Origin of the sequence: Vibrio maerlii, assembly GCF_003415655.1 — a bacterium.
Lineage (GTDB): Bacteria > Pseudomonadota > Gammaproteobacteria > Enterobacterales > Vibrionaceae > Vibrio > Vibrio maerlii.
In genome coordinates, this window is sequence record NZ_QRHC01000006.1 from 115343 (window position 1) to 346028 (window position 230686).

Annotated in this window: 216 protein-coding genes and 6 pseudogenes (1 of these 222 only partly in view); 122 read left to right on the forward strand and 100 right to left on the reverse strand. The window is 43.8% G+C overall.

The window, feature by feature from the left end:
• Together DPF91_RS11865 and DPF91_RS11870 are read left to right on the forward strand one after the other, a co-directional pair.
• On the forward strand, positions 1-934 hold the 3' portion of the coding sequence (locus tag DPF91_RS11865; protein ID WP_117234650.1) for a fumarate hydratase. 581 nt of this gene lie to the left of the window's left edge; the window shows 934 of its 1515 coding nt (coding positions 582-1515); the start codon falls outside the window, past its left edge; its stop codon occupies positions 932-934.
• Between the two features lie 115 nt (positions 935-1049).
• Positions 1050-1235, forward strand: coding sequence for a hypothetical protein (locus tag DPF91_RS11870; RefSeq protein WP_117234651.1), 186 nt, complete (start codon positions 1050-1052; stop codon positions 1233-1235).
• A 325-nt stretch (positions 1236-1560) separates the two neighbouring features.
• Here DPF91_RS11870 and DPF91_RS11875 read toward each other — a convergent pair whose 3' ends face one another.
• The 7 genes from DPF91_RS11875 to DPF91_RS11905 all read right to left on the reverse strand — a co-directional run bounded on the left by DPF91_RS11875 (position 1561) and on the right by DPF91_RS11905 (position 7179).
• A complete protein-coding gene (locus tag DPF91_RS11875) occupies positions 1561-2553 on the reverse strand; it encodes a LacI family DNA-binding transcriptional regulator (RefSeq protein ID WP_117234652.1) in 993 nt (330 codons plus the stop codon).
• Positions 2550-3272, reverse strand: coding sequence for a copper homeostasis protein CutC (locus DPF91_RS11880; RefSeq protein WP_117234653.1), 723 nt, complete (start codon positions 3270-3272; stop codon positions 2550-2552). Before DPF91_RS11880 ends, DPF91_RS11875 begins: the two co-directional genes overlap by 4 nt.
• 99 nt (positions 3273-3371) lie before the next feature.
• Complete coding sequence (locus DPF91_RS11885; protein ID WP_117234865.1) at positions 3372-4166, reverse strand: transporter substrate-binding domain-containing protein; 795 nt, start codon at positions 4164-4166, stop codon at positions 3372-3374.
• A 13-nt stretch (positions 4167-4179) separates the two neighbouring features.
• A complete protein-coding gene (locus DPF91_RS11890; protein WP_117234654.1) occupies positions 4180-5094 on the reverse strand; it encodes a glycosylasparaginase in 915 nt (304 codons plus the stop codon).
• The gene (locus DPF91_RS11895; RefSeq protein ID WP_117234655.1) at positions 5095-5829 is read right to left on the reverse strand and encodes an amino acid ABC transporter ATP-binding protein; all 735 of its coding nucleotides are present in this window, start codon (positions 5827-5829) and stop codon (positions 5095-5097) included. It lies immediately after the preceding gene.
• Between the two features lie 10 nt (positions 5830-5839).
• A complete protein-coding gene (locus DPF91_RS11900) occupies positions 5840-6511 on the reverse strand; it encodes an amino acid ABC transporter permease (RefSeq protein ID WP_117234656.1) in 672 nt (223 codons plus the stop codon).
• A gap of 2 nt (positions 6512-6513) precedes the next feature.
• Positions 6514-7179 carry an amino acid ABC transporter permease gene (locus tag DPF91_RS11905; protein ID WP_241033811.1) on the reverse strand — a complete coding sequence of 222 codons (666 nt, stop codon included), beginning with the start codon at positions 7177-7179 and terminating at the stop codon, positions 6514-6516.
• Positions 7180-7642: 463 nt separating this feature from the next.
• Between DPF91_RS11905 and DPF91_RS11910 the strand changes: the two genes are divergently transcribed.
• The 13 genes from DPF91_RS11910 to DPF91_RS11970 all read left to right on the forward strand — a co-directional run bounded on the left by DPF91_RS11910 (position 7643) and on the right by DPF91_RS11970 (position 20076).
• On the forward strand, positions 7643-9034 hold the full coding sequence (locus tag DPF91_RS11910) for a YcjX family GTP-binding protein (protein WP_117234658.1): 1392 nt from the start codon (positions 7643-7645) through the stop codon (positions 9032-9034).
• On the forward strand, positions 9034-10128 hold the full coding sequence (locus tag DPF91_RS11915; protein WP_117234659.1) for a YcjF family protein: 1095 nt from the start codon (positions 9034-9036) through the stop codon (positions 10126-10128). The genes DPF91_RS11910 and DPF91_RS11915 overlap by 1 nt, the downstream gene beginning before the upstream one ends.
• A gap of 131 nt (positions 10129-10259) precedes the next feature.
• The gene (gene tyrR, locus DPF91_RS11920; protein WP_117234660.1) at positions 10260-11804 is read left to right on the forward strand and encodes a transcriptional regulator TyrR; all 1545 of its coding nucleotides are present in this window, start codon (positions 10260-10262) and stop codon (positions 11802-11804) included.
• 14 nt (positions 11805-11818) lie between these two features.
• Positions 11819-12409, forward strand: a complete 591-nt coding sequence (gene rimJ, locus DPF91_RS11925) for a ribosomal protein S5-alanine N-acetyltransferase (protein WP_117234661.1) — start codon at positions 11819-11821, stop codon at positions 12407-12409.
• Between the two features lie 53 nt (positions 12410-12462).
• The gene (locus DPF91_RS11930; protein ID WP_117234662.1) at positions 12463-12936 is read left to right on the forward strand and encodes a DUF2947 domain-containing protein; all 474 of its coding nucleotides are present in this window, start codon (positions 12463-12465) and stop codon (positions 12934-12936) included.
• Between the two features lie 619 nt (positions 12937-13555).
• Positions 13556-15844 carry a putative monovalent cation/H+ antiporter subunit A gene (locus tag DPF91_RS11935; protein ID WP_117234663.1) on the forward strand — a complete coding sequence of 763 codons (2289 nt, stop codon included), beginning with the start codon at positions 13556-13558 and terminating at the stop codon, positions 15842-15844.
• Positions 15844-16281, forward strand: a complete 438-nt coding sequence (locus tag DPF91_RS11940) for a Na+/H+ antiporter subunit B (RefSeq protein ID WP_117234664.1) — start codon at positions 15844-15846, stop codon at positions 16279-16281. Before DPF91_RS11935 ends, DPF91_RS11940 begins: the two co-directional genes overlap by 1 nt.
• A gap of 1 nt (position 16282) precedes the next feature.
• Positions 16283-16636: a Na+/H+ antiporter subunit C gene (locus DPF91_RS11945; protein ID WP_117234665.1), complete on the forward strand. Its 354-nt coding sequence runs from the start codon at positions 16283-16285 to the stop codon at positions 16634-16636.
• Positions 16633-18126 carry a Na+/H+ antiporter subunit D gene (locus DPF91_RS11950; protein ID WP_117234666.1) on the forward strand — a complete coding sequence of 498 codons (1494 nt, stop codon included), beginning with the start codon at positions 16633-16635 and terminating at the stop codon, positions 18124-18126. Before DPF91_RS11945 ends, DPF91_RS11950 begins: the two co-directional genes overlap by 4 nt.
• A gap of 1 nt (position 18127) precedes the next feature.
• Complete coding sequence (locus DPF91_RS11955) at positions 18128-18601, forward strand: Na+/H+ antiporter subunit E (RefSeq protein ID WP_117234667.1); 474 nt, start codon at positions 18128-18130, stop codon at positions 18599-18601.
• 5 nt (positions 18602-18606) lie between these two features.
• The gene (locus DPF91_RS11960; protein WP_117234668.1) at positions 18607-18882 is read left to right on the forward strand and encodes a cation:proton antiporter; all 276 of its coding nucleotides are present in this window, start codon (positions 18607-18609) and stop codon (positions 18880-18882) included.
• A complete protein-coding gene (gene mnhG / locus DPF91_RS11965) occupies positions 18872-19264 on the forward strand; it encodes a monovalent cation/H(+) antiporter subunit G (protein WP_241033812.1) in 393 nt (130 codons plus the stop codon). The genes DPF91_RS11960 and mnhG overlap by 11 nt, the downstream gene beginning before the upstream one ends.
• A 170-nt stretch (positions 19265-19434) precedes the next feature.
• Positions 19435-20076, forward strand: a complete 642-nt coding sequence (locus tag DPF91_RS11970; RefSeq protein WP_117234669.1) for a LysE family translocator — start codon at positions 19435-19437, stop codon at positions 20074-20076.
• Between the two features lie 70 nt (positions 20077-20146).
• On the opposite strand, the gene DPF91_RS11975 is transcribed toward DPF91_RS11970, so the two are convergent.
• From DPF91_RS11975 to DPF91_RS11990, 4 genes are all read right to left on the reverse strand, one after another.
• Positions 20147-20833 carry a DNA-3-methyladenine glycosylase I gene (locus DPF91_RS11975; RefSeq protein WP_117234670.1) on the reverse strand — a complete coding sequence of 229 codons (687 nt, stop codon included), beginning with the start codon at positions 20831-20833 and terminating at the stop codon, positions 20147-20149.
• A gap of 37 nt (positions 20834-20870) precedes the next feature.
• Positions 20871-23693, reverse strand: coding sequence for an Hsp70 family protein (locus DPF91_RS11980; RefSeq protein ID WP_117234671.1), 2823 nt, complete (start codon positions 23691-23693; stop codon positions 20871-20873).
• Between the two features lie 105 nt (positions 23694-23798).
• Positions 23799-25754, reverse strand: coding sequence for an Hsp70 family protein (locus DPF91_RS11985; RefSeq protein ID WP_241033813.1), 1956 nt, complete (start codon positions 25752-25754; stop codon positions 23799-23801).
• Positions 25754-26386 (reverse strand): DUF2760 domain-containing protein, encoded by a 633-nt coding sequence (locus DPF91_RS11990; protein WP_117234672.1) that lies wholly within the window; start codon positions 26384-26386, stop codon positions 25754-25756. The genes DPF91_RS11985 and DPF91_RS11990 overlap by 1 nt, the downstream gene beginning before the upstream one ends.
• A gap of 308 nt (positions 26387-26694) precedes the next feature.
• Here DPF91_RS11990 and DPF91_RS11995 point away from each other — a divergent pair, with 308 nt between their 5' ends.
• The 7 genes from DPF91_RS11995 (at position 26695) to DPF91_RS12025 (ending at position 32065) form a co-directional block, all read left to right on the forward strand.
• Positions 26695-27225: a 3'-5' exonuclease gene (locus DPF91_RS11995; RefSeq protein WP_117234673.1), complete on the forward strand. Its 531-nt coding sequence runs from the start codon at positions 26695-26697 to the stop codon at positions 27223-27225.
• Between the two features lie 337 nt (positions 27226-27562).
• On the forward strand, positions 27563-28861 hold the full coding sequence (locus DPF91_RS12000; RefSeq protein ID WP_117234674.1) for a dicarboxylate/amino acid:cation symporter: 1299 nt from the start codon (positions 27563-27565) through the stop codon (positions 28859-28861).
• Positions 28862-29082: 221 nt separating this feature from the next.
• Entirely contained in the window at positions 29083-29607 is a 525-nt protein-coding gene (locus tag DPF91_RS12005; protein WP_117234675.1) for a helix-turn-helix domain-containing protein, read from the forward strand.
• A gap of 1 nt (position 29608) precedes the next feature.
• Positions 29609-30343 carry an AzlC family ABC transporter permease gene (locus DPF91_RS12010; RefSeq protein WP_117234676.1) on the forward strand — a complete coding sequence of 245 codons (735 nt, stop codon included), beginning with the start codon at positions 29609-29611 and terminating at the stop codon, positions 30341-30343.
• A complete protein-coding gene (locus DPF91_RS12015) occupies positions 30336-30680 on the forward strand; it encodes an AzlD domain-containing protein (protein ID WP_117234677.1) in 345 nt (114 codons plus the stop codon). The genes DPF91_RS12010 and DPF91_RS12015 overlap by 8 nt, the downstream gene beginning before the upstream one ends.
• A gap of 31 nt (positions 30681-30711) precedes the next feature.
• Positions 30712-31401 (forward strand): glutathione S-transferase, encoded by a 690-nt coding sequence (locus tag DPF91_RS12020; protein ID WP_117234678.1) that lies wholly within the window; start codon positions 30712-30714, stop codon positions 31399-31401.
• 148 nt (positions 31402-31549) lie between these two features.
• Entirely contained in the window at positions 31550-32065 is a 516-nt protein-coding gene (locus tag DPF91_RS12025; RefSeq protein ID WP_117234679.1) for a hypothetical protein, read from the forward strand.
• Positions 32066-32145: 80 nt separating this feature from the next.
• Here the strand turns inward: DPF91_RS12025 and DPF91_RS12030 are convergent, their stop codons facing one another.
• Positions 32146-33060: a LysR family transcriptional regulator gene (locus DPF91_RS12030; RefSeq protein WP_117234680.1), complete on the reverse strand. Its 915-nt coding sequence runs from the start codon at positions 33058-33060 to the stop codon at positions 32146-32148.
• A gap of 148 nt (positions 33061-33208) precedes the next feature.
• Here DPF91_RS12030 and DPF91_RS12035 point away from each other — a divergent pair, with 148 nt between their 5' ends.
• Entirely contained in the window at positions 33209-33451 is a 243-nt protein-coding gene (locus DPF91_RS12035; protein WP_117234681.1) for a DUF2798 domain-containing protein, read from the forward strand.
• 39 nt (positions 33452-33490) lie between these two features.
• Positions 33491-34042, forward strand: coding sequence for a carboxymuconolactone decarboxylase family protein (locus tag DPF91_RS12040; protein ID WP_117234682.1), 552 nt, complete (start codon positions 33491-33493; stop codon positions 34040-34042).
• Positions 34043-34266: 224 nt separating this feature from the next.
• Here DPF91_RS12040 and DPF91_RS12045 read toward each other — a convergent pair whose 3' ends face one another.
• Together DPF91_RS12045 and DPF91_RS12050 are read right to left on the reverse strand one after the other, a co-directional pair.
• The gene (locus DPF91_RS12045) at positions 34267-35925 is read right to left on the reverse strand and encodes an RluA family pseudouridine synthase (protein ID WP_117234683.1); all 1659 of its coding nucleotides are present in this window, start codon (positions 35923-35925) and stop codon (positions 34267-34269) included.
• Positions 35926-36083: 158 nt separating this feature from the next.
• Positions 36084-36536, reverse strand: a complete 453-nt coding sequence (locus DPF91_RS12050; protein WP_117234684.1) for a tellurite resistance TerB family protein — start codon at positions 36534-36536, stop codon at positions 36084-36086.
• Positions 36537-36947: 411 nt separating this feature from the next.
• On the opposite strand from DPF91_RS12050, the gene DPF91_RS12060 reads away from it, so the two are divergent.
• Positions 36948-37643, forward strand: a complete 696-nt coding sequence (locus tag DPF91_RS12060; protein WP_420855600.1) for a sulfite exporter TauE/SafE family protein — start codon at positions 36948-36950, stop codon at positions 37641-37643.
• 20 nt (positions 37644-37663) lie between these two features.
• Here the strand turns inward: DPF91_RS12060 and DPF91_RS12065 are convergent, their stop codons facing one another.
• Positions 37664-38020, reverse strand: a complete 357-nt coding sequence (locus tag DPF91_RS12065) for a VC1380 family protein (protein ID WP_117234686.1) — start codon at positions 38018-38020, stop codon at positions 37664-37666.
• A gap of 171 nt (positions 38021-38191) precedes the next feature.
• Between DPF91_RS12065 and DPF91_RS12070 the strand changes: the two genes are divergently transcribed.
• The 3 genes from DPF91_RS12070 (at position 38192) to DPF91_RS12080 (ending at position 44140) form a co-directional block, all read left to right on the forward strand.
• Positions 38192-39478 (forward strand): MipA/OmpV family protein, encoded by a 1287-nt coding sequence (locus DPF91_RS12070; protein WP_117234687.1) that lies wholly within the window; start codon positions 38192-38194, stop codon positions 39476-39478.
• Positions 39479-39625: 147 nt separating this feature from the next.
• Positions 39626-43558 (forward strand): ATP-dependent RNA helicase HrpA, encoded by a 3933-nt coding sequence (gene hrpA / locus DPF91_RS12075; RefSeq protein ID WP_117234688.1) that lies wholly within the window; start codon positions 39626-39628, stop codon positions 43556-43558.
• Between the two features lie 99 nt (positions 43559-43657).
• On the forward strand, positions 43658-44140 hold the full coding sequence (locus DPF91_RS12080; protein ID WP_117234868.1) for an outer membrane beta-barrel protein: 483 nt from the start codon (positions 43658-43660) through the stop codon (positions 44138-44140).
• An 81-nt stretch (positions 44141-44221) separates the two neighbouring features.
• On the opposite strand, the gene DPF91_RS12085 is transcribed toward DPF91_RS12080, so the two are convergent.
• A complete protein-coding gene (locus DPF91_RS12085; protein WP_117234689.1) occupies positions 44222-45121 on the reverse strand; it encodes a homocysteine S-methyltransferase family protein in 900 nt (299 codons plus the stop codon).
• Between the two features lie 84 nt (positions 45122-45205).
• On the opposite strand from DPF91_RS12085, the gene DPF91_RS12090 reads away from it, so the two are divergent.
• Positions 45206-45541 (forward strand): hypothetical protein, encoded by a 336-nt coding sequence (locus DPF91_RS12090; protein WP_117234690.1) that lies wholly within the window; start codon positions 45206-45208, stop codon positions 45539-45541.
• Between the two features lie 45 nt (positions 45542-45586).
• Here DPF91_RS12090 and DPF91_RS12095 read toward each other — a convergent pair whose 3' ends face one another.
• From DPF91_RS12095 to radD, 6 genes are all read right to left on the reverse strand, one after another.
• Positions 45587-46159, reverse strand: a complete 573-nt coding sequence (locus tag DPF91_RS12095) for a TetR/AcrR family transcriptional regulator (protein ID WP_117234691.1) — start codon at positions 46157-46159, stop codon at positions 45587-45589.
• Positions 46156-47574: a coniferyl aldehyde dehydrogenase gene (locus DPF91_RS12100; RefSeq protein ID WP_117234692.1), complete on the reverse strand. Its 1419-nt coding sequence runs from the start codon at positions 47572-47574 to the stop codon at positions 46156-46158. The genes DPF91_RS12095 and DPF91_RS12100 overlap by 4 nt, the downstream gene beginning before the upstream one ends.
• Positions 47575-47854: 280 nt before the next feature.
• Entirely contained in the window at positions 47855-49225 is a 1371-nt protein-coding gene (locus DPF91_RS12105; RefSeq protein ID WP_117234693.1) for an ATP-binding protein, read from the reverse strand.
• Between the two features lie 13 nt (positions 49226-49238).
• Positions 49239-49898 (reverse strand): response regulator transcription factor, encoded by a 660-nt coding sequence (locus DPF91_RS12110; protein ID WP_117234694.1) that lies wholly within the window; start codon positions 49896-49898, stop codon positions 49239-49241.
• A gap of 64 nt (positions 49899-49962) precedes the next feature.
• Positions 49963-50319, reverse strand: a complete 357-nt coding sequence (locus tag DPF91_RS12115) for a PepSY domain-containing protein (RefSeq protein WP_420855601.1) — start codon at positions 50317-50319, stop codon at positions 49963-49965.
• Between the two features lie 166 nt (positions 50320-50485).
• The gene (gene radD / locus DPF91_RS12120; RefSeq protein WP_117234695.1) at positions 50486-52222 is read right to left on the reverse strand and encodes a DNA repair helicase RadD; all 1737 of its coding nucleotides are present in this window, start codon (positions 52220-52222) and stop codon (positions 50486-50488) included.
• 81 nt (positions 52223-52303) lie between these two features.
• Between radD and rsuA the strand changes: the two genes are divergently transcribed.
• The 3 genes from rsuA (at position 52304) to DPF91_RS12135 (ending at position 55071) form a co-directional block, all read left to right on the forward strand.
• Complete coding sequence (gene rsuA, locus DPF91_RS12125) at positions 52304-52999, forward strand: 16S rRNA pseudouridine(516) synthase RsuA (protein WP_117234696.1); 696 nt, start codon at positions 52304-52306, stop codon at positions 52997-52999.
• Positions 53000-53212: 213 nt separating this feature from the next.
• The gene (locus tag DPF91_RS12130) at positions 53213-54412 is read left to right on the forward strand and encodes a Bcr/CflA family multidrug efflux MFS transporter (protein WP_117234697.1); all 1200 of its coding nucleotides are present in this window, start codon (positions 53213-53215) and stop codon (positions 54410-54412) included.
• Positions 54412-55071 carry a DUF2913 family protein gene (locus DPF91_RS12135; protein WP_117234698.1) on the forward strand — a complete coding sequence of 220 codons (660 nt, stop codon included), beginning with the start codon at positions 54412-54414 and terminating at the stop codon, positions 55069-55071. The genes DPF91_RS12130 and DPF91_RS12135 overlap by 1 nt, the downstream gene beginning before the upstream one ends.
• A 119-nt stretch (positions 55072-55190) precedes the next feature.
• Here DPF91_RS12135 and DPF91_RS12140 read toward each other — a convergent pair whose 3' ends face one another.
• A complete protein-coding gene (locus DPF91_RS12140) occupies positions 55191-56615 on the reverse strand; it encodes a DUF2867 domain-containing protein (protein WP_117234699.1) in 1425 nt (474 codons plus the stop codon).
• A 227-nt stretch (positions 56616-56842) separates the two neighbouring features.
• Here DPF91_RS12140 and DPF91_RS12145 point away from each other — a divergent pair, with 227 nt between their 5' ends.
• The 4 genes from DPF91_RS12145 (at position 56843) to nhaA (ending at position 62525) form a co-directional block, all read left to right on the forward strand.
• Entirely contained in the window at positions 56843-57514 is a 672-nt protein-coding gene (locus tag DPF91_RS12145) for an ABC transporter ATP-binding protein (RefSeq protein ID WP_117234700.1), read from the forward strand.
• The gene (locus DPF91_RS12150) at positions 57495-59948 is read left to right on the forward strand and encodes an ABC transporter permease (protein ID WP_117234701.1); all 2454 of its coding nucleotides are present in this window, start codon (positions 57495-57497) and stop codon (positions 59946-59948) included. Before DPF91_RS12145 ends, DPF91_RS12150 begins: the two co-directional genes overlap by 20 nt.
• Positions 59948-61069 (forward strand): lipocalin-like domain-containing protein, encoded by a 1122-nt coding sequence (locus DPF91_RS12155; RefSeq protein WP_241033814.1) that lies wholly within the window; start codon positions 59948-59950, stop codon positions 61067-61069. The genes DPF91_RS12150 and DPF91_RS12155 overlap by 1 nt, the downstream gene beginning before the upstream one ends.
• A gap of 280 nt (positions 61070-61349) precedes the next feature.
• Positions 61350-62525 (forward strand): Na+/H+ antiporter NhaA, encoded by a 1176-nt coding sequence (gene nhaA / locus DPF91_RS12160; protein WP_117234702.1) that lies wholly within the window; start codon positions 61350-61352, stop codon positions 62523-62525.
• A 52-nt stretch (positions 62526-62577) separates the two neighbouring features.
• Here nhaA and DPF91_RS12165 read toward each other — a convergent pair whose 3' ends face one another.
• Together DPF91_RS12165 and DPF91_RS12170 are read right to left on the reverse strand one after the other, a co-directional pair.
• Complete coding sequence (locus DPF91_RS12165) at positions 62578-63186, reverse strand: OmpA family protein (protein WP_117234703.1); 609 nt, start codon at positions 63184-63186, stop codon at positions 62578-62580.
• Positions 63186-64499, reverse strand: a complete 1314-nt coding sequence (locus DPF91_RS12170) for a TolC family outer membrane protein (RefSeq protein ID WP_241033815.1) — start codon at positions 64497-64499, stop codon at positions 63186-63188. Before DPF91_RS12170 ends, DPF91_RS12165 begins: the two co-directional genes overlap by 1 nt.
• Before the next feature lie 511 nt (positions 64500-65010).
• On the opposite strand from DPF91_RS12170, the gene psrA reads away from it, so the two are divergent.
• The 3 genes from psrA to fabV all read left to right on the forward strand — a co-directional run bounded on the left by psrA (position 65011) and on the right by fabV (position 69418).
• Positions 65011-65676, forward strand: a complete 666-nt coding sequence (psrA, locus tag DPF91_RS12175; RefSeq protein ID WP_117234704.1) for a TetR family transcriptional repressor PsrA — start codon at positions 65011-65013, stop codon at positions 65674-65676.
• 48 nt (positions 65677-65724) lie between these two features.
• Positions 65725-68013, forward strand: a complete 2289-nt coding sequence (locus DPF91_RS12180) for an acyl-CoA dehydrogenase (RefSeq protein ID WP_117234705.1) — start codon at positions 65725-65727, stop codon at positions 68011-68013.
• 202 nt (positions 68014-68215) lie between these two features.
• The gene (fabV, locus tag DPF91_RS12185; protein WP_117234706.1) at positions 68216-69418 is read left to right on the forward strand and encodes an enoyl-ACP reductase FabV; all 1203 of its coding nucleotides are present in this window, start codon (positions 68216-68218) and stop codon (positions 69416-69418) included.
• A gap of 142 nt (positions 69419-69560) precedes the next feature.
• On the opposite strand, the gene DPF91_RS12190 is transcribed toward fabV, so the two are convergent.
• From DPF91_RS12190 to DPF91_RS12215, 6 genes are all read right to left on the reverse strand, one after another.
• The gene (locus DPF91_RS12190) at positions 69561-70664 is read right to left on the reverse strand and encodes a phosphoribosylaminoimidazolesuccinocarboxamide synthase (RefSeq protein WP_117234707.1); all 1104 of its coding nucleotides are present in this window, start codon (positions 70662-70664) and stop codon (positions 69561-69563) included.
• Between the two features lie 218 nt (positions 70665-70882).
• Positions 70883-71326 (reverse strand): SulA-like leucine-rich domain-containing protein, encoded by a 444-nt coding sequence (locus DPF91_RS12195; RefSeq protein ID WP_241033816.1) that lies wholly within the window; start codon positions 71324-71326, stop codon positions 70883-70885.
• A gap of 261 nt (positions 71327-71587) precedes the next feature.
• The gene (locus DPF91_RS12200; RefSeq protein WP_117234708.1) at positions 71588-71770 is read right to left on the reverse strand and encodes a hypothetical protein; all 183 of its coding nucleotides are present in this window, start codon (positions 71768-71770) and stop codon (positions 71588-71590) included.
• A gap of 173 nt (positions 71771-71943) precedes the next feature.
• On the reverse strand, positions 71944-72864 hold the full coding sequence (locus tag DPF91_RS12205; protein WP_117234709.1) for a hypothetical protein: 921 nt from the start codon (positions 72862-72864) through the stop codon (positions 71944-71946).
• A gap of 86 nt (positions 72865-72950) precedes the next feature.
• Entirely contained in the window at positions 72951-73634 is a 684-nt protein-coding gene (locus DPF91_RS12210; protein ID WP_117234873.1) for a DUF2786 domain-containing protein, read from the reverse strand.
• 147 nt (positions 73635-73781) lie between these two features.
• The gene (locus DPF91_RS12215; protein ID WP_117234710.1) at positions 73782-74474 is read right to left on the reverse strand and encodes a DUF3334 family protein; all 693 of its coding nucleotides are present in this window, start codon (positions 74472-74474) and stop codon (positions 73782-73784) included.
• A gap of 225 nt (positions 74475-74699) precedes the next feature.
• Between DPF91_RS12215 and ydiJ the strand changes: the two genes are divergently transcribed.
• On the forward strand, positions 74700-77744 hold the full coding sequence (gene ydiJ / locus DPF91_RS12220; protein WP_117234711.1) for a D-2-hydroxyglutarate dehydrogenase YdiJ: 3045 nt from the start codon (positions 74700-74702) through the stop codon (positions 77742-77744).
• Positions 77745-77853: 109 nt separating this feature from the next.
• Here ydiJ and DPF91_RS12225 read toward each other — a convergent pair whose 3' ends face one another.
• A complete protein-coding gene (locus tag DPF91_RS12225) occupies positions 77854-78570 on the reverse strand; it encodes a DUF3581 domain-containing protein (RefSeq protein ID WP_117234712.1) in 717 nt (238 codons plus the stop codon).
• Positions 78571-78900: 330 nt separating this feature from the next.
• Between DPF91_RS12225 and pheS the strand changes: the two genes are divergently transcribed.
• The 3 genes from pheS (at position 78901) to DPF91_RS22255 (ending at position 84103) form a co-directional block, all read left to right on the forward strand.
• Entirely contained in the window at positions 78901-79884 is a 984-nt protein-coding gene (gene pheS / locus DPF91_RS12230; RefSeq protein WP_117234713.1) for a phenylalanine--tRNA ligase subunit alpha, read from the forward strand.
• 18 nt (positions 79885-79902) lie between these two features.
• Complete coding sequence (gene pheT / locus DPF91_RS12235) at positions 79903-82308, forward strand: phenylalanine--tRNA ligase subunit beta (protein ID WP_117234714.1); 2406 nt, start codon at positions 79903-79905, stop codon at positions 82306-82308.
• Between the two features lie 250 nt (positions 82309-82558).
• Complete coding sequence (locus DPF91_RS22255; RefSeq protein WP_241033817.1) at positions 82559-84103, forward strand: ParB-like protein; 1545 nt, start codon at positions 82559-82561, stop codon at positions 84101-84103.
• Between the two features lie 195 nt (positions 84104-84298).
• Here DPF91_RS22255 and DPF91_RS12245 read toward each other — a convergent pair whose 3' ends face one another.
• Entirely contained in the window at positions 84299-86161 is a 1863-nt protein-coding gene (locus tag DPF91_RS12245; protein ID WP_117234715.1) for an ATP-dependent nuclease, read from the reverse strand.
• Between the two features lie 303 nt (positions 86162-86464).
• Positions 86465-86920: an Lrp/AsnC family transcriptional regulator gene (locus DPF91_RS12250; protein WP_117234716.1), complete on the reverse strand. Its 456-nt coding sequence runs from the start codon at positions 86918-86920 to the stop codon at positions 86465-86467.
• Positions 86921-87061: 141 nt separating this feature from the next.
• Here DPF91_RS12250 and DPF91_RS12255 point away from each other — a divergent pair, with 141 nt between their 5' ends.
• Positions 87062-88873, forward strand: coding sequence for an aminotransferase class I/II-fold pyridoxal phosphate-dependent enzyme (locus DPF91_RS12255; RefSeq protein ID WP_117234717.1), 1812 nt, complete (start codon positions 87062-87064; stop codon positions 88871-88873).
• Positions 88874-88940: 67 nt separating this feature from the next.
• Here the strand turns inward: DPF91_RS12255 and DPF91_RS12260 are convergent, their stop codons facing one another.
• Entirely contained in the window at positions 88941-89435 is a 495-nt protein-coding gene (locus DPF91_RS12260) for a YcxB family protein (protein ID WP_117234718.1), read from the reverse strand.
• 247 nt (positions 89436-89682) lie between these two features.
• On the opposite strand from DPF91_RS12260, the gene DPF91_RS12265 reads away from it, so the two are divergent.
• Positions 89683-91800 (forward strand): sensor domain-containing diguanylate cyclase, encoded by a 2118-nt coding sequence (locus DPF91_RS12265; protein ID WP_164684137.1) that lies wholly within the window; start codon positions 89683-89685, stop codon positions 91798-91800.
• Between the two features lie 365 nt (positions 91801-92165).
• Positions 92166-92462 carry an integration host factor subunit alpha gene (ihfA, locus tag DPF91_RS12270; RefSeq protein ID WP_117234720.1) on the forward strand — a complete coding sequence of 99 codons (297 nt, stop codon included), beginning with the start codon at positions 92166-92168 and terminating at the stop codon, positions 92460-92462.
• An 88-nt stretch (positions 92463-92550) separates the two neighbouring features.
• Here ihfA and DPF91_RS12275 read toward each other — a convergent pair whose 3' ends face one another.
• Positions 92551-93324, reverse strand: a complete 774-nt coding sequence (locus tag DPF91_RS12275; protein ID WP_117234721.1) for a nucleotidyltransferase family protein — start codon at positions 93322-93324, stop codon at positions 92551-92553.
• 282 nt (positions 93325-93606) lie between these two features.
• On the opposite strand from DPF91_RS12275, the gene DPF91_RS12280 reads away from it, so the two are divergent.
• Positions 93607-94257, forward strand: coding sequence for a thiopurine S-methyltransferase (locus DPF91_RS12280; protein WP_117234722.1), 651 nt, complete (start codon positions 93607-93609; stop codon positions 94255-94257).
• A 103-nt stretch (positions 94258-94360) separates the two neighbouring features.
• Here DPF91_RS12280 and purT read toward each other — a convergent pair whose 3' ends face one another.
• From purT to DPF91_RS12315, 7 genes are all read right to left on the reverse strand, one after another.
• Entirely contained in the window at positions 94361-95536 is a 1176-nt protein-coding gene (purT, locus tag DPF91_RS12285; RefSeq protein ID WP_117234723.1) for a formate-dependent phosphoribosylglycinamide formyltransferase, read from the reverse strand.
• A 178-nt stretch (positions 95537-95714) separates the two neighbouring features.
• The gene (gene cdd / locus DPF91_RS12290) at positions 95715-96602 is read right to left on the reverse strand and encodes a cytidine deaminase (protein ID WP_117234724.1); all 888 of its coding nucleotides are present in this window, start codon (positions 96600-96602) and stop codon (positions 95715-95717) included.
• Positions 96603-96792: 190 nt separating this feature from the next.
• Entirely contained in the window at positions 96793-97479 is a 687-nt protein-coding gene (locus DPF91_RS12295) for an LrgB family protein (protein ID WP_117234725.1), read from the reverse strand.
• Positions 97479-97844 (reverse strand): CidA/LrgA family protein, encoded by a 366-nt coding sequence (locus DPF91_RS12300; protein ID WP_117234726.1) that lies wholly within the window; start codon positions 97842-97844, stop codon positions 97479-97481. Before DPF91_RS12300 ends, DPF91_RS12295 begins: the two co-directional genes overlap by 1 nt.
• Before the next feature lie 9 nt (positions 97845-97853).
• Positions 97854-99278: an exodeoxyribonuclease I gene (gene sbcB, locus DPF91_RS12305; RefSeq protein WP_117234727.1), complete on the reverse strand. Its 1425-nt coding sequence runs from the start codon at positions 99276-99278 to the stop codon at positions 97854-97856.
• Between the two features lie 164 nt (positions 99279-99442).
• Positions 99443-100000: a YceB family lipoprotein gene (locus tag DPF91_RS12310; protein WP_117234728.1), complete on the reverse strand. Its 558-nt coding sequence runs from the start codon at positions 99998-100000 to the stop codon at positions 99443-99445.
• A 172-nt stretch (positions 100001-100172) separates the two neighbouring features.
• Positions 100173-101546: an L-cystine transporter gene (locus DPF91_RS12315; RefSeq protein ID WP_117234729.1), complete on the reverse strand. Its 1374-nt coding sequence runs from the start codon at positions 101544-101546 to the stop codon at positions 100173-100175.
• Between the two features lie 331 nt (positions 101547-101877).
• Between DPF91_RS12315 and cobT the strand changes: the two genes are divergently transcribed.
• From cobT to btuD, 5 genes are all read left to right on the forward strand, one after another.
• Positions 101878-102894, forward strand: a complete 1017-nt coding sequence (cobT, locus tag DPF91_RS12320) for a nicotinate-nucleotide--dimethylbenzimidazole phosphoribosyltransferase (protein WP_117234730.1) — start codon at positions 101878-101880, stop codon at positions 102892-102894.
• Between the two features lie 2 nt (positions 102895-102896).
• Complete coding sequence (locus DPF91_RS12325; RefSeq protein ID WP_117234731.1) at positions 102897-103691, forward strand: adenosylcobinamide-GDP ribazoletransferase; 795 nt, start codon at positions 102897-102899, stop codon at positions 103689-103691.
• A 125-nt stretch (positions 103692-103816) separates the two neighbouring features.
• Positions 103817-104845, forward strand: a complete 1029-nt coding sequence (locus tag DPF91_RS12330; RefSeq protein WP_117234732.1) for a succinylglutamate desuccinylase — start codon at positions 103817-103819, stop codon at positions 104843-104845.
• 66 nt (positions 104846-104911) lie between these two features.
• The gene (gene btuC / locus DPF91_RS12335) at positions 104912-105907 is read left to right on the forward strand and encodes a vitamin B12 ABC transporter permease BtuC (RefSeq protein WP_117234733.1); all 996 of its coding nucleotides are present in this window, start codon (positions 104912-104914) and stop codon (positions 105905-105907) included.
• The gene (btuD, locus tag DPF91_RS12340) at positions 105894-106655 is read left to right on the forward strand and encodes a vitamin B12 ABC transporter ATP-binding protein BtuD (protein ID WP_117234734.1); all 762 of its coding nucleotides are present in this window, start codon (positions 105894-105896) and stop codon (positions 106653-106655) included. The genes btuC and btuD overlap by 14 nt, the downstream gene beginning before the upstream one ends.
• A 345-nt stretch (positions 106656-107000) precedes the next feature.
• Here the strand turns inward: btuD and DPF91_RS12345 are convergent, their stop codons facing one another.
• From DPF91_RS12345 to DPF91_RS12355, 3 genes are read right to left on the reverse strand one after another with little or no spacing between them, the layout of a single operon-like run.
• Positions 107001-107576 (reverse strand): nucleoside triphosphate pyrophosphohydrolase family protein, encoded by a 576-nt coding sequence (locus DPF91_RS12345; protein WP_117234735.1) that lies wholly within the window; start codon positions 107574-107576, stop codon positions 107001-107003.
• A 33-nt stretch (positions 107577-107609) separates the two neighbouring features.
• Positions 107610-108158, reverse strand: coding sequence for a DUF1415 domain-containing protein (locus DPF91_RS12350; protein ID WP_117234736.1), 549 nt, complete (start codon positions 108156-108158; stop codon positions 107610-107612).
• A gap of 57 nt (positions 108159-108215) precedes the next feature.
• On the reverse strand, positions 108216-109409 hold the full coding sequence (locus tag DPF91_RS12355; RefSeq protein WP_117234737.1) for an MFS transporter: 1194 nt from the start codon (positions 109407-109409) through the stop codon (positions 108216-108218).
• Between the two features lie 89 nt (positions 109410-109498).
• On the opposite strand from DPF91_RS12355, the gene DPF91_RS12360 reads away from it, so the two are divergent.
• The gene (locus tag DPF91_RS12360; RefSeq protein ID WP_117234738.1) at positions 109499-110377 is read left to right on the forward strand and encodes a LysR family transcriptional regulator; all 879 of its coding nucleotides are present in this window, start codon (positions 109499-109501) and stop codon (positions 110375-110377) included.
• 40 nt (positions 110378-110417) lie between these two features.
• Here DPF91_RS12360 and DPF91_RS12365 read toward each other — a convergent pair whose 3' ends face one another.
• On the reverse strand, positions 110418-110648 hold the full coding sequence (locus DPF91_RS12365) for a glutaredoxin family protein (RefSeq protein ID WP_117234739.1): 231 nt from the start codon (positions 110646-110648) through the stop codon (positions 110418-110420).
• Between the two features lie 110 nt (positions 110649-110758).
• Between DPF91_RS12365 and DPF91_RS12370 the strand changes: the two genes are divergently transcribed.
• Positions 110759-111265 (forward strand): M48 metallopeptidase family protein, encoded by a 507-nt coding sequence (locus DPF91_RS12370; RefSeq protein WP_117234740.1) that lies wholly within the window; start codon positions 110759-110761, stop codon positions 111263-111265.
• Complete coding sequence (gene rlmF / locus DPF91_RS12375) at positions 111265-112344, forward strand: 23S rRNA (adenine(1618)-N(6))-methyltransferase RlmF (RefSeq protein ID WP_117234741.1); 1080 nt, start codon at positions 111265-111267, stop codon at positions 112342-112344. The genes DPF91_RS12370 and rlmF overlap by 1 nt, the downstream gene beginning before the upstream one ends.
• A 45-nt stretch (positions 112345-112389) precedes the next feature.
• Here rlmF and pilW read toward each other — a convergent pair whose 3' ends face one another.
• Together pilW and metA are read right to left on the reverse strand one after the other, a co-directional pair.
• Positions 112390-113124 (reverse strand): type IV pilus biogenesis/stability protein PilW, encoded by a 735-nt coding sequence (gene pilW / locus DPF91_RS12380; protein WP_117234742.1) that lies wholly within the window; start codon positions 113122-113124, stop codon positions 112390-112392.
• 191 nt (positions 113125-113315) lie between these two features.
• A complete protein-coding gene (gene metA, locus DPF91_RS12385; protein WP_117234874.1) occupies positions 113316-114257 on the reverse strand; it encodes a homoserine O-acetyltransferase MetA in 942 nt (313 codons plus the stop codon).
• 216 nt (positions 114258-114473) lie between these two features.
• Between metA and DPF91_RS12390 the strand changes: the two genes are divergently transcribed.
• Positions 114474-114896: a DUF3859 domain-containing protein gene (locus tag DPF91_RS12390; protein WP_117234743.1), complete on the forward strand. Its 423-nt coding sequence runs from the start codon at positions 114474-114476 to the stop codon at positions 114894-114896.
• A gap of 72 nt (positions 114897-114968) precedes the next feature.
• Here the strand turns inward: DPF91_RS12390 and DPF91_RS12395 are convergent, their stop codons facing one another.
• The gene (locus DPF91_RS12395; protein ID WP_117234744.1) at positions 114969-116072 is read right to left on the reverse strand and encodes a M20/M25/M40 family metallo-hydrolase; all 1104 of its coding nucleotides are present in this window, start codon (positions 116070-116072) and stop codon (positions 114969-114971) included.
• A gap of 156 nt (positions 116073-116228) precedes the next feature.
• Entirely contained in the window at positions 116229-116711 is a 483-nt protein-coding gene (locus tag DPF91_RS12400) for a TetR family transcriptional regulator (protein ID WP_117234745.1), read from the reverse strand.
• A 402-nt stretch (positions 116712-117113) separates the two neighbouring features.
• Here DPF91_RS12400 and napG point away from each other — a divergent pair, with 402 nt between their 5' ends.
• Together napG and napH are read left to right on the forward strand one after the other, a co-directional pair.
• Positions 117114-117884 carry a ferredoxin-type protein NapG gene (gene napG / locus DPF91_RS12405; RefSeq protein ID WP_117234746.1) on the forward strand — a complete coding sequence of 257 codons (771 nt, stop codon included), beginning with the start codon at positions 117114-117116 and terminating at the stop codon, positions 117882-117884.
• A complete protein-coding gene (gene napH / locus DPF91_RS12410) occupies positions 117884-118738 on the forward strand; it encodes a quinol dehydrogenase ferredoxin subunit NapH (RefSeq protein ID WP_117234747.1) in 855 nt (284 codons plus the stop codon). Before napG ends, napH begins: the two co-directional genes overlap by 1 nt.
• 62 nt (positions 118739-118800) lie before the next feature.
• Here napH and DPF91_RS12415 read toward each other — a convergent pair whose 3' ends face one another.
• From DPF91_RS12415 to DPF91_RS12435, 5 genes are all read right to left on the reverse strand, one after another.
• Positions 118801-120564, reverse strand: coding sequence for a sensor domain-containing diguanylate cyclase (locus tag DPF91_RS12415; protein WP_117234748.1), 1764 nt, complete (start codon positions 120562-120564; stop codon positions 118801-118803).
• Positions 120565-120780: 216 nt separating this feature from the next.
• Positions 120781-121992, reverse strand: coding sequence for a multidrug effflux MFS transporter (locus DPF91_RS12420; RefSeq protein ID WP_117234749.1), 1212 nt, complete (start codon positions 121990-121992; stop codon positions 120781-120783).
• Between the two features lie 67 nt (positions 121993-122059).
• Positions 122060-122503, reverse strand: coding sequence for a MarR family winged helix-turn-helix transcriptional regulator (locus DPF91_RS12425; RefSeq protein WP_117234750.1), 444 nt, complete (start codon positions 122501-122503; stop codon positions 122060-122062).
• A gap of 159 nt (positions 122504-122662) precedes the next feature.
• Entirely contained in the window at positions 122663-125500 is a 2838-nt protein-coding gene (locus tag DPF91_RS12430; RefSeq protein WP_117234751.1) for an FAD-binding and (Fe-S)-binding domain-containing protein, read from the reverse strand.
• A 138-nt stretch (positions 125501-125638) separates the two neighbouring features.
• Positions 125639-125959 (reverse strand): YqfO family protein, encoded by a 321-nt coding sequence (locus tag DPF91_RS12435; protein ID WP_117234752.1) that lies wholly within the window; start codon positions 125957-125959, stop codon positions 125639-125641.
• A 134-nt stretch (positions 125960-126093) separates the two neighbouring features.
• On the opposite strand from DPF91_RS12435, the gene DPF91_RS12440 reads away from it, so the two are divergent.
• The 4 genes from DPF91_RS12440 to DPF91_RS12455 all read left to right on the forward strand — a co-directional run bounded on the left by DPF91_RS12440 (position 126094) and on the right by DPF91_RS12455 (position 128577).
• Positions 126094-126543, forward strand: a complete 450-nt coding sequence (locus tag DPF91_RS12440; RefSeq protein WP_117234875.1) for a GNAT family N-acetyltransferase — start codon at positions 126094-126096, stop codon at positions 126541-126543.
• 108 nt (positions 126544-126651) lie between these two features.
• Entirely contained in the window at positions 126652-127101 is a 450-nt protein-coding gene (locus DPF91_RS12445; protein WP_117234753.1) for a YHS domain-containing (seleno)protein, read from the forward strand.
• Between the two features lie 107 nt (positions 127102-127208).
• Positions 127209-127643, forward strand: a complete 435-nt coding sequence (locus tag DPF91_RS12450; protein ID WP_117234754.1) for a GNAT family N-acetyltransferase — start codon at positions 127209-127211, stop codon at positions 127641-127643.
• A gap of 211 nt (positions 127644-127854) precedes the next feature.
• Entirely contained in the window at positions 127855-128577 is a 723-nt protein-coding gene (locus tag DPF91_RS12455) for a DUF4344 domain-containing metallopeptidase (RefSeq protein WP_420855602.1), read from the forward strand.
• On the opposite strand, the gene DPF91_RS12460 is transcribed toward DPF91_RS12455, so the two are convergent.
• Positions 128564-129463, reverse strand: a complete 900-nt coding sequence (locus DPF91_RS12460) for a helix-turn-helix transcriptional regulator (RefSeq protein ID WP_164684139.1) — start codon at positions 129461-129463, stop codon at positions 128564-128566. The two genes, DPF91_RS12455 and DPF91_RS12460, sit on opposite strands and share 14 nt — an antisense overlap.
• Before the next feature lie 212 nt (positions 129464-129675).
• On the opposite strand from DPF91_RS12460, the gene DPF91_RS12465 reads away from it, so the two are divergent.
• The gene (locus DPF91_RS12465; protein WP_117234757.1) at positions 129676-131040 is read left to right on the forward strand and encodes a serine hydrolase domain-containing protein; all 1365 of its coding nucleotides are present in this window, start codon (positions 129676-129678) and stop codon (positions 131038-131040) included.
• A 110-nt stretch (positions 131041-131150) separates the two neighbouring features.
• Entirely contained in the window at positions 131151-131717 is a 567-nt protein-coding gene (locus DPF91_RS12470; protein ID WP_117234758.1) for an SOS response-associated peptidase, read from the forward strand.
• A gap of 171 nt (positions 131718-131888) precedes the next feature.
• On the opposite strand, the gene DPF91_RS12475 is transcribed toward DPF91_RS12470, so the two are convergent.
• The 3 genes from DPF91_RS12475 to DPF91_RS12485 form a co-directional block, all read right to left on the reverse strand.
• Positions 131889-133223 (reverse strand): ferredoxin reductase family protein, encoded by a 1335-nt coding sequence (locus tag DPF91_RS12475; protein WP_117234759.1) that lies wholly within the window; start codon positions 133221-133223, stop codon positions 131889-131891.
• 118 nt (positions 133224-133341) lie between these two features.
• On the reverse strand, positions 133342-133680 hold the full coding sequence (locus tag DPF91_RS12480; RefSeq protein ID WP_117234760.1) for a protein tyrosine phosphatase family protein: 339 nt from the start codon (positions 133678-133680) through the stop codon (positions 133342-133344).
• Between the two features lie 8 nt (positions 133681-133688).
• Positions 133689-134549: an MBL fold metallo-hydrolase gene (locus DPF91_RS12485; RefSeq protein WP_241033818.1), complete on the reverse strand. Its 861-nt coding sequence runs from the start codon at positions 134547-134549 to the stop codon at positions 133689-133691.
• A 115-nt stretch (positions 134550-134664) separates the two neighbouring features.
• Here DPF91_RS12485 and DPF91_RS12490 point away from each other — a divergent pair, with 115 nt between their 5' ends.
• The 3 genes and pseudogenes from DPF91_RS12490 to DPF91_RS12505 all read left to right on the forward strand — a co-directional run.
• On the forward strand, positions 134665-135426 hold the full coding sequence (locus tag DPF91_RS12490) for a sulfite exporter TauE/SafE family protein (protein WP_117234762.1): 762 nt from the start codon (positions 134665-134667) through the stop codon (positions 135424-135426).
• Between the two features lie 230 nt (positions 135427-135656).
• Positions 135657-136721: an SH3 domain-containing protein gene (locus tag DPF91_RS12495; RefSeq protein WP_117234763.1), complete on the forward strand. Its 1065-nt coding sequence runs from the start codon at positions 135657-135659 to the stop codon at positions 136719-136721.
• Positions 136722-137134: 413 nt separating this feature from the next.
• A pseudogene (locus DPF91_RS12505) lies at positions 137135-137379 on the forward strand (transposase); the annotation flags it as partial.
• 19 nt (positions 137380-137398) lie between these two features.
• On the opposite strand, the gene DPF91_RS12510 reads toward DPF91_RS12505, so the two are convergent.
• The 3 genes from DPF91_RS12510 to DPF91_RS12520 all read right to left on the reverse strand — a co-directional run bounded on the left by DPF91_RS12510 (position 137399) and on the right by DPF91_RS12520 (position 140157).
• Positions 137399-137920: a hypothetical protein gene (locus tag DPF91_RS12510; protein WP_117234764.1), complete on the reverse strand. Its 522-nt coding sequence runs from the start codon at positions 137918-137920 to the stop codon at positions 137399-137401.
• Positions 137921-138117: 197 nt separating this feature from the next.
• Positions 138118-138285, reverse strand: a complete 168-nt coding sequence (locus DPF91_RS22085) for a hypothetical protein (protein ID WP_164684141.1) — start codon at positions 138283-138285, stop codon at positions 138118-138120.
• Between the two features lie 834 nt (positions 138286-139119).
• A complete protein-coding gene (locus DPF91_RS12520) occupies positions 139120-140157 on the reverse strand; it encodes an HNH endonuclease (RefSeq protein ID WP_338116876.1) in 1038 nt (345 codons plus the stop codon).
• A gap of 472 nt (positions 140158-140629) precedes the next feature.
• Between DPF91_RS12520 and DPF91_RS12525 the strand changes: the two genes are divergently transcribed.
• A complete protein-coding gene (locus DPF91_RS12525; protein ID WP_117234766.1) occupies positions 140630-141331 on the forward strand; it encodes a hypothetical protein in 702 nt (233 codons plus the stop codon).
• Positions 141332-141473: 142 nt separating this feature from the next.
• On the opposite strand, the gene DPF91_RS12530 is transcribed toward DPF91_RS12525, so the two are convergent.
• The 3 genes from DPF91_RS12530 to DPF91_RS12540 form a co-directional block, all read right to left on the reverse strand.
• Complete coding sequence (locus DPF91_RS12530; protein WP_117234767.1) at positions 141474-143183, reverse strand: coiled-coil domain-containing protein; 1710 nt, start codon at positions 143181-143183, stop codon at positions 141474-141476.
• Between the two features lie 347 nt (positions 143184-143530).
• The gene (locus DPF91_RS12535) at positions 143531-144820 is read right to left on the reverse strand and encodes a Y-family DNA polymerase (RefSeq protein WP_117234768.1); all 1290 of its coding nucleotides are present in this window, start codon (positions 144818-144820) and stop codon (positions 143531-143533) included.
• Entirely contained in the window at positions 144796-145185 is a 390-nt protein-coding gene (locus tag DPF91_RS12540; protein ID WP_117234769.1) for a LexA family protein, read from the reverse strand. The genes DPF91_RS12535 and DPF91_RS12540 overlap by 25 nt, the downstream gene beginning before the upstream one ends.
• 924 nt (positions 145186-146109) lie before the next feature.
• On the opposite strand from DPF91_RS12540, the gene DPF91_RS12545 reads away from it, so the two are divergent.
• The 3 genes from DPF91_RS12545 (at position 146110) to DPF91_RS12555 (ending at position 149952) form a co-directional block, all read left to right on the forward strand.
• On the forward strand, positions 146110-147756 hold the full coding sequence (locus tag DPF91_RS12545; RefSeq protein WP_117234770.1) for an AAA family ATPase: 1647 nt from the start codon (positions 146110-146112) through the stop codon (positions 147754-147756).
• On the forward strand, positions 147753-148616 hold the full coding sequence (locus DPF91_RS12550) for an HNH endonuclease (protein ID WP_117234771.1): 864 nt from the start codon (positions 147753-147755) through the stop codon (positions 148614-148616). The genes DPF91_RS12545 and DPF91_RS12550 overlap by 4 nt, the downstream gene beginning before the upstream one ends.
• A gap of 310 nt (positions 148617-148926) precedes the next feature.
• Positions 148927-149952 carry a hypothetical protein gene (locus DPF91_RS12555; protein WP_117234772.1) on the forward strand — a complete coding sequence of 342 codons (1026 nt, stop codon included), beginning with the start codon at positions 148927-148929 and terminating at the stop codon, positions 149950-149952.
• Positions 149953-150131: 179 nt separating this feature from the next.
• On the opposite strand, the pseudogene DPF91_RS22260 reads toward DPF91_RS12555, so the two are convergent.
• The 3 genes and pseudogenes from DPF91_RS22260 to DPF91_RS12570 all read right to left on the reverse strand — a co-directional run.
• Positions 150132-150426: pseudogene (locus DPF91_RS22260) on the reverse strand (carboxypeptidase M32); the annotation flags it as partial.
• Positions 150427-150518: 92 nt separating this feature from the next.
• The gene (locus tag DPF91_RS22390) at positions 150519-150752 is read right to left on the reverse strand and encodes a helix-turn-helix transcriptional regulator (protein ID WP_117234773.1); all 234 of its coding nucleotides are present in this window, start codon (positions 150750-150752) and stop codon (positions 150519-150521) included.
• A gap of 140 nt (positions 150753-150892) precedes the next feature.
• Positions 150893-152227: a tyrosine-type recombinase/integrase gene (locus DPF91_RS12570; RefSeq protein ID WP_117234774.1), complete on the reverse strand. Its 1335-nt coding sequence runs from the start codon at positions 152225-152227 to the stop codon at positions 150893-150895.
• 322 nt (positions 152228-152549) lie between these two features.
• On the opposite strand from DPF91_RS12570, the gene DPF91_RS22090 reads away from it, so the two are divergent.
• On the forward strand, positions 152550-152738 hold the full coding sequence (locus tag DPF91_RS22090; RefSeq protein ID WP_164684145.1) for a hypothetical protein: 189 nt from the start codon (positions 152550-152552) through the stop codon (positions 152736-152738).
• 32 nt (positions 152739-152770) lie between these two features.
• Here DPF91_RS22090 and DPF91_RS12580 read toward each other — a convergent pair.
• A pseudogene (locus tag DPF91_RS12580) lies at positions 152771-153792 on the reverse strand (IS110 family RNA-guided transposase).
• Positions 153793-153886: 94 nt separating this feature from the next.
• Here DPF91_RS12580 and DPF91_RS12585 point away from each other — a divergent pair.
• Positions 153887-154282, forward strand: a complete 396-nt coding sequence (locus DPF91_RS12585; protein WP_117234775.1) for a hypothetical protein — start codon at positions 153887-153889, stop codon at positions 154280-154282.
• 248 nt (positions 154283-154530) lie between these two features.
• On the opposite strand, the pseudogene DPF91_RS12590 reads toward DPF91_RS12585, so the two are convergent.
• The 4 genes and pseudogenes from DPF91_RS12590 to DPF91_RS12605 form a co-directional block, all read right to left on the reverse strand.
• Positions 154531-155584: pseudogene (locus DPF91_RS12590) on the reverse strand (IS91 family transposase).
• Positions 155581-156462 (reverse strand): site-specific integrase, encoded by an 882-nt coding sequence (locus DPF91_RS12595; RefSeq protein WP_117234776.1) that lies wholly within the window; start codon positions 156460-156462, stop codon positions 155581-155583. Before DPF91_RS12595 ends, DPF91_RS12590 begins: the two are co-directional and overlap by 4 nt.
• A 202-nt stretch (positions 156463-156664) precedes the next feature.
• Positions 156665-156982 carry a CcdB family protein gene (locus DPF91_RS12600; RefSeq protein ID WP_117234777.1) on the reverse strand — a complete coding sequence of 106 codons (318 nt, stop codon included), beginning with the start codon at positions 156980-156982 and terminating at the stop codon, positions 156665-156667.
• On the reverse strand, positions 156982-157227 hold the full coding sequence (locus DPF91_RS12605; RefSeq protein WP_117234877.1) for a type II toxin-antitoxin system CcdA family antitoxin: 246 nt from the start codon (positions 157225-157227) through the stop codon (positions 156982-156984). Before DPF91_RS12605 ends, DPF91_RS12600 begins: the two co-directional genes overlap by 1 nt.
• Positions 157228-157509: 282 nt before the next feature.
• Between DPF91_RS12605 and DPF91_RS22395 the strand changes: the two are divergent.
• From DPF91_RS22395 to DPF91_RS12635, 6 genes and pseudogenes are all read left to right on the forward strand, one after another.
• A pseudogene (locus DPF91_RS22395) lies at positions 157510-157703 on the forward strand (hypothetical protein); the annotation flags it as partial.
• Positions 157704-157838: 135 nt separating this feature from the next.
• Entirely contained in the window at positions 157839-158252 is a 414-nt protein-coding gene (locus DPF91_RS12615) for an NUDIX hydrolase (protein WP_117234778.1), read from the forward strand.
• On the forward strand, positions 158253-158816 hold the full coding sequence (locus DPF91_RS12620; RefSeq protein ID WP_117234779.1) for a nucleotidyltransferase family protein: 564 nt from the start codon (positions 158253-158255) through the stop codon (positions 158814-158816).
• Between the two features lie 192 nt (positions 158817-159008).
• Positions 159009-161555 (forward strand): molybdopterin-dependent oxidoreductase, encoded by a 2547-nt coding sequence (locus tag DPF91_RS12625; RefSeq protein WP_117234780.1) that lies wholly within the window; start codon positions 159009-159011, stop codon positions 161553-161555.
• A gap of 10 nt (positions 161556-161565) precedes the next feature.
• Complete coding sequence (locus tag DPF91_RS22400; RefSeq protein ID WP_117234781.1) at positions 161566-163002, forward strand: 4Fe-4S dicluster domain-containing protein; 1437 nt, start codon at positions 161566-161568, stop codon at positions 163000-163002.
• A gap of 11 nt (positions 163003-163013) precedes the next feature.
• Positions 163014-163694, forward strand: a complete 681-nt coding sequence (locus tag DPF91_RS12635; protein WP_117234782.1) for a cytochrome b/b6 domain-containing protein — start codon at positions 163014-163016, stop codon at positions 163692-163694.
• 66 nt (positions 163695-163760) lie between these two features.
• On the opposite strand, the gene DPF91_RS12640 is transcribed toward DPF91_RS12635, so the two are convergent.
• Positions 163761-164015, reverse strand: coding sequence for a hypothetical protein (locus tag DPF91_RS12640; protein ID WP_117234783.1), 255 nt, complete (start codon positions 164013-164015; stop codon positions 163761-163763).
• A gap of 243 nt (positions 164016-164258) precedes the next feature.
• On the opposite strand from DPF91_RS12640, the gene DPF91_RS12645 reads away from it, so the two are divergent.
• Positions 164259-165440: a MalY/PatB family protein gene (locus DPF91_RS12645; RefSeq protein ID WP_117234784.1), complete on the forward strand. Its 1182-nt coding sequence runs from the start codon at positions 164259-164261 to the stop codon at positions 165438-165440.
• A gap of 111 nt (positions 165441-165551) precedes the next feature.
• On the opposite strand, the gene DPF91_RS12650 is transcribed toward DPF91_RS12645, so the two are convergent.
• On the reverse strand, positions 165552-166028 hold the full coding sequence (locus DPF91_RS12650; RefSeq protein ID WP_117234785.1) for a peroxiredoxin: 477 nt from the start codon (positions 166026-166028) through the stop codon (positions 165552-165554).
• 98 nt (positions 166029-166126) lie between these two features.
• Positions 166127-167263, reverse strand: a complete 1137-nt coding sequence (gene lldD, locus DPF91_RS12655) for an FMN-dependent L-lactate dehydrogenase LldD (protein WP_117234786.1) — start codon at positions 167261-167263, stop codon at positions 166127-166129.
• A 181-nt stretch (positions 167264-167444) separates the two neighbouring features.
• Between lldD and DPF91_RS12660 the strand changes: the two genes are divergently transcribed.
• The 3 genes from DPF91_RS12660 (at position 167445) to DPF91_RS12670 (ending at position 171047) form a co-directional block, all read left to right on the forward strand.
• Positions 167445-168344, forward strand: coding sequence for a LysR family transcriptional regulator (locus DPF91_RS12660; RefSeq protein WP_117234787.1), 900 nt, complete (start codon positions 167445-167447; stop codon positions 168342-168344).
• Between the two features lie 84 nt (positions 168345-168428).
• Positions 168429-170132: a protein adenylyltransferase SelO gene (locus tag DPF91_RS12665; protein ID WP_117234788.1), complete on the forward strand. Its 1704-nt coding sequence runs from the start codon at positions 168429-168431 to the stop codon at positions 170130-170132.
• Positions 170133-170279: 147 nt separating this feature from the next.
• Positions 170280-171047 carry a GNAT family N-acetyltransferase gene (locus tag DPF91_RS12670; protein ID WP_117234789.1) on the forward strand — a complete coding sequence of 256 codons (768 nt, stop codon included), beginning with the start codon at positions 170280-170282 and terminating at the stop codon, positions 171045-171047.
• Between the two features lie 19 nt (positions 171048-171066).
• Here DPF91_RS12670 and DPF91_RS22335 read toward each other — a convergent pair whose 3' ends face one another.
• The gene (locus DPF91_RS22335; protein WP_117234790.1) at positions 171067-171618 is read right to left on the reverse strand and encodes a prepilin-type N-terminal cleavage/methylation domain-containing protein; all 552 of its coding nucleotides are present in this window, start codon (positions 171616-171618) and stop codon (positions 171067-171069) included.
• A gap of 248 nt (positions 171619-171866) precedes the next feature.
• Here DPF91_RS22335 and DPF91_RS12680 point away from each other — a divergent pair, with 248 nt between their 5' ends.
• Complete coding sequence (locus tag DPF91_RS12680) at positions 171867-173429, forward strand: L,D-transpeptidase family protein (RefSeq protein WP_117234791.1); 1563 nt, start codon at positions 171867-171869, stop codon at positions 173427-173429.
• Positions 173430-173450: 21 nt separating this feature from the next.
• On the opposite strand, the gene DPF91_RS12685 is transcribed toward DPF91_RS12680, so the two are convergent.
• From DPF91_RS12685 to DPF91_RS12700, 4 genes are read right to left on the reverse strand one after another with little or no spacing between them, the layout of a single operon-like run.
• The gene (locus DPF91_RS12685) at positions 173451-173771 is read right to left on the reverse strand and encodes a DUF1496 domain-containing protein (RefSeq protein ID WP_117234792.1); all 321 of its coding nucleotides are present in this window, start codon (positions 173769-173771) and stop codon (positions 173451-173453) included.
• 33 nt (positions 173772-173804) lie between these two features.
• Positions 173805-174722 (reverse strand): pyridoxal-phosphate dependent enzyme, encoded by a 918-nt coding sequence (locus tag DPF91_RS12690; protein WP_117234793.1) that lies wholly within the window; start codon positions 174720-174722, stop codon positions 173805-173807.
• Positions 174719-176002: a sensor histidine kinase gene (locus DPF91_RS12695; protein WP_117234794.1), complete on the reverse strand. Its 1284-nt coding sequence runs from the start codon at positions 176000-176002 to the stop codon at positions 174719-174721. Before DPF91_RS12695 ends, DPF91_RS12690 begins: the two co-directional genes overlap by 4 nt.
• Positions 176003-176004: 2 nt before the next feature.
• Complete coding sequence (locus DPF91_RS12700) at positions 176005-176682, reverse strand: response regulator transcription factor (protein WP_117234795.1); 678 nt, start codon at positions 176680-176682, stop codon at positions 176005-176007.
• A 127-nt stretch (positions 176683-176809) separates the two neighbouring features.
• On the opposite strand from DPF91_RS12700, the gene DPF91_RS12705 reads away from it, so the two are divergent.
• Genes DPF91_RS12705 through DPF91_RS12715 form a run of 3 tightly spaced genes read left to right on the forward strand, consistent with a single transcriptional unit; the run spans position 176810 to position 179782 of the window.
• Entirely contained in the window at positions 176810-177865 is a 1056-nt protein-coding gene (locus tag DPF91_RS12705) for a glycosyltransferase family 2 protein (RefSeq protein WP_241033819.1), read from the forward strand.
• On the forward strand, positions 177865-179352 hold the full coding sequence (locus DPF91_RS12710) for an ArnT family glycosyltransferase (RefSeq protein ID WP_117234797.1): 1488 nt from the start codon (positions 177865-177867) through the stop codon (positions 179350-179352). The genes DPF91_RS12705 and DPF91_RS12710 overlap by 1 nt, the downstream gene beginning before the upstream one ends.
• A 13-nt stretch (positions 179353-179365) precedes the next feature.
• Positions 179366-179782, forward strand: a complete 417-nt coding sequence (locus tag DPF91_RS12715; RefSeq protein WP_241033820.1) for a GtrA family protein — start codon at positions 179366-179368, stop codon at positions 179780-179782.
• 57 nt (positions 179783-179839) lie between these two features.
• Here DPF91_RS12715 and DPF91_RS12720 read toward each other — a convergent pair whose 3' ends face one another.
• A complete protein-coding gene (locus DPF91_RS12720; protein ID WP_117234798.1) occupies positions 179840-182158 on the reverse strand; it encodes a YgiQ family radical SAM protein in 2319 nt (772 codons plus the stop codon).
• A gap of 231 nt (positions 182159-182389) precedes the next feature.
• Between DPF91_RS12720 and DPF91_RS12725 the strand changes: the two genes are divergently transcribed.
• Both DPF91_RS12725 and DPF91_RS12730 read left to right on the forward strand, forming a co-directional pair.
• Positions 182390-183049 carry a hypothetical protein gene (locus DPF91_RS12725; RefSeq protein WP_241033821.1) on the forward strand — a complete coding sequence of 220 codons (660 nt, stop codon included), beginning with the start codon at positions 182390-182392 and terminating at the stop codon, positions 183047-183049.
• A 111-nt stretch (positions 183050-183160) separates the two neighbouring features.
• Entirely contained in the window at positions 183161-183361 is a 201-nt protein-coding gene (locus tag DPF91_RS12730) for a DUF4250 domain-containing protein (protein ID WP_117234800.1), read from the forward strand.
• A 36-nt stretch (positions 183362-183397) separates the two neighbouring features.
• Here DPF91_RS12730 and metR read toward each other — a convergent pair whose 3' ends face one another.
• A complete protein-coding gene (metR, locus tag DPF91_RS12735) occupies positions 183398-184309 on the reverse strand; it encodes an HTH-type transcriptional regulator MetR (RefSeq protein ID WP_117234801.1) in 912 nt (303 codons plus the stop codon).
• Between the two features lie 451 nt (positions 184310-184760).
• On the opposite strand from metR, the gene DPF91_RS12740 reads away from it, so the two are divergent.
• Positions 184761-186068: an outer membrane protein transport protein gene (locus DPF91_RS12740; RefSeq protein ID WP_117234802.1), complete on the forward strand. Its 1308-nt coding sequence runs from the start codon at positions 184761-184763 to the stop codon at positions 186066-186068.
• Positions 186069-186161: 93 nt separating this feature from the next.
• Here the strand turns inward: DPF91_RS12740 and DPF91_RS12745 are convergent, their stop codons facing one another.
• Positions 186162-186611 carry an META domain-containing protein gene (locus tag DPF91_RS12745; protein ID WP_117234803.1) on the reverse strand — a complete coding sequence of 150 codons (450 nt, stop codon included), beginning with the start codon at positions 186609-186611 and terminating at the stop codon, positions 186162-186164.
• 186 nt (positions 186612-186797) lie between these two features.
• On the opposite strand from DPF91_RS12745, the gene DPF91_RS12750 reads away from it, so the two are divergent.
• Positions 186798-187049, forward strand: a complete 252-nt coding sequence (locus tag DPF91_RS12750) for a DUF1289 domain-containing protein (protein ID WP_117234804.1) — start codon at positions 186798-186800, stop codon at positions 187047-187049.
• A 103-nt stretch (positions 187050-187152) separates the two neighbouring features.
• Positions 187153-187503, forward strand: coding sequence for a PilZ domain-containing protein (locus DPF91_RS12755; protein ID WP_117234805.1), 351 nt, complete (start codon positions 187153-187155; stop codon positions 187501-187503).
• 29 nt (positions 187504-187532) lie between these two features.
• On the opposite strand, the gene DPF91_RS12760 is transcribed toward DPF91_RS12755, so the two are convergent.
• Entirely contained in the window at positions 187533-187889 is a 357-nt protein-coding gene (locus DPF91_RS12760; protein WP_117234806.1) for a rhodanese-like domain-containing protein, read from the reverse strand.
• 32 nt (positions 187890-187921) lie between these two features.
• Complete coding sequence (locus DPF91_RS12765; RefSeq protein ID WP_117234807.1) at positions 187922-189112, reverse strand: MFS transporter; 1191 nt, start codon at positions 189110-189112, stop codon at positions 187922-187924.
• 137 nt (positions 189113-189249) lie between these two features.
• On the opposite strand from DPF91_RS12765, the gene DPF91_RS12770 reads away from it, so the two are divergent.
• The 11 genes from DPF91_RS12770 to DPF91_RS12820 all read left to right on the forward strand — a co-directional run bounded on the left by DPF91_RS12770 (position 189250) and on the right by DPF91_RS12820 (position 201067).
• Positions 189250-189585, forward strand: a complete 336-nt coding sequence (locus DPF91_RS12770) for a zinc ribbon domain-containing protein YjdM (protein ID WP_117234808.1) — start codon at positions 189250-189252, stop codon at positions 189583-189585.
• Between the two features lie 41 nt (positions 189586-189626).
• On the forward strand, positions 189627-190151 hold the full coding sequence (gene cobU / locus DPF91_RS12775) for a bifunctional adenosylcobinamide kinase/adenosylcobinamide-phosphate guanylyltransferase (protein ID WP_206355568.1): 525 nt from the start codon (positions 189627-189629) through the stop codon (positions 190149-190151).
• A 60-nt stretch (positions 190152-190211) separates the two neighbouring features.
• On the forward strand, positions 190212-191705 hold the full coding sequence (locus DPF91_RS12780) for a cobyric acid synthase (protein WP_117234810.1): 1494 nt from the start codon (positions 190212-190214) through the stop codon (positions 191703-191705).
• A gap of 27 nt (positions 191706-191732) precedes the next feature.
• A complete protein-coding gene (locus DPF91_RS12785; protein ID WP_117234811.1) occupies positions 191733-192341 on the forward strand; it encodes a histidine phosphatase family protein in 609 nt (202 codons plus the stop codon).
• A gap of 54 nt (positions 192342-192395) precedes the next feature.
• Positions 192396-193925: a phospholipase D family protein gene (locus tag DPF91_RS12790; RefSeq protein WP_117234812.1), complete on the forward strand. Its 1530-nt coding sequence runs from the start codon at positions 192396-192398 to the stop codon at positions 193923-193925.
• Positions 193926-194148: 223 nt separating this feature from the next.
• Complete coding sequence (locus tag DPF91_RS12795) at positions 194149-195459, forward strand: MATE family efflux transporter (RefSeq protein ID WP_117234813.1); 1311 nt, start codon at positions 194149-194151, stop codon at positions 195457-195459.
• A 34-nt stretch (positions 195460-195493) separates the two neighbouring features.
• Positions 195494-196096: a class I SAM-dependent methyltransferase gene (locus tag DPF91_RS12800; protein ID WP_117234814.1), complete on the forward strand. Its 603-nt coding sequence runs from the start codon at positions 195494-195496 to the stop codon at positions 196094-196096.
• Positions 196097-196209: 113 nt separating this feature from the next.
• On the forward strand, positions 196210-196980 hold the full coding sequence (locus DPF91_RS12805; RefSeq protein WP_420855603.1) for an ATP-binding cassette domain-containing protein: 771 nt from the start codon (positions 196210-196212) through the stop codon (positions 196978-196980).
• Positions 196980-197777, forward strand: a complete 798-nt coding sequence (locus DPF91_RS12810; protein WP_117234816.1) for an ABC transporter ATP-binding protein — start codon at positions 196980-196982, stop codon at positions 197775-197777. The genes DPF91_RS12805 and DPF91_RS12810 overlap by 1 nt, the downstream gene beginning before the upstream one ends.
• A 39-nt stretch (positions 197778-197816) precedes the next feature.
• Positions 197817-199325 (forward strand): ABC transporter substrate-binding protein, encoded by a 1509-nt coding sequence (locus DPF91_RS12815; protein WP_117234817.1) that lies wholly within the window; start codon positions 197817-197819, stop codon positions 199323-199325.
• Positions 199326-199330: 5 nt separating this feature from the next.
• Positions 199331-201067 (forward strand): ABC transporter permease subunit, encoded by a 1737-nt coding sequence (locus DPF91_RS12820; RefSeq protein ID WP_117234818.1) that lies wholly within the window; start codon positions 199331-199333, stop codon positions 201065-201067.
• A gap of 50 nt (positions 201068-201117) precedes the next feature.
• Here the strand turns inward: DPF91_RS12820 and DPF91_RS12825 are convergent, their stop codons facing one another.
• Entirely contained in the window at positions 201118-203502 is a 2385-nt protein-coding gene (locus tag DPF91_RS12825; protein WP_117234819.1) for a phosphoethanolamine transferase, read from the reverse strand.
• Positions 203503-203621: 119 nt separating this feature from the next.
• On the opposite strand from DPF91_RS12825, the gene DPF91_RS12830 reads away from it, so the two are divergent.
• A complete protein-coding gene (locus tag DPF91_RS12830) occupies positions 203622-203999 on the forward strand; it encodes a hypothetical protein (RefSeq protein WP_117234820.1) in 378 nt (125 codons plus the stop codon).
• Positions 204000-204349: 350 nt separating this feature from the next.
• Entirely contained in the window at positions 204350-204616 is a 267-nt protein-coding gene (locus tag DPF91_RS12835) for a hypothetical protein (RefSeq protein ID WP_117234821.1), read from the forward strand.
• A gap of 310 nt (positions 204617-204926) precedes the next feature.
• On the opposite strand, the gene DPF91_RS12840 is transcribed toward DPF91_RS12835, so the two are convergent.
• Positions 204927-206051 carry a M14 family metallopeptidase gene (locus DPF91_RS12840; protein WP_117234822.1) on the reverse strand — a complete coding sequence of 375 codons (1125 nt, stop codon included), beginning with the start codon at positions 206049-206051 and terminating at the stop codon, positions 204927-204929.
• A gap of 141 nt (positions 206052-206192) precedes the next feature.
• Positions 206193-207080, reverse strand: coding sequence for a LysR family transcriptional regulator (locus DPF91_RS12845; RefSeq protein ID WP_117234823.1), 888 nt, complete (start codon positions 207078-207080; stop codon positions 206193-206195).
• Positions 207081-207208: 128 nt separating this feature from the next.
• Between DPF91_RS12845 and DPF91_RS12850 the strand changes: the two genes are divergently transcribed.
• Complete coding sequence (locus DPF91_RS12850; protein WP_117234879.1) at positions 207209-208108, forward strand: DMT family transporter; 900 nt, start codon at positions 207209-207211, stop codon at positions 208106-208108.
• Between the two features lie 117 nt (positions 208109-208225).
• The gene (locus DPF91_RS12855; RefSeq protein WP_117234824.1) at positions 208226-208570 is read left to right on the forward strand and encodes a YajD family HNH nuclease; all 345 of its coding nucleotides are present in this window, start codon (positions 208226-208228) and stop codon (positions 208568-208570) included.
• Positions 208571-208602: 32 nt separating this feature from the next.
• Here DPF91_RS12855 and DPF91_RS12860 read toward each other — a convergent pair whose 3' ends face one another.
• The gene (locus DPF91_RS12860; protein ID WP_117234825.1) at positions 208603-209331 is read right to left on the reverse strand and encodes an alpha/beta fold hydrolase; all 729 of its coding nucleotides are present in this window, start codon (positions 209329-209331) and stop codon (positions 208603-208605) included.
• Positions 209332-209550: 219 nt separating this feature from the next.
• Between DPF91_RS12860 and DPF91_RS12865 the strand changes: the two genes are divergently transcribed.
• The 4 genes from DPF91_RS12865 to DPF91_RS12875 all read left to right on the forward strand — a co-directional run bounded on the left by DPF91_RS12865 (position 209551) and on the right by DPF91_RS12875 (position 212440).
• Positions 209551-209850 carry a Dabb family protein gene (locus DPF91_RS12865; protein WP_117234826.1) on the forward strand — a complete coding sequence of 100 codons (300 nt, stop codon included), beginning with the start codon at positions 209551-209553 and terminating at the stop codon, positions 209848-209850.
• A gap of 130 nt (positions 209851-209980) precedes the next feature.
• Positions 209981-211438: an ATP-binding cassette domain-containing protein gene (locus DPF91_RS12870; protein ID WP_117234827.1), complete on the forward strand. Its 1458-nt coding sequence runs from the start codon at positions 209981-209983 to the stop codon at positions 211436-211438.
• A gap of 85 nt (positions 211439-211523) precedes the next feature.
• Complete coding sequence (locus DPF91_RS22405; RefSeq protein WP_420855604.1) at positions 211524-211604, forward strand: hypothetical protein; 81 nt, start codon at positions 211524-211526, stop codon at positions 211602-211604.
• 248 nt (positions 211605-211852) lie between these two features.
• Positions 211853-212440: a hypothetical protein gene (locus DPF91_RS12875; protein WP_117234828.1), complete on the forward strand. Its 588-nt coding sequence runs from the start codon at positions 211853-211855 to the stop codon at positions 212438-212440.
• A 1-nt stretch (position 212441) separates the two neighbouring features.
• On the opposite strand, the pseudogene DPF91_RS12880 reads toward DPF91_RS12875, so the two are convergent.
• Positions 212442-212861: pseudogene (locus tag DPF91_RS12880) on the reverse strand (BLUF domain-containing protein).
• 161 nt (positions 212862-213022) lie between these two features.
• Here DPF91_RS12880 and DPF91_RS12885 point away from each other — a divergent pair.
• From DPF91_RS12885 to DPF91_RS12900, 4 genes are all read left to right on the forward strand, one after another.
• A complete protein-coding gene (locus DPF91_RS12885; protein WP_117234829.1) occupies positions 213023-213403 on the forward strand; it encodes a SpoIIAA family protein in 381 nt (126 codons plus the stop codon).
• A gap of 88 nt (positions 213404-213491) precedes the next feature.
• Positions 213492-213947 carry an NUDIX hydrolase gene (locus DPF91_RS12890; protein WP_117234830.1) on the forward strand — a complete coding sequence of 152 codons (456 nt, stop codon included), beginning with the start codon at positions 213492-213494 and terminating at the stop codon, positions 213945-213947.
• 23 nt (positions 213948-213970) lie between these two features.
• Positions 213971-214435, forward strand: coding sequence for an OsmC family protein (locus tag DPF91_RS12895; protein ID WP_117234831.1), 465 nt, complete (start codon positions 213971-213973; stop codon positions 214433-214435).
• 50 nt (positions 214436-214485) lie between these two features.
• Positions 214486-214800 (forward strand): cupin domain-containing protein, encoded by a 315-nt coding sequence (locus tag DPF91_RS12900; protein WP_117234832.1) that lies wholly within the window; start codon positions 214486-214488, stop codon positions 214798-214800.
• A 171-nt stretch (positions 214801-214971) separates the two neighbouring features.
• Here DPF91_RS12900 and rplY read toward each other — a convergent pair whose 3' ends face one another.
• On the reverse strand, positions 214972-215250 hold the full coding sequence (gene rplY / locus DPF91_RS12905) for a 50S ribosomal protein L25 (protein WP_117234833.1): 279 nt from the start codon (positions 215248-215250) through the stop codon (positions 214972-214974).
• Between the two features lie 293 nt (positions 215251-215543).
• On the opposite strand from rplY, the gene DPF91_RS12910 reads away from it, so the two are divergent.
• Entirely contained in the window at positions 215544-216272 is a 729-nt protein-coding gene (locus DPF91_RS12910) for a glycosyltransferase family 2 protein (RefSeq protein WP_117234834.1), read from the forward strand.
• 29 nt (positions 216273-216301) lie between these two features.
• Complete coding sequence (locus DPF91_RS12915; RefSeq protein WP_117234835.1) at positions 216302-217600, forward strand: LssY C-terminal domain-containing protein; 1299 nt, start codon at positions 216302-216304, stop codon at positions 217598-217600.
• A gap of 57 nt (positions 217601-217657) precedes the next feature.
• Here DPF91_RS12915 and DPF91_RS12920 read toward each other — a convergent pair whose 3' ends face one another.
• The 7 genes from DPF91_RS12920 to DPF91_RS12950 all read right to left on the reverse strand — a co-directional run bounded on the left by DPF91_RS12920 (position 217658) and on the right by DPF91_RS12950 (position 226053).
• Entirely contained in the window at positions 217658-218515 is an 858-nt protein-coding gene (locus DPF91_RS12920) for a hypothetical protein (RefSeq protein ID WP_117234836.1), read from the reverse strand.
• Positions 218508-220889 (reverse strand): fimbria/pilus outer membrane usher protein, encoded by a 2382-nt coding sequence (locus DPF91_RS12925; protein ID WP_117234837.1) that lies wholly within the window; start codon positions 220887-220889, stop codon positions 218508-218510. The genes DPF91_RS12920 and DPF91_RS12925 overlap by 8 nt, the downstream gene beginning before the upstream one ends.
• Positions 220886-221569: a fimbrial biogenesis chaperone gene (locus DPF91_RS12930; RefSeq protein WP_164684147.1), complete on the reverse strand. Its 684-nt coding sequence runs from the start codon at positions 221567-221569 to the stop codon at positions 220886-220888. The genes DPF91_RS12925 and DPF91_RS12930 overlap by 4 nt, the downstream gene beginning before the upstream one ends.
• Positions 221570-221627: 58 nt before the next feature.
• A complete protein-coding gene (locus DPF91_RS12935; protein ID WP_117234839.1) occupies positions 221628-222116 on the reverse strand; it encodes a hypothetical protein in 489 nt (162 codons plus the stop codon).
• A gap of 125 nt (positions 222117-222241) precedes the next feature.
• On the reverse strand, positions 222242-222910 hold the full coding sequence (locus DPF91_RS22340) for a response regulator transcription factor (protein ID WP_117234840.1): 669 nt from the start codon (positions 222908-222910) through the stop codon (positions 222242-222244).
• Between the two features lie 308 nt (positions 222911-223218).
• Complete coding sequence (locus DPF91_RS12945; protein WP_117234841.1) at positions 223219-224400, reverse strand: multidrug effflux MFS transporter; 1182 nt, start codon at positions 224398-224400, stop codon at positions 223219-223221.
• 717 nt (positions 224401-225117) lie between these two features.
• Positions 225118-226053 (reverse strand): LysR substrate-binding domain-containing protein, encoded by a 936-nt coding sequence (locus DPF91_RS12950; RefSeq protein ID WP_117234842.1) that lies wholly within the window; start codon positions 226051-226053, stop codon positions 225118-225120.
• Positions 226054-226236: 183 nt separating this feature from the next.
• Between DPF91_RS12950 and DPF91_RS12955 the strand changes: the two genes are divergently transcribed.
• The 5 genes from DPF91_RS12955 (at position 226237) to DPF91_RS12975 (ending at position 230352) form a co-directional block, all read left to right on the forward strand.
• Positions 226237-226587 (forward strand): DUF3147 family protein, encoded by a 351-nt coding sequence (locus tag DPF91_RS12955; protein WP_117234843.1) that lies wholly within the window; start codon positions 226237-226239, stop codon positions 226585-226587.
• A gap of 439 nt (positions 226588-227026) precedes the next feature.
• Positions 227027-227770 (forward strand): HupE/UreJ family protein, encoded by a 744-nt coding sequence (locus DPF91_RS12960; RefSeq protein ID WP_117234844.1) that lies wholly within the window; start codon positions 227027-227029, stop codon positions 227768-227770.
• A gap of 22 nt (positions 227771-227792) precedes the next feature.
• Positions 227793-228446 carry a transmembrane anchor protein gene (locus DPF91_RS12965; RefSeq protein WP_117234845.1) on the forward strand — a complete coding sequence of 218 codons (654 nt, stop codon included), beginning with the start codon at positions 227793-227795 and terminating at the stop codon, positions 228444-228446.
• Positions 228447-228739: 293 nt separating this feature from the next.
• Positions 228740-229189: a ribose 5-phosphate isomerase B gene (gene rpiB, locus DPF91_RS12970; protein ID WP_117234846.1), complete on the forward strand. Its 450-nt coding sequence runs from the start codon at positions 228740-228742 to the stop codon at positions 229187-229189.
• A 596-nt stretch (positions 229190-229785) separates the two neighbouring features.
• Positions 229786-230352: a hypothetical protein gene (locus DPF91_RS12975; protein ID WP_117234847.1), complete on the forward strand. Its 567-nt coding sequence runs from the start codon at positions 229786-229788 to the stop codon at positions 230350-230352.
• Positions 230353-230686: the final 334 nt, after the last annotated feature.

A 230686-nucleotide genomic window follows, 5' to 3' on the forward strand; every position in this document is an offset into this window, starting at 1 on the left:
TGGCACAGCTGAAAAAGCCGCGGTACTAGCAAAAGAATCTCTGATGGAGCACATCGATATCCAAGAGCTTATCGACCGTGGCCCACAAAATGCGGAAGAAGAGCTGCGTTTGGATATCTTTAACCGTGTAAACAAATTGGGTATTGGTGCTCAAGGTCTAGGTGGCTTGACTACTGTTGTCGATGTGAAAATCAAAACAGCGCCAACGCATGCAGCGTCTAAGCCAGTTTGCTTGATTCCAAACTGCGCCGCGACACGACATGTTCACTTCACGCTTGATGGCTCAGGTCCAGCCGAGCTGACACCACCTAAACTGGAAGATTGGCCAGAAATCACTTGGGAAGCTGGCGAGAATACCCGTCGTGTCAACCTTGATACAGTGACGAAAGAAGATGTACAAGAATGGAAAACAGGCGAGACAGTTCTACTTTCTGGCAAGATCTTAACAGGTCGTGATGCGGCTCATAAACGTATTCAAGGCATGCTAGAAAGCGGTGAAGGCTTGCCAGAAGGCGTCGACCTGAAAGGTAAGTTTATCTACTACGTAGGCCCTGTTGATGCAGTTGGTGATGAAGTCGTTGGCCCAGCAGGCCCAACAACCTCGACTCGTATGGATAAGTTTACCGATATGATGCTCGAGGAAACGGGCATCATGGGTATGATTGGTAAAGCAGAGCGTGGTCCGGCAACCGTTGAATCGATCAAGAAGCACAAAGCTGTGTATCTGATGGCTGTTGGCGGCGCGGCTTACTTGGTTGCTAAAGCGATAAAGAAAGCACGTGTTGTGGCATTCGAAGATCTCGGTATGGAAGCAATCTACGAGTTTGACGTTGAAGATATGCCGGTGACCGTAGCGGTTGACTCTGATGGCGCGAATGCACACCAAATTGGCCCTGATACATGGAAAGTTAAGATCGCGGAGGCGGAACTTTAATAAGAAAAGGTGAAGCTTAGTATGGCTAAGTTTCACCTTGACTCAATTTCTAGTTGAAATTGGTCTAAGATAATATTTCAATAGAAAAACAAATACTTAATTGTCAGGGGTGACGATGCCAAAATTTATTCAAATTCTTCAGATTATTATTGCTGTGGTCATTGGTGCCTTTGTAGGTTATGACTTAATCCTGCATGGGATCAGTATTTTCGATAACAAATACGTGACCATCACGTGTGTGTTGTTCTTGCTGATCGAGATTGCATTGTTTGTTATCTACAAACTCATTGAAGACGATTAAAGCTTCTTCAATTTTAAAATCTGTTTAGATAAACCCCTGACAAACATGAGAGTAGTCAGGGGTTTTTAATAGGTTATATTTGATGAGTTGTTTAAGGGAACGCGTTGCGTTGAACAAGGCTGGTGCGATCTAGAGTGCGCGTATCCCAATAGGAGGGAGTATCAATAGAAGTGCTGGAAAATCCTATTATTTTGTCCCGCTTGCGGGCATAGCCATTGCTGTCGTGTCGATTCTTGTATTTGTCTTTTATCATGACCGCTAAGTAAGCTGACACAGTATCAAGCAGTCCTCAAATCGCATAAAGGATGTTGAATCACGCGGTAACTTAAGAAGTCTCTTCTGGCTCAAAGAGGTTAAAAACATTATTGATGTGTCTTTCGCCAGCTAAGTTATCGGAGCTGTTTTCCAGTTCAATTAACTCGAGAACCGTATTAATCAACTCCACTTTGCTGTAGCCAATGCTGGGGAACTGGTAAGTACCAAAATGGGAGAAAAAGGTATTATCAAAACCGATGATTGTTGGAATGTCGGTTTGGTTCTCAATGAAGTAATCAATCGCAGCCATTGCCATTGCATCTGATGTGCAAAGTATGGCGCTCTCCCGAGTGAATTTGTCGTTGCCTAGCTTGGCTAGAGTTTGCTTTGCTTCACTGTATTTGTAGTCACAGAAATTGATTGCCCTTATTTCCACACCTTGCTCTTGTAAATGTTTTTGGTAGAACTCGATACGCTTATGCTCAACAGCAGAGCTTTGTCTTCCAGCTAATAAGTACGCATGAGTGCTTCCTGATTTCGATGCGTATTGAACCGCAGATTGTATGGCGCCTTCCTCATCCAGCATCACTGACCATGTGTTCGACCAGTTTTGGCCATTGAGATTGATGACTTTGTTGGTTAGAAACAAATCCGGCATATCTTGTGGTTGAATCAGGTCCGAGAAAATGATGGCCGCATCGACTCGGTGAACAAACGCATTATTGGTAATAGAAGTGATGTCTTTCTCGGTTTTTAATCGAATGAAAACGGGTAGCTTACCGATCGTTTGCAGCCCTTGGATTAATTGGTCAAAGAGCTCCAAGTCACTGATGTCATCCATGCTATTTACAATCACAGCAACCAAGCCTGTCGTTTTACTATTCAGGCTCTGTGCAAACGGGTTGATCACATAACCTAATTCGGCTGCGGCATTGAGCACCCGCTCTTTTTTATCTTTCGAGATGGGTTTCTTTTCTTTTGAAAAGGCTCTAGAGGCGACGGCTTTTGAAACTCCAGCTTTATCAGCGACGTCTTGTAAGGTGGGCAGTGTTTTCTCTGTCATTTAAACTCTCTTACTACCATGTTGACTTTATCGTAGTCCGTTACCGTAATGGTATTTTCACAGCTTTCACTACCCATACTAACGTCGGTTTGCGAAGCCATAAGGCTTTGTCGTTGTGTTTTGCCTGATAAATGCAATTCTTGGACCCCGGTTTGAGCAATGAAACGCGCATTTTGGGCATTGACGCCTGCACCGGCCATAATGGAAATGCGTCCATCAGCTTGAGAGACTAAACGCTCTATCACGGGAATTCCAAGTTCGGCACTCTCATTTAACCCAGATGTGAGAACTCGTTCAACCTGATATTCGATAAGTGTTTCTAATGCCAGATTTGACTCTTTAACGAGGTCAAATGCGCGATGAAACGTAACTCCAATTCCATCTGCCGCTTTCGTCCATAAAGAGAGTGCGTGAGTGTTAATCGTGCCATCCGCATATAATGCACCGACAACAACCCCATCCACCCCCATGGACTTGTAAGTAGTGATTTCGTCCTTCATCATTTCAACTTCGATGTCATTAAATACGAAATCACCTTCGCGGGGACGGATCATGACATAGACAGGAACGGAGGAACGTTTGACAGCCTCACGGATCAGACCGAGTGAAGGCGTAAGTCCACCTAAAGCGAGTGCACTGCACAATTCAATGCGTTCCGCTCCTGCTTTGATGGCGGTCTTTAAGGACTCAATATTGTCGATGCAGACTTCAATTAACATAGCGATTTTTTGTCAATGGTGGTTGTAAGTAAGGGGAAAGAACGAGCTGTTTATCCTCTAAATTGATTCCAATTCGCTCGTTCTTTAGGGGGTAAATGATTACCAAGTACCGGTTAGTTTTGGTGGCTTAGCGTCCGCACCCCACCACTTATGGTACGACTCTTCGTATGCGCCAGAGTTGATGTACTCAGAAACAAACATATCCATCCAGCGTAGGTACTCTTCATCACCTTTGCGAACACCAATCGCAATTGGATCATTTGAGTGTAGGCCTTCCATTGTGACCAGTTTGTCGTTATTGGTCGCAAGGTAATCAATCAAAGAGCTGTCTTCGATACCCGCGTCTACGCGGCCTTGGCGAAGTAGCAATACACCGTCAGGAGCAAAGTTGTCAGTATATACAAGCTCAGCTTCTGGTACTTCACGCTTCAAGAAGCTTTCGCCTGTTGAACCGCGTCCTACTACAACACGCTTCCCTGCTAGATCAGCCAGTGAGTCTATATCTTGGTCTTTTTGGTGAACGATACGTAAGCCAGCTCTTGCATAAGGGATGGTAAAGTTTACGGATTTAGCACGCTCTAAGGTTGCAGACATGTTACCAATTACAGCATCAAGCTGATCTGAATACAACATGGATACCCTTGCATCACCGTGAACATCAGTGAAGCGAGCCTCTACTCCAAGTTTTTCAGCAAGACGTTTCGCAAGATCAACGTCGTAGCCAGCAGGTTGGTTTTTTTGATCACGAAAGCCAATAGGCTCACCACCAAGTGATACACCTATCTTGATATAACCTCGCTCGCGGATGTCTTCTAGTTTACCTGCGAAGGCAGAAGTTGAACCGATTGCAAGGGCGCTTGCAATCACGGTGGCAACGAGTGCTTTGAATTTCATCTTGTTCTCCATTTTATCTTCTTTCAGCAATTTTTTGCTGTGGTTTTTCCATGTCGGTCTTATAGACCCAGTATTTGATGTCTTCATCACAACCGACATTGATAACGCGATAGTTATCGTCTTTGTCTATTGCGTGAATAACAACGCCAGCTAAGAACCCAGTTGTTAGGTTATTCAGCTCTTCAATCGCCATGTCTATCGCTTGGTCAAGTGAATAACCTAAACGCATTGCCATGACAATTGAGTAAGAGGTATTGGCTCGAATGGTCATTTCACCGGTGTGAGTACACGCTGCAGCACCGTAACGACTGTCTGCATAGAATCCAGCTCCAGCTATAGGTGAATCGCCTAGACGACCAGGGTATTTCCACGCCCACCCTGATGTGCTGGTGGCTGCGTAGATACTTTCGTGCTTGTCTTTGGTGAGAAATACTGTGGTATCACGTACTTTTTCAGGATCCGTGATCATCGAGTTCAAACTTGCCAGTGGTCGCGTTGACATATCAGGATCTGCCTCACCGGTGACCTCTTGCAGTTTTTCGAACCACACTTTCTTCGAGTCTTCTAAAAGTGGGTTAGGACATTCAAATCCCATTTCATAGGCAAAGCGTGTAGCCCCTTCGCCTGTGAGGATTTCATGGTTGAGCTCTTCCATAACCTTTTTGGCGACTCGAGTGACATGGAAGTGATCTTTAATAGCGCCCACAGCCCCCGTTCGAAGCGTGTTGCCATCCATAACGGCACCATCAAACTCCATGTCTCCAACCATGTTTGGCCACCCGCCATAACCAACGCTACGGATTTTTGGTTCTGCTTCTACTTTCTCAATGCCACAGATAATGGCGTCCAAGCCATTGTCACCGTTATCTAACATAGAGGCCGTATCATCAATTCCCGGCCATGCTTCTGAATTCGATAAAACAATCATTTATTTACTATCCATCTTTTCTAAAAACCTGCGAATTCGTTCATCTTTTTTGCCACCCTCATTGGAAAAGAATGTGTCTTTATCCATGTCTGCACGCACAACGCCTTGGTCCAAAAAGACGATGCGATTGGATATCTTTTTAGCAAACGCAATTTCATGGGTGACGAAAATTAATGTGGTTCCTGTGCTGGCTAAGTTCGCTAATACATCCAGTACTTCAGAGGTCATTTCAGGATCCAAAGCACTGGTCACCTCATCCAGTAACAAACATTCAGGATTCATTGCTAAAGCACGGCAAATACCAATTCGTTGCTTTTGGCCGCCAGATAGTTGAGCTGGGAAACTTTGCTCTTTGTCAGCTAAGTCAACCAATCGAAGAAGCTCTCTAGCGTGCTCTTGTGCCTGCTCTTTGGTTTGGCCTAACACTTCAATCGGTGCCAATGTGATGTTGTCGAGAATCGTTAAATGAGGGTAGAGATTAAAATGTTGAAATACCGTTGATACAGACCGTCGGATCTTGCTCAAGTCATTTTTCTCTCGAACCGATAAAGACTTAAATTGAATATCACCGCCATTGAGAGTTTCTAACCCATTGATACAACGCAATAAGGTGGATTTACCTGAACCACTGGCACCAAGAATGGACACCACATCACCTTGGTTGATGTCGAGCGATATGCCTTTCAGTATTTGGTCATTTCCGAAGGACTTTTGTACGTCATTTATATAAATCATTGTTGAATCCTTATGCTAACGACCAGGTTTGATGTTTTTTAAGGTGTAGTTCTAGTTTGCTTCCCAGTTTTGAAATCGCCATAGAGAGGACAAAGTACGTACAGCCAATCACGGGCCATACAATGAATGGTTGCCAAGTGCGTTGATTCAAAATTGCACCAACTTTGGTGATATCCATGACACCAATCACTGAAACCAACGAGGTGACTTGTAACTGATTCACGGCTAAACCAACGAGTGGGGCAATCGCTACTAGTAGTGCTTGAGGTGTGATGATTTTCTTTAAAATGGTCTGCTCAGAAATACCAAACGAGCGAGCCGCATCAATCTGGCCTTTATCAATGGCCGCCATCGCTGTCACGATGATGACGGATACAAAAGCCGCAGTGTTACCTGTTAGCGTAATGGTGGCGGCAAGCTCAGCCGACATATCCATCGAAAGAAAAATCGGTAGGCCAAAATAAATAAGAAACAGTTGGACCAATACTGGAGAGTTTTTTAAAAACTCGCTGATGAAGATTGAAAGTTGCTTAAGAAAAGGAAATTGATAGTGGCGACAAAGCGCTAGACCAATACCTACCAAGCCGCCAAATAGGCTCGATATCAAAAACACTTTGAGTGAGACACCAATACCGCTAAGCAAAACGATGATGTCATAGGGTACAAACTCGTTACTGGACATTGTTATGCTCCTGCCTCAGAGAAACGATTTAATCGTTTGTGAATAAGCGTAATCAGAACAGATAAAATGTAGGTCAACACGCAGTAGAACAGCAGTAAGAAGAAATACACTTCAAAAGGTCTAAATGTCTCTGCTGCAATGATTTTTGCAGCGCCGGTGAGCTCGTTGAGTGTTACCGTCGAGAGAATAGATGTGGTCAGAATTAAGTTAACGAAGATGGAACCAAGTGGCTTGATTGAGTTTCGTAGCGCGATTGGTAACACAATCTTGCGATAAATGGTGGAGCGACTTAAACCGAACGATTGCGCGGCCTCGATAACATCCTTATCGACTTGCTGAACACTTGCGCGAAGCACATCTGCGCAATACGCGCCAACTGCGATAGATAAAGCAACTACGCCTGTAGTGTAAGGATCGATAAAAATCTTAAGTTCTGGCAACCCATAAAAGATGAAAAAGACTTGGACTATAAAAGGGATGTTTCGAAACGTATTTATGTAGGTATATCCTATTCTCGAAAGTGCCTTGGAATGGCTAATACACGCGAACATGATGAGCAGGCCAACACAAAAACTTCCTAAAATAGACGCGATGCTGATGCTTGCTGTAATTGCAAAACCATCAACAAAGGAGTCTATGTAGCGATACATTATCGATATATCAAACACGACCATCTCCTAAAATTGAAACTAGTTTCACTCTAGCTTTGCAAGCTTACATCGCAATAAGGCCTTACCAATTTTGATACCTAAATCAACAAAATGAATGAAAAATGTACAAAAAAAGTGAAACCGGTATCACTAAATTTGGTTATACATAAACTGCTGTTTCTAGAACTTATTTATAAAAGTGTGTTTGAAGAAAGGAGCTGACGAATAGGACTCATAGAGTCAACAAACGTAGCGAATAGAAACATGGGTAAGCAATCCCCATGGTTTGTTAGCGTTCAGCATTTGACTTGTTAGAGTCGATGAGTCACCCAGCTTTGGTAGGGAGCCGGAAGAAATATGAAAAGTAGAAACGTATCTGTAACTGATTATGTTGCTTAACTTAAAAGGGGTTTTTTGTTCATCATCGGTTAATCTTGTAACCTAGATAATAGTGATGCATTTGGTATCAATAAGGTGATAAATGAAAAAGTTGAATCAAGAAATGAATGATCTCTTCCATCGTTCGATGGACTCGCATCTGCGTTTGGCAGTGACGGGTTTATCTCGCGCGGGTAAGACGGCGTTCATCACGTCTTTGGTGAATCAACTGCTACACACCTCAACTCACGATAACCTGCCATTGTTTGCAGCCGCGAGAGACAAAAGAATTATAGGAGCACGTCGAGTTCCACAAGATAACCTTATGGTTCCGCGATTTGCTTATGATGAAGCGATGGATAGCTTGAATGGTTCTCCAACCGCATGGCCGGAACCCACACGAGATGTGTCAGAGATCCGCTTAGCGATTAAATTTAAGCGCACTAAAGGTGCGCGCCGATTAATTAGTAAGGAATCGACGCTTTATTTAGATATTGTCGATTACCCTGGTGAGTGGTTATTGGATCTGCCATTACTTTCATTGAGCTTTGAAGAGTGGAGTGCCAAACAGATAGAACTGCTAAAAGGAGACCGCAAGCAGTATGCTCAAGATTGGCTTCAAGAAAACGAATCGGTGGATCTAATGGTGGAAGGTAACGAGAAGCTGTTGGCGAACGTATCAGCTCGTTTTACTGACTATCTACATCGCTGTAAAGAGGCTGGGCTACATTGGGTTCAGCCTGGACGGTTTGTTCTTCCTGGTGAGCTTGAAGGTGCGCCTGTATTACAGTTCTATCCTGTTGACCATAGTAAGCAAACCTATGAAAACGCTGATAAGCATAGCGGTTATTCATTGTTGAAGCAGCGCTATGAAGAGTATAAAAAGAACGTTGTGAAAGCCTTTTATAAGCAGCATTTCTCGACCTTTGATCGTCAGATTATTTTAGTGGATTGCCTACAACCACTGAATGTCGGCCCTGAAGCATTTAATGATATGAAGATGGCTATCGACCAGCTGATGGACAGCTTTAAATATGGCAAGAGTAATTTCTTACGTCGTTTGTTTTCACCGAAGATCGATCGGTTATTGTTCGCTGCTACCAAAGTTGATCACGTGACGCCGGAGCAACACACTAACTTGCTCTCTTTGCTTCAACAGATGGTCCATCCTGCATGGCAGCATACCTCATTCGAAGGAATTGAAATGCAATGTATGGGTATCGCCTCTATCAAAGCGACTGATGCCGGGTTTGTTAATAGCCAGGATAAAAGTATTCCAGCGATTCAGGGCATCAAACTTGATGGTAATGAGTTGACGATCTACCCAGGAGAGGTACCGAGGAAGCTGCCACAAAGAGAGTTCTGGGAAGCTTTTGATGGCAAGCCAGCTTTTGAATTTCATAGCTTTCTGCCGAAGCCAAACCCAAGTGATGAGCCGTGTGCCCATATTCGCTTAGATAAAGCGTTAGAGTTTTTGATTGGAGATAAAGTGTAATGTCCCCAGAAAAGTTTGATCATCAGCAAGCCTTTAAGAAGCAGCAGGTCTTTTCTCAACAAGCGCCTGCTTCAGAGTCAGCCGATTCGGATGAAAAGCTGAAAGTAGAGGTTGAGCAAAGTGTTCTCAGTCAATCGAATGAACGTCTATTCGAATCACAACAAACTTTTGCACCAACGGTGTTTGAAAAAAATGAAGAAGAGGTTGTGAACGAAGTTGAAGAAAATTTAGAGAAGGTCATTCGTCCAAGTTATAAGAGTAAAGGCTTGATGGCTATGCTGACCGTATTTGTTGGCTTAGTCGGTTGGCAAGCCATTGATTCGGTGATTACCGCGATTCAGGCTGCGGACTGGTTATCGCTAAGCTGGGCCGGTTTCTTTGCTGCATTGGCGTCGTTTGGCCTCAGTGGTTTGATCAAAGAACTATGGCAATTACGCCACTTGAGAAATCACTTTGATGTACAAAAACAAGGGGAAGAGCTTCTCGCCTTGGACTCTTTTGGCAAAGCTAAGCCATTCTGCGAAGCACTGGCACAGCAAAGTGCGATTGCGGGCAAAAGTCCGAGTTACGATCGCTGGTCGAACAGTGTGGTATCAACTCATACTGATGCCGAAGTCATGGATTTATATGATGCACTGGTTGTCACTGAGTTGGATAAGAAGGCACAGAAAATCGTAACCAAGATGAGTGGTGAGTCGGCACTGCTTGTCGCTGCGAGCCCATTGGCGATAGCTGACATGCTACTCGTTGCTTGGCGCAGCTTTAAAATGCTCGACGAGCTGGCTAAAGTCTATGGTGTGCAACTTGGTTATTGGTCTCGATTAAAGCTATTCAAGTTTACCCTCATCAATATGGCGTTGGCGGGTGCAAGTGAGATCATTGCAGACGCGAGTATTGAACTCTTGTCTATGGACATGGCAGGTAAAGTATCAACACGAGCTGCGCAAGGTATTGGTGTGGGTATTCTTACTGCTCGCTTAGGTATTAAGGCGATGTCGCTATTGCGGCCGACTCCGTGGAACAAAGAGCGTAAGGTTAAGCTGTCAGATTTGCGTAAAGGTATCATTACTCAAGTTAAACGCCTCGCTCCGTAGTTCACTAGAAACCGCATAAAACAAGCTTTTATGCGGTTTTATTGTATTTCCTAGAAAGCACTCACTTGACGGCAACACAGGCATAATTCACACTACTGTCAATATTTCGTGACACTAAACAGGAAACCTGAGTGCGCCTAGAAGTTTTATGTGAAGACCGTCTTGGTCTGACTCGAGAGTTACTCGATATCTTAGCTTCAAATAACCTAGATCTCCGCGGTATTGAAATCGATGTTAGCGGTAAGATCTATCTCAACAGCCTTGAGATGGATTTCGACGCATTTAGTGCGCTGATGCAGCAAATTCGCCGTATTGATGGTGTGAGCGATGTACGTAAGATTCACTTCATGCCAAGTGAACGCAAGAATACTGAGCTCAAAGCTTTGGTTGCTAACCTTCCTGATCCTGTTTTATCAATCAGTCTTAAAGGCTCGATTGATATGGCGAACCATGCGGCTCAAACGCTCTTCCATCGCGAAGAGAACGAGCTCCTTGGTGAGCAAATTACCCAATTAATACCTAGTTTTCAGTTCAATCAGTGGATCGATGGTGAGCAATCTCGTCGACGCGGTAATATCGTTATCGAAGGCTTAGATTATATCTTTGAGATCATGCCTGTTTATATTACTGCTGAATCGAGTGAACCTATCTTGGTGAGCGCTGTAATGACTCTGCAACCTGCAGTGCGTGAAGCAATCGATCAAGATATGTTGCCAGAGCAAAACAACCTTGGTTTCGAGCGTTTTGTCGGTGTTTCGAACCGTCACAAGGCGTTAATCTCTCAAGCTAAGAAGTTAGCTATGCTCGATCAGCCACTGTTGATTGTGGGTGAAACCGGCACGGGTAAAGAGATGCTGGCTAAAGCCTGCCATAACCGCTCAAATCGAGCGTCTTCACCATTCTTGATTCTAAGCTGTGCGTCTATGCCGGATGATGTAGCGGAGACCGAGCTGTTTGGTCATGCACCAGGCTCGTTCAATCACGAGCAAGGTCACATGGGCATCTTCGAACAAGCTGACGGCGGCACCGTGTTCTTAGACGAAATCGGTGAGATGAGCCCTCATCTACAGATCAAGCTACTTCGATTCCTACAAGACGGCACATTTAGACGTGTCGGCGAAGAACATGAAGTACATGTAGATGTTCGCATTATTGCCTCGACGAAACGTAGCCTGGCTGAGTTAGCCGAGTCTGGCACCTTCCGAGAAGATCTGTTTTACCGTTTGAACGTGTTGACGCTGCAAATTCCGGCACTTCGTCATCGTTCGACCGATATTCCAGTTCTGTTGGATTTGTTTGTAGCCAAATACGCACAGCAGCTGTCAATGGCAAAACCTGGCTATTCGGAAGAGCTGGTGGAGCGTTTATCTAACTACCAGTGGCCTGGCAATATTCGTCAGCTGGACAATATGGTTTTAAGAAGTCTGACTGAGCTAGATGGCTCAACATTGGGTGTTGAACACTTTGACCTTCCAAAGCCTGAGACATCCGGTGGTACCAATGCCTCAATTAACATTGATGGCTCTTTAGAAGAAATCATGCATCAGTACGAAGCACAAGTGTTGGAGCGACTGTATCAGTCATTCCCTTCAAGTCGTAAACTCGCAAAGCGACTCGGTGTATCGCATACTTCCATTGCGAACAAACTTAGGGACTACGGTATTAGAAAGGCTTAATCAAGGATGTTGTGATGCAGAAAAGAAGTAGCTCACTAGGGGTCTATGAAAGGTTTGATGGCTTGTTGTTACGTTGTGCTGAACCGCAAGATGCAGAGCGTATTAGTCATTATTTCCAAAGTAATAGAGAGTACCTGCAGCCGTGGGAACCAAGACGCGAAGAAGCCTTTTACACCCAGTTCGGTTGGTCAAAGAAACTTATCAAGTTACATGAGTTACATAAAATGGGACTCGCTTATTATTTCCTGATTATCGATGAACAAACCGATACTATGCTTGGTACGATTTCATTTAGTAATCTAACCCGTTTCCCGTTTCATGCCTGTAACGTAGGTTACTCACTGGCTAAAAATACACAGGGCAGGGGCGTGATGAGTCGAGCGTTACAAGTCGCTTGCCAGTACATGTTTCACTACCAAAACATGCACCGCATTACGGCGAGCTATATGCCCCACAATGAGAAGAGTGCGAAGGTTCTAAAGCGAGTCGGCTTTTCGATAGAAGGTGAGGCGAAAGATTATCTACTGATTGATGGTGAGTGGAGAGACCATGTCTTAACTTCATTAATCAATTTAGAATGGCAAGCGAATCCAAATAAGCACTAAGCCATTCGACTTAAAATACTGTCACCGTGAGCGGTAACCATTAAGGAACACACATGTCATATATCTCTTTGGATGAATACCCAAGGAAATGGATTTTTACTCATCAGTCGATGCCTATCCCTCAAGAAGACCTTGAGCAGATCAAACCGATGAGCCAAGCAAGAGCAGCACAGTTCTGGAAAGAAAATATCAGTGCGCAGAGCCCAGATGCAGAGCGCCTCAGCTCGCAAGATTGGCCAATGAATACTAAAAACTGGCTACATGATGTCGATTGGATGGATAACTGGGAAGACGATGATCTTGGTCTGCCAGAAGAGGTTCTCGAATTTTTAGACTGGCAAGACGATGTGACGGTTTACTTCTGTTATGAGAAATACAATGTGGTTGAGACCAAGTGGAGTATATTCAAGCAACATTGGAAAAACTTTCTGTTCTTCGATGATGGACCGATCTTGCTAGGTCGTCGTCGTGACCAAGCTCTTTGGTTCAATACTAATGGTAGTGTTAAAGTCGGACGCCGGAGTTAATAACAATCTATTTAACCTCAGCTGAGGTTATTTAGCTTGAGCTAGTACGGAAGCTAACTACGACTCGTTGTGGTTAGCTTTTTTGATTTGTCGTACTTGTACTAATTCGGACCTCACTTTAGCAACGGTGTACGTTTGGTATACAAAAGTAATGCCTCGTTACACTTAATTGTATCTACTCACTCTTTACGTTAGCCGCAGCAATCCCCTTTACTGCTAATATCAATCCATCCTCAATCTACTTGTCTAAAGGTCAGCAGAACCTAGGTTAATACCTTCAAAAATCTGATCTTTTTATCGCGCTTTGTCAGAAATTTCCGGTTTTCGCACTGATTCACGACCTGAATTGCATATCTAATTGTTATTTTGTTGTCTTATTGTTAATTTTCGTTGATATTTAAGGGGCTATGCAAAGCTCTTACTATCTAATCGTTAACTAGGAATATCGGTATTTCCATTGTATATCTTCTAACTTGTCGGTTTTCTCGAGTATTCTGTATCTTTCTAACGAATGTTTTTATTGTTTGAAGTCACATAGAATCTCACGCTTCTATTGTGATGAATGTTTTGATTTAAGAAGTTCGTCACAAAAGTATTTGTTTAATGGAGGCTTTCTTTAATGTTGTTTGCCGTTCTGTCAGGGTTTCTTCTGGCGGGGTTCGTACCTTGGTTGTTTAAGCAGTTTGGTGAAAGAACCAGCAAGTTGCTTGCAATATTGCCAGCGACACTCTTTATCTACTTTGCAAGCTACCTGCCTGATGTGATTGAGCAGGGGAACTTGCTTATCAGTTACGAATGGGTTCCATCGCTAGGGATTAGCCTCGATTTCTGGCTAGATGGCCTGAGCCTAATGTTTGCCTTGCTGATCTCAGGAATTGGCTTCTTTGTCATTATTTATGCGGGTAGTTATCTAGCGAATAAGCCAGATCAACGTAAGCTACTGACTTACTTAATGGCATTTATGGCAGCGATGCTAGGCGTTGTGCTGTCTAATAATCTGATCGCAATGTTCGTTTTCTGGGAGCTTACCAGTATTACGTCTTACATGCTGATTGGTTACTACCATGAGAAAGAGTCTTCTCGTAAGTCTGCATTACAAGGCTTGTTCGTGACCGTAGGTGGTGGGCTTGCGCTGTTGGCGGGCATCATCATGCTGGGCATGATGGCTGGTACTTATGAAGTGAGTGAAATTTTATCTCAAGGTACTGACCTTCAAACGCATGCGTTATTTACTGTCATGATGTTAGCTGTACTTGGTGGTACGTTCACAAAGTCGGCGCAGTTCCCATTCCACTTTTGGCTACCGAATGCGATGGCAGCACCAACGCCTGTCAGTTCTTATCTTCATTCAGCAACCATGGTAAAAGCTGGTGTCTATTTGATGGCACGTTTACAACCAACCATGGCTGGTCACGAGCTTTGGACCATACTGCTGTCGGGTATTGGTGCAATCACTATGTTGCTTGGCGCTGCGATGGCGGTATCCAACACTGATCTTAAAAAGATTTTGGCGTATTCAACCATTATGGCGTTGGGTACGTTAACCATGCTGATTGGTATTGGTACAGAAGCATCTCTAGTTGCCGCGGTTGTCTTCCTATTAGCACATGCGTTGTATAAAGGTGCACTGTTCATGGCTGCCGGTACTATTGATCATGAGACCGGGACGAAAGATGTTCGTGAACTTGGTGGTCTACGTAAAGCGATGCCATACACAGCGGCATTCATGTCGTTGGCAGCGCTTGCACTAGCGGGTGTACCACCTTTGTTTGGCTTTATTGGTAAAGAGATGATGCTAGCAGGCGTGTTATCAAGCCCGTGGGTGCTGATGCTTGGCTTTATGGCGCTACTGACTTCAATCTTTATCGTGGCCTGTGCGGGTTTATTGGTCATTAAACCATTCTGGGGCGAAAAGGTTGCAACTCCGAAACAACCTCATGAAGCACCACTGGGTCTTCGCTTAGGGTTCACTGTTCTCTCTGTGGTTGGCCTTATTTTTGGTTTACTTCCTAGCCTAGTTTCTCCATTGGTCACGTCGGCGGCAAATGCGGTTGCGGGTTATCAAGTGTCTGATATCGATCTGGCTTTATGGCATGGCTTTAATATCCCATTATTGATGAGCTTACTGGCGCTTGGCCTGGGTTACATGCTGTTCAAAAACTGGGATCGTCTGCGTCCTACCGCGGCAAAAGCCAAACCAATGCTCAATCATGGGCCAGAGACAGGCTACTTTGTCTTCATGGATAACATGGTGAAGTTTGCTAAGTGGAGTACGGCTAAGCTGCAAAACGGCTATATGTCGAATTACATCTTGACCATTTTCTTGACGACTATTGCTCTAGTTGGTTACTGGTTGTTTACGAAAGTAGGTATCCATTGGAGTTTTGACTTCTCAGATGTTGAGCTAAAAGATGTGGCGGTTTCTATCTTAATTGTTGCCGTGATCACTTACGCATGTAATACAGCGGTTCGTCTAAGTTCAGTAGCATCAATTGGTGCACTTGGTTTTGCTATGGCGTTAATCTTTGTGTTCTTCAGTGCTCCGGACTTGGCGATTACACAGATTCTGATTGAAACGCTTACGGTAATCATGCTGGTGTTGGTACTGTTCAAGCTACCGAAATTCCAAAGACTTTCTAGCTCTAACGTGCGCTGGCGAGACTGTACAGTCGCACTGCTATTTGGTGCGATGATGGCGACGTTATTGATGACGGTGGTTCATTTCTCTATGCCGGGTGGCATCAGTAGCTATCTGATTGAAAACAGTTACCCAATTGCCAAGGGACGTAATATCGTGAACGTAATCCTAGTGGACTACCGTGCACTTGATACCTTGGGTGAAATCTTTGTATTGGCACTGGCTGCCATTGGAGTTACTGCAATGCTTAGAACGAAGAGGAAGCTGTAATGAACAATACAAGCACTTCTTTGATTTTACAGGTAATCGCTCGGTTCCTACTACCGATGCTATTGCTCTTCTCTGTATTCTTACTATTACGTGGTCACGATGAGCCGGGTGGTGGTTTTATCGCTGGGCTCGTTGCTTCGGTTGCGTTTGCACTTCATTTGTTTGCGTTTGATGCCAACCAGACAAGAAAACTGATCGGAATTGATAGTTTCTACCTGATGGGGGGAGGCCTTATCATTTCAACGGTGAGTGGTTTTGTTGGGATGGTTAAATCCGGAAGTACTTTCCTCACAGCGGTATGGTGGTACGTGAACGTTCCTGGCTTAGGTGAACTTAAGATCAGTACGCCACTTATCTTTGATATTGGTGTTTACCTTGTGGTGATTGGCATGGTGACAACATTGCTGTTCTCTCTTGCTCAGTTGGAGGAAGACTAATATGACCACCTTATTTGCTTTTGTAATCGGTGCTTTGTACGCAGCAGCACTTTATATGATGCTACGCCGTAGCGTTGTTAAGCTGGTTATTGGTTTGATTATTTTATCCAACGCAACCAATCTACTTATCTTTACCGGTGGTGGCTTAGTCCGCGGAGCACCTCCTCTGATTGAAGAGGGGTTAGCCGGCCCGGTTGGACAGATTGCTGACCCATTACCACAAGCTTTGATATTGACTGCGATCGTGATCAGTTTCGGTGTACTAGCATTTGCCGTTGTCTTGATCAAGCGAGCTTATAAAGTCATCGGCGCAGATGATATGAACGAAATGAAGAGAACAGACTCACAGCTATGATGTTATTAATGCCAGTACTGATCCCGATGCTTGCCGCTGCGTTGTCTATGACGCTGTGGAAGTATCAAACTCTGCAACGCTGGATCAGTGTGTTTTCTAACTTTGCGTTGCTCATCTCCGCTGTCGTTTTGTTCACTACGGTTTACAACGATGGTATTCAAGTAGTCACTCTAGGCGATTGGGAGGCTCCATACGGGATCTCACTTGTTGCGGATTTACTTGCAGTCGTCATGGTGACGGTGTCTGCAGTCGTCGCGTTTTGTATCTCGATTTACGCACTTGCGACTATGAGTAAAGAGCATGAGAAGTTTGGATTCTATCCACTTCTTCATCTGATGCTCGCTGGTGTGATTGGTTCTTTCCTCACTGGTGATATTTTCAACCTGTATGTTTGGTTTGAGATTATGCTAGTGGCGTCGTTTGGCTTACTGATCCTTGGTGGTGAGCGAAGCCAAATGGAAGGAGCACTTAAGTACGTAACACTTAACTTGTTGTCGTCGGCTCTTTTCTTGAGTGCAATAGGCCTGCTTTATGCTTATGCCGGTACTTTGAATATGGCAGATCTTGGGCAAAAGCTTGCGATGTCAGATAACCCAGAAGTGGTCACTCTGATCTCACTGCTGTTCCTAGTCGCATTCGGTATCAAAGCGGCAGCGTTTCCGTTGTTCTTCTGGTTGCCTGCTTCATACCATACGCCACCAGTGGCAATCTCTGCTGTGTTTGCGGGTCTACTTACTAAGGTGGGTGTGTATGCGCTCTACCGTGTGTTTAGCCTAATTTTCGTCGGTGATATTGCCTTTACACACAGTACATTACTGATGTGGATGGGTATCTTTACCATGGTTACGGGTGTACTCGGCGCCGCTGCTCAATTTGAAGTACGTAGAATCTTGTCGTTCCACATCGTGAGCCAGATTGGTTACATGATCCTTGGTCTTGCATTGTTTACGCCGTTGGCGATTTTGGGTGGTGTGTTTTATCTATTCCACCACATCATTGTAAAGACAAACCTGTTCTTGATTGGTGGTGTCATGCATCGCATGCACGGTACGTATGATTTAGGTCGCCTGGGTGGGTTATATAAGTCAGCACCATTCCTTGCGATTCTCTTTGCGATTCCCGCTATGTCGCTGGCTGGTATTCCACCACTGTCTGGATTCTTCGCCAAGTTTGTGGTGATTAAAGCAGGTATCGAAGCGGAAGCTTGGATTGGTGTCGTCGCATCGCTGGCTGTTGGTCTTCTAACAATGTATTCGATGATTAAGATCTGGGCCGAGGGTTTCTGGAAGAAGCTACCTGATAACGCAGAGACGTTACCCGCTCTGTCTGACTCTGAACGTTTGTGCTTGTTCTTACCGATCATTCTTATGGCGGCTATAACCATCACTATCGGTATCAATGCCGAATGGTTTATCAACCTAGCAAGTATGACTGCTGATCAGATCCTTGATCCACAGCAGTACATCCGAGCTGTACTAGGAGGTCACTAATATGAAGGCGTTTGGTTGGAATATGCTCCTAGCACTTGCATGGTTAGTGCTATCTGGGACATACACGTTGTCGAATTTGTTTGGTGGGATGATTCTCAGTTATGTGGTGCTGGCGTATCTAGTAAGAGATGTCGCATCGTTCGGAACTTACTTTGGTAAAGGTCCAAAGATGCTGAACTTTGTACTGTTTTTTATCTGGGACTTGGTAAAGTCGAATGCTCGTGTTGCTTACGATGTTTTGACTCCAACACACTTGATGAAGCCAGCGGTAATCGCGGTACCACTTGATATCAAGAGTGATGCGGGTATTACGGTGTTGTCAAATTTGATTACTGTAACTCCAGGCTCACTGGCGCTGGATGTATCCACTGATAGAAAGGTTCTTTTTGTTCACTTGATGTATTTCGAAGATGAACAAATGCACATTGCGGAAGTGAAGAAGCTTGAAGCAATGGTTATGGAAATTTTGGAGTAATACACATGCTTGAAACCGTATATTTTATTGGCTTTCTCATGTTGAGTTTAGCGATGGTCATATCATCAATTCGCCTATTAAAAGGCCCATCGCTGCCAGACCGAGTTGTTGCATTGGAGCTGATGGCTGCTTTGACGGTTGGTTTGGTGGTGCTATATAGCATTGCTTACAACGAGCCGAAGTTTATCGATGTCGCAATTGTACTAGCACTAACATCTTTCTTAGCGGCTGTGGGCTTTTCGAGCTTCCTTGAGAAGCGAGGTATTCAAGATGATGACTGATATTATAGTTTCGATTTCTGTCCTATTGGGTTCATTTTTAATGCTACTCGCGAGTATTGGTTTGAATCGTATGCCTGATTTACTCACTCGTATGCACGCCACTACAAAGGCTGGTGCGTTGGGTGCAGGCTTACTTATTATGGCGTTTGCTATCGTGTTCTGGGAAGACACATCAGTGGTTGTTCGCGCTGGCGCTGTTGTCGTGTTTATTATAGTCACGGCACCAATTGCCGCTCACGTGCTAGCTCGTACCAGCTACTTCGTTGGTGTAGATGTGTGGGAAGGGACGGTGAAAGACGCGATCAAAGAACAGTACGACATGGACACGCACCAGCTTTCAAGCGTGAATGCAGTGAAGAAAAAACAGACAGAAGAGAACTAACTAGTTCTAGCTGCCTTGTCTTAATACGCTGAATAACAAAAGCATGGCTATAACGGCCATGCTTTTTTGCTTTCATAGTTTTCTAATTAGAGCTTGTAGCACAAAATTTGTACCATTGTTTTAAGAATGCTAGTGTAACTGACTCATCTAATTAAGAAAGGAGGCTTAATATGAGTATAGATATTTGGTTATATTACGTGGTGGCAGTATTGATACTGACTGCATCTCCCGGCCCAAGTTCGTTGTTGTGTATGACGAAGGGGGTGACAAGCGGTGTGCGCTTAGCGATGTTTACAGCGCTGGGTAGCTTGACTGCAATTACCATGATCCTCACCCTGTCTTTCACTGGTCTAGGGGTTCTCATTGCATCGTCTGAGCTGGCCTTTCAGGTTATAAAATGGGTGGGCGCTGCCTATTTGGTGTATCTCGGTTTTATCGCGCTTCGTTCAAAACAACAGGATTATGAGTTGAATAGTGAGGGGAATAGTCCCCAATCAAAATGGTCATGGACGCATGCTCGCAGTAATTACATCAGTGGTTTTATTGTTGGCGCGAGTAATCCGAAAGCGATCTTATTCTTCACCGCATTGTTTCCTCAGTTCATCGACCCAAGCCATTCTTTACTCTCTCAATACCTAATTTTTAGTGCCACTTTTATTGTGTTTGAGTTCTCTTGGTTAATGCTTTACACCTATCTTGGGGCGCGCTCTTCACGTTGGCTTTTTAAACCAGGTCGAGCTAAATGGTTCAATCGTGTCACTGGCGGGGTATTCATTGGTGCAGGTGGGTTGCTTTCGACTGCAACGCGATAGCATAACCACAGAAACGAAAAGAGCGCTAGGCAGCGCTCTTTTATCATTTGAGGAGACTGATTTAACGCTATTAAAGGCGATTGTCACCAGTACTAAAGGCAATGATCTGACTAATCTCGGTCAGACTACGACCGCTCTCAGCTTGCCAATGGGCAAAGGCGTCGCTTGTCGCTTGAAGTGAACGTTTAGTGTCTTTACCACCCTCGATGATTTTACAATTACGAAGATAAGCCTCTACATCGCCAGAAAGAATAAAAGTATCGACACCCATTTGACGAAGTGTATAAGGCCCCGTATTTCCACCCAAGCGGTTGCCGTGTTTTTTCAGATAAAGCCACAGACCTGTGATATCTTCACTAGGCCACTCCGCCACCATTTGACCAAATGAACCATGCTTGATGGATGCTTCATAGATCATCTGCGCATTGGCTTTTATGGACATCACTTTTGCATGGTGACGAATGATACGCTTATCTTCAGATTTAATGTCCCAATGCTCATCGGAAAGCATGAGTAGAGGTTCGATGCGAAAGTCAAAGAATAGCTCTTCAAAGTTAGGCCACTTATTGCGAACGACTTTCCAGCTAATACCACTTTGAAATACTTTCATGCTGAACGCGGAAAGCCATCGGTCATTCGGGATTGTGGCCAGTTCCTCTTTCGATAGTGGTATCGACAACATTGCTTCTAACGCTGCTTCTCCACCTTTGCGCTCAGCTGCTCTTTGGTATATGGCTTCAAACTTCTCTATCGCCATCAAAAACTCCTTAAATCTTGCTCTATTTCTCTAGCCGTTAGTGATTAACTAGCGTCAAGCCGCTAGGCAGTGCGTCACCGAATACGCGTTTTGATTCACTCTGCGAGAGTTCTTTGACGTCTTTCACCAACTCAATCCATGATGCTGGCACTTTACTTTGCTCCAGCTTGGAAAGAACTTGCTGTCTGAAATCATCGGAGATATCAAACAGTCGGTCACCAGTCTTGCGACAAATCATCACGGTAGCAAAGGCAACCATTGGCTCTTTTTGCCAGTTTTGTTCGAGCAGTTTAGGAAGCCATTGTTCAGCTTGCTCGCGAGGAATCACACTATGTTGACTGCCATAGAGTGGAGTGCGGGAGGCTAGTCGTCCTAATGCCCACCAGTGCGCTTGTTCAAACTGATTTTGGTTTATTGCTTTACTCAAGAACCAAGTCGCAAGTAGGGACTTATCTTCAACATCAAGGTTTTCCAATGATGCTGCAAGTCTAACCATTGCTTCGTAACCCATTTCTTGAGCGGCTTTCGCTGATTGTGGGTTTTTCATTGCTCCGGGATGTAGATATTTAGCAATATCCGCCAAAATGGTTTCTTGCTGCTCTTGATTTAAGCCACCTGCAATACGGCGCCAGAACACCCACCAATCACTCCAGCCTTGATGGTTCTTAAACTGGATACCTTGCTGATAGAGTGCCCAGATTTGCTCTATACGCCAAGAGTCGGTGGCATCGCCAAAACCAGGGCGCATAGAATAACCTGCTAGACGCAGCCAGTTCTTTTCATGTTGTTCTGAGCGACGGCGACGCTTTCGGCCTTGAGCAAAAGTATCAAATAGTTGACGAAGCGTGACGAAATCCCATTCATCACGCTTTCCAAGTTTCTTTTCAAGATCTTTCGCCAGAGTTTTTATCTCATTGCCATCGGCGCTTTTTTTGTTGCCGCTATAAATGCGAGCAATCAACTCTTTACATTCAGGTAGGCGAGGGTGAAGCTTCGCCTCGGACTCTTCTTCTGCTTTCTGGTTACGAACTTCAAACTCGAGTTCCCAACGTTTGCTGTCGTCTTCGCTGTTGACACATTCGATCTTTAGTGTGCCCACTTCAGTCAACTGGCACGCAAGCTGAACCTCAACACGCTCTTTTTGGTTTGCTTGAAGATCGGTACCTTGACCTTCCAAAGTCGAGATATAAGGCGGAAGCGGTATGAAGATATCTGGGTCAACGTCAACCATTACACCATTTTGAATGCTTGTGTTATGGGTCAGTGTATCGTGAGTTGAAGTCAGTAGATTAAAACGAACCGGCTCACCGAGTGTCAGTGAGAAGCGACGACCACTCAAGCGAATCTCTTGGCCTTCTTCCGTTCCTTTTGCCAGTAGACACAGCGCTTTGCCCATTTTATTTTTCTCTTGCAGATGCAAGAAGTATGAACGAGCCGAGCCACCACCAATTTTAAGCTGTGCACCACGGCGAGCCTTACCAAAAGCAACCGCACCGAGTGCTACAGACCAATCTGGATGTGGATTATCTAGAACCGTTACCTCAGAGCCTTTCCAGTTGTTGATTAGCTGAGTTACACGCTCTGTAACCAACTCGCTATTGAACACACCACCGTTAAGTAAAAGACCAACCGGGATTGCAGGTTTAGTGGTGTCTTCTTGGTTCAGCGCAGAATAAGAGACTTGCTGATGCAGTGTTAAGAACTCAGCAATATGCTTACTAACTGCTGGATCTGCTACGTAAGGCAAGCCAAACTCTACGACGGCACTGCGACGTTTGTCTGGTGTTGATTCAAACTCGGTAATCGGGAAGAAACCATCCAGTGCAATCTGATGAACTTCTTGTTTAGTTAACCCAACGCTCTTGGTGCCTCCTAGGAGTTTCGAGCCGCTGCCAAGCATGGTGATCTTAACTTCTTCTGGGGCACTCACAGAGAGTAGGTTCTCTTTTGCTTGGCGAGTTTGCTGAATGAGCTTCGTTAGGTTAGCTGCATTAAGTTTCTTGTTTTGGTTAAATCGCTGCTCAGCAAGATGGGCAAGTGCAAGATCGAGGTTATCACCCCCCAACATCAGATGCTCACCTACACCGATACGGTCCAAACTGAGTTCATTGTTGCTGCCATCTTCGGTTGAAAAGCTGGCTTCAATTAAGCTCAAGTCAGTCGTACCACCACCGACATCACAAACCAGGATGAGCGGCAGTTCTTTTAGCTCTTCATTCGCTGTTTGTTGGTGACGAGCATACCAGTCATAGCAGACGGCTTGTGGCTCTTCGAGCAAGACGATTTTGCTCAAGCCTGCCAGTTTAGCGGCTTCTAGCGTGAACTTACGTGCGGTTTCATCAAAGGATGCAGGAACGGTAACGACAACATCTTGATCTTCAAGCTTGTTACTTGGATTCCGATAGTTCCATGCTTGGCGAATGTGATTAAGGTAACTTGCACTGGCAATAATTGGGGAGACTTTTTCTACATCGCTGGCGGCAGCCCAAGGAAGGATCTCAGACGTACGATCAACCGCTTGATGCGATAGCCAGCTTTTGGCACTAGAGACTTGGCGGCCTTCTACTTTCGCCCCAAGATCACGAGCCCATTCACCAATGATCACATTCTCGATATCGCCCTCAACGGATTCATTCTGCCAAGGCAGGGTGAGGTCGTTAGCAGATATTTGGCTAGCGGCAGCGTGGTAGCGGAAAGAAGGGAGGAGTGGTTTACGAACAACCTCACCAGGACCTATCAGCTGGTCGATGTCGAATAGTGATACTTCCGATTGTTGTAGGTTTTCGGTTATCTCACAATAGGCGACAACGGTATTAGTGGTACCTAAGTCGATACCGACAAGAAAACGAGGGGATGGCATGTGGCGAATACCTTTTCTATTAATAGATACTCAAAATAATTGGGGCTGCAGCTTCAAGTATGAAGAGTATAAAAACGGCATCCGCTTGGATGCCGTTAAAAGTTTTTAGTGTTGCTCAGAGCTTTCTGTTGTGTTCGCATCTTCACGAACGTCGAACTCAACGTGCCATTTCTGACCGTTATCTGCGGCAATCGCTTCGAGGTAAAGCGTGCCAAGCTCAGTCACGCGAGAGGCTAGGGTAACCGGTACCACTTCACCTTCACGTCGACCTTCAGATACTGGTAGTGTTACCTGAATTTCTGGTAGTTCTTCTAGCTCCTCTGGTGCCCAATGATCTAGGTGGGTACCTGCTGCGTCTTCACGACGAACGGTAGAACCGAAGAATTGGAAGTTCACTGGCTGACCGATAATTAGACCGAACTCTTGACTTGGAACGTCAACGCTTGAGCCTTCTTCCATACCAAATGGTGCAACACACAGTGCTTCCATTGGAGGTGCCATGCCTGGGATTGCTGGCATCGCACTTTCAATACCCACATAGTAGCTTGAAGCAATACCGCCGCGGATACGAACGCCTTGACCGCGACGAACAGAGCCGTAGTAAGATGCGCCGCTTGCAACCGCTAGATCGAGATCAACACCCGTGAGGCGTTGTGCCATTTCCGTGTCTGCTTCTAGAAGCCATTCGTTGATGGTTTCTTCAAGGCGCTCTGCAAGTAGTGTTGATTTAAGCACACCACCGTTAAATAGGATTGCTGTTGGCTTGATGAAATCACCTGCAGGTGCTGCATCACCACCAGGCATACCCGGCATGTTTGCGAACGGATTGAAATCTTGCGCAGGTGCAGTTTCACCGTTTTGTGCGTTTGCTTGTTTCGTTAGGAAAGCGGCAATATGACGAGTAATGCCTGCATCTTGTGCATAAGGCAGACCCATTTGAGTCAGTGCGCCGCGGTTACGTTGTACTGGGTGCTCAGTGACTGCAACCTTCGGGAAGAAGCCGTCGACAAGCGTTTGTTGAACTTCTTCTTGAGTCAGTTCTGTTTTTAGCGTTGCGCCAAGCAGCTTAGAGCCGCGGCTTGGTACTACGATTGGTACTGATTGAAGCTCAGCATCGTTCAGCAGGGCTTCTTTTGCATCACGACAAGCGTGTGTCATCGCTTGAACTTGCCAAGGCTGTAGCTCTTTGCCATCTTGCGCTAGTTTCATCTTGAGGCGGTAAGCTAGAGCTAAGTCCATGTTGTCACCACCAAGAAGGATGTGCTCACCAACCGCGATACGATTCAGTGTTAAGTTGCCATCGTCTTCGGTTACTTCAACAAGCGAAAGGTCGGTCGTACCACCACCGATATCAACAACCAGCACAATGTCGCCAACGGATACTTCGTTACGCCATTCGTCGTTGCTGTTATCAATCCAGTTGTAAAGTGCCGCTTGCGGCTCTTCTAGAAGTGTGAGGTGAACAAAACCAACGTTGCGAGCGGCTTCTGCCGTTAGGTCACGAGCTGCTGGATCAAACGATGCTGGAACGGTGATCGTTACATCTTGATCGGCAAGAGGGTTATTTGGATTTGCATGGTTCCATGCTGACTTTAGGTGCTCTAAGTAAAGCTCAGTCGCACGCAGTGGTGAAACCTTTTCAACTTCTTCAGGGCTGCCAGCAGGTAGGAATGCATCACGACGGTTTACGCCACCGTGGCATAGCCAAGATTTTGCACTTGCGATAAGGCGAAGTGGCGTTTTTGAACCTAGGTTACGTGCAATAGCACCCACAAGGGCGGTTGGTTCGTCAGACCATGGGAGAACACGTGACGCAGCGTTCATTTCGTGTTCGTGCGGTTGATATAGGAAAGAACCAAGCTGAGAGCGAGTTTCTACTGTACCTGGCGCAGTTAATTGAGGAATCGACATTACCTCTACGCGTGCGTCTTCAATCGTTGTATCAACGTAAGAAAGTACACAGTGGGTAGTACCTAAGTCTATACCTACGCTATAGCGCGGTGCTTCAGGATTAAAACCCGGTGCAGCTGGCATTTGTGTTTGTTCGTTATTGTGTTCCATTACAGCTCAACCTCTGCAGGTGCAATCACAGACGCATCGTAGTTTTCGGCTAGCTTAGGAAGGTTCATTGACATTGCTTTCCAACCTTTATGAACAAGCGTGCCGTGGAATGGTGCGTTACCTGTTACATTGCCGGTTAGACGAACTTCTTGTGGGTTGAAGCCGTCTTCCACAGCAACGCGAGTCTCTTCGTCTTCAGTTCGGATGTGCTCAAGTGTTACGTAGTCTTTTAGTACTTTCTGACCACCTGTGTGGATGACTCGTGCAGCTGCACCAACATCTTCATCAGAGAATGCTGTAAGGTCCTCTTTTAGGAAATCAATCAAGCGAGCTTCTTGCTGCATGATAGAAAGAAGCTGCATCGCAGAGTCGGTTGAAGCAGTCGCAAGCTTAGATTCTACCTCTACTACTTTCTCAATGACTTTTTCTACTTCAACGACCTTCTCAACCTCGATGATTTTCTCGACAGGCTTCTCAACTTCAACAATTTTCTCTACTGGCTTTTCTACCACTTTTTCGATGACTTTTGATTTACGAGACACTGCAAGTAGCAGGAGTAAAACACTTGATGCAGTAAGGCCTGCATGCAACATATCAAAAGTTTCAGGGATCATTTGTAAATCGACGATCATGGGTGAATTCTCTATTCTTTTGTTTTTACGGCCAAGGTGTGCAAATTGAATTGCCTCCTTGACGGATAATTCGGATTAATCTTACTGCGGCTTAGCAAGCCGGAGTGCAGTTAAAGAGTATAAATATGGCCGAATCTTAACATAATCAAGGCTTAACACCGCAACAAATGGCGTTTAAGTGTACTTTTTTACGCCGATTTGACTGCAAAATCAGCATTGATTAGTAATGAGGGTAAGTGTAGATGATCTCTAGGTTTGCCTCAGGTAAAATGCATGCTAGCTCAGGAACTCGTAAGAATAGGTAATAGATGAACTACAATCGTGTCGTATGTTTCGATCTTGAAATGTGCTGTTGGAATGTTGATGGTGTGGGCACCACTGGCGAAATTATCGAGATCGGTTTGGCTGAGATAGACTTGGCAAAAGGTGAGATCGTTAAGCGCGCTCAATACTACGTCAAACCAGAACACGACGAAGTCTCTCTATTCTGTAGTGAACTTACGGGTATTACTCCTCGCAAGATAGAGAAGCAAGGTCGTCCTCTTGAAGAAGTTCTTAAGTCAATGGTGAAGAACTTTGGTGGTGCGAATAAGATTTATGCGTCATGGGGCCGAGATGATCTCATCATGCTAGAAGAGTGTCAGTCGAAAGGTATTGACCTACCTTTTAAAGAGTTCATTAATTTAGCTACCTTATACCGAATTCAAAACCGCCTGAAGGACAAGCGCATTGGCCACCGTGCTGCGCAAGAATCAAAAGCGATCGAGTGGGAAGGACGTCAACATTCAGGTTATGTGGACGCTTATAACCTTGCTAAACTTGCTCTTACCATGCTTTAGATTTGCCATTTCTTTTTGCTTTTGCCACTGGTTCCTAGTTTCGTTTTCCTCCTTTTACCAAGTCTGTGAAACTAAGTCTTTGAAGCTAGGAACTTATCTTCCCCTCAATTTCTTCTGTATAAATACCAATCAAATCGCGTTGTTAATAAATTTGTCATTGCGAAAAAAACATTGACTATACTGGTTATTGGCTCGTTAAATCTGCAAAAAAACGAGTGATCGTGATCACACTGACTTCCATTTCGTCGGAATTTTCTTTCTAGTTTTTTTTAGTCGCTGCTAATCTCGCACTCCCTTGAAATGAACTCAAGGACAATAACTATAAGGAGTGTTCACTATGAATACCAAGAAACCGATGTCACTAACCAGCCGAGTTATTTTCGGTATGGTTGCAGGTATCTTGACAGGATTTGCAATTCGCACCCTCTTCGCCGACAACGGATTTGTCGACTCGTACATTGTTAATGGACTATTTGAAGTTGGCGGACAAATATTCGTTGCCAGCTTGAAAATGCTTGTTGTGCCACTAGTTTTCGTGTCACTGGTGTGCGGTACTAGCTCGCTGAAAGATCTTTCTACCCTGGGCCGTATGGGTGGTAAGACGCTAGCGTTCTACATAACAACAACTGCTATCGCAATCACACTTGCGCTAACCATGGGTAATCTATTCCAGCCAGGTGCTGGTGCTGACCTAACGGCGGCAAGCTCATTTAGCTCAGCAGAAGCGCCATCATTGGGACAGGTTATTATTAATATGTTCCCAACCAACCCAATCAGTGCGATGGCTGAAGGCAAGACGCTTCAAGTTATCGTATTTGCCGTTCTATTTGGTATTGCGATCAGTGCTGCGGGTAAACCTGGTGAGCGAATCGCTGCGTTCTTCTCTGACCTCAATGAAGTGATCATGAAGCTAGTGGCTATTTTGATGAACCTAGCACCATACGGTGTGTTCTTCTTAATGGCGAAGCTATTCACTGGTTTAGGCCTGGGTGCTATCGTTAACCTTGCAGAATACTTCTTAGTATTAGCAGGTACCTTGCTGCTCCACGGTTTAGTTACTTACAGTTTGATGCTAAAAGGCTTTACAGGTCTGAACCCAATTACTTTCTTGAAGAAGATGGAAGATGCAATCATGTTTGCATTCTCAACAGCCTCTTCAAACGCGACGATTCCAGTCACCATGGAAACGGCGAAAAACCGTATGGGTGTAGAAAACCGCGTTTCATCATTCACTGTTCCTCTTGGTGCAACAGTGAACATGGACGGTACGGCTATCATGCAAGGTGTGGCGACCGCGTTTATTGCGCAGGCGTTTAACATCGACCTTACTATGGGTGATTACCTAATGGTGATCATGACAGCAACGCTGGCTTCTATTGGTACTGCTGGTGTTCCAGGTGTTGGTCTAGTTATGCTGGCTATGGTACTTAACCAAGTAGGTCTGCCACTAGAAGGTATTGCACTAATCATGGGTGTTGACCGTCTGCTTGATATGATCCGTACCGCAGTAAACATTACCGGTGATAGTGCCGTGACTATCATTGTTGCTAAGACTGAAGGTGCACTGGATGAGGAACGCTTTAACGACCCAATGGCGGGGGTTAAAGAGGAAGAGGTTCACCTCAAGCACTCTTAATTCTGCAAAAATATTCTGACTCTAAGCCGCTCTCCATGAGCGGCTTTTTTGATCTCGCAGTACACCAACTCTTCATATTAACGCAAAAATCCCCTCGAAATTAACTCACGAAAATTCAACCAGATAACGTTTTCTCGGGTTTGATTGGTCAAAAATTGATTGACTTATTTTTGTTCCTTATATAGAACGTTCTATATAAAGAACAATTATCGAGATGATGAATGGGCAACTTAATCTTTAGCACCCTGGGAAGAAATCTACAGAGCTTGCGTATTGCGAAGGGATTGTCTTTATCTCAACTTGCATTGGATGCGGGTATTGCTAAATCAAATTTGTCACGAATAGAGCAGGGGAGTGGCAACCCAACCATCGACACAATCTGGCGACTGGCAACCCAACTAGACGTTCCCTTCGGTAGCTTGGTTGTCTCCGTTAATACGCCGATCAGTGATGATGGCGTGCAGGTTAAGCTCATTGAACAAGGTTCTGACAATCCTCAGGTCGACGCTTATTGGATGTCTTGTGCACCGAATACTTCGAGGCTCTCGGAGCCGCACACCCAAGGCACGTCTGAAACTATTACCGTAATCTCTGGTCAGTTAGAAGTTGGCCCACAGAGGGAAACAAAAACGTTATTTGCTGGCGAGAGTTGCCAATTCTCTGCAGATAAACCTCATGTTTATAGGACAGGCGATCTCTGGACGACGTTACTGGTCACCATCACTTACGCCAAAAAGGAGGGTTAATATGAACACTGAAACGGAGGTATTGAACCAACGTAACCCTTGGTTGATGGGCGTTAAGGATGCCATACCATTGATGGGCGGTTATGTCCCAGTTGCGATTTCATTTGGATTGATCTCGTTGCAGTCGGGGTTCGGTATCTGGGAAACCATCATTATATCGACCCTAATCTATGCAGGCGCATCACAGTTCTTATTTGTCGCTATGGTTGCATCGGGTGCGCCGCTTTGGCTTGTTGTAGTAATGACGCTTTTAATCAATGCTCGGCATGTAGTTTATGGCCCAAATATCGCGAGCTATCTGTCTAAAAGTCGCTGGTGGATTGTGGCAATGCATGGCTTAACAGATCAAATCTTCGCTCTAGCTCACACTCGTTTCCCACAACTGGAATCAAGTAAGCGCTTTGGTTGGTATATCGGTGCAGCACTTGTGGCTTGGTTTAGTTGGATTGGTGGTACCGCAATAGGAGCGATGGTTGGGGGAGAATTGATTTCTCGCTGGCCCTTACTCGCCGATGTATTGCCTTTCGCCTTACCTGCTCTGTTTTTGGTGTTATTAGCTCCAAGATTCGATACCAGTTTATGGATACTGACGCTAGGTCTCACAACGATAATCGCGATGGTGATTAAGCTCTATGGCTTTGCCAACGCTGCTATACCTTTATCCGCTATGTGTGGTGCGCTGCTGTATTGCGCAGTGAAACGACAGAAAGAAAACAGGAGTGTTCGTCATGGATAGTTCATTGTGGATCGCGATGGCTATCATCGCAATCGGTACGTTTTTAATGCGCGCACTCCCTGTGGTTTGGATGTCTCGCCGTATTGAGCGAAGTAGCAAAGATCAAAACGTGGAAGGAATGCCTCTGTGGCTCAGCGTATTGGGTCCCACTATGATCGCAGCTATGTTCGGTACGTCATTGATCCCATCTACACCTTCTTTGGTTTCGTGGATCGCAACGGTTTTAGGTGTCGTTGTAACAATAGGAGCATGGTATTGGAAGCGCTCTCTGGGGATCCCTGTATTTGCCGGTGTTTTCGCCTACGGATTGACTATCTATTTAGGCGGAAGCTATTAGGCTGGAGTATCAAATTTAAACCGGAGTCAGGATGGAAATGAACTCATCTCCAATTCTTTATTCACTGCATAACTGCCCTTATGCGATTCGCGCACGTTTTGCGTTGCTTAAAGCGCAGCAAAGCGTATTGATACGTTCTATTAAACTCGATAACAAACCTGTTGAGATGCTCAATGCTTCACCTAAGGGGAGTGTTCCCGTTTTGGTTATCCCTTCTATTGGGCTACAAGAGAGTGCAACACTAGGTGAAGCTTTGGTCCTAGATGAGAGCTTAGATATCATAGTGTGGTCATTGTCTCAAAGTGACCCTGATGATCTGTTGAGGAAGGACGATCCAACAGCGCTGCCTAAAATGATGGACTTTATTCATCAATTCGAACAAGAGTTTAATCCGGCTTTAAACGCTTTTGGTTGTGCTAAGCGATATCACGAAGAGAACGAACAGGATCTACGAGATAAGTGTTCAATAGAGCTAGCAAAGCTGGAGGCTTTGCTCAGTCGACATCCTTACTTGTTCTCTGATCGGGAAAGCTTGGTAGATATTGCTGTTATGCCTTTCTTGCGTAAATTCGCTCGTATCGACAAGCAGTGGTTTAGAATATGCCCTTATCCAAGGTTACGACAATGGTTAAACGGTTATGTACAAAGCACAATGTTTTCAAAAGTCATGAAGAATTACCCGTTATGGCTAGAATGTCGAGAAGATTATTGCTTCGGTTAATAGTCGGCTGCTCATGTATAGCTTCATCCTTTAGTGACTCTATCCTTTTATTTTTGAATGAATCAAAATCAAAATTGTCTATTTTTGAATTTTATCGCGTTTCGTAGAATAGCTTCATCAACTTGCTAACACACAATGAAGGTTTGCTATGAGCACATCACAACTAATTCTTGAGTTAACTCTTATCGGCACAATGCTAATCGTTACGGGTATTTTTTTGGTTCGTAGCTATGACAAAACCGATAGCATAGGAACGAAAGTTCAAAAGATCCTAACTGGTCTTCTTGGTGCCTTTATGGTGATGGCGGGAACAGTAAAATTTTTCGACCCGTTTACAACTATGTTCGCAAAACAGATTGCACTAAGTGAGCTACCGTTCCCGACGTTATCTCGCTGGGCAGGCCAATTAGGTGAGATATCTGCAGGCCTACTGCTACTTGCAGTGATGATTGGTAATAAGGCATTCGCAGCACCGCTCAAAGATAAGGCCATGCAGCTATCAACGTTATTAACTACAGCAATCATGATTGTTGCGGTGTATGTTCACCTATTGCCAACTGTGCCTGCTGAGGTACTGCCACTGCAATCAAAGCCACCTGTAATGACGTTGATTATACTTGGATTAGCTTGGTTAAATGCATTCCTATACTTTCGTAAAAAGTAGTCGTTGAAGTCACAATATAAACGCCAGATTAGATCGTCTAGTCTGGTGTTTTTCGTTACATGAATACTAGATTACAAATCTCACTCTGAATTGATTGAAGCCAAAAATTCAGATGATTGTCCGAAGCGCTCAAAAATCATATCCCTAAAAGCAACAACTCTGGTCGCTATCAGCTTTCTATCTGCCCATACCAAGAATGCTTTTCCTGTTGGGCATTCAACGTCTGGCAAAACCTCTACTAACTCATCTTTTTCTGCACGCTTTTCAAAAGCGGCTCTTGGCATCATACATATTCCAGCTCCTGCTAATGTCGCATCAATATTTAGACGCAAACTGCTGATTGAGTATCGAGGCTGGTAAGGAATACGGATAGCCTTGTTATCTTCTTTTATCTCCCAATAGGGCAGGTTATTCCCCGAAAGTAGCTGATGGTTAATCAAATCTTCGGCTTTCTCTGGCTGGCCATGTTTTTCAATATAGCTTGGCGCTGCCGCCAGCATTAATGGTGATTCAAACAACTGACGCTGTATTAAGTGACTCGCATGAGGTGGGGAGGTCACAATCGCAAGGTCAATCTGCTCATCAAAGAAACGTTCTGTGCCAGCGCTAAATTGAATGGTTACGGAGACCTCTGGGTGAAGCTTCATAAACTCAATAGCCATCTTTTGCAGAAAGTTATCGGCAAATGGCTCTGGGCAAGATACTCGGATCTCGCCTGTTAATACCGGTTGGCTATTTGAAAGCTGCGTCCATTCATCGTTTAACTGCATAAATAGGGCAGCAAAGCGTTGGTAATATTCATCACCTGCTGTCGTGAGTTGGAACTGCTTTGCATTACGGTGTACCAGTTTTTCGCCCAGTTTATCTTCAAGGCTTGCCACCGCCCTTGATAACGTTGGGGCCGAAACGTGTGTTTTGAGACTCGCAGCTGCAAAACCACCGCACTCGACAGATTGACAAAATAGGTAGAGGTTAGATATGTCCTTCGCTTTCATATTTGATCACCCTTGGGAATTACATTCTGAGTTAATCATTCAAATATGAAAGATTCAAGTTCAATGTTGTCTGTTTTTGATTGTTAGGTTCAGGGCTAATATAACCCCATCAGTTAGCCAATTGCACTTAAGCATGAGAGAGCACAGTATGAAAAAGTTTCCACGTAAGTTCCAATATCCACTAATGGTTTCTATGGTTTTACCGACTATGCTTCTTAGCATGCCAGCTATTATGGTTGCTAAGACATTACCTTCAAACGGTGTGTTCTTTGATGCATGGTTAAACGCAGTTTCACAAATGGTGCCATCTGCACTGCTAGTTTTAGCCCTTGTAGCCCCAACAGTTCGTCTGTTTGTGACCAAAGTGCTACTAGAGCCAGAAGTAAAATAAGTCAGTAAAGTTAATAAGTTAGATAATAGGAAAGAGAAAATGAGCGAATTTAAACTACACACTGTTGAATCAGCACCTGAAAAGAGCAAAGCAATCCTTGAGGGCGCACAAAAGCAAATGGGCATGATCCCGGGCCTTTACGCAGTAATGGCTGAGTCTCCTCAAATCCTAACGGCTTACACGCAACTGCATCAGCAATTTACCAATACATCGTTTGATGCAGAAGAGCTAACGGTGGTATGGCAAACTATAAACGTTGAGCACGAGTGTCACTACTGTGTACCTGCACATACTGGTATTGCACACTCAATGAAAGTGGATGCTGCACTGACTGAAGCACTGCGTAATGATGAAGCGATGCCAACAGAAAAGCTGCAAGCACTTAAAGACTTTACCCTTTCTGTAGTACGTGAGCGCGGTAACGTATCAGAGTCAGATCTAAAAGCTTTTTACGAAGCTGGTTACGGCCAACAGCAAGTACTTGAAGTAATACTTGGCCTATCGCAGAAAGTGATCAGCAACTACGTAAACCACGTTGCTCATACGCCAGTAGATAAAGTATTTGAGAAGTTTGCTTGGTCTAAAAAGTAATTCAATAGTCTAAGTTTGTTGAGCTAGCCACTTAAGCTCGCTCTTTTCTACAATGTCACTTTTAGATGGTTTATTACTAGATTTTCTACTGAGCAGTGAGGATATCGAGTTACTCAAACTAAAGGGTTGGGTGTTTGTTGACTACTACAGTTTGTTGTCTACTACAGCCAAACTCATCTCTTTCAAGAGAAGGTTCGGTATCTCTCGCTATAAATTGAGTAAAACTAGAAATCAGCCTCGACTTCAAAGCTCATCTCTTTACCGCTTGTTGGGTGTGAGAACTTCAAATATCCGGCATGAAGGTGCAGTCTTGAATCCTTGAAACCGTATAGGTCGTCCCCAACTATCGGCATATTAAGCCCAGCTATATGTGCACAGTGAACACGAAGTTGGTGAGTACGCCCTGTCACAGGATACAAGTGTACTAAGGTCTGGCACTCAGTTCGCTTTACTACTTCAAAATACGTTTTGGCAGAACGGCCATTTTTCTGACAAACCATTTGCCTTGGTCTATCGAGAAGGTCCCCAGTCAATGGCAAGGTAATTTTGCCACTATCTTGCTCACACCGACCATCTAATAGAGCGGTGTAACGCTTAACTACTTTTCTGTTTATAAATTGCTGCTGCAAGTGTTTATTGGCCTCGGCATTTAAGGCTAGAACCAATAGGCCTGATGTAGACATATCGAGGCGATGGACAATTAGCGGCCCTGACGCTTGAGGAAAAGCATTTTTGATGCGTTGTTCAACAGAGTCTTGGATGTATTTTCCTGACACCGATAAAAACTCCGCAGGCTTATTGACGATGACGATATCATTGTCTTCATAGATGATAGGGAGCGGCTTATGTTTTGAAGGGCAGGCTTCTAGAGGGCTTTCATCAAGATCTATTCCTTCGAGCATATGTTTGAGAATTTCGAAGCACTTACTTTGACAAACGGGATATAGATTCCGGTGTTGTCGTATTTCGTGGTAAGGAGACTTCCCCCACCAAAACTCACCAAGAGCCAGTGGAGAAAGCCCTTGTTGAAAGGCATGATTCAGTAGCTTTGGTAGATTCTCTTGACTGAACTCGATGTTTGCTAGGCTAGCCTTTTCATCTCTACTGAATAATTCAAATAGACTTTTTGAATGACCGTTTTGGTTGATGAATTGACACGACTCGAGATGATGGTTTTCTAACGCTCGTTGTAATTTACTCAAATACTTTTCGCAGTCGTTTACGGCCTGACGCTGAACTTCGACGGCACTTTCTAAGTCAGCTAAGTGTTGTTTCCATTTGAGTTTTAGTGCTTTAAGGGTTTGCTTATCTTGGCTACTCTGTTGAGCAAAAATGGCTAGGGTCTCTGAGGTGGCATTCGACCGTTGAACTTTTCTTACCGCTTTTCGAGCATTCATTTCACTCTGAAAATGTTCGATCTCTTGAGTGCTTAATAACTTACTCTCTGACAGCGCTCTTAGGTTGTCTTTGTATTCAGGATCGCTAAGTAGGCTAGAGATCTTGTGCTTTGCATTCTCAATTTTATCCAGATAGTGATGTTGTATATGATGTTCGTCAGCGGCGTATACGTCATCAATAATAAGATGTTTCAGTGGTTCATCAATGTGATCACTATTTCCTCGCACAGAGCAAAGGTAACCTAACTGTCCATTTTTGTGTTTAACCACCAAAATAGCGAACATATTCCCAGACGAAATAAGGGTATCTGACAGTTTTTTCCCGTGTTCAGTGTATAGTTTCTCTTGAAACTCTTTTATGGCAATTTCTGCTAAAGGATGGGGAGTATAGTAATAAGGGAACGTAAAGCGCTTCGGTATGCTTATCGCTGAAACATCACTTAAGAATGTCTGAAATTTATTAGAGGAATAAGATTGAGAGTTCATGTGATGGAATGCTTCATGTAAATCGATTTCAAAATGGCATATCCGATCATACCACTCCGTGCTAGGTCATGTCAGATAAGGACACAGGGTAAGAAAGGGGTAGCTCCCTGTGCACTCTACCAGTTCACATCAATCCCAATCCAAACAGTTAGCAACAGTTACTGTTTGCCATCAATAACTGACAACTTTGCGCGGATAAACTCACTGTGATCAACGTAGAGCAGCTCAGCAGTTTTTCGTATTACTGCATCTTCCATAGGATCAATGTCACCATCGGCATGAGCGATTTCCCACATCGCCTTGATAAGGTCAAAGCGGGTTTCTTGGCTTAGTTCGCGAAGGCTTGAGGTAAAGTCATAAAGTGACGCAGATTGAGATATCTGTTGCGTTGCTTGAGTAAGCAAAGTTTTGGTCTCTTCTTCATTTAAACCGAGCAAGCGTTGAAGTAGATGTATTTTCGCTTCTTTTTCCTCATCATCTACTTGGTGGTCTGCTGCCGCCACCTCACTGAGTAAACAAGCGATAGCGAGATTGGGGGATACGCCCTGATTTGAGCTGAGGTCTTTACCTTCAAGTAATTCCTTAAAAAGGGAAGTGATTGCGTTAAACATGTTGATATCTCATTAATTTGTATCGTGTTAAAATAGGGCCTGTTTATCTTTCGAGCTGATTTTTGCAGCTGTTTGTGGGAGATTTCTACAAGGCAGAGGCTTTGATGTGTAGCTGGCCTACATGAGAAGCCGATAACGCAGTAGAAATGAAGCACAAACGCTGCCCAAAGGGTTCGGCTAAAATCGTTTGATGCTTTGTTAAGGAGTATTTGCTTAGAATGCTAGGCTACAGACTCCTTGCCGCGCCTAAAACGATTTTGTCTCGAACAAAATTTAACCGCGAAAGGCAAATAGACCCTAAACATAGTGTCGCTTGTCACAGATCACAAGCATCTTTCTTGTTCTTTACCAATCTTTACTTGCTGATAGGACCATAAATTGGAACTCCTTTCCTTTACATCTCTCGCTGCTATGGGGCTGATTTTTCTTGGCTCTTTTGTACAAACCGCTATCGGTTTTGGCTTAGCTATCGTTGCAGCGCCACTGCTTTTTCAACTTTCTCCTGAATACGTCCCTGCTCCTATTTGCTTGGTAGCCTTATTTATTTCTTTACTCAACGCGAGAAAACTGCGCAGTGAAGTTTCCATTGGCGGCTTAAAAATGGCGCTTTATGGTCGTATACCAGGTTCTATTGCTGGTGGTGCGCTATTAATGTGGGTGTCGGTAAGTACATTATCGTTGTGGCTTGGTGGAATGGTGTTGATTGCGGTGTTGGTCAGTTTACTGCCTGTTAAGCTCGAACCAAACCCAAACCGTATGTTTACAGCGGGTTTTCTCTCCGGATTTATGGGAACGAGTTCGAGCATTGGTGGCCCGCCAATGGCACTTCTTCTCCAACATCAAGAAGCTAACTCGTTGCGTGGTAATTTGTCTGCATTCTTTGTATTTAGCTCGATTATTTCTCTGATTGTGCAGATCCCAATTGGTTTCTTCACTTGGTCACACCTAGTGATCACCTTGCCACTGATTCCAGCGGCATGGTTGGGTTACGTTATTGCACAAAAAGTGGTACATAGAGTTTCGAGCAAAGGGATTCGTTATAGTGCGTTGGTTCTTTGTCTTGCAAGTGGTACGACTGCGATTTGGCAGGGGCTTAGCGCGTTATAAAGCAGTCAATTGACACAGAGCTAACCGTCTAGCTCTGTTTCCTCATTGAGGAGTTCGATAAACTCCGCACTCGAATGTTCGTGAGCAATGAGCAGCAAAGCGAGGATTGCATCGGCTTTCATGTTGGTAGAAATATCTTCATCAAGAAGCTGTTCGAACTTAGAGCGAATCAAAGATATCTCGTGCTCAACAAACCCACGACCTTCTTCTTCACCAGAACCTTCTACTGGTGCATTGTCAAACTCAAGTTGAACGACGCCATTTGCAAAAGAGGCATTGATGAGTTGCTCTGGAAGCCATTCTTCCCCCGTGACGACGTCAGGGTCGATTCCTTCTGGGATTTGAGCAAGAACGTTACGTAGATTGGATGCTTTCACGTTTTTTCGATGCTAACCAATTAAGATATATAAACAAAAAAGAATAAGTTGATTGAATAATAAGGAATTCTTGCCAAAATCAAGAGTGTACAATTATTAAAGCAACTATTTGTCAGTGGGCGCCAGTGAATGATTAATAAATTTAGTTTTCAACCAGCTTTTAGGGCTTCAATGATAAGTGGATTGTCCGCAGCCTGTCTAGCATTACCTACTTACGCTGAAAATTCTGAGCAGGAGTGGGGTATCGCTGGTGTTATGCGCTCCGCCAGTATCCCATATCAGTTTACTCAAGGTGATGATAACGTCAGCACCTTCATCCCGATGATCTATTTTGAGAATGAGTATCTTTATGCAGAGGGGACGGAAGCTGGGGTGTACTTATTCAATGAGGAAGAGTCTGACTTTCGTTTGAGTACGCTTCTTCGAATGCGATTCATCGATGTTCCAAAAGAAGAGCAAAATGCGATTGAAGGGGATACTGCAGATTTTGGTTTCCAGTTGCGTTACCAACCTGAAGATACTTGGTATATTGATAGCGAATTTATGTCCGATGATGATTTCAATTTTCACGCCAATCTGCGTTGGGGGCAGAAGTTTGATGAGGGGGCTCTTGAGCTAGAACCTTCGGTGACGCTTCGGTATAAGGATGCAGACTTTAACTCTCTGTATTACGGCTTGGGTGTGGAAGATATTGGTGCAGGTGCTGATCTCAAAGCCTCCATTGATGCCAAGTATCACGTGGTGTCGAACTTATACTTATTAGGGGGATTGGGCGTTACTGTATTAGACAACAATGCTTATCAAAGCTCGGTTGTGGATGAACGCTTCCAAGGCGAGGCCTTCTTAGGTTTCGGTTTCTTCAATGAAAAAGGTAAACCTCGCAAATCTGACTTACGCAATAAACCTTATCTTCGAATTGCGCATGGTTGGGCGACGCCGTCCAACCTCGGAGATATTATGAAGTTTAACACTGAGAAAGATCCCAATAACGGTCAGATGACGTCGTTCTTTTATGGTCATCCACTGACGGATGAACTGTTTGGATTGCCTCTAGATATCTACTTAACTCCAGGTATCGCACACCATTGGTCGTCTGATGTTCAAAGTAGCAGTACTGAATACATTGGTGCCATTAAAGCGTATTACACTTTCACATGGCCTGTACGTTGGCGCTTCGGTGTGGCTGAAGGCTTATCATATATAGATAACGTCACCTTTATTGAAGAGAACGAAATTGTGAACGAAAAGGAGTACGATAGTGCAAGTAAGTTATTGAACTATCTTGATTTCTCTTTCGATATCAACATCGGTGATGTGTTTAACAACAGTGATTGGAAAGGGATGTGGTTGGGTTACACCGTCCATCACCGCAGTGCAATCTTTGAAAAAGCCTCGCAATACGGTCGTATTAAAGGCGGAAGTAACTACAACTCAATTTACTTCCAGTATGAGTTTTAGTACCCGCATTTCATGTAAGTTTAAACTGTAAGACTAAGAACCCCGATAATGATTTATCGGGGTTTTTACTTAAGTGTAACTATCATTTTAGTTCGAGTACTGTGTTACAATCCCGCCAGTTTTGAAAGAAGAAAAATAGGAAACGCTTTGACCTCGTCACAGCCAGAAAATAAACAATCAAATCAAGAGCAACCAGCACAAGCGAACAATGCCAAATCACTTCGCAAAGCGTTGAACTCTTGTATGCTTCGAGACCGTTTTCGTTTAAACAAACGAATTAGTGGTGCGAGCCGAATCAAAAAAGATGCTTCCCGCAATGCCGTGTTTGATGAAATTGCATTAGACATTGCAAAATCAATGATGGAAGCAGAGCAGCGCGCCGCTGCATCACCAACCATTGAATACCCAGAAATCCTGCCTGTAAGTCAGAAAAGAGACGATATTGCGAAAGCGATTGAAGAAAACCAAGTGGTTATCGTCGCAGGTGAAACGGGTTCAGGTAAAACGACACAGCTACCTAAAATATGTGCTGAACTTGGACGCGGCAAATATGGCTTGATTGGTCACACTCAACCGCGTCGTCTAGCGGCTCGCTCGGTTTCAAACCGCATTGCGGAAGAGATGGAAACCAAGCTCGGTGAGTTTGTAGGCTATAAGGTTCGATTCAACGATCAGATCTCTGAAAACACCCAAGTGAAATTGATGACAGACGGTATCTTACTGGCTGAGATTCAGCATGACCGTTTTCTAAATCAATACGACACCATCATTATCGATGAGGCGCACGAGCGCAGCCTGAATATCGACTTTATCCTGGGTTACCTAAAAGAGCTGTTGCCACGCCGCCCTGATCTTAAAGTGATCATCACGTCGGCAACGATTGACCCAGAGCGATTTTCTAAACACTTTAGTGATGCTCCAATCATTGAAGTATCAGGCCGTACCTATCCTGTTGAAACCCGATATCGCCCCCTTCGTGGTGATGATGATGTCGACCGCGATCAACTTGAAGGCATCTTCGAAGCCGTCGATGAACTGTGCGATGAAGGTCTGGGCGATATTCTGATCTTTATGAATGGTGAGCGAGAGATCCGTGATACGGCAGATGCACTGGGTAAACGTAATTTGCGTGATACCGAGATAGTGCCTCTGTACGCTCGTTTGTCAGCAGGTGAACAAAATAAGATCTTCCAACCCCATGCAGGCCGTCGCATTGTATTGGCAACTAACGTAGCAGAAACCTCGCTGACGGTTCCTGGTATTAAGTACGTCATCGACCCAGGTACAGCGCGTATCAGTCGTTACAGCTACCGAACCAAGGTTCAACGCCTGCCGATTGAGCCCGTTTCTCAAGCGAGTGCTAATCAACGTAAAGGTCGTTGTGGCCGTGTGGAAGAGGGGATCTGTATTCGTCTTTACTCTGAGGAAGACTTTGAGTCACGCCCTGAGTTTACCGATCCAGAAATCCTGCGTACCAACCTAGCGTCGGTTATCTTGCAGATGACGGCATTGGGCCTTGGTGATATCCAAGCGTTCCCGTTTGTAGAAGCACCAGATAAACGCAATATCCAAGATGGTGTGCGCCTGCTGGAAGAATTGGGTGCGATCAATTCAGATATCAAAGATCCGAAGAAGCGTCTGACGAGTATCGGTCGTCAACTTGCGCGTCTACCTATCGATCCGCGTCTCGCCCGTATGGTTCTTGAGTCACCAAAATATGGTGCGACTAAAGAGCTGATGATCATTGCCTCTGCGTTGTCGATTCAAGACCCGCGTGAGCGTCCAAGTGACAAGCAACAATCTTCGGATGATAAACACAAACGATTCTTCCATGAAGAGTCGGATTTCCTAACGTTTGTAAATCTATGGGATTACATCCAGAAGCAACAGAAGAAGCTTTCTGGCAATCAGTTCCGTAAACAGTGCAAGCAAGACTACCTGAACTACTTGCGCGTTCGTGAATGGCAAGATGTTTATTTCCAGATTCACCAATCGATGCGTGAGATGGATTTTAAACTGAATGATGAGCCAGCTTCTTACCAAGGCGTTCACTCGGCAATCCTAGTTGGCTTATTGTCGCATATTGGTATGAAGGACCAAGAGAAGAGTGAATACCAAGGTGCGCGTAATGCACGCTTCCATATCTTCCCTGCGTCAGGTCTATTCAAGAAGCAGCCTAAGTGGATCATGTCGGCTGAGTTGGTGGAAACCTCGAAACTTTGGGGTCGTATCATCGCTAAGATTCAGCCTGAATGGATCGAACCACTGGCGAAGCACTTAATTAAGCGTAGTTACAGCGAACCGCATTGGTCGAAGAAACGCGCTGCGGTAATGGCGCATGAGAAAGTCACGCTTTACGGTGTGCCGATTATTCCTAAGCGTTTAGTCAACTACGGAAGTATTGACTCAGTAGTGAGCCGTGAGATTTTTGTGCGCAGCGCTTTGGTTGAAGGTGAGTGGGAAACCAAGCACGCTTTCTTTAAGCAAAACCGAAAGCTTCTGCAAGAAGTTGAAGAGCTAGAGCACAAGTCTCGTCGCCGTGACATATTGGTCGATGATGATGAGTTGTTTGATTTTTACGATCAGCGTGTAGGAACTGAGGTCGTTTCTGGTAAGCACTTTGATACATGGTGGAAGAAGGCATCGCAAGAGAACAAAGAGCTGCTGAACTTTGAAAAAGAGATGCTGTTCAAAGGAGATGCTAGCCATGTCACTGACCTCGATTACCCGAACTTCTGGCACCAAAGTGGTTTGAAGCTAAAGCTGAGCTATCAATTTGAGCCAGGAGAAGACAATGATGGTGTGACAGTTCATCTGCCATTACCAATCTTAAATCAGGTAGAGCCAGCAGGCTTTGATTGGCAGATTCCTGGCCTTCGCCATGAGTTAGTCGTTAGCCTGATTAAGTCACTGCCTAAGACGATTCGTAAAAACTTTGTTCCTGCACCAAATTATGCAGAAGCCTTCCTAGCACGTGCAACGCCAATGGAAATGCCGCTGTTGGATTCGCTTGAGAAGGAACTACGTCGAATGACGGGGGTTGAGGTACTGCGTGAAGATTGGAATCTAGCTCAGGTGCCAGACCATCTTAAAGTGACGTTCCGTGCGGTAGATCATCGTAATCGCAAGCTGAAAGAGAATCGTGACTTGTACGATCTTAAAGATAGCTTAAAAGAGAAGGTGCAAGAGACCCTGTCTAAGGTTGCTGATGATGATATTGAGCAACAAGGTTTGCACACTTGGAGCTTTGGTGAGTTGCCGAAAGTCTACTCACAAAAGCGCGGTGGTTACGACGTTAAAGCGTATCCAGCAATCGTTGATGCCAAAGATAGTGTAGAGATCAAACTGTACGAAACTGAGCAAGAGCAGGTCGCGGCAATGAAGGCGGGTCAGCGTCGTCTGATTCTTCTTAACGTGCCGTCCCCAATTAAGTATTTGCACTCAAATCTACCCAACAAGTCGAAGTTGGGCTTGTACTTTAATCCTTACGGTAAAGTATTAGACCTGATTGATGACTGTATCGCTTGTGCTATCGATAAGCTTATCGAAGAGAAGGGCGGTATTGTGTGGGAGTCAGAGCAATTTGAAGGGCTCAAAGAACATGTTCGAGCAGAGCTCAATGATGCCGTTGTGGACATTGCGAAGCAGGTTGAGACTATCCTGACCACAGCATTCAATATCAATAAGAAGCTCAAAGGTAAGATCGACTTTACTATGGCATTTGCGTTGTCTGACATAAAAGCGCAAATCGAAAGTCTTATCTTTAGAGGGTTTGCAACCGAGTGTGGTTGGAAGCGCCTGCCTGACATTTTGCGCTACATGCGGGCGATCGAGCGTCGAATGGAGAAGCTGCCTATCGACCCAAATAAAGATCGCCTACACATGCTGAAAGTAGAGTCAGTTACGAACGATTACAAAGAATTGCTAAATAAGATTCCAAAAGGAATGGAAGTCCCAGACAATGTTAAAGAAGTTCGTTGGATGCTCGAAGAGCTACGAGTGAGCTACTTTGCACAGCAGCTTGGCACACCATATCCGGTATCTGATAAGCGAATTAAAAACGCAATTGATGCTTGTTAGGCATAGTTATTGCTTTTTACAGGTAAGTTTAAATTTAATGACAAAGGATGGCAGTTGTTTGCCGCAGCAACTTCTGCCAGAGAAAGTAGAGAAACTATTATGAAAAAAACACTATTAGCGCTAGCTCTGATCGGTGCATCTGCAACGGCTTCTGCTGATTCTTGGATTTACGGTGGCGTTAATGCTGGTCAAGCGGACTTTGGTGGTGAGACTGATAGCAGCTACGGTGTACACATTGGTACGGGCATCCTTCCTTTCATCGGCCTAGAAGCGGGTTATCAAAACCACGGTAAGATTGATTTCGGTCCAGGCCTTGAAATCGATGGTGATTCAGTTTACTTCGCAGCTAAACCGAGCATCGACTTTGGTCCACTGCATGTGTACGCGCGTGGTGGTGTTCACAGCTACAATTTTGATACATCTTTTGGTAAAGAAGACGACTTTGAAATGATGTACGGCATTGGTGCTGAGTACTTTGTATTTGGTCCACTGTCTGTGGGTGCAAGCTACAACATATTCAAAACGAAGCTTGACGAAGACATCAAGACGTTCGCAATCAACGCCTCTCTGCACTTCCTATAATCGCCCAAAGCGATAACGGTAGAAATTCAAAAGGTCAGCAAGTCGCTGACCTTTGTTGTACTTGGGACATGTGATTAGCGGTTATTGACTGAGGTTGCTTTTCCACTTAGCTAACTCTTCAATGTGCTCTGGGCCAATGCCACAGCAGCCTCCAATGATACGAGCTCCGGCTTCATACCAACGCTGGGCAAAAGCTAGATATTCGAGTGGTGAGAGTGGGCGCATAGCTTGCAGCGTATCGTTAGCCTCATGATCCGACTGGATGGCGCTAAAGCTATTGGCGTAAGCACCAAGTGTCATTGAGACACTGCACCTGTTCATGATTTCATTCGAATCGGCTAGCGCTTGTTCCATCACCTCTGGCACAGAGCAGTTAAATAGAACCGCATCTGCCCCGAGTTCACAAGCTTTAGTAATCGCTTGACGAACTGACTCACCAGAACGTAGGGTAGGCTGCTCATTTAGCTTATCAGATAGAGTAAAAGCGTAATAACGAGGCTTATCACTGCTATTAAGCACTTTATGGGCTATTTCAAACTCAACAACGCTGGAGAGTGTTTCTACGATCCAAGAGTCGACATATGGCTCTTGAGCCTTCATTAACTCTGTGTAAATAGATTCAGCTTCATCTGGTAGGAATAGATCGGGACGGTAGCTACCAAAAGGTGGTGGTAGAGAGCCAGATACATTAACGCTAGTATTCATATTGAGCTTTGCTTGCTTTGCGAGCTTTCCTGACAGTGAGGCCAGCTCTGTTCCGCGCGATTGGTATAAGTCACGACCTAAATGGAAAGGCACACAGGCGTAGCTGTTGGTAATAATCAACTCGGCACCTGAATGGATAAAGTTTTCATGAGCTTGCAGTACATGTTGTGGCGATTCGATGAGTGCTTGAGCACTCCATAGCGGTTGTGAGAATGGTGCTCCGACCCGTTCGAGCTCTCTTCCCATCCCGCCATCCATGATAACTAATTCGGTCATTTTTAATTGTTCCTTGCCGTACTGCGCTAAAAGACAAAATTATACATATACTTAACTAAGGCTCAATCATTGAAGGGATATCATATGGTTAAGATTACCTTGGTTTCGCTGACACTCCTTATTGCTTCATTCTCATTACCGGCTTTTTCTAAACCTTTGAACTGCAACCTCAAAGAAACCGCCGACACCTTTCTTTTCTATCCAGAGCAGTTAGTTTATCAGAGTGAGCAGTTTGCCATTTTTCATAACTTTAAGGGAAGGGTTGTGACCCAAGTGGATATGAAAACCAACGAATTGATTAGAACCACTTATTTAGGTGAGAGTTATACACCTAAGTATCAAATATTGTTTGGTCAGTGTAGCAATGCAGTTAATACGTTAGAAATGTGGCAGCTTAATCAAGTCCCCTTTGATGATTAACTAAGCGTAGAGTAAAGGAGGCGCTCGCCTCCTTTGTCCTAATGTTTACCGACCACCAATAGCTCGCCAGTACATCTCAAAGCCTTGTTCAATGTAGAGGCTGAGTTCATGCTCAAGAGATGAACCCTCTTCAATCAACCAAGAGGCGCACGCCAAGAAATGGCTGTGGGTAAATTGGTGAACCAGTTCTAGCGGGACTTCAGTTAAGACTCCTGCCTCTTGCCCTAAGCGAACTGAGTCATCAACGTTGGCGAACATTTTGGACGCCAACGCTCTGCGGTTGTCGCTTGCCGGGTGGAAATGGATTTGAGTAAGGAAGCGCATCTCCGTTGGATGACTGAGTGCCCAAGCCATAGTGGCGTTCCAACTTGCGTTCATCTTTTGATGTAATCCTTCAGGTTCAGCCGCTTGGGTTTCTCCCATGCTATTGTAGAGTTGCTGTTTAAGGTGTTTAAACAGATCATCTATCAGCTGAGATTTATTTTCAAAATGATGAAACAATGTCCCTTTAGCGACACCTGCCGCCTTGGCAATTTGCGCGGTAGAAGTGCTTTCTATGCCTTGTTCCGAAATGAGCTCTAAAGCGGACTGTAATATCTGCTCTTTCTTTGTCATCATTTTGTCATCACTTTCAATACCATACGTTTAATGAAACCATTATAAGGAGGGTGCATCAGCTTAGTGAAATTATATTTACCTCTGGTGAGAACGGTTTTCGCGTGACTGAGTGATTTAAAACCTTCCTCACCATGATAGTGACCCGTACCAGATGGTCCGATCCCCCCAAATGGTGCATCTTCTGCTGCCACATGAACCAGAGAGTCGTTGATACACACACCGCCAGAATGCGTTTGGTGAATAACGCTATTTTGAATTGTTGAGTTGTGACTCATCAAGTACAGCGCTAATGGTCTTGGGCGTGCGTTGATGTACTCAAGCGCATCGCTGATGTCGTCGTAGGGTATGACAGGCAGCACGGGTCCGAACAGCTCTTCTTGTAGTACTAACATATCCTCAGTCGTGTCCGTGATGATGTGTGGTGTCATTCGATGCTGGGCATCATCAAAGCTGGTTGAATCTATTGTATGGATTTGTGCACCTTTTGCTTTTGCGTCTTCAACAACAGACTTCAAACGAGCGTATTGGCGTTGATTGATCACCGATGAGTAGTCTTTACTTGCCAATCCTTGTGGGTATAACTTCTTAAAGTAAGCTTTGTAAGCTTGAATAAATTCGTTGACCTTGTTTCTTGGCAGCAGAACATAATCAGGTGCGACACATATTTGACCGGCGTTAAGGCTCTTTGAGTAAAGAATACGCTCTACCGCGTCAGTGATATCGAAATCAGGGTCTATGACAGTAGGGGACTTACCACCCAACTCTAAGGTCACTGGGGTAAGATTTTTTGAAGCCGCTTTCATCACATGCTTACCGACCATAGTCGACCCCGTGAATACTATGTGGTCGAATGAGAGTTCGCTGAATCGTGATGCAATTTCAACTTCGCCTTCAATGATAGAAACTTGCTTCTCTTCAAACCCTTTTGCCAGCATTTCTCGTAGAACTCGATTAACCGCTGGGGTGAACTCAGACATCTTGAGCATTGCGGTATTACCTGCGGAGATTGCCGTGATCAGTGGTACAAGCGCTAAGCCGATAGGAAAATTCCACGGGACGATAATTCCTATAACGCCCTTAGGTTGATAATGAACCTCAACTTTAGCTGGCGTGAGCATCAAGCCCGCATGACGCTTAGAGGGTTTCATCCAAGATTTAAGGTTTTTGAGGCTGTAATTCACAAACTGTAGAGATGGACCAATATCAGCAATCAACGTGTCATTTTGCGCTCGGTGACCGAAATCTTCTGATGCAGCAGCAATGATCTGGTCTTTATAGTCTAAGATCAGGGCTTTCAACTTTGTAAGATCAGCCTTACGTTGCTCAATAGTTGGGCTTGTGTTTTGAGCGAAGTAGCTTTTTTGGACAGCAAATATACTTTCTAGTCTTTCAGCTGAGGTTTTGTTCATAGACATAACGACACCTTAGTTTCTTTTTACTTCTATATTTCCTTTTGACTGACCGGTCGGTCAGTTGCTGGGTTAAGCATATGACTTGTTGATTAGGTATACAAGTGTTTTGCGCGAAAATTGGTCAGGTTTAGTGATTTCAGTCTGATTGGAAGGAGAATCTATTTTTCATGGAACTCGCAAAATGCTCAAAAGGAGTGATAGGAGTGTAGTTTTGATTTGAAAAAGACAGCCGCTATCAGTGAGCGGCTGTGTGTGAGATCAGATGTAGCTAGGTTAATTAAGATTACGTCGCGACTTTGAGTGTCAATGTGGTTTTTAAGCCGCCCATTGAACTCTCATCAAGGGAAAGGCTACCACGGTAGCTATGAGCCATTTCATTGACGATATTGAGACCAAGGCCGGTGCCAGGGGTGGTTTCGTCTAACCTAACGCCACGCTTGAGTGCTTGTTTACGGTCTTCCTCTGGTATGCCTGGGCCGTTATCTTCAATGGTGATCTGGATTGTGTCTTCGATAATCTCTGAATGAATTCGAATAGTACTTCTTGCCCATTTGTAGGCGTTCTCCATTAAGTTGCCAACCATCTCGTCGAGATCGACCTCTTCAACTGCGACATTCAATTCAGGGTCAATTTCATTGATAAGTAAAATTTCTCGTTCAGCAAAGACCTTGTCGAAAGCGATAGAGATGAAATCAACTCGATCACTGGGATTGGACTTTACTGAGAGAATATTACGGGCACCGGCCATGCGAGCACGTCCTAGGTGGTAATCAATATGACCTTGGATTTGTTCAATCGGGATCAGTAGCTGGCTTTGATACTCCTCGGGAAGTTGACGAATATCATTCTTAACGACAGATAAAGGTGTTTTAAGCGCGTGCGAGAGGTTACCTGCATGATTGCGTGCTCTATCTAGCAATTCTTGATAGTGGAAGAGTAGGGCGTTGAGGTCGTGGATGACTGGGGCAATCTCTTTTGGGTAATTAGCATTGAGCGAGTCGGCCTCACCATTACGAAGATCGACCAATTCTTTCTGCATATCGTTAAGCGGCCTAAGTGACCACGTAACTTGTGCACCTATCAATATCAACACGCCAATGAACAGTAAGATCAAGATAATCCAAAGTTGTCCAATGATACTTTGCAACGCTTCTTCGACAGGGTCTTCATCGACACCGACAATGGCGAATACAGGCTCATTAAGTTCTGGAAGGTAAAGGGTGCGATAGACTGTAATCAGTTTTTCTTTGTTTGGTCCATTGGCATGACGGCCTTTGTTTTTGACGTCAATCTGCTTGTCCCACAAAGAGCGAGAGCGAAGAGACTGGTCTTCTGTCATTACGCTCCAATAAAGTCCACTGTATGGGCGCTGAAAGCGAGGATCGGACAGTCTTCCATCTAAGATAAGATTGCCATCGTTATCAACCTCAATATTGGCAGATAATTCGTCAAGCGCATGAGTGAGTTGAATCTTTGCATCATCGACGAGGTATTGATGGATTAGGGTTGGTATAATCACGCCGGCTGCGAGGATCATAGCACTTAACCAAAGCGCCGCGGCAAGTAACAAGCGGGCTTTAAGGCTGGTGTTTTTCTTTCCCCAACGCACTAAGTTCTTAGCGCGCTGGGTTAGGTAGGCAAGTTTTGCTTTCATGAAACACCCACCATCAATTTGCGTTCAGTTGGTAGCCTAAGCCGCGAACGGTTTTGATGATTTGAGGAGAGATTTTCTTACGAATACGTCCAATGAACACTTCTACGGTATTTGAGTCTCGGTCAAAGTCTTGTTTATAAATATGCTCGACGAGTTCGGTACGAGAGATGACCTTCTCCGAATTATGCATAAAGTAAGCAACGACTTTATATTCTAATGCCGTTAAGCTTACGGCTTGCCCTTGCCATAGAACCTTTGAAGAGCGCGTGTCTAAGCTTAAATCACCCATGGTCATGATTGGTGATGCATTACCCGAAGCACGACGTAATTGAGCTCGTAGACGAGCAATCAACTCGACAGTATCGAATGGTTTAGTTAGATAATCATCAGCACCTGCATTGAGGCCCTCAACTCGTTGAGTCAGGGTGTCACGTGCGCTAAGAATAATAACAGGCGTATTGATATTCTCGTCTCGAATGCCTTTAAGAACGGTCAGGCCATCGATTTTTGGTAAGCCAAGATCAAGTACAATTGCATCCCAGTCTTCAGAAGTTGCGCGGTAGAGCGCGTCGATACCGTCGGTTGATAGCTCTGGCACCCATTCATTGCCTTCAAGGGCTTCAATGATCTGTTCACCTAGGCGCGTATCATCTTCTACAACAAGTATTTTCATGGGGGATCTGACCTTTTTTATGTAATTTTGAGTCTAGTGGTTTGCTTTAAAGTAGGCTTCGAGCTTATTGAGGAGCTTTGATGACATTCATGAGATTACGCCCTTTAATTTCAAGCATTTCAAGGGTTTTGGCATCGTACTCCACTTTAATCACGTTACTCTCATGTATCAACTTTAGTTCATAAACCCATTCATCGTCGTCCTCTTCAAGCTCGACTTTGATTATGCGACCATTAAGCTCATTTTCTACCGTAGAATAGAGTGCTGAAAAAGGTTGAATCAGACCCGCTTGGACTGCTCGATAGACATCATCTTGATCCTCTTCAAACTCAACATCCGTTCCGGCTTTATAAGCGTCCTGTACAAGTGCATGGCCGTCTTTATGTTCATGACCACTCTTGGCATAGCTATAGCTACTCATTCCCAAGCTACAGAGCATTAGCAAAGCAGAGGTTGTAAGCGTTTGAATTCTCATCAGCATTCGCTCCTAAAACAGTAGATGAATCTATTAGAACCAGTATATGTAAACAAAGATGAATAGGAAGTGAATGGCGCAAAGAAACAAATCAGCGAGAGGTGTGATGTGTTTATTTGAGTTCATCTTCAAAGATCTTGTCACGCAAATTCCAGAAGCGGCCTGATTTTCTTGCGATTACGAATTGAGGTGGGCGAAATCTATGTTGATTATTGACCACTTTGTTTGGCGTAAGTTCTTCATATGGACGGTGACGGTCGGCTAAGTGAGGGCGCACGAATTGATCCTTGAAGCGTTTTTTCTGCGCCTTGGTATTCATTAACCAAAATTCATGAACTTGTGCTTGGTTTTCACCGACATAAGAGATCTTGAGTTGGAAGTTGCCTTTGCTGTCTTTCTGAGATTGGAAGTTCATTTCCAAACACTCAAATACTAATGCATCTTTGAGGTTGAGTGCTTCTTTCAGCTTTTTATCCGGATCGACAAGCGTGGCATCACACTCATGACAGATACGTGCAGCGATGTCGTTATCGGCACCGCATTCACCGCAATATTTTGCTCTGAATCGATAGTTGCAGTGCTCACGTTCACCTGTGTCTTCATCAGTGAAGAAGCCTTGGCACTTGCGACCGTAGTGTTCGATCAAAAAGCCGTTTGCGTCAAGCTTGCCCCAGAAGTTGTTGTTGAAGCCACATGCGGGGCAGGGAATGGTAATAATCTCGCTGGTGGAATCCGGTTTTGGGTCACCTACTTCAGGTTGGTAAAGGTCATAGCTGTTACCTGCGTAATCGAGTACCAAGCATTCTGTTTTGCCTTCAGATAATCTCAAACCGCGGCCAACAATTTGTTGGTAGAGGCTAATCGACTCCGTTGGACGAAGAATAGCAATTAAATCGACATGCGGAGCATCAAAGCCGGTGGTGAGCACTGAAACGTTAACCAGGTATTTGGTCTTACGCTGCTTGAAATCATTGATAATGGCATCGCGCTCTAAAGTCGGTGTATCACCGATCACCAGTTGAGTATGTTCAGCTGGGAGTAAAGATTGGATCTCTTGTGCGTGACGTACCGTCGCAGCAAATATCATCACGCCCAGTTTGTCTGAGCTAAGCTGAGTGATTTGATCAACAATTTGTGGCGTTGCACGTTTGGATTGTTCGATCACTAAATCTAGGTCGGATTCTTTATAGCGACCGGTGTTTGCGGGTTTTAGCTGAGAAAAGTCGTAGCTCAGTACTGGAGCATCGACAATTCTGGCGGGTGTCAGGAACTCTTCATCAAGCAAGTAGCGAATCGGCAACTCGAAGATGCAGTCTCGGAAGAAGCGCGGCTCGTCAGTGCGTACCTGTCCACGGGTATGATATTGGTAAATCCAGCCCATTCCCAAGCGATATGGTGTAGCGGTTAACCCCAACACCTTAATTCCTGGATTGATGTCACTGAGGTGTTGAATCACCTTCTGATAGGCACTGTTTTTTTGCTCAGGTACTCGGTGACATTCATCGATGACCAAGAGTGAAAACTGATTAGCAAAGGCATCGAGATTTCTGACTACTGATTGGACGGAAGCGAACACCACTTGTTGGTCGGTTTCTTTACGGCCCAAGCCCGCAGAAAAGATTGACCCTTTCAGCCCATAGCCTTCATATTTTGCGTGGTTTTGTTCCACTAGCTCTTTAACGTGCGCCAAGACTAATACTCGCCCTTTGGCTAATCGAGCGAGTTCAGCGATAACTAAGCTTTTTCCTGCGCCAGTCGGCAAAACAATGACCGCTGGGGTCGAGTTTTTGCGGAAATAATGAACAACGGCTTTAACAGAATCAGCTTGATAGGGACGAAGGGTATACATACAAGAAAATAATGTGGATTTACGCTCAACTAATGCAGCAAACAAGCATATAATATCCGGCTTGAATTAGTCGAGGTATTCATGCGTTTAGATAAATTTTTGTGCGATGCACTTGGTGTAACCCGTAGAGAAGCGACTCAAATATTAAAATCAAAAACTGTTACCGTAAATGAGGTAATGGTAAAAAGTGGTGCAACTAAGGTCACTGACGAGTGTGTTGTGGAGTGGCAAGATAGAGAGCTCAAAGTTCATGGTCCACGTTACATCATGCTGTATAAACCAGAGGGTTTTGTTTGTTCACATGAAGATGGTTCTAATCGGACAGCTTTTGAATTGCTCGACGAAGTAAAGCAAGACAAATTGCATTTTGCTGGTCGCCTGGACGTCGATACGACTGGCTTAGTGCTCATTACTGATGATGGCCAGTGGTCTCACCGTATTACCTCACCAAAGCATAAATGTGCAAAAACGTACCGAGTATGGCTGGTTGATCCGGTTGAAGCAGATTATGTCGAGAAGTTCAAACAAGGTATTCAACTGAAAAGTGAAACGGGGCTTACTCTCCCTGCTGAACTTGAAGTGCGTGCAGAAAGAGAAGTACTGCTGACGATTTATGAAGGCAAGTACCATCAGGTGAAACGAATGTTTGCTGCACTAGGTAATAAAGTTGAGCATCTTCACCGTGAAATGATCGGTGAGATCGAAATGGATGAATCGCTTGAACTGGGCGAATATCGCTACTTAACCGAAGAAGAAGTACAGTCTGTTTGGAAATAAATAGCGTTTCTACGTTTCCTTTTTATTGAGGTTCTCAACAAGCCTCTACTCAGGGCAATCTCTTGAGCCCTTCTAAGATTCAATAAGGCCATATTGGCCTCTCTGTGAGCTACTGACGGAATGGTGGCTCTATTTATTGCGGTGGATGCCGCTCGCTTTTCGCTTGGGCTCTTGTATTTTCTTTAGGCCCTTATTCAGGTTACTTGGAGTGTTATGAACACAACCGCTAAACCAGAAACGCCTCAATTGAGCTTTGTGCTCTTTCTTGTGCTAGGTGCGATCGGTTCGCTTACACCTTTAGCTATTGATATGTATTTACCAGCCATGCCAACGATCGCTCGCGACCTTGGTGTTGAGGCTGGTGCTGTCCAGATCACTTTGACTGCTTATACCGCTGGTTTTGCATTGGGACAGTTATTACATGGTCCTTTGGCTGATAGCTTCGGTCGTAGACCTGTATTATTAACCGGTGTCTTTCTGTTTGGTATCGCGGCTATGGTCAGCGCAACCACCACTGGTATTGATGCGCTCACCTATGTGCGAACGGCTCAAGGCTTTGCGGGCGCGGCTGCTGCAGTGGTTATTCAAGCGGTAGTGCGAGACATGTTTGACCGTGAAGACTTTGCGCGAACGATGTCATTTATCACGTTGGTAATTACCCTTGCTCCCTTGGTAGCACCACTTATCGGCGGTCACTTGGCACTATGGTTTGGGTGGCGTTCAATCTTTTGGGTACTGGCGATCTTTGCCGCTGTAGTTATTGCAGCCGTGTTATGGAAAATTCCAGAAACTTTACCGGTAGAGAAACGTCAGCCATTGCGTTTCAGAACGACGATTAAAAACTATGTGAGTCTGTGTATGAACCCAGTTGCGGTTGGTTTGGTTCTTTCCGGGGCATTCTCATTTGCGGGTATGTTCGCATTCTTGACTGCGGGGTCGTTTGTTTACATTGATATTTTCGGTGTCTCGCCAGACCAGTTTGGTTACCTGTTTGGATTAAACATTATCACGATGATCATTATGACGACGATTAATGGCAGAGTGGTGAAAAAGGTAGGTCTGCATGGCATGCTACGCTTTGGTTTAACTGTTCAGTTAATTGCTGGTCTAGGGTTGTTCTTCAGCTGGATCTTCGACCTTGGCTTGTGGGGCATTGTGCCATTTGTCATGCTATTCATCGGTACACTATCGACTATCGGTAGTAACTCGATGGCGTTATTACTAAGTGCATACCCAACTATGGCGGGTACGGCATCATCACTAGCAGGAACACTTCGCTTCGGTACTGGCTCGGTTGTCGGTGCTGTCGTTTCATTTATGCCGAGTGACTCGGTTTGGCCGATGACGGTGACGATGTCGGCGTGTGCTGTACTTTCAGCAGGCTTTTATTGGATTTTAGGAAAGAAAGCATAATGAGTAATTATCGTATTGAGCTTCAAAGATTGATTGATGATGCATTGAACGATCTTGAGATGGCACACAAAGGTGGCAAAGTTGCTAATACACCAGTGAGTAACAACCTTTACCTTGTTCGCTGGGTGACTAAAAGCCTAAAGCAACAAGAGTATGCTCGTTGTGTGGGTAATGATCTAACTCGTTGGCAAAAGCAAGGCCGCTCTAAGGGCAATAATTCAGATCTCTACTCGCTTTTTAAACGCATTGACGCTTATTACAAGCGCTTTTTCCCAACTGATGAAGTTCGCCCACTGAAAGATAGCGATATTGAGAAGTTCCTTGATCAAGCGCTTGCTGCGGGGTGGGACGTTTCAACCGCAGAGCCAATCATTGGCCACGGTAAGATTCAGTTTTTCAGTGAAGGAATGAATTCATTGGCACTGTGTGCTGATGAGTGCGATTCGTGCTTTGATGGTGGTGAAGACCTAGTGAAACCGATGCATTGGTTTGTTCGTGGCCACCATGCTGGCTTTATCGAAATGGCAGCGGATGCAGGCTTTATGGTTCACAAGGTGACAGATTACAAATCTGTGGTGAAATACCACGGTGAGTATATTGTTTACCCTGGGAATGAAGGTGAGCAGTTGGCTGAAATTCCTTTGAGCTTTACAGCGTAAGAGTAGGGATGTCATAGTCATAACATAAGCTTAAAAAGCGAAAGGGAGCTGATGAAGCAGCTCCCATTTGCTTTGGTTATATTTATTAAAACTTACTCTCTTTAATATTCCGCTTGTTGCTATTTGGTTTTCTGGACAATGGCTTTCACCATACCGTTAAAGATAAACAGGTGAGCGGGTATCATCGCAAACCAATAAAGTAACCCAGGAAAGCCTTTTGGATGCCACCAAGCAACAATGCTGAGCTCTCGCTCTTCCCCTAGATCTTTAATCGTTATCTCAAGTCGTCCAAGGCCTGGACCTTTCATTCCGAAGAACAGTGATAAGAACTCATTGGGTTCACAACGAATTACTTTCCATGAATCGATGTAATCGCCAACTTTAAGTTCGGGCCCAGGTGGAGAGCGTCGAATAGGGCGACCACCGCCAAAGAAGATATCTAGCCACTCTCGAGTTCGCCATAAGATATTGGCAAAAAAGTATCCCTCTTCACGACTACCGATCTTCTGTGCGACCCGCCACAGCTCTTCTGCTGTTGCCTTAGTTTTTATTTTTGCTCCGGCCTGTTTTGCATAATAGCCAAATCCTGGTTGCCAACGGGTAAGCGCGAGTGGGTCATACCCCCATACATCACTGCGTACAAAGTCTCCTTCTTGGGCAATGGTTTTTGTTACCATCTCTTCATAAGGCACCAGATCTTGCGGGAAACGTTTTAATAGTTCAGATGAGTCAGCAACATAATCGTGTTCCAATCCTGCCAACAAAGCGGCACCTATATTAGAGGGAACTGAGGTTGTTACACCTAACCAGTTTGCTGCCATTTTTGGCGTTAATAAGGGGGTAGACCAAAGGCGAAATGGCTTTTTTATCGCGCGACAGATGACTTTGAATTGATCGCGATAGGTCAGTGTTTCTGGCCCCCCCACCTCGTAAATGGCATGTTCTCTAGGCGATGCTTCTGCCAACGAGAGGAGGTAATGGTTGAGGTTTTCTAATGCAATAGGATTCGATCTTGAGTAGACCCACTTTGGCGTGATCAATACTGGCAGGTTGTATGCAAAGTCTCGCATTATTTCGAAAGCGGCAGAGCCTGGGCCAACGACCACGCCAGACCGTAGTTCTGTAATAGGTACTGTTGAACGGCGCAGTAACTCGCCGGTCTTCTTTCTGGCTTGTAAATGTTCAGAGTGGCCAGTTTGTGGTTGAAGTGCGCTTAGATAAACGACGTGCTGAATTTTACTCTGGTCGAGCGCCGCAAGGAAATTGTCGGCCAAGGTCAGTTCATATTCGAGAAAATCATGGCCAGCTGCCATCCCATGAACAAGGAAGTAGGCAAGGTCATGGTGAGCGATAACCTTTTTGGTTCTATCTGCATCCGACAAGTCTAGGTATTCAATCGATAGGTTAGGATGGTTAGGTACACGGGCTTTTAAATAGTCGATGTTTCTTGCTGTCGCTGTGACTTGATAGCCTTGGTCAAGCAGTTGAGGGATGAGCTGTGAGCCGATATAGCCTGAGGCTCCCAAGAGTACCACTTTCTTCATGTTTTCCTTCCGATTACGACTAAATCCACTTAATTCAAACAATTATGGTTGATGGATACTTATATATCTAATGCTTGAGTGATTGAGGGTATAGAAAATGAGGGGATTTCAATATAGGAGTACGAAGAATATGCATATAGTGTGACATCGATATCAAAATACTTTCGAAAAATAGGGTTTTAGTGTAGATTCTCAGTCCAAATTTTAAATGATAAAAGAGTCGGTTGATGCTAGTACTTTCGGACCTGTGCAAAGGGTATATAGATGGTGGTGAATTCCATCCTGTACTTCAAGGTGCAGAGCTCTCCTTGAACCAAGGGGACCAAGTTGCACTCATGGGCGAAAGTGGTTCTGGTAAAAGTACCTTGTTAAACCTTATTGCTGGCCTTGATGTCGTCGATTCAGGTGAGATTCAGTTCCCTGAATTTGGCATGCACGAGAACTCTGAAAAGAAACGTACAGCTTATCGACGTAATAACATCGGACATATTTTCCAGCAGTACAATTTACTGCCGACTCTTAATATTGCGGATAACATTCGTTTTTGCCGTCAGTTAAAAGGCCTGCCTGAAGATAAAGGACTTTGGCGTCAGATCTTATCGGCTCTGGATCTCATGCCTCTACTTGGTCGCTATCCAGAAGAAGTGTCGGGTGGTCAGCAACAACGTGCAGCCATTGCTCGTGCACTGTATATGGAGCCAAAGCTTCTATTAGCGGATGAGCCAACCGGTAGCCTTGATGAAAGAAACGCTGAAGCGGTTATGCGCCTTTTGACGACTTTGACTCGCCAGCTAGAATGCACGATGTTGCTCGTGACACACAGTGAGAAAGTCGCTCAGCATCTCGATGGCTGCATCAAGCTTCAGGGGGGGCTGCTGCATGTTATGGCCCGTAGTTAAGGCACTACTCGGTCATTATCGACGCTACCCATTTCAAATTGTTCTCGTCTGGCTTGGTTTAACGCTAGGCGTATCGCTATTGGTCGGCGTGACAGCTATCAATAAACATGCTCAGCAAAGCTATGAGCATGGTGAGCGACTATTTACCAACCCATTCCCAAATCGCATCCGACCTAAGCACAGCGCAAATAAGATCCCACAAGGATTTTACATCCAACTGCGTCGTGAAGGCTTTCATGAATGTGCGCCATTCGACACTTATCGAGTAACGGACAAGAGCGGTGTGAGCTTTTCTATTATTGGTGTTGATCCAGTCGCGTTGCTACCGCTGCAAGACAAAGTCAGTTGGCGAGATGTCTCGACATTCGCTTTGATGAAACCGCCTTATCCGCTGTTAGTTGGAGAAGAACTTGCAGAGTTCATGAACTGGCAAGATGGTGATCACATAGAGCTGATTGACGGTGATAAAGTTGGGCCTATTTTGGTCGACAAGAACTCGTTGCTCAGTGGTACTCGTATTTTGGCAGATATGTCTCTGGTACGTCAGTTTGGTGCACGCAGCGGTTTATCTATCATTGCTTGTGCCAACATGCCCGACGAGAAAATCGAAAAGCTTCGAGCGATGCTGCCTAATGGTATGAATCTATCTCGCAACACGAAGGTAGAGTTAGAGTCGTTGACTAAAGCCTTTCATATGAACCTAACTGCGATGGGGATGCTATCATTCGTTGTTGGTTTGTTTATCTTCTACCAAGCGATGTCATTGTCGCTGATTCAGCGTCAACCACTTGTCGGTCTTTTGCGTCAAACTGGGGTTTCTGGTTGGACACTTGCTCAAGCTTTGACACTAGAGTTGGTGGTATTGGTGCTAGTGGGTTGGGCCGGTGGTAATTTGCTAGGCCTGCTGTTGGCAAACCAGTTGATCCCTTCTGTGTCGGCAAGTCTATCTGATCTTTATGATGCCAATGTGGGACTTGCCATTGACTGGAGTTGGGAGTGGAGCAAAGACAGTCTGTATATGACCATGCTTGGTGCTTTACTGTCTTGTGCATGGCCATTAGTTCGCCTATTGCGCTCGCAGCCGATACGTCTCTCGACACGTTTATCTTTGCATCGCTTTACTGGCACCGAATTTAGCTGGCAAGCTATGATCGGTTGTGTGTTTGTTGTGGCCGCAATTGCGATCTATCAAGCGCCTAGATCACAAGAATCTGGCTTTGTGATCATGGCATTAATGTTGATCAGTGTGGCTTTGTTTACCCCTTATATTATCTGGAAGTTGTTTACTGGCCTGTCATTCTCCCTCCGATGGGTAAAAGCGCGTTGGTTCTTTGCCGATGCAGCGGCAAGTATGAGCTACCGTGGTGTTGCAACAATGGCATTTATGCTAGCTATGGCAGCCAATATCGGTGTTGAAACCATGGTTGGTAGCTTCCGAGATACCACCGATAAATGGCTAACTCAGCGTTTATCTGCAGATTTCTATATCTATCCATCAAATAGTGCCGCTGGGCGAATGAGTTCATGGTTTGAAGCTCAACCTGAAGTTGCTGATGTTTGGTGGCGTTGGGAAACAGAGATCTCCACTCAATACAATCAAACTCAGATCGTGAGCACGGGAAATTCAACGGGAGAACTAGACTCACTAACGGTTAAGATCGGCATTCCAAATTATTGGTATCATTTGCACCACTCGAAAGGTGTGATGATTTCAGAATCAATGGCGCTCAAATTAGGCTACAAACCGGGCGACTATATCGAGCTTCCTGAACCAATGGGGCCGGGGTGGCTTGTCACGGGCGTTTACTATGATTATGGCAATCCATATCACCAAGTGTTGGTTTCCCACCGTAATTGGCTCTATGCGTTTGCAGGAACGGGCAATGTAGGTCTAGGCATCAAGTTATTACCAAATACCAATAGTCAGGCGCTACAGTCGCGTATGGAGTCGGTATTTAGGATCTCTGATGGTCAGTTTTTTGATAATAAGAGTATTCATAGTCAAGCCATGAATGTGTTTGACCGCACCTTTGCGATTGCCGACACACTAGGCAATATAACCTTGGTTATTGCGGTATTTGGTATCTTCTTCGCGACAATAGCCGGTGAGTTATCTCGTCAGCGTCATATATCACTGCTTCGATGTTTTGGTATATCAGGTCTTGAGTTGATTGTTATTGGCGGTGGTCAGTTATTGGTGTTTGGTTTGCTGTCCGCCCTGATTGCATTGCCACTTGGTATTGCTATGGCGCACCTAATTGTTGATATCGTGTTGAAAGAATCGTTCGGTTGGTCTTTACAACTTCAGCTGATTCCGTTGGAGTATGCGGAAACGATCACCATGACGCTAATTGCCCTGGTCGCAGCGGGTTCTTTGCCTGTGATAAGGATGTTGCGTAGTACGCCTGTGAAATCACTAAGGGATGCGCTGTAATGGGTTCTAAAATCATGGTGAAACGCCTGTTTGCGTTGTTTGTCGCTTTGTTAATGCTGCTGGCATTGGCTGTCTATATCAATCATGCTTACATCCAAGAGACAGGTCGAGCTGGTGAAAACGAGGTCAATAGCGTACTAAAAGCGAACCCCAAGCAGGTATTTGAGCCGGTTTTGCCAAACCACCCTGTTGTCTTACCTAGGGATTTTGCTTTTCACCCTGAGTATCAACACGAATGGTGGCACTACTTTGCGAACTTAGAAGATCGCAAAGGGAATCACTATGGCGTTCAATGGAGCTACTTCCGTATCGCTTCTGATGAGCGAGAAGGTAAAGGGTGGCAGAGCCCACAGCTTTACATTGCACATATTGTTGTGACAAGCGAAAACCAAGTGTGGCGTGAACAGCGTGTCGCTCGTGGTGGTATTGGCCAAGCAGGTACCCGAGGTCAGCCTTTCCGTTTGTGGATTGACGACTGGAACTGGCGCTCTTTCTCTAATACACCATTCCCAGGCAAGTTGACGGTCAAAGCTAAGGGTATGGAACTGCAGTTAACCAACAACATTACAGGTCCATTGGTACTTAATGGTGAGCAAGGTTACCAACCAAAGCATGACCTTTTACCGGTTGCATCTTACAACTTTAGTGCACCCTTCCAATTAACTACTGGGGTACTAACGCTAGATGGTAAGTCAGTTGAAGTAAGAGGCAAGGCCTGGCTGAGTAAAGAGTGGGGCAGCGGATTACTTGCTGAAGGTCAGCAGGGTTGGGATTGGTTTGTGTTCCACCTTGAAGACGGCAGTTCTTTGAGTGTTAATCATTACCGCCACAATAATCAACCAGCGTATACATATGGAACACTGGTTCACCCTTCAGGTCAGGTCTACAACCTAAAAGATGAGGACGTGGATGTAATTCCACTGCAAGCTTCGATGCTATCTAATACTCGACGTTTGCCCCTTCAATGGGTGGTGAATGTTCCAGCGCACGGTATCAACCTTACAACAAGAGTTGTGAGAAGAGAGCAATGGCTGCCATTTTTGATCCCGTATTGGGAAGGGCCTATGGAAGCAACAGGCACACAAAAAGCAATTGGTTTTATGCAGTTATCCGGATATTAATCCAGAGTATAGTTCCTTATCATTAGCGAAAGCTGTCTCCGATATAATCACTCTGTTTATATAAAACCTCCCGAAGTCGGGAGGTTTTTTTTATGCGATTTTATAATCTGCGTATATCTTTAAGTGATGGATATATCGATAAGTTGTGAGTTCGCACACAATAGTTCGGATTTTTCGAGGTTTATTGTCTAAAGAAACGATTATTTCTAAATGTTTCAGGGTTATACACTGTTTTTCAAATTAATTCGGGATATAGATAATAATAATATAAGGAATATCTATGAGTGACGTAATTCGCGACTTCTTCAAGATGGAGTCTGCCGGTGGTATCTTATTAGTGATTGCAGCGACAATTGCGATGATGGTAGCAAACAGCCCGCTAAACGATGCTTACCAATCAATTCTGCATAGCTATGTACTTGGCCTTTCCGTTTCACACTGGATCAATGATGGCCTTATGGCGATCTTTTTCTTCTTAATCGGCCTAGAAGTGAAACGTGAACTTCTTGAAGGTGCATTAAAATCCAAACAAACAGCCATCTTCCCTGCGATTGCCGCTGTCGGTGGTATGCTAGCTCCAGCATTGGTATATGTCCTATTCAATAATGCTGACGACGCAGCGCTTCAGGGATGGGCAATCCCAGCCGCGACAGATATTGCGTTTGCATTGGGTATCATGGCACTACTTGGTAATCGAGTACCGGTAGCGCTCAAGGTATTCTTACTTGCTCTAGCTATCATCGATGACCTAGGTGTTGTCGTTATTATCGCCTTGTTTTACAGCGGTGAGCTATCGACGCTAGCATTGACGGTTGGTTTCATCATGACCGGTGTGCTTTTCACGTTGAATGCGAAGAACGTGACCAAGATTAGTGTGTATCTCGTCGTGGGCTTTATCTTGTGGGTGAGTGTATTGAAGTCTGGTGTACACGCGACCTTAGCGGGTGTTGTTGTGGGCTTTGCTATTCCACTCAAAGGTAAAGAAGGTGAACACTCGCCGTTAAAACACCTTGAGCATGCGCTACACCCTTACGTTGCTTTCATCATCCTACCGATTTTTGCTTTTGCGAATGCGGGTATCTCATTAGAAGGCATTTCATTCCAGAGCCTGACTTCGATGTTGCCGCTTGGTGTAGCGCTGGGTCTGTTAGTAGGTAAACCAATTGGTGTGTTCAGCTTTAGTTGGTTAGCCGTAAAATTGGGTGTGGCTAAATTGCCAGAAGGCGTTAACTATACACATATTTTCGCGGTGTCTGTGCTTTGTGGTATCGGCTTTACGATGTCGATTTTTATCTCTTCATTAGGCTTTGGTTCTGTCAATATGGCTTACGATACGCTTGCTCGACTAGGCATCCTGATGGGATCGACGGCGTCAGCACTGTTGGGTTTTGCACTGCTTCACTTATCATTGCCAAAACCTGTTCCGGCAACACAACGAGCAACGGTTAAACGATAACAAAATAAAGGCTGCACATTGTGCAGCCTTTTCTTTGACTAGGTATCAGAGTTTATTTTTCTTTAGTGGTAAAGATAGTCCACTCTTCTACTACTTTCTCTTCAAGCCCAACTACCGTTGCAGTTACTCGTCTATTCTGAGCATGGTCGACTTCTGCGCTACCGTCTGCAACAACTATGGTGTCACCAAAACCAACAATACGAACACGGTCTGGCTCTATTCCGTGTGACAATAAGCTGTCTTGTACGTTAAATGCACGACGTTTAGAGAGCTCTAGGTTGTAGGCAGAAGTACCCACTCGACTTGCGAAACCTTGAATCTCGATTGAGGCGGATTCATATTTCTTGAGGAAACTCGCCATATCGCTAATCTGACCTTCGAACACAGCATTGATTTCATCCGAGTCATGAGCGAAGAGGATTTTAAGTTGAAGGACCTCTTCGTTTTTCATTACTTCACCACAGCCATCATTATCGACTTGCGAGTATTCAGGGGTACCAGGACAAAAGTCACGCGCGTTGACGACGCCATCTCTATCATCATCGAGCAGATCATACTGTTGATTGGATTCAGGTGTTTCAATGTAGTCATATTCAGATGACATACACCCTACCAATGCAGTTGCAATAGAGAGGGTAAGAAGGGTTTTATATCTAATCATTAGTCATACTCCACTTTCTCAGTCCACTCTTCTGGGATATCTACCAATAGTGCTTTAAGTAAAACCCCTGTTGCGTTCATCACACGATACTTTGCAAATTGCTCGGCGTAATGTGCATCTAGATAATCCTTACGTGCTTCAAATAACTCATTCTCGGTATTTAGTAGATCGAGTAAAGTGCGTTGACCGATTTTGTATTGCTTTTCATAAGCGATAACGGTTTCCGAGGCCGAGTCTACATGGTCTGCAAGGAAGTTCTTTTGTTGTAAGGTTAGATCCAACGCACTCCACGAGAGTCGTAACCCTTCCTCTACTTGCTTGTATGCATTATCTCTTAGGTCTTTTGCCTTATTAAGTTGATAGGCAGCTGCTTCTGAATTATCCGAATCAGAACCACCATTGAACAAGTTGTAACGCATGCGCAGCATAGCCAACGTTTCTTCACTTGAGCCCTCGTCACCTCCAGCATCATCACGCCAAGTTTGCGACGCTTCAATTGTGAACGTTGGGTAGTTTACCCCTTTTGTTTGGTTGTATTGAAAACGTGCTGAATCTACATCTACGTTAGCAATTCTAATCACGGGGTGATCAACAAACGCATTATCAATTGCGTCTTCGAGAGTAAGAGGAATCTTGTTTAAATCGGCACGTGGGTAGATAAGGCCTAGCGGCTCTTGGCCAACGATACGACGGAACTGAGTGTGGGTATCGAATAGATTGTTTTGTGCTGCAAGTAGATTACCATGTGCTTTTGCTATACGAGCCTCTACTTGACTCACGTCAGCCGTTGAAGATATACCACTGTCTGCACGTTTTCTAATGTCTTGGTAGATACGTTTATGTATCGCGAGATTACTCTCTGACAGAGCAAGTACCTCATAAGACTTAACCGCATCGAGATAGATTCTAGTCACTTCCAGCGCGATATCTTCTGCATCAGACAAGAGTTGCAAGCGAATAGACTCAGCTTCAGCAGCCGTTCTATCCATATCATTCAGCGTGGAATTCCCGTCCCATAAGAGTTGTGTCAACCTGATTGAGGCTTCCTTTCTTGTGAGGTCTGTTTCCGGATCCGTATCAGGCGCAGGGTCAATACCTTCATAACCTATCCCTGCATCTAAATCAACAGAGGGCAAGTAGGCGCCACCTGAAGCCTCATGCTCATAGTATAAGCTCATGAATTCATTATAAGAGCTCTTTATCTCTGGGTTGGTAGCGAGGGTGATTGCGACAGATTGTTCGAGAGTTTGGGCGTAAGAAGTTGCCCAAGGTAACAACAAGATACAAGGAACAACGTGCTTTAATTTATTCACAACTGGACTCCTTTCTCTGTGTTCAGAGCAGAAAGTTGTATCTTTGCTAATCAGATACTTGCCTTTCTAATTATTTAGTTTATGCATCAAGTGTAGAACAGTTTAAAAATGGCGCGTGAATCTTCAGTCTCAAAAGTGAAACACTTGTAAAGATTCTTTACGAAATATCATTGGGAGGAATACAGGGCAAAAAAACGCCCTAACCAAAATGATTAGGGCAGATACAAAAAGGAGTTAAAAAGCAGTGGATGTAAGTGAAAGTCAGAATGCGTACTAAGCGGCCCTCAGTAATTGATATCCCTTTTTACTTACATTCTTTATGACCCCCATGTTTTTATTCAGTTCCATCATTTTTCAAAAATTAAAAATTATTTTTTCACCAAACCCTCGCCACAAGTGGCCTGTACTTGATTCTGGTCTAACCAGTTACGAAAATTGTGATGTTGATATCTTGTTAACTTAATGTTGTAGGTTTATATTTCAAACACGTGTTTGATACGGTTGATTGAAAATGACGCGCAGTAATACTAAAGAAAAGATACTTGATGTTGCCGAATCTCTTTTTGCAGAACATGGTTTTAAAGACACATCGCTAAGAACGATCACGAGTAAAGCGAATGTGAACCTCGCATCTGTAAATTACCATTTCGGCGATAAGAAGACGTTAGTTCGTGCGGTGCTTAATAGATACTTAGAAGCGTTTATGCCTTCGGTTAAGCACACTTTATTGACACTGAATGAACGTGAACATTTCACAATGGAAGAGGTGTTTGAGTCTTTACGTGAGCCTATCTGCGCATTGGCTGAAGTGAGACCTGATGGGACGAATCGGTTTATGTCTTTAATCGGTAGAGGATATACCGATGTGCAAGGGCACTTACGCTGGTTTATCAAAACCCGATATGACGATGTACTCTCTTTATTTATCTCTTCCGTATTAAAAGCTAACCCCCAATTATCGAAAGAAGACCTGTTTTGGCGTTTGCATTTTACGTTAGGGGCGTGTGTTTTCACGATGGCGTCTAGCCAAGCTCTGACAGAAATTGCCGAAAGTGATTACGGGCACAGTGTCGATAGTCAACAGATTCTCGACCAACTAATTCCTTATCTGTCAGCTGGTGTTGCCGCTCCAGTGCAACACCTAACAACAGCAAAGATAGTTAACCTGAAACTTTAATTAACTCATAACAACAAATATAAAATCGCGAACAAAAGGATCTGAAATATGAGCTCTCTACGACAAAAATGGATTAGCGACCCAGCATTTAAAATGTTTAAAAAAGTGCTGCCACCTCTATCGAGTACTGAGAAGGAAGCGATGGAAGCGGGTAGTGTTTGGTGGGACGGTGAACTGTTCTCCGGTCAACCTGACTTTAAGAAGCTCCATCAGTATCCTTCGCCAAAGCTTTCTGCTGAAGAGCAATCGTTTATGGATAACGAGCTTGAGACCCTGCTAGAGATGCTAGATGATCACAAGATCGTAAAAGAAGACCGTAACTTACCGACAGAGGTTTGGGACTACCTGCGTAAGGAGCGTTTCTTCTCTCTTATTATCTCTAAAGAATACGGTGGTCGTGAGTTTTCCTCATTGGCGAACTCTACCATTGTCACCAAAATCGCAACGCGTAGCTTGAGTGCTGCGGTAACGGTAATGGTGCCTAACTCGCTAGGTCCTGGTGAGTTGCTGTCTCATTATGGTACCGACGAGCAGAAAAATTACTGGCTTCCAAGATTGGCAGACGGTACGGACATTCCTTGTTTTGCATTAACAGGCCCAGAAGCTGGCTCTGACGCCGGTGGTATCCCTGATCAAGGTACGGTTTGCTACGGCATTCACGAAGGCAAAGAAGTACTAGGTATTAAGCTTAGCTGGAATAAGCGTTACATCACGTTAGCACCCGTAGCAACAGTACTGGGTCTAGCGTTTAAACTGAACGACCCTGAGCACTTACTTGGTGACAAAGAAGAGCTAGGCATTACTTGTGCGCTTATTCCTGCTGACCATGAAGGCGTCGAGATCGGTGAGCGTCATGACCCACTTGGTTTAGCATTCATGAATGGCCCAACCCGTGGACAAGATGTCTTCATTCCTATTGAGTGGTTAATTGGTGGTGCTGATTATGCCGGTAAAGGCTGGCGTATGCTGGTGGAGTGTTTGTCGGCAGGGCGTGGTATCTCACTACCTGCACTAGGCACTGCAATTGGTCACCTAACTTCAAGAACAACAGGTGCATACTCTTACGTTCGTAAGCAGTTCGGAATGTCGATTGGTAAGTTTGAGGGTGTCGCTCAAGCGTTAGCTCGAATTGGTGGTTTAACGTACCTACTGGAAGCGACTCGTACATTGACGACGACTTCGCTAGATATGAAAGAAAAACCGGGCATCATTACCGCGATTGCTAAATACCACATGACAGAGATGGCACGTACCATTTTGAATGACTCAATGGATATCCACTCAGGGCGTGCAATTCAAGATGGTCCAATGAACTACTTAGCAACACACTACCTCGGTATACCTGTCGCGATTACGGTAGAAGGCGCAAATATTCTCACGCGTAACTTGATGATCTTCGGCCAGGGTGCAACTCGCTGTCATCCTTATGTACTGAAAGAGATGGAAGCGGCGGCAAACCCAGATGAAAAGGCTGGAGCGAAAGAGTTTGATGAGCTGCTATTCAAGCATATTGGTCATGCGACGAAGAACACCTTTGGCGCATTTGGCGCAGCATTAACGGGTTCTCGTTTTATTAAAGCTGAGATGAGTGGTCCGACGCAGAAATACTACAAAGAGATGACTCGCTTAAGTCGAGCTTTGGCTGTTAGTGCTGACTTTGCGATGCTGACACTAGGTGGTGACCTGAAACGTAAAGAAATGATCTCTGCGCGTCTGGGTGATGGCTTGAGTTATCTATACATGGCTTCGGCGGCATTGAAGAAGTATGAAGATGAAGGTCGTCAGCAAGAAGATCTCGATTGCGTTCACTACGCGGTACAGCATTGTCTATACAATGCAGCGAAAGCACTCGAAGAAGCGTATAAAAACTTCCCTATGAAAGCAGCAGGCAAAGCACTCAAGTTCCTAGTGTTCCCTATTGGCAATCACTACCAACAACCAAGTGATGATTTATGTCTTCGCCTAGCTGAGAGCTTGATGACTCCAGGCGTACAGCGTGATCGCCTAACTCAGCTTTGTTATGTTGGCCAGAGTGCTGATGACAGTGTTGGGTTGATGGAACAAGCATTTATCGCAATGTATGACATTAAACCACTGGAGCGTAAGATCTTTAAAGCGATTAAAGAAGGACAAATTGAGCGTAAAGCTTCGTTAACCGCCAAGCTTGAAAAAGCGCTTGAATTGAAAGTGTTGACAGAGCAGGAAGTAGAGCAGATCCGAGCAGCAGACCAACTGCGCTACAAAGCGATTCAGGTTGACCACTTTAGCCATGATTTCTCTGAAACATTGACGAACGGTAAACCACAGAAGGTTAAAGCGCTAGACAGCGTCGCTTAAACGACGCCTCATGAAAAGCTAATCCAACACCTAACCACTGAGTGGTTAGGTGTTTTTGTTTCGCAGGTAACAAAGTAAATCTGTCGTGATTAGCTGTGATAGTGCTCCAACCACTTCTAATTTCAGCCTATTTTTGCAGAAATTTAATGCGAAGTAGCGACGAACCTTTTATCCTTAGCAAGATTTTTTAAGGAAGTTGAATATGATCATCAAACCTAGAATTCGTGGATTTATCTGTACAACGACTCACCCAGTTGGTTGTGAAGCGAACGTAAAAGAACAAATTGCTTACACAAAAGCACAAGGCCCTATCGCTAATGCACCAAAACGCGTGCTAGTTGTTGGTTCTTCAAGTGGCTACGGCCTGTCTTCTCGTATTGCTGCTGCATTCGGTGGCGGTGCTTCGACTATCGGTGTTTTCTTTGAAAAAGAAGGTACAGAGAAGAAACCAGGTACAGCGGGTTACTATAACTCTGCAGCTTTTGATAAGTTTGCAAAAGAAGAAGGCTTGTACTCTAAGAGCCTGAACGGTGATGCATTCTCAAACGAAGCTAAGCAAAAGACAATTGAGCTGATTAAGGAAGATCTTGGTCAGATTGATATGGTTGTTTACTCACTAGCATCGCCTGTACGTAAAATGCCAGAGACTGGCGAAGTTATTCGTTCTTCTCTAAAACCAATCGGTGAAACTTACACGTCGACGGCAGTTGATACCAATAAAGACGTTATCATCGAAGCAAGTGTTGAACCAGCGACAGAGCAGGAAATCAAAGATACTGTGACTGTTATGGGCGGCGAAGATTGGGAATTGTGGATCAATGCTCTATCTGAAGCTGGTGTACTAGCTGACGGTTGTAAGACAGTTGCATATAGCTACATCGGTACTGAGCTAACTTGGCCAATCTACTGGGATGGTGCGCTAGGTAAAGCGAAGATGGACCTAGACCGTGCATCAACTGCGCTAAATGAGAAACTGTCTCAAACTGGTGGTACGGCAAACGTTGCTGTTCTTAAATCGGTTGTGACTCAAGCAAGTTCAGCAATTCCTGTAATGCCACTGTACATCGCAATGGTATTCAAGAAGATGCGTGAAGAGGGTGTACACGAAGGCTGTATGGAACAAATCTTCCGTATGTTTAGCCAGCGTCTATACAAAGAAGATGGTTCTGCTGCAGAAGTGGATGATAAAAACCGTCTACGCCTAGACGACTGGGAACTTCGTGACGACATTCAACAGCACTGTCGTGAGCTATGGCCTCAGATCACTTCTGAGAACCTAAAAGAGCTAACAGACTATGTTGAATACAAAGAAGAATTCTTGAAGCTATTCGGCTTCGGTGTTGAAGGCGTTGACTATGAAGCTGACGTTAACCCAGCTGTCGAGTTTGACGTTCAAGACATCTAATCTTAAGTCTGAATTGAATACTAAAATGCCGACTCATTATGAGTCGGCATTTTTATTAGCGTTAAAGTAGATTGGATACTTGAGCTGAGATTTTAGAATTCAAATCTCAGTTCATTTCGTCTCAGTTGTTTACTCTAGAGCCTTAATCGATTAACCCATAATCCTTCGCAAGGATATCAATGATCTCTTGTTTAGGGTTTTCGCTTAGTACGATTTCTTTACCTGTCACTTTTTCCGCAATAGATAGGTAAGTCTTGGATACATCCATCAGTGCGTCGGGCGGCAGTTCATTATCACGAGCAAGTGCTTCACGTTCTGGCATGCGTTCTTTGTTCAGCAGAATATCTGGATCAGGGAAGTGGTTAAGTAGGAACTGGCGGAAGCCTTCTTTTGAATTCTCTACGATGTTACCTGCTTGATACTCTTTATCATCCCAAATGCGAGAAGAATCTGGTGTACCCACTTCATCCATGTAAATGAGCTTTTCGTTGCCTTTAGCATCGTTTACGTAGCCGAATTCAAACTTAGTATCGACAAAGATTTGCTCAACTTCAGCAAGGGCTTTGCTGATTACACCAAAGCCTTCTTTAAGTAGCTTTTCGTATTCCGCGATGTCTTCTTGCTTAGAGAAGTTGAAAGCTTCGAAGTTATCTTCAATGTTAGTGCGAGTGATGTTCACGTCATCTGCTTCAGGAACGCCATGGATACCTTTTAGGATACCTTTGGTTGAAGGTGTGATAAGTAGTTCAGGAAGCGCTTTATCTTTTTCTAGACCTTCAGGCATTTCAATGCCACAAAACTCGCGTTCACCTTTAGCGTATGAGCGCCACATAGAACCCGTAATGTATTGACGACAGATAGCTTCAATCATTACTGGCTTCGCTTTTTGTACGATCCAAACAAACGGGTGAGGGATATCAAGAATGTGGCTATCTGCTAAACCATTCTGCTTAAACAGCTCAAACCAATGGTTTGAGATAGCATTGAGTGCTGCGCCCTTACCAGGAACACCTTTTAGTCCACCTTCACCGCGCCAGATACAATCAAACGCCGAGATGCGGTCACTGATCACCATGATTGCTAGAGGAGCATCGGGTGCCACGTCATACCCTTTTTCTTCGATCAGACGCTTGCTGTCTTCTTCTGTTAACCAGTAAACAGAGCGAACTTTACCGCTATGCACAGGTTTGTTAGTACGGATAGGTAGGTCGTCGTTGACGGCCAGAACTTGGTCAGCGAGGCTCATTGAGTATTCCCTATAGTTCGTTAGATACGAATTTTGCTGTTAAAGCGTATTTGCTTGTTAAAGCGAGTCAATAGGTCGGCATGATACCAGAACTTTTTGGGACTTCCAGAGAAAAAGCAAACGTTTGCTTTTGGTGGCGAGTATTTGATTATTAGCAACAAACAAGAAACAAAAAAGCCCTCAAAAGAGGGCGAAATAGTGACAGCTTGTTGAACTTATTAATGAAACTTAGACACTCTGCCTTCAACAAAAAATACGTCACAGTGGAATTGCTTACCGTGCTCGATTAAGAGCTTTTTCGTTACTGGGTCGATCGAATCACTAGCTACGACAGCCGAAGCGTTCTGAGATTCAATGGCTTTAATGACCACTTCAACCTCGCTTAGATTTCTTGACGGCATAAGTTGAATGACTTTCTGGCTTTGAACTTGATAGTTATTTAGTGCTTGTTGTTGTGGGCGAGGGCATTGAGCAGTAAATAGTATCCAACGTGACTGCTGTGAAAGCTGAGCTAGGTTTGTGAGGAAATTTCCCTCTTCAGCAGACACTTGATACGGATTATTAGTACGGTAAGTATCTGAATTTAAATTGCTTGTTCTAAGTGCAAGACGCCCCATGTTTGAAGAGGCGATATTGTGTTGAGAGAAAGCTGTTGAGTTCATTTTACTGTCCTTACGTACAATACTGTATGTGTATACAGTAGTTTGTTTTTGAGTACTGATCAAGACTTTTGTTCGCTTTTTGCACGAGGGGTGAAAGAAATCACACTTGGTTAATGCGTAATAGGCATTGGATGATAGGTGATAGGTGATAGGTGATAGGTTGAAGTGGTGGTAATGAAATGAAGCAAATGAGTGGCTACATACAAAAGGCACAAAAAAAGCGCCAAGTTAGGCGCTTTCTATTTCTACGTCAGTGTGAGATTAGCTCTTTCTCTCTAGTCTAGCTCTAGCTTCGAGCTCGCCGATATTAAATTGTTTAACATCGATCTTAGCCAAATCATAACAAGATTCGCAGGACTGATGAGATAAGCCATCAATATATTTGTGTTGGGCAACTTTGGCTAAACGACCACACCAGTCGCAAATACCGTGTTTATCAAACATTACTTTCTCCCCACTTTTTATACGCCGTCTTATAGCGATGACCCGTTCAAGGCTATGCGGCACTACTCTTTTGTTGTGGAATTTTCGGCGCGTATTATGACACAAACTGTCGTTGAATGTTAATTTATTGTGTCATTAATAAGTGTAGGTTCCAAAAGGGGATATTCTTATACCTATTTGGTGGTATTGAGAATGACTTTCAAAGCGTGATTAAGGCGTTGCATCTCTGCTGAACTGCCTAATGTGTCAGGGTGATAGATTTTGCCAAGCTGTTTGTAACGACGTTTAATATCAGTTTGATTGGGAATCTTACTCGGATCGAAGCCAAAGAGCGCACAGGCTAACTCTAGTTGAGAATTGTGTTTTGATGCTGGTTGTGGCGCTGGTTTGACCGGCTGTTTTGCTTCTTTCTGTAAACGTTGGATTTCGTTGAATAGCTTTTTGAGTTGTTTCTGTTGCTTACGAATGATCTCTTTTTGTTCAGTGGGTGATGGTGCTTCTTTACTTTGAGCTGGTGAATCTTGTTTAGTACTAGATGGAACATTTAAACGCTTATAGTAAATAAGAGCTCCGATAAGAGCGCATATCAGTAATACGAAGAGAGTGATTAAAAACCAACTATCGTCTTTTGGTAATTCATTTGGCTGTTGTGAGTTACTAATGTGATCGTCGAGAGCTATGTCTTCTTGAGCATCTAAAGCTTCCAATTGTCGGCGACGTAGTTGATCGAATTCTTGTTGTTCAATGCGTGCTAATGCTTCAGATTGATATTCACTGTCTAGAGAGGAGTAGAGCGACTTTGCCACAGATAAAGAGGACAGGTTTTGGTTACTCGTTTCCAGTAGTTGGGCAAGTTCTAAACTCGCTTGTTGACGCAGATGAGCTTGGTCTGACGTCACTGCTTGAATGTACCAATAGATAGATGTGTCAAAGTGGTCGGGCTTTTTGCTCAGGTTTTTCGCCAACTCCAATTGAGCGGCTTGGTCGCCATTCTCTGCTCTATCTAGAAGGGTTTTGTTTTCTGATGACAAACTCAGCGGTGAAAAAAGAAACGTACTCAATATGAGAAAAAAAGAAGCGGCTGAGGTTTTCATATTCATCCTGAACAAAGGCCTCTCAATGTTTGAGAAGCCAGTTTAATTTTAAAAGGCGTTATTTAAGCTTCTTACCTAGAGTCGATTTATCTTAGGAGCTTGGGCGCTTGCGCACCATTGATAGGTTTGTTTACAGAAACTTTACGACCTTTTTTTAGACCTACTTCGTAATCTTCTGTCAGATTCTTCATCGCTTCTTTCAACTGCTGCTTGAAAGTTTCACGGTCGATGTTTTTGAACTCTTTGTCGATGTAGTTGTTGATCTTACTGTTTGATTCATCGTCTGGAGTGATGACAGGAAGTTTTTCTAATGCACCTTCAACCCAGCCTGATACGAATGAGTTAACACGCTTAGTGACTTCTAGGTTGCTGGTGCCCGAGCCGGCAAAGCTGTTTCTGAACTGTCCTGTCTGCTCATTCATCTCGCGATAAATAATGTCGAAAGCAAAGGCTGCAAAAATTGCTCGGTCTGCTTCTCCAATGAACTCGACACGCTTAAGCCCTTTGTGATTCAACAGAACGGCTTCGACACCAAACTTGGTGTTAATACCGCGAATAATGCGCAGGATCATCGAACCAATATTGGCAGGCAGTAAGTGCGTTGATTGGGTTTTACCCATCTTAATAAACTCGATATCGTCTTTATCAAGCCCGTACTTCAACATCAAGCGGTGTGCCATTTTGATTGCATTCGCCGCTTCGTTGACATTAGCAGAGTTACCAAGCTCTAGGCACTTTGCGATTTTCTTTAGGGCTTTTTTCTTATCGATCAACGCTACATACTCGTTCAGAAAATTTGGGGGGACATAGTTTAACGATTTTGGTTAAGAAGTGAAAGGTGAATCAAGTGCTACAATAAAAAGCCACTGTGGAAACAGTGGCTTATAAAAAATGGTTTTAACCAAGTTAATTACAGATTAGATGCCTAATTGGTCAAGCAGATCGGATGGGTCATCGTTAGATTCTGATTTTACTGAAGAAGATGGTTCTTGTTTCTTTGCTTGTTTTCTTTGTTCTTGAGCAAGGATCTCATCCGGTGTTTGTTCTTGTTCGATCTCAAATTCTTCTAACTGAATGAACTCAGTTTTATCCATTGCTAGCTCTAAATAGAAGATGTTGTTTTTCGCCGTTGAGAAGGTTACTCGTCGAGCTTGAGGGCGGTCGAGATTAGTATCGACAGAAAGATTGACTTGTTTGTTGAGTGCCAGCATCTTTGGTTGGTTTTGTGTGATGTTGGTTTGTAGCTCTTTGCGGATCTTGTTTGTGAAGTCACCTACGAGCTGGTTCATTAACTCACCGAGAACATCTGCTACTTCATCTGAAGTGTGAAGAATCGCCAGTTCCTCTTCAGGCATGCCCATGTTGCGCATATAAGACGTATAAAGTTCTAGGGCTGCCTTAGATGTAAAGTTGATAACCACAAGCCCAGAGAAGCCGCCGTCGAACAATACGAAACAGCCAAAGTCCGGTTTCAGGCTCGTTTTAGTAATCTTCTGTACCATCGCCGAATAGCTTACAGGTGATTGCGTCGCTGAAGACAAGACACTAGAAACAGATTGGCACAGCTTTAAGAGAATATCTTCTGTAGTGATGGTCTTGCTCTTTCTCATAATGGGTAGCTCATTCTTTGTTGTGAGAGGGGATGATTAATTCGCATGTTATACTAATTAACATGTGTTTCTATAGTCAAAAATTAAATTGGGTTCACTTTTTACGCAGACTTTATGATTTGATCGACTTTTAAAATGTTGTAAAGTGACTTAATTCTCAATTTTAATTATTAATCATCATCCCTTTCTGAAATGAATCAGTGAATTAGGGGAGCAGGACGCGCAATGTTACCACGCTTAGACCTTCAGCAGGATGTCGATCCTGCCGTACGCACCTTTCTTAACGAGTTACAACAGTCGGATTTCAGCGGCGATATTGAATCGAGTTACTCTAGTCGTCTAGCAGTCGCTACCGATAACAGTGTTTATCAACAACTGCCCCAAGCGGTAATTCTGCCGAAATCAACACGTGATGTTCAAATCATTACTCGTTTGGCTAACAAGAGCAGTTATGAACGCATTACTTTCTCGCCAAGAGGGGGAGGTACGGGAACCAACGGCCAGTCATTGACTAAAGGTATTGTCGTTGATCTCTCCCGTTATATGAACCAAGTGCTGGAATTAAACCAAGAGGAAGGGTGGATTCGTGTTCAAACCGGCATCGTTAAAGATAAGCTCAATGATGTCGTACGTCCTTATGGGTATTTCTTCTCCCCAGATCTGTCTACCAGCAATCGCGCGACGCTTGGCGGAATGATCAACACAGATGCATCGGGTCAAGGGTCGTTGAAATACGGCAAAACTTCTGATCATGTACTGTCTCTTCAAGCGGTATTTGCGGACGGCTCTTGTCTAGAATCTGACCTATCACATGGTTTGCCAGAAGAGGGGGAATTTGCGTTTGACGCTTATGAGGTGACGAAGAAGGTCTGTGTGGAAAAGCGCGCACAAATTGATGAGAAGTTCCCACCATTAAACCGTTTCTTAACGGGCTATGACTTAAAAAATGCCTACGATGCACAAACTGAAGAGTTTGATCTCACCCGTGTGTTGTGTGGTGCCGAAGGCTCTTTGGCATTTATTACCGAAGCAAAGCTAAATCTGACGCCAATTCCTAAAGCACGTACTCTGGTGAATGTTAAATACAACACCTTCGATTCTGCGTTGCGTAATGCTTCTTTCATGGTTGAGGCGCAAGCCTTGTCTGTTGAAACCGTAGATTCAAAAGTACTCAATCTAGCAAAAGAAGACATTGTTTGGCACACCGTGAGTGATCTGCTGACTGAGGTGCCTGGTCAAGAAATGCTAGGTATCAACATAGTTGAGTTTGCAGGCCAAGATACTGACGAGGTCGAGCAACAAGTCGCTAAATTGACGGCGAGACTCGATCACATGATCGAAAGCGGTGAAGCTGGATTGATTGGCTATCAGGTTTGTGATGATCTTACTGGTATCAACCGTATCTACAACATGCGCAAAAAAGCGGTTGGTCTGCTAGGGGCCGCAAAAGGTCGTGCGAAACCAGTCGCTTTTGCTGAAGACACCTGTGTACCGCCAGAAAACTTAGCTGATTTTATTGCAGAGTTTAGAGAGCTCCTTGATGGTGAGGGTTTGCATTATGGTATGTTTGGGCATGTAGATGCCGGTGTACTGCACGTGCGCCCTGCGCTTGATATGTGCGACCCACAGCAAGAGCTGCTCATGCATGAACTTTCTGATGAAGTGGTTAAGCTGGTGGCGAAGTATGGCGGCCTAATGTGGGGTGAGCACGGTAAGGGTTTCCGCTCTGAGTATGGCCCCGAGTTCTTCGGTGAAGAGCTCTTTACTGAGCTTCGCCGAGTGAAAGCCGCGTTTGACCCGCACAATAAAATGAATCCAGGTAAGATTTGTACGCCACTTGAGAGCAATGCTGAGCTCGTGAAAGTGTCAGATACTAAGCGTGGCTATTATGACCGTCAGATCCCTGTTGAGGTTCGAGATAGCTTTAAAGCGGCCATGGAGTGTAACGGTAACGGCCTTTGCTTTAACTATGACGTGAACTCTCCAATGTGTCCTTCAATGAAAGTCACAGCAGATCGTCGACACTCTCCAAAAGGACGCGCAGGTATTGTGCGTGAATGGTTGAGGCAGTTGACAGAGCAGGGGATTGATATTCTCGACTTAGAAAGAGAGACGCTAGAAACCTCACCGACTATTAAAACGATGATTGAGCGTGTACGGAATCGTATCAATCGTCAGCATGAATATGATTTCTCACATGAAGTCTACGAAGCGATGAATGGTTGTTTAGCGTGTAAAGCGTGTGCGAGTCAATGTCCTATTAAAGTGGATGTTCCGAGTTTCCGTTCTCGTTTCTTGAATATTTATCACTCGCGCTACCAACGCCCGATGAAAGATTACTTGGTCGCAAACATTGAAAGCATGTTACCGTTGATGGCGAAAGCACCAAAGGTTGTTAATGCTGCTCTAGGGCAAAAGTGGGTGCAAAGTTTAACTGCAAAAACAGTCGGTTATGTGGATGCACCATTAATGTCAGTACCAACGTTAGACAAACGTTTAGGCCGCAGTGATACGGAACAATTTGATTTAGAGAAGCTATCTAGTCTTTCTGAGGCAGAGCGTGAGAAACGTGTTCTCATCGTTCAAGATCCGTTTACCAGTTATTACGATGCGGAAGTGGTTGAAGATTTTGCTCGTCTTATCTCAACGCTAGGCAAAGTCCCAGTTCTGTTGCCATTTAAGCCAAACGGCAAAGCACAGCATATCAAAGGCTTTCTGAAGCAGTTCGCAAAGAGCGCACAAACGACCTCGAGCTTCTTACATCAAGTGGCAACATTGAATATCCCATTAGTGGGCGTCGACCCAGCGCTGGTTCTTTGTTATCGAGATGAGTATCAAGAGGTGTTAGGTAATGATCGTGGTGACTTTGACGTACTGACCGTGCATGAGTGGTTACATCCGCGCCTTTCAGAGTTTGATACCGAGCATTCGAAAGCAGACAACGAGATGTGGTATCTATTCGCCCACTGTACTGAGAAAACTAAAATGCCGAACGCGGAAAAAGAATGGGGAGCTATTTTCTCTCACTTTGGTGCAAGTCTTCAGACCGTACCGGTTGGTTGTTGTGGTATGGCTGGTACTTTCGGTCACGAACAAGACAAGCTTCAGATGTCGCAAGATATCTATGGATTGAGCTGGAAGCCAAGCTTAGACAAGCTTCCGGATGAAAGAGTATTGATAACCGGATACTCATGCCGTAGTCAGGTGAAGCGCTTCGAGCACTTCAAACCTAAGCATCCGCTGCAAGCTCTGCTAATGGCAATAAGCTAACAGAAATGAAAAAGGAGTGACTTAGTCACTCCTTTGTACATTTTGTCTTAGAGAACCTATCTACAGGACGAAGTCCGTTCTGCAAGCGAAGCGCTCTAATATCTATCTTTTATGCGTGAACAGCTAAAAACGCATCTTTACGTTCGTTGAAGCGGTTTACCAAGTCATCAACGGCATCTTGGTCGTAAGGCTTAAGGCCCGATGCTACCATGCGCTTAGAGCCGCGACCGATAACCTTACCATCTTCTTTGAATTCAAAGTTCATTGTCACGGTGCCTCGTTTGCCTTCGATATCAAAGGTCGCACCATTAAACTCGACTTCAGGGTGAGTCAGGTTAAGGTGGTCAAACTCAACTTCCATGCTTTCGTAGATCACAAGCGGACGCTGGCAGTTGATCATCATTTGTTTCTCTTCCATTAGAGGAACCATGATGTGCGGGAAATTCATGCCAGAGAACTGAACATAGCTCTTAACCACGTGTTCAATGAACTGTGGGTCTTTATTCACTTCTCCTTGGTGTGTCATGTGAAGGTATTCTTTACCATTCGCATCGACTAATGCGCTGTCGTGGTCACCCTTTTCGCTCACTTCCAATGCGATGCCATCATTCACCATGCCTGAAAAATTGAAGCGCATCTTTTGACTAACACCTTCTTGATTTAAAAGCACTGCAAAAAGGAGATCGCCAGGGACACAGAAACGTTTGCTGTCTTCATCATGGATAGGGTTGAAGTCACCTGCTACTTTCTTTGCAAAGTGGCTTGCTTGCTCGCGAGTAAATTGAAACTGCTTTCCTTGAGCGGAGAAATATGGGTTTAAAAACATAATATTCGATAAATTACTAAAACTGGGGCGATTATAACGGAGAAAAATAATTTCAATGGTCTATCCAGTGCTTGCCCTTGAATTCAGCTAATTAAGGGCGTCACTTAATGGCAGAAACATTGCATTTTGACGACTTATGCATGAATTAATGTCATAGAAGGGCAAAAGATACACAAAGATGAATAAAATCAAGTTAGAAATGCCAAATCGATTTGGAATTGTGTAGCGGTTTGGCTACTATGTACGACTATTCAAACTACCCATAATCCGATACGGACACTACCACTTATGCCGATACGACATGTAAAGGTATAGGGTGATGAGGAAACGATGCAACATCTAGAAGAGATCATTGCTAATGCGAACACAGCTATTGAAGCTGCTGAGTCGCTAGTCGCACTTGATGAAGTGCGTGTTCAGTATCTAGGTAAGAAAGGTGAGCTTACTGCTCAGCTTCAGAGCCTAGGTAAACTACCACCAGAAGAGCGTCGCAGCGCTGGTCAAGAGATCAATAAAGCGAAAGGCGTTGTTCAACAAGCTATCGCAGCGCGCAAAGATGCACTACAACGTGCAGAACTTGAAGCGAAGCTAGCAGCAGAAACTATCGACGTAACTCTACCAGGTCGTCGCATCGAGAACGGTGGCCTACACCCAGTTACTCGTACTGTTGAGCGTATTGAGCAGTTCTTTGGTGAGCTAGGCTTTAGCACTGAGTCTGGTCCTGAGATTGAAGATGCATTCCACAACTTTGATGCACTAAACATCGCAGAAGACCACCCAGCTCGTACTGACCACGACACGTTCTTCTTCAACCCAGATCTAATGCTACGTACTCACACGTCAGGCGTTCAGATCCGTACGATGGAAAATGGCAAACCACCATTCCGCTTCATCGCACCGGGCCGTGTTTACCGTAACGACTACGACCAAACGCACACGCCAATGTTCCACCAAGTGGAAGGCATGCTAGTAGACGAAAACGTAAACTTCGCTCAACTAAAAGGCATCCTGCACGACTTCCTAACGAACTTCTTCGAAGAAGATCTAGAGGTTCGCTACCGTCCTTCTTACTTCCCGTTCACTGAGCCTTCAATGGAAGTAGACGTGAAGCGTAAAGATGGCAAGTGGTTAGAAATCCTTGGCTGTGGCATGGTTCACCCGAACGTACTTCGCTCTGTAGGTATCGACCCTGAGAAATACTCTGGCTTTGCATTCGGTATCGGTATCGAGCGTCTAGCGATGCTTCGTTACGGCGTAAACGACCTACGTGCGTTCTTCGAGAACGACCTGCGTTTCCTAAAACAGTTCAAGTAATCCAGAGGGTTCATCACAATGAAATTCAGCGAATCATGGCTTCGTGAGTGGGTAAACCCTTCAGTTTCTACTGACGAGCTTACGCACCAAATCACTATGGCTGGCCTAGAGGTTGACGACGTTCTTCCTGTAGCTGGCTCATTCACTGGCGTTAAAGTTGGTAAAGTTGTTGAGTGTGGTCAACACCCAGACGCAGACAAACTACGCGTAACTAAAGTTGATGTTGGCGCAGAAGAACTGTTAGACATCGTATGTGGCGCATCTAACTGTCGTCTAGGCATCAAGGTTGCAGTTGCTACGGTTGGCGCAGTACTTCCAGGCGACTTCAAAATCAAGAAAGCAAAGCTACGTGGTCAACCATCACACGGCATGCTTTGTTCATTCTCTGAGCTAGGTATCGACGTAGAATCAGACGGCATCCTAGAGCTAGCAGAAGATGCAGTAATCGGTACAGATTTCCGCGAATTCCTAGGTCTTGACGACGTAACTGTAGACGTTGACCTAACAGCAAACCGCGCTGACTGTTTCAGCATCCGTGGCCTTGCTCGTGAAGTTGGCGTACTAAACCGTGCTGACGTAACTGAACCTTCAGTTGAAGCGGTTGCAAACACTATCGAAGACGCAGTTTCTATCGAAGTGAAAGCGCCAGCAGCATGTCCACGTTACCTAGGTCGCGTAGTTAAGAATGTTAACGTTCAAGCTGAGACACCGCTTTGGATGCAAGAGAAACTGCGCCGTTGTGGTATTCGCTCTATCGACCCAGTAGTAGACATCACTAACTACGTTCTTCTAGAGCAAGGTCAACCAATGCACGCATTCGATCTAGCGAAGATCGAAGGTGGTATTGTAGTTCGTCTAGCAGAGCAGGGCGAAAAGCTAACGCTTCTAGACGGCAACGAAGTAGAACTAAACGCAGATACTCTAGTAGTAGCAGACCACAAAAAAGCGCTAGCAATCGCTGGTATCTTTGGTGGTGAAGAGTCTGGTGTAACGACTGAGACTAAAGACGTTCTACTTGAGTGTGCATTCTTTGCACCTGACCACATTCGTGGTCGCGCACGTAGTTACGGTCTGCACACTGATTCTTCAATGCGTTTTGAGCGTGGTGTGGACTTCGCACTACAAACAAGCGCAATGGAGCGTGCAACTCAGCTTCTAGTTGAAATCTGTGGCGGTGAAGTAGCACCAGTGGTTGGCGTTGAGTCAGAATCTGATCTACCAAAAGCAAACACAGTAGCGCTACGTCGCACTAAACTAGACAGCCTACTAGGCCACCACATTGCAGACAGCGATGTTGCTGAGATCCTAGAGCGTCTTGGCCTGACAGTAGAAACTACTACTGAGGGTTGGACTGCAACAGCACCAAGCTGGCGTTTTGATATCGCAATCGAGCAAGACCTAATTGAAGAAGTAGGTCGTATCTACGGTTACGATAACATTCCAAACCAACACCCAGTTGCAACGCTTAAGATGAACAACCACGTTGAAGCGAACATTCCGCTTAAACGTGCACGTGATCTACTGGTTGACCGTGGTTACCACGAAGCAATCACTTACAGCTTCGTTGAGCCAGAGCAGCAAAAACTCGTTGTGCCAGATGTTGAGCCACTAATCCTTCCGCACCCAATCTCTGCAGATATGTCAGCGATGCGTCTAGGTTTGATTCAAGGTCTATTAAACACGGTTGTTCACAACCAGAAACGTCAACAGCCGCGCGTTCGTCTATTCGAATACGGCCTACGTTTCATCCCATGTGAGTCTGCTGAAAACGGTATGCGCCAAGAAGCAATGCTTGCTGGTGTTATTGCTGGTACTCGCAGCGAAGAGCACTGGGACATTGAGACAAACACGGTAGATTTCTTCGATCTTAAAGGCGATCTAGAAGCAATCCTTGAGCTAACGGCAAACGAGAAAGCCTACTCGTTCTCGGCTCTTACTGCTGAAAATAAAGCGAAACACCCAACACTTCACCCTGGTCAATCTGCGGCAATCATCGTTGACGGCAACGAAGTGGGTGTTATCGGTACTGTTCACCCAGAGCTAGAGCGTAAGTTCGGTCTAAACGGTCGCACTATCGTATTCGAAGTTGAGTGGTCTGCAATCAACACTAAAGTGATTCCAGAAGCAGTGCAACTTTCTAAGTTCCCTGCAAACCGTCGTGATATCGCAGTAGTAGTAGACGAGTCAGTCGCTTCTGGCGAAATCGTTGAAGCGTGTATCGCAGCTGGTGGTGAGTTCCTAACAGACGCTAAACTGTTCGACGTTTACGTAGGTAAGGGCGTAGAAGAAGGCAAGAAGAGCCTAGCTATCGCACTTAGCCTACAGTCTGTAGAGCGCACACTTGAAGATGCAGACATCGCTGGTTCAGTAGATGCTATTGTAGCTTCAATCTCAGAGAAATTCGGCGCAGCACTTCGCGACTAACTTCTTCTGCTCGATAGAAAAACCAAAGGCCTCGCAATTGCGAGGCCTTTTTGTCGGTCATCGTATGAGGGCTTGCCCAATTAGCACGTAACGGATTAGCGAGGTATAGCAAAGCGTCTAATCGGTAGGCGGAAATCAGTCAGCCACCATAGAACGAATGCAACATCTTCTTTATTAAAGTGAAATATTAGTGTCACGGTAACATATTAGCTTAACGCATGAATATTTATTCCAAAATATAGAAGGACTTATGAAAAAAATTGGGATTTTTGCCACGATTGGCGCTCTGGCTATCTTCGCTTTACCAACTCACGCAAGTAATGTCTCTGAAGGCGATGTTATTAATCTTGGTCTCCATGAGTTAAAACCAACTCAACCATCTGTGGGTTATGATCAAATTATGTACAAGTTGGGTCGTTACCAATTTGACCAAGAAAAGATGTTTGATGAAATCTGTGAAGCTAACGGCCAAAAAGGCGTATCAAGCATCAAAGACCAAGCACACCCGAATATTCCTTCGAGTTTCACTTGTGAAATGGAAACAGGTGCACGTCAAAAAGACATGAAGACTGTGGTTATCGCACCCAACGGTGAATACTACCTGACTGATGGTCACCATACGTTCAATGTGTTCTACCGCATGCCTCAAGGTGGCGCATCGTTCAATGTGAATGTGGTGGTTGATAAAGATTACCGCAATCTCAAAAACATGGACGCGTTCTGGAACCAAATGGCAAAAGACGGCAATACATGGCTGTTTGATAACCACGGTGAAGCGATTAGCTATCAACAACTTCCAACCTCTCTTGGGCTAACCAACTTCGCTAACGATCAATACCGCTCACTGATGTACTTTTCTCGTGATGTGGGCTGGAACAAGCCAAGTCAGCCAGTCCCGTTCTTAGAGTTCTACTGGTCTAAAGAAGTACGTAAAGCGATTGATGCAGTAGACTTTGATCTGAATTCTACCGAAGGTTATGCAAAGGCAGTTAATGCGGTCAGCAACCATATCCTATCTATGGATACCAACAATGTTGGAGGCTCAAACCTTTCGGTTAAACAGATGGGTCAGTTCAGCGCATACAACCAAAAAGGCTTCGATAAACTGTTCAAAGAGCGTGGTAAGGTGGACTACATGCTGCGTTACAAAACAACATCGACCGCCAATGGTTTAAGCTATGACTTAGCAGCGGCCTCAGCTCCCGCACTAAAACAATTAGACTCATTTACCCTTGAAGCAAACTCAAGCTTTAATGATTATCCAGCAGCTTCTGCTGATGGCATCGTCAATGCAATTGTAGAGATCCCAACAGGTACTTCCGCTAAGTGGGAACTAAGCAAAGACAATGACAAGCAAGTTATCTGGGAACATAAAAAAGGTGCTCCACGCGTGGTTAACTACCTTGGTTACCCAGGTAACTACGGCTCTATCCCACGTACAGCACTACCAAAAGAATTTGGTGGTGATGGCGACCCATTAGATGTGATTGTTCTTGGTCAGTCTGTACCACGTGGTGAAGTTGTTCCTGTACGTCTGATCGGTGTGATGAAAATGCTCGATGATGGCGAGCAAGACGACAAACTCGTTGCCGTTCTCACTAACGATTCACCATTTAAAGATGTTTCTTCTCTAAACGAGCTAAACAATACCTACCCAGGTGTTCAAGACATCGTTGGCCTTTGGTTTGAAAACTACAAAGGCCCTGACGGTGGCATGAAACTGCAAGGCTGGGGCGACGAAGTAGAGGCCAACAAGATCCTTGATGCGGCAAGAAAATACTACACAGTGAATTAAACTGCCATTAGATAATTGGAATTAGGTTTGAGCCCTCGTTGCGTTGTAATGAGGGCTTTTTCTTTGGAACTGTGGCTACATATACAGGCTAAATATACTGGGTTTATGAAGCTTTTGGACAGAAACGTGATAGGTCTATTGCTCTAAAACGTTTCTGTCAGATTAGGAAAAGTTCCTTGAAGCCTTGAACTCTTATTAAGCTTTTGGCTTCAGGATGCGTTCAATCTTGCTTACTACATCCTCGCCTTTTCCAATGGTAATAGGAAATCCACGAACATCTAAAATATTGCTCTTCAATGCAATTGAAAGTTGCTCGCCCTCTACAGCCAAATCAAAAAGTTCGGATTTTTCTCTAAGGATTGTCTTGCAAAGTATCTTCATTTCTTGAGTGTTAGACCCCGCATTTAGCTTAGCTACAGCAGGAGCTGCTATTGATAGCAGTACATCTCTCAATGATTCAGCTTCATTGATTTTTTCACCTTGAGACGCAAACTTAATACACCTAGTTACTTCAGGCAGAACTCCTTCTAACGTTGACGGTTCCAAACCATCCAAGTACTCGATTTCATCCACAGCAGCGCTAGGTTTTCCTTCAGAAGTGAAGATATCCGACGATTGATAATATGATTCAATAGCCCCCTTTCTTAAGATAAAACAACCCGCTAGTTCTAATAGCCCCAAGACAGCTTCCAACCGACATCTAATTGTGATCCAAGATCTGTCTGTGTTTAAATCAGACAACGTACTTTCATCATGGCTAAATAAAGCACAGAATACGGCTCTTCGTTTTGCTTTAGTCTCTTCACCTTCCCCTTTATTTACCCAGTATGGGTGAGGGGTAGCTATATCCTCGATCTCTTCCCATTTATTATTTACCAATTGGCAGAAGTCATTATAAGCAGAAGTTGCAAGAGCAGTTGCAGAAGCAGCTCCAGACGCAGCGGCTTTTTGATCTGCGATTATACATCCGTTGAGATAATAGTTAGTTAATTCAAGACTATCGGCAAAAGCATCAGCATCCGCTAAAACTACTGGAGCCTTCCCCAGTAGTTTTATAAATTTTGACACTACAGGCATTTGACCCGTGCCAATCACTGGCAATAACTGAGAGCCAGATGCTTCTATATGAATCCCTAGTTTTTGAGACAAAAAGCTACAAATGAGAGCGTCTGAAGGCCCCTCAACTAATAGTGGCTTTCTACAAAATAGAGAAAGTTTATGCTCTTGCCCTAAGCGAGCAACTAATGCTTGTACTTTCTTGTTCTGAAGTTCGCCAGATTCTGGAGATATTTGGACAGGTGCAGTATCTAGGTCATGGCAAAAAACTAGAGATAGCAGGTCGTCACATTTTAATATATTCAACATTTCTGTTGAATGAGTTGCCATAACTATTATCTTCTTAAAGCCATTTTCAGAATAGTGGCCAGCAGCTGAAGCAATCTCATTTAGTAAAAACGCTTGTAGCTGCGGATGCAATGAGACTTCAGGCTCATCTAGCATCAAAGCCCCTACGTCATCATCATACAGCGCTGCTAATAAGCCAACTAAATGAAGTAACCCTGACGCCTCTCGACCCGAGGAGTATGGCGCACCTTCTTTATCCAATCTTGCAAAAACAACCTTTAAAGTACCCGCATCCCATTCAATAATGAGATCTCTCTTGAATAGCTTTTTAAGACGTTCTTGCACTTTAACCAGAATGTCTGCTCTCTCGGATAATGTTTGGAAGTCACCATTTAGTGTTTCAATGTTATGGCGCCTATCTACGTCGCCTTTCCTACCGAAATTAGCATTTTCATATAATATCCCACTTCCTCTACGGCCGTCGTAATCCGATCGGCTCTGCTCAAGCATTCCCATTCTGCCAGCAGAAATAAACCTAATCTTCTTGCCTTGAACATGCTGTGGTAGTGCATTCTTTATGGCTCTAAGCAGGTGTGTTTTACCACTTCCATTAGGCCCAATTAGTATTGTCAGCCCATTCCGAATGGTAATTTCGCGATTAAAATTTCCATTGTGGCTCTGAACTGTAGTGTTTAACACGATAGGGAAAGGCATATTACTCCTTTAAGATGTATAACAGCGCCTTTTCAGCAGGCATTATCTTTATAATATAAAAAAATACAGGCACCATGGCAGTAAAATACTGTTCTATGGGGCTTATTGTCCCTAGCACTCACAAATTACAGGTCATTTCTGTATAGTTGCAAATGCTCAACTAGGGTCATAATCTTCTATTAGAAAATGTAGGTCAAGAACTGACATGGGGAAGTGCTCAGGAATCGACTGCTAAATGATTTTGGGGCAAAATCGAGTTTGCGTTAGCCATTATAAGCACTAAAAAACAGCGCCCAATTCAGTTCACCTAATTGGCAACTTCGTCTTCGCCTTTACCTGCCCAAAGGCAAAGCTCGACTCAATAGAGGCGATGTTTGGCAATCGAGTTAATTGCTTGCGAATAAATTGCTCGTAGCTTTTAAGCGACTCACTGACTACGTGTAATAGGTAGTCGTGATTCCCTGTCATCAGAAAACACTCTAATACTTCTTCAATCAATTCTATGTGTTGCTCGAAGTCTTTCATGTTCTCTTCTGTCGGTTTTTCGAGTTTTACTAATACGAATACATTAATAGGCAGTCCGCAGGCTTCTTGGTCGACACTGGCGTGGTAGCCACGGATGACACCTTGTTTTTCTAACGCTCGCACTCGGCGTAGGCAAGGTGAGGGCGACAGTGCGACTCGATCTGCCAGTTCTTGGTTAGTGAGTCGTGCGTTGCTTTGCAGTTCAGCTAATATCTTCTTATCTATCTCATCCATTGGCATATTCCATCATTAATAAATCAAATTCGGCAATATTATTGCTCAAAGTGTATGTCTTACTTCGTAAATAGCAATTATTAGAACGAGCCGAATACTAAAATTAATGGAGGTACACGAGGATGGAACGATAAAGGAATTATGAACACTTCAACTCAACTTAGTCCACTGCGTAAAACAACCAAACACGAACAAGCAGAAGCCCTTGCTATAGAGCAAGCACAGCATTTTGGTATCGACCCAAAAAGTGAGTACGGCACCACGCTGATTGAACTGGCGACGACACTGTACAAAGCTAACAGCAAAACACACGACCTTTGGGCAATAACCGTTGATGGGCTTTCAGAGCTCGATAAGAGTGATCGAATCGCTTGGTTTAATGCCAAACGATTTTTGTCGTTTCAGATTGCTAAGATCCTAGATAATCTTCAAAATCCGATGCGCGCGACTTACCAGTCCATAGCGACCAATAATGGCAACTTTGCCTCAAAAGGTGCGTATCCTATTTTCGACAATGTGGCTGCGATATTTTCTGCAAGCCCAGTGATTACGAGGACTGCGACCTATTTGTTTGCGTGTACAGAATGGATTGAAGATGCATTCAACGGCAAAGAGCCGCTGCACGATATCTATTCGCGACTTCTCAACCCCACCTCGATCTCACTGGCTAATCACATGGTGGATCTTGAAGCAGGTTCGAGAGCGAACGAATATCTCGCATGGAATTTTAACTCCGGTATGGCGGCGATTGATGGGCTGTTGAGCCATCTGCTTGGCCATGAAGACATTGTATTAGCATCGCGCAATATCTATGGCGGTTCTTATCAGTTGTTAGAAGATTGGTTTGGGAAGCCTTCTAACCTCAATGTCGCGGTAGAGTGGGTGGATGGTTACTCAGGAGATGAGTTTGCTGCTCGCCTTGATGAGGTAGCCGACAAATATGCAGATCGCATTGCTGCGGGTAAGAAAATCTACGTCTACCTCGAGTCACCGTGTAACCCGCATGGATATGTGTTGGATGTCGCCAATATAAGTAAAGTGAGTCACTCTCGTGGTTGGGATGTCATTGTGGATTCTACGGTGGGCACACCACTATTGCACCCTGTACTCAAACGTGATGATGTAATGGAAAGACCTGATTATGTGATTCACTCTTACACCAAAGAATTGGCGGGTTCTGGCACCACAACCGCAGGCGTGGTGATTGGTCGAAACGAGACCATGTTTGTTCCAAAAGGCGAAGAGGTTACCTTCACTAAACCTAACGGAAACGAAGTTATCATTCCATGGAACGAGACGCTGTTTTGGAATGTGTACTACATCAAGGGTGCATTTTTAGATGCGGACAAGGCGTTTGAAGTGCTCAACGGCATGAAAACCTATGAGATGCGCGTGGTGCAAAAAACCATTAATACTCTGACTCTTGCGAAGATTTTTGATGCCCATCCTGACATCAATGTGTCGTGCCCTGCATTGCCAGACAGTGATAACTATGAGCACTGCCAGAATAACATGTACTTAGGGTTACCAGCGGCGCTGTTTACTATTGATATGGAAGGTAATGGCAATCGTGCCCCAATCAATCGTGATGGATTTAAGCAGTTCTTCGACATGCTTGAGCCTGCGATCGGAATGCAAGTGAGCCTTGGACAAACTAACACGGTGGCCTTATGTCCGGCACTTACGACGCATTCAGAGCTCAGTGATGATGCGCTTGATGAAGCGGGTATTAAACCCACCACGATGCGTATCTCAATTGGTTTAGAGGACCCTAGAATGTTCATCGCGCATATCATTGAGGCAGCTAAATTATCCATTGATCACAAGCATGCTAATTTTTCATCGAGCTTTCCAAGCAATGACAGCATTGATGAAATCTATACGCAAACTTATATGGATGTGCACCAGAGGTTCGTGAAGAGTTTGCCGAGGTTTGGTGAGCTGAGCCAGTAAGCTGAATCAATTGAATTAAGGCCTCGTCTATGCGAGGCCTTAGTGTTAGGCAGCGATTTGCTTGATGCTATTTCGCTTTCGATTTCTCATGCTGTTCAAGTATAAATACGACGGCATCTTCATCCAGACAAGACTTACTGACATATTGACGCTGCTTACCAATATGAAGGATAAGCCCGAGGTCAGTCTGCTCAACTTGATCGATGTTATTCCAAGCCAGCGTATTGCTTGTCTTACGGTTGGTATACGTGACGCCATCTTCATCACCTTCGAAGATAACTTTGCTGTTTGCTCCTGAGCTGATCGTTTGTCGCCATAACCACCAGGTACGTCTGCAGTAAACACTGAATGCTTCAACCACACTCAAAACAATAAAGAACCAGCCAACGTATCCGTTTGGTAAGAGTTCGAGTTCTAATAGACCGACACCAAAAATGAGGAAAAGTAAGCTCTTCCAGTACGCGTGTGGGAACTTAATAGGCTGACTTGTTTGATCAAAACACTCGGCAAAAAATGCTTTGTCGAGGGTATATTCTGTGGTGAAACCGGAATCTTTAGACATGGTTGGCTACTTTAGGGTTCTCTTTGTTGGGGTTGTGTTGCGAGTAAGCAATTCATTAATTGTAGCGCTTTAAATTCACTTTCTTTAGCGAAAACTTGGATGTTTTGTAACTCTTGATGACTTTCTAGTCGTTATATTTCTAATAAAAAGAGAGGGCAGCAACATTCCATTTTATAGGCAGTTTACCTGCCGGTAAAACCTGATATTATGATAAATGGTATGTCGTTTTGTTATTTGCAGGTTAGCTATGATAAGAGAGGTAGAAGCGAAAGCCGATCAAATGATCGTCGAGCTTCATGGTGACAGGAATGTTGCTGGTGTATTGAGTGCAAAAGAAGAATTGAAAAAGCTTTTGCAGCAAGACTATACATTAAACCCTATCTACGGAGATTACTTAGAGGCGACTTTAGCGTTTCGTCAAGATGAATACGCAAAGGCGATAGAGCTGTTTTTAAGTATTATCCAACAGGTCCGAGATACCCACTTTAATGTTGTTCACTCCTATTCTTGTGTCTATCTGGCTACGCTTTATGCATTCACCGAGCAATTCTATTTGTCGCAAGAGTTCTTTACTGAAGCGGAAGAGACCTTACGTGACGATGACCATAATCTCTCTCTTTTCCTTAATACCAACCTGTCCGGCATTTATATCGAGCTTGAAGATTATCAGAGTTCGTTAAAGCACAGCATGAAAGCGGTTAGCGCCGGAGAGCAAGCTGACAATCCTCCTGTGTATGCACTGGCTCTGGCAAATTCAGGCTATTCGCTGATGCGTACTATGCAAGCCGACGCTGGTCTTGAAAGCCTTAATAAGGCGGAAGCATACAGCCGCGAACAAGGATTTACGTCTGCTCATGCGTGGACGCTGCTCTATCGGGCGATGACTTTTGAAGTTCTTAAGCGTTTGCCTGAAGCCGCACAAGACTTCAAAGCGGTATATAACTTTACGCGAAACAACAAAGATGTCGTTATTGAGCTTGAGTTTTATAGAGCGTACAGCCGCTTCCTTTATGAAACTTCAAATTATCAGTTAGCTGTTAAGTTTTGTAATCAAGCATTGAGTTCAAAAAGCGTCGGAACACAAATAAAGATTCGTGTTGCCCTTTTACAGGTGCTGTCGGATAGTCATCATAAACTTAATGATTCTTTGGAAGAGAGTCGATGCTTGCGTCTATTGGCGGATGCACAGCAAAATGAGATAGAAAAGAACCGAAAAAACGAATCCAAATATATTCAGCGTGCGATAGGGAATGCCAAAAACAGCTTCGAGTTGCAGCAGTCTCGCAAGGTTACTGAGCAGTTGGACCAAATTAACAGTTTAGGACAGTTGATCGCCAGCTCAAGTGACACTCCAGACGATGTGTTAGCTATCTATGAGTGCATTCAAAATACTGTGCCATGTTCGGCGTTTAGCTTGTCTATTTACTATAGAGACAGAGATGTACTTGAATACCGTTACCAACTTGACAATGGGGAGTTTCGGCCGGGGTTTGAAATAGATTGTAGCGAGATTTCCCGTTTGGGCATTTACTGTGTTAAGAATCAACAAACGTTGCATCTCAACACTTGTAGCGACCAAGAAATCTCCAACTATCTTGATGAAAAATATCGCCTAGCAGACATTTATGTCGGGGAAGACAACCCTGCCGAATGCGGTGGCACCTCGGTTATCACAACTCCTATTGTTTTTCAGAGTAACGTGATTGGGGTGTTTAGTGTTCAAAAAGATACCGTATATGCATACAACAATCTCCATGTGAAGATTGTTGAACAGATAGCCAACTACCTTGCTGTTTCCTTTGTACATAACGGAGAGCTGTTAGAGCAGCAGGAGCAACATCAGTATCGTGAATTGATTTATCATACTGATCCACTTACTGGACTTCACAATCGTCATGGCTTATCAGAGTATCTGAAAGAGCGATTCCAAAGCCCAGATGCTCCAAAGGCGTTAACGGGGCTAATGATCGATATTGATTGTATGAAACGGTACAACGAAACCTACGGCTTGATTAAAGGTGACCAAGTATTGACGAAAGTGGCTAACACATTGAATCAAAGCATTGATGGTGATACTCAAGTTTACCGCATTGGAGGAGATGAGTTCTTACTTCTCCTGTCACAAGGTGATGAAAGCAAGGCACTGAGACAAGCTGAGAGGGTTCAAGCCGAGTTAAATGATCTGAATATCGATCATCCTCACTCATTAGCCACTAACCGTCTGTCAGCAACGATAGGTATATTTAAAGCAGATACCCGTTCTAGTTTTGAACCATTTGTTGAAGCAATGCTCTCTTCAGAGCGTGCGATGATCGGTGCTAAGAAAAAAAGTCGCAATGCAATCTATCGATATGCTATGAAATGATGTGCACTTTGATGTCAGTTCTATCAGCCTATCTAACTGACATATATCACTTTTTTAATAAAACGTATATTTTTTGAACAGAGTGATTTTTAAGGTCTTAAATTCTGCAATTGGTTTGTTGTGTGGATTTATCTGCTGGATATTGCGTGTGTGTGGTTTTTTAGACTGTAAATTTATTGGGCAATAATAAATTACCGTTCTTCCTCATTCTTATATCAGGAATTGTTTAAGAAAAAAGTTGGCGAAAATCATAAGCTTGGCATACACTTTTCTACGAATGGCCGATATGTTGTTGATTGATCGGACATAATGCTTTGGCGCTACCCAAGGGGTGGCATGGTTTAATATAGCTTTGAGGAAGTTTTATGGCGCTCACAAAAGCCGATTTGGCAGAGAACCTGTTTGAAAAGCTTGGATATAGTAAGCGGGACGCCAAGGAAACGGTGGAAGTGTTTTTTGAAGAGATCCGTAAGGCTCTTGAAAATGGTGAACAGGTGAAGTTATCTGGGTTTGGTAATTTTGATCTTCGTGACAAAAATGAACGCCCTGGTCGTAACCCTAAAACCGGTGAAGACATTCCAATCTCGGCACGCCGAGTTGTTACGTTTCGCCCTGGGCAGAAACTAAAAGCCCGTGTTGAAAGCATCGAAGTCAACAAGTAAAGCCAATAAGACCACGCCAAAGCGTGGTCTTTTCTTTTCAAACTCTTCTATTTTGAAATGATAAGCAGTTGTGCCGTATAGGAAATACTTATGCCGCCTCTAGGTGAGTCGTAATGTATGGCTGCCAAGCTGCCTGGTACAAAGACTTACTCTCGTTAGCCAACTGCTTCACTTTAGCCATTTCCCATTCATTCATATCACGACGTTCTGCGGCTGCAACTCGTTCGATTTTCTGAACTTGTTCATAGATCTTATGTTCAGGGCCACTTTTTACGTTGGCAATGTCTGACAAATGAAGTTGCACCTCAGCGATGATGCCTGTTTTAGGCAACTGAACCAAAACGTTCAAATCACGGTAACCTGATGCACGTGGCGCTTTAAAGCGGTTCTTAACTTGTACAACCGTCGCTTCGCGGTTCAGTACTTCGTAAGCCTCAACGAGTGATGGAATATCGTCGGCAATGATTGTTGCACGAGCGATGTCGGTAATCTGTGTTGGGTCGTTGTTCAGTTCAGTTTGCACTTTTTCCCATGCGCGCTGTTTAGACTTGATGCCATTGAACTCAGTGTTTGCCGAGCTATGAAGTGCGCTCTGGCGGCAAATCATCTCGAGTTCACTTTGCGCTTGGAACGACTTGCCGTAAAGAACGTCAAAGTCAGCATATGGCTGCGGAACTTTAGCGCTAAACGGTTCAATACCATATAGGCCGGTCAGGCTATGTTTAAATTTTTGAGGGCAGACCTCGTTTTGAGATTGTTTGCTATTGGAGAGTGACGGAGTGTCGCCAGGTAATGCAGCAAATGCAGGTGCGCGAGAAAGCATCAATAACATTAATGCTGTCGTTCGTAGAAATAAATTCATTCGCAGTCCTCAGTGATAACGTTCAGTAAAACGGAAGAAATAAAGGTTCTGAAAGTTGTCATCTGTCTGCATAAACAGTTATGGGGCCGCTATTCAAGATAACAAGTCGAACCGTTTAAAGAACATGATTATTGTGATCTCAATCCACCACAGCTTTGTCATGCGGATGTGAAAGTTAAGTAAGTATAAGCCTAGCGAATGAATGGAACATGAACGAACTTGTCAGACCTAATCACTTTTTAGTAGGCTTGTGGCACAAAAATAAAAGACTAAGAGAAAGTAATGGAAAACCCAGATTTTTGGCACCAGAAATGGGCATCGAATCAGATTGGATTTCATCTTGAAGATGTCAATCCACTATTAATTAACCACTGGCAAGCAACTAACCCGCAGCGCGATGACAAGGTACTTGTGCCTCTGTGTGGAAAAACAGAAGACTTGATTTGGCTTGCTCAACGCCATGACGAAATTCAAGGTGTGGAGCTAAGTAAGATTGCAGTGCGTTCATTCTTTGCTGAGCACTTTTACACTCCGATGGTGACGCCGGTATCTGGCCAGCACGAATTGTATCAGTTTGATGAGTTGTCGATTTACGTTGGGGACTTCTTTACTGCACCTTTAAGCAAAGCAGACATTATTTATGACCGCGCAGCATTAGTCGCTTTGCCAGAATCTATGCGACTCCAATATGCGGAGCATTTGAAATCGTTACTCAGTGAAAAAGGACGTATCTTATTAGTGACGCTAGATTATGCTCAAAATGAGATGTCAGGCCCTCCATTTAGTATCCATGAAGATGAAGTCGCTCAGCTGTTCTCAGGGTTCAAGATTACTCGCTTAGAGCGAGATGAGGCAGATGAGACTCATCCTAAGATTGCGAAAAAGGGCTTGTCGCGCTTTGCTGAGGAAGTGTGGTTGATCGAGCTGGAGTAACTTTTCCAAACTGCAAATATACGAAAGGGCTGATTGAATCAGCCCTTTTTAGATTTAGGATATCTCTTCATTAATGAAGAGACTGTTAGAAGAATAAAGCAACTTAGTAAGTGATTTTCACTTTTTGTGCGCTTGTGATTGCATCTTCAATCGCTTGTTCCACCGTATTACGGCGCGTGATGGCAACACCTAAGCGGCGGCGGCCATCAATGTCAGGCTTACCAAACAGGCGTACTTGAGTTTGCGGCATTGCTAACGCTTCATTAAGGCCACTGTAACGAAGATTGTTCGAAGTACCTTGACCAAGGACAACAGCAGAAGCAGATGGGCCGTATTGAGTAATGGTGTTGATTGGCATGCCTGTGAATGCACGAACGTGAAGTGCAAACTCAGACATTTCTTGAGAAATCAATGTCACTAGGCCAGTATCGTGTGGGCGAGGAGAGACTTCGTTAAAAATGACACGATCGCCTTTCACAAATAGCTCTACACCAAAGATGCCGTAGCCACCTAGCGCATTAACAACAGATTCAGCGACGTATTCAGCTGCTTTACGAGCGTTTTCTGTCATAGCTTGTGGCTGCCAAGACTCTCGGTAATCACCATCTTCTTGGCGGTGACCGATTGGAGTACAGAAGTGAACACCGTCAACGGCACGAACAGTCAATAGCGTGATCTCATAATCAAAATCGATAAAGCCTTCAACGATTACACGACCAGCGCCAGAACGGCCACCTTCCTGTGCGTAGTCCCAAGCTTTTTGAACGTCTTCCTCTGTTTTGATAACACTCTGGCCTTTACCAGAAGAGCTCATTACAGGTTTAACCACGCAAGGTATACCAACTTCTTCTACTGCTTTCGCAAAGCTTTCGAAGCTGTCTGCAAATTGGTATGGCGATGTTGGTAGAGAAAGCTCTTCGGCGGCTAGGCGACGAATACCCTCACGATTCATGGTTAGCTTAGTTGCTTGTGCGCATGGAACTACGTTAAGGCCTTTTTCTTCAAGCTCTAACAGCTTATCTGTTGCAATAGCTTCAATTTCTGGAACAACGTAATCCGGTTTCTCAGTTTCGATGATACGCTCTAACTCTTCACCATCGAGCATGTTAACAACATAACTACGGTGAGCGACTTGCATAGCCGGTGCGTCTTCATAACGATCGCATGCAATTACTTCTAAACCTAGACGTTGGCATTCAATAGCCACTTCCTTGCCCAGTTCACCAGAACCTAATAGAAGAACACGAGTTGCACTTTCACGGGTAGCAGTTCCAAACATCACTAAAACCTTTCGATATTAAATTGTGTAGCAGCCAGTTAGTAGAGTATTCAATCCAACTAGCAGTTTGATTGGCGAAGATGATACTGGTTTTAACTAGAAAAGCAAACGTTTGCGTAAGGTTTAAAAAGGAAAGCGCTCATATTGAATGAAGAGCGCTTTTTGAGGTTGGAAATGATTATAAAGACGCGTAAGAAACCGGTATATCTGGGTTAATCGACTCGATGGTCGCTTGCGTGTCAGCTAGGTGGCTGATGGTTGCATCAGTCATCTCTGCGAGCGCGACCGCTGCGATATCTTCTAGCGCTTCGTTGTTCAGTGTCAGTTGAATTAGAGCAACTTGCAGAGGGGGGAGACTTGGGTTGAACGCAGCGTTTTCTGCATAGCTACCGAGATAGAGAGCACCAGATTTAGTTTGAATAGCAACACCGCTAAAGTTCTTAGTATAAGGCGCATGACTCTTGTTTAACGCGGAAACTGCTTCTGCGATTAGCTTATCATTACTTTGAGATGCAACGTTATGGTCAACGGTGTGCATCAGTGGAGTCGTGATACCAAGGTCAGAAGGGCCGAAGGCTTCAGGCAGGTATTCATGCAGCGTCTTTTCATCACGTTCTGGTAGCTGGATGTTCAGTGTTTCAGCCGTAGAGATCTCATTCATAAACTGACGACAGTGGCCGCAAGGACTGAAGTTAATAGTAATGTCTTTCAGGCCCGTTTCACCTTTCATCCAAGCATGTGAAATCGCTGATTGTTCCGCGTGGACCGTTTGACCTAGCTGAGTACCAGAAAATTCCATGTTTGCACCAAAGTACAAATTACCGGACAAGCCGCGAGCGATAGCACCAACATAAAAGTTAGAGATTGGCGCATGTGAGAACGTTGCAGCCAGTGGAAGGAGAGCCACACGCAGTTCGTTATCATCTAAACCAGAAAGCTTGCGTAGATGAGCAAACTCCTCAGCAGAGATGGACGCAGAGAAAGTATCACGGCTCATAATATCGGTGAGGTACTGAGCGACTTCGCTAGGAAATGAAGCTAGAGCATCTTGTAGGGTAGCTTGCATAAGAGATCCTGAGTGTATTTAACTATTATTTGATACTCATTCTATGATCAAATTAGATAAATAAAGTGATATAGATCACCAATATAATTGTAACAGGGTTTCATTTCTCACTGTGTGAGTGATCTCACTCATATTTTAGGGCCGAGGACGCCGTTGGAAACAGGTTCGCAAGCTGAATTAATGGAGATTACTATCTAAGGATGATGCTTAACCACAGAGCATAGTCATAGGCTAGAGGAGCGAGAATTGAAGTGATCACACCACAAATGACCAATGCGAGAGAACTGAACGCTGCGTCTCGTGGATCTTTTTCGGCACTCGTCGCAGTCCCGAGTGCGTGCGATACATTGCCCATTGTCAGGCCTTTGGCAATAGGGTGCTGAATCCCTAAAAATTGATAGATAGGGTAGGCAAACAAAGCACCAACTAATCCTGCAATAAGTACGAGGATGGCTGCAATTGCCGCTTCTCCACCCATTTGGCTAGAAATCTCCATTGCTATAGGGGTGGTTACAGACTTACCCAGTACACTTGCGACAAGGGTGAGGTCAGCCCCGAAGAACACAGCGAATGTTGAAGCGGTAAACAGAGATAGCCCACTTCCGACCACACATGCCAACATGATGATGCGCCAGTTTGTTCTGATCTGTGGAAGTTGTTCATATAGAGGTAGAGCTAGAGCGACAACAGCAGGTTGCAGCAGCATACTAATGAATGTGTTGTCAGCATAATAGGTATCAAAATCTATGTCTAAAGCCAGTAGGATTGGGATAATAATCGCAACGCTAAAGAGTAAAGGGTTTGCCAGCGGGGTATTGAGTTTCTGGCACACATAACGACAGACAAAAAATACTGTGACAGTCAGTAAAATCCACATTACTTGTTTGCTCCCGTTAAGAAACGCTCAAGCCAAAGACCTAAAATGACCATAACAAGCAGTGTTCCACCGACCACACTTGCGACGATTGGCAGTGCATTACTGATGAGCAACTCAAAATGGTTCATCAAACCGGTACTTATAGGCACAAACAGCAAGATCATATAGCGAATGAACAAAGATGCACCGGGTTTAACCCACTCAACTTTCACTAGACCACTCGTTAATAGTGAAAACAAAATCAACATTCCGATGATGCTACCAGGAATGGAAATTCCCAATAGAGCTTGAATTGCTTGCCCGATAAACAAGCTAAGCCAAATCAGTGCAAATGATGTGATGTAGTTAAAGAAGGTTTTGACCATAAGTTATTTTTAGCTCACGAGTTTTTCTACGTACTTGTAGACTGATTTTAAAATGTTGAGCTTTGCTTGGTCACTTTCGTTTTCGTGAACTAGGTTTTCAAGATTCAACATGTAGCCTTCGATTCGAGTTTCGAAATAGTCTCTCGAGTGAGCTGCCCACGTCTGTTGCTCTGATTCAGAGAGTGTCCACGGGAAGTTGCGGGCTCGGTAGCGGAACAGCAGTGGTTTGATTCGTTCATCAGCAACATTGAGTTCAATTTCAGCGAGGCTTTCTGGTTTTGCTTCTCGGATGATATCCATCGCAGCTCGATCGGCTGGAGAGAAGAACCCGTCATAAAGCTGAGTATCCACGTTCTCAGACTTCTCAAATTCACGATCTTGGCTATATAGGCCAATCAGCTTTTCTCTAATCTCAGGATGCTTACGAAGAATGGCTAGGTTAGCTAAACACTGTTCACGATCAATTGCCAGGTTCTCCGCGTTCTCTGCTGTGAGTGTTTTTGCTGGAGCAAGAATCGGGCACTTGTTTAGGTGAACGAGTTTAATTGGTATAGGCAACTCTTCAGGAAGTAGGTCTTCACGCTTTGTGTAGAGCCTTTCGCGAAGTTGGTCACTATCCAGTTCGATAAGAGGACTTGGATCTTTGGCCAAATCAACCACCACAGCAGCATTGTTATTGGTTGGATGCCAAGCAACCGGTACTACCCAGCTTGTGTAGTTACACTCTTTACCTAACATACCAGATACATGGACAAGAGGAGTCATATTGACAATATCGACGAGCTCATTGAGCTTACGCTTGTGACGCATCGAGTACAGGTAATCAAACATCTTAGGTTGAGCGGTTTTGATTTTCTTTGCCATCTCAATTGTGGCAATCACATCCGCCATCGCATCGTGGGCGTTACTGTGCTCGATGCCGTTAGCAACCGAAAGGTGTTCTAGTTTGAAGCTAGGGAAGCCTTCATCGTTTTCTGGCCACTCAATACCCTCAGGGCGCAAAGCGTGAACGGCTCGCATTACATCAAGCAGATCCCAACGAGAATTACCGTTTTGCCAAGCCCATGCATAAGGGTCGATAAAGTTACGGTAACAGGTATAGCGAGTGACTTCGTCATCGAAGCGGATGTTGTTATAACCTAGGCTAGTGGTATTTGGTTTTGCGAACTCTTGATGAATAAGTCGAATAAACTCATGCTCAGGCAGACCTTCTTGCTGTGCTTTTTGCGGAATTATCCCTGTGATGAGTGCTGCTTCTGGAGAAGGAAGGTAATCTGATGGTGGCTGGCAATAGATGACAAGTGGTTCACCAATGATATTTAAATCTAGGTCGGTACGAACGCCAGCAAACTGACTTGGGCGGTCTAAGCCGGGACTGGTACCCCATGTTTCATAATCGAAGAAAAAGAGGGTTGGCTGATCGCTTTGCTGCATGTCGGTAACCTAAATAACTCAAACTGTTATCGTTATTACACCACCCAATGATCGCCATGGCAATTGACGTTGTTCTTCTTGCTCACAATTGCATAAAAAAACAGCGCACGAGAGTGTCGTGCGCTGCTTAAATCATCATTTATGAATGATTTCTTAGATTTTTATCAGTCTAGTAGGTCTATGACCAATTTATTTCCTTTGATGACCAAGTTCGGTTCAGCTGACTTCAACAGCGATTGTTTAAAGTCTGATGAGTCGAGTTTATATGCGGGCTGTTGAGACAGCGCATAACCGATGGTCGAGACCGCAGGTTCTAGTAACATCACGAGATTCGAGGGCAGTTGACCACTTTTTTCTTCAAAGCGTTCTAGCTTCAATGACTTTAGGAAGATCTCACCGGTATCTTTGTTGTATTCAGGAACGGCACTGAACTCAATATCCAAGTCGAGAGACTTATTCGGAGTGTTATACATCTGCACATCGGCCGTAGTGTTTGCGAAGACACTGATTCTGTCTGCGTCTGCTCGACCAATTTTGACTTCTAAGTCATCTACTGAGACTTCGGCATAAAGGAGCGGTTGTACCCCGACAGACTGATTCATAGCGATGTTGTCAGTCAAGTAGCTTGTCATCTCCTGCTCTGTGATGGAATAGCTGGCACAGCCACCAAGTAATACAAAGCTGGTAATAACGGCGAATAGTTTGGAAAAGCGAGAAATCATAATGCCTCTGTTCGATTGAACGTCATTAAAAACAGATAATTGCAGGATAGCAGGGGATACGGTTTGTAACAATTGGTTAGCAAAAAGAAAACAAATGGCCACAAACAAAAACAGCTGACGAAAGGCCAGCTGTTTGGAGGTTTATGTAGAAGCTTATATTCAGAAGCCCAGATTATGCGTTGGCTTCGTTAAGCTCTGCTGTTGCTTCTTTGTCTTTCAGTAATCGACTTGTAATCGTACCAGCAGTCATTGCGCCTGAAACATTAAGTGCCGTGCGAGCCATATCAATCAGTGGTTCGATAGAGATAAGTAGCGCTGCAATCGTTACTGGTAGTCCCATTGCTGGTAGCACGATTAGGGCTGCGAATGTTGCACCACCACCAACACCAGCGATACCAAAAGAGCTAATGGTAATAATGGCAATCAGAGAAAGCAGGAAGTTGATGTCCATTGGGTTGATGCCCACAGTTGGAGCAACCATGACAGCCAACATAGCAGGGTAGATGCCCGCACAACCATTTTGGCCAATTGTTGCACCAAACGAAGCAGACAGATTAGCAATCGCTGGTGGAACATTTAGTTTAGTGATCTGAGCTTCAACGTTAAGTGGAATTGTCGCTGCTGAGCTACGAGACGTAAATGCGAATGTCAGAACAGGCCAGATTTTCTTGAAGTACTCTTTTGGCGAAACACCAACAAACGAAACCAGTAAGCCGTGAACAATGAACATCAGGAAGATAGCGACGTACGACGCGACGATGAAACCAAGTAGGTTCAGAATGTCTGACGCGCTTGAAGTGGCAACCACTTTCGCCATTAGAGCTGCAATACCGTAAGGTGTTAGAGCCATGATCATCTTAACCAGGCGCATTACAATAGACTGTGCCGCTTCAACAAAGGTGCGGATTGGTGACTCAAGCTCTTCTTTTTCTGCCATTACTTTACGAGCCGCAATACCCGTTAAAACACCGAAGATGACGACAGCGATGATAGAGGTTGAGCGTGCACCGGTTAGATCTGCAAATGGGTTGGTTGGGATAAAGCTTACTAACATTTGTGGGATAGTGAGATCGCTAACTCGGTCAACGCGAGTTTCTAGAGCCGCTAGACGTGCCGTCTCGCGAGCGCCTTCTGTCAAACCTTCTGCACTCAAGCCAAATACTTGTGTTACTGCAATACCGATGATCGCTGAGATCGCCGTGGTGACAAGTAGAACAGAAATAGTCAGGCCTGAGATCTTGCCCAGTGAGCCCGACTTCTCAAGTTTAACAACAGCGGCAATCATTGAAACGAGTACAAGCGGCATGATGACCATCTTCAATAGACCAACATAGCCACGACCAACCACGTTAACCCAATCTAACGTTTCTTTAATTACTGGGTTGCCTTCTCCAAAGAAAAGTTGAAGAACGAGGCCGAATGCACTACCGGTCACAAGACCTAATAGTACAAGGCGAGAAAGGGTTTGTTGTTTTTGTTGCTGTCCGTACAAAAAGTAAAGAATGCCAACAAATACTGCTAAGCAAGCAATAGCCGTTACTGACATGGTATGTCCTTATTGAATTTATGTGTTTTATATTGAGGGGCATACGATATAGATTTCGACTAATGTCTCAAATAACCTTTAGGAATGAATTAGTCTAAATAGCTATTTGTATTTAACTTTTGCAAAGCGAATTAACATCTACACACGGAAAGTTAATCCAGTTACACTAAGGTCAGACACAGTGTAGGGAAGCACTTTTAGCTTATAAAAAACTAATTATCATAAGCTGAGAAGGAGTCGATTTACTCATCAATTGAGGCATTCGATTTTTGTCAGCGGTATTTGGTTTTGAGACAAATGGCTTCCGCCCATTCAACAAGAGCTCACAAACATGTCCGTTCAATCGCAAATCCAGCAGATCATCGATCAGAAAACCAAACCATTAGGTGCATTAGGGCAGCTAGAACAAATCGCCTTTCAACTAGCGACTTTGGCCGATAAGCGCGGCGAAGAATTTCGTTCTTTATCTATACGTAAACCTCAAGTTATCGTCTTTGCTGGAGACCATGGTATTGCAGCACAGGGCGTGAGTATTGCTCCAAGTGCTGTAACTCAACAAATGGTGTATAACTTTTTAAATGGTGGGGCGGCGATTAACTGTTTTTGTCGTAGCAACGACATTGAGCTGACAGTTGTCGATTGTGGTATTGAACAAGCGATTGAACATGAAAATAGTGCATTGGTGTTACAGCGTTTGGGAAGTGGAACATCTGATCTATCTCACTCAGCAGCAATGAGCGCAGAACAGTGTCACCAAGGATTAGAATTAGGCGCGCAGATTGTGAAACAGAAAGTGGCGGGTGGTAGCGAAGTTCTGTTGTTTGGTGAAATGGGTATCGGTAATACAAGCAGTGCATCGGCAATACTGGCAGCTTTGAGCCAAGAGCCGGTTGGGAAATGTGTTGGATTGGGCACAGGAATTACGGAAGAACAGTATAAACGTAAGGTTGATCTGGTCGCTCAAGCAGTAGCCCGTTGCCATGATCTTCCACCACAAGAAGTACTTGAACAAGTCGGTGGATTCGAAATTGTCCAGATGGTTGGGGCATTCCTCCAAGCATCAAAATCGAATACGCCGGTTATTGTGGATGGCTTTATCGTAACAGTGGCGGCTTACGTCGCGACTTTGATTGAGCCGGATTCACGAGAAGTGATGATCTTTGGCCACCAGTCCGAAGAGTCTGGTCATCAGATCGTACTAAATTTGCTAGAAGCTAAACCACTATTAAGCTTAGGCCTTCGATTAGGTGAGGGAACGGGGGCTGCGCTTGCTTTGCCTATCGTTAAAGCAGCAGTAGAGTTCTATAACAATATGGCAAGCTTTGAGAGTGCTGGAGTCACGGTGTAATCATGAAATGGTTGGTTTACCAATGGCAGTTATTGTTGTTATCCGTTAGCTTTTTCTCTCGTATTCCTGTTCCAAGAGACCTGCCTTACTCGTCAGAGCGAATGAATCGAAGTGGTCGCTATTTCCCAACGGTTGGATTCATTATAGGCGTTTTGTGTGCAGCTATATACTTGCTGATGGCTAGCATACTTCCGTCACATATAGCTGTGCTTGGCATGATGGCATTTAGCCTTCTCTTGACGGGGGCATTTCACGAAGATGGATTAACGGATATGGCAGATGGCATCGGTGGTGGAATGACCATTGAACGACGCCTTGCTATTATGAAAGACAGTCGTATTGGCACTTATGGGGCAGCAACCTTAATTGTTGCCTTGCTAATGAAGTTCCAACTGCTTAGCTATCTTGCTAGCGAACTCAGTTCAACATACTTCGCTTTGTTGATGGTTGCAGTGCATGTCGCAAGTCGCTCTGTCGCCGCTTCCATTATTTATAGTGCTCCTTATGTCAGCGACACTGATACGAGTAAAAGTAAGCCGTTAGCCAATAGTCAAACATTAGCTGAACTAGGTTTTATCCTTACTTGTGGCTTTGTGGTGCTGTTGCCATTTACCTTTGTAGCCTCTTCCACAATTATCCTTATCTTGGCAGTATTTCGTCAGCTGTTCATGACATGGCTGAATCGGCGTATTGGTGGTTTTACTGGTGACTGCCTTGGTGCGGCACAACAAATCAGTGAGCTACTAATGTACGCCGTACTGGTATCATTTGTTCATCATCAATGGGTTATCGTATAAGTTCTCAAGACTTTAATGTGAATAATTGTCTGCTTTGTGACCACTCCATCAGTAAGTGAGATCGTAGCGCTATATTTTTTCAGCTCTCTTCATTAACATGTCGCTGTGCAACAAAGGAGCAGCGCATGTCGAAGTCTTTATTTCGCCAATCTTTTCTTTTTGACTCTCTCGATCTAACACAGGAAATGCAAACCGGTTCGGTGACCACTGAATTGGGTGTCACTGTAGCAGTGCACGAGCGTGGTGTTATTGAGATCACCCCGAAGTATTTTGATGAAACGAATAAGAACATCATTATTTCGACGGGTATCCATGGCGATGAAACTGCCCCAATGGAAATCGTTGATCAACTTATCAATGATGTCTTGAGTGGCTTTCAAGGAATCACAGAACGTCTTTTGATTATTAACGCTCATCCAGAAGCGACTAATGCTCACACTCGTTTTATTGAGCAAAACCTCAATAGATTGTTCGACAATAAAGAGTATCCAGAGAGCAAAGAAGCAACCATCGCGAAAAATCTAAAGCGTGTCGTTGGTGAGTTTTTTGCTGATACACCAGAAGAGTCTCGCTGGCACTTGGATTTACACTGTGCAATTCGCTTATCAAAACACTACTCGTTTGCAGTAAGCCCAAAGGTGCGTTATCCAGTTCGTTCACGTGCGCTGTTTGAATTTATCGATCACTCACACATTGAGGCGGTGCTATTGTCTAATGCACCTTCTAGTACATTCAGCTGGTACAGTGCAGAGAACTTTGCGGCTCAGGCTTTGACTCTAGAACTAGGGCAAGTTGCTAGAATTGGTGACAACCAACTAGAGAAACTGAACGCTTTCGATCTTACTCTGCGAGATCTGATTGCTAATACGATTCCAGAGCACTTACCGAAACGTTCGAAGAAGTACCGCGTGAGTCGCACTATTGTGCGCCTGCATGAAGATTTTGACTTTATCTTTGACGATAAAGTAGAGAATTTCACTGAATTCATGCACGGTGAAGTCTTTGGTCATGATGGTGATAAGCCTTTGATGGCGAAGAACGAAGGGGAAGCGATTGTGTTCCCTAACCGCCATGTTACGATTGGCCAACGTGCTGCGCTGATGGTATGTGAAGTGCGAACTCGTTATGAAAATGAGCAACTGACTTACGATTAGAGTCCACAGCTTTCTTTTTTGTCATATAGCTTGTAAGGTGAGTGCAAATCGGATCTGCATAACACCATGAATTTTAATCAACTATTAGCGCAAAAGAATCGCCGATGGAATCGAGCGATTATTCTACTTACGCTCACGCTATCCATCGTGAGCGTCTTCTATTTAATGCTAGGAGAGATATTCATCACCCCTAGTAATTTATTTGGTCCGCTTGAACAACAGCTTTTGATGGAGCTGCGCTTACCACGCCTTTTAGCCGCGATGATGATCGGTGCCGCTCTTGCAGCATCAGGCGCAACTTTACAGGTCTTGCTGGGGAATGTACTTGCTGAGCCCGGAGTACTCGGGATCTCTGGTGGCGCTAGCCTTGGAATGGTGATCATTCTTTTTTTCTTACCACAGTTTGCATCACCTCATGTCTTTATTGTATCCGCTATGGCGGGCTCTTTGCTGTTTACCCTATTATTGGTGACCATTGCTCACGCAATGCGCTTGTCCACCGCTAGATTGTTGTTGGTTGGGGTAGGGCTCGGTATTTTGTCTGGCGCTGTCGTAACTTGGGCTTTCTATTTTAGTGATGACTTAAGCCTTAGAATTCTGATGTACTGGCTAATGGGGAGTTTAGGTGGGGCTGACTGGCCTCAGCATGTTGTCAGTTTGATAATGCTACCAGTTTTAGCATGGCTACTGATTCAAGGGCGAGTGTTGGATACATTAATGCTCGGTGAGAACCATGCAACTCAATTGGGTTTGAACGTCCCATCCATTCGTTGGAAGCTAATTATTGCCATTTCAGTACTGGTGGGCGGCTCAGTCGCGCTGGGTGGTGTGATTGGCTTTGTTGGATTGGTGGTTCCGCACCTCATTCGTTTGTGCTTAGGGACAGAGAATGAGAAGCTGGTGCCTCTTTCTGCTGTCTGCGGCGCTTTGTTATTGGTGATTGCTGATATCCTGGCTCGAGTATCCCTTGACTCAGCTGAGCTACCTGTTGGTGTGGTAACCACGACCATAGGCGCACCTATCTTCATTTGGATGCTGTTGAAAAATCATGATTCACGTTAATAACCTCCAGGTTGATACTCGCTTACTGCCACTGTCCTTTGAAGTGAACGCAGGAGAAGTGCTGCACGTTATTGGACCGAATGGATGTGGCAAAAGTACGCTGCTCAATGCCATATCAGGAATCGATTTCTATCAGGGTGAGGTTACTATCGAAGGTCAAGATATTGCTGAATTGAGTCTGGAAACATTGGCACAACAGCGAGCTTATCTTGCTCAATCGCAGCGTCCTTCGTTCAACCTCCAAGTTTTTCAATATCTTGCTCTGCATTTACCTAAAGCGTACCGCCATTCAAATCTTCACCAAGATATTGTTGAAAGTGCTGTTGAGCAAGTGACAGAGATGATGAATATCAAAGACAAGCTTCATCGCTCAGTCTTTGAGCTTTCTGGTGGGGAGTGGCAACGTGTTCGCCTAGCCGCTACTGCACTTCAAGTGTGGCCGACACTCAACTCTACAGCAAAGTTACTCATCCTTGATGAACCTGCTGCGCCACTAGATATTGGCCAGCAAGGTTTGCTTTATCAATTTGTTGACTGGATGGCACAACAAGGCCTGACCGTCATCGTCGCCAATCATGATCTCAATAAAACCTTAAAGTATGCAGATAAGGTGCTGATGATTAAGGAAGGAGTAAAGGTTGCTTATGGAATACCTCAACAAGTGATGACAGAACGGGCCTTGACTGACCTTTATGATACAAAAGTGAGAATACTAGCTACTGATAGTGAAACAGTCATTGTGACCTAAAGCAAAAGCTGTGACCTGAACGTGTGCAAATCTGCATGTTTGTGGTGCGAGGGAATGAACCTAAGTGTTTGATTTTTTATTAAGGTGCTGATTTTATTGGATTTTAAAAGTTGGCATGTATATAGCACTTTAGAGGTATATCGCCGGTTTTGTCTAACTTACGCAAGCCGGTTTGATATTGATACATTCTCGTCCGTACTGCTTCAAACTCAGAGACTGGTTTAGGCAGCTTGCACCCAGTTAAGCCTTGTTAACTGGGTGCTTTTTTTTCTGACGTTTGGTCATTCGCTACAGAGAGGTCACGAATGACGATTTGAGTTAGGTATATCTCGTAACTCAATAACGTTATGCAGTCAGAGGAACAAGGTCTGCTGGACGGTAGTAAACAGACTTTAACACCTTACCTTTACGAACGGTTTTACCTTCTTGAACGAAGTCTTCTGCACATTTCGCAATGATGTACTCCCCCTTAGCAACAGCCATTAGCTTAATACCTTGTTTTGCATAAAAGGCTTCGGTTTCTGCGTATTCTGACTCGTTGCGACATACCTTGCTCATGTTGCTTGAATGCACTTCGTCCCAACATGGTAGGAACTCGATACCGCGGTTTTTAGCCACGTTAAGCAGAATGTCAATCAGATAGCTGATCGCTAGGTTGTCTCCAATCTTGCTGTGGCCGAGGTGCACTAGACGACCCATTAGTACGTAAACGCTGTCGATGATCGCATCCGCTTGCTCTGTTTTGTTGTCTGCTTCAGCTAGCTCGGTCAATTCCTCAATAGCAAGTGAGGTATGTAGTGTATCTGCTTGTTGGTCTAGAGAGGCTTCATCAGCAACAGGGAGATCAAACGTAGAACGAAACTCTGTAATGTCCTTGTACAGGTGGTCAAAAATTGGCTGCGTTAATTGGCTAAGTTGCATAGAAAAACCTTAGAAAAAATTGAGAATGTGGGATTATACAAACAGATAAGGGAAAAGTTTACGTTTTTCCTCAGAAGAAAGAGAGCAAACTCGTTCGATGTTGTTATCTGGGATCGCTTCAGGATCAGGATAGTGTTTTAACACCTTTTCCATCGACTCCTCGCGAATGAGGTGGATGGTTGGATATGGAGAACGGTTAGTCAGGTTTTCTTCATCCTCTGGCTCAGTGCCACCGAAAACATAATCAGGGTGGAAACTCGCAACCTGATAGATGCCCTCATATTCTTCCTGTTTGAGCAATGCATCAACCCAATCCAAGAAGAAGTTGTAATCCATAAAGTCTTGCAGCATACCGGTTGCTACAACAAGAGTAGTTTCGAGTTCTTGTGGGTCTTTGCTATCGAGTTCTTTGAGTTCCAATAAGATGAACTCAAGAAGTTCCTCTTCGCTGGTTGCGTTTGAAACGGCGATCTTTATCTGCTTGTTCTTATTTGGCTTGTGAGCAAAAGGGCAGAGGTTGAGCCCGATGACCACATCTTCTAGCCATTCTTGAGTTGCTTGTTGAGCTTGTGATGCTGGCATTGTATGTCCTTAATATTATTGTCAGCAGATTCTATCAGATGAGAGACTCGGGTACATCTAAGCGAGTGCTTTTGACTGAGGTTCTTTACGTTTGACAAGGGATAGAATCAGAACGCTCAGCAACACGTAAAGGGCGCATGCTCCGCCTACGACACCATTCCAAGCCCAATGTTGCCAAAGGCTAAGCAGAAGGAACCCACCTAGACTTCCCCCAATATAATAATGAACAAGATACAGTGAGGTGGCTGTTGCTTTCGCATGTGTAGCATTGGTACTTACCCAACCATAGGCGAGAGTATGTAGGAAGAACGATCCAAAGCTGATTAACAGTAGACCAAGGGCAAGAAGATAGAGCGGTTCACCTAGGGTGCAGAGCACGCCTAAAAAGCTAATACTAGCCCCAACCAGCATGCCTGTGGTTGGACTGTATTTTTTCCATTTCCCTGTTAATGATGAACTAAATGTGCCCGCTAGATAGCAAATAAAGATCATTGACGTCACGCTTGTCGATAAAGAGTAGGGTTCCAAAGAGAGCCGAAAGGTCATCACCGAATAGACGTTGACAAAAATGGCGAAGTTTACGCCTCCAACTAGCATCGCAAACCATAAGCTGTAATTGGTCAAATGGCGTTTAATATTTTGAATATTGTCAAATAGTGACAATCTCTGTGTTTTGAAGTGTTGCTGTTTAGGAAGTACCTTCCAAACAAAGAGCGCGACTAGTATTGTTAGTACCGACAGTAGGTAATAGGCGGTTTGCCAGCCAAAGCTATCTGAAACAAAGCCGCCATATAAACGACCAATAATCCCTCCAAGTGAATTTGCCGCTATGTAAGCCCCTATTGCGGATCTAAAGGCGTGCGGATCGAATTCCTCAGCCATATAAGCGACCGCAACCCCGGCAAAAGCAGAAAGCGATAGACCGACCAATGCACGAGCGACAATCAACGCTTCAATACTCTGAGAAAAAAGAATGATGACAGTCGATAGTGGTGTCAGCAGCAACCCAGTTAGCATTACTGGTCTGCGTCCAACGCGTTCCGATAGTAACGCCCAAGGTACTAAGCTGCATGAAAGGGCGAGTGAGGTCGCGGCAAATACCCAATTAATCGTGACTTCTGAAACGTGAAAATGTTGCATGAGTTTAGGAAGCACTGGCTGAAGCAAATAGAGGTTACAAAAGACAATAAAAGACCCAAACGCAAGCGCGCAAGAAACAACAAAGTAGGCTTTGGACTTGTGAGCGATCATAATTCTTCCTCATATTGGTGAGGAAGATAACAATATACACAAGATAAATGAAATATATTGCAGTTATGGATTCTAGATCAAAAAGATATATGGATATTCGACAACTTAAACATTTCAAGGCCGTAGCTGAGTTGGGCAATTTCACTAAAGCGGCGCAAGTCCTGAATATTGCACAACCTGCCTTGAGTATTTCGATCAAGAAGTTTGAGCAACAGTTGGGGCTAAGCTTATTTCATCGCCGTGATCGTACGGTAGCACTGACTGATGAAGGTAAAGCCTTGATGCTACATGCCGTTCGGATCCTTCAAGCGGTAGAAGATGCAACAACAGAGATGGCGGAACTGAATGGGCTAGAAAAGGGAGAGGTAAGGCTTGGGGTGCCAAGCATGATGGGTTCTTACTTTTTTCCACCTGTCTTAATGGCATTTAAATCAAAGTACCCACAGCTCAAAATATACTTGGTTGAAGCCGGCACCCAATCGATTCGTCGAATGTTGGAGTCGGGTGAGCTTGACCTTGGTGTGATACTCAATCGAGATGTGCCAGAAAGCCTGGTTACAGAGCCCTTAATTCGTTCTCAAATGGTGGCTGTTGTGGGTAAAGAGCACCCTCTGAGTGAGCTTGACACAATCGATTACCAGACCTTTTTCCAACAAGAGTTGGTGATGTTTAAGCCTGAGTATTTTCACCGTGAGTTTATTGACTCCCTTTGTGAGCAGAGAAACCTATCTCCAATTTACTCATTTGAGACTAACCTCATGACGATGATTCTCAATATTGTTAAGCACGAGTATGCAATTACAGCGTTGTTAGAAATAGTGAGTGATGCCGAAGAAGGGGTAAAGGGTATCCCATTTGCAGAGCCGGTCTATTTGGATTTGGCGTTAGCAAGTAGGAAAGAGGGGTATTTGTCTAAGGCGAACCAAACCTTTATTGAGTTTGTTCGCCAGAATGTGTCGCAGCGTTAGGTTGTACTAATTCAGACCTGAACTGACCGTTACCCAGCCATTATTTAGCTTTGTACATACGCTCAAAGTTCTTTGGATTCCAACCAATCATGATTTGATCACCAATCTTGAGTACAGGCAGAGAACGAGCACCAATGGCATCGAGTTCTTTGCGCCCACGCTGCATTTTTGCATTAGTCAGGCGGTAAGGGTAACCCTTCTCATCGAGGTAACGTTGAGCATCTTTACAGTGCGGGCATTTGTCTTTTACGTACAAAACGAGTCTGCGCATGGTCTTTATCCGATTGATGATTTAGGGCGTCGGATTGTACTGCTTTCAAGTTTCGATTTAAAGCTCTGGAGTGTGTTACACTCGCGCCTCATTTTTCATTGAGAGCATTCATGAGCAACCATCTTCGCTATATTCAAGGCTACCCAACTCACTTGGTAGAACAAGTGGAAAGGATGATTCAATCAGGTAAGTTTTCAACTTGGTTCGATAAGCGTTATCCAGATCGACATGAGATTAAGAGTGAGCAAGCTCTTTATCAATATGCGATGGATATTAAGCAGCGATATATGCGCAAGACACCACCGATTAAGAAGGTGGTTTATGATGGAAAGATCCACCTGATCAACAATGCTCTCGGTTTACATACCTTCGTCTCCAAAAATCATGGTGGCAAGCTACGCTCAGTAAATGAAATCCGTATTGCCAACGTGTTTAAAGATGCACCTGAAGCGTTATTGCGAATGCTGGTGGTTCACGAGCTTGCTCATATCAAAGAGAAAGAACACGACAAGGCCTTTTACCAGCTGTGCTGTCATATGGAGCCTGATTACCATCAACTTGAGTTTGATGCACGCTTGTACATGATTTATCTAGAGCTCAGCAAGGGGAAAGCGTAATGAAGCCCAATGGAACCGAAAAAGCTACTAGGCTTAAGCGCGAAAAGTCCCGTTCAAAGACCGAATCAAGGGCGAGCTCTAAAGGCCAATCTAATGCGGCAAAATCGGATACACCAAGTGTCCCCGTGATAAAAGTGCGTGCGAATGGTTTGCATAAAGCCAATACATTAAAGGGCAATTACAACTTTAAGCTTCTTACCAAGTTAGTTCCTGAATTGGCGAGCAAGGTGGTTGATAATCCTAAGGGTGGCAAGACCATCAGCTTTTCTGATTCAGTAGCTGTGAAGCTTTTGAATAAAGGTCTGTTAGCTCAACACTTTGACGTGACTTACTGGGATATTCCTCAGGGCTACCTATGCCCACCGATCCCTGGCCGTGCTGACTATATCCACCGAGCAGCAGAGATGCTTGAGAAAAGTATCGAGCGAAAGCCAGCCGAGCTAAACCATTTAGATATTGGTGCTGGTGCTAACTGCATCTATCCAATAGTAGGTTGCCAAGCTTATCATTGGCACTCGGTGGGAGCAGATATCGACCCTGCATCCGTGAAGAATGCAAAACACATTGTTGAGATGAATCCCAACCTGAAAGGCTCTGTTGAACTGCGTTTGCAAAAAGATAATGAGTCATTCTTTGCTGGTGTGATTAAACAAGGTGAACGTTACCACATCACTACATGTAATCCTCCTTTTCATCAGTCAGCGCAGGAAGCGATGCAGGGCACGCAGCGTAAAGTGGCTAACTTAGCAAAAAGTCGTAATAAGCGCGGAAATCAATCGAAGGTGAAGCCAGAAACGAAAGATTCTTTGAATTTTGGGGGGCAGAGCAATGAACTTTGGTGTGACGGTGGAGAGAGTCGATTCATTCGTCGAATGGCAGCAGAGAGCCGTCAGTTCAGCGAACAAGTGCTTTGGTTTTCGACCTTAGTGTCTAAGAAAGAGAACGTTCGCCCGCTACAGAGACAGCTGGTAAAAATGGGTGTTGAAGAAGTTCAGATCCACGAAATGTCTCAAGGACAAAAAGTGAGTCGCTTTGTCGCTTGGACATTTCACAAGAAATCACATCACTCTAGTTGGTAGGTAAGTTAACTTGAACTGTACTAATTCAGACCTGAACTAATACAGCTAATCATCTTGCTTCGTTAGTATTTGATCTAATTTATTTTGATAGCGTTGCTGCAATGCTTTATTGCCAACTTCGGCCTCTAACCGGGACAGAAGTTGCAGCGACGTTACTCTGTAACCATATTGCTGGTGGAACTTCATCAAGCGTATACGTGCATCGCTATACGCTTTTTCATCAATTTCAATCTGAGCGATTTGCAACGTCGATAGCGCCCGATACGGGTTATAGTCGAGCGCTCGTTCGAAGTAATGTTTTGCCTTTGTATCGTCGCCAGACTTTAATGCACACAAACCGGCATTTTCGTAACTCGAAGAGAGTAGCAAGTAATGAGGTTGCTCTATCGCTCGATTAAAGTATTCATCTGCTATTTCAAACTTACCTTGTTTGCACAAAAACGTACCGTAGTTATTGAGCACATTGCCATTTTTAGGGGCGAGCTTTAGCGCTTTCTTATAACGCAGTTCAGCCTGCTTGGGCTCGTCAACTTTTTCATAGTAATGAGCAAGGGATAGTTGCGCCCGATAGTATTTAGGCGCGTGTTTGATCGCCAGTTCCAAGTTTTCTCGTGCTTTGAGCATATTGCCGTTTTCTAAGTAACCTAAACCGAGCGAGATACGAGACTCCGCCATTTGTTTAGTGTCTTGTACCATTTCGACCTTACCCTCAGTGACAGTGATACATCCTGTTAAGAGAGAGCTAAAAAATACAGACGTAAATGAGTGAGGTAAACGCATCACTGGCAGGGTCCCTTTTGAAAGGTTTTGTAGAGCGGACGTATGTTAAGGCAATAGTTTTTATTTTGGTGATGAAGCGAGGGGTTTTGCGATTGGGTTGGTTATCTACTCAGATTTATAATGAAAAGCCGCAGTAATTACTGCGGCTTGAGTCGTAAATTCGATTGAGTGACAACTAAGTTCAATCGAGCTTAATCGTAGTGTGTGAAATTCTCTTCGGAGAAGTGCTCAAGGTCATAAGGCGTTTGTTGGTAAACGCAGTAGTTGAGCCAGTTAGAAAATAACAAATGCCCGTGGCTACGCCAGCTTGCAGTAGGAGGATTGTCTGGGTTGTTATTCGGGTAATAGTTGACTGGAATTGCCGGTTCCATGCCTTCACCCAAATCACGCACATATTCGTTATGAAGGGTATGAGAGTCGTACTCTGGGTGGCCAGTCACGAACACATTACGCTTGTCTTTGGTTGCAGCAAGATAAACACCGGCAACGTCAGAAGTGGCCAGAATATCCAAGTCTGTATGCTCTTCTAGGTAATCAGCAGAAAAGTCAGCATAACGTGAATGTGGCGCCAGGAAGGTATCGTCAAAGCCACGTAGTAGTGGGTTAAATTGATCTAGCGTAGTATGGTTGTACACACCAGATAGTTTTTCTTTACGTGTTTTCTTCGGCAAGTCGTAAAGCAATTTAAGCCCTGCTTGAGCTGCCCAACACACATACAATGTTGAAGTGACATGTTCTTTTGCCCAGTTCATGATGGACTGCAGATGTTCCCAGTAAATCACGTCTTCAAATTGCACCAGACCAAGTGGTGCACCAGTGATGATCAAACCATCGAAGTTACGATCTTTCACCATTTCAAATTGACGGTAGAAGTTATCTAGGTGCTCAGTAGGGGTGTTCTTACTTGGACGGTTATCGATACGCAGCAGTTCGATATCAACCTGAAGGGGGGTGTTTGAAAGCAGTCGTAAAAACTGAGTCTCCGTCTCAATCTTTTTCGGCATTAAGTTTAAGATCAGTACCTTCAGTGGACGAATCATCTGAGTCGAAGCCTGAGAATCTTGCATGACGAAGATATTTTCGGTGCGAAGTACATCAGAAGCAGGTAATTGATCAGGAATCTTAATTGGCACAGCTAACTCCATAAGCTATTTTTAGACGTCTATACATCCAAGTTAACGTATTATAATTGTGATGTCGATAACTAAAATAGAGTCTGCAACCAAAACCAATCAACTCACGAGACCTAGTTGGTGAGATATTAAACATCAGGTGCATCAAGCATTGAGAGGTGTTAAGAACTCTGTTAGCGTTGCTTTATTAATTATCTAACATCAAATCAAGCGATTATGGCCAAACGTTCTCCAGTAATAGAGATGACCTCATACGGGATCTATACCACATGGGATTCCAAATCTAAAGATCTTCCCAAGATTCAAGAATTCACCACGTATGTCTACGCTGAGGTTGATGTAGAGTTTGGCTTTATCGTGAACATTAAAAAGGCCAAAGGGCAGAAGATCCGTTACTGCATCTATCATCCTGATATCACGACTGATGACGGTGAAGTACTAGAACCCTTTGATGGTGAGGAGCACATTGGTAGCAATGATTGGGATTTCTATCTTGGTGATACTATCTGGCTCCCCATTGACAATAAGCTTGGGCCTTGGCGGATGGAGATTGAGATGCAGGGAAGAGTCGTTGCTGAGAAAACATTTCACCTTTATGCCAGAGACGAAGGTGAGTTTTGGCGTCGAAGAGGCTTCTAATTTCAGAGGCAATAAAAAACAGCCGCGATTGCGGCTGTTTTAGTTCAAGCTTTGTAAGGCTCAGCGAGCGAATTACTTAGTGGTTAGGTAAGTGGTTAGCACGTCAGAGATAGCAACCATATCTTTAATTGCGATGAACTCTTCAGTCGTGTGTACCTTCGCCATACCGGTCGATACGTTAACGGTTGTAAGGCCTTTCGAGTTGAAATTGTTGGCATCGCTACCACCGCCTGTAGGTTTGGTTTGTGGTTCGAAACCTTGCTCAAGGAATGCTTTTGATAGTGAAAGAACGAGCGGATGTTCATCTGCGATCTTGTAGGCGTCATAAGAGCGTTCAGATTCGATGTTGATTGTTGCACCGTGCTTCTCTGCGGTGTGCTCAAATACTTCAACCATATGCGCTACTTGAGCAGAAAGCTTGTCGTCATCTAGCGAACGAGCTTCCGCAACAAGGTGCAGCTCAGGCATTACGATGTTTGTTGCTTGGCCACCTTGAACGATACCGATGTTTGATGTGGTCTCTTCATCGATTCGACCCAGCTTCATTTGCATGATTGCATCTGCCGCTACTGTTAATGCATTGATGCCTTCTTCTGGCGCTAGACCTGCGTGTGCTGGTTTACCCGTGATATCAACAGTCAGTTTTTGTTGGCCTGGTGCAACGGTAATGATGGTGCCAATTGGGCCGCCGCTGTCCAGAACGATCGCTTTGTCTGCTTGGATGTGGCTCATGTCGTAGTTTAGTGAGCCAAATAGACCACCTTCTTCATAGACAGTGAATGCCAGCTCAATCGTTTTGTGTTCCAAGTTTTGTTCTTGAATTTGACGAACAGCTTCCATGATTGCCGCAATACCAGACTTGTCATCACCACCCAGGATAGTGTTACCCTTCGAGCTAATGATGCCATCTTCGATGATTGGCTCGATACCAATACCTGGTGTTACCGTATCCATGTGACAGCTCAGAACAATGCTCTCTTCTAGTTTGCCGTCTAGGCGAGCATAGATGTTGAAACCGTTAGAGACTTCAGCAGGAACAGCAAGCTCTTTTACGTCAAAACCCAGCTCTTTTAGTTGAGTACTCAGAGTTTCAGCGATTTCTTTTTCGTTCTTAGATTCACTATCGATGCGGATAAGTTGACAGAAATGGTCAACAAGACGTTGTTGGTTAGCCATAATTCATTACTTAATTTGTGGGAACAGGAAGCGTAGGGTAGCGAACTAAAACTGGCGAGGAGATGTTACAGGTCAATAAAGCAATAAAAAAGCGCCGTGTGGCGCTTTCAAATAAGGTAAGTGTTTAGACAATAAACAGCTTGTTCGTTGGAGCGCTTATGCTGCCTTTTCCGTCGCTGTGCTGAGTGCGATGCTTGCCATTGTCATACCCAGTAGCCATTCAACGCTCTTTTTACCGCTCTCGTTAAACAGCTCGAAAGCGATGTTTTTAATTTGTTCAATGATAGAACTTGCGAACTCAGAGGCACTGTCGTTGGTCACTTGATGAATAATCAAATGGCAAATGGAAGCAAACTCTTGGTCAAGCAGTGCACTTTCCCAGCTTTGGACAAATTCTTTCTCTGTCGCCGAGATGTTTAAGTGAGACATAAACATTTGCAGAAATCGGCCTTTAAGTGCCTGTGTGAAATCTGTTTTCTTTGGAAAGTGGTGGCTGATGCCAGTTCGAGATATACCGGTTGCTTTACTCAACGTTGTATAAGACATGTCGTCGTAACCTACATTTAGCAATTGGTTGGTCGCTTCATCTAAAATTGTGTTGATAGTAATTAACGTGTCTTCTTTACTACGTTTTGGCATTGGTGGATCCCTGTCCGACAGTGGTAATACTTTATTTATGGTATACCATATAATTATTTTTTGGAACGTTGTAGTGTAATTTTTTGTTGGAAATTAATGCTGATATTTTATTAATTAAGTTAATTTAATATCGATTGAAAATTAATTATTGGTTTATTTTGCGATAAAGTGCGATGTTTGTTGGTTTTTTATGCTTTGTTAGGCTTATTCCTGTACGTGCGTAGATAATAAGATTGTGATCGCTCAAAAATATTAATGGAGAAAATTGTGTTAGGTACGGTTTGATCTGAATCAAGCGCACCTTTGTATAATTCTTTTGGGGTAGGCGATAGTTCGTCCCTTCTTCCCTTTGTCAATATATACTTATATATATTGGGGTTATTGTTGAAAGGGCCCATTTTGATGAAGAGTAATAACAAACCAATGGCGAACTCTCGGCGTCGTTTCCTTAAAGATGTTACCAGAACCGCAGTTGGAGTTGGCGCAGCGGCAACCATTCTGGGCATTCAATCTAAGCAGAGCCAAGCTGGTGGCGGTAGCGGTGTACCAATTAGACCACCAGGAGCCTTACCTGAAGGTGATTTCGAAAGCGCTTGTATTCGTTGCGGGTTGTGTGTTCAGGCATGTCCGTACGATACACTGAAGCTTGCATCGCTATTATCACCTGTCGCATCTGGTACCCCCTATTTTTCTGCTAGAGATATCCCATGTGAGATGTGTGAAGACATTCCTTGTGTACCTGCATGTCCAACTGGCGCGCTAGACCATAGCTTGGTTGATATCGACAAAGCGCGAATGGGAACCGCGGTGCTCATAGATCATGAGACCTGCTTAAATTGGTTGGGCTTGCGCTGTGATGTGTGTTATCGCGTTTGCCCTGTGATTGATGAGGCGATTACGCTTGAGTATGTACGAAACGAACGTACAGGCTATCACGCAAAAATGATTCCTACCGTTCACTCTGATGCATGCACAGGTTGTGGTAAGTGTGAACATGCGTGTGTACTTGATGAAGCAGCGATTAAAGTGGTTCCAACCGCGTTAGCGAAAGGTAAGTTGGGTGACTTCTACGAGCTGAGCTGGGATGAAAAATCCGGTGAAACAACAGGTGCAATGACTGAAAGCCTTGACGTTCGTATTGAAAACTTAACTCCGAACAAAGGAGGTAAGTAATGGCTAAAAATCTTGCAAAAGACGCGGGTAAAGATGCAGTCAGAGAACTAGGTTGGTGGAAAGCACATCGCTTCCTCGTACTCAGACGCTTAAGTCAATTCTTGATCATGGGGCTCTTTATCCTAGGTCCTACGGCGGGGGTGTTTAAAGGCAATCTTTCTTCTAGCACCTTGTTTGATGTGATTCCCCTTAGCGATCCATTACTTGTTATGCAAACCATCGCCGCCGGTCATTGGCCAGAAGCCAATGCATTGATTGGCGTTGCGATAGTGGTGGGCTTCTACATGCTTTTAGCACCACGAGCATTTTGTGCATGGGTTTGTCCACTGAATGTGGTGACGGACTTTGCTGCATGGTTGCGACGCAAGCTGGGTATTCGCATGAGCTACCAATGGTCATCGAAGCTTCGTTACCTGCTTATTCCAGTACTATTGATCGGCAGTTATGCTGCAGGCACAACGCTTTGGGCTTGGATTGATCCTGTCGCAACACTGCATCGTGGTTTAGTGTTTGGTATAGGTGCCGGCTGGGTATTGATCTTACTCGTGTTCTTGTTGGACTTGGTTTTGGTTGAACACGGTTGGTGTGGCCATTTATGTCCGTTAGGTGCAACCTATGGGGTGATTGGTTCACAAAGCTTGATTCGAGTGGTGGCCACCAAGCGTGAGGACTGCACAAAGTGTATGGATTGCTACAACGTATGTCCTGAACCCGATGTGTTAAGGCACCCTCTGAAAGAGGGTGACAGACGCGTTATGGATCAAAATTGTATCAGTTGTGGTCGCTGTATCGATGTGTGTGCTGAAAAGGTATTTGAATTTAAATCTCGAATTTCAGTTAAGAACATTGATTAAGTCAATATCTACATTCCGAAGTTCAAGCTATCTCTGGTGAACAGGTCTTCTGATGAACAGCGTTAGGCTTGAACTTGATTCCTACCATTATTTTTGGCGCGATATAGCGCTTCATCTGCTCTCTCAAGCAAAGATTGAATACTTTCCCCCAATTGCCATGAGGCAACACCAATACTTACAGTTTTGAATCCCACAGCATCAAACTCGGATTCGCTGATCGCCTTCTTAATGTTGTGGGCAAAATCGATAGATTGACTGATATTGGTGTTGGGTGCGACGATCAAAAACTCTTCGCCTCCCCAACGTCCAAGAATATCCACGCTGCGGCACACCTTATTCAGCCTTGTCGCAAAGTCGATCAGCAACTGGTCTCCAACTAAATGCCCAAATTGATCGTTCACCAACTTGAAGTGATCTATATCGATGAGAATGACTGAAAAATGCGATTGGTATCGGTTCGCATGTTTTAATCGTTCATTGAGAGATTCATCGAGAGAGATTCGATTATGCAATCTTGTCAGGTGATCAGTTCTCGCTTGATACCTCAGTTCTTGTTGGGTATCGACTAGCTCTTCAGATAAGTTCTTAATAAAAGTTAAGAGGCGACTGACAACACGCGTATGCTGGTTTGCATACGGATCATTGATTTCGAGTGTGGTTTGACGTTGCTCATCGGAGGGAATTGGTGGTGCGGATGGCTTTTTTCCTTCGCGTAAAGCGACACACACTAAGGTTGAATTGAGAAAGCTCACCTCGTCATGACCGAGATATTCACCATAAGTGTAAAAACCTGAAGTTGGTGCGATGGATTGAAAGGGAGCTGTTTCAATATCAACCTCGTCTTGCAATAAAAAACGTCGGCAACCGCAACTAAACAGATATATCACTGAAGGAGCAAAATCTTCGACCCTTCTATGTAGCTCTCTAGCATCCGACAGTATCTCTTCTAGATCCCCGTATCCAAGTGAAACCACTTCAGCATTATTCACGTCGGAGATGAACTCTAACTCCCGTTTATCTGATGCGATAACAGGAACACGCGCTAACCATTCGCCATCACGCTTTAATAGGAGAGGAAATTCGAGTGCATTCATGAAGAAATTCTCGTCATTCTTTATCTCTAAATATTTCTCATAGATATCAAATGCCGGTTTGTTGTCGATACTTTTTATTACCAGGCCATCTGATTCAGTAATTGTCATCGGTTTACTCAAGGGACGCCAACCGAGGTAAGACTCTGCGAGGATTTCTAGTTCGGTGCTAGAGAACACAACGACAACAACGCCACGCTCATAACATCGATTATTGGCATAAACGAGCGAGGTTTCCATATCGATATAGCTGCCGGCACCCCCGCCAAAAACAGGGTAGTGTCCGGTGTATTTGCCTAAGGAGTCAATCAACCCTGTTGTGTCGAAGTTTATGGGTGTTGCAAGTACCATCACGCCCGCAATGTCCGTACATTCTGACTCGATTTGCTCTCCAAGTTTACGACCAACCTCTAAACCGATATCAGTTTTACAACAGCTTGAGAACACAGTGAGTGCTGTTGCTTCAAAAAAGGTGATATCAACGGTGGTTTGACTAATTTGTAACTGACCTTGATGAATCTCTCCTATGGTGGTAGCTCCGACGATCGTTGCGTTGGGGAATCGCTGAGTGAGTAGCTGAGCGATACGCTCAAAACGCTTCGTATTTGCAGAATGAGAGTATATTTGAATCAAGGTGGCTTGCGCAGTTTGGTATTGGCCGATCAGTTGGGGTGTGCTGATTTGTTGGCTCAATTGTTCATCAGACGTATAGATAAACGAAGAGTGAGTGATCATAGTGTTACAGTCCTGCCTAATACCAAATAACGAGCAGTTTGTTTAGGAATAGATAGTTGAGCTTAGATGACGTGTCGGATATGTGTTCGATTGGTGTACAAATATGTCGATATGAACGATAAATATGTGATCTAGATCTTTGGGTGTCTTAGATCTAAAACACTTACTGAGAGAATGAAAAGCTCCGCGCAAGCAGAGCTTTTGGAGTAGATATGATTATGGATTAGTTTGTTTTAGGAAATAGCTCTGTACATGTGGGCGATGGCGTACCAACAACCAGCCAATTAAAGTCACAATACCAATGACCAGTTGAATCAACCCAAGGTTGGTGATCAAGCTGTCTGGATTTAGCGATACCAATACCATGCCTAAAGAGCCAGAAATCATGCTGACAAATTGGATAATGGCAACAGCAGAACCCGTGTCCTTGTCTTGTTGCTCGAGCATTAAATTAGTACCAGGTACACGAGTGGCAATAATAGCCAGTGTTGCTGGCGCACAAATCAAGGCGAAGGCGAATGGAGACGTATGACCAATGGCCAACATCGCAACGCCACAGACTACTAGCAGTGCAAAGCATGCTGTGATGATGGATTGAATCGATACCTTACGAGACAACTTCATATACAAGCTAGGACCAAATGATGCACACAGCGCGTTAAACGAGAATGCATAGCTAAATTGCTGCTCTGTTAGGCCGAAACCATCAATATAGATGTAAGAGCCAGCCGCTAAGAAAGCCATGAGTGCCATAGGTACAACAGAGAAAATGAGCAGTAATCCGACAAACTTAGGGTTGTTTAATACCGTAAACAAGCGAGTCCAAGATTTAACGAGCGTACCGGTGTAGCGCTCCTCAAGCGTTTCCTTGTAGCAAAGGGCTAGACCAAAGGCGAGGGTGCCAAATACTGCAAGTGAGACAAACATCATTCGCCATGACGCGACTTTTAACAAGAAGGCGCCAAAGATAGGTGCGACCATAGGTGCGATGATCACTAACGACATTACCGTTGCCATGATCTTCTCACGTTCACGGCCTTGGTACATATCCTTTACGACCGCGGTAGAAATAACGGTAATGGCACTACCCCCGAAAGCCTGAGCAATACGTGAGGCAATCAAGAACTCGATACTCCCTGACACCGCACATAAAAGACTGGCAGCAATGTAGATGAGGATGCCGGTCAACAAAATAGGCTTTCGACCTAACTTCTCACTCAATGGTCCCCAGAAAAGGAGGCCCACAGCGTAAGTCACAAAGTAGCTACTTAATGTGAGGTTTACCATGGATTGTTCAGTATTGAGTAGATCGACCATCTGCGGCAATGCAGGTAAATATAGATCGATGGTGAGAGGAGGAAAGGCACTGATCAGCACTAAGAAAAATAGTGTGCCTGATTTCCCCAGTATTGGTTGTTTAGTTGTCACTAAAATACTCCAAAAATAGAATGCGAAGACAGTTTAACGAGCCCTAGGTTAGTGTCGGGTTAACTTTTCACCGTGAAAGGTCACCAGACCCTAAATTTCGGTCAATCTTTTCTACCAGCTTTTTTAGAACAGCAGCCTCATCATCAGAGAAATCAGCAAACATGCGTTCAAGCATTTGTGATTCCACTGACTCTAAATTTTGCAGTACCTGATGACCTTTTTCCGTTAGACACAGTTGCACCGAGCGTTTGTCTTCAGGGTTACTTTTTTTCTCAATTAATTCCTGCTTTTGCAGGCGATTGGTCATTCGCGCTATCTGTCCCTTGTCTCGGTTCATTGACTCGACGAGCATCTGTTGAGAGGCAAGACCAAACTTATCAATATCCAACATCATCTTATGGTCGATATAGGTCATTTCGACTTGGTTTCTTTCGACTTCAGCAATCATTTTGTGTCTGGTTTTAAGACGAATGCTGTGCATGGTGTGGTTGATAGAGCGAAAGCTGTTCATTATCAAAACTCAATAGTTGACTGAGTCAACAAATATACTCTTTTTGTTGACTCGATCAACTATTAACTGTGTTTCGAATGAACTATTTTGAGTCATTATAAAAGCCCTCATGAAGAGGGCCTTAATAATCAATGCTTTATGAATTTTGAAGTTGAGTATTTACAAAGGCGTTGAGACTTCATCAACCAAGTAAAGGATCGATTGATAGGGCACACCACTGTGGTGAGACAAACCGATTTCACAAGTTCGACTGTTGCTGAATCCTCGAGTGCAATTTTCTGGTACTTGAGCCTGCAAGGTATCGAGTGCAGATGCATTGAGTTCTGGTGTGGTAAAACCCTTATCTCCTGCCCAACCACAACACGAGATGTGTTCAGGCACCACCACTTCGGATGCACACAGTTGAGCTAACTTGAGCATATTGGCTTCTAGCCCCATTCTTCGAGAACTGCAGGTGACGTGCAGCATCACTGTTTCCTGTTTTTGCTCGATGGATAAACGATCCAACAAGTGATTAAGGATGAAGTTAGTTGGCTCTTCAATAGACAAGGGGTGAGTAGAGTTTTCTATTGTACGTTTCACACAGGGACTGGTATCCATCAGTATCGGAAACGCTCCGTGATTACTGGAATCCCAAAGCAGTTGTTCGAGGTGAGCGCGTTTTTGTTCTGCAATATCCTTCATGCCTTTACTCTCATAAGGCATACCACAACAGGTCTGATCAATCTGATCTGGAATGATGACGTTAACATTTGCTTTAGCTAAAAGAGACAGTGTCACTTCCGTAAGGCTACGATGCTCGTCACTACCGTTCTGGCTTCCCATTGTTCTTGAAGCACAAGAAGGAACATAAACTACGGTCTCGGTCTGTTGCGATTCATTCTTAAGCTGGGTCTTCGGGCGATGGTTATTGGCTAAAGGTGTCTCAGGGTACCAAGTAGGTGTTCGACCGCCGGTCCATTTTGTTAAAGTGTCGAACGAGCTTTGCAAACGCTCAGTGCCGAGATGCTTCGTTAAGGACTGGTTGACGTTTAATGCTGAGCGAACAAGGCTTGAAGTGGTCGCGAATTGCGTTGCCGTCCATTGAGCAATGGGTGTAAATCGTTTGTACTTTGCGGTACGAAGATCTTTCACCAAATCACCAGTATTAATTCCAACTGGACAACGATCAGCACACAGTCCTGTTGCGGCACAGGTATCGAGTCCTTGGTATTCAAATACTTCTTTTAGTGCCTTGGCGTCGATTGGAGACAACTCTCGCTCTCTGCGTTTAATTTCGCGGTAGAGCACGATTCGTTGCCTTGGTGATAATGTCAGTGTTCGTGATGGACAAACAGGCTCGCAGAATCCACACTCGATACAACGGTCAACAATATCGTTCGCCGCAGGCATAGGTTTCAGATTCTCGATATGAGTATTTGGGTTGCTACTGATGATGACATCTGGATTAATCAGGCCTTGTGGATCAAAAATGCGCTTAATCTGCTGCATGAGTTGATAGCCTTCTTTTCCCCATTCTAACTCGACGAATGGTGCCATGTTTCTACCGGTACCGTGTTCAGCTTTGAGTGAACCTTGATATTTTACAGCGACCAGCTGAGCAACGTCCTCCATAAACTGCTCGTAACGTTTTACTTCAGTAGGGGTATCAAAGGCTTGAGTGAATACGAAGTGTAAGTTGCCTTCTAGAGCGTGGCCGAAAATAATCGCTTCATCATAGTGATATTTATCGAACAGTTGCTGAAGTTCGTTAATCCCATTCGCAAGGTACTCAACGGGAAACGCAACATCCTCAATAATTACCGTTGTACCTACTTCTCGGACGGCGCCAACGGCCGGGAAAAGCCCTTTGCGTATTGCCCATAAAGAGGAAACGACTTGGGCATCACTCGTGAATGGAATGGACTCAAGAATAGAGAAATCGGCAATACTGGTTAGCACTTCATCACAGCGCGTCGTTAAGCTTGAGTTGCAATGAGCATGAACTTCGACCAGCAATGCCGTGGCATTGGCATCTAGGCTTTCAATAAAGCTTGGCATACCAGGTTCACCGGCTACCGAGGCGAGAGAGCGTCCGTCCATCAATTCGACTGCAGCAACAGGTGTCGTCGATAGCGTCGTTACGGCTTGACTGGCCTGTTCAATCGTTGGGAAAACCAGTAAAGCAGAGGCTTTATTAGGTAGCTCTTCGACCGTGTTATACGTCACTTCGGCTATGAAACCTAGCGTTCCCTCTGAGCCAATCATTAGATGTTTAAGGATTTCGATAGGATCATCGAAATCAACGAGGGCATTAAGCGAGTAACCGGTGGTGTTTTTAAGACGGTACTTATGTCGAATCTGCTCTGCGAGCGTTTTGTTGTTTAAGGTGTTAGCTGCGAGTTGCTGTAACGAATCGAGTAATTCAGCTTTTTCATGTTTAAACTGCGCAACACTCTCTGGATCACTTGTATCAAGGTAGCAGCCATCAACAAATACCAACTTCATATTGGCGACGGTTTGGTAGGAGTTCTGCGCCGTACCACAACACATACCACTAGCGTTGTTGGCAGCAATACCGCCAATCTTACAGGTGTTGATTGAGGCGGGATCTGGCCCTATTTTTCGTTGATAAGGCAGTAAGTAGCGATTAGCATCAGCCCCAATCACCCCAGGCTGTAGCGTGATCTGTTCGCCGTTGTTTAGGATAGAGTGACCACGCCAGTCATCTGTTAGGGTAATCAAAACAGAATCGGATAAGGCTTGACCCGACAAGCTGGTCCCTGCGGCTCTAAAAGTGAAGTGGATGCCAAGATCACGGCAGCAGTTAATCGCTAATATAACTTCATCGATATTTGACAGTTGTAGAACGACTTTGGGTGTTAAGCGATAAAAGCTAGCGTCGGTGCCATAGGCGAGTCTCTTTGCAGACTCAGTGATAATGCGCTGTGGGTCGATTTTCTCTTTTAATTGTTCGATAAGTTGGAGATAAACCGATTCCAATGCGTGTTCTGACATATCCTAACTCCTTTTAGTGCAGATACTTGTAGGATAGGTGGAACAGCAAATGATAACCCTTGTCGGGCTCACATTGTCGCAAGCTTTTTCTCTGCTCTAGACTAAAGAATTAGGTTACTTCTCGTTCTGGATGATCAATTAGAGTTTCGTCCAATCGAGCATATCAAAGACCTCAAATGCCACCTCTTCGTATGGGTGTGCTTTGAGTAGTGCGTCGATGCTTGGTTTAACAAATTGATCGTCACTGACCAACTCTACTCTTAATTCACGAACCGTTTCTAGTTCGTTGTGTTTACCAAGGTGAGGCTGCGCCCCATCGAGTGGGCGAAACTGTCCCATTCCTTCAATTTGAAAACAACAGCGGTCGTAATCACCAATCTTCCCCGCACCTGCAGCGAAAACCGCGTCTTTTACTTTTTCTGCGTCTTCTATTGGTACAAAAAATACTATCTTTTTCATCACTATGTCCTCAATGACAGTTTGATTGTCAGTATAAAAGGGAAATGTTTCGAACCAAAATATTTGTAATGAATAATGTCTTTAACGTTATACACTTATAAGCAATGGGTGTAATTAAAGGTAATGTGTAGATGATGGAGTTTCGACAAATCGATGCTGTAAATGTGCCAATGGAGTTACTACTTGAAGCCGATCCTTCGGTTCAAGCTATTCAGAAGTATTTGATAAAGTCTTGGTGTTTTGTCGCTCAGCAAAATGAAAACATTGTCGGTGCGTGTATTGCCAAGAACAATCAATCAGGTACCTGTGAAATCTACAATGTTTCAGTCCATCCTAACCATCAAGGACAAGGAGTTGGTTCAAAGTTAATGCAGTATGCACTGAATGAACTGTTTGCGCAGGGGATAGAGCGGATCGAACTTGGTACCGGAACCTTTGGCTATCAACTGATGTTTTATCAGCGCCTTGGGTTTCGAGTTGATAGGGTAGATAAAGACTATTTCCTTATTCATTACCCAGAGCCAATTTTTGAAATGGGTATTCAACACAAAGACATGCTTCGGCTATACATCGACTCCCCTTAGTTGGACTAATCTTGATGTAGGGTCAAGGCTGTTGAAATTTTATCTTAAGAATCGCTTTCTTATTGATCATCTCTTGGGTTAGCCGTTCAAACATTAAGGTGGTTTGCTATGAACATTCTAGGTCGTCTTATTTCAGCACTTGTGCTGTGGTTGGGAATCAGTTTTTCAGCGCTTGCGATTGAGCCGGTATACAGCGACTTCTTTGGTAAGGCGATTAGAGGCTATGATCCTGTCGCTTATTTTACTGAGCAGAGGCCTGTGAAGGGCAGCGATGACTTGGTTTATGAATGGAATGGGGCAGATTGGCACTTTTCCTCACAAGCAAATCTAGATAAATTCCAGTCAGATCCTGACAAATTTGCCCCTCAATACGGTGGTTATTGCGCTTGGGCGGTGAGTAAAGGGTATACCGCAAAGATTGATCCATCAGCATGGTCGATTTACCAAGGTAAGCTTTACCTAAACTATAGCCGATCGGTGAAGCAAACTTGGGAGCAAGACATCCCAGGTAATGTTAAAAGTGCCGATAAGAACTGGCCTAAATTGTTGACTCAATAGGATGTTAGCAGTTAGAAAAGTAGTTTGTTTCTAATTGATGCGATCGCATTAACCATACACTGAATTGAGGTAAACTTAGCGCCAAATAAAAGAGGCGACGAATAGAAATGAATAAAGATAATATCCAATTTAGTAGCGGACCATTAGACGAACAGTTACAAGGTGCTCTTTCTGCAGGGTTAGAGTCTCATAGTAAAGCGCAACAAGCGCCAACCTACGATAAAGAGCGTCTAAACTGGACGCTTCAAAATGAGCGAGGTGAGTTAGTTGCTGCACTGACTGCCGACCTGTTATGGGATTGGTTATACATCAGCGAACTATGGGTAGATGAGAGTTGCCGTGGCACGGGGATGGGCAAGCATTTGATGAATCTTGCTGAGACGCATGCTGTTGACCAAAACTTGTCAGGCTTGTGGCTATGGACTCAGAGTTGGCAAGCCGCGGATTTTTACAAGAGCCAAGGGCTTGAAGAGTTTACTCGCTTTGATAATTTCCCGGCTGGTCATTCTCGGATCGGCTTAAGAAAGACGCTGGTTAAATAGGGATGAGCAAACGCCCTTGAGTTCTTTTATATATCGTGACGTCAAGGTCGTTTCTTTATATGGCCATTTTGCTCTTGTTTTACAGACATTTATTCGAATTTCATGTGGTCGATTGGGAACGGTTTGTCCTATTCTTCAATAAAAGAGCAAAGTTTGATTCAAAGGACAATGAATGAAGAAATTAGCAATCATTACTCTATTACTTTCTTGTATGGGCCAAGCGGTGGCCGGCATTTCAATTAAGATGAACGAGCCCCAATCTCCAGAAGAACAACAAGCAAAACAATCTATAGAACGGAGTGGTATTAATCAGGCCCTGATTGATTTATCTGAACAGTATTTCCCTTTTGAGAGCGACCTAACCATTGAATATGGTGCGGAGGATGGTCCACTCTATGACCCTTCAGAGCAGAGTATTTTAATCCCTTATGCGTTTTATCTCGAGTCCGTAGATTACTTTGCCGAGAATCGTGATGAGGAAGAAAGCGGTGCATCAGCAGAGAGTGGAGCGATAGATACCATGCTGCACACATTACTTCACGAAGTGGGGCATGCGTATGTGGTTGAGCGGGAGATCGCTATTTTGGGCAAAGAAGAGGACGTCGTTGATAACTTTGCAGCGATTATACTACTCAATTATGTTGAGAACGGAGATGATGTCTCAATCAGCGCCGCAGATATGTTTGCATTTGAATCTCAATCGGAAGAGAACTCGGAATATTATGAACTTGGCGAGTATGCAGGTGAACATAGTTTTGACTTACAGCGCTATTTTGCGACGCTGTGTCTAGTGTTTGGTAGTGATCCAGACAAGCACAAACACCTATTGGATGAGGTAGAAGAAGACTTCATCACCGACCGTAGAGAGCACTGTATTGATAGCTTTGAAACAGTCAACAACAACTGGCATCAATACTTAACTAGCGCCGAATAAAATTCTTTCGATGACTGCGCCGAAATTGCGGTGCAGTCATGTTATATCTCTGCTTAAATGCACGGTTAAAGTTACTCAAATCGTTGTATCCCACCTGCCAACTGACCTCTAACACCGACAAATCTGCGTCCAAAAGCAAAGCTTTGGCTTTCTCCATCCTCGCAGTTGTTTTTAATTCACCAAAGACAAGGCTTAGGCTCTTTAAGTTCCTTTGTAACGTTCGGCGAGTCATTCCTAATAAATGAGCGAACCAATCAATATTAAACCAGGGCAAGCAAGCGTATGTGTTGATCAGTCTTTGTACCGCAATCTGCCAATCGACATCTGCCTCTATGGTTGGCGTTGGCGCGTAATCAGCGGTTAAAGGAATCGTGAACGCACCATAAGTGCTATTAAAGCCCAAAGTCGTGGTAGAGAAGAGTTTCTGCGCTTGCAGTCCAGCATCTTTAGACATCATGGTCACTGAGTTCGGTTGCCAATGCTGACCAAGAAAGCGCTGACAGCAATTGATTAACGATAATGAGCGAAACCATTCTGCTTGGGCGAAGCCTATATTAGTTGGCCTGTAGCAACTTCTATGGCACAACCACCAGGTACCATCTCTGTGTTCGGTCCATAAAGTGACATGGTTGGTGAGGCTATTTATGTCTTCGATTAAAACAGCCAGCGCATGCTCCAAAGTCTTCACAGAACTTAATTTTGACTCAATACTACTTGAGAGCATGGATAGGGTTGCACGCTTACCCACTTCGATACTGATGGCTTTTTCAGTGAGCTTGTCGAGTTCGAACAAAAATCGCATTACATCTTTTGTTGCTAACCAGTGATCAGGTGAAAGCTGCTCGACCGGCAGCTCACATGCCTGTGCCGCTTTATGCCAGTCCAAGTTCTGTTTCTCACAATAAGTGATGAACGGGGTGAGATTACTTGAAGCACTGACTAAGAGTTGTGTCGATTGCGAAGTGGGTTGCATGGCGTTTCAGTATCAGAAGTGGTTATTAATAAGTGTAGGGGTGTGTTGAATGCTTGTCACTAAATGACCTATTTTCTATCTAAGTATTCATCGACAATTTCTCCAAACCAATGAGGAGATTTTGAATGAAAAAGCCAACAATTAAAGTGTTAACCCCAGTTTTGTCACTGCTCGCATTCTCTGTAATAGCAAGTGAAGAGAATGTGATTGAGAAGGCGCTAAAAGTGGAAGGGGCGATGGTTAACCTACCGGTGAGTGCAGCCAAAGAGAGTTTCTCACCTCAGTTTGTCGATAAGGCGCGTGAGGGGTTTAATAACTTTCACTGGCAAATGGGCGGCGACCATTCACTCTATTATAACTCGTATATGAATGAGTTTATGCCAACCTCGATGGCGTCGCCAAATCAACAATATAAACCATTAGAGCGCAACATTCAGTTGCAGCTAGACGACTTGGTCGTTGAAACGAAAACTAAGGGTGAAATGGGGTTGAAGGAATACCTTGCAGACCCGCAGTTTCGCACCCAGGGCTTTATGCTTATCCATGAAGGAAAAGTGGTGTACGAAGCGTACCCTGGAATGAAACCGACAGACCGTCACGTGTGGGCATCTTCCGCAAAAACCATGGTCGGATTGATCGTAGCGCAGCTTGTCGATGAAGGTAAAGTCGAAACAGATCAGCCCATCACGACTTATCTTCCGGAGCTAAAGGGTACGGTTTGGGACAAGATAAGCGTTTTGAACGTGCTTAATCACACAACAGGTTTAGACAACGAAGAAACTCTAGAGTCGATTTTGAACCCAGATTCACCCGTAGTGCGATTCTTTGCCTCTATTACGGGCTCACCAAGGGCATCAACAGGGGAAATGGAGAGTTGGTTAAACGTTGCTAGAGATACGCATGAACTCGAAGGCGAAGGGCCAGGTGAGCTGTTTCGTTATGCATCGATCAATACTATGCTCCTGACAAAGCTGGTCGAAAACGTTGAAGAGGCGAAATGGGCAAGAGTCTTTGAAGAGCGTGTATGGGGTAAAGTGATGGCAAGACAACCAGTATTGTTCAATCAGGCCCCTGATGGTTTAGCCGTTCCGCTTGGTTTAGTGCTCTCGACTGTTGAGGACAAAGCTCGATTTGGCACCTTGTTTACGCCTAGTTGGTCAGCAGTTGCTACCGAGCAAGTGGTGACAGACGATGTACTGAAGCTGATTAGAACCAATGGTGACCCAGAGACGCATAAGAACTCGACAAAACAGGCGAGCGCATACAGCACGTTTAACGAGATGACTTCATCTCAATCTTATCAGTTTGATTTTATTTTCGATGATGGTGCTATTGGTAAGAGCGGTAATTTGGGTCAGTTCATCTACATCGACCCTGAGCGTGACTTTGTTGGTGTGATGTTCTCAACGAATCCATATCACTCAGGTTACGGAGAGAATAAAGGGCCGGCTTATATGCGCCAAGCTGCAAAGTTGTTAGCAGACCAGTAATAGTTAACGCTAAAAGAGACTAGGTATGTTATCTCTTCAAAGGCAGTCTTTAAACAGGCTGCTTTTTGTTTGTCTATGCTTAACGTATTCAGCAGATTCTTGGTGATGCAATGTGTGGACGATTGAATGTACTCGATGATCCTTTCTCGCAAATCGTGAGTGGGGCACTAGGCTTAACCTTCAAAGCAAAACCCAATGAAGATTTAATACCAACCGATGCTCTGTCTGTTGTCGCGGTCAAAGATCAGCAACTCCATCAATTAGAGCTCAACTGGGGAATAAAACCTAACTGGGCAAATAGAGTGATCATCAATGCCCAAGCAGAAAGTGTTGCTTCAAAGCCGACATTTCGAGATGCGTTTGTTCAGTCTCGTGTCGCGTTACCTTGTAGCGGTTGGTACGAATGGAGCGATTTGGATGGGGAAAAGTTGAAATATCTATTCAAACAACCGGATGACTCACCATTTTATATGGGGGCGGTTGGTTTTTCTGGTAGCAATCAAATGGTCACCTTAACGACTCAACCTACACCCCAGTATTTGCCTTATCATCACCGCATGCCTTTCTTGATTCCAAGCTTTGCAGTTCGAGATTGGCTGTTCGCTTCACCGGATGAAGCGAAAGCCATGTTGCAAAATTGGTGGCCAGACGAACTTGCAATTGTGCGGGTTAGCTAGCTGATGTGTTGAAGCAGATAGTCAATGAGCAGCCTGACTCGAGTCGGTAAATATTCTCGTGACGAATAGTAGATCGAAATCGGTGATTGAAGTAGGACATTACTATAATAAACGGGTCTCTCGAGTGATTGACCCGTTTTTTACTATAATGCGCGGTTGTGGTTGTGGTTGTTAACGCATTTTGAATGATTCAAAGTGCATCTGATTCTCCGGCATACCTGCTCGCATCAATCCTGATTTTAATTTTTCTCTGAACGTTTCAGGCCCACAGAAACTCACATGCATCGAGCGAGCATCTTTATATTTCAACAGAGTTTCAACAGAGAGCAACTCACCTTCATCGGCGTAGAGAGTTCGTAGCTCAACGAAGTCTAGCTGCTTGATAGTAGATAGAATTTCAGCTTCAAAATACGCGTCTTTTTTGTTGTTTACGCAGTAGAACAAATGAACCTTCTTCGGTGTGGCGCTGTTCTTGTTGGTCAGCTTATCTAGCTGACGCAGCCAATAGAGACGTGAGACAAATGGCACGATACCGATACCCGCACCAACCCAGAATTGCTCATCTTCTGCTTCAATCTGGAAGTGTCCATAGCTTCCCTCAACCGATACCGGTTGACCTTGATGGATTTTATTGATCAGCGTGCTTGTGTAATCTCCTAGCGCTTTCACTCCAAACTCCATGGTATTGCTACTGCTATCGTAGTTCAAAATAGAAAATGGGTGAGCGGATTCGCCATCTTGAAAATCAAGGTAAGCAAACTGTCCTTCTTTGTAGTTCAGTGGTTTTTCTAACTGAATGGAGAATCGAACCACTTCTTCTATGCCTTGATTATTAGAAAAGACCTCTTTGGATGTCACTTGGCCACTAGACTTTTTATTTCGCCCGATCTTGCCCGTAAGCGATAGGTACGAACAGTAAACAGCGATGGCAGAAAGAGCGCCAATAGCGATATTCATAGGCATAGAGCCCAAGTTCCAGTCGAGCAAAATTACGGAGTGGAAGACCCCTGCAATCATCAGCACACCACCAATTTTGTGGGTAAACTTGAACTGACGATAGCCGATCGCTTGAATTAAGCTGATGACAGCAAAAATAATGAACACATAGAATGCGAGCTCACCAACTTGTTCAGCGATGCCACGCCAAGGAATGCCCTCAAGCGCTTGGCGATGCTGGCCACCACCACGTTGAGGGCGAGCCAACAAACCTGCTCCAACTAACCATTTAGCGCCTTGAACACTGAGCCAATGAGTCGTAAGAGAGACAAGTGTACCGATCCCCAGTGATTTATGCAGTTGATAGCCTTTATCGAGCCCTTGAACCCAGTTCTCTACCCACTTGAATCGAGCAGCAAGTAAAACCGCAACACTCATGTACCCAAGGCTCAGAAAACCGGTGTACATGATTAGTTGGTGCCTCCATGCAAAAAAGTTATCAAGACTATCCAAGTTGAGTAAGGCACTTGGTAGCCAAAATAATGTGAGTAAAATGGTTAGTTTCAACATGGACGGAACTCCTGAGCATATGACCCTAATACTCAGGATACGCCGGCGGTTGAACATTGAAAGTTGCTTTACACTGATTTATTTACTTTGACACTCCTTTACAAAACAGAGCTCTACCTCATTTTACTGATAGTGCGGCAATGCTATCCCAAAGGATCTTCGAACGGTTGCCTGTTCGGCAGTAGCCCAGAACAAGAGTGTATTCATTTAGGACGTTTCGGAGTTCGTCTTGGTCAGCCATTGAGAACTCGGGGCAAGACATGGGGATATAAAACATTTTCATGTCTAACTCTTCTGCTCTTTCTCTTAGAGAGTTAAAGCTCGGTTGATCTTCGACTTCGTCATCGGGTCTATTGCAGACGACCGCTTCGTAGCCAAGCTTTTTAATTGTGGATAGGTCTTCAACGAAGAGCTGGTCGCTGACAGAATAGTGTGTACTGAGAGTCTGAATATTCATACCGTCACCTAAAATTGATTCAAAGGGATCTTGAGATAGTGTTTACCGTTACTTTCGGCTTTAGGTGCTTGGCCAGTACGCATATTGAACTGTACTGAAGGAATCAAGAGGGCAGGTACAGCTAATGTGTTGTCTCTTTCCGTTCGCAGAGAAACGAATTCTTTTTCAATGACATCATGATTGACGTGAATGTTCTTATGGCGCTGTTCTCTTACCGTAGTGATATTTTTGTACTCTCGACCATTGGGCGCATAGTCATGACACATGTACAGGATAGTTTCATCGGGTAGGGAGAGTATTTGTTGGATTGAGCTGAAGAGCTGTTGCGCACTACCTCCTGGGAAGTCGCAACGTGCCGTTCCCATGTCAGGCATAAAGATTGTATCACCCACAAAGGCAAGCTCATCGTTGATAACATAGGTGGAGCACGCTGGAGTATGCCCCGGTGTATGCATTACTTTGAGCCTAGACTCGCCAAAATTGATTTCAGCTTTATTTTCAAGCAGAGCATCAAACTGACTACCATCGATTGGCATTTCATTTTCAGTGTTGAATACACCCTTGAAGAGTTGTTGAACGTCGGTGATCTTCGCACCTATGGCAATTTTTCCGCCTAATTGCGCTTTGAGATAGGCAGCACTACTAAGGTGGTCTGCATGAACGTGGGTTTCTAATATCCACTCTAAACGAAAAGAATGCGCTTTGATGTAATCCACCATCTCACTTGCAGATTCTGTCGATGTACGACCCGCGCTAGCATCGTAATCAAGTACGGGGTCTATGACGACACATGCATTAGTTGACTGATCTATAACGATATACGAGTAAGTACTCGACTGTTTATGAAAGAATGAAACAACCTTGTTCATATTTATCTCCTTCGATTAGCTATTTCTAATGTATGTGGTAATATTAATATTAGCAAAAGCTAAATTAGATTATTTTGATATTAAGGTTTGAATGTATATAACCAAAGGAGTGGGTATGGTCTCTATCGTGTTAGGTGCGCTAAGCATAGGTTTGACGTTAGGGCTGCTCGGATCGGGTGGCTCGATATTGACAGTACCTGTTTTGTCTTATTTGGTAGGGCAAGAACAGAAGCTGGCCATTGCAGGTTCACTCGCGATCGTCGGCATTATCAGCTTTTTCACCATGATTCCTCATATAATCAAAGGCAAAGTTGCATGGGATAGAGTCCTATATTTCGGCTTACCAGGAATGGCTGGGACTTACTTAGGGGCATGGATCTCCAAGTTCGTTCCTGGCGCCATTCAGTTCATCATCTTTGCCCTAGTCATGCTCTATGCCGCATACAAGATGCTGACAACGAATCAGGAACTGAATACAACCAAACGAGGCTATCTCCATATGATCGCCGATGGTTTGCTAGTGGGCATTCTCACCGGTTTTGTCGGAGTAGGGGGAGGGTTCTTAATTGTTCCCGCGCTAGTTCTTCTTGGTGGTTTACCTATACAAACCGCAATCGCGACCAGCCTCGTCATCATCTTCATGAAATCCGCCAGTGGTTTCTTCAAGTACCAACAACTATTAGCAGAATCCAACATCCCGATTGATTGGAACGTTATAGCCATCATCAGCGCAGTCGGAATCATCGGCAGCTTTTCTGGCATCAAACTAGGTCAGTTAGTCAACCAAACCTATTTACAAAGAATATTCGCGGTATTTCTCATCGTGATGGCGGTGTATATCGGCTATCAATCAGTGATTGAGTTGACGGGTGTTTGATAAGGATCAAGTGCGAAAGTGAACCAGCTTTAGTTAAGGTGCACTTTGCGATCTAACAACCTGACATGCTCCATAAGTTTCTGATTTTTAATTGATGTGATGAAAAGGATAAGAGACTATATGTGTATGAAAGAAGGCGTTTTGCCATTTAGATAGCGTTAGGGCTCAAAGGTACAATATTAACCTCTAGTACAGTACACTGTATTTTTCGTGTGAACTAAGGTGAAAGCGTGAGTCAAAATCTAAATAAATTTAAGGCATTTGATATTGATCCTTTAAGAGAGCATCGTGAAATGATGGCTTCGTTATCTGATCCTCTTAAAGACTTGCGTTTAGATACGTCATTTCGAGATCCTCTAAAGGAACACCGTGAGATGATGGCAGCTATAGTTGATCCTATGAAAGAGCTAAGAGCAATGACACAGTCATTCTCAGACCCTCTAAAGGAGCAACGCGAAATGATGGCAGCGATAGTTGACCCGATGAAAGAGCTAAGAGCAATGACACAGTCATTCTCAGATCCTCTAAAGGAACACCGTGAAATGATGGCGGCTATAGCCGACCCAATGAAAGAGTTTCGAGTAGCGGCATACTCACTTCCAGACCCTCTTAAAGAACATCGTGAAATGATGGAAGCGATTACGAATCCAATGAAACAGCTACAAGAAGCTATGGCTCTTGTAGTTGACCCCGCAAAATTGGTTCAGAAAAACCCATCATTGACGATCTTGAAACAGATGGCTGAAGCTGAGTTGTTTGATGTTGCAATGCAATCATCTGGCATATCAAAGGATGAAGTGAATGATATATCTTCTGAGATATTAACAACCTCAACTGCCATCGAAGCTGAAAGCTTAGAACGCTTGCTAAATAACATTTTGCAGGAAGTTAAAGCATTAAAAGAGCCTAAAATTCAACAGGTTATTGCTACTTATATTTTTCCAATAATCATAATGATACTTGGTTTACTTTTAGCACCGGTTTCTGATTATCATATCAAGGGGTATCTTCAATCTGACAACAGAACGCGCAATAAAGTTATAAATGAGCAAGTAGTCTCGTCGGTGACTGACCGTCAGCAGCTAAATACTTTCAGGTTTGTCTCGACAGACACCTTAAATGTTCGTACTGAGGCATCCATGAAATCAAAGGTTTTAGGGTATTTTCATTATGGTTATGTCGTTAATATTGTTCGAAAAGAAAAGAACTGGTCTCTAGTTGAGTGGGTTGATCAAGAATCCGAGTTGAAGATTTCAGGCTGGGTACACACAAGGTATCTCAAACGTTTTAAGTAGAGCCCTAACAAACAATTTAAGAGGGATTGTTGCTAGGAGTTTAAGTTACTGTTTATAAAGTAATAATATCGATGAATTAAAAAGTAGGGGAACGTTTAGGGGAACAGTAAGTTTGAATCGATATTTGTGATTTACATCACCAATTTTTTGGTTCTTCGCAGGTTAGCGGAAACGGAAAACAAAAACGATAGTTAGTAGTAAGCTTACATCGCCAAACACAACCTTTCACAGACTACCGTTTTCACGTCAAATAATACTTTCCTATCGTCATTCTGGGAAGGCTTTCAGATCGTAAAGTCTCATAAAACTGACTCTCTGACACTTCAATTTGAAAAGAAGAGAGTTACTGTAGTGGTATAGTGAATTTGGCCACCTAGTTAGAGGTGTTATCCTGCCTCTAACTAGGTGGAACTATGACAAAGCGTACCAGAAGAACTTTTAGTGCTGAGTTTAAACTTGAGGCTGCTCAGCTTGTTGTTGAACAAGGCTACTCGGTTGTCGAGGCTGCTAAAGCCATGAATGTTAGTAAATCGGCTATGGATAAGTGGTTGCGCCAGCTCAAAGCTGAGCAACAAGGCATAAGCCCTAAGGTTGCCCCTTTGATTCCAGAACAAATCGAACTTTAAGATTACGAAAGCGCATTGCAGACCTTGAAGAGCTACAGATTACCGTTCAAATTATAGTAACGTCTCACGTATATTAGTAATTACAGCATCATCTATTCCGCTCTCGCTGCTGAGATGAAAATATCTATCTTGGAACATTTTCATACGCTCATCCCACTCGAAGTCACCGCACGCATACCAATCAGCATTACAGCACTCGGCGTGACACCTTGTAGTTCTCAGCCAGTCCGAATCATCAAGCCTCATTTTTCGTCTTAGATCAATGAATGGAGCCAATTGATTTTCAGCGAAAATATTACAGCAGACAAGTAAGTCGCGAGGGTAAAAAAAAGGATTCGTCGGATACAATAGCGTACCAATTTCGTCAGATACTTCAGCAAGCTTTCTCGCACTTTCGAGATCTGGAGGTACGTTTTCTAGCACTTGTTTAACACTCATAAACCCACCCTTGTCAAAAGCAGCTTTAACAAAAGCGTTCTTATTCACATAAAATCGCGAGTAAAGAAGGTTTTTTACATCAAAATATATAATTTTCAAAGAACAATCCTCGAAAGCTTTTACATTACTTTTCATAATTCACGTAACTTACGTGAATGATACGTGAATTCGGTCCAAACTGAATTTAAGTTATTGATTTACATGCAGTGCTAAAAGTTATGGTTTAATAGCCAAGTTTGAGTCTTGATATGTTGCTTTAGAAAAATTAATGACTGAAGCGCATTGTTTTCTAAAGCAACGTATCGAAAATCTAATACGATTAGACTTATGCTCTACAACAAGTCATTAGAGTCTAACTCTCTCAGCAAAATCACATCATCTTCAGTCAATTCGTTTCCTCTTCTTAGAGACTTAATTGCTAACGCTAACTTAATCTCATCAACAGATACTTTTAACTGCTTCGATTTAGCAATTAGTAAAACTTCATAATCACTCTTCATATGTGCCCTCATTAGCAACTTAAATACTGTACATAAACACAGTAGCACTGAATATTATAAGAAACAAACTATATTTTGAAAAATTCAATGTTGATTACCAATTTCTTGTTGAATGTATAATTAATTTGATCTTGATTACCAATTTATTGTCGAATGTATAATTAATAATTTCAAAGGTGGTTGTTTTTCTTATTTACTAGATTAATTTTGTGATATAGATCTTGACAATCTAATTTTAAAAGAGATATAAATATTAATAGTGATTTTGATTTATTGATATAAGGTTATTCTTTGTGACGTATGAACATACTTTTTCTATGTACTTCAAACTTAAATAGATCTAAGACAGCAGAGGACTTATTTAAAATAATAGATCATGATAATAGCTACCGCTCGGCGGGTCTTAACGCAAGATATTGCTCTTTTTATGGAAGTAAATTATGTACAACTGAGCTCCTAGATTGGGCTAATATCATTTATACAATGGAAGAAAAACATATTATAAGGATCGGGGAATATACGGAGGATAAATATCTAAATAAAATAGTTAACTTGGAAATCGAGGATATATACACATACATGCAACCAGAATTAGTTGAGTTGATTATTTTTAAAGTTAAATCTGCTAATAATATTGTCCTTTAGTAAGAACCTTTCAATTGTTGGATATTCAAAATAAATTAACAAATTATTAGTCATTATAAGGGTAAAGTAACACCCGAATTCAACTTAGCCCTTTCAAGCGAATCAGTCTCTGCGGTCTATCATTCAAAAGCTCCACAGAGAACTCATTCATAAGGTGCTAATGTCAATGATCTTCAGTTCAGCACCGAGCTAGCCGAAATGCTCCTTTCTGTGACAGTTTGGACATAAGGCTATGGCATTTTCTACAGTATCGTCTCCACCGTCAGCTAGGCGAATCCTATGATGAACTTCTAAGAAAGGCTGACCGTCCGTTCTTTTCTCAAACGGAGCCTTGCTATTACAAGACTCACAATAACCCATCGCTCTGTTTAGTACTTCAGCTACAACATCTGGATTACGGTCATACACGTAGGTATGTACCACTCGTCTTTTCGGCTTCTTTGAGGCCTTAGCTAAGCGTTTCTTACGCTTGTCAGATGATAATTTAAGTGATTCAGTAACTGACTGATTGAATACTTGAATCTCTGATGGTTGGTTTATCTTAGGAGCTAAATCTAAAGCTCCAAGCTGGAACCACTTTGCATTTCCCTCGTCAAAATGATTTAGGTACTTAAAGGCGCCTTTAAATTTAAACTTGGATTCATCATTGGTTTGACGAGTGAATACAAAAATAGGAACAGAACCTGAATTGATAATCGCCTGGTTTTCCTTGTAATCATCTTTGAATACATCACCGATGCTTTTCATGAAATACTTAAGCAGCTTATTTTCAATCAGCCATTGGTTTTTATACTTGCCACCTTCGAAAGTTACTTTGACCAAGATACTTTTAAGTTGACCGTTTTCGAAGTATGGCAAAATTCCACCAGAACGGGTGTCATACCTGCCAACGATAGGAAGAAACTCTCTCGAGGAGTATTCATTGTCAATGACAAACTCATCCAGTGAGGTTAAGTCGTTTAGCTCGTGTTTAAACTTTTTCTCAAAATCAGGCAATATCTGCTCATATGACTTTAGACCCAGCTGCTCAATTTCATCAACGCTACCGTCTCGACTTTTCGTTGTGCTCAACAAGTATTTGTAAATATCACCAACTTTTCTGAAGCCATTAATCCAAGGAATTTGGCTTTTGGTAACATTTTTCACTTTCTCGGAAGTTCGGTGATCGTCAATCGCAGGTTGTAGTACAGACTCAAGAACAAATTTTTTGGCTAATTCAATACTCAAGATTTCACCAGGTGGTAGAGGTCTAGGTAATATGGATACTACTAAAGTATACCTATTAGGTATAGGCATCTGAGAGTTTGAATTGCTCCTACCAAAGGTGACATTAACAGCCCTTATGAACGAATTATCAAGTGAATTGCTAATTGGCACATCCAATGAAGAGTTAGGTGTAGTAGTTCAACTACCTAGAAAACGTTGGGGCACTTTTGTGTCACTACGTTGTAGTGGCCAACTTTTAGCAATAAATGGCTGAACCAATTCAATAACGCTACTAGTGCCTAAGACCCCAAGAGTTACTTAATTTATATTATGTGAACAAAATCAATGCATTATGGTTGTTTTTGTGCGAGCTGGTCACAAGTTTGACTGCACATTTCGGGCGCAGAACTAATTAGAAGATAATTCTGACATTCTCTTTACAATTCCTGTGCTAGGTCGTGGCTCACTAATAATAAACAAGGAGCCTAAGCCAATGAGCTGCCAAGAAAGAAAAACCGTTCTTCACAATAATAAACCAGGATTGCTTCCAGCATCTTGGCTTACCTTCAATCTAGCAAATGAACAAATTTCGAAGAAAGTTGGCAGTATCAGTATTGCTACAGTTGAAAAGATTGAGTCACTTGCTTCACAGCAACCACAGGTATTTGAGAAGGAAGAGAATATCTTTTGGGATAACATTTCTAGTGTGGCCGAGTCATGTGGATTACTCACCAACATAACCCCCGATTACTTGACTAAAGTGTACCCAGTCGACGGTGTTGATTTAAGCATCGATAACTATCTCAGGTATGAGGCTAATAAGAGCCAGCGAGCAGTGTATTGGGCACTAGCCGACGCTATAAGTAAACATGTAGACCTCTCTTATGAATATTTTATTAAGAAGTCTATGCCAAAATTGGCATACGATCTGGCCATTGAATGTTTTTTGGCAGGGGCATTTCTGATCTTAAGTTGTTCCGAGCCTCTCATTACAGCAGGAAAATCTAGGACAGGGAGAGCTACTGAGGCGAAAGCAATGAAGGCATATGAAAATAAGGAGAAGACATACACTCTTATGAAGGAATACCTGAGCAGACGCCCTGATGCAACCAATTCCCAAATTGCAGCCTCGATTGCTCCGCAGTTAGGTCTTGCTAAGAAAACAGTTCAAAATTATCTGTCTGAAATGCAGTAATCATGGGTGACCAGTTTTACTTTAGGCCGTGGATATTTGGTACAAGTATTTAGCCCATTTTGTTCTACAGGGTCTACCATGGCCTGACGTGTTTTTGAACTGGCGCCGCTTTCGCATCTAAATGCAGAGCACGACAGTCAGCCTAATTAGGCTCTCTGTTTGTTGACCTCTCAATTGAGCGCTCAGGGTTGTTTTTGTTAATTTGATAGAGTTCTTTGACAAGCTTCTTGCAGCCAGCCTCTCGGGATAGGTCTTTCGCTTTTTCTATGACTAAGTAGCGTTGCAGCTTGGTTTTCAAGTTTTTGAACGCATTTACGATACGAGTAAAAAGTCTTTCATCTTCTTTTTTCTGCTTGCGAATAGGCTCGTAATATTCATTAAGCATTTTATTGAGGAGGATGACTGGTTTCACTGATTCGTCATTGGACGACACTTTTTCAGCTTCTTCTAAGCGCTCTATTGTCGAGTTCAACTGCTTTAGCTTGGGAAGACCGTCATCAAGAAATTGTTCCATTTGCTCCTTCTGTGCGCGTGTCGCAGATAAGGATGCTTGGAGATCGTGCTGTTCTCGTTCTAATGTTTTAATCGTTTTATCTTGCTCTAAAATTGCTTGCGCTGAGGTGTTAATTTGGCTTTTAATTTTCAGCTTATCTTCCTGTAATTTTTTGAGCTCCTGATAAGCACGCTTAGTGTCTTCTTTGGATTGCTTAAACATTTCTAGCTGTACGACTTGTTCAGATAGGTGCTTTTCTAAGCCTGAAACTTCCTGTTTAAGGTGTTCACTTCGCTCTTCGAGCATAGAATGATAGTTGTAGTGACGATCTGATTTTCGACGCTTACTTTCTGTCCGCATTTCAAGTAGTTGAGCTTCGTATTCTGTCGTTTTGAGCGCGTGCTCGGCTTCTAGTTGGATGTCTTTATTCTTAAAGTACGCATTTGCTGCATTTAGAAAGATCTTTTGCCAAACTCTACCACGTTCACGAGAGTACCCATGATCTTGCTGTTTCTTCTTTTTATTCCAGTGTTCAGCATCTAAACCGTTTTGGTTGACGTAGTTGTCTAACGCAGTCAGCTCAGCAGCCCTAATATCAAATTTGCCTGTTTTTGCGTTTTTCCCATCAATGAATATATGAATATGGGGGCAGTGGTTATCGTAAAGATTTTCATCTGCATGAGAGGTAGCAAATAGGATAGGGTAATCAGGTAAAAGTCTAGTGACGAAGTTCTTGACCAGTTTATAGTTGTCTTCAGCAGTAAACTGCTCTGAAGTCACCTCCCATTTTTCGGGGATCTTAAATATAATTTCTTGATATCGAGTGTTGGTGCCACAGCGTTCGTCACTAATCAATACATTGTGAGCGTAGATAAAGGTCTCAATCATATTGAGTCTTTGTTTAGCGCGAGTCTTAAAGCTATCCGTAAACTGTGCAAGTGTAGATTCAACGTCAATGTGCTCATTAGCGTCAGTATTGAGTAAATCAGAAAGAGTATTTGATGTATCAGTATTACCATTCGCTCGCTCTTTAGTTATCGCATTTCTCATCTTTTTTGAATAGTTCGCAAGGTTGGTTTGCTTTCGACGCTTGTTATGAATAGGTGGAGGGGTAAGTGAGTCGATAAGCTCACATTTTTTGTCTTCAGTAACTTCGTTTAGAGGAGTTTGCTTGCCATCTTTGAACAAAATATTTAAGTGCGAAAGCGAGTCGTCCCACTGAACTTTTTCCATTGAGTCGACGGGCATTCTCGATAGACATCGCAACGAATGAGCCAGTGACACTCTAAACTTAGACTTGTCTGAAGCTTTGGCTGTGTAGTTTTTCTGTGATGCAAAAATGTGGATCTTCTTTTTCATTGGAGTTCCTTGGGAGCATGCGATCAAACTGCAAGTTTGCCAGGGCCCTGATGCATCTTTTGGGAACCAAAAGTGTAATCAGGGCATACCTGGTTACAGCACTTGTTCCAAATGCTTGAAAGTGTCATCAGATACTGTGATAGACCTGGTTACGCTTTCATCGAGATAGCTAAATGTGTTTTACAAAACTGTGATCAGTTCACTGGGAGTTTCATCATTACGCTTTAACTCGAAATGTAATCAGAGTGGTTTGAAGCTTCTGCTCACTGTTTGAAATGATCTTACCTTGGAAAGAGTGTCCCGATAGAACGGAACGGGATGGTTTATGCAATATGAGCGTAGGTCTTCTACTGGCAATGAGCCGTTGGTAGGTCAGCCCATTTCGTTAAATAGGCAGGAGAGAGCCTATCTTGAGTCATCTTTGCCTTGGCGCTAAATCCCTCAGATCCTAAACGTATAACACGCTTACCCGCATGGTTATTTATAACGTCCATTGCCTCCATCAAGCGGGTGTCTTGTTGTGGTACAAACATATCCGTCTGCGCTTGGTGCATATCACATAGGTCAAGGCAGCGACAGCCTACCTTATAGTAGCGTTGTTGCTCTTGAAAAAGGCCATTGTTAAGTGCCTCTGTCACTGCTTTTGTGAGTAACCGAGTATCATCAATAGCCGTTACGAATCGAACGGTTTCACTGCGCGAGAAAGGCTCTGTCGCATATTGGCCAGAGGAAACGTGAAACTGTATACATCGAGTCCCTAGGCCTACTTGGCGTAGTTTAAGAGCAGCAACGGCTACTCGAGCGCTAAGTGCTTGATGCAAATCGTCATAGGTTTCGGCCCGAACAGTAAGGCTTAGGCTAGCACCAATCTCTTGTTTGCTGTGAAGATCTGGAAAACTACTGAAGTTGTAAACTAGTTCGCCATTGAGTTCACGCACAACCCTTTCTAAATTTACTGATCCAGCCTGCCTAGCAAGCTCAGTTGGCATCTTTGCCAACTCTGCTGCGGTATTAATCCTCTTATCTTTGAGCATTGCAGCTGTGCGGCGGCCAACTCCCCAGACTTCATCCACTGGAACCTGTTGAAGTATTGGATCTTCATTCTCTGGGTTTAACATTGCAATCCCACGGTAACCCGCAAAAGTTTTTCCTACATGACTGGCTACCTTGGCTAAGGTAAATGTTCTTCCAAGTCCACAACCTATTGGTAGGCGAGTATTTGTCCATGCCAGACGACGTACCTGCCTTGCCGTCGCTATCCACTCATCATCACTGAGTGTAACGCCCTCAATGGCAGCAAAAGCTTCATCAATGCTATAGCGTTGATAGTGAGTAAATATTTGAGAGTTTTCTAATGTGTTATGTAGCCTGTTCGACATATCTGCATAAAGCTCATAATTTGAGCTAAACACGGCAACACCAGAAGATTCAAGTAAGTCCTTTTGCTGAAAGTATGGAGCAAACTTCTTAACACCAATTGCTTTGGCTTTCTTATTCGCCGCAACGATCATTCCATCGCCATTGCTAAGTACGACAATAGGCTTGTCACGTAAGTCTGGACGGAATACTGCTTCAACAGAGCAATACATTGCGTGCACATCACAAAGGAAAATCATGGGTTCAGTGGGCGATGACATCGAATAGATTGGACAACAACACCCTCAACCAACGAGGTAGAGTTGAGGGGAACTGGAGCATACTTGTCATTAGCGCTGATCAAGCGTCTATGGTGCAGGTCTAAAAGCTTCACTACAAAAAGCCCTTCATGAGTAGCGACAACAACATCACCATGATGTGGTGTAGAGGAACGGTCGATTACTAATAAGTCGCCATCATAGATCCCAACTTCCGTCATGCTGTCACCTTGAGCTCGAGCGAAGTAGGTTGAAGACTTTCGTTCACCAACAATAAGGTCATCTAAACTCAATGACTTTAACGCTTTATATTCGGCAGCAGGAGATTCGAACTGACTGATCCCTGCACTGGCACTGACTAGTGACATGAATGCCTCGATAATTACTGTTTTTATGTACAGTAAATATCGTTAAACATTATATCCTGTCAAGTCAATCGGGTTTGATCGGGGTTAAGTTGAACAAAGTACTCCAAAGACACAAGTTCTACTTGGTGTAGCGTTTTTTAGGCTGAAGCTTAAGCCTAAAAGTTCTACTGTGACTACAATGTACCGCGACTTCCCCAAAATTTGATTGATCTTGGGTAGGTGATATAAAAAGCTATTGCCATAGTTCGGTAGCCTATTCAGTTCATTTTTGCTCTACTTCTTCTTACTAGGGTTACGCTATATTTCGCCGAGTTCAACCACAGCAAGATAGCGACTATCTTGTAGTGACTATGCTGTAACACAAAAATGTCCAAGAGCGCCTTTAGCAGCATGTGAGAAACCTATTGGTGTAGAGTGGTTTACAGTGTTTGGTTGGTAACTAAGGTTTAGTGACTAAACCTTAGTTACCAATTAAGACTCTGATAAATAATGGAATATTCACATAAATACATGCTTTTTGAATGTCTATACTTTTCAGTTTTTAGGCTTGTCATTACCAGCACTTGTGTTAAATCAAGTGTGTCCAGAATTGTGCTGAAGCCAATTGTGGTAAACACACCTTTGCCCCATTATGTGCTAGCGACGCTCAACCGTTCAAACTAACGTGAAGTAATTTTGCCCTATTTTTTCTCATACCTTAAGAGTGTCTAATGATATAGGGTTTACCAAATTCGTGCCAAGCACACTCAACATTTCCAACCTTTGTGAGGTGGCTTGACCTACGTTTTCGCATACTTTGTGGGCGTCTGCGGATTTAGGGGTTTACTACTCTTAACCAATTGTAAAAGTTATATTTACTGAGCCATTAGATTTGATTCATAATATGCACTTTGTTGATAAACCCTGAAGTTTGAAGATTCTGAAATGGAAAGTGATAAAAATCTAAGAGTGGTATTTGGTCAAAGGAGGACTTCAGTATTACCTGGAGAAGTTTTGATCTATCCGTCATTTAATAACTGGAATGACTTTGGATTTAAAATCAAATGTACCTGTTCTGTATTCAACACGCTTACTGATAACACATATACCTTCGGTACTTATATTGGTTTTTTGTCTTTGGATTCAAATCAAGTAAACAGTAAAACCAACAAAGAAATGAATGAGAAGTCGAGAGACTTATCTAAGAGATTTTCAAAAGATCCTGAGGCGTTTAACTTCAATGCCGATAATAGGCAGTTTTTTACAATGCTACCCAGTATGGCGGACTATCGAATGGTTGTTGAAGCTTTGGGTCCAGAGCAATTAAAAGTTGTTTTGCAAGCAATTAACGACATGGTGCTTCATAAGGACTCAACTGATAAATGGGTTGACGCTGCAACAAAGTCTGAGGTATTCCAACTAGGGTTCATGCGAAATTCCGAAGGATTCTTTGCATTCAATAATGCAGACAGCTTGTTAGCAGGAGCTCAAGATGAAGCCTTTGGTGGGATATCACAAGAGTTGGATCTAACCTTTTCTTTAGATGGGTTTAAGAATCAACACTCAATCCCTTTAAAGTACGACCATGAAAGCATCATACCCAAAAGAATAAACGTGCTAATAGGGAAGAATGGGCTAGGTAAGAGCCAAGCATTGAAGTCATTCTGTAGGGCCGCACTCCAATATAAAGACCCTTCTATTTCCTTAGTCGATCGTCAAAGCAAAGGGCGCCCTATGATTAATAGGCTCCTTGCTATTGCGACACCAGGAGAAACTCAAAATACTTTTCCAGGTGAAAGGGTAGCTACACAAAAGCTGTACTACCGCCGTTTATCTTTAACTAGAAATGGCCGAGCGAAGAGATCCCGATCGATAAATGAATTGATCATCCAGTTGGTTCGCTCTGACGAAGTAATCGGAAGCAAGTCTAGATGGCAACTTTTTATCGAAGCTTTATCAAATACGATACCTATCGACAAAGTTGTGGTTCAGAAAACTAGTGGGAGTTATTTAGAGTTAATTAAATTGAACAAGCTGGGTGGAGAACAAGAGTCTCTCGAACAATGGGGGAGTATTGATACGGGGGCTGAGCCTAAACTCAGAATTGGAGACTATTCACATTCTCTTAGTAGCGGACAGCTTACATTTCTAAAGTTTGCACTTCTTTGTTGTCTTTATATTGAAAATGGCTCTTTTGTTCTTTTAGATGAGCCAGAGACGCATATGCATCCAAATATGATTGCAGATTTTGTAGGATTATTGGATCAGTTGCTTGAAGATACTGGCTCTCAAGCTCTTATTGCAACTCACTCAGCATATTTCGTAAGGGAAATAAGTCGCGAACAAGTTCATGTACTTCTCAAAAGTGAGTCAGATGAAATATCTATTGTGTCTCCAAGGCTACGGACGTTCGGAGCAGATATAGAATCGATTTCACAGTTCATTTTTGATGAAGATGTCGATAACAGGTTAGCAGATAAACTTTTCAGCAAAGTCAAAAACCTGTCATTTGAACAAGTAAAAAATAAGCTTGAGGGGGAGTTGTCTATGTCAGCTATGTTACAACTACAAGATAAGATGTTGAGTGAATGAAAAAACTTAATTTGCCTCAAGTTCAAGATACTAACATTTTGCATAGGCTGGCACAGAATCCGAAACTCCATAAGACTAGTTACCCTATCCTGAGACAGCAAATTCATTTAGTTGAAGCTGCTTATGTAGATTACACAAATAGTAACGGTAACCCTTGGAATATCGCCCATGTAGGCATTACAGGAGATCTACAAACAGCATTACGAACACACTATAAAAGCCCTCCTAAGTCATTAGATTTTTTAGAAAGTCTGCGAGATTCTTCACCAGAAGTATGCCCGATGTGTGGTGGTTTTAAACCTACGGAGTTAGATCATCTATTGCCGAAAGAAGATTATCCTGCATGGTCAATTTTTTCATCAAATTTAGTTCCAGCATGCAGTTGTAATCGTGAGCGAGGTAGGCTTCTTAAAGGACCACTTGATAAACAAGCTCGAATATTACATCCGTATTTTGATACGTGCCTTCAAGATAGAATATTGACAACTACCTTTAGTCATTCAAACGACTTCAGTTTGATACGAGCAAAAGTCTGCTATGTGGATGATAACCACCCTGAAATAGAATCGATTAAATATCATACCAAGAACGTAGTTATCAAAAATGATATAGACGGTTGGATACGCGGGCAACTAAATACGCTCGTAGAGTTTCCTGCAAATGTTGTTAAAGGCATTTCAAGACGAAGGACAATAGACAAGGATGAGTTGGTCGAAAAACTAGAAGATTTGCTCGAAAGCTATGATGAGCAAACGGGTTCAAAAAACAATTGGAACTCAATAATAGTGCACGGACTTCTTAACGCACCTCAACTACATGACTGGCTAGTTGAACGCCACAATGATGTGGTAACCCGCTAAGTAATCTTCACCATCAATAGTGGGCACCAACTTAAGCGATTTTCCATATTTGTAGTTATCAATAATTTGCTAACTTAGCAAAGTCGCTAAAACGCTTATGTCCAGAAGCTTGTTATTAATCGCTCAATCTTTATTGCTCAGTCTTTATTGTCATTCTCTAGACTTTACGAATCGAAATGAAGTGCGAAAATGATCAAAAGCTGTTTCCCAATTCGTCTATTGGCGTGCCAATACTTCATATTTACGATCAGACATTATTGTCTACCGACACTAACACCGAGCCCACTTTAGAGGGAAATCAGGTATCTATATGCCAAATACAATAGAATTAGCAATACATAATTTTCAATTTCCGATTCCAACTACCAGATTGCACCCAGAGTGGAAACAGCTCGGTTCTGACTATAGGCTGGTCATCACAAAACCTGGACAACTCCTTATTTACTGGGAATACACCACGGATTGCAAATTAAGTGATGCAGAAAAAGCAGCTGACCTTAAAGGTGACGAACTAAGGATATCTCTAGATACTGCCAAAAAAAGAGGTTATGCCTATTATACTGATGCACCAAAATCAAAATGCAACTGTCTGGCATTGCGTAGAACAACTGGTCGCACTTGTAGGTTTTGCGAATACAAAAAGCGCAATTCAGAGGAATTTCTAGAACAGAGAAAACAAAGGGAACGAGGAACGGATGAACAAAAACGTAAAAACAACGAGAAAATTAAACAAAATTATCCGAATAAAACTAAAGATTGGCGCATGAAAAAGGATCCACTTGGTCGACAGCCAGGCATGGAGCGAACAAATAAAATAAATCGAGATTACGCAAAAAGAAATCCAAGCAAGATCAAACTAATCAGGGGTATGCATCAAACTGATAAATATCTCGCAACCCCTCTTTGGGGTAACCATGATGCCATTCTAAAAATAGAAGCTCAAACCATTGAGCAGAACGCCAGAGGCATAGAGACCGATACTGATCATTACATCCCGCTAAGGGGTGGGATTAGAGTAGGTAACGCAACGTTTCAACTCGTCTGTGGCCTTCATTGTGAAGACAATCTAAGAAGTATTAGTAGAGGTGAAAATTTAAATAAAAGCAATAGAATTCCAAAAGAGTATTCCAATGTTTATTCCAACGATGATATCGATTATTTGCGAGCAGTGGCTAAGAGTCTCGGTCTAACAGCAAATGGCTACCTGCCAGAAGAGGAAAAGAAAAGACTCTACGATGAAAAAAAACAGAAACACCCTCACTTATTGAAAGCGAGTAAAAACAGAGGCCCCAACAGAAATAAGTATGTTGAAAAGTCAACAAAGACAAATGATTAAGCTTTGCTAGCATGGATTAGCCTGGACTCAATCTGTCGGTTTCAAAGCCACGATGTAATCAGATCTGACAGATTGCTCTACCTCACTTCTGTCCACTTTCGAGCTGGCTTAATTGGCTAGCTCAGATCTGTCCAATTCTGATTCAGACGGCAACAAAATCTACCGCCTGAAGTTTGTCTTTAAAGATAACGTGAACGAAGGTGTTTCTGGAAATGAAGAGGATTTAGCGTTTCACCTGTAGCTTGTTTCAACAGTTCGTCGGTAGTTAGCAAGTTGCCTTTTCTCAATACCATATCTGACAAACAAGTAAAGTAGGAGTTAGGTCACCAGTTCTGATCGCATCATAGACGTTAACTGTTTGTTTCATAGATACCATGAATTGAGCTGCGTATTTTGCTCCTATTGTATAGCTTGGAAATCACGCAATATCCCATCAGTCCAATGAATGTCTTGAGGGCAACCATTACGATAGTTGTGACTTTTTGTTGTAGACATCTTGCCTTTGGTGTCGGCACAATGAATATCCTTACAGGTGGCAAGTTCTTAAACTAGCAGAGTAAGATGACTTACCTTGGTATTTGAGTGCGTGCTTGCTCAATGTCACGAGTGACTTCCTCGCGTGTATCCCCTCGAACAATTCTATTCATATATTCGATCAATTCACTTTTCCTGATGACAGAAGTGTTCGCACCTAGTTGGATTGGTTTTATTAACTTTCCTTCGTTCACCCAGCGGTAAAGGGTTGCTTTTGAAATTGAGAGAGTATTACAAACTACTGATAGTTTTAAAAATTGGTCCATTGCCTATATACCTTTTATTATTATTTTGTGGTTTGAATAGACTATATGGCAAAAGTATTGTCCCGATAGAACGATTCGGGACACTTTCGAGTTTCTTTTGCTGGTATGGTGTGGTCGTTGAGTTCATTAAAGCATTAATTCTAAGGTACCTGTCTCAACCCTGCTATTGAGTAGTGCTTTCCCGTTGATTGAACGATGAATTCACTCCAACATTGGTGAATTTGAGCTCTTTCTTCTAGGTATTTCGCGCTATTGTATGATGCTCGTGTGGTGTTTCTGTCTAAATGAGATAGGCACATTTCAATGGCATCGACCTTAAATCGTGTCGTTTCATTTAGGAAAGTACTTGCGATACCACGGAAACCATGGCTAACGAGTCGGCCTTTCAATGGTGTCAGATTCAGTGATGAGTTAACTGCGTATGGGCTGATGTGTGGATATTTCGTATTGGGTTTGTCTGAAGGGAATACGTGAACTTGATTGCCCGACATGGGTTTGATGTACTCTAACAACCGTAGAGTATAGTTGTTTAAAGGTACGATATGTTCGCGTTTGGATTTTGTATAGAACGCAGGGATTATCCAGAGCYTKTYTTCAAAGTCTATGTCACACCATCGCATAGCCGCCAGTTCATCGGCTCTAGTCATGGTRTGTAACTGCATCTCGAAAGCGCAACGAGTTACTGGTTTCATGTTGTTTTCCGACATGATTTCCATCACATCTTTCAGCTCATTTGGTGGAACCGTCGACATGTGAACGACTTTTGATTTTGCGAAGTTACTTTTTATGTCAACAAGACAGTTATATTTCACAATACTTGCGTTAACCCCAAATTTCATGACCTGATTAGCAATGCAGCATGCTCGCTTTACATTCTCTAATTGACCTTTTGCCTGTAATTGGGCAATGACGTCGATGACACTTGAAGGGGTTATGTATGATAGAGGCAAGTTTGCTAGTTTGGGATACAGGTTACGCTTCAAAAATAGTCGCTTGCGATAGGATGAACGGACTTTGTTTATGATGCGGTCAATTTCATTTTTTCCAAACTCTGTACCATTGATTCGCGCTTGCTCGCGTGACTCTCGAATGAGAGCTTCTCTATTTATCAGCTCTTGGGCTTCTTCTTTTTCAAGCATCTTTTCAGCAACGGCTTTGAATGTGAGATTGTTATCCACTAGGCGGTCAAACTTCTGTTTCTCACGGAAAACGCGAGGGTCAATACCATTGGCGGCTTGCTCTCTGAGTTCTGTCGCAACTTTTCGAACTTCGGCTAGTGTCATCGTCGGGTAGGAGCCTAATCCGATTTTCTTTCTCTTTTTTGTGTTAGAGTCGGTGTAGATGAATAGCCAGTTTTTAGAGCCGTTTTTGCGAACTCGAAGATAGAGGTTACCGCCATCTGACATCGTATATTCTTTGTCGTCTGCTGAAGCATTTTTAATTTGCGTGTTTGTCAGTTTAGATAGTCCAGCCATGTTGTTAACCCTCGATTTTTTGGTTTGTTCCCCTGGAAAATAACAATGCTTCTAGGGGGACGCAAGGGGGTGTTGGAGTGGTGATATACAATGAGACGTGATGAGTCTTAGTAAGTTTTAAATTAAATTATTTCAATGACTTAGGGTGTTATTTGGGATGCGGTGATATGGGGTGATAGTCGGTTAATAATTCTTAAGAGTGATTCGCAACGCTTGGCGTTTTCGCTTCGCTCAAGTATAGCCAAGCGTCGCTCACACCTTAATGCGGCTACATGGATTCCCCCAGGCTGTCAAACATCCGCTAAACTAATAGTGATGGGTTTTGGACTGCCGCTCTACATTCGGCCTACTTATCGACAAGTTCGTTTTTGTCGTGGCCCTGATGACTTACGCGACTGCGGTGCCTTATTCGTTAGATGACATCAAGTGTGTCCGCCGCATTAACAGGCTCTCCGCAAGTGGTCTTAACCTATCTCCATCATTAGCGTCTGCAATGACCTGGTGGGTTTAACTCTTAGTCATGCTGCTTAGTGGCTTTAGACGCTAAGCAGCATAGTTCTCATATTCGGTTTGGTTGTGTAATAAAGACCAGATGATGCGGGCATTTTTCGCGGCAAGCGCCACAATAGCTCGATTGAGTCCTCGTCTTTCTTTTATTTGTCGACACCACTGACTTAACCTATCTTGCTTGTCTCCAATCGTGGTTACTACAGCTCGGGCTCCGTGAACCAGCAACGTGCGAATATACTTATCGCCATGTTTCGTAATGCGCCCAAGTCGATTCTTCCCTCCAGTAGAAAACTGTTTAGGAACAAGACCTAACCAAGCAGACAAGTCTCGACTCTTATCAAACTGACTACCGTCGCCAATAGCGGCAATGATGGCAGTTGCGGTTTGTGGACCGACCCCACGGACCTTAAGAAGCCTTTTCATGTCGTCATTCAGCTTGACCATGGACTCGAACGTTTTGTCTATTGTTTCAATTTGTAGATTGAGGCTTTGAAGGTGTGAATATGCTTCGTTGATGATTTCCCTCGCTTGATGTGGCAACAAGTTTTCTGCATCTTCCAGGATGAGAGGCACTTCTCTCATTAGAGATGCTTTACCCGTTGGCATGATAAAGCCAAATTCCGACAAAATAGCGCGCATTCGATTCATCAATGCAGTTCTTTCTCGTACCCAGTGCTCTCGTAGACGATGAGTTGAGAGAACGGCTTGTTGCTCAGGGGATTTAATGGGGACAAATCGAGTAGAAGGGCGTTGTACTGCTTCGCAGATAGCAACAGCGTCATTCAGGTCGTTTTACCTTTCATTCGGTAAGGCGCGACATACTTAGCCGCCATAATACGACAGTCATGACCGAGTTGATTGAATGTTCTTGCCCAATAATGAGCGCCACCGCAAGCTTCTAGACCTATACGCATTGGAGGCAGTTTTGCTATGGTATTAAGTAGTTTAGAGCGGGTTACATTCTTGTGGAGAATGACTTTACCAAGTTGGTTAATAGCATGAACGCTGAAGTGATTTTTAGCGAGATCAATACCGCAATAAGACAGATTAGACATGGTGCCTCCAGTATTAGTGTTGACCACTTAAGTGTGGCAGATCCTCGGGAGGGGGAATCCATGTCATTCGTTAGTTTTAAAGGGATGTTAAATCATGAAATTTGAGTTTACTTCAACAGTGGCTAAGATAGTGTTCTGGCTCATTTTGGTCTTTGTTTTGTTGATCGACACAGTATCAATAGCTTCTTTCTTAGTAAGTCAAATGACCGTATCAGGGACTACAATTGCTCTAATTGTTTTCGGCGTAACTTTGAGGTTAACAATTCTGTTTGCCTTGATTTGTCGTAAAGGGCCCTTCAAATTTTGTAGTTATATTTGGGGTGGTATGTTTGCCTTGTCGGGGTTTACTGGTCTGCTTGCACTATCGATGTCTGACGAGGTGGAGCCCATTCAAGCGTATATAGATAAAGGAATATTTCTCGTTATAGGGATGGTAATAATTACAATTGTCGCTAAGTACGTTTCAATCATTGGGCCACAAGAAAACTAACAAATAAGAATACGTGTCGCGCAGCCGACACTTTATTCGGGTGTTGAACAAGCCCGTTGTCCTTATTAAGTAAATTGCTCGGTCGAGCGTTCTGGTAGGTTGAGCGCACGACTTTATTTGAGACGAGCGCAGCTGTGAAGCGCGCCTGTGATGTGCGCTCCGAAGGATCCGAGACTGTTATTGGTTTGTCGTGTTGTCCCCTCCCATGTGATAGCCCCGCCATTATCCTTATGATGGTTGCCTTTCGGCTAGCTCAGTCGACTTGCCGCTTTCGATGTGACGCCCACACAGGCCATTTCATGATGGCAACATGGGCATTCACATTCTGCATACGAAGGCAAAATTACTTGTGGTAGCTGCCATTCTGGTAGTTGCAATAACATGAGTTGAATGGTGTGCCGTAGTGCTTTAGCACTGCCGTGCAATAGACCATAATCCCGCACACGTTGCAGTCCTTTGGGAAGTACATGCTGCAAGATAAGCCAAATGAACTTAACAACGGGCAAGGTTCGTTGGGCTGATTGCTGTGTTTGGCTATCGGTGTAACGGAACGTGACTTGTTTATCGTAGGCGTGCATGATCGCTTTATCTGGGAGTACACCGCGATATAAATAACGAGATAAGTACTGCAATGCAGGCAACCCGTTACCAACGGAACGACAATCAACGACCCATTCTTCGCTCATGATTTGACGGGACAAAGATAGCTGAGGGTGGTGATTGATTGCTTCAAGTAACCGTGCCCGCCAGACTTTCGCCAACGCCTTTTGCGGATATAAGAAGCCTTTCTTTCCTTTATGCCACTGTCTTCGTTGTGGTTGATAAAAACCATTCGGCAACACCACGTGAAGATGCGGGTGCAGATCTCTCCGTCGATTATGCGTATGCAGCACGATGGTAAAGCCACTTGCCCCTTGATGTTGTCGTTGTGCAAAGTCTTTAAGCACAGAGGACGCAACCTTAAACATCAACGGGTAAAAGTGCTGCGGTCGGTAGCGTGCCAACTCGCGCAACTGTGCGGGCACGGTAAACGTCAGCATGAAGTATGTGACGGGAAGGAGCTTAGCTTCTTGTCGCGCTAGCCAGTCAGTAGTGGTGCGATGCTGACATTGAGGGCAGCTGCGGTGACCGCAAGTTAAGGGAAGTCGATCATCATAATGGCAATGCTGGCAATACCATTGTGATGTTCCAGCATACTCGGTTTTACACCGTAGCGTGTCGCATATCAGGGGTTAATCGCTCACCATAAGCCTCAATCAACTCAGCGTAATGGGTTTTGAGCAGAGTAGTAAAAACGCTCATGAAGCCTCCCATAATATGGATAGTTGATCTGCAAGGGTATTGACTGCTTTAGCTGTTTCTGCCGTTTTTACCTTGGTCAGTTGGGTATATCGAGCGGTGGTATTGAGGCTGGCATGCCCCAATAGCGCTTGTAAGGAGCGGAGATCTAACCCAGCATCCAGCAGGTGCGTGGCATAACAATGGCGCAGAGAGTGCGGGCTAACATGTTTGGTGATCCCACAATCTTGGCAGACTTGCCGCATTGCCTTTTGGACCCCCGCACGATCCATTGGTTTGTTTGTGCCAATACCAGGAAACAGCCACTGTGGATCTTTATGGGTACGCCAGTATTGACGCAGCACAGCTAAAGACCGTTTAGGCAGTGGTATCAATCGATCTTTGCCACCTTTACCGTTGCGAACATGAACCTGCATTATCTGTGAATCGATATCTGAAATGGTCAGGTTTAAGCCTTCACCAAGGCGCAGACCAAGCGTGTACAGGACAAAGAAAAATGCCTGATAACGTTGTCGTTTCGTCATGGTGATCAGCAAGCTAACTTCTCTTGGCGTGAGAATATCAGGCAGCCGCTTAACGTGTGGAGGCTTAACGATATTGAGCCATTCCCACTGCTTGTTTAGAGTGAATTTATAGAAGAACTGCAAGCCATTGCGGTCCAGTTTTACGGTACTCCATGAGTGAGTGTTGATCAGTTGTCGAAAGTAGATGCGAAGCTGTTCAAGACTTAGGTTATCTGGCGGGCAATCAAAGAAATTGGCGATACGACGAACAGCACGACTATAAGCATCAATGGTGGCTGGTCGCTTCCCCTGAAGGGTAAGGTTGTCGAGATGTTGTTGATATAATTGATTAAAATAATGTTTTTGTTTTGTATCCATGACACTTCTCCAATCCTTACCAACATGGTAAGTTCTAGAGATAAGTGTATGGATTAAAAGGACTCTGCCGCACGGCGGCTTGGTTCAACAAACAATTTAAGACGGATTCTTAACGCTTGGCAATTTCAGCTTAGGTCATCTTCAGTGGTAAATGTGGCAAGGTTTAGGCTTGGGTGGTCGCGTTGTTCATCACTTAATGCGGCTATATGCCAGTAATTAGGAAGTCGATAGCAGCAATAATCTCGTTTCTAAAATTGCTCAAGTCATTTACCGGTTTACGCAAGATCTTAGTTGGTATACTCGCCATTTGATGAGTTAGGATTACGAAGTCACCTTCATCAATGTGGATCACTGGGCACAGGTGAGTCGGGGCTTTCTTCTCTAACATTTCAACCGGTGTTAATGGAATCACCAGTCGGGTATTAAGTGTATCAAGCATTTCACTTTGAACATCAACAAAGTATGGGTAAGCGGTAGCAGTGCTTTTATCGTTATTTTGATATAGTGAAAACTGTGACATTAGAATACTCGGTAAGAATCAGAAAACAGACCCTGATTTTCGGTTAGTTCATTACAAGCATTGATAGCATCTGCATTTTGCTCCAACCACTCAGTCTTACGGCGTTGATTTACTTCTTTTTCAAGGGCTTTTTCCATTGTAGCCGAGAGGTTAATGTTTAGGCGCTTAGCTTCAGCGAGTAACTCGCTATTTAAGCTTAAGTTTGCAGCTTTTTTGGGTGCTTGCGTACTATATGCATTTCTCATGATAATTACCTGTGCGTATTTGTGGTGCGCATTGAGTATAGGCGCACGAAAGGCATAGAACAAACAATTTTGAGAGTGATTCCCCATGCTTGGCATTTTTCATTCCATCGTTGGGTTTTGTGTTTACGGTGGTATGGTTTAGTTTCGTGGCAGCGTGGTTCACACCTTAATTGGGCGTTGTCCAGAGCAATGTGGGAACTGGTTAACACTCAAGGAATGAAGAGTTTATGAAAATTTCAGAATCTAGCGTTCATTTCATTTACGACGCAGCAAAGAACGTATATGACTCAAAGCAAACTTTGGTGTCAGCAGCGAAAGCCAGCTTACAAATCAGGTAAAAAACTCAACATTATCCTATATAGTTTAAGGTAACTGTCGTCCGGCTTTCGCTTCGAGAAGGAGCTATAGTTAAAAGCGTGGCGCTAGCACGTTTATCAAAGCCGCCAATTGAGGTCTTGAAAAACCGACAAGCCTATTTCGCTGTGTTTGAGAGTGAACAGGATGTTCTCGAAGTGAGATATGTGTCTGTGCAACTTAAACACGCTATTTTAAGAACGGAGTGGCAAGAGCTGAGTAAAGCACTGATTAACAGTTAAAATATAAGAGAGAAAATGGATAAAATAATAGATAAACTCGCTTGGATTTTTATCAAAGACGGTAAATTATTAGCGGTTAGGTCGAAAGGAAAAGACCTGTTCTACCTTCCTGGAGGAAAACGTGAGGCCGGAGAGAGCGATACCGAAGCATTGATTCGTGAAATCCAAGAAGAATTATCGGTTGACCTAAGTTCTGAATCAGTGAAGTACATGGAAACCTTCAAAGCTCAAGCGGATGGTAAAGCCGAAGGTGTCTATGTGCAACTGACCTGTTACTTCGCTGATTATGTCGGTGAACTGTCTGCGGCGGCTGAGATTGAAGAGCTAAGATACATCGATGGCAATGATGAAGCGGTTTGCTCTGTCGCGGCGTTAGAAGTAATGCACTGGCTACAATCAAAAGGTTTAGTAACTGGTAAGTCAGCATAAATGGAAAAGATTGTTGAGTTGATAAAGCAAGACCCTGCTAGGTTGAGTGCGCTGGAAGATGTTCGCTCATTGAGGCTGCCGCAATGCTACATCGCTGCGGGCTTTGTTCGTAATCTAGTTTGGGACTCGCTTCATCAACTTTCTAAACCGACACCGCTTAACGATGTAGACGTTATTTACTTCGATCCTGAAGAATCTGATGCTAATGTCTACCTTCACTATGAAGCTCAGCTAAGAGCAAGAATGCCTGAGCTCAGGTGGCAGGTCCGTAATCAAGCGAGTATGCATCTTCGAAATGGTGATGAACCCTATACCAGTGTACTTGATGCTATGAGTTATTGGCCGGAAAAAGAAACGGCTGTGGCAATACGTCAGATAGGGCATGGCAAATACGAATGCATTGCTGCTTTTGGGTTTGAATCCCTGCTCGATGGTCACATCACGTACAATCCCAAAAGATCACTCGAAGTGTTTGAGCGCCGGGTAAAGTCAAAAGGTTGGTTAATGCGCTGGCCGGACCTCAGCGTGACGAATAATATAGATTTTATAATTAAGAATCATTAGCAATTACAAGATAATACCCATAAATAGGTATTCGTTGTATTGATGATTATCAACAAAAATCCACTCAGCACACCCTACTTTTTAACTCTTCAGTAGCCTTCACAAATCTTAATACTTGTAATCAAATGTGTTTTTAATTCTGCTTATTCGAATATACGCTCATTCGTATATAGCAATAATGGAATTAGTAAAATGAACAATAATGGTGAGTTTAATATCTCCAGACGCCAGTTCTTGCGTGGTTCAAGCGCAGTTGCGGCCTTAAGTTTGTTCTCAGTAAACCCTGTTGTCCATGCAATGGACAAAGCGGGTTACAAGGTGAGCGTAGAGGTCAACTCTGGTACTTGGGAATCAACGGTTTGTAACGGTTGTACGTCTTTCTGTGCGAAACAGGTTTACGTTCAAAACGGTCGTGCAATCCATATCCGTGGCAACGAGCATTCAAAAATTCATGGCACAGCAGGCTGTTCCCGTCAGTATCTAGCACTGCAAGAACTGTACGATCCTGACCGCATTAAAAAACCAATGATTCGTACCAACCCGATGAAAGGGCGTGGTATCGATCCTATGTTCAGAGAAGTGAGCTGGGATGAAGCGATGGATCTGTTCGCTGAAAAGATCATGGCGCTGCGTGAAAAGAACGAAACGCATAAGTACGTAACATTGCGTGGCCGTTACTCGATGTTCAGTGATGTTCTGATGAAGAACATGACCAAAATTATCGGCTCATCAAACGCGATCAGCCACAGTGCGCTGTGTGCGGAAGCGGACAAGTTTGGTAGTTACTTTACCGAGGGTAACTGGGGCTACCGCCAGTGGGATATTAAGAACACCAAATACATCTTGTCGTTTGGTGTAGATCCACTTTCAGCCAACCGTCAGGTCTCTTACCACAACCAGCACTGGGGCAACATGCTAGACAACGCGAAGGTGACGATTGTTGACCCTCGTTTCTCTGCATCTGCGGCGAAAGCACACAGCTGGCTACCGATTATGCCTGGTCAAGATGGTGCATTAGCGCTAGCACTTGCGCATGAAATCCTTGTGAAAGGCGTGTGGCACCGTGAATTTGTGGGTGACTTCACTGACGGTCAAAACCACTTTAAAGCGGGTGAAACCGTCGATGAGAGCTTGTTTGCAGACAACCATGCATACGGCTTAGTGAAGTGGTGGAACCTAGAGCTTAAAGACCGCACACCTGAGTGGGCTGAATCACTATGTAGCATTTCTGCAAAGCAGATTCGTCAAATCGCAAAGGAGCTTGGTGAAAACGCGCCAAATATCCAGATCTGGCGTTCACGTGGTTCGCAAATGCAGACTCGCGGTGCATACACTGCAATGGCGATGAATGCGCTTAATGGTCTGTTAGGCGCAGTAGATAACGTTGGTGGAACGATGGACTGGGGTTCAACGGTGTCTGTGATTAACCCATCGACGTCTGACTACCAAGATGAGATTGCGAATAACGGTCTGAAGAAAGAGAAGATTGACCGCCGTGGTCGTCTTGAATTCCCGAACCTGAAGAAAGGTAAGAGTGGCGGTGGCGTTTCTACCGGTGCTGTCGCAACAAGTATTCTTGAGACAGACCCATATCTACCAGAAGTGGTATTGAGCTACTTCAACAACTTCAACTTCTCTGCTCCGGGTAACGAGATGTGGGATGAGGCGTTGAAGAAGATTCCATTTATGACGCATGTGACTACGCATGTGAGTGAGCTAACTTGGTTCTCTGATCTAGTTCTTCCTGCGCCGCACTTTATGTTTGAGCGTTGGGGTCTGCAGAAGTCTTCGTCTAACCGTCATGCATCACTCGCGTTAAGCAAGCCTATTATCCAAAACATTGCCGAAGTGGAAGATGAAGCGGGTCTACCTTGGCTAATGGCAAAAGCGTTTGCTCGTAAAGGCTTTAATCAGCCGATGCGCTACCTACTGGATAACTTTAGAGATCCTGAGACAGGTAAAGCTCCGCAGAACCACAAAGAGTTTGGCGTTTACATGGCGAAAACCATGACGCAAAACATCTGGGATCCAGCGAAATACCAGTCAGGTACTAAGTTCAGCGGTTGGGAAGAATTCATCAAGATCGGCGTATGGAACTCGGATGAGATGCCGTATCAAAAACGCTGGAGCAAGATGAAAACCAAGACCAAGAAGTTTGAGTTCTACAGCGAAACTCTGCACTACTCACTGAAAAAGCACGCCGATAAACACAGCGTTGGCATTGATGATGTGATGGCAGCGTGTGATTACGAAGCGCGCGGTGAACAGGCGTGGATTCCACACTACGAAGAGCCAATCCGCTACGGTGATGAAGAGGGTTTCCCATTCTTGTTCGTTGACCACAAGCTGCGTCTAAGCCGTGAAGGTCGCTCTGCAAACTGCAGTTGGTACTCGTCTAACTTTGATATCGATCCTGGTGAGATCCCAGATTATGACACGGTGAAGATCAACCCGATTGACGCAAAACGCCTTGGCATCAAAGAGCACGATGAAGTTCGTCTAACCACGGTTCAAGGCTCTATTACCTGTCGCGTTAGCCTATTTGAAGGTATTCGTCCGAACACAGTGTCAAAAGCGTTTGGTCGTGGTCACTGGGCTTACGGTAAACATGCCTCGAAGAAGTTTGGTCTTATCCCTAAAGGCGGCTCAAACAACGAAATCATGCCGCAAGCATTCGAGCGTTTATCAGGTTCATCTGCCTTCTATGGTCAGATTGGCGTCAAAGTAGAAAAAGTATAAGAGGTGAACCATGCGTTACGGAATGGTAATTGATACCCAAAAATGTGTCGGATGTGCAGGTTGTATCTTTGCATGTAAGACAGAAAACAACACTGAGCCAGACAAAAACTGGTGTGACAAGATCATCACGACAACTGGACAGTACCCAAACGTAAAATTCGAATACACATCCACCATGTGTAACCACTGTTCAGACGCGCCATGTATTGCGAACTGTCCGAAAGGCGCGCTGTACAAGGATGAAAATGACCTAACCTTGTTTGATTCTGAAAAGTGTATCGGCTGTAAATCGTGTATGTCTCACTGTCCTTATAATGTGATTCATTTCAACGAAGAAGCGACGGGCAAGGCGTGGGACAACAACCAACCACTGTTGCCACAAGGTCTATTTTCTGCAGCAGCGATGCGTGAAACCACAGGTGAGACTTACTCTCCGTTTGGTAATCCAGAAACAGAGAGTGTTTACCCACTTCGTCGTCCTAAGAGGACTATTGAGAAATGTACTTTCTGTGCGCACCGCGTAAAAGCAGGCGTAAATCCTGCGTGTGTAGATGCATGCCCGTCTGGTGCTCGAGTGGTTGGTGACTTAGATGATGCCAACAGTGAAGTGAGTCAACTGATCAAGAAGTATAACGCTAAGCCGCTTAACCCCGATCTAAACATCGGTGAGAAAGTCTTCTACATTCGTGATTACATCCCAATCACCATGGTTGAAGAAGATGAGTCAAAAGATGCAATCGTGTTTGACTCTTCGCTGTGTATTGGTTGTAAAAAATGTGAAGCGGAATGTCGTAACAGCAACCAGCTTGCTGAAAACGTCGCTTACCTGAAGATGACTACAGAAGTCATCGACGGTGAAGAACACCACTTCCGCAACTCATGTCAGCACTGTGAGCATGCTAAGTGTTTAGAGAACTGTCCGTCGGGCGCGATCTCACGCCGTCCAGGTGGTCAGGTTGTGATTGATGAAGAGAAGTGCATCGGCTGTGGTACTTGTGCAATGGCTTGTCCTTACGACATTCCTCAGTACAACGACAAAACAGCAACCATGAACAAATGTCACGGTTGTAGCCATCTAACTGAAGCAGGTCTGCGCCCAGCGTGTGTTGAGGGTTGTCCTCAAAAAGCGCTGTCGTTTGGCTCTCGCGCGGATATGCAAGACCGTATCGAGAAGAAAGCGAGCGAAAACAAGCTATTTGCTTACGGGTTAGAAGAGGTAAACAGCAACGTTGGTGAGCTTGGTTTGATCACAATAGCTAGCCAATCTGAAGCAGGTAAGCACCTACTGATTGAAGACCCAAGCAGCACAACCTCAACCCTTCGTGATTTCGCGAAAGTTGGTGCAGGTGTTGGCGTGGCAGGTTCAATTGCAGTTGCAGCAGGTCACCGTGTTCACTTGGCTAAAAAAGCCAAAGAAAACGAATCTGAACACAGCGATGCAGAATAAGGATACGCGTAATGAAAAATAAAGAACTGCTTGATGACAACACCGTCCTTGCCTTTAACTCATGGCAGCGCTGGTTCCACATTCATTTGATCCACTTTGTGGTGCTGTTTATCCTAACGGGTTTGCCAATACTATCTACAAGCTTCTCGTTCTTAGGTGAGTTCTACCAATGGATTTATGGCTTGCTTACAGGTAAAGAGACGACATACTCAGACGGTATAGTATTTGCTCAGATGCTGCACCGTGGAATCTCATTCCTGTTCATGGCGACCATCGTGCCATTCGTAGTTGTGATGCTAAAAGACATCAAGCACTGGCACGTATTCCCAGAAAAAGATGGCTCAATTGCTGAGGGCATCAAGCAACTCAATGTGGCTTACATTGATGGGAAACACGGTAAGTTTGGTAAGTTCAATATTGGCCAAAAGCTAATGGCTTGGACTATGATTGCGGCAGTCTCTGCGCTGGTGATTAGCGGTGTGATGTTGATGGGTAACTTCTTAGTGGAATGGGCTCGTTTACTTCATGTGGTGGCATTCGCAGGTATGATTGTGGCGTTGGTGTTCCATATCCACTTTGCAACATTACCAGTGAACCGTGCTTCATTTTGGGCGATGTTCCGTGATGGTAAATTATCAATGGAAGAGGTGAAGAAACACCATCCGCTTTGGTATGAAAAGCTAAAGAAATAGACCGATAGAAAACAATAACCCCGCTTTGACGCGGGGTTATCTATATTTACGACTCAGTAATTTCAACTACATGAGCAAAGAGGCTTCCAGTAAGTACTTTGCTTCGTTTGTATCTTGTGAACAGTATTCAAGTAAACACTTAAATCGGTCATCAATAGACTCTGATTTTGCTACTGAGTGAAAAAGGTCGACGGCTTTTGTTGGTACAGATGATAGCGCCAGTTTTAAAGAATCTAACTCTGTGCCATTCGCTTTCTCTACTTTAGTAAGGGCAGACAAGATTGTTTCAAGGGTAATTGCTACGTTACTTTGTGTGTTCATAGTGATTATATTTTCCACATTATTATGCGCGCGATATTACGTCGATACGGCTAGCGATAACATGCGGTGAATCAAAGAACTGATGACTAAATGTGACGCCGAAGTGAGGCATCTAAGTGAACGACTCAGATATATGTGCTTGTCGCATGTACCAAAATCTAAATTTTTAGTAGTCGGAAACGTGTTTCTGGTATTTACTAAGGCAGAATCATTACAAAAGAATAATCAGTGAGTTAGAGCACGATGACAAAATACAATTTTACTCGAGTGTTAGATCGTACCGATGCTTCATCAGCGAAGAATGACCAAAACCTAGTTAAGCAGTTTCTTGGACTGAATTATTATGACGATACTATCCCATTGTGGGTTGCAGATATGGATTTTGAATGCGCCCCTGCAATTTCTAGAGCGCTAGAGAGTAGGGCGAAGCAAGGTACGTTGGGTTACACCATGCTGACTAGTGCTTACCAAGAAAGCATCATCAACTGGTATGGTCGTCGCCATAACATGAAAATAGAACCTGAATGGATTGTTTTTAGTAATGGAACTGTATCTGCGATCCGCAATGTCATTCGCGCATTTACCAATGAAGGGGATGGCGTCATCATTCAACCCCCAGTTTACTATCCGTTTGAAGTCCAGGTTAAAGACACCAATCGAAAGGTAATTCATAACCACCTAATTAGGGATGATGCAAATACCTACAGCATTGATATAGCAGACTTTGAGAAAAAGTGTCAGGACCCAAATAACAAGCTATTTATCTACTGCAACCCCCATAATCCGACGGGCAATATTTGGCCAGAAGAGGTGACTCAACAACTCCTAACCATTTGTGCTGAAAATGACGTCTTGTTCTTCTCAGATGAGATACACGCTGATTTACTTCGTGCGGGCAAATCATTTACTTCTGCGCTTAACCTAGAGCATAGCGACAAGACCATAATTGCCACTGCGGTCAATAAAACCTTCAATGTCGCGGGTTTGCACATTACAAACTTGGTGATAAGTAATGATGAGTTAAAGCAGAAACTGAACAAGTACACTGGCTCAATTGGAATGTCTCCTTTCTCGTTAGATGCCACCATTGCTGCGTATAACGAAGAGGAAGAATGGGTGACAGAAGTCAATCAAGTTATTGATACTAATCTCGAAATGATGCGAGAGTTTATCGCAGCGCATATTCCTAAGATTCGATTTTCTGTTCCTGATGCGACTTATCTCGCTTGGCTCGATTTCTCTGCCTTCGGCATTGAAGAAAAAGAACTGATGGAATTGATTGCCAATGAAGCGCACTTAATTCTTGAGAGAGGCAGCCTGTTTGGGGAGCACGGTAATGGATTTATTCGCATCAATGTGGCTTGTCCAACCGAGATCCTTAAAGAAGCACTGGAGCGCTTAGAAAAGTTGTTAAATTCTATGTAGAGTTTCTGTGCAACTTCAAATTATCACGGTATTTTAATGAACCTTAAAAAGGCTCTGGAGTGGATGCTCCTAAGCCTTTGTCATCATCTGTATGGTTGCAATTTATCGACGTTATTTTAACGCCGCAAGAATAGCTTTCGCTTTGCTGACTTCAAATTGTTTCGGCTCTTCAACATGAAGGTGAGTGACGACTCCATTATCAACAACCATCGCATAGCGCTGTGAACGGGTACCACCGAAAGTCGCTGTTTCCATCTCTAGCCCTAACGCTTTAGTAAAGCTCGCATCTCCATCGCCAAGCATAAGAATCTCGCTCGCATTTTGTGCTTTGCCCCAAGCATTCATCACGAAGGCATCGTTTACCGAGACACAAGCAATGGTGTCGATACCTGCCGCCTTAATCTCATCGGCTAGAACTACATAGCCTGGTAGGTGCGCTTCTGAGCATGTTGGTGTAAAGGCACCCGGTACAGCGAAGAGCACCACGCGTTTGTTGGCAAACAACTCATCTGTGTTATGAGTTTGCATGCCGGCATCATTAAGTTCACTTAAGGTTGCAATTGGTAATGCTTGGCCTATTTGAATCATGGTTTACTTTCCTTGTGAGTTAGATTTCAACAGTGTAGCGACTAAACAGAAAACAGACCACCCAGTGAAAATAAGGGTATTGCTTGATGTGAAGAACACTACATAGAAACGAGCGAGTCACTTGATAAATCTGCGATGGTTTTCGCTCCAGTAAGCGTCATTGCAACACGCATTTCTTTATCGTAAAGATCCAATAGATTCTCCACGCCCTGACCTCCCTGTGCGGCAAGTGCATAAACAAATGAGCGACCCAGTAGGGTACAGTCTGCCCCTAGAGCCAGCATACGTACTACATCCAACCCCGTTCGGATACCTGAGTCGACGAAGATCTTTAGGTCACCTTTAACGGCGTCAGCAATACTTGGTAAAGCTCGTGCAGTTGAGAGAACGCCATCGAGTTGACGTCCGCCGTGATTCGACACCACGATCCCATCTGCGCCGAAGCGCACTGCATCCTTTGCATCTTCCTCATCGAGAATCCCTTTGATAACCATTGGGCCATCCCAGAAGTCGCGAATCCACTCTAGATCTTTCCATGAAATGGACGGATCAAAGTTTGCCCCTAACCAGCCAATGTAATCTTCGAGCTTGGTTGGCTCCCCGCGATAGGTAGATATATTGCCTAAATCATGAGGCTTGCCTAGAACGCCAACACCCAGTGCCCAGCTAGGATGAAGCATGGATTGGAATACCCGACGCATTGCGGCGTTAGGTCCGCTCATACCTGAGTGCATGTCTCGATAACGAGCGCCTGGTACAGGCATGTCAACGGTAAACACAAGTGTCGTGACCCCTGCAGCCTTAGCACGCTCTAAAACGTTCTTCATGAACCCGCGATCTTTTAGTACGTAAAGTTGGAACCACATTGGTCGTTCAAGAGCAGGAGCGACTTCCTCGATAGGGCACACAGAGACGGTCGACATAGTGAAAGGGATACCTTTGTTTTCTGCTGCTTTTGCTGCTTGTACTTCGCCGCGTCGAGCGTACATACCGGTTAAACCAACAGGCGCTAAGGCAATAGGCATAGCGAGCTTTTCACCGAAGATTTCTGTTTCTAGACTCAGGTCTTGCATGTCTCTCAATACTCGCTGACGCAGTGCGACATCGCCTAAGTCTTCTGTGTTACGTTTCAATGTGCGTTCGTCATAAGAGCCGCCATCAATATAGTGGAACAAAAAAGGTGGCAGTTTAGCTTTTGCGGCAGCGCGGTAATCTGTAGAAGCAGAGATAATCATAATTTTGCGTCCAGGCTGTTATTCTAAGATTGCGTATTGAGTCAATGAGCGCTTGCTCAACGGCTGGAGAATTGCATTGTTTGTTGTAATGATTTTGTTGATGTAGTGTAAATTTAAACCTTTATCTTTTATCAATATAGGGAAATAATGAAATTGATTTATTCCACAAATGACATAATCAATGCGAGCAGATGACTTGATCCTATTTTCTCAGGTCGTAGAAATGGGTAGCTTTAGTAAGGTGGCAGAAAATAATAACCTTACAAATTCAGTAGTTAGCAAGAGAGTCGCGAGATTAGAAGAAGAGATCGGGGCTCAGTTATTATATCGAACTACGCGTAAATTGACTCTTACCGAGGCAGGAAAGGTTCTGCTACATAGTGCTAAAAATGTGAAGCAAGCCACTCAGGAGGCATTGGATGCCGTTTCAGGCTTTGGTGAAAATGTCAGCGGTCATATCAAAATGTCGGTGCCCACAATCTCCGGTGATTTGATACTTGCTGATGCAGTAGCTGAGTTTTGCAATATGCACCCAGGGTTAACAGTAGAGATGTCTCTCGACAATCGATTCGTCGATTTGGTGGAAGGTGGATACGATTTGGTGATCAGAACGGGTTACCTAGAAGATTCGAGTTTGATTGCAAGGCATATCTTAGATTCACAGTGGGTGGTGTGTGCGTCGCCCTCTTATATCGCCAAAAATGGAAAACCGATCGAGCCAGTCGACTTAATGCAACATAACTGTTTGCAATACGCTTATCAAACGACAGGTGCAAAGGATTGGCAGTTTAAAGGTGTTGATGGGGACTATATTGTGAAGGTCTCAGGTACTTTTTCGACTGACAATGCGACGGCACTCAGAAAGGCTGCTTTGGGAGGCCATGGAATCGCTTATGTGCCGCGTTGTTTGGTCTATCACGATATTCGCAGTGGAGAGCTAGTGGATATTTTCCCCGAGTTAGTTGGTAAAAAGCTTGGTGTTTACGCTGTGTATCCATTTACCCGTCAACCTCCGAATAAAGTGAGATTACTTATCGAGCATATACGTGAACGTTACCTGACGATCTCTCACTATTTTTAATCAACATTCGCAAATTAATGATGCTTTAACCCAGTGCATACATATTACGACTGAAACAGTACAAAACAACGGATTATCAGTTAGATGGATAATAAAACAAGCGGGCAACAAGAATCCAAAGTGAGCAACTTATTAGAATTTGCTCAAGCCGTAGATTACTCATTACTAGAGTCGCTGACTCCCGATCCAGGTTCGACGAAAGATGGGGTAGACCATCGACCTAGACAAGTCTTTTCTGGTCATTATGTACCAGTGAAGCCGACGCCTATTTCGACTCCGTTTTATGTAAGCCATAGCCATCAACTTTTTGAGGAGTTAGGGCTGGATGACAACTTGGCTTTGACTGATGAGTTCAAGCAATTGTTTTCTGGTGATATGGCACAGGCCCCAAGTCCAATGCGACCCTATGGCTGGGCAACGGGTTATGCTCTCTCTATTTTTGGTAATGAATACATCGACAACTGCCCATTTAAAACAGGTAATGGGTACGGCGACGGGCGCGCGATCTCTGTCTTTGAGGGAGTATTCAATAATAAGCGATGGGAGATGCAGTTAAAAGGCGGTGGGCCGACTCCTTATTGTCGAGGTGCCGATGGTCGAGCAGTATTACGTTCCAGTGTCCGAGAGTTTTTGGCACAAGAATACATGCATGCGCTCGGGGTTCCGACATCTCGTTCATTGAGCCTGTTTGCCTCTCAAACGGAAACCGTAGATCGGCCATGGTATAGCGAAGGCTCTCGTTCTGAAAATCCAGATATTATGCTTTCTAACCCCGTTGCTATCACGACTCGTGTTGCACCTTCATTTTTACGAGTAGGGCAGTTGGAGTTATTTAGCCGACGAGCAAGAGTAAGTCAGCACCCAAATGCGAGGGAAGAGCTAGAGGCACTTGCCAGACACATCATTGAACGAGAATACCAAACCGAGATTGACGCTAGCTTACCTTTTATAGATCAACTGCTTGCCTTGGCGATAGCGTTCCGTGATAGGTTAACGTCACTCGTCACTCATTGGCTGCGGATTGGTTACTGCCAAGGTAACTTTAATAGCGATAACTGTGCGGTTGGTGGGTTCACCTTGGATTACGGACCGTTTGGTTTCTGTGAGTACTTTGAACCGTATTTCCAGCCCTGGACCGGAGGAGGCAGACACTTCGCATTCTTTAATCAGCCACAAGCGGCAGAAAAGAACTTTGAGACCTTCTGTAATGCCCTAAGACCGTTATTACAGTCAGAGCCACAAGCGTTAAACGAACTAGAGCTGATTGTGGAAAGCTTCTCATCGGTAATGAAAGATAAGCTTACCGATATGTGGGCGAGTAAGCTGGGTTTAGAAGTACCAGATAGTCACCTTTTTAATCAACTGTTAGCGCTAATGATGAAAAGCCATATCGACTACACACTTTTTTTCCGTGAACTTTCTAATATTCCTGAAGAGCTCACAGAGCTTTCGGCTTGCTTTTATGCAGACCTGACTCAAGAACTAAAAACAGAGTGGGATGAATGGCTTAGAGCCTGGCGAGATGCGCTAGGCAGTTCATTAAGGAAAGAGCAGCTCTCAACGCAAATGAAACAGGTGAACCCCAAGTATACCTGGAGAGAATGGTTGATCGTTCCGGCCTATGAGCAAGCGAAAGAGGGTAACTTCTCGTTGGTTCATGAACTACAGGCAATCTTTGCTAACCCTTATGACGAGCAGTCTCAATCAGTCGAAGACAAGTACTATCAATTAAGACCATTGGCGTTCTTTGCCGCTGGTGGTGTTTCTCATTATAGCTGCTCATCTTAGTAAGCTTTAATGGGTTTCACTGTTTCCAACATATTTACAATGTTCTGAACTAGTATGATGTGAAACCGAGATAAGCCGTATTAATTGTTGAATAGATTAGATATTCTTCAGTTAGCATGCCTGAAACCGAATGCTCCGGAGAGTGAAATGAATACATTGGATGTGATGAATGAATACAATGAGTTTGAACGTAAGAGCGTCAACTCCTTTAACGGTGTTGTGAAGTCGAGCGATACACTCGTTAAATTTGTCTCTGAAGACTTTCACGGCAGCTATATCTCTTACTACAGCTTTGAAGAAAGCGATTCAGAGCGAAGAGTGAAAGAAGATCTAGAGTATTTTCAACAGCGTAACCTCTGCTTTGAATGGAAAACTTACAGCACTGATAGACCAACAAACCTAGAGTCTGTATTACTCGAGAGCGGGTTTGAACAAGAAGAAACTGAGTCTTTCATGGCGCTCAACTTAGCTGAGACGGACAACAAACCTTTCGATGAATCAGCCATCACCGAGGTCTTTGATGAACGAGGGGTTCGAGATGCGATCAAGGTACAAGAGCAAGTCTGGGGTGGCGACTTTGAGTGGCAATACAATTACCTATTTAAGTTAAAACAAAACTCACCTGATTCGATTTCTATTTACGTTGTATACGTAAACGGTCAGCCGGTGACGTCTGCATGGATAACCTTTAATGAAGGGAGCCCGTTTGCAGGTATTTGGGGTGGAAGCACGGTAGAAGAGTTCCGTGGCAAAGGCTTATACAGTTCACTACTCAACAAGCGTATCGCTGAAGCAAAAGCCCGAGGTGTTAAGTATCTAATTATCGATGCCTCTGACATGAGCAAACCGATTGTTGCAAAGCGCGGTTTTGAGGTGATTGCAACGACGACGGGTTACACATCGCCAAAACGATAGAATAGATTTCGATCCAGCTCTAACAACCAGTTTGGATAGATCCAGAATGATAAACTTCTTTTGATGCCTCATTGATGTAGTAGGCGTAACAGCCGTTTGTTTTGAGTACATAACCACGTGGCCATATATATGATGCTCTATCTTGGCCACCGTTTGAATCTAGTGGATGATTTGGTACTTCAATGTACCCGCCTTTTCCTGGGTACATATTTCCTAGAATACAGAATTCAGGCTCATCACAAGGAACCGTTTCCCAGTTTCGTGTCCATGATGAGGGTACTTCAATTTGCAACAATGACCTAAGTGTACCAGCACTGGCTGCGGGGTAGCCGCCAGTTAGAGAGATAGTTTCCCCTTCGTAATCGATCGACGATTCTGCATTATCGATTTCAATGCGTGCCTCTGCGAACTTTAACGCCGATTTCAGCGCGGCTTCAACACCGCTAATACTTGCGCCAGAGGCGTCTCCGGATAAGTTGATAAACCTAGGAGCAGCGACAACGGCTAATACGCCTAAAATGACAATCACGACAACTAACTCGATTAATGTAAATCCATTTCGATTTTTCATGATAAGCTCAGTATTATATTTTATGGTTGAATATGTTAACACACAAAAACAGATACGACAGTTGGGTATATAAGCTCACAATGAACAAGGAGAGTGCGTGTGAGTATATGGAGATTTGCAGTCAGGGATTTTAAAGCCTAGGCTAATTTTTCAAATTACTGTATGAAATAAGCGAACTTTAGAAGCTAACATTCCTCCCATTTTTTGCCATACTTCTAAGAGTTGTTGAGAAGAATGAGGAGGAAAGTATGCGCGTTGCTTGGCCTTTGCACTTGTTGTGCATCACTCTTCTTGTGTTTTATGTCCCTAAAGCGCTAGCTTTAGATAGTTTTTATCGCCTTAATTGGATTGATAAAGAATCTCACGTCAATCAACTTATCCAATATCCTCAACAACTCGAAACTCTTTATGAGAATAATCAATATCAGTTAATTTGGTACGAAAATAACTCAGTTGACCAACTTTTCTATCAATTACAGATTGTCGATAAATCCAGGCTTGGTCAACAGTTTACAACGCGCTTGAATTGGTTAGAGCACTACCTAACGTCTAATCGACAGTTTGAATTCGATCTTCTTGCGACCGACACTCTGATCCTTTATCTAAACTATGCAGAAGAAGCACCGTTATCGGGTCGTGATTGGTACTTGGGGGCGTTTATTCCTTATACCTTTCCTGAACCTAGCTATGAGCTGATGTACAACATCAACCAAGCGGTGATGAGCGATCAATTAGTATCAGTATTGATGCAAGGCCAATCACCATTAGCAAATACGATTGAATTTGAATCGGCGTGGTTTGAGCTGCTCGAACAACAATCCCTTCCAGAAATTAACTTTTCCCATAAAGGCCTATTGAGGATGGGGGACACCTTAGAGCCAGAAAGGCGCGATGTGTTGATAGAGTTGATTTCGCGCGTAGGTATTGATACATCGCTGATTTCTCCGAATCTTTCTCGTTATGATCGTGAGCTTAATACCGCAGTGAAGCGTTTCCAAAAACTTCATGGATTGAAGCAAGACGGCATCATTGGGCCTAACACCCTGTCCTGGTTAAATAAGAAGCCTGAAGAGAGATTAAGACTGCTTGCCTTGAATGCAGAGCGCTCGCGTCTTTGGCCTGTTCAGCGAGATAAGATTATCTTAGTGAATGTACCGAGTTTTCAATTGGAGTATTGGCAGGGTGGAGAGGAGCTATTTGCTTCAAAAGTGGTCGTTGGTCGTAAATCACGAAAAACACCTCTACTCAACATTTCACTGGACTCTCTAGTATTAAATCCTTCCTGGAATGTGCCTTGGAAGATCATGGTGAAAGACATCTTGCCTAAGATGAAATACAACCAGGGTTATTTAAATAACAATAACTTCAAAGTGATTAAGAGCTGGAGCGACCGAACGACGGTGGATGTCAGCGAGTTTGATTGGAATGGAACGTCACCTTACTCATTCCCGTATAGATTGCAGCAGCAACCAGGAAACAAAAACGCACTAGGTTTGTATAAATTTAATACTCCAAATGCCAGAGCTATCTATTTGCACGACACGCCGAGTCGACATTTGTTTAATGAGGATGTAAGAGCGTTTAGTTCAGGTTGCATCCGAGTCCAGTACGCAGAAAATTTCGCGACTACGTTGTTAGAGTCTCAAGGAATGAATGTTAATCGGCTCACTAAAGCGCGTGCACAGTCTCCTTTAGTTACTCAGTCGGTACGCTTGCGCTCACGCATTCCAGTTCACATCATTTACCAGACAGCATGGGTAGAAGCTGGGCTGGTTAATTACCGCCACGATGTATACAACTATGACGGTTAGTATCCATCATGATCGTTGGTTTTAATCGTCTTGTTTCTCGCCACTCTTGAGTGTGTTCCATTTTAAAGCGCCATTTTGCTCGAAATCGTGAGCTGATGAACATTGCAGAAGAATGGTTTGAACTTCAATAACAGCACCCTCGGAGTAGGCTTTATCGTCGTAGTAGCAGACTCGCTTAACCATATCCCCGCTTGCTACAACGATGGCTTTATTTTCTGCACCGCTTCCAACAGAATATGTTTTTGCAGTTACAGAAAAGCTTGTTGCTGTTAGCAGGACAGTAGCAGCTGTAAGTATCTTAATTGATGCATTTAACGCTGGTTCTTGGTGATTATATTGCATTGGGTATCCTTGGACCGATTTTCTTACCTATGGCTAGTAGTCGTATTTTCGCTGATATCTAGGCAGCATAGTTTCGTTACCTAATAGACCACCTTGGTGGACATAGAGAATCGTCACGTCTTGTTGATTTTGGTGCCACTCTAATAAACAGCGCCACATCAATGGGTCATAGAGTAAGTCGAATTCAACTTTGGTCTCTTCGATGAGTTTTTGCCATATGATGTAGTCTTGCTGATAAAGCTTGGCAAAATGATGTTTATTGCTTAAAGACAAGATGGTTGGGTAATCAGTTTTATCCAATGTATCTGAATCATGTAAATGATGGAATTGTTGGGTTAGATAGTCTTCTCCACCGACACAGGCACAAGTAAGAACTTCTATGCTGTGGGGTTTAAGGTGCTTTTGAAGAAAGAAAGCTGTTGTACCAGTACCAGAGGGCAAAGCTACCTTAATATTGCTAAGTTGGTTCTCTGCTATCCACTCGAGAATTTCGTTTGCCAACGTCTTGACGCCAAATTCTGCTATACCGCAGCGCCCGCCTTCAGGTACAACCGCACAGTTTTGCTCAGGCTTTCTTACGGTTTGTATGTATTGCCAGCTGCTGAGGGATTTAGTTAGTTCTGATACATCAATGACCTGAGCCCCAAGCTCAAGGGCGGCCTTATAATTTCCACTGGGGCTTTGTTTAATAAAAGACGCGATATGGTTGACGTAAAACTCACATCTCCAGCCATGGAGCTTTGCTAACGCAGCCATTGAATAGAGAGAATTTGCTTGCGGTGAACCATGTCCGATAATGGTGTCGATATTTGCTGGCGGATGTTCAATAAGTTGGCGGAATTTTCGAGATTTATTACCAGAAAATGTTGGGTGAAGTAGGTCATCCCGTTTGAGGTAAAACGGGATGTTTTGGAAGGTATGTTGTGTAACCGGGCTGCAGTCTAGTTTCATGGCTCTAGGTTAGAATGATGACCAAAGTGTATTTGGGCAGTACATCCTATGTCGGAATTGTTGGAGATATTGAACGTCCAATTGTAGCGTTGACAAAAATCATCAACAATCATTAATCCAAGCCCATGGCCTTCAGAATTAGGTTCATCGGTTAAGCCTTCTCCAGAGTCGACAACAGAAACAGAGTCTTGCGATACATTTACAGTAATATGTCCTTCGGGAGAGGCAGCAATCGCGTTACGTATTAGGTTTCCTATCAGCATGTTCATGATAGCAGGCGTTGCTTGAATGGATGGTGCGGCCGAAAAATTCTCGATAATACGAATTTGCTTTTGATCGGCCTGCGCTGCATTCTGCTCGATGATACGAGTAAGCTCAGCATGCTCAAAGCTTCGAAACTCTAGTTTGTGTTCACTTCGTTCATAGCGCACTAAGCTGAGCAGTGCGTCGACCATATCAGCCATTTGGCTACTAGCTTCTTCAATTCTTTGCAGCTGGCGTTTAGCAAAGTCGTTGTGAGTTCCACGAGCCAGTAGCTTATTTGAACCCTTGATCACCGTCAGCGGCGTTCTTAACTCATGACTCGCGTAGCGTGCAAAAGCTTGCTCTCGCTTTAGTAGCACTTGTATATCATGGCGATACTTATTGAGCTGCTGTGTAAGTTGCTTATATTCCACTGCCGCATCTTCGGAAATGGAAAACTCGAATGTCGGATTACCCGCTGACTCGGTGAGTTGATCTGATAGGGTGCTTATCGGTTGAATAAAACCTTTTGAAAGTCTGTAGAGAAGCGCTGAGAATGCTGCAAGAAGCAGTAACACGAAAATCAGTACACCTGCTGTGACAACAAGAACCTCTTCATTACTGAGTTCGACTTCATCTATTCGTGACAGGAGTACAATGGGTTTTACTTCACCTCTGAAACTGTACTCTCCAATGTAAACCATACGCGAGTCGTCGCCAACGGTATCTATTTCACCTACAAAAGCGTCTTTCTCTTGTACAAATTCTTGATAGTTTTCAGGGACTAAGCTTAAGTCATTGTAGGCATCAGTTAAGGAGTCAATATAAAGAACACCAGACTCACCGTGATTGAAACGTTCAATAGCGGCATTACGATCGATCATTATCTGACGCTCACCAACTCTATCTTCAGACCAATAGAGAGCACCGACAAAAGCTGCGTATAGAGTGCCACCGAGTACTAGAGAAACTAGGCTAAAAAATAACGCCAACCTTCCGGTTAGCGTTTTAGAACTTCGACGAATTCGTTTAAGCATGGTTATGCTTTTGCCTCTAGGCGGAAACCAACTTTAGGCACCGTAACTAGCATCGGCGTGTCGAAAGGTTTATCCAATTGGTTACGCAGTTGATAGATATGGCTGCGAAGCACGTCGTTGTTTGGTTCCTCTTCTTGCCAAAGCTTATATGCAATTTCTTCACGAGAGACAATCTCAGGTGCTTTTTGGCACAACAGTTCCAAGATAGTGTAAGTGGTTGGGTTTAAAGCGAGCAGGCGTTCCTGGCGATAAGCCTTACGCGTCTTTTGTTCAATCTTAATCTCGTCAAAAGTTAGTACCGTGCTTGCAACGGCACCTTGGTAGCGACGAATAAGGGCATTCATACGTGCCTCTAGAATATCGAGATCGAACGGCTTAGTGAGATAATCGTCAGCACCATGTTCAAAGCCTTTAAGCATATCGTCACGATTATCTAAAGCCGTAAGCATCAGCACTGGAGTATTGTTACCTCTGTTGCGAAGTTCATTACAAACCGTTAAGCCATCCATTCGTGGCAGCATCAAATCTAGAATGATGATATCGAACTTATTATCTAAAGCTAGTTGCAGCCCAAGCTCGCCATTATCTGCGTAGTCTAACTCCATGCCAAGGCATTCGAAATAGTCGAATAGTACGCCTGCCACTTCACGATTATCTTCAACCAGCAGTACTCTTTTCATTATATTTATCTCAGTAAGTATTTCTAACTGTGATCATCCTTACTGCGCGTGAAAAATATGTCAACAACATAACTTTCACCATGTGAATGGCATTCTTATCCCATCAAAATAAATGAGCGGTAATGCTATGCCTAGAAATCATCAACTCAATAATGAACCGCCGGTTACACTATCGGTGATCGTGCCTTTTTATAATGAAGCTGAAGTGTTACCCGAATGCCACCAGCGTTTAACCAAAGTTCTGGAAGACCTACAAGTGCGCAGTGAAATCGTCTATGTCGACGACGGTAGCAGTGATAATAGCCGTCAAATTGCACAGCGTTTATCTTCAGAAAGTTGCCTAGTAAGGTGTGTAGGGTTAAGTCGTAATTTCGGTAAAGAATCGGCGATGAGTGCGGGGCTTGAGTATTGTCGCGGTCTAGCTGTGGTGTTGATTGATGCAGATCTTCAAGATCCACCTGAGTTGATTCCTCAGATGCTTGAAAAATGGCGTGAAGGGTACGACGTGGTCAACATGCAGCGCAAGAATCGCGACGGTGAAACCTGGATGAAGAAATTTACCGCAGCGTCTTTCTATCGCGTAATGAACTTCTTCTCCAATATGAATATTCCAGAGAACGTTGGTGATTTTCGTTTGTTAAGTCGTGAAGTTGTAGACCATATAAATCAGCTGCCAGAAAAAAACCGCTATATGAAAGGCGTGTTTACATGGCCTGGTTTCAAACAAGCGACGATACAGTTTGACCGAGATGCACGTCATAGCGGGGAAACTAAGTGGAACTATTTAAAACTCATTGGCTTGGCGGTTGATGGCATTACGTCTTTCTCAATCAGACCGCTACGCATTGCCACTGTTCTAGGAACTTTGATTGCACTTAGCTCGTTTGTTTATGGTGGCATTATCGTCGCTCAAACTCTGCTTTACGGTTCAAATCCCGATGGATACCCATCACTTATGGTCGTTCAACTTGCGATTGGTGGTATTCAGCTACTGACAATAGGCGTGCTCGGCGAGTACATCGGCCGTATCTTCACTGAAGTTAAAGGTCGTCCAATCTACCTCATTCAAGAAGTGACCGATGTGGTTCCTCAGGATGCTAAGAAGCAACGAGTATTAAACCGCTTCGCGCAAGTAAATCAAACCTCATCTATATACCCAGTTAAAATGAAGGAGTCGGCGTAATGACTCAGCAAGCGGCAACTCAGCAAACAACAAATAGTCATTCTCTGTTTAATCGCCGTACTCTTTGGGTACTGTTTCTCTCCGCTGTCGTGATTCGAGTTATCTCACTGGGTTTATACCCGTTGATGGATACAACAGAAGCACGATACGGCGAGATGGCCCGTTTGATGGTTGAAACGGGCAATTGGTTGACTCCGCAATTCGATTACAACGTTCCATTTTGGGGAAAGCCGCCACTATTCACATGGATGAGTGCGACTGGGATTGAGCTGTTCGGAGTCAATGAATTTGCAGTGAGAATGCCGCATTGGCTTGCCGGTGTGCTAGCAATTGGTGTGACAGCTTTCTTAGCAAAGCGTTTAAAGCTTGATGCTCTGATCTCCAGTGTTGTTCTTGCAACCACAGGTGTGTTCGCTATCTCAGCTGGTGCAGTGATGACAGACATGGCACTAACGCTAGGCATGGCGGTTGCGATGACAGGTTTTTACTTGTGTTGGTTAGATGCTGAAAAAAACGCAGGGGCGCCGCACAAGTGGGGGTACTTCGGCTTTATTGGTTTAGCTATCGGTTTGCTGGCAAAGGGCCCAGTGGCGATTGTTATTTTCGGCCTTGCAGTATTCCCTTGGATGGTTATTCAGCACGGTATTATTGGTGCTTTTGTCGAGCTTTGGAAACGTTTCCCATTGGTCAAGGGAAGTTTACTCATGTTAGTAATTGCTGTGCCTTGGTACGCATTGGCGGAGCAGGCGACACCGGGATTTATTGACTACTTCATTGTTGGTGAGCATTTCAAACGTTTTGTTGTGAGTGGTTGGGAAGGGGATTTATACGGCAGTGCACACGATGAGCCTCGAGGTAAAATCTGGCTCTTCTGGTTATCTTCAGCAGCCCCTTGGTCTATTGTTTTGCCACTGTTGTTCATTCGTAGTGGTAAATCACTGAAAGAAGTGTCGCAGCGATATGATGGTGCGATGAGCTTTGCAATGTTATGGCTTATTTCACCAATGATTCTCTTCACGTTTGCGGGCAATATCCTTCCAGCATATGTACTACCAGGTGTGCCTGCGCTTGGGATTCTGATTGCAATGCTTGTTAAAGAACAAGATCAAAAGTGGTTCAAAGGCGTTGCGGCAGTTATCCCGGTGTTGTTAATTGGTGCGGTTATTTTCTTGAACCTAGGTAAAGCGGATACTCGAAGTGATAGAGCTATCTTTGAAAACATTGAAGCTGAACTACCAAGCTTTTATGTCGGTAAGCGTCCTTTTTCTGGTCAGTTCTACAGTTCAGGCCAGGCCCTGAAAGTGGAGTCGGATGATGAGATCGAATCACAACGTTTTTACCTGATTGGCAAGAGAAGCAAAGTGGTTGATTACATCGAGACACATCAACTGGATTGCCAACTAGAGTTTAAGGCAAAGACAAAACGAATGGTTTATCTATGTGATCAAAGTTATGACCAATCGTTGATGGTCAGCTCTACCCAATAAGTTGGTAATCTCAGTGCGTATTGCAAAGTTTGCATTTGTCGGAGGTATCGGCTTTGCTGCCGATACTATCGTGCTATTTATCATGATCAAGTTGTTTGTGTTGCCAGTAATGGCGGCGAGAGCAATAGCTTTCATCGTTGCGGCGACAGTAACTTGGTTTGGCAATCGAAATTTAACCTTCTCAGACCAAACTAAACAACCTAAGCTGCAGCAATGGTTCAAATTCATGGGTGGAGCGCTCTTCTCCGCAATACCAAACTTGATCGTGTTCAAGCTGTGTTTACTTTTGACAGAGACCCCAAGCGACCTGTGGATTTTTGTTAGTTTAGCAATGGGTGTGTTGGTAGGAATGGTGAGTAACTTCTTGCTCAGTAAGTTTTGGGTATTTAGATCCAAAGAGGTCATCGCTAATCATCAACGATCGAACTAATCGCAACAAGTGGATAGCAAAAGAGCGACCAAATCGGTCGCTCTTTTACTGTTTTTATTAACGGCGCTTGGGCTTTCGGTTGCCTTGTGTAGGTTTGCTGCCAGCAGGCTTACCTTGGCTGCTCTTTGGCTTGCCACGATTAGGCGTGCCGTTTGAGTTACTTGAGTTTGTTGAACCATTACGGTTGCCGTTCTTCGGCTTGTTACCACCTGAACGCTTACCACCACTCATTTTCTCAAAGCCAGGTTGGTTTTTAGTATGCTTAGTTGCAAAGCGGTTCGCACCATGGCGACCGGATTTACGACGCTGCGCAGGTGTTTGAGTATCGAGATCTGCCTCGGGAACTAAGCAATTTGGCTTGTCACCAATCAGGTGTTTCTTACCCATGTTGATTAGCGCTTCACGGATCATTGGCCAGTTATCAGGATCATGATAACGAAGCAGCGCTTTGTGTAAACGACGCTGACGTTCGCCCTTAGCGACAGGTACATCTTCACGCTTCTTGTACTTTACTCGCTTGAGAGGGTTAGTCTCGGAATAGTACATCGAAGTCGCATTACACATCGGTGATGGATAGAAGTTTTGTACCTGATCACACTCAAAATTGTTACGTTTCAACCACAGCGCTAGGTTCAGCATATCTTCATCTTCTGTACCTGGGTGAGCAGAAATGAAGTAAGGGATAAGATACTGCTTTTTACCCGCTTCTTGGCTGTACTTCTCGAACATTTCTTTAAAGCGATCATATGTACCCATGCCAGGCTTCATCATAAGATCCAACGGACCTTTTTCAGTATGCTCAGGGGCAATCTTGAGATAACCACCAACGTGGTGAGTCACAAGCTCACGCACGTATTCTGGTGATTCAATCGCCAGGTCATAACGAACACCAGATGCGATCATTACCTTCTTAATCCCCGGCACGTTACGTGCCGCGCGATACAAGTCGATAGTGTGTTTATGGTCTGTATTGAGTTTGCTACAGATACCCGGGAATACACACGATGGACGACGACACGTCGCTTCGGCTTTTGGTACGCTACAACCTAAGCGATACATGTTTGCTGTTGGACCGCCTAAGTCAGAGATAGTGCCGGTAAAGCCAGGAACCTTGTCACGGATCTCTTCTAGCTCTTCAATAATTGATTCTTGAGAGCGGTTTTGAATGATACGACCTTCGTGCTCAGTGATTGAACAGAAAGAACAACCACCGAAACAGCCACGCATGATGTTGACAGAGGTCTTGATCATGTCGTAAGCCGGTATCTTCGCTTTGCCATACATAGGGTGAGGAACACGCGCGTAGGGTAGGCCAAAGACAAAGTCCATCTCTTCTGTTGTCAGTGGGATCGGTGCTTGGTTTACCCAAAGCTCACGATCGCCATGACGTTGAATCAAAGCGCGACCTGAATATGGGTTGGTTTCCAAATGCATAACACGGCTAGCGTGCGCATAAAGAATACGGTCGTTATTTAACTTTTCAAAAGGTGGCAGACGTACAGCCGTGGTTTCTGCATCGTGTCGAGAAGCGCCAACCGTAATAGGCTTTGCTTCTTCCTCTTTTGGATCGAAGCTGGTTGCCTTTTTAGACGTCTCACATTGCTCTTCCGTCGCATATGGGTTAATTGGAACAAATGTCGCTTTGCTCGGTTTTTCAATACGAGAGGAATCAATGATCTTAAAACGTTCTGGTGCTGCAGGTAGGTTGACTGCCGTACCACGAATGTTGGTCATTTCGCTAATCGGCTCTTCATTCGCTAAACGATGTGCAACTTCTACCAGAGCACGCTCTGCGTTACCAAATAGAAGAATATCTGCTTTGGCATCAAACAAAACCGAACGACGAACTTTGTCAGACCAGTAATCGTAGTGAGCAACACGGCGCAGACTCGCTTCGATACCACCAAGAACAATCGGAGTGCCTTTGTAAGCTTCGCGGCAGCGTTGCGAGTAAACCAGAACAGCACGGTCGGGACGTTTACCGCCTTCGTTGTTCGGTGTGTACGCGTCGTCATGACGCAGTTTGCGGTCCGCAGTATAGCGGTTGATCATCGAGTCCATGTTACCTGCGGTAATACCAAAGAATAGATTTGGCTTACCGAGCTTCATGAAGGCATCTTTATTTTGCCATTCTGGCTGTGCAATCACACCAACACGGAACCCCTGAGCTTCTAGCAAGCGACCAATGATAGCCATACCAAAGCTTGGGTGGTCAACATATGCATCACCAGTCACAATAATAATGTCACAGCTATCCCAGCCTAGAGCTTCCATTTCTTTGCAATTGGTTGGCAAGAATGGAGCACTGCCGAAGCATTCAGCCCAGTACTTTGGATATTGATTGATAGGAGTGACTTCTTTTTGCAAGTTGTGCATATTTTGACCTCTAAAATTCGAGGCGGGAATTATAGCGAGGTTACAAGCACAAAACTACCTCTAATCCCGTCTGAATGAAGAAGGCAATTGCCATATTTGAATTGACCTACAAGCATTGTGGAATAAGGGTTAGTGGGAAGTTGTGGAAGATGACATCGACGAGGCGAATTTGATATCATCGCCGACCAAATTGCAGAGATAACATAAACCACCATGCTTAATAGTATTTTAATGACATTTCCCGCCATGTTATTTGGCGCTCAATTGATCTTAACGCTCGTGCTTGTGAAAGGCGATATCTGCCCAGGACAGCGTGGTAGAGTACATAAAATGATTCCACTAATCGCATTTATGTGGATGACGGTGGTATCACTAAAACTAGAAGCATTACTAGTGGTGTTTGCCCTTACTTATTTCTTTAGTCAGGTGCAAATTAGTAAAACTCGTGATAAAGGCCCGCTGTGGGCATTGCACTTAGCGAACGGTTTGGGGATTAGTTTTGTATTCTTGAACGCAAATCTTAATTCAACCTATACGATTATTTTCTCTGTACTGCAGATTTTGTGGCTAGGAGCAGTATTTGGTCAGTTGATGCTGATTGTCGCTCGCTCGCGCCTTCAAGCGTTCCACCGTATCTTACCGGTGAGTGGTATCATTAGTTCTACACTGATTGTCATCGTAACAGCGGTGTATGCTGCTGGGTTAACCGATGAACAAATTGCCATCATAATGCAACCATTCTTGATAATGTTCGCACTACTTGTACTTACCAATGTTATCTGGTGTTGGCACCTATTAACCCGTAAAGAAGTACATAAGGTACAAATTGGCGTAGCAGTCGTTTCTGCAATTGCAACGGTAGTGGTGTCTCAAAGCCTTTACGTAGTGTAAATAATTCGCAATTTTGGCGTGATATCACTGTACGTTTGTTCATCTAGGTCTAAGCTTTTATGTAAAGGCGTATCGCCATTATGGAGCATCTTGCTTTTAAGGAGAGAAGGCATGGATCTTAGTAACGTAAATAGCTTTGATAGCATCATCCTATTAGGAATAGTGAACGAAAAATTACGACTTGAGTGTGATTCCTTTGAAGAACTCGTTGCCATGTACGAAATGGACGTTGAAGGGGTCATTGGAAAACTCGATATGCTTGGATATCAATACGACCCGCTCACCAATCAATTTAAATCTTACAGTCGTTAATCGCCTAACATTCTCAAACCCGCAATATCTAGCAACCTAAGCCACTTTGATACCGTCAAGGTGGCTTTTGCATTGTTGGCGAGCTGTATTAAAGAAAGCCTGCAAATAGCGCTTATCTTTTTCTGAATCACGAGTAGCGGCAAACAGTCTTCGCCACAATCCTTTTCCTAACGGTTTGCTAGTGATCAGACCTTGACGAGAAAACTCGCTGATCGCCCAGTTCGGTAGGGCTGCAACACCTAACCCAGCAGAGACCATTTGTACCAACATCAAAGTATTATCAGCTTGTTTCCATTTGTTTGGCTCAATACCTCCTGGTTGTAAGAAGTGTTTGACCACATCCAAACGTTGTTTCTGTACAGGATAGGAGAGCATTGTTTCTGATGCGAGATCTTGTGGTTCGACAAATTGCTTGTCCGCAAGCGGGTGAGCCGTGGATGTGATGAGCCGCATTTCGAAATCAAACAACGGCTCATAATGAATATCCGAACGAGGTTGTATATCTGAAGTAATGACTAGATCGAGCTCTCCTGCCTGCAAAGCGGGTAATGGCTCAAAACCAAAACCAGAGGAGAAATCGAGTGTCACGCTTGGCCAGGCTACTTGGTATTCTTTAAGTGCTGGCATTAACCATTGGAAGCAGGAATGGCACTCGATAGCCATGTGCAGTCGACCATTTACGTCTTCTTTGAGGCTCGCGATCTCATTTTCTGTCTTGGCGATCTTAGGTAATACTTCATCAGCGAGTTTTAATAGCAATTCACCCTCAGAGGTAAATTTAACCGGCCTAGTTTTGCGAATGAACAGTTGTCCGCCAATCCTAGACTCTAGATCCTTGATTTGATGAGAAAGCGCAGACTGAGTTAAATGCAATGATGTTGCTGTCGCCGTCAATGATCCTGTGTCACGCAATGAGGCTAACGTGCGTAAGTGTTTTATCTCTATCATGAACTTTTCTCATCTCCCTGAGTATTTCTTCACATTCTTTCATCACCATAACGTTTAATTGAGCAGGAGTAAACGTCTAGACGTCTAAAGTGGTGGTGAATTTTGTTTTCATACCAGGAAGTCGGTGAGTTTGAAGATGTGAAAAAGTGAAATATGAACTGAAAATTTCGGGACTGAAATAACGGTATTGATTTGAAAGAACATCAATGTGTCGAGAAATTGTCGAAAAGTTCAAACTTTTCCTACTGGTCAGATCAGCAATAGGAACGCTTGTACCTAAACGAGAGCATTTACTCTAATTATTGAATTGGTTAATAATTTTAAAGGATAGGAACGCCGTACCTATTTACTCATTTACGCCGTGTTGTAAAATGCTAGCCAAAACGCCATACGGATATCTGGCAATTATTTCCACGGAATGGGTGACTAATACAATAACTTAGGCGCTTTCATGAGTCATAAATTCAACTTCGCTAAATCTGCTCTTCTAATCGGTTCCGCACTTGCTGCAGCAAATGTAAACGCTGCAGGCTTCCAACTTAATGCCCAATCTGCAACTGGTATCGGTCGCGCATTCGCCGGTGACGCCGTTATTGCAGACAACGCTTCAGTGATGGCACGTAACCCAGCAGCAATGGCGTTATTTGATGAACCGTCTTTGTCTTTAGGTTTTGAAACGATTATAACTGACATCTCTGTGACAGATGGCCATTATAAAGGCTTCACTAAAACGGAAACAGTTGCGACTGAGTATAACGATGCTGGCGGTGCTTCAATCGCCCCCAATATTCACTATATCCATCCTATCAATGAGAAATTCGCTTTAGGAATAAATTTATACTCAAATTTCGGTACAAGTACTGAATTTAAAGATTCTAGATTTGTAGGAAGTGAATATGGTGGTAAGACGGACATTATGAGCCTCAATTTAGGGGTTTCTGGTTCGTATCGTTTGAACAAGCAATGGAGTGTTGGGGCAGGTTTAGACTTGATTTATGGCAAAGGAGAGCTAGAGCGAAACGCTAATTTGTCGATTGGTGGTGGCACTTTTGAATTCAAACCATGTGATTTTTGTCAACCACAAGAAATCCCGTTGCCTGAGTTTACTTCTGAGTTAAATGCATTAAAAGCAGAAGCTGATGGAATTGGCTTAGGTTTCAATATTGGTACTGTATATGAGTTAAATGAAAACAATCGCTTTGGTTTGTCCTATCGTTATAGTCCTGAAATCGAAGCCGAGGGAGACATAGAGTTTGTTGGTACAAAATACGATACTTTAACTTTACCTCTTCCAGATATGGCTGAGCTTTCAGGGTATCATCACATTGATAATACCAAGTTTGCATTGCATTATAGTGTCCAGTGGACTGGTTGGGGTGTTTTCAAAACACTAGATGCTAACGGCCCTGCACGTAAAACTCTTAATGAATATCATTGGAAGGACGGCTTTCATTATTCAATTGGTGGTACATATTACTTGAATAGTAATTGGACCTTACGTGCTGGTTATATGTATGACGAGAGTGCTCAAGATGAGTTGACATCGATTTCTGTCCCAGACTCAGATCGTCAGTGGTTCTCTACTGGTTTTACATACCATATTAATTCTAAGTCTGATGTTGATTTTGGTTTCACTTACTTGATGGGCAAAGACGTAGAGGTCAGTGAGGAAACTGACTTGGGAGTTGTATCGACTATTACAGGTACAACTCGCGCCAACGCAATCCTAGTAGGCCTACAATACAGTCGCACTTTCTAAGCCTTAGAAAACACAAATACAACAAGGCCTCGCAATTGCGAGGCCTTATATCATTCTAGGAGCTAGTCACTGCTCTTAACTAGGAACTAACCCTTAATTAACCCAATCACGCAGTTTGAACGTCAGTGTATGTACGTCATTTGATAGCGTCATACCGTCTTTCGTTAGCGTCATATCAGCCCAATCAGAAAGCGTTGCTGACATTGCTTGTTCTAGTTGCATCGCATTGTCTGGACACATTTTCATTGTCATGCCCATTTGCTTAATGCGGAACTTACCGTCTTCCAGCTCTCCTTGGCCGAAGTAGTTGTTACAACCCGCATTACCGTTTGCTGTCATCTTCTCACCAACTTCTAGATTTGGTGCTTGGAAGTTTTCTTCTACAGTAATTGCATTACCGTCAACGTGCGTTAGCTGCCAGTTGTGGTGTTGTAGGTCCGTTGCAGTGATCTCTGCAGAAGCGGTGTTACCTTGATTAGTACATGCTGCCATAAATAGAGGTAGTGAAAGTGCAACGAGTGCTTTTTTAGCGGTAAATTTCATGTTTTTACTCCAATGAAGAAGCGGTTGAGCCAATTGGCTGATGTGCATAAATATAGTCTAGAATTATTCAAATTTGTCATGAAAGTGTGAGATGTTAATCAAGATTTCTTTTGAAACAGTAGCTTAGTCAGCTATTCTAGTAGGAGATTTCTTGTTTTAGAGGGATATCTAGTTTTGGAGAGACTAATGGAGCAGCTCGAGTTTTTCAAAGTGCCAAACCCTTGTGTCGGGGTATGCAGTGTCGATGATAAAGGCTACTGCAAGGGATGCATGCGAAAAAGGGAAGAGCGCTTTAATTGGATGTCCTTTACGCCCGCTGAACAGTTACACATCATTAAGTTGTGCAGACAGCGGTACAGACGTAAGCTAGCGGTAGGAAAATCGAATCAACAAAGTATTGTTGTTGAAGAACAGTCTAACCAACAGGATCTATTTTAGTCATTAGACTATTTGAGGTTAACGATTAAAGTAATCAGTACTTTGGTCGATACAAGCAGCAATAAGCACTATAGAATTAATTGAATGAAAGAGAGGACCTTTCATGCACGCACACGAACAAAAACGACAATACTACCGACTGAAGTATCCACGTCAGGCAAGACCTGTTGTCCGTTTTGCTGATGAGCTCTTTCACGTCAGTGAAGTGTCGGAGAAAGGGATTCGTGTCGTGATGAATCGTTTGACCGCTCTATATAAAGGGCTGTCGATGAAGGGAACGATAAATTTTCATGACGAGACCAATATAGACGTTGAAGGTGCTGTTCTGCGCTTAGAGGATGAAGAGTTTGTGGTTTACCTTAATCAGGGTTTAACCTTTAAGCAAATGGTTGAAGAGCAGCGACATGTCCGCCAGAACTACCCAAGCTTTTTTGCTCGTCTCAGAGCTGCATAAATACGAATAATAAAACTTCAAGAGCCAGCTTACTTAGCTGGCTTTATTTGTTTCAACTCTTCCAGACCACCGGCATTGTGGATGTTGGTAAAACCAATTGACTCTAAATAGTAGTGCGCACGCCCAGAGCGAGCACCGCTGCGACAATACAGAACAATGGGAGCAGATTTATCGATGCTTTCAAACCCTTGTTCTATTTCTGATAGTGGAATATTGATGGCCTCATTTAAGTGGCCCTGAGAAAACTCTTGTGGTGTTCTTACATCTACCACCATTGCGCCGTCATCGATCAGTTGCCAACCTAACTCTGCACGTTCACTTGCATAACTCGACAGTGATATGAGTATTGGTAAGACACAACCAAAAACCTTGATTAATCTGTTCATACTGTTCACTTCCTTTGTGTTTGATGAGGTGACTATACCTTTCTGTCCCTTGCGGCGTTTGCTGCACAAATTAAACAAAAGAATGCAAAGACAGTAATTATTCCAATAGGTAACTGCCAGCCACCTGTGACTGTGTGACTCCAACCAACCAGAGAAGGTCCTGTCGCCGCGAACGCATAACCAATACTTTGCGACATACCGGACAGCGCGGCCGCTTGACTCGCATTATTTGTACGCAAACCAATGAAAGAGAGCACGACAATAAAGGTCGAGCAGTTACTTAATCCAAAGTAGGCGACCCAAAACGTCGCAAACTGAGGCAGCGTAAGCAAACCAATAAGGCTAATGACGACTGAGCCTGAACAGATAGAGACAAGTGCGACGTGATTCTTCCACTTGGCCAAAACTGGCATCAGGATCAACCCTGGTACCATGGTCGAGAATTGCAAAAAACTGTAGATATAGCCCGCATCGAGCTCACTGTAGCCATAATCCGTCAAGATTTTTGGTAGCCAACCGGCAAAAGAGTAGAAGGTGAAAGAGTTGATCCCCAGGGCCAATGTAACGATCCACGCGACCTTAGAGCGAATAAGGGATAATGGCGATGCGTTTCTGCTTTCAGTAGAGTTCGCATATACGGTTTTACGACCTTGGCGCCATTTTGGCAACCAGTATAGCAATGCAACTAAGACGAAAATCAGATTGAATAACAGTGCAAGTTGCCAACCTCCAACGCCTGCGATAGCAGGCGAATGGGAGAGTGGAATCATCAAGCTTGCTGCTAAAGTTGAACCAATACCCATCAGGAAGATATATGAGGAGGTGACCAACGAAATATGGTTGGGAAAGTGCTCCTTCACAAAGGCTGGCAACAATACATTGCCAAAGGCAACACCTGCGCCCAGTAAAACCGTACCTATATAGAGTGGCAGAGCAAACCCAACAGAACGAATAGCTATGCCGATACCGATGAGAATCACCGCGGCTAATAACGCTGAATTGATGCCTACCTTACTCGAGAGTTTTGGGGCTATAGGGGAGAACAAAGCCAAAGCTACAAGCGGTAACGCTGTGACAAACCCACCTAAGGATGCACTCATCGAAAGGTCTTGCATGATCTGTTCTAGCAAGGGCGCTAGGCTAGTAAACGGTGCACGCAGGTTTAGGGCGATAAGGAAAACGCCAAGCAATGCAGCGATAGTAGTGTGGGATAAGCGGTTCATGCGATTCTTCGACGAATAAAAATCATATTGTACGTCAACAAAAACCTACTGTTAACGAATGATTGTGAAAGAAATTTTGCTAATATAGGCGGCTATACAGCATATCTATTTTAAAATTACCATCACAGAGAGTTACAATGTCACTTCCTCCTTGCCCAAACTGCCAATCTGAATACGTCTACCAAGATCAAGCGAACTTCGTCTGTCCAGAATGTGCGTACGAGTGGAATCCTCAAGAAGTTGCGGAAGAGGATGTGATTAAAGTGAAAGATGCCAATGGCACGTTGCTCTCTGAGGGTGACCGAGTCACTCTGGCAAAAGACCTAAAAGTTAAGGGCAGCTCACTGGTTCTGAAAATCGGTACTAAAGCAGTGGTACGTCGAATTGTTGAAGGTAAGGACCATCAGCTAGATTGTAAGGTTGATGGTGCAGGCGAAATGATGGTCACAGCCCAATTTGTGAAGAAAGCATAAAAGCTAATTGGTCTTTATCGACAGGGAAGTAAAATTTGAACATATCCTCTACTTCAAAAGAGCTTGTACTCGGCGGGGCGCGTTCTGGTAAAAGTAGCTATGCCGAACGGTTAGCAACTGAGTCACGCAAGCCGGTTACTTATATTGCTACCTCTCAAGCATTTGATGATGAGATGGCGCAACGTATTCAAATCCATAAATCTCAACGCCCGGCTGAATGGAAGGTTGTTGAGGAGCCTTATGAGCTTTCTAAAGTACTCATCGAACATAGTCGCGAAGATAACTGTATCTTGGTCGATTGTCTTACCCTGTGGTTAAGTAACTGTTTGTTCGGGCAAGACCTCAAACAATGGCAGGAAATCAAGACTGAGTTTCTTCAAACATTAGAAACTCTGCCTGGGCAGGTACTTATGGTCAGCAACGAAGTCGGTTGTGGGGTCGTTCCCATGGGGGAGGTTAGTCGTCGTTTTGTCGATGAGGCTGGGTGGTTACACCAAGCAATCGCCGCTCAAGTGGAAAAAGTGACCCTTGTTACTGCCGGTTTACCTATGAAGCTCAAGGGCTAACCCGCCACTAATCAAACCCACGTCCAATATCAGCTCAACAGAAAATTTATCGGAGAAACAATGCAAACCACTTCTCAAGCTTTGATGGTTCAAGGAACGACATCGGACGCAGGAAAAAGTGTCCTAGTTGCTGGCCTGTGTCGTGTCCTTGCTCGTAAAGGCCTCAAAGTTGCCCCTTTTAAACCTCAGAATATGGCGTTAAACAGTGCGGTGACTGCCGATGGTGGTGAAATTGGTCGTGCCCAAGCTGTACAGGCATACGCTTGTGGTGTTGAGCCCACCACGGACATGAATCCTGTTCTCATTAAGCCAAATACGGATATCGGGGCGCAAATCATAGTGCATGGAAAAGCACTGAAAGATATGGATGCTCAGGGCTATCATGACTTTAAGCCGAAAATGTTGCCGTATGTGATGGAGTCTTTTGAACGACTTCAGCAAGAGTACCAATCTGTGATGATTGAAGGAGCGGGCAGCCCGGCGGAAATCAATCTCAGAGAAAATGATATTGCCAACATGGGGTTTGCTGAAGAAGCGGATATCCCTGTCATCATCATTGCTGACATTGATCGAGGCGGTGTATTTGCTCACCTTTATGGAACCTTAGAGCTTCTTAGCCAATCAGAGCAGGATCGTGTCGTAGGCTTTGTGATCAACCGCTTCCGTGGTGATATTAAACTACTTGAAAGCGGTTTAGATTGGTTAGAGGACAAAACAGGGAAACCTGTTGTAGGTGTCCTCCCATATCTTCATGGCCTCATGTTGGAGGCAGAAGATGCAATCAACAGCAGCCAGTTAATCTCTTCAATGGAAGATAAAAATGAGCAGCAACTTAAGGTTGTTGTGCCTGTATTAACCCGAATCAGCAACCATACAGATTTTGACCCTCTAAGAATGCATCCTAATGTCGATCTGGTTTTTGTAGGAAAAGACCAAGCTCTACCGCCAGCGGATTTGATCATCTTACCGGGTTCGAAAAGTGTCCGCAGTGACCTTGCGTATTTACGAGAGCAGGGTTGGGATAAACAGATTGAACGCCACATTCGTTTTGGTGGGAAAGTGATGGGGATCTGTGGTGGCTATCAAATGCTTGGTGAGTTGATTACTGATCCATTAGGCATAGAAGGTGAAGCTGGCGAAAGTCAGGGTTTAGGTTACTTGCCATTAACCACAGAGCTGAAATCCAACAAGCAGCTAAAACAGAGTAAGGGTACCTTACAACTACCGAATCAAAACGAGGTGGAAGTGTTTGGTTACGAGATCCATGCTGGTGTGACTATGGGTGTTCAATCTAATGCTCCTGTTCAACTAGATAGTGGGGCAGATGGCTCGATGGGTATTGACAATCAAGTGTTTGGTACCTACCTGCATGGTATTTTTGAATCTCCCGACGCATGTAGCAGTATTCTTCGTTGGGCTGGATTGCAAGACGCCCAAGGCGTTGATTTTGATGCAATACGAGAGCAAGGGATTAATCGTGTAGCCGACGCCATTGAAGAACATCTTGACCTAACCAAACTCTGGCCAGAGTTGAAACAGTTCCATAATGGCTAAGCGATATAACGGGTAAACGTTTTAATTATGACAACCACAACCATTACTTTGTTAAGACATGGCCTACCAGATGGCGAAAGCTGTTTTCGTGGGCATACCGATTTTGCGCTCACCAATACTGGCCTTGAACAAATGTCGCGAGCGGTTTCTGATTTGAATGAGGTTGATATCGTCGTTTGCTCTCCATTGCAGCGCTGTGCTCAGTTCGCTCGCCATTTTTCTGCCGATAGAGTCATTCCCTATGTTGAAAATAAAGGCCTTATAGAGCTCAATTTTGGCGATTGGGACGGTCAAGAGAAACAGCAAGTGTGGAAAGAAAACCAACAGCTTGTAACTGATTTTTGGAATGACCCGTGGGGCACGACACCACCAGAGGCTGAGCCCCTAGTTGATTTCGATGCGCGAGTATTGCTTTGTTGGGAACTGTTGCTGACTCAGTACCAAGGAAAGCACGTTCTTGCAGTGACTCATGCGGGAGTAATCAAACAGGTGATGCGCCATGTTTTAGACATGCCGCGCGATGCTAAATACCTACAGCGTTTGAGCATTCCATATGCTGCTTTAATAACAATTAAGGTGTTTCGTGATCAAGATGGAACACTATGGCCTGAAGTGATTTGGCCAAAACAATACTAAGCTAGTATTAATTAGGGTCAACAGAACCTAACGAAAGACAAGGATAATTCATTGATGTATAAGTCACGCCGCGTACCTGCTGCTCTCTTATCTTTACTCGTTTTGGCAGGATGTAGCTCCCTACCTGAACAAATGGAACACACAACAGTTGCTCAAGAATACGTTTCTGATAGCCGCTTATCTGAACTAGTCAACACGCAAAAACCGCAGGTGTATGCACAAAACAAAAGTGCGGTGTTGATACAAGAAAAAGGTTGGGATGCACTTGCTCAGCGACTCGCATTGATTGATGCTGCAGAGCAGTCGATTGATATTCAGTACTACATCTGGAATTCTGATAAATCAGGTGCTTACATGGTAAGCCGCCTAGTCGCCGCTGCTGACCGAGGCGTTAAAGTTAGATTACTCCTTGATGATATCAATCTTAATGAGCGGGAAGACCTACTCATTGCCTTAGATTCTCATCCTAATATCCGTATTCGTATCTATAACCCCATCCCAACACGGAGTGGAGTCGCGAAGTGGCTCAATGTACTGGGTGACTTTTCACGCTTGAACCGAAGAATGCACAATAAATCGTTTACCGTTGATGGGGTCTTCTCTGTGGTTGGTGGACGTAATATTGGTGATGAATATTTCGACCTCTCAGAGGAGATTAACTTCCGTGACCGCGATGCACTAATCACGGGAGAAGTAGTTTCAGACATTCAATTAAGCTATCTAGATTACTGGGACAGCAGCTGGTCTTATCCTGTAGAACTGTTAGGCAGTGAAGCGGCATCATTGAGTGAGTATGCAAGCATCTCTGTACCTGAATATTTAAACTACCCACCACTACCGGTAGGCGAAGTGCAATCACTGAAGTACTTGAAGCGTGAGCTTTCAAATATGGAGCTGGTAGATGCCTTGTATGTGTCAGATCACCCTGTCCCCGAAGATACAAAGAACGTTGATGAGCCAAAGGCGACGGCAATTTTGTTGGGTGAGCTAGCAAGCAAAGCGAATGAAGAGATCATTCTTGAGTCTGCTTATATGGTCCTTGATGATACTCAGCTCGATTTTATTCAAGGACGAGTGGGTGAGGGCGTAGAGATGAAGGCTCTTACTAACTCAATGGCGTCGAATGACTTGGTAACAAACCATTCGGGTTATGCAGGGCGACGTCAGGATATGCTTGAGCACGGGATTCAGTTGTTTGAGCTTAAACCCGAAACCAGATTGTGTAATCGCTCGACTCGAGACGACGCTAAATGCGCACCAACCTTGCCATATGGTTTGCATGCCAAGTCAGCGGTTTTTGACCAAAGATATGTTGCGATTGGGTCGTTTAACTTTAATTTGCGTTCAACCTATCTAAATACCGAATCTATTTTGGTGTTTGAGAGTGAAGAAATCGCTGATCAACTTGTTGATGTGTTCGAAGAAGCGATGGAAGATGACAATAGTTGGCGTTTAGAGCTAGAAGATGGCACCGTCTATTGGCACTCTCAGGATGAAACCTGGGATAGCGAGCCTGAGGTAGGGCGTTGGGAGCAACTGCAATCTCGCTTGCTTCAATTTCTGCCTATCGAGAAATATCTTTAAGATTTGAGTGTAGTTTACCCTAACCAAGCCCAATTAATACTTGGGCTTGGTGTTTTTAGGACTTGCTGTTGCTTGGAATAGTGCATTGAAATGATGGCGATCAAATTGCTTGAGGAATTTTGCGAGTAAGATATGATTCGCAATTTCGTAATGATAATTAATATCACTACAATTTCTCCCGACTACTCAGGCACCTGCTGCCAGTACATTGATACAAACAAAAATGAACCTGACTCATAAAGACTATTTCAAAATCGCATTTCCTTTTATTGTTTCTACGGTAACTCAGCCATTGCTCGGTGCGGTTGATACTGCGGTTATTGGTAAGCTCGGTGTCGCTGAACTTATAGGCGGTGTAGCAATTGGTACGGTGATCATGAACACCTTGTACTGGTTGTTTGGCTTTTTCCGCGTGAGTACCACGGGTCAAAGTGCCATTGCACTGGGTAAGAACGATCGTAATGAAATGGCACGCAGCTTATTTCAACCTGCTATCTTGGCAATGAGTGTCGGTCTGGTATTTATTCTCTTACAATCATTGATATGGCAAGGAGCACTGTTCATCATCGAACCTGAAGATGTGGTAGGCAGTAATGCGAAAATCTACTTTGATATCATGATTTTCGGTGCACCGTTTGTACTGCTGAACTATACCTTAATTGGCTGGTTGATGGGGCAGGCGAAAGCGAAAGAGACGTTATACACTCAGGTGTTTGGTAATGTTCTTAATATTGTATTAGATGTCATTTTTGTGCTGTACCTCGACCTTGGAATTGCTGGTGTTGCATACGCGACCTTAATTGCACAAATTTCAACATTTGTGATTGGTGCGCTGCTGGTGGTCAGAACCTGTCATTTCTCGCTAACTGATTACTTATCTGAGGCTAAGATGAGCAACAGTGATCTGAAAGTGATTGTCTCTTCTAATATGGACCTTTTGCTGCGTACTGTTTGTCTATTGACTTTCTTTAATATGATGGCTCGTGTTGGTTCACAATTAGGCTCTGATGTACTGGCTGCTAACGCGATTCTGATGCAAGTGACCTTTATCGTGAGCTACATGTTTGATGGTGTTGCCAACGCTTCCAGTGTGTTTGCGGGTAAAGCGGTCGGCCAAAAGAATCCTACGCTGTTAAACAATGTTCTAAGACTGACGACCATTTGGACCACTGGCTTTGTTGTTGTTTTGACGATTCTAACTGTGTTGTTTAAATCTCAAATTGTGTTGGTGTTCACTGCGCTTCCAGAGTTATTGGCAATTTATCATGATATGTCGATATGGCTATTGGTGTTCCCATTAGTGTCTGGCTACGGCTTAACCTTCTACGGTATCTTTACTGGCACAGGAACCACACGTCCAGTTCGTAATTCAACAGCCTGTACCCTGGCTCTGTTTTTGATCACCTTATTTATTGCTGTTCCAATATTCGGTAATCACGGTCTGTGGCTGGGCTTTACTTTGTTCTATGTTGGGCGATTCGTCTTCTTGTTCCCATTCATTGGGCAAGTAAAGCAAAAGTGCGTTGAAGCATAATCACTAGGTAAATCAAAGGTAAGGGGATACAAGGATGACACCCTCTGAGATAGGCAAGGCTTACGATCAAATTACGCACCTTTGGTCCAGTGGCAATTTTAATATGAACAACGGAATCGCTGCACACAATAAAGCGCTCGAGTTTGTCCAAAATGGAACACGTGCTTTAGATATTGGCTGTGGTTGCACAGGGCGCTTTATAGATTTACTAAGAGCTCAAGGCTTTCTGCCTACTGGTTTAGACGTGTCGTTCAAAAAGCTTGAGCTTGCGAAGCAACGGCACCCAAATGTTGACTTTGTTCATTCAGATATCTGTAGCTACCCGCTATCCACTCAATATGATTTCATTACAGCTTGGGACAGTATTTGGCATATCCCCTTAAAGCAGCAAAAATCGGTGATCACGAAGATTGTTGAATCATTGAATCCAGGAGGAGTATTTATTTTCTCTTTTGGTGGGACGGATGAGCCTGGGGAGCACATTGATGACTTCATGGGGGTTAATGTGTATTACTCTTCACTAGGAACAAACGGTTTTGTCCAATTGTTAATCTCTCTCGGCTGCCAAATTAAACATCTTGAGTACGATCAACATCCTGAACTACACACTTATCTCATCGTTCAAAAAAGCGAGTAGTGTACGTCTTATCTGATATAACTAAATCGATTTATTGATACAGTACAATTAACGTTGAATAGCCATGTTTGCCTATGTTAACATTCGTAATGTTATAACATAACAAGCTAGCTATTGTGACTGAACTACCTCTTCTTACCGTTAATCAACTGTCTCTCCAAGACCATAAACGCACTTTATTCAGCGATATTAACTTTGATCTTTATGCCGGTGAAGTTATCGCCGTTATGGGGCCATCTGGCATTGGTAAATCTATGCTTTCCAAAGCTGTCGCAGGTTTTCTCCCTGAAGACATTAGCTCTGATGGTTCTATCTTATTGAATGGAATAGAAGTAAGCGGTTTAGAAATGTTGCGTCGTGAGTCTGAGCAGCGCCCTGCAGTTATCTTTCAAGATGCATTGAAGGCACTGAATCCACTCGCAACAGTCGGTCAGCAACTCGCTCTAGCTCGCACCAAGACAAAGACTCGATTAGACTCAAAGAGTCGATCAGAAGTCACTTCACTATTAAGCCAACTGGGTTTCTCGGAGCCAGAGTCTATTCTTAAGCTTAACCCAAGTCAGTTATCTGGTGGCCAGCGTCAACGTATCTGTATCGCTATCGCTTTGTTGGGGGATGCAAATGTTCTTATTGCCGATGAGCCCACCAGCGCACTTGATCCAATCACAGAACAAGAAATCTTATCTATTTTTAGAGAAAGTATTCATTCTCGTATGATTGGCGGCCTATTAATTACTCATGATCTGCCTGCAGCGATGGCTTGTGACAAGATCTTAGTGATTGCCGATAACCAAATGGTTGCGTACGGCTCTCCTGTGGAAGCCATCAAACAGAGCGATCATCCTTTCTGCCAACAAATGCTCGAGCTGCTGGGAGAATTTTGATGCATAAACATGACCATTTAAACTCAGCCCAAGTGCATTTTAACAACGTAAGCGTGGAGTATTTCTCAAGACCACGTTGGCTTGGCGGCAAGGCATTTAAAGCGATCGATCAACTGAGCCTCAATGTCGAGACGCAAAACCTTGCAATTGTTGGCCCATCGGGTGCGGGCAAGTCGACACTTATTGAGCTGTTATTCGGGCTACGTCAACCGACGTCAGGGGAGGTCTACATCTGTGGTGAAGCGCTTTCGACGTCGACAGTGAAACAACGTCAGCACTTGTGTAAACACATCCAGCTTATCCCTCAAGAGCCACAAGCAACCCTGAATCCTTACTATACGGTAAAGCAGATCTTGCTAGAGCCATTGAATAATCTTGGCCTAACAACTAACCAAGAGCACAAGATTGTTCAAGCGCTTGAAGAGGTGGGGTTAGACAAGAAGTTATTGGATGTGAAGCCAACCAGCTTGTCTGTGGGGCAAGCCCAGCGTGTTGCTATTGCTCGTGCCATCGTTGTCGAGCCCTGCGTGCTGGTGGCGGATGAGCCAACCAGTAGCTTGGACCCAATTAGCCGCAAGCAAGTTCTGGATTTATTGTCACGACTACAGAAACAACACCAGATGCGCCTCATCTTGGTGACTCATGATTTATCTGCTGCTAATGCTTTGTGTGATGAGGTGATGGTACTTGATAAGGGGCAAGTCGCAGAGTACGACTCTGTCGACAAGATTATGTCTGCCCCTGCTCATCCAACAAGTCGCGCATTACTCGATGCACACTTGATATCCGTGAACTAATTTTATTTTAAACTAACGACCCTAAGAGATTTTATTATCATGCGTTTTAGCCCTCTTAAGATTGCACTTTCTCTCGCTGTTGCACTTCCATTGACTGGCTGTTTTGATTCTGAGCCAAAAACATCAGCAGCCCCGGTTGCTGAACAAGCAGCGAAATCTGAGATTCGCCTTGCAATGATGCAACCGCCACGTACAGGTCTATCTCCACTATCAGACGATGCATTCAAGCTATCTCGCTGGAGTACTGCAGAAACATTAATCAACTTAAGTCCAGAATCTGTGGCAGAGCCGATGCTTGCAACGAAGTGGGAGCAAGTTGATGACTTAACTTGGCAATTTACTATTCGTCCAGATGTGAAGTTTCATGACGGCTCAGATCTTACTGTAGAAACAGTGGTTAACTCGATTGACCGTGCACAGAATGCAGCACCAAAGCCACGTATTCTTGATGGTATCGAGTGGCAAGTAAAAGCATTAAACGAAAGCACAGTTGAGATCAAAACATCATTTGCAGATCCACTTTTACCGAGCCGTTTATCAAGCCCTCAGCTAGCGATTCTCGCGAAAAGTGCATACCTAGAAGACGGGAGAGTGGTTCCAACTCGTGCAGGTACAGGTCCATTCGTTCTTACTGAGATCAACGGTACAACCAGCGCCAAGCTAGAGCGCTTTGATGGTTACTGGGGTGAGAAAGCACAAGTAGAAACCGTGATTGCGGAATACGTACCAAACGGTATGGCTCGTGCAGCGGCACTCCGTACTGGTGAGGCTGATGTTGTCGAAGCGGTGCCAGTCTCACAAATTGCGATGATTGACCAAGAGCTTCTTACTGAAGTGGCTATGCCACGAACCAATACGCTTTACCTAAACAACACATCAGATGTGTTTAGCAATATTGAAATGCGTAAAGTGGCGGCGGCAGCGGTTGACCGTGAGCAAATCGTTAAAATGGTTTACGAAAACCACGCTGATATTGCACAAGGCCTGCTTGGTCCAGCACTCGCGTGGGCTCAACCATTACGTACTGCAATGCCGACCTTAGAAGAAGGCCTTAAAGCAAACGGTGAAAAGATCACTATCGGTACTTTTACTGACCGTGCGGAATTACCAGAAGTAGCGGCACTTCTAAAACAGCAACTGGAAGCTGCTGGATTCACCGTTGAACTCGATATTCGCGAATATGCTCAAATCGAAAATGACGCATTGGCGGGTAAGTTTGATGCGTTCATTCTATCTCGTGCTACAGTACTCGATTCAGGCGACCCGGTTGCGTACATGCAAAGTGATTTCAGCTGTGATGGTTCATTTAACTTGGGTCTATTCTGTGCTGAAGAGGTGGATAACGCACTGGATCACGCTGATCTTCAACCACTAGGTCCACAGCGTAATGAAGCAATCATTGCGGCAGAGAGCAAGATTCTTAACCAATACGCAGCGATTCCATTACTGCATGAGCGTGTAATTCAGGGTGAAACTAAGTCAGTAAGCAAGGTAGAACGTGACCCACGTGAACGTCGCCTAGTGACTCAATTTACAGAGGTGAAGTAAGTTAAATGCACTCAGCAGTTAATCTGCGAGTAAGCTTTAATGCACTGCTTCCATGGTTATCACGACTGCTATCTTTGATAGCAGTCGTGATTTTAGTTGGGTTGATGCCAGATATTGCAGGTATCGACCCAGCTCAATCCATCATACGAGCGCGTGCGGGGCAACAGCAACTGTTGACCCCAGAAGCATTACAAGCGGTACGAGATGAATTACAGCTAGATCGAAGTGCTACCCAGCGCCTGTGGGATTGGTTTGTTGGCGCGATACAAGGTGATTTAGGTCGCTCATGGATTGATAACACGCCAGTCCTAGACAGTGTTGTTAAGACAACCAAAACGTCGTTACTGCTTATGGCAAGTACGATTGGTATTTCTGCTGTTCTATGTTTTATCAGTGTTGTGTACACCATCAGACGTTGGGTCAAAGGTAAACTCAACCTTCACCATAATGCTCTGAGTTCTGTGTTGGTTGCACTACCAGAATACGTCATTGCTTCCATATTAATACTGACACTGTCAATTTGGCTGGGTTTATTTCCACCATACGGGTGGACTAGCAGCATCAATATCTGGATGCCAAGTATTGCACTGGCGCTACCTGCAAGTGGGCTGTTTAGCCGTTTGCTCAATGACAGCATGAAACGAGTGCTGAATGAGCCTTGGGTTATCACTTGGCTAAGTGCCAATGTCAGTACTTTCCAAATCGTTCGCTTTGCACTGCGAAGGGCGGTGAGTAATCTGATTTCACAGATTGCGATGATCCTGATAGGCCTAACGGGTGGCGCTGTCGCCGTTGAGATGATCTTCTCAATACCTGGTTTAGGTCGTTTGTTGTTGGGTGCAGTTAAATCACAAGATCTCCCTATATTGCAGGGTGGATTATTAGCATTGTTTACCTTCTCTATTTTGATAAGTAGCTTGAGTTTGTTTGTTGAGAAGTTAATCCTTGGTAACGCGCTTACCAGCGGTAAACTGATCAGCTCCCATTCAACATTCAGCTTTACAAAGAGTCGAGCAAAACGATTTGCGAGTATCTCAATCTTCGGTTTGTTGGCGGGTTGCGCCATTTGGGCATTGTTTAGAGATCCGTTGAGTAGTCAATTTATGCGTTTGGAAGGTCCCAGCCTGGCAGCGCCGTTTGGCTCTGATGCGATAGGCCGTGATCTATTGGCTCGTGTTGGAACAGGCATGTTATCTACAGTCCATACCGGTATATTCGCTACTGCACTTGCGTTAGTGGTTGGTATGTTTATGGGCTTCTTCACCCGTTACACTCAAGGGTTGATCGAGATTACCAAAGGCGTTCCATACATTATTGCGGGCTTGTTGGTCGCTGGCTTAACTAACATGAACCCGAACAGTGCGTTAATTTCGATAGTATTGGTGTCATGGGCGCCACTTGCTGCTCACTGTGCAAGTTTGTTGCGTGAAGCAAAAGCACAACCATCAACCCATTTAGCACCAACATGGGGAACGAGCCAATGGCGCATATTAAGGCATTACACCTTACCTTATATTCTTCCACCACTGTTTAGGCATGCTCTGCTTCGTCTACCCGTGATTACATTAAGTTTAACTTCATTAAGTTTCATCGGACTTGGTGTGAAGCCACCATCACCAGAATGGGGGTTGTTGATTGCTGAGAACCTCCCATATATCGAGAGGGCGCCGCAAGCGGTTCTTCTTCCTATTGGTGGTCTGGTTTTATTGGGCATCGCAGTCAACCTATTGTTTGATGACTAATAGGCAAACAATGTAGCGCAATGTAAAAAGGCACCTCGAAGGTGCCTTTTCTATTCAAAACGCGAAGGGTTAGAGATAAAGATAGCGTTGATAGCAGCGTCGTCTAATCCATCTTTTGACAACTTAACGAGTAACTCCTCATCTTGAATATTGAGATCGGTATGAACGTTAAGTCGCAGGCCTAATGGAACGATTACCGAGTCCATAAGATACTCCTCTACATAGGGCATCAAGCGAGAGGTAACGGAGATTGTAGATACGTTCTCCTGCAGTAATTCTTGGTACATACTAGCGAGCCAGTCAGGAGTTGGTTCAGTAGGTAGTTTATCTTGGATGATTCTATAAACGATGTCCCAGCCATGCTCCTGAAGAACAGAAGTTTGAGGCGTTACGCAGACGATTTTTACTCGGTTCCTTAAGTGGTATCGATCATCAAGTCGTTCGAGTGTACTTAGAAGCGGTTCTAACTGATTGGGTTGCAACTTGTCAAAGTTGAGCCAAATTGATTCGAAGTTTTGGTTCTCATAGCTTAGAAACATATCCAACGTCATTCCGGCTTGGTTTTGAATAAGGATCTCACCCTCGACTTTGTCTAGCGCCATGTCTACAGCAATGTGTTTAAACCCTTGCTGATGGGCTTCATCCATAGCACCTACCGTCTGGATAGCTTGTGCGATCGAATTACTTACAACCGAGAGGTTCTTTCTGGCAATGGCGGTAGGTTCTTTACGAATACTAATTTGCTGATGTAAAGTTTGAGCATTATTGATATCGACCGAGTAACTGGGAGAGGTGAGGTCAAAGTTGTTGTTTGCGAGGTCGGTTTCAATCTCAGTGATGTTGAGCATTAGATCAAACAAGAGATCATTGGTGAAGACTCTATTTCTATTGGAGCTTAGCAATTGTCGCTTTTCGTTGTTGTAATCTTCATCTGTCCAAATCAATAAAGGGATTTCAGCCATCTCCAACGTGAACTTGCTCGCGTCGTGCCCAAGTTTGTTGAATACCTCTTCGCCATGGTCGGATAAGAAAGTCATGGTAGAAAAGTTCGGTGTTTGTGATGCAATCTCGTAGGCTTGTTTTAATATGGAGTCTGCAAATACGACGGTTTCGTCGTAGCAATCATTGTGTTTGCTGGCATAAATATAATCTGGAATACTGATTAGGGATGGAGCGATACCTTTGGTTCGATGACAGTAGTTGATGTGGCTTCCCATCATGTGCAGCACAATAAAGTGGTCTTTGGACAGGTCTTGGTTTTTTAAATAGAGCTGCAACTCATCGAGTAAAGCATCATCTAGCTTACGGGTATCGTCAGACTTACCCACATTAGTATTGATGAACCTGACATAATCGCTTTCATGAGCAAGCGCAGATACTAGATTATCCCATTCGCCAGCAGAGATTTGATTACTGATCCATGCGGTTTGAAAGCCGGACTTGTTCATCACATCAATGAGTGATGGGCTGTTGTAATAGCTTCTACCGTTGTATTGATTACTTTGGGTCAATGCAAGGGAGAGCACTTCCATGGTGTGCGTATGATTAGAAAAAGCTCGGGAAAATTGAATAGGTTGGCTAGAACTTATCCACGGCGTGGTGTTTCTTCTGTAGCCATAGCTTTGCATATGAAATCGGGATAGCGATTCACCAATGATCATTAAATGCAGACTACCTGTAGTGGTTTTATTTGCCTTAAATTCTTGAACAGTCGACCTACGTTTTTCTATCACCGTTTTGAGTTGCTCAAGCTCGTAGTGATATTGTGCAATATACCCCTGAACGTTTTTCAATCCCAAGAATGTGGTTGGTTGGCCTAGTTGTAAGATAACTATCACTAGTATGATTGCGTACAGTATCGGCATACGTTCGCTTTTTAGTACTTCAATTGTTGAGTAACGAAGCCACAAGCCAACCAGAAAGAATACAATTAATACTATGCCGATAGCTTTAACATCGAACAGAAATGATAGGTATTCACCTGCTTCTTGTGAATTGGTTTGCAGCATAGCGAATACGAGTGACTTATCCACCGTGCCATAGAACTCTGAACCCAACCAAAGCGTAGTGAGCAGAATAATCAGCAAGAATGCGAAGAGCCACTTTATGACTCTGAATAGCTTAGGTGCAGTTAGCAAAACCCCAGCAGCAGCTAAAAAGCCCCAAGTTTCGTATTCAGCTCCATTTGCAACGAAATCGTTATAACCTTTCAGAATCAGAGCAGACATGATGAGCGATGTCGCGATGAGTTTTTTTCGGGGGCTTGATCGAACAAGTAAGAGTAAGCCAAGCCATGCTAAGGCAATACATGAAATGAGCGCAATAGCTTGCAATGAAGCATGCTTGAAATGATCGACAATAAGATATAGATAAGCGATGTATACAATAGCCAAGACGAAGTTGATAGATAGATAACGGTGAGGTAACTGCTTCATATATCGATATTTATCCTTACACTTTGACCTTATTTCATTAGTGTAGGATAGGTTACTCAGACTATCGATTTAACATACAATCAAATTTAAGCAGGTTTTCAACTTAACGAAGAGGGTCTATGAGACAGCAATATCATTTCCGTCAATCGGAGCAAGGACTGTTAGCGTGGGATGTTTTTCGATTGATCAAACTCTCTACTGGTTTAAAGGCAATAAGGGTCCAAATTACTGACATCAACGAACTTGATGAGGAGTTTTGGTATGAGTTGGGTGGTGCTTTGCCGACATGCCGAAATATCGCTGAACATACCAAGTTAATCAATGAAGCTGATTTATCCTATCCAATCTTGCTGTGCAGCGAAGGAAGGGTAATGGACGGTATGCATAGGGTATGTAAAGCAATGCTACTTGGTCATACCCATATCCATGCGTTTCAATTTACCAACGTTATCGAGCCAGATTACATTGGTATCGAACCCGATAAGCTACCTTATTAAAGAGAGCTGTTTGTGATTATTCGCTGATGGAATGACTCTCATGACGCTACGACCAATGTTAAAACAAAAAGAGTTATCCCATGTATTCTCGCAATTGATTGTGTAAATGGATTGATAGTTGTGATAAATGTCTCAATGTTGATTTTGCTATGCTGCTAATTGGTGTGATCTATATCTCGCAATTGGTGTGTTTTTGATTATAATCCCAAATGGGTATGAGAGTTTCTCATACCGCATAATTGGTCGTACTGTAAAAGATAAGCGGCTATGCGAGCGCTAAAAGCAAATCAGTTGTCTGAGCTCGTAAAACTACACAACAAACGTTCAAGAACGTCAGAATATTAAGAAAAATGGCTCAAAAATTATCATCGAACAAAGAATCTACCATTGGCTTTGAAGCTCTATCTGTTTTACACGAGGTCATGCATTCACCTGCTGGATCTATCAACTTTAGTAAGCTGCAAAAAAAGTTAAGCACCGGAATTAATAACGATGTGAAGAAGTTGACCCTGTACTGCTTCCAACAGTCTTATGTTGAATACGATGGCGTATCGATTCAGATGACAGATGCAGGGGTTGACCACTACCTAAATCAACAGAAAACGGCTTGGGTATAAAAGCAATACTCGCCGTTGGATTGAGTATAGAGATTGGCTAAAACGGCCACTTTGTCAAAACAAAGTGGCCGTTTTTACTATTTAATCTCAGCTCGGGATAAGAAAGTCTAAAAAGCTAATATTTTCATAAACATAGTTTAACTCATCAGTCAGTGCAGTTAATTATGATGCAAAACAAGGCAAAATCATAAGTCAATAGCTTGCCTATTGTGTTGATTTTAACGAAGTTAGGCGCTTAAGAAGCTGTACTGAATGGCTTCAATTATCCCGAGCTGAGGTTATTTATTACAGTTGTTATCGATAAAGATTATTACAGTTTATCAACCGTAGCCCAAACAGCTGCGAGGGTATCGTGGCCAAATGCGGCGCTGCGGTCTGGCGACCACCCATAGAGTTCATCAGCTTGGCTAATATGATCCTTAAATGGCATCTCAACGGTGTAAGACAAGCACTTAAACTGCTCACCAACCCAATTGGAACCGACAGTCAGGTTCGCTTTTCCTGGCTCATCTTTGTCGTAACCAACCTCGTCCTGAAATTCAGGTGTGATAGTTAGTAAGGCTTGTTTGAAGTGATCTTCAAGATTCTTGATGCGTTCACTGTAAGATGGAATACCTTCACCACCCGCGACAAAGTTATATGGAATGGCTTCATCACCATGAATATCCAGGAACATGTCAACACCAGTTGCTAACATGCGTTCACGCACCAGAAAAACTTCAGGACTGCGATCCATTGATGGTGTTTGCCATTCACGATTGAGGTTCACGCCAATGCCATTAGTGCGTAGGTGACCTCGAATACTGCCATCTGGGTTCATATTAGGTACGATACGGATAACAACCTTGTCGAGTAGGGCTCGACCAACGGTATCTGTTTCATCCAATAAGCGCTGCAATAGACCCTCAATGAACCATTCAGCCATGGTTTCACCAGGGTGTTGGCGACCAATAATCCAGATATTTTTCTTTTCAGGGCTTGGTTCACCAATTGTCAACAGACTCATGTCATTGTTGTCCAGGGTATGGCCAAGGGTTTCGAGTTTACAAGCAGGATGAGTTTGTGCACTGTGCAGCAAATCTAGATGGCGATCGTATGAGTACGGAGCAAAGTATGCAAAATACATCGACTCATGTTCAGGAATGATATCGAACGTTAATTTGTCACCGTCAAACTCAGCAGGAATACGGAACCACTCTTCACGATCATAAGAAGCGACAACATCATAATCTACCCAGCCTTCTGGATAGGCAGATTTAGCAAGATCATTGATGGTAAAGTGATGAGATTGTTGGGCCTCACTCTCTAAGCGAAAGTGAAACCATTGTGCGATGTCAGTCTGATTATCGGCAGGTATCGTCAGTTGGATGTCTTGGCGTGAGTCCACAGAGACAACCTGAATGTTGCCACTCTCAAAGTTACTGAAAATTTTCATTGTCGTTATTATCTCGTTGTTGAGTTGTCGTAAGGGTAGCACAACTCAACAACAATAAAGGGCTCCCAACGCTCACTTGCTCACGCTTTATCCGACTTTAAATGTAAAATAATTCTATCAGTTTAAAGATACCCATTTTGCTTAGTTGAATTGATATTGAGTGCAGAACTCAATGAAGGATTTTACTTGTGGGTTCCATTCATTTTGCAGACTGTATACGCAGTGGGTATTAGAACTTAGGTGCACATTAACGATGTCCAATGCTATCAGTTCACCGCTATTAAGTTCCTCTTGTACCGACGTAGCACTAAGCGCAGCAATGCCCATATCCAGCTTCGCACATTGCTTGATGGTTTCTATGCTGATGAACTCACTGATATTGGAGGAGTTCAAAACACCGGCTTTGATCAGTTGATGTTCAAGTTGATGGCGATAACAACAACCTTTTTCCGTCAACAACAGATGCTCGTTAGCCAACTGTTCTATGTGGATTTGGTCTTGATTTGCTAAAGAATGGGTCGGAGCGCAAACAACGACAATATCTTCGGTTTGATAAGTATGAACATGAAGACCTTGTCGATGAAAAGGTTTTTCTAAGATAAAAGCGACGTCTATGGAATCAGAAAGGACGTCATTCTTGAGGTTTACTACAGGCGTTGGCTGTACCAAGAAACGCACGTTTGGATGAAGCGATGAATAAGCTTTGAGCAAGTGAGGCAAATAATAAGTGATGATGGTTTCATGTCCACCGATTCGGATCGGGCTAATAACTTCGGATTGGCTCACAACCGCTCTGGCTTCATCACGCATAGCGAATAGTTTTTGAGTGTAATGAAGTAGCTGCTCACCTGAGTTTGTTAACGCCACACCCCGACCGTTTCTTTCAAATAGTTGGGTATTAAGCTCGTTTTCTAACGCTTTAATCTGATTCGTTACAGCAGACTGGACATAACCGAGTAGGTTAGAGGCCTCGCTAAAATTGAGTGTTTGTGCTGCACATTGAAAGGTTCGAAGCTTCTTGAAATCCATAGTAACTAACCGACTTTGATGATCTTGAGTGATTATGAAAATTGATATCTGACTTTATTAGATATCATTTTACATGAGGGAGGGGTGTTGCCAAACTATTGCTATGTCTTCTTTCACTCATTCTCACTATGTCGTTTTCTAAAAATACTATTGCTTGGGTTGCGTTTGCCTTTGTAGGGATGGTTTGGGGCAGTAACTTCGTCTTCATGAAGCTCGCCTCAGACTACATAACACCGATGCAGATCGTTTTTTGGCGAGTGTTATTTGGCTTTGTACCAATCGCATTCTTTGCATGTGCTAAAAAGACGCTCAGTTTATCTCACCTTAAGCATGGCCATCACTTTCTAACTATGGGCTTGTTAGCTACCGTGGTTTATTACTTTGGCTTTGCTAAAGGAACATCGTTACTGTCATCTGGAATAGCGGGAGCAATCAGTGGTGCAATACCTCTATTTTCAATTATTGCGGCGGCTTTGTTTCTGACAGAAGAAGCAATTACCAAATGGAAGTTGATAGGCTCGGCATTGGGTTTTATCGGTATTTTAATTCTGGCAAGGCCATTTAGTGCCAATGTAGATTCTGAAACGACATTAGGTGCGAGCTATATGGTGATGGGGGCAATGAGTGTCGGTTTTTCTTTCGTTTATGCAAAACGATTTATTAGTCCTTTGAAGCTATCGTCACTCGCACTCACCACTTATCAGTTAGGGGCAGGACTCATTATTCTGTTCTTTGTTACTGATTTTGAGGGAATCGGTGCTATTACGGAATCCATATTGCCTTCGGCGGCCACAATCTTTGGTTTGGGTTTATTAGGTACCGGAATGGCTTATCTATGTTATTACTTCATCATCGAGAATTTAGGGGCTTTGACTGCCTCATCAGTAACGTACATCCCTCCCGTTATAGCGCTGGCTATTGGTGGATTGGTTATGGGAGAGGTGATCGAGACAAGAGATTATGTCGCGACTGGACTCATTCTACTTGCAGTGTCAGTCGTTGCTTTTGCCGGTAAAGCAAAGTCTTAACTCAATTTGAAGCCATGGAGTTGGTTTAGGGTAAGACAGGACTTAACCTCAATCACTTTTTCATTTCCTAGCTTGTGTTAGAGTGCTTGCATAACCAATCATTAATGGAACGAAAAGATGTCGTCAGATTTTTATGGCACTAGCGCCGCGTATGCACGTAACGAAGCAGGTTACCGAGAAAAAGCACTTAAGCTTTATCCGTGGGTGTGTGGTAACTGTGCTCGAGAGTTTGTTTACTCGAACCTGCGTGAACTGACGGTTCACCACAAAGATCACGATCATACCAATAACCCTGAAGACGGTAGCAACTGGGAACTACTATGCTTGTACTGCCACGATCATGAGCATAGCAAATATCTCGATCATGAGCGTTACGGCTCAGAGGTAAAACCTGGTGAGGATGAACATGAAAGCGCAACTTATAATCCGTTCGCTGACTTGGCTAAGATGATGAAGAAGTAATCTCTTAACGCGAGAGATTGCTGTTAATCCAGTTAATAAAATTGCCCATTCTCTAAGAAGTAGGCAACTAAAGAGATGACCTGAGGGTCATCTTTTAGTTTATGGTGTACCACTTCAACTTTTTTGAAGTCGTACATATTAGCCAGCTTTGTCGACTCAACACTAACTAAGCCGTCATTTGGTTGTTCAAACATGCTTTTAGTAATGCTGTAACCTTTCGTTCCCGCAATTACCCCAAACTCAAAGTCTGGTGTTGGTAATGTCTGAGATAGTCCATTTTCTGAAGAGACTAAGGCGGGCGGCACTTCGCCAAACCAGTTCGCCCAGAATCGATCTTGATAATGGTCGGCTACATCACTTCCATGGTTTGGTGTTCCAAGCATCACAGTACGACCTAAGCGCTCTTGTTGTTGCAGCTGATGATGGTTGCCTAGGTAGTGACGAATCACCAAACCGCCCAAAGAGTGACCTACAAAGTGAATCTTGCCCGCTCCATCAATGCATTGTTCAATTTGATTGTCTGTCTCTTGGAGCATCCTATTTAACGTAACCCCAACAGTGTCATAATCGAGAACGCAAGTGTTATATCCTGATTCGATAAGTCCTTGGCTTAATGTGTTCATTGAACGCCCACTTTTCGTCAAGCCGTGGATGACGACCACAAGTTCATTATTATCGCTATTGGAATGTAATGCAGGATAGGTTGAACACGCTGAAAGTAGCATAGCCAAAGTGACGATACCCCAGTGTTTTAAATGCATGTTCCAACCTCAAAAAATTACGTAACGACAGTAGGATATCAGTATGAAATGGAGTGTGAATGCTAATGCAGTCAGGTTTTTGTGAGTTTTGCTGTCTGTCCGAGATTTACAGAGTCGATTTGAGAATATGAGATCGGTGCATAGGCATCGGGGCTGTATTTTAGCGCACAATAGACAAAACGAAGACTTGCCGACAGCCTCACTGAATAAGGAATTAACGTGATAAGACATATCTTGCTCATCAAATTCAAACAAGATACTAGCAATACTCAAATCGAAGAACTTATGGCGCTTTTCACATCAATGACAAACAAAGTTGACGGAGTGGTGGGAGTAGAGTGGGGAGCAAACAATAGCCCTGAAGGTAAGAATCAAGGATATACCCATTCAGTTCTGATGACGTTCGCCGATGAATCTGGAAGAGCAAACTATCTACCGCATCCTGAGCACGACGCTTTGAAAGGTGTTTTCCGACCTATCCTCGAAGATATTATAGTGTTTGATTATCAACCTGCGTAATGACGGTATGGTGTTACATACTATGTGATAAACAGGGAACGATTAGCGCTATTTAGCGAATGAAATCTAAGCCCCCGTTACCTTCAAATGAAGATTGTTTAGAAGATTAGAATACCAAGGGAAGGTATACATGCAGATCAAAATTAGTCAGCTTAAAATTGAGAACGGGTTACATACTCTGTCGATTCCAGAATGGCAGATAGAAGATAACCAATCTTGGGGAGTATTTAGCACCGATGGCGATATTGGGTCTATGCTCGGTGATCTGTTGTGTGGTGAATATAAGGTTTCGGCAGAGGCTTGTTGGATTAGCAATCCAAATATTGCTCAGGTCTCTCTTGCTGAGCAGCAAAGGCTGTTAGAAGAAGAGCTAGCGAATGATGATACAGATTTCCTTGACCGCATAGATACTGGAACAGATGTGGAATCGCTCATCTATCTGCAATGCAAAGACGAAGCGCTAACGGCGAAATTACTTTATGACCTCGATCTAACCCACCTTGCAGGAAGTGGATTTCGAGTACTCTCAACTGGAGAGACACGTCGCGTGATGTTAGCAAGAGCGCTTGCGACAAAACCAGCTTTGCTTGTATTAGATAACCCGTTCGTCGGTTTAGATGTTGAACACAGAGCTTCTCTTGCTCGCTACCTTAAGCAATTATCCAACACGCTGCAGATGCTAGTGACATTCAATCGTGAAGAAGACCTTCCAGATTGGATTACCCAAATCGCATTGTTCAATCATGGTGCTCTTGACTCCTTTATGCAAAAGGAAGAGTGGGAGAGTCACCCAGTTATTAAGCAGATTAAGTCTCAGTCGCGCAAGCAAAGTGAGGAAGTACTGAGACTGGTTCAGAGTCATCAACATTCAAGTCAGTTTCCAGATCCAATCTTTCAAATCAAAGCAGGCAAAGTCGCGTACACGGAGAAAACTATATTCTTGGGTGTTGATTGGCGAATTAATCAAGGTGAGCATTGGCAGCTAAAGGGGCCGAATGGATGTGGAAAAAGTACCTTACTTGGTTTGATATTTGGTGATCATCCGCAGTGCTATTCCAATGATATTTATATCTTTGGAAACAAGCGTGGTAGCGGCGAAACCATTTGGGAAATCAAACAAAACATAGGTATGGTTTCATCAGCACTTCATCTTCAGTATCGAGTCAGTTGTAGTGCGCTTGAAGTTATTTTATCTGGTTTTTATGACTCAATTGGCCTGTATACACAACCAAGTAAACGAGAACAACAAATAGCAATGGAATGGCTGCAAATACTCCATATGAGTGAATATGCCCGTACCTCATTCAGACAGCTTGATTATGGTCAGCAACGGTTGCTCCTTATTGCTCGTGCCATCGTTAAACAACCTACATTACTTATCCTTGATGAGCCTTATCAAGGTCTTGATTACCTTGGTCGTCGTTTGGTCAAAAACGCCCTAGAACTCATCGCGAGAGACAATCTGAGCCAACTGCTCTACGTCTCGCATTATGCTGGGGACAAGCTAGAAACCATCAAGAACGAGCTTCAGTTTGTGTATGACGAAAACGCTGAATGCTATAGGGCAGAGATCATTCGAGGCGAATAGTGTTAGGTTGAGTTGTTGGCTTTTTCATACACCTGATTTTGGGAGCATTAAGTCTTATGGAAAATCAGCTTTCTAAGACGCTTTTTTGGTTGGAGAGCAAATTAGCATAGCCGACATCGCACTGTATGCTTGCACCTATATTTCCCATGAATATTTCCAACAATAGCCACATATACAGAGCTGGATCAAACACATAGCCTCGCCAGATGGGTATGTTGGAATGTCATAATCAACATTGAGCAGGGCAGAGCATGGATCGTTGTGGGCAGTGTAAGCAATTTACGCGAACAAAAGACAATCAAAAGGACCTATGTGGGGCATGGGAGCAACCAACGCTCGCCAATCGACCGGCATGTCAGTTTTTTATCCCGAAAAATTTAAGTTTATTCTTGGACAACCAAAGTAGGAAAAACAATGTTTGAACCGACTGATGAGAATGTGGATGAGTTAAAACTCGCAATCTCCCTACCAGATTTACACACAACCGATTTTGGACATTTGATTAGCCTAGACGACCTTCCGTCAACCAAATTTTCTGAGCTGGATTACGATGCTTGGTTTCTGTCAGGTATAGGGTCTAAGTACATTCGTAACTTAACTAACGTGTGTGAAACCCAGGGTATCGAACTGGTTGTTTTTGATAGTCCATATCACGATACAACAGCAATTCATGATGTTGTGGTGAACTTAGCCAACAAGCTTTTTTCTAAAGAAATGCCTAACAATATAGATATAGCGGATATTCGAAATCTTAATCAAAGTTCTGATCATTTACTGGCATTTAACAGCAAACGTGAAGCGCTTTGCTTTCTTAAAGAGCAAGAGTTGGGAGAGGTCATTGGGGGTGTTTATCTGGCTCACGGTGGAACCGATCTAGAAGAATATGAAAAGTCGAACAAAGCGTTGCAGAACCACATTTCAGATTATGGTTTTCTTTGTTCGAGCTTTCTTTCTACCGGTATCGCTGAATGTACGATCTTACTTGGGGTTCGATCTAAGTAACTTATTCTGACGGTAAGTGTTGTTTGAGCTCTCTTAGCATCAAGTAGGCACTTTCACCCGATAGGTCATAGGGTTTGAATTCATCAGAGCCAGAGAATTGTAGGTTCAACAATGAAGTTAAGTGAGATTGTGGTACATCGCCCATTGACCAATCCCCAAACTGTCTCGAGTGAATTTATTTGTAGTAAACGATGGTGACGTTACTGTGTCGTCAATCGTTGACGATGTAATTATAAGTATTGTTGACGGCTTCTCGCGAGCCCTCTAGACACTGCATGAAGTAGTCTTCATTGTGGCTAAGAAGACCGGTGATTTTACTTTCTTTGTTGTGTTCGTGAGATTTGTCTAAGATGTCTTGTAACGCGGCTGGATCACATTCTTTTGATAGGGTACTTACGTAGATCAGTCGAACTAAAGGCATAACGTCCACTCTGTATGTTGTTGTGATTATTATCAAATATAATCTATAGCGCTGAAATTGCTAATTGATGGTGCATTTTTCAAAATCGGCTTTGCTTCTCATATTTTCTCAAAACTCTCTCTTAAGCTATAGATGGGTCCTTCCATTGAGAGGTGCACGCTATGTCTATAGAACGTCATGGAATAACGTTAGGTATTGAACACATTGGCTCTGACTTGGTATTAGTCTTTAAGGCGACAGGGAAACTCACGCATGAAGACTATGTGCGTATTGAGCCGGTCTTGCAGTCAAGCTTAAAGGGAGTCAATGTCGATGAGATAAAGATGTTAGTCGATATCACCGAATTTTCTGGATGGGAGTTACGAGCTGCCTGGGATGATTTTAAACTTGGCAAAGAGCTTGGCTTTGATATCGAGAAGGTTGCCATTTATGGTGAGAACAATTGGCAAGAACTCGCGGCGAAAATCGGAAGCTGGTTTATTTCGGGCAAGATGAAATCATTCGATAACTATCAATCAGCAGTTGAATGGTTGAACGACTGAGCCGTTTATTATTATCACTGTAGACACTGAAAGCATGGCAGAAATGCCGTGCTTTTTTCATTAACAAACTGGCAAAGAAGAGGAATACATGATTCCGTTGAATACATCCGTTGTGTCGGGAGTTGCGCTATCTGAGTTTGATGGCGAGATTAAAATGCTATTGATGAAGCGAGTAAAAGGTGGCTTCTGGTGTCATGTTGCTGGGGGAATTGAAGGTGAAGAAACGGGATCTGAGGCAATTGTTCGTGAGTTTCGCGAAGAGACTCAGATTAAAGTCGCTGAGCTTTATAATGCTCAGTTTCTAGAGCAATTTTATGAATCTAATGTCAATGTCATAGAGTTGATACCGGTGTTTGCTGTGGTTTGCCCACCAGAACAAGTCGTTACATTGAACGAAGAACACTCCGAATTTAAATGGTGTACATTAGAGGAGGCATTGGCATTAGCACCTTTTCCAAATCAACATGCAGTCTATAAGCATATTTGGTCCTATTTTGTTGAGCGTCCAATCCATCCGCTTTACCGAGTTAAAATCACACAGTAAGAAAAGAGGTTAGGGATAACACTATGTCGCAACATACAGCCACTGTACGCTGGGTTAGAAAACCAGAAGACATTTTCAGTGACAACCAATACAGTCGAGCTCATCAATGGGAATTTGATGGCGGGGCTATCGTACCTGCTTCTCCATCCCCTGATATTGTGCCTTTGCCGTTATCTAAAGTGGAAAACGTGGATCCAGAGGAAGCCTTCATAGCAGCTTTATCCAGTTGTCATATGTTGGTATTTCTATCGATTGCGGCCAAGCGTAAGTATGTGGTAGAGAGTTATGTTGATCATGCGGTAGGTGTGTTGGAAGATAATGAAATGGGTCGAATGGCAGTCACTAAGGTAGCTCTTAGGCCTGAAATCACTTTCTCTGAAGAGAAAACACCGACGACGAAGGAACTAGAGAAAATGCATCATCTTTCACACGAGAACTGCTTCATCGCTAACTCAGTGAGAACAGAAGTCGTTACAGAAATTATCTGATGGACGTTGTTTGATGGAAATAAACAGTGGACTACAAAGGAGCGATACTTATGTCGAATCTCTTTTCAAATATTCCTGAGCAAATACCTAACGAAGTATTTGAAGATATTATCTCTACAGATGTTATCCGTATCGAAAGGATTCTTTCAAAGGGGCACTGTTCGCCTGACGTCGGTTGGTATGACCAAGAAGAGAACGAGTGGGTTTTGGTACTCAAGGGTGAAGGCGTCCTCGAATTTGAATTTGGTGAGCTAGTGACATTATCAGAGGGCGATTTCATCAACATCGAAGCCGGAACAAAACACAAAGTGAAGAGTACGCACCCTGATAGAGTGACGGTTTGGCTGGCTGTGTTTTATCGCTGAGAGCTTGGCTTTGAAGGTGTAGTGAGGTGAGTTTTCGATACCCTAGAAACGGTGAAACCCCGATGTTGGTAGCATCGGGGTTTCGAATTTTTAGATGTCTCGATTGGTAAGGTCGATTATCTTTTCTATGCAGAAGGCTGGATTAATCCAATCTTATTCCTTGGTAGGGAATTAGATGCGGATGAAGTCCATATGCTCAACTTTTGGCTTGTAAGCGTGACGTTGAACGTCTTGTGGCTTAACTTTAACTTCTTCGCCAGCGATCACTAGAGTGATTGCTTCGTAGAAGTCAGCTTTGTCCATTTGGTTCATAACGTCGTCGTGGTTCAACGCGATAGAAACTGGCGCTGCTTCACCACCGTAAACAACTGCTGGGAATTGGCCAGCGTGACGTAGGCGGCGGCTCGCACCTTTACCTAGTTCAGTACGTACTACTGCTTCAAATTTCATAGTTTTACTCTCAAATTAGTAAAAGTTAAATATCACATCGAGCAATGCGACCTTGCTCAGATGCGTAAAGTTTTGTGAAGTAATTGGTCGTTACTCTCAAAACGAGCGCGGATACTATCATCCATATCATTAATGAGCAATAGTTCTTGGCATATTCGTCATAAAAAAGATGCTAAATCTGGCACTTATATGAACCGAATATGAACTCGCTGCTCACCATCTATTAAACCACATAGCCGTATTCTAATCACACATTAACGAATGAGTTAGACCACAAAGTACGGAGAAATATTATGAGCAAGCTGAGTGTGGTGGTGATTACCCTAAATGAAGAAAAGCGTATTGGCCGTTTAATGGAAGATCTTAGTAAGCAGTCATACCGTGATTTCGAAGTGATTCTTGTTGATTCTAATAGTGAGGATGCTACGTGTGATGTGGCCCAGGCATATGAAGAAAGTTTACCGGAATTAACGGTGCATAAGATGAGCACCCGTGGTGTCAGCCTAGGTCGCAACACAGGCGCAAAGCTGGCTAAATATGAGCGACTACTGTTTTTAGACGCGGATGTCCGTTTGTCTGCCAATTTTCTATCCAATGCAATGTCCTCTCTAGAAGAGAAGAAGCTAGAAGTGGCTGGTGTTTACATGGGTTCATCTGAATTACCAATGATTCATAAGCTAGGATATGGCCTGTTTAACGGTGGCTTGTATTTAACGCAATTCTTTTTCCCAACTGCAGTGGGAGCGTGCATTTTCTCATCTCGTCGAGTTCATCAAGAAATCGGTGGTTTTGACGAAGAGATAGTACTGTGTGAAGACTGTGATTACGTAAAACGAGCAAGTCAGACTTGGCGATTCCGCTTCTTGCCAATCACATTTGGATTTGATCCTCGCAGACTCGATCAAGATGGTACGTTCAAGATGGGCTTCACCTACTTGAAAGCGAACGTACGACGCTTCTTCTTTGGTGAGATGCGAAATAACGAAATGGAATACAAGTTTGGTCACTACTCAGAACAGTAATTCCGAGCAATAAACTAGAGCGTTAGACTATGTTTGAACCATTAGGAATGTTCATTGGGGCACTATTAGATGCACTTATAGGCCCCAATTTGTTTGTGCCAGGAGAGCCTTTTTTGATCGCGGCGGGCTATCAACTACACCAAGGCATTTTTGCTGGATTGATTGCGGTATTAGCGGGTGGCTGGTTAGGCGACCAATTGAGTTATTCATTGGGCAAGAAATTAGGCGCTCGCTCATTGCGTCGTTTGACGCAGTGGCAACCAAAGACGCGACGTCCAATCGCAAGGAGCCGCAAACTGATGTCAAAGAAGGGCACTTACGTCCTATTGTTTGCGCGTCTTCTTGGCCCTGTTGCATGGGTTGTTCCGTTTATTGCCGGGGTTCATAAAGTTGAGTGGCGACGTTTCACATTACTGTCCTCGATAGGTTTAGTGCTTGGTGTTGGTCAATTCGTCGTTTGGGGTTATCTGTTGAGCTACGGTATTGAAGCGTTCCCTGCATTAAATCAAGCCGCACTATTTGTCGGTGAACATCTTTACAGCTTGATGGTTCTAGCGGCAACTCTAGCGATCTTTGTTTGGGGAGTTAAACGACAATGGAGTCGTTTGTATTTGAAAACCGCATTGGTTTTTACTCTTTCAGCGTTAGTCGCCAACTACATTCATTTCTTTTGGCGTGCAGACGACATTGTGAAAGAGCAAGCTTCTGTCGAGTATGAAATGAGAAATCGAGCGATCGCTGGGATTGAAACGATTAGCCCAAGTTCATTAAAAGCATACCCAGGTCGCTCTCTTGTATTCGATGCTCAAGCAATGAACATAGTTTTCAAAGGAGAGTCTCCAAAGGTGATCATGGAGCAGCTTGGCTGGATAGAAAATCAAACATTTTCCAGAAATGATATTCAATGGACAGATTACTTACAGCTATTGAAAGACGCGACGCCACCAGTCTCTGATCTGTATTGGCAAGATCGCCCTCAAGAAATGGCTTTTCAATTACCGGGAAACTTAACCCACCGTAGCCATATTCGCTGGTGGCAAGCCGGAGTCGATGAAGTGACGGGTTTAAAGGTGTGGGTTGGGGCACTGAGTTACGACAATGGTCTGACACTCACTCCATACTCAGGGATCGTGACGGTGCTGCACAGCATTGATCCGGATGTCGATAAAGAGCGCGACAGGTTGGCTGAGCAACTCGTGCAGTTCATACCTAATATCATAACCGAGTTAAAGGCGCTTAAATCACCGGTAGAAGAAGGCGATGAGGAGCACGACTACTTTACCGATGGACAAGTGTTGGTGATTAACTATCAATCGAGTTCTATTTAAGTAAGACATTTGATAAGGCAGTTTAAAACGCTAGCGGTGTTTAAAGCTGCCTTATTGTTATTGAGCAGTGACGGTAATCGTTAATCTGTCAGAGTAATGCCCTGCATACGCTTTGGGTTGTGGGGCAACTTTAATCGAAAATGGAATAGGGGTATAACGATTGGAGTACACATTCGGTAACGCAGAATGGAATCGACGACGAGGATTCCATCGTTGACCTTGCAGCTCCAGTTGGTAGTCGATAAACGCATTACTAATGTTGTCGTGCATGAGCTTACCGTTTTGGCTTTCAATGGTGATGGACGCGTTCGCGTTGCTTTTTACTTCGAGAGAGATGTTTCTCTGAGATCCATGCGTCATCTCACCCATATCGACCCGATAGTTATTACCACTTTGGCTCAACCACGGTTCACTAACGGTCGGGATACGAACGGAGACATTGGGAGGCATATGGTAGTTGAGATCAACTAGGCGGTCGTCAGTTTCCTGCTGCTTATTGGCAATGATCGCGTTCAATTGAGCGTAATAATTTCCTGCAGGCGCAAACTCTGCATTCGCCATTCTAACCCATATCTGAGTGATGCCATTTGGGTTTAAGGACGCAAAGAAACCACGTTCGCTGCGTGGTAACGCTTGAAAGTGCTCATTAAATAGTTGTGCTTCGATGGTATAACCAAACCCCTTGAGTTGAAGCTGATTGGATTGGGTTGGGCTAATTTGAACACTCTGAACGCATTGCCTAAGTGGGGCGCTTAATTCAATTACCCCAGGAATCCACACAGAAGAAGAGTGTTCTTGTCTTGTTTGAGCTTTTTGGCTATCGAAGTGGATTGACCAAGAGCCAGAACATTCATCAGCAAAACTGCTTGTTATTATTGCAAAGTAAGCAATGAGTATAGCGATAAATTTAATCATGTTTTCCCTCCTTTGATTCCAAAACGAAATCATCGACGTATTGAAGAACGTCATCATTATCTAAAATGGTTAGCTCGCCATACCATTGCCCGAGCTTAATTTGGTAAACACCCGCTGCGACACCATCAAGAACAAAACGACCGGCGCTATTGGTAAAGATTGATAAGGTTACCCCATCTGTCGTAGTGGCTTGCCCCGAGCGAAGTGAGATAGGTTCCCCTTCTGACGTTAGCGCTGTGCCAATTACAGTTTTCGTTGCATCTGAGCCTATCTGTAAAAGATGAGTCGTCATCGAACCGGGACGAATATGTTCAATACCACTACCTAGGCTATAACCGAGAGGGGCATTTGGAGAGCTATAGGTGATCGTGTTCGTTTCATGCTTCCTTGTTAAAGAAGCAAGATTCCCAAAGCGCGTTGTCGCAATCGATTCGGTTTGTTGTTGGGAGTTCTGGTTGATCAAGATGTCACTATCTTTCAGTGATGGATGAACATTGATCAGTGAAACTGCACCAATATTGGCTCGACCCCAAGCGAGATGGCCATCTGCTATAACCACACTCGAAGAAACGCTGCCAAAGACCTGAGTAGAGTCAGAATGCGTGAATTCTAATTGCCCATTCCATCGGTTGGCATTGTACTCCCCGCGAGAGTAATAGTTTTGCTCACCATCTCTGTCTTCTACACTCAGTTCGTACCCATACTCTCCGACATAGTTGTCCATAGGCTTGCGTAATTCCGCACGAGCTATTTCAGTATGAGTGTTGTAGCTCATTCCTAAACGATGTCGTGAGTTATAGAGGTCATAGTAAAAATCGACGTTGAGATACCCGAGGTATTCTGATTCTTTCCTAAATTCATTGGTTTGCTTGTACTCACCAGTTAGCCCAATTCTCCAATAGCGATTTCGCCAATTAAGGCGAGCACTTGCGTCATAGCGACGACCTTTAATATCTTCGTCTCGAGCGGAACCGTAGATACTGGCATCCCAATTATCATTGATGAACCATTGGTAGTCAGAACGTATCACTGAGTAACTATATTGATTATCTAGTTGCCAAGGTTGATTGTTGAAATTGTCTTGCCATTCAACCCCGATGCGAAAGTTAGGCGAGCCAAAAGATGAGGCTCCCCAGATTTGCTGGTTGTAGTCTAAACTGACCGCATACCCCATCGATTCAACCTCCTGGGTGTAGTAGCCAGAGGTTGCACGGAGGCTAACGTTCCCTAGGTCGCTGCCCGTCACTATGGATAGTCCCGATAAATATCCATCTTCATGAGCTAGGCCGTTGATACCGAGTGTCAAGTTATCGAACAAGCCATAGTTATACGCTCCGGTGATCAAGGCTTCATCTTCATACTCAATATTTGAAGAGTATTGATTGCTGACAAAGCCTGCGGATAAAGAAAAGTCGCTGAGCCCCTCTTGAAGCAATTGACCATTGTAAAACTGGCTGTAGCTGATGATTTCCGAGTGACCAGAGACGTAATCCACTTCTAGCAAAATGTTATTGCTGCCATCAGTGAGGGGAAGGTCATCAAGTTCATATCTGCCTGGAGGCAAACGCAAACGAGAGATTCGAATATCATTAATGTAAAGAGTAACGTCTGCAGACTCAGTAAGATCTAGAGCTTGAGTACCGCTATTTCTTAGTTGGCGATAGGGTTGCAATTCTGAGTAAGCTCGTTCCCAGGTTACTCCGCCCAGCTCTACACTAGGTAAGTGCCCTGATGATGTGGATTGAACGTCCCCAACAGCGACTCGCCAAGGAGACTCGACATTGTCATGGAAAAGCTGAGTACGTGTTCGACTAAATTCAGTATCGTCTTCGTCTGAGTCAATATAGAAACCGTAAGTAAGGTATAACCCGTCTACGCCACCTAGGTTACTTCCTCCTGTCCAGTCTATTGCACTTTTGTGATAGCTTCTTTCATCATCGTATTGATGCGATAAAGTGAAATTGTTTTGTATGCTCCACGTCGCTGAAGATGAGTAAGGCATTGAATTTTCCGACGTGTCATTTAAGCCTATACGACGTAACGCTTGAGCGTCTGCATCGAGCAACATCTCAACCTGCATGGTTTGCATATTGAGAGAGAGGTTTATACCGTACTCAGCTAACTCTTCGGGTGTCACCGTATCGTTTTCCAATAACCAATCGATAGTCTCTGAATTTAAGAAGCGTTTTAACGATCTAGATAACTCCACACTTGGGAAATAGAGAATATTCATTCCATCGGTTGCCAGTAATACCTCTGCAACACTGGATGACTCTTGAACAACAGGGAAGTTCATTTGCCATTCGCTCGCAATTGCTGCATTCACTGAAAATAGCTGAATCAAAATGACAAAATAAATTTGCGCCTTGATCATTGCAAAATGGATACATCAACATCGATGATGCTTTTCCCGTTGATCCACTCTTCTTGAGTGGGAATTATGATGGTTTGACTCGGTAACAGGTAACTAGCAGGACTGATTGCACTGTAGTCGTTCCATGAGAGAATCTGCTTATCATCAGTGCTTGTTAATGTGAGACTAGAGTTGTTTAAGTTCGCAACACCATTCCCAAGGTTAGTGATTGAAATCGCCTCATCGTTTAAGGATGCTTCTAGTTTAGATGAAGCGTTCTCTGGTGAGACAAATACTAGCGTTGCAAAATTAAACAGTAAGTCTACACCAGTACCATCGATTTCATTTTTTAGAGGTAGTTGTTTAAAAGTGACACGATAAGAAATGGACTCGTTAAGCTTGTCTGAGCCTAGGTAACGAACTCTAAACAGCTGATACTCTCCGGGTTCTATAATGGCTTGGGGTGGCATAATGATGAAATCATGATCCGCAGGAACTAAGTCTTCGTCAATGTCTGAAATAACCTCTCGACTGTATGCTGCAGATTCAATTGCAAGTGGTTCCGTTCCCGTGTTTTCAACTCGGTATTCAGCTTGTGCTCTGCTACCGACGTTAGATAGGTGTTGGAACATAGGTTCTACTTGAAACGAAGATGCGAGAGAGCTCCATAGCAGGAGTAATGTGCTAACTAAGTACTTCATAGCAATCACCATGTAAAAAAGCGCGGAGAACCGCGCTACGTTTTAATAAAAATGTGAGTTATCGAGGTGCAACCTGTACCGTTATTGTGTCGCGATAGATACCTGCGAACTCTCGACCTGTTACCATAGGGGTGATTTTCATCGTTTTACGTTGATAGCCATGTGCAGTACCTTGACCTGTCATTTGCTCAATAGTTTGATTTGCTGTGAGGCTTAGATCTCCAGATTGATCGATGCTAAATGTATAAGCAATAGCGTCCCCCTCTTCGTTTTCTAGCACGCCACGATTACTTGATGAATAGGTCGCATGGGCTTTTGCGCCGCGAGTGTTACACCAAAGACCAACCCCAACTGTGCCTTGGGCCTCTTGCAGAGATAGATCGAGATTGGTCGCTCGATCGATTCCACTTACATCAACAACACAGCGTTCTGCGATTTCACCACCAATATCCCAGTTCGAGATGTTTGAACCGCCAGCGTAATCAAAGTCAGCAAATGCAAATGTAGATGAAAGGCCTAATGTTAGTGCCAATAGTGTTTTTTTCATGGTTTGGTTCTCCGTTATCCAAACAATTGTTATAAGAACAGGGACTATGTTAGTGAGTGACTCCAGTTAAGGAGTCACCTATAAGTACCAAAGGAGATAACCCTAAAGGGTGATATTTGATGTACTTAGTGGATAGGCGTAACGCTGTATAGTTCCGGGCGGGCTAAGTAGTCATTTAGAACACATTGGAGTTCACTACGCGATTGAACGTTGAGCTTACTCAGTATGCGAGAAACGTGAGTCTTAACGGTGTTGATACTGATACATAAGTAGTCGGCAATAGCTTGATTGCTATGACCTTTGACGATGAGGTTGAGCAGTTCTTTTTCTCTTAACGTCAGGTCAAGGTTAGATATCGCAAACTCAATCATTTCTTGTGAGGTTATGGCTTTGCTTTGGTACTGCCTGATAGCAAGACTAATAACACTGCGAGGGTACCAGATATCTCTCTGAGCAATACAACGTAAGACCTTCGGGTACAGGTCTATTGGGTCGGAAAGAGAGAGCACACCACTGAACCCATCCATTAGACATTGTGTTTGAATCGCTTCACTGCACTCTTCGTGGATGCTCAACCATGAACCACCAAGCCTCATAATTTCATTTTTAGAGACGAGACCATTAGCATGAGTGTCGTAGATTATGATGTCGTTGAGCTGATTAGTGTCTTTGTTTAAGTTTTGGACACTGGATGCACACATGATGTCGACACGTGGAAATGAGATCCTGAATTGATGCATCAGCAGACTTATTCGCTGCTTATTCTTGGATATGATGTATATTTTGTTAGGCATGAAGCCACCTTATAAGCCGAGGTGTATATTGTTATGTGTCTAGTCTTATATTCGGCCTAAAAAATATCCAATTAAAATATGATATGCCTTCCAGAAATGCATAGGTTGATTAAATTTAATACGGAAAAACAGTGTGTTAGATATGATTTACTTTACATTTTGTTACGGAAATTAGTGTTGTTAGGGTTGGTATGCTGTTAGGTATCGAGTTTGGCAAGCGAAATTAGATACTAAATTGTGAGATAAAACATGAAGTAAGTCATAACCTCAATTACAGGATGAAGAGGTTATGACCCATTTAGGCAGCTTTACGCGTTAGGTTGAGGGGCGCTAAAGCCGCGTAGGATATTTACTAAGGTTAATACCGCGAATAGCGTGATAACCAGTGATAGATGCCATGCTTGGTTCAAGCCTAACTGCACCAATAACATACTGACTATCGATGAAACCACCATTTGTCCACCTCCGGACATCGCCGCTGCAGCACCTGCTTGGGTTTTGTAAGGTTGAAGAACAAGAGCGGTAGCACAGGGAAGCGCGATACCGTTACCAAGAATCATCAGCAGCTGACCTAGCATGAGGTAAAGCGGCTCGATAGGGCAGAAAAATAACCAGAGAGCTGACACGACATGCAGCATCGGAGTGAGTAGTAATAAACGCTTGTTCCCCAAAATCGGTCTAAAACGATTACATAAGCTCGTACCTGCAAACATCCCTAATGCTGGAATAATTGCCCACATTGCGTATTCGTCAGAGGTCATACCGATTTGATCTTGCATGATAAACGGCATCACAGAGACTGTGGTGATCATCAAACTAAAGTTTAACCAGCTGATGCTTGCAAAGCTCATGAAATAACGCGAAGTGAGCAGCTCTTTGTACTGGATAAGCATCTTTTTCGGAGATGGGATTTTAGACTTCGCTGAAACGGTTTCCTGGAATCTTAATGCAATGATGACCCATGCAAACACGACGTAGCCTAGCAAAGAGATGAATACCATGGCCCATCCGAAATGGGCGTTGATGAATCCACCGATAACCGGTGCTACAAGCGGAGTAATAGAAGCGGCCATCGCAATGTAAGACATGGCAACAGGCAAATCTGGACCACTGAACTTGTCGCGCGTCGATGCACGAGCTAACACGGCGCAACAACCGGTTCCTATCCCTTGTAAAAAACGACCAGCAACAAGTCCAGAAAAGCTGTCGCTGAACAAGATGATCATTGCTAAACCGCAGAGTGCAATAAGTAAACCTGTGAGCAGTACTTTCTTGCGCCCTAGAGCATCGGAAATTGGACCATAGATAAACTGAGAAGGGCCAAATCCGAGTAGATAAATACTGACCAGAAGCTGCGCTTGGTCAAGGCTGATGTCAAAATCTTTAGCAATCCAGGGTAGTGAAGGGAACACCAACCCCATGCTTAGTTGTCCAATACTGATGATCAAGCACGCGAGCAAGATGGTTTTAAAGTCGATGGAGCGGCTCATTGATGATCACCATTAAACGATTAATTTAGAAGTTTAGACACAAACGCAGACCATGAAGAATGAAGGTGAGAATCCTTTCTATTCAACTTTCTAGAAAATTGGATTGTTGCTAGCGCATTGCTTTGGAAGATAAAGCGAAATGAGGGTTGCGTCCTTTAAACATACTCCTGTTCTCAATCGTTGACAATATCAAATAGATCAAAAGGATAAAAAGATAAAGCCTCTCAATTGAGAGGCTTTGTTTGCATGAGTATGATGAATGTTTAGATAACTTTATGAGGACCAAAGCACTCATAATGCAGCTGCTCTTGTTTCACCCCCAAGTCTAGTAGTTGGTTTGCGACGTGTTGCATGAATCCAGTTAACTTGTGCGCCGTGATTAGTAAGGGGTTCAAGCATGGGTTTCTTGGTGGTCAGTTTATGTCTGTTAAACATAAATAAAATATAGGCTGAAGCTCTGGAATAAATACGCTGAGTGGTTGAGATTGTTGAGTAAGCGAAATATCAGAGGGAGGGCCTATAGGGTAGAGCTCGACATACAAATACAACAAAGCCCGCACTGGACGGGCCTTGCTGTGGAATTGGTGGGCATAAGCAGTTTCATTTTGAACGTCGTTCATTCTCATGGCGGGATAAAATAGAGTGTCAACTTTCATACCTCCACTGCTCACACCATCTGCTACAAGTTTATGGTAGGTCAAACGTCATTTACACAGTTTAGGTATCACGTAGTGCTTTAACTTTTTGTTGCACGACTGTCTTAACCAACTCGGATAACCAAGTAATACGAGGATGATGCCTATCCCCTCGAAGACACACCATTTCAATATCGAAATCAGGAATGTTGATCGGAGGCTCACTGAGGGTAAGCTCATCCTCAATCAAATTTGATTTACCGACCATTTCAGCCATTACTGCAATCACTCGCCTTCCAGTCAGTATTCGTCGTATGGTTAAAAATCGCGTTGTTCCCAACACGACGTTTCTTTGGATATTCATGCTGGCCAATGTGTTATCAACTTGAGTGGATAGCTCTTCACTGCCAGTGATGATCATTTGTGGTGTGCTTAAATAGGTGTCTAACGAGATAGGCAGCTCGGTCTTTAGCACGTTGTTATCGAACAAACACAAATGCTTCTCACGATAGAGGAACGTTGAGTGTACCTTGCTCGGTAAATCAGGAAATACGCCAATACAGAGATCCACTTGTTGTGATTCGAGCGCGGAGACGCAATTATCGAGATCCACAGGTTTGAATAATATTTTGGCTTTGGGAGCGAGGGTTTGCAGTTGGTCGAACACATCAGGGCCAAAGATTTGCTCTGCATAGTCGGTCAACCCAATCTTAAAGACGCCTTCAAATACTTCGGGTGAGAAGACATTGGATTGCAAAATATCATGGCTGAGGATGGTCATGATCTCGCGAACTTTTGGTTCGATCTCAAGGGCTCTTGCAGTTGGTCGCATGACGTTGCCATCACGCTCAAACAAGGGATCGCCCAGTAATTCTCTAAGACGTTTAAGGTTGTAGCTGGTGGCAGGTTGGCCTAGGTGAAGTGATTCTGCGGCTTTAGAGACACTGCGAAAGCGAAACAGGGCATCAAAGGTCAGTAATAGGTTTAGGTCGACGCGCTGCCAATTCATTCCGCTCATTGTGCTGCCAATCTCGTGTGTTGATAAAACTCAGTTGGGTTATTAGTCTAATCAATACAGGTAATAAAATCATTCGATTTCATTAATCAGGCTAGGTTACCTATACTTAAATGCTTAACGATAAGGTGGCTTTGTATTGTTGGATTCATTGATCTTTACGATGAATCAAGAAGGGGTCAACACATGCTATGGATAGTAACTAAATACGCGCTCACCGCAGGGATAGTGGTGTTAATTTCCGAAGTGGCCAAGCGCAGCGATAAAGCCGGAGCACTGATTGCAGCGCTGCCGACCGTGACAATATTGGCGCTGATATGGATGTATATCGAAGGGCAAGGGCAAGAGAAGCTTGCAAGCCATGCTTATTATACGTTTTGGTATGTTCTTCCAACGTTGCCTATGTTTTTGATTTTTCCTTTTCTTCTGAATCGGTTTTCATTCTGGGCGTCGTTGGGTATGTGCGCGGTTATTTCGATAGTGTGTTTTTTCGGAGTGGCTTTTGTGGTCAAAAACTTCGGTATTAATCTGACTTAATCTTTTTTAATGGTTTATTTTCGGTCTCGTTTCATGTTTTCTAAAACAGTAAAACAATACGTCAGCATATTGATGCTACTGATGGTCTCAGTAAGCATGACGTCGTCGACGATCGGAGAATTTCGCTCCCATAGTTTATCTTCATTCTCTATGAATGCTGAGCATAGCCATTCACACGAGCATCATCATGCTGTAGATGATGAGCACCGCTTCAAGCACGATTCAAGTAATCATAACCATACTTATGATAGTGCTCACCTAAGAGCGATTCAGGCGAATAGTATCGATATAGCGGCAGACTTGCCGATTGCTGAGCCTAGTAGCGGCAATCCAAATTACAGGCCTTTTTTAATCGAACGCCCTCCTAGAGTACGACTATTTATCTGATAAACGTCACCGTTGGTGACACTCTAAGAAATCAATAAATAACGGAATAACTATGAATTTTCTCTCTTTTAATGAGATGTCGACGATCAATTCAGATCTGGTTCGCTCATTTCATAAGGGGCTGCTGTATCTAACATTGGCCGTGTTAGGTTTGATGAGTAACGATGCATTTGCTCATGCTATTGCTCAAGGCGATAAAGGCTACATTCAAGAAATCACGGGTACGAACATCCCAGCTTTTATGTATTTAGGGGCTAAGCATATGGTGACAGGTTATGACCATATCCTGTTTCTACTCGGCGTGATTTTCTTCCTCTATAAGATGAAACACATCGCGCTCTACGTAAGTTTGTTCGCTTTCGGGCACTCTTCAACCATGCTACTTGGGGTGTATTTTAATATTGGTATTAATAGCTACATCATTGATGCGATTATTGGTTTATCTGTGGTTTATAAGGCAATGGATAATCTTGGGGCGTTTCAACGATGGTTTGGTGTGCAGCCAAATACCAAAGTTGCGACCTTATTATTTGGCTTCTGTCATGGCTTCGGGTTGTCCTCGAAGATCATTGAGTATGACATTTCACCTGATGGATTAATTCCGAATCTATTGGCGTTCAACATTGGGGTCGAACTGGGACAGTTACTTGCCCTTGGTACGATCTTGATTGTGATGGGGTTCTGGCGACGACATAGCAACTTTGCCAAGCAGGCCTATTCTGCCAACGTCGTCATGATGAGCTTAGGTTTTATGCTCATCGGCTATCAATTAACTGGCTATGTCATTGCACAATAATTAGATAAAGGAATCCCATAAAATGTATAACTCAGAGATGCCAACTAAAGCTGAACTTCCATCAACTAAGCAGCTTCTTAAATCAACAATCATCGCGTTACTAACCGCAGTTGTCTTACTTGTTACCGTTATTCTGCCTGCTGAATATGCGATTGACCCAACGGGTATCGGTCGAGCACTAGGTTTAGCGGAAATGGGTGAGATAAAAACTCAGTTAGCAGAAGAAGCCGCGGCGGATGAAGCTCGAGATCAAGCACTTGCTCTCGTCACTGAGGTTGAACAACCTATTGAAACTCCGGTTGTAGAATCGTTATCGAAGGCTGTTACTGCAGAAGCCGAAGTCAGCAATTCTTCCGAACCGGTTTGGAAAGACCGAATGCTGTTATCGCTAAAGCCAGGGCAAGGCGCAGAGGTAAAACTTGCGATGAAGAAAGGGCAGGTTGCCGAGTTTGAGTGGGTCTCTAAAGGCGGCCCAGTCAATTATGACACCCATGGTGATGGCAATGGTAATTCTATCAGCTATGAAAAGGGACGAGGTGTTCCTAACGGTGAAGGTGAATTGGTTGCCGCATTCACAGGTAACCATGGCTGGTTTTTCCGCAACCGTAATGATCAACAGGTGATGGTGATCATCAAAGCAAAGGGTGAGTATTCGAAAATGAAACGAATGCTATAACTTTTAGCGTTGAACCAAAGCAGAGCCCCAACAGGGCTCTGTTTTTTAGTAAACCTAACAAGCTCGATGTGAACATATACAAAATGACGACTACTTCAGTGGCTAAGTCTTTTAATGTAAGAACAAAGCTCAAAAATCAGAAATAACACGCAATGAAAGCCTCTCTACACTGTTATTCTTCAAAGTACTAAATGATGAACATGAAAGTTAATACTGTGCCTAATTGGGAAGACCTTGCAGATGGTATTCCCTTTCATCGTTCAGTGTGGATCTTTAACCAAAAAGGACGATAGATGAACATTGCCATAGGAAGTGATCATGCGGGGTTTGAGCGAAAACAGTTCATTCTCGAGTATCTGACTGCTAAGGGGCATATCGTCACAGACGTTGGTACTCAATGTGTTTCGAGAACACACTCCGCTATATATGCGCTGAAGGTTACTGATTTAGTTAACCTTGGTACCGTAGAACGTGGAATATTAATCTGTGGAACTGGAGTCGGGATGGCGATCTGTGCCAACAAAGTAAACGGTATTAGAGCAGTGATGGGAAGTGACAGTTATACCGTGGAGCAAGCTCGTCGCCACAACGATACCAATATACTAACTTTGGGCAGTCTAACTTTGGATAAGGAATCGACTATCAATTTGATCGACATTTGGTTAGCTACTGAGTTTGAAGCAAGCCAAACAAGATTACATCGATTAACGTTAATTAATGATATTGAAAATAGGCAAACATAATTTCCCCAAGAATTTGATTAGGGTGGGTTTAGTATAGCAGGCAGGAACTCTCGGTCAGATTTTAAACCTCATCGAATACTGGTGGTGTGGGAGCATATGAAATTTGGCTGCCTAACTTGGCCAATATGGCTTTCATTAGATATTGCCTCAGAACTTTATAAACAGGTCCCCATTAAATCATTCGGATATATTGGAGTCTGGACACCAGATGACCACCGCGAATTGTTGTCGATGTTGTTCTTTCTTGAAGTAATTCGAAGCTCACCATACTGAAGCAAGAAGGTTTAAAAAAGCCTTCATTAACCAATATGCAATCTGATTTGTAGTCGTTTTGGTTTACGGTGCATAAAGTACTTTTCAATCGCGGTATGAACTCTGTAGATCTTAGGCCCCTATATCACCACTAAATACTACGCCTGATTGATAAATTAGGACATTAATCACTAGTTTTCAGTGAGTTAATTAGCCCAAAATATGAGCTTACTGTGATAACGATTACTTGTCTTTAAGAGTGAAATTTTTACGATCAGTTTTGATAATAATTAAGATAATTATCGAGTATGTTCCGGCTCTAATCCCATTGGGTTATACATAGAATGAGCAAAAAAAATATTACACATAATGAGTTGTTAAATGGAGTTAACTTAGTCGAAGCAAAGTACGCACAAACATTGAAGCGTACAAAAAATACAGATCGTAAACTACGTGCTGCAAAGATGTGCTTACAAACGCACTTGTTAGCAGCGCCTACATTCTTGGAGAAGCACTTTTCTCAGAAGGGGAAAGAATTTGGTCGGATTACTTCTTGTTTACAAGACGAGATTGCACATTTACAAATATTGTTAGAAAAGTCAGAGTCTGACTTAAGGTCAAGAGGCAATGAGCTTTTATGTGAACGTCAGAATCAACAAACGACGGCGTTTGAGGCATACGTAAGTTTGCTAAATGCGGCCACTAGCGATTCTCTAACACTTGATGAAATTGCGTACACAGCAAAAAGTTTTGGTGGTCAATACCTACGTTGCTGCTCTCAATATGAGTTCTCATATGAATTTCCAGATAAATCCAGGCTTCGGGTTTCTAATGACCTGATATCAGTGCAGGCGACGGCAATCTCGAACGATGAGCATCAATGCATAGAATCAAAAATGAAATACTGGTGACAATGTAAGCCGACGCACTCGTCGGCTTTCTATCAATTGCTACTTGTCTCCAAGGGCGTGTAAGTGGTTTGTGCTTGATTATTCATACTTGATATATTTATGTAACCTTGTTCGCCTGAATAGAATTTGTATGCGAACTACCAGGCTGAGTTATGGGCGTTGAGTCTGGTTTGGGGTCAACGGATAACCACCGATGTGTTTGGCCGCATTGTGCCCAAACCTTCCATAAATCAAAGATTGGCGTCGACTATGCTAAAAACCTCCGCGATACCGCAAAATTCGATCTAAGGGTTGTCGTAAATAATCATGACTCCTATTTTTACGGACACCGGAA

What these genes read in the sequence shown, in the direction of transcription:
- DPF91_RS11870 (WP_117234651.1), top strand. Translation starts at nt 1,050, where the DNA reads ATGCCAAAATTTATTCAAATTCTTCAGATTATTATTGCTGTGGTCATT.
- DPF91_RS11875 (WP_117234652.1), bottom strand. Translation starts at nt 2,553, where the DNA reads ATGACAGAGAAAACACTGCCCACCTTACAAGACGTCGCTGATAAAGCT.
- DPF91_RS11880 (WP_117234653.1), bottom strand. Translation starts at nt 3,272, where the DNA reads ATGTTAATTGAAGTCTGCATCGACAATATTGAGTCCTTAAAGACCGCC.
- DPF91_RS11885 (WP_117234865.1), bottom strand. Translation starts at nt 4,166, where the DNA reads ATGAAATTCAAAGCACTCGTTGCCACCGTGATTGCAAGCGCCCTTGCA.
- DPF91_RS11890 (WP_117234654.1), bottom strand. Translation starts at nt 5,094, where the DNA reads ATGATTGTTTTATCGAATTCAGAAGCATGGCCGGGAATTGATGATACG.
- DPF91_RS11895 (WP_117234655.1), bottom strand. Translation starts at nt 5,829, where the DNA reads ATGATTTATATAAATGACGTACAAAAGTCCTTCGGAAATGACCAAATA.
- DPF91_RS11900 (WP_117234656.1), bottom strand. Translation starts at nt 6,511, where the DNA reads ATGTCCAGTAACGAGTTTGTACCCTATGACATCATCGTTTTGCTTAGC.
- DPF91_RS11910 (WP_117234658.1), top strand. Translation starts at nt 7,643, where the DNA reads ATGAAAAAGTTGAATCAAGAAATGAATGATCTCTTCCATCGTTCGATG.
- DPF91_RS11915 (WP_117234659.1), top strand. Translation starts at nt 9,034, where the DNA reads ATGTCCCCAGAAAAGTTTGATCATCAGCAAGCCTTTAAGAAGCAGCAG.
- rimJ (WP_117234661.1), top strand. Translation starts at nt 11,819, where the DNA reads ATGCAGAAAAGAAGTAGCTCACTAGGGGTCTATGAAAGGTTTGATGGC.
- DPF91_RS11930 (WP_117234662.1), top strand. Translation starts at nt 12,463, where the DNA reads ATGTCATATATCTCTTTGGATGAATACCCAAGGAAATGGATTTTTACT.
- DPF91_RS11935 (WP_117234663.1), top strand. Translation starts at nt 13,556, where the DNA reads ATGTTGTTTGCCGTTCTGTCAGGGTTTCTTCTGGCGGGGTTCGTACCT.
- DPF91_RS11940 (WP_117234664.1), top strand. Translation starts at nt 15,844, where the DNA reads ATGAACAATACAAGCACTTCTTTGATTTTACAGGTAATCGCTCGGTTC.
- DPF91_RS11945 (WP_117234665.1), top strand. Translation starts at nt 16,283, where the DNA reads ATGACCACCTTATTTGCTTTTGTAATCGGTGCTTTGTACGCAGCAGCA.
- DPF91_RS11950 (WP_117234666.1), top strand. Translation starts at nt 16,633, where the DNA reads ATGATGTTATTAATGCCAGTACTGATCCCGATGCTTGCCGCTGCGTTG.
- DPF91_RS11955 (WP_117234667.1), top strand. Translation starts at nt 18,128, where the DNA reads ATGAAGGCGTTTGGTTGGAATATGCTCCTAGCACTTGCATGGTTAGTG.
- DPF91_RS11960 (WP_117234668.1), top strand. Translation starts at nt 18,607, where the DNA reads ATGCTTGAAACCGTATATTTTATTGGCTTTCTCATGTTGAGTTTAGCG.
- mnhG (WP_241033812.1), top strand. Translation starts at nt 18,872, where the DNA reads ATGATGACTGATATTATAGTTTCGATTTCTGTCCTATTGGGTTCATTT.
- DPF91_RS11970 (WP_117234669.1), top strand. Translation starts at nt 19,435, where the DNA reads ATGAGTATAGATATTTGGTTATATTACGTGGTGGCAGTATTGATACTG.
- DPF91_RS11975 (WP_117234670.1), bottom strand. Translation starts at nt 20,833, where the DNA reads ATGGCGATAGAGAAGTTTGAAGCCATATACCAAAGAGCAGCTGAGCGC.
- DPF91_RS11980 (WP_117234671.1), bottom strand. Translation starts at nt 23,693, where the DNA reads ATGCCATCCCCTCGTTTTCTTGTCGGTATCGACTTAGGTACCACTAAT.
- DPF91_RS11985 (WP_241033813.1), bottom strand. Translation starts at nt 25,754, where the DNA reads ATGGAACACAATAACGAACAAACACAAATGCCAGCTGCACCGGGTTTT.
- DPF91_RS11990 (WP_117234672.1), bottom strand. Translation starts at nt 26,386, where the DNA reads ATGATCGTCGATTTACAAATGATCCCTGAAACTTTTGATATGTTGCAT.
- DPF91_RS11995 (WP_117234673.1), top strand. Translation starts at nt 26,695, where the DNA reads ATGAACTACAATCGTGTCGTATGTTTCGATCTTGAAATGTGCTGTTGG.
- DPF91_RS12000 (WP_117234674.1), top strand. Translation starts at nt 27,563, where the DNA reads ATGAATACCAAGAAACCGATGTCACTAACCAGCCGAGTTATTTTCGGT.
- DPF91_RS12005 (WP_117234675.1), top strand. Translation starts at nt 29,083, where the DNA reads ATGGGCAACTTAATCTTTAGCACCCTGGGAAGAAATCTACAGAGCTTG.
- DPF91_RS12010 (WP_117234676.1), top strand. Translation starts at nt 29,609, where the DNA reads ATGAACACTGAAACGGAGGTATTGAACCAACGTAACCCTTGGTTGATG.
- DPF91_RS12015 (WP_117234677.1), top strand. Translation starts at nt 30,336, where the DNA reads ATGGATAGTTCATTGTGGATCGCGATGGCTATCATCGCAATCGGTACG.
- DPF91_RS12020 (WP_117234678.1), top strand. Translation starts at nt 30,712, where the DNA reads ATGGAAATGAACTCATCTCCAATTCTTTATTCACTGCATAACTGCCCT.
- DPF91_RS12025 (WP_117234679.1), top strand. Translation starts at nt 31,550, where the DNA reads ATGAGCACATCACAACTAATTCTTGAGTTAACTCTTATCGGCACAATG.
- DPF91_RS12030 (WP_117234680.1), bottom strand. Translation starts at nt 33,060, where the DNA reads ATGAAAGCGAAGGACATATCTAACCTCTACCTATTTTGTCAATCTGTC.
- DPF91_RS12035 (WP_117234681.1), top strand. Translation starts at nt 33,209, where the DNA reads ATGAAAAAGTTTCCACGTAAGTTCCAATATCCACTAATGGTTTCTATG.
- DPF91_RS12040 (WP_117234682.1), top strand. Translation starts at nt 33,491, where the DNA reads ATGAGCGAATTTAAACTACACACTGTTGAATCAGCACCTGAAAAGAGC.
- DPF91_RS12045 (WP_117234683.1), bottom strand. Translation starts at nt 35,925, where the DNA reads ATGAACTCTCAATCTTATTCCTCTAATAAATTTCAGACATTCTTAAGT.
- DPF91_RS12050 (WP_117234684.1), bottom strand. Translation starts at nt 36,536, where the DNA reads ATGTTTAACGCAATCACTTCCCTTTTTAAGGAATTACTTGAAGGTAAA.
- DPF91_RS12060 (WP_420855600.1), top strand. Translation starts at nt 36,948, where the DNA reads ATGGGGCTGATTTTTCTTGGCTCTTTTGTACAAACCGCTATCGGTTTT.
- DPF91_RS12070 (WP_117234687.1), top strand. Translation starts at nt 38,192, where the DNA reads ATGATAAGTGGATTGTCCGCAGCCTGTCTAGCATTACCTACTTACGCT.
- DPF91_RS12080 (WP_117234868.1), top strand. Translation starts at nt 43,658, where the DNA reads ATGAAAAAAACACTATTAGCGCTAGCTCTGATCGGTGCATCTGCAACG.
- DPF91_RS12085 (WP_117234689.1), bottom strand. Translation starts at nt 45,121, where the DNA reads ATGACCGAATTAGTTATCATGGATGGCGGGATGGGAAGAGAGCTCGAA.
- DPF91_RS12090 (WP_117234690.1), top strand. Translation starts at nt 45,206, where the DNA reads ATGGTTAAGATTACCTTGGTTTCGCTGACACTCCTTATTGCTTCATTC.
- DPF91_RS12095 (WP_117234691.1), bottom strand. Translation starts at nt 46,159, where the DNA reads ATGATGACAAAGAAAGAGCAGATATTACAGTCCGCTTTAGAGCTCATT.
- DPF91_RS12100 (WP_117234692.1), bottom strand. Translation starts at nt 47,574, where the DNA reads ATGTCTATGAACAAAACCTCAGCTGAAAGACTAGAAAGTATATTTGCT.
- DPF91_RS12105 (WP_117234693.1), bottom strand. Translation starts at nt 49,225, where the DNA reads ATGAAAGCAAAACTTGCCTACCTAACCCAGCGCGCTAAGAACTTAGTG.
- DPF91_RS12110 (WP_117234694.1), bottom strand. Translation starts at nt 49,898, where the DNA reads ATGAAAATACTTGTTGTAGAAGATGATACGCGCCTAGGTGAACAGATC.
- DPF91_RS12115 (WP_420855601.1), bottom strand. Translation starts at nt 50,319, where the DNA reads ATGAGTAGCTATAGCTATGCCAAGAGTGGTCATGAACATAAAGACGGC.
- radD (WP_117234695.1), bottom strand. Translation starts at nt 52,222, where the DNA reads ATGTATACCCTTCGTCCCTATCAAGCTGATTCTGTTAAAGCCGTTGTT.
- rsuA (WP_117234696.1), top strand. Translation starts at nt 52,304, where the DNA reads ATGCGTTTAGATAAATTTTTGTGCGATGCACTTGGTGTAACCCGTAGA.
- DPF91_RS12130 (WP_117234697.1), top strand. Translation starts at nt 53,213, where the DNA reads ATGAACACAACCGCTAAACCAGAAACGCCTCAATTGAGCTTTGTGCTC.
- DPF91_RS12135 (WP_117234698.1), top strand. Translation starts at nt 54,412, where the DNA reads ATGAGTAATTATCGTATTGAGCTTCAAAGATTGATTGATGATGCATTG.
- DPF91_RS12140 (WP_117234699.1), bottom strand. Translation starts at nt 56,615, where the DNA reads ATGAAGAAAGTGGTACTCTTGGGAGCCTCAGGCTATATCGGCTCACAG.
- DPF91_RS12145 (WP_117234700.1), top strand. Translation starts at nt 56,843, where the DNA reads ATGCTAGTACTTTCGGACCTGTGCAAAGGGTATATAGATGGTGGTGAA.
- DPF91_RS12150 (WP_117234701.1), top strand. Translation starts at nt 57,495, where the DNA reads ATGTTATGGCCCGTAGTTAAGGCACTACTCGGTCATTATCGACGCTAC.
- DPF91_RS12155 (WP_241033814.1), top strand. Translation starts at nt 59,948, where the DNA reads ATGGGTTCTAAAATCATGGTGAAACGCCTGTTTGCGTTGTTTGTCGCT.
- nhaA (WP_117234702.1), top strand. Translation starts at nt 61,350, where the DNA reads ATGAGTGACGTAATTCGCGACTTCTTCAAGATGGAGTCTGCCGGTGGT.
- DPF91_RS12165 (WP_117234703.1), bottom strand. Translation starts at nt 63,186, where the DNA reads ATGATTAGATATAAAACCCTTCTTACCCTCTCTATTGCAACTGCATTG.
- psrA (WP_117234704.1), top strand. Translation starts at nt 65,011, where the DNA reads ATGACGCGCAGTAATACTAAAGAAAAGATACTTGATGTTGCCGAATCT.
- DPF91_RS12180 (WP_117234705.1), top strand. Translation starts at nt 65,725, where the DNA reads ATGAGCTCTCTACGACAAAAATGGATTAGCGACCCAGCATTTAAAATG.
- fabV (WP_117234706.1), top strand. Translation starts at nt 68,216, where the DNA reads ATGATCATCAAACCTAGAATTCGTGGATTTATCTGTACAACGACTCAC.
- DPF91_RS12190 (WP_117234707.1), bottom strand. Translation starts at nt 70,664, where the DNA reads ATGAGCCTCGCTGACCAAGTTCTGGCCGTCAACGACGACCTACCTATC.
- DPF91_RS12195 (WP_241033816.1), bottom strand. Translation starts at nt 71,326, where the DNA reads ATGAACTCAACAGCTTTCTCTCAACACAATATCGCCTCTTCAAACATG.
- DPF91_RS12200 (WP_117234708.1), bottom strand. Translation starts at nt 71,770, where the DNA reads ATGTTTGATAAACACGGTATTTGCGACTGGTGTGGTCGTTTAGCCAAA.
- DPF91_RS12205 (WP_117234709.1), bottom strand. Translation starts at nt 72,864, where the DNA reads ATGAAAACCTCAGCCGCTTCTTTTTTTCTCATATTGAGTACGTTTCTT.
- DPF91_RS12215 (WP_117234710.1), bottom strand. Translation starts at nt 74,474, where the DNA reads ATGAGAAAGAGCAAGACCATCACTACAGAAGATATTCTCTTAAAGCTG.
- ydiJ (WP_117234711.1), top strand. Translation starts at nt 74,700, where the DNA reads ATGTTACCACGCTTAGACCTTCAGCAGGATGTCGATCCTGCCGTACGC.
- DPF91_RS12225 (WP_117234712.1), bottom strand. Translation starts at nt 78,570, where the DNA reads ATGTTTTTAAACCCATATTTCTCCGCTCAAGGAAAGCAGTTTCAATTT.
- pheS (WP_117234713.1), top strand. Translation starts at nt 78,901, where the DNA reads ATGCAACATCTAGAAGAGATCATTGCTAATGCGAACACAGCTATTGAA.
- pheT (WP_117234714.1), top strand. Translation starts at nt 79,903, where the DNA reads ATGAAATTCAGCGAATCATGGCTTCGTGAGTGGGTAAACCCTTCAGTT.
- DPF91_RS22255 (WP_241033817.1), top strand. Translation starts at nt 82,559, where the DNA reads ATGAAAAAAATTGGGATTTTTGCCACGATTGGCGCTCTGGCTATCTTC.
- DPF91_RS12245 (WP_117234715.1), bottom strand. Translation starts at nt 86,161, where the DNA reads ATGCCTTTCCCTATCGTGTTAAACACTACAGTTCAGAGCCACAATGGA.
- DPF91_RS12250 (WP_117234716.1), bottom strand. Translation starts at nt 86,920, where the DNA reads ATGGATGAGATAGATAAGAAGATATTAGCTGAACTGCAAAGCAACGCA.
- DPF91_RS12255 (WP_117234717.1), top strand. Translation starts at nt 87,062, where the DNA reads ATGAACACTTCAACTCAACTTAGTCCACTGCGTAAAACAACCAAACAC.
- DPF91_RS12260 (WP_117234718.1), bottom strand. Translation starts at nt 89,435, where the DNA reads ATGTCTAAAGATTCCGGTTTCACCACAGAATATACCCTCGACAAAGCA.
- DPF91_RS12265 (WP_164684137.1), top strand. Translation starts at nt 89,683, where the DNA reads ATGATAAGAGAGGTAGAAGCGAAAGCCGATCAAATGATCGTCGAGCTT.
- ihfA (WP_117234720.1), top strand. Translation starts at nt 92,166, where the DNA reads ATGGCGCTCACAAAAGCCGATTTGGCAGAGAACCTGTTTGAAAAGCTT.
- DPF91_RS12275 (WP_117234721.1), bottom strand. Translation starts at nt 93,324, where the DNA reads ATGAATTTATTTCTACGAACGACAGCATTAATGTTATTGATGCTTTCT.
- DPF91_RS12280 (WP_117234722.1), top strand. Translation starts at nt 93,607, where the DNA reads ATGGAAAACCCAGATTTTTGGCACCAGAAATGGGCATCGAATCAGATT.
- purT (WP_117234723.1), bottom strand. Translation starts at nt 95,536, where the DNA reads ATGTTTGGAACTGCTACCCGTGAAAGTGCAACTCGTGTTCTTCTATTA.
- cdd (WP_117234724.1), bottom strand. Translation starts at nt 96,602, where the DNA reads ATGCAAGCTACCCTACAAGATGCTCTAGCTTCATTTCCTAGCGAAGTC.
- DPF91_RS12295 (WP_117234725.1), bottom strand. Translation starts at nt 97,479, where the DNA reads ATGTGGATTTTACTGACTGTCACAGTATTTTTTGTCTGTCGTTATGTG.
- DPF91_RS12300 (WP_117234726.1), bottom strand. Translation starts at nt 97,844, where the DNA reads ATGGTCAAAACCTTCTTTAACTACATCACATCATTTGCACTGATTTGG.
- sbcB (WP_117234727.1), bottom strand. Translation starts at nt 99,278, where the DNA reads ATGCAGCAAAGCGATCAGCCAACCCTCTTTTTCTTCGATTATGAAACA.
- DPF91_RS12310 (WP_117234728.1), bottom strand. Translation starts at nt 100,000, where the DNA reads ATGATTTCTCGCTTTTCCAAACTATTCGCCGTTATTACCAGCTTTGTA.
- DPF91_RS12315 (WP_117234729.1), bottom strand. Translation starts at nt 101,546, where the DNA reads ATGTCAGTAACGGCTATTGCTTGCTTAGCAGTATTTGTTGGCATTCTT.
- cobT (WP_117234730.1), top strand. Translation starts at nt 101,878, where the DNA reads ATGTCCGTTCAATCGCAAATCCAGCAGATCATCGATCAGAAAACCAAA.
- DPF91_RS12325 (WP_117234731.1), top strand. Translation starts at nt 102,897, where the DNA reads ATGAAATGGTTGGTTTACCAATGGCAGTTATTGTTGTTATCCGTTAGC.
- DPF91_RS12330 (WP_117234732.1), top strand. Translation starts at nt 103,817, where the DNA reads ATGTCGAAGTCTTTATTTCGCCAATCTTTTCTTTTTGACTCTCTCGAT.
- btuC (WP_117234733.1), top strand. Translation starts at nt 104,912, where the DNA reads ATGAATTTTAATCAACTATTAGCGCAAAAGAATCGCCGATGGAATCGA.
- btuD (WP_117234734.1), top strand. Translation starts at nt 105,894, where the DNA reads ATGATTCACGTTAATAACCTCCAGGTTGATACTCGCTTACTGCCACTG.
- DPF91_RS12345 (WP_117234735.1), bottom strand. Translation starts at nt 107,576, where the DNA reads ATGCAACTTAGCCAATTAACGCAGCCAATTTTTGACCACCTGTACAAG.
- DPF91_RS12350 (WP_117234736.1), bottom strand. Translation starts at nt 108,158, where the DNA reads ATGCCAGCATCACAAGCTCAACAAGCAACTCAAGAATGGCTAGAAGAT.
- DPF91_RS12355 (WP_117234737.1), bottom strand. Translation starts at nt 109,409, where the DNA reads ATGATCGCTCACAAGTCCAAAGCCTACTTTGTTGTTTCTTGCGCGCTT.
- DPF91_RS12360 (WP_117234738.1), top strand. Translation starts at nt 109,499, where the DNA reads ATGGATATTCGACAACTTAAACATTTCAAGGCCGTAGCTGAGTTGGGC.
- DPF91_RS12365 (WP_117234739.1), bottom strand. Translation starts at nt 110,648, where the DNA reads ATGCGCAGACTCGTTTTGTACGTAAAAGACAAATGCCCGCACTGTAAA.
- DPF91_RS12370 (WP_117234740.1), top strand. Translation starts at nt 110,759, where the DNA reads ATGAGCAACCATCTTCGCTATATTCAAGGCTACCCAACTCACTTGGTA.
- rlmF (WP_117234741.1), top strand. Translation starts at nt 111,265, where the DNA reads ATGAAGCCCAATGGAACCGAAAAAGCTACTAGGCTTAAGCGCGAAAAG.
- pilW (WP_117234742.1), bottom strand. Translation starts at nt 113,124, where the DNA reads ATGCGTTTACCTCACTCATTTACGTCTGTATTTTTTAGCTCTCTCTTA.
- DPF91_RS12390 (WP_117234743.1), top strand. Translation starts at nt 114,474, where the DNA reads ATGGCCAAACGTTCTCCAGTAATAGAGATGACCTCATACGGGATCTAT.
- DPF91_RS12395 (WP_117234744.1), bottom strand. Translation starts at nt 116,072, where the DNA reads ATGGCTAACCAACAACGTCTTGTTGACCATTTCTGTCAACTTATCCGC.
- DPF91_RS12400 (WP_117234745.1), bottom strand. Translation starts at nt 116,711, where the DNA reads ATGCCAAAACGTAGTAAAGAAGACACGTTAATTACTATCAACACAATT.
- napG (WP_117234746.1), top strand. Translation starts at nt 117,114, where the DNA reads ATGAAGAGTAATAACAAACCAATGGCGAACTCTCGGCGTCGTTTCCTT.
- napH (WP_117234747.1), top strand. Translation starts at nt 117,884, where the DNA reads ATGGCTAAAAATCTTGCAAAAGACGCGGGTAAAGATGCAGTCAGAGAA.
- DPF91_RS12415 (WP_117234748.1), bottom strand. Translation starts at nt 120,564, where the DNA reads ATGATCACTCACTCTTCGTTTATCTATACGTCTGATGAACAATTGAGC.
- DPF91_RS12425 (WP_117234750.1), bottom strand. Translation starts at nt 122,503, where the DNA reads ATGAACAGCTTTCGCTCTATCAACCACACCATGCACAGCATTCGTCTT.
- DPF91_RS12430 (WP_117234751.1), bottom strand. Translation starts at nt 125,500, where the DNA reads ATGTCAGAACACGCATTGGAATCGGTTTATCTCCAACTTATCGAACAA.
- DPF91_RS12435 (WP_117234752.1), bottom strand. Translation starts at nt 125,959, where the DNA reads ATGAAAAAGATAGTATTTTTTGTACCAATAGAAGACGCAGAAAAAGTA.
- DPF91_RS12440 (WP_117234875.1), top strand. Translation starts at nt 126,094, where the DNA reads ATGGAGTTTCGACAAATCGATGCTGTAAATGTGCCAATGGAGTTACTA.
- DPF91_RS12445 (WP_117234753.1), top strand. Translation starts at nt 126,652, where the DNA reads ATGAACATTCTAGGTCGTCTTATTTCAGCACTTGTGCTGTGGTTGGGA.
- DPF91_RS12450 (WP_117234754.1), top strand. Translation starts at nt 127,209, where the DNA reads ATGAATAAAGATAATATCCAATTTAGTAGCGGACCATTAGACGAACAG.
- DPF91_RS12455 (WP_420855602.1), top strand. Translation starts at nt 127,855, where the DNA reads ATGGGCCAAGCGGTGGCCGGCATTTCAATTAAGATGAACGAGCCCCAA.
- DPF91_RS12465 (WP_117234757.1), top strand. Translation starts at nt 129,676, where the DNA reads ATGAAAAAGCCAACAATTAAAGTGTTAACCCCAGTTTTGTCACTGCTC.
- DPF91_RS12470 (WP_117234758.1), top strand. Translation starts at nt 131,151, where the DNA reads ATGTGTGGACGATTGAATGTACTCGATGATCCTTTCTCGCAAATCGTG.
- DPF91_RS12475 (WP_117234759.1), bottom strand. Translation starts at nt 133,223, where the DNA reads ATGTTGAAACTAACCATTTTACTCACATTATTTTGGCTACCAAGTGCC.
- DPF91_RS12480 (WP_117234760.1), bottom strand. Translation starts at nt 133,680, where the DNA reads ATGAATATTCAGACTCTCAGTACACACTATTCTGTCAGCGACCAGCTC.
- DPF91_RS12485 (WP_241033818.1), bottom strand. Translation starts at nt 134,549, where the DNA reads ATGAACAAGGTTGTTTCATTCTTTCATAAACAGTCGAGTACTTACTCG.
- DPF91_RS12490 (WP_117234762.1), top strand. Translation starts at nt 134,665, where the DNA reads ATGGTCTCTATCGTGTTAGGTGCGCTAAGCATAGGTTTGACGTTAGGG.
- DPF91_RS12510 (WP_117234764.1), bottom strand. Translation starts at nt 137,920, where the DNA reads ATGAAAAGTAATGTAAAAGCTTTCGAGGATTGTTCTTTGAAAATTATA.
- DPF91_RS22085 (WP_164684141.1), bottom strand. Translation starts at nt 138,285, where the DNA reads ATGAAGAGTGATTATGAAGTTTTACTAATTGCTAAATCGAAGCAGTTA.
- DPF91_RS12525 (WP_117234766.1), top strand. Translation starts at nt 140,630, where the DNA reads ATGAGCTGCCAAGAAAGAAAAACCGTTCTTCACAATAATAAACCAGGA.
- DPF91_RS12530 (WP_117234767.1), bottom strand. Translation starts at nt 143,183, where the DNA reads ATGAAAAAGAAGATCCACATTTTTGCATCACAGAAAAACTACACAGCC.
- DPF91_RS12535 (WP_117234768.1), bottom strand. Translation starts at nt 144,820, where the DNA reads ATGTCATCGCCCACTGAACCCATGATTTTCCTTTGTGATGTGCACGCA.
- DPF91_RS12540 (WP_117234769.1), bottom strand. Translation starts at nt 145,185, where the DNA reads ATGTCACTAGTCAGTGCCAGTGCAGGGATCAGTCAGTTCGAATCTCCT.
- DPF91_RS12545 (WP_117234770.1), top strand. Translation starts at nt 146,110, where the DNA reads ATGGAAAGTGATAAAAATCTAAGAGTGGTATTTGGTCAAAGGAGGACT.
- DPF91_RS12550 (WP_117234771.1), top strand. Translation starts at nt 147,753, where the DNA reads ATGAAAAAACTTAATTTGCCTCAAGTTCAAGATACTAACATTTTGCAT.
- DPF91_RS12555 (WP_117234772.1), top strand. Translation starts at nt 148,927, where the DNA reads ATGCCAAATACAATAGAATTAGCAATACATAATTTTCAATTTCCGATT.
- DPF91_RS22390 (WP_117234773.1), bottom strand. Translation starts at nt 150,752, where the DNA reads ATGGACCAATTTTTAAAACTATCAGTAGTTTGTAATACTCTCTCAATT.
- DPF91_RS12585 (WP_117234775.1), top strand. Translation starts at nt 153,887, where the DNA reads ATGAAATTTGAGTTTACTTCAACAGTGGCTAAGATAGTGTTCTGGCTC.
- DPF91_RS12595 (WP_117234776.1), bottom strand. Translation starts at nt 156,462, where the DNA reads ATGGATACAAAACAAAAACATTATTTTAATCAATTATATCAACAACAT.
- DPF91_RS12600 (WP_117234777.1), bottom strand. Translation starts at nt 156,982, where the DNA reads ATGTCACAGTTTTCACTATATCAAAATAACGATAAAAGCACTGCTACC.
- DPF91_RS12605 (WP_117234877.1), bottom strand. Translation starts at nt 157,227, where the DNA reads ATGAGAAATGCATATAGTACGCAAGCACCCAAAAAAGCTGCAAACTTA.
- DPF91_RS12615 (WP_117234778.1), top strand. Translation starts at nt 157,839, where the DNA reads ATGGATAAAATAATAGATAAACTCGCTTGGATTTTTATCAAAGACGGT.
- DPF91_RS12620 (WP_117234779.1), top strand. Translation starts at nt 158,253, where the DNA reads ATGGAAAAGATTGTTGAGTTGATAAAGCAAGACCCTGCTAGGTTGAGT.
- DPF91_RS12625 (WP_117234780.1), top strand. Translation starts at nt 159,009, where the DNA reads ATGAACAATAATGGTGAGTTTAATATCTCCAGACGCCAGTTCTTGCGT.
- DPF91_RS22400 (WP_117234781.1), top strand. Translation starts at nt 161,566, where the DNA reads ATGCGTTACGGAATGGTAATTGATACCCAAAAATGTGTCGGATGTGCA.
- DPF91_RS12635 (WP_117234782.1), top strand. Translation starts at nt 163,014, where the DNA reads ATGAAAAATAAAGAACTGCTTGATGACAACACCGTCCTTGCCTTTAAC.
- DPF91_RS12640 (WP_117234783.1), bottom strand. Translation starts at nt 164,015, where the DNA reads ATGAACACACAAAGTAACGTAGCAATTACCCTTGAAACAATCTTGTCT.
- DPF91_RS12645 (WP_117234784.1), top strand. Translation starts at nt 164,259, where the DNA reads ATGACAAAATACAATTTTACTCGAGTGTTAGATCGTACCGATGCTTCA.
- DPF91_RS12650 (WP_117234785.1), bottom strand. Translation starts at nt 166,028, where the DNA reads ATGATTCAAATAGGCCAAGCATTACCAATTGCAACCTTAAGTGAACTT.
- lldD (WP_117234786.1), bottom strand. Translation starts at nt 167,263, where the DNA reads ATGATTATCTCTGCTTCTACAGATTACCGCGCTGCCGCAAAAGCTAAA.
- DPF91_RS12660 (WP_117234787.1), top strand. Translation starts at nt 167,445, where the DNA reads ATGCGAGCAGATGACTTGATCCTATTTTCTCAGGTCGTAGAAATGGGT.
- DPF91_RS12665 (WP_117234788.1), top strand. Translation starts at nt 168,429, where the DNA reads ATGGATAATAAAACAAGCGGGCAACAAGAATCCAAAGTGAGCAACTTA.
- DPF91_RS12670 (WP_117234789.1), top strand. Translation starts at nt 170,280, where the DNA reads ATGAATACATTGGATGTGATGAATGAATACAATGAGTTTGAACGTAAG.
- DPF91_RS22335 (WP_117234790.1), bottom strand. Translation starts at nt 171,618, where the DNA reads ATGAAAAATCGAAATGGATTTACATTAATCGAGTTAGTTGTCGTGATT.
- DPF91_RS12680 (WP_117234791.1), top strand. Translation starts at nt 171,867, where the DNA reads ATGCGCGTTGCTTGGCCTTTGCACTTGTTGTGCATCACTCTTCTTGTG.
- DPF91_RS12685 (WP_117234792.1), bottom strand. Translation starts at nt 173,771, where the DNA reads ATGCAATATAATCACCAAGAACCAGCGTTAAATGCATCAATTAAGATA.
- DPF91_RS12690 (WP_117234793.1), bottom strand. Translation starts at nt 174,722, where the DNA reads ATGAAACTAGACTGCAGCCCGGTTACACAACATACCTTCCAAAACATC.
- DPF91_RS12695 (WP_117234794.1), bottom strand. Translation starts at nt 176,002, where the DNA reads ATGCTTAAACGAATTCGTCGAAGTTCTAAAACGCTAACCGGAAGGTTG.
- DPF91_RS12700 (WP_117234795.1), bottom strand. Translation starts at nt 176,682, where the DNA reads ATGAAAAGAGTACTGCTGGTTGAAGATAATCGTGAAGTGGCAGGCGTA.
- DPF91_RS12705 (WP_241033819.1), top strand. Translation starts at nt 176,810, where the DNA reads ATGCCTAGAAATCATCAACTCAATAATGAACCGCCGGTTACACTATCG.
- DPF91_RS12710 (WP_117234797.1), top strand. Translation starts at nt 177,865, where the DNA reads ATGACTCAGCAAGCGGCAACTCAGCAAACAACAAATAGTCATTCTCTG.
- DPF91_RS12720 (WP_117234798.1), bottom strand. Translation starts at nt 182,158, where the DNA reads ATGCACAACTTGCAAAAAGAAGTCACTCCTATCAATCAATATCCAAAG.
- DPF91_RS12725 (WP_241033821.1), top strand. Translation starts at nt 182,390, where the DNA reads ATGACATTTCCCGCCATGTTATTTGGCGCTCAATTGATCTTAACGCTC.
- DPF91_RS12730 (WP_117234800.1), top strand. Translation starts at nt 183,161, where the DNA reads ATGGATCTTAGTAACGTAAATAGCTTTGATAGCATCATCCTATTAGGA.
- metR (WP_117234801.1), bottom strand. Translation starts at nt 184,309, where the DNA reads ATGATAGAGATAAAACACTTACGCACGTTAGCCTCATTGCGTGACACA.
- DPF91_RS12740 (WP_117234802.1), top strand. Translation starts at nt 184,761, where the DNA reads ATGAGTCATAAATTCAACTTCGCTAAATCTGCTCTTCTAATCGGTTCC.
- DPF91_RS12745 (WP_117234803.1), bottom strand. Translation starts at nt 186,611, where the DNA reads ATGAAATTTACCGCTAAAAAAGCACTCGTTGCACTTTCACTACCTCTA.
- DPF91_RS12750 (WP_117234804.1), top strand. Translation starts at nt 186,798, where the DNA reads ATGGAGCAGCTCGAGTTTTTCAAAGTGCCAAACCCTTGTGTCGGGGTA.
- DPF91_RS12755 (WP_117234805.1), top strand. Translation starts at nt 187,153, where the DNA reads ATGCACGCACACGAACAAAAACGACAATACTACCGACTGAAGTATCCA.
- DPF91_RS12760 (WP_117234806.1), bottom strand. Translation starts at nt 187,889, where the DNA reads ATGAACAGATTAATCAAGGTTTTTGGTTGTGTCTTACCAATACTCATA.
- DPF91_RS12765 (WP_117234807.1), bottom strand. Translation starts at nt 189,112, where the DNA reads ATGAACCGCTTATCCCACACTACTATCGCTGCATTGCTTGGCGTTTTC.
- DPF91_RS12770 (WP_117234808.1), top strand. Translation starts at nt 189,250, where the DNA reads ATGTCACTTCCTCCTTGCCCAAACTGCCAATCTGAATACGTCTACCAA.
- DPF91_RS12780 (WP_117234810.1), top strand. Translation starts at nt 190,212, where the DNA reads ATGCAAACCACTTCTCAAGCTTTGATGGTTCAAGGAACGACATCGGAC.
- DPF91_RS12785 (WP_117234811.1), top strand. Translation starts at nt 191,733, where the DNA reads ATGACAACCACAACCATTACTTTGTTAAGACATGGCCTACCAGATGGC.
- DPF91_RS12790 (WP_117234812.1), top strand. Translation starts at nt 192,396, where the DNA reads ATGTATAAGTCACGCCGCGTACCTGCTGCTCTCTTATCTTTACTCGTT.
- DPF91_RS12795 (WP_117234813.1), top strand. Translation starts at nt 194,149, where the DNA reads ATGAACCTGACTCATAAAGACTATTTCAAAATCGCATTTCCTTTTATT.
- DPF91_RS12800 (WP_117234814.1), top strand. Translation starts at nt 195,494, where the DNA reads ATGACACCCTCTGAGATAGGCAAGGCTTACGATCAAATTACGCACCTT.
- DPF91_RS12810 (WP_117234816.1), top strand. Translation starts at nt 196,980, where the DNA reads ATGCATAAACATGACCATTTAAACTCAGCCCAAGTGCATTTTAACAAC.
- DPF91_RS12815 (WP_117234817.1), top strand. Translation starts at nt 197,817, where the DNA reads ATGCGTTTTAGCCCTCTTAAGATTGCACTTTCTCTCGCTGTTGCACTT.
- DPF91_RS12820 (WP_117234818.1), top strand. Translation starts at nt 199,331, where the DNA reads ATGCACTCAGCAGTTAATCTGCGAGTAAGCTTTAATGCACTGCTTCCA.
- DPF91_RS12825 (WP_117234819.1), bottom strand. Translation starts at nt 203,502, where the DNA reads ATGAAGCAGTTACCTCACCGTTATCTATCTATCAACTTCGTCTTGGCT.
- DPF91_RS12830 (WP_117234820.1), top strand. Translation starts at nt 203,622, where the DNA reads ATGAGACAGCAATATCATTTCCGTCAATCGGAGCAAGGACTGTTAGCG.
- DPF91_RS12835 (WP_117234821.1), top strand. Translation starts at nt 204,350, where the DNA reads ATGGCTCAAAAATTATCATCGAACAAAGAATCTACCATTGGCTTTGAA.
- DPF91_RS12840 (WP_117234822.1), bottom strand. Translation starts at nt 206,051, where the DNA reads ATGAAAATTTTCAGTAACTTTGAGAGTGGCAACATTCAGGTTGTCTCT.
- DPF91_RS12845 (WP_117234823.1), bottom strand. Translation starts at nt 207,080, where the DNA reads ATGGATTTCAAGAAGCTTCGAACCTTTCAATGTGCAGCACAAACACTC.
- DPF91_RS12850 (WP_117234879.1), top strand. Translation starts at nt 207,209, where the DNA reads ATGTCGTTTTCTAAAAATACTATTGCTTGGGTTGCGTTTGCCTTTGTA.
- DPF91_RS12855 (WP_117234824.1), top strand. Translation starts at nt 208,226, where the DNA reads ATGTCGTCAGATTTTTATGGCACTAGCGCCGCGTATGCACGTAACGAA.
- DPF91_RS12860 (WP_117234825.1), bottom strand. Translation starts at nt 209,331, where the DNA reads ATGCATTTAAAACACTGGGGTATCGTCACTTTGGCTATGCTACTTTCA.
- DPF91_RS12870 (WP_117234827.1), top strand. Translation starts at nt 209,981, where the DNA reads ATGCAGATCAAAATTAGTCAGCTTAAAATTGAGAACGGGTTACATACT.
- DPF91_RS12875 (WP_117234828.1), top strand. Translation starts at nt 211,853, where the DNA reads ATGTTTGAACCGACTGATGAGAATGTGGATGAGTTAAAACTCGCAATC.
- DPF91_RS12885 (WP_117234829.1), top strand. Translation starts at nt 213,023, where the DNA reads ATGTCTATAGAACGTCATGGAATAACGTTAGGTATTGAACACATTGGC.
- DPF91_RS12890 (WP_117234830.1), top strand. Translation starts at nt 213,492, where the DNA reads ATGATTCCGTTGAATACATCCGTTGTGTCGGGAGTTGCGCTATCTGAG.
- DPF91_RS12895 (WP_117234831.1), top strand. Translation starts at nt 213,971, where the DNA reads ATGTCGCAACATACAGCCACTGTACGCTGGGTTAGAAAACCAGAAGAC.
- DPF91_RS12900 (WP_117234832.1), top strand. Translation starts at nt 214,486, where the DNA reads ATGTCGAATCTCTTTTCAAATATTCCTGAGCAAATACCTAACGAAGTA.
- rplY (WP_117234833.1), bottom strand. Translation starts at nt 215,250, where the DNA reads ATGAAATTTGAAGCAGTAGTACGTACTGAACTAGGTAAAGGTGCGAGC.
- DPF91_RS12910 (WP_117234834.1), top strand. Translation starts at nt 215,544, where the DNA reads ATGAGCAAGCTGAGTGTGGTGGTGATTACCCTAAATGAAGAAAAGCGT.
- DPF91_RS12915 (WP_117234835.1), top strand. Translation starts at nt 216,302, where the DNA reads ATGTTTGAACCATTAGGAATGTTCATTGGGGCACTATTAGATGCACTT.
- DPF91_RS12920 (WP_117234836.1), bottom strand. Translation starts at nt 218,515, where the DNA reads ATGATTAAATTTATCGCTATACTCATTGCTTACTTTGCAATAATAACA.
- DPF91_RS12925 (WP_117234837.1), bottom strand. Translation starts at nt 220,889, where the DNA reads ATGATCAAGGCGCAAATTTATTTTGTCATTTTGATTCAGCTATTTTCA.
- DPF91_RS12930 (WP_164684147.1), bottom strand. Translation starts at nt 221,569, where the DNA reads ATGAAGTACTTAGTTAGCACATTACTCCTGCTATGGAGCTCTCTCGCA.
- DPF91_RS12935 (WP_117234839.1), bottom strand. Translation starts at nt 222,116, where the DNA reads ATGAAAAAAACACTATTGGCACTAACATTAGGCCTTTCATCTACATTT.
- DPF91_RS22340 (WP_117234840.1), bottom strand. Translation starts at nt 222,910, where the DNA reads ATGCCTAACAAAATATACATCATATCCAAGAATAAGCAGCGAATAAGT.
- DPF91_RS12945 (WP_117234841.1), bottom strand. Translation starts at nt 224,400, where the DNA reads ATGAGCCGCTCCATCGACTTTAAAACCATCTTGCTCGCGTGCTTGATC.
- DPF91_RS12950 (WP_117234842.1), bottom strand. Translation starts at nt 226,053, where the DNA reads ATGAGCGGAATGAATTGGCAGCGCGTCGACCTAAACCTATTACTGACC.
- DPF91_RS12955 (WP_117234843.1), top strand. Translation starts at nt 226,237, where the DNA reads ATGCTATGGATAGTAACTAAATACGCGCTCACCGCAGGGATAGTGGTG.
- DPF91_RS12960 (WP_117234844.1), top strand. Translation starts at nt 227,027, where the DNA reads ATGAATTTTCTCTCTTTTAATGAGATGTCGACGATCAATTCAGATCTG.
- DPF91_RS12965 (WP_117234845.1), top strand. Translation starts at nt 227,793, where the DNA reads ATGTATAACTCAGAGATGCCAACTAAAGCTGAACTTCCATCAACTAAG.
- rpiB (WP_117234846.1), top strand. Translation starts at nt 228,740, where the DNA reads ATGAACATTGCCATAGGAAGTGATCATGCGGGGTTTGAGCGAAAACAG.
- DPF91_RS12975 (WP_117234847.1), top strand. Translation starts at nt 229,786, where the DNA reads ATGAGCAAAAAAAATATTACACATAATGAGTTGTTAAATGGAGTTAAC.